The sequence below is a fragment of the Glutamicibacter nicotianae genome (genome assembly GCF_016907615.1).
Lineage (GTDB): Bacteria > Actinomycetota > Actinomycetes > Actinomycetales > Micrococcaceae > Glutamicibacter > Glutamicibacter nicotianae.
Genome location: NZ_JAFBCH010000001.1, coordinates 452,448 through 677,100 on the forward strand (window position 1 = coordinate 452,448; position 224,653 = coordinate 677,100).

At 62.0% G+C, this 224,653-nt stretch carries 215 protein-coding genes, 5 tRNA genes, 1 other RNA gene, 4 pseudogenes and 4 riboswitches (2 of these 229 only partly in view); of the genes and pseudogenes, 101 read left to right on the forward strand and 124 right to left on the reverse strand.

The window, feature by feature from the left end:
• On the forward strand, positions 1–133 hold the end of the coding sequence (locus tag JOE62_RS02270) for a thiamine-binding protein (protein WP_128470802.1). 188 nt of this gene lie to the left of the window's left edge; 133 of the gene's 321 nt are visible here — the last part of the coding sequence; its start codon lies off the left edge, out of view; the stop codon is at positions 131–133.
• Positions 130–819 carry an O-methyltransferase gene (locus JOE62_RS02275; RefSeq protein WP_204719992.1) on the forward strand — a complete coding sequence of 230 codons (690 nt, stop codon included), beginning with the start codon at positions 130–132 and terminating at the stop codon, positions 817–819. Before JOE62_RS02270 ends, JOE62_RS02275 begins: the two co-directional genes overlap by 4 nt.
• Positions 820–828: 9 nt before the next feature.
• On the opposite strand, the gene JOE62_RS02280 is transcribed toward JOE62_RS02275, so the two are convergent.
• The gene (locus JOE62_RS02280; protein WP_204719994.1) at positions 829–1,209 is read right to left on the reverse strand and encodes a hypothetical protein; all 381 of its coding nucleotides are present in this window, start codon (positions 1,207–1,209) and stop codon (positions 829–831) included.
• A 152-nt stretch (positions 1,210–1,361) separates the two neighbouring features.
• Between JOE62_RS02280 and JOE62_RS02285 the strand changes: the two genes are divergently transcribed.
• Both JOE62_RS02285 and JOE62_RS02290 read left to right on the forward strand, forming a co-directional pair.
• Complete coding sequence (locus JOE62_RS02285) at positions 1,362–1,868, forward strand: GNAT family N-acetyltransferase (protein WP_223308856.1); 507 nt, start codon at positions 1,362–1,364, stop codon at positions 1,866–1,868.
• Positions 1,861–2,688 carry a spermidine synthase gene (locus JOE62_RS02290; protein WP_338085731.1) on the forward strand — a complete coding sequence of 276 codons (828 nt, stop codon included), beginning with the start codon at positions 1,861–1,863 and terminating at the stop codon, positions 2,686–2,688. Before JOE62_RS02285 ends, JOE62_RS02290 begins: the two co-directional genes overlap by 8 nt.
• Here the strand turns inward: JOE62_RS02290 and JOE62_RS02295 are convergent.
• Positions 2,685–3,194 (reverse strand): DUF2087 domain-containing protein, encoded by a 510-nt coding sequence (locus JOE62_RS02295; RefSeq protein ID WP_204719996.1) that lies wholly within the window; start codon positions 3,192–3,194, stop codon positions 2,685–2,687. The two genes, JOE62_RS02290 and JOE62_RS02295, sit on opposite strands and share 4 nt — an antisense overlap.
• Before the next feature lie 92 nt (positions 3,195–3,286).
• Positions 3,287–4,738, reverse strand: a complete 1,452-nt coding sequence (locus JOE62_RS02300; RefSeq protein WP_204719999.1) for an NCS2 family permease — start codon at positions 4,736–4,738, stop codon at positions 3,287–3,289.
• A 169-nt stretch (positions 4,739–4,907) separates the two neighbouring features.
• Between JOE62_RS02300 and JOE62_RS02305 the strand changes: the two genes are divergently transcribed.
• Positions 4,908–5,885, forward strand: coding sequence for a universal stress protein (locus JOE62_RS02305; protein WP_204720001.1), 978 nt, complete (start codon positions 4,908–4,910; stop codon positions 5,883–5,885).
• Positions 5,886–5,962: 77 nt separating this feature from the next.
• Here the strand turns inward: JOE62_RS02305 and JOE62_RS02310 are convergent, their stop codons facing one another.
• Both JOE62_RS02310 and JOE62_RS02315 read right to left on the reverse strand, forming a co-directional pair.
• A complete protein-coding gene (locus tag JOE62_RS02310) occupies positions 5,963–7,690 on the reverse strand; it encodes an NlpC/P60 family protein (protein WP_204720003.1) in 1,728 nt (575 codons plus the stop codon).
• Positions 7,691–8,368: 678 nt separating this feature from the next.
• Positions 8,369–8,740: a metallopeptidase family protein gene (locus JOE62_RS02315; RefSeq protein ID WP_204720005.1), complete on the reverse strand. Its 372-nt coding sequence runs from the start codon at positions 8,738–8,740 to the stop codon at positions 8,369–8,371.
• A gap of 138 nt (positions 8,741–8,878) precedes the next feature.
• On the opposite strand from JOE62_RS02315, the gene JOE62_RS02320 reads away from it, so the two are divergent.
• From JOE62_RS02320 to JOE62_RS02335, 4 genes are all read left to right on the forward strand, one after another.
• Positions 8,879–8,951, forward strand: a tRNA-Glu gene (locus tag JOE62_RS02320).
• Between the two features lie 55 nt (positions 8,952–9,006).
• Positions 9,007–9,080: transfer RNA gene (locus JOE62_RS02325), tRNA-Asp, on the forward strand.
• 49 nt (positions 9,081–9,129) lie between these two features.
• Positions 9,130–9,202, forward strand: a tRNA-Phe gene (locus tag JOE62_RS02330).
• Between the two features lie 61 nt (positions 9,203–9,263).
• Positions 9,264–9,337, forward strand: a tRNA-Asp gene (locus JOE62_RS02335).
• A gap of 56 nt (positions 9,338–9,393) precedes the next feature.
• Here the strand turns inward: JOE62_RS02335 and JOE62_RS02340 are convergent.
• Both JOE62_RS02340 and JOE62_RS02345 read right to left on the reverse strand, forming a co-directional pair.
• Complete coding sequence (locus JOE62_RS02340) at positions 9,394–10,236, reverse strand: DUF8083 family protein (RefSeq protein ID WP_204720007.1); 843 nt, start codon at positions 10,234–10,236, stop codon at positions 9,394–9,396.
• A 14-nt stretch (positions 10,237–10,250) separates the two neighbouring features.
• Positions 10,251–11,051: an exodeoxyribonuclease III gene (locus tag JOE62_RS02345; RefSeq protein ID WP_204720009.1), complete on the reverse strand. Its 801-nt coding sequence runs from the start codon at positions 11,049–11,051 to the stop codon at positions 10,251–10,253.
• A 105-nt stretch (positions 11,052–11,156) separates the two neighbouring features.
• Between JOE62_RS02345 and JOE62_RS02350 the strand changes: the two genes are divergently transcribed.
• Together JOE62_RS02350 and mmsB are read left to right on the forward strand one after the other, a co-directional pair.
• Positions 11,157–12,209 (forward strand): 3-hydroxyisobutyryl-CoA hydrolase, encoded by a 1,053-nt coding sequence (locus JOE62_RS02350; protein WP_204720011.1) that lies wholly within the window; start codon positions 11,157–11,159, stop codon positions 12,207–12,209.
• On the forward strand, positions 12,206–13,102 hold the full coding sequence (mmsB, locus tag JOE62_RS02355; RefSeq protein ID WP_204720013.1) for a 3-hydroxyisobutyrate dehydrogenase: 897 nt from the start codon (positions 12,206–12,208) through the stop codon (positions 13,100–13,102). Before JOE62_RS02350 ends, mmsB begins: the two co-directional genes overlap by 4 nt.
• Here mmsB and JOE62_RS02360 read toward each other — a convergent pair.
• The gene (locus tag JOE62_RS02360; protein ID WP_066143502.1) at positions 13,097–13,600 is read right to left on the reverse strand and encodes a MarR family winged helix-turn-helix transcriptional regulator; all 504 of its coding nucleotides are present in this window, start codon (positions 13,598–13,600) and stop codon (positions 13,097–13,099) included. The two genes, mmsB and JOE62_RS02360, sit on opposite strands and share 6 nt — an antisense overlap.
• Positions 13,601–13,672: 72 nt before the next feature.
• Here JOE62_RS02360 and JOE62_RS02365 point away from each other — a divergent pair, with 72 nt between their 5' ends.
• The 4 genes from JOE62_RS02365 (at position 13,673) to JOE62_RS02380 (ending at position 15,868) form a co-directional block, all read left to right on the forward strand.
• Positions 13,673–14,815 carry an acyl-CoA dehydrogenase family protein gene (locus tag JOE62_RS02365; protein ID WP_204720015.1) on the forward strand — a complete coding sequence of 381 codons (1,143 nt, stop codon included), beginning with the start codon at positions 13,673–13,675 and terminating at the stop codon, positions 14,813–14,815.
• Positions 14,816–14,931: 116 nt separating this feature from the next.
• A complete protein-coding gene (locus tag JOE62_RS02370) occupies positions 14,932–15,135 on the forward strand; it encodes a hypothetical protein (RefSeq protein ID WP_204720017.1) in 204 nt (67 codons plus the stop codon).
• Positions 15,132–15,572, forward strand: a complete 441-nt coding sequence (locus JOE62_RS02375) for a hypothetical protein (protein ID WP_204720019.1) — start codon at positions 15,132–15,134, stop codon at positions 15,570–15,572. The genes JOE62_RS02370 and JOE62_RS02375 overlap by 4 nt, the downstream gene beginning before the upstream one ends.
• Positions 15,569–15,868, forward strand: coding sequence for a transcriptional regulator (locus JOE62_RS02380; protein ID WP_204720021.1), 300 nt, complete (start codon positions 15,569–15,571; stop codon positions 15,866–15,868). Before JOE62_RS02375 ends, JOE62_RS02380 begins: the two co-directional genes overlap by 4 nt.
• A gap of 3 nt (positions 15,869–15,871) precedes the next feature.
• Here the strand turns inward: JOE62_RS02380 and nadE are convergent, their stop codons facing one another.
• Positions 15,872–16,696: an NAD(+) synthase gene (nadE, locus tag JOE62_RS02385; protein WP_204720023.1), complete on the reverse strand. Its 825-nt coding sequence runs from the start codon at positions 16,694–16,696 to the stop codon at positions 15,872–15,874.
• A 92-nt stretch (positions 16,697–16,788) separates the two neighbouring features.
• Entirely contained in the window at positions 16,789–17,226 is a 438-nt protein-coding gene (locus tag JOE62_RS02390; RefSeq protein WP_038992004.1) for a MarR family winged helix-turn-helix transcriptional regulator, read from the reverse strand.
• Positions 17,227–17,265: 39 nt separating this feature from the next.
• Between JOE62_RS02390 and pyrE the strand changes: the two genes are divergently transcribed.
• Positions 17,266–17,823, forward strand: coding sequence for an orotate phosphoribosyltransferase (gene pyrE, locus JOE62_RS02395; RefSeq protein WP_174787674.1), 558 nt, complete (start codon positions 17,266–17,268; stop codon positions 17,821–17,823).
• 340 nt (positions 17,824–18,163) lie between these two features.
• On the opposite strand, the gene JOE62_RS02400 is transcribed toward pyrE, so the two are convergent.
• From JOE62_RS02400 to JOE62_RS02425, 5 genes and pseudogenes are all read right to left on the reverse strand, one after another.
• Positions 18,164–18,889, reverse strand: coding sequence for an ABC transporter permease (locus tag JOE62_RS02400; protein WP_204720025.1), 726 nt, complete (start codon positions 18,887–18,889; stop codon positions 18,164–18,166).
• Positions 18,886–19,671, reverse strand: coding sequence for an ABC transporter ATP-binding protein (locus JOE62_RS02405; protein WP_204720027.1), 786 nt, complete (start codon positions 19,669–19,671; stop codon positions 18,886–18,888). Before JOE62_RS02405 ends, JOE62_RS02400 begins: the two co-directional genes overlap by 4 nt.
• Positions 19,664–20,053: pseudogene (locus tag JOE62_RS16165) on the reverse strand (TetR/AcrR family transcriptional regulator). The gene JOE62_RS02405 and the pseudogene JOE62_RS16165 overlap by 8 nt, the downstream one beginning before the upstream one ends.
• A 73-nt stretch (positions 20,054–20,126) precedes the next feature.
• Positions 20,127–20,402 (reverse strand): annotated as a pseudogene (locus JOE62_RS16715) (helix-turn-helix domain-containing protein); the annotation flags it as partial.
• 13 nt (positions 20,403–20,415) lie between these two features.
• Positions 20,416–21,258 carry an HAD-IIA family hydrolase gene (locus tag JOE62_RS02425; protein ID WP_204720033.1) on the reverse strand — a complete coding sequence of 281 codons (843 nt, stop codon included), beginning with the start codon at positions 21,256–21,258 and terminating at the stop codon, positions 20,416–20,418.
• Between the two features lie 140 nt (positions 21,259–21,398).
• Between JOE62_RS02425 and JOE62_RS02430 the strand changes: the two genes are divergently transcribed.
• The 6 genes from JOE62_RS02430 to JOE62_RS02455 all read left to right on the forward strand — a co-directional run bounded on the left by JOE62_RS02430 (position 21,399) and on the right by JOE62_RS02455 (position 26,932).
• A complete protein-coding gene (locus JOE62_RS02430) occupies positions 21,399–22,055 on the forward strand; it encodes a TrmH family RNA methyltransferase (RefSeq protein ID WP_128470782.1) in 657 nt (218 codons plus the stop codon).
• Between the two features lie 222 nt (positions 22,056–22,277).
• Positions 22,278–23,564 (forward strand): M23 family metallopeptidase, encoded by a 1,287-nt coding sequence (locus tag JOE62_RS02435; RefSeq protein WP_204720035.1) that lies wholly within the window; start codon positions 22,278–22,280, stop codon positions 23,562–23,564.
• Between the two features lie 196 nt (positions 23,565–23,760).
• Positions 23,761–24,783: a class II fructose-bisphosphate aldolase gene (gene fbaA / locus JOE62_RS02440; protein WP_204720037.1), complete on the forward strand. Its 1,023-nt coding sequence runs from the start codon at positions 23,761–23,763 to the stop codon at positions 24,781–24,783.
• Between the two features lie 2 nt (positions 24,784–24,785).
• Positions 24,786–25,202 carry a DUF3151 family protein gene (locus JOE62_RS02445; protein ID WP_204720039.1) on the forward strand — a complete coding sequence of 139 codons (417 nt, stop codon included), beginning with the start codon at positions 24,786–24,788 and terminating at the stop codon, positions 25,200–25,202.
• 243 nt (positions 25,203–25,445) lie between these two features.
• Complete coding sequence (locus tag JOE62_RS02450; RefSeq protein ID WP_204720041.1) at positions 25,446–26,114, forward strand: DUF4956 domain-containing protein; 669 nt, start codon at positions 25,446–25,448, stop codon at positions 26,112–26,114.
• On the forward strand, positions 26,114–26,932 hold the full coding sequence (locus JOE62_RS02455; protein WP_204720043.1) for a polyphosphate polymerase domain-containing protein: 819 nt from the start codon (positions 26,114–26,116) through the stop codon (positions 26,930–26,932). The genes JOE62_RS02450 and JOE62_RS02455 overlap by 1 nt, the downstream gene beginning before the upstream one ends.
• Positions 26,933–26,950: 18 nt before the next feature.
• Here JOE62_RS02455 and JOE62_RS02460 read toward each other — a convergent pair whose 3' ends face one another.
• From JOE62_RS02460 to JOE62_RS02475, 4 genes are all read right to left on the reverse strand, one after another.
• Positions 26,951–27,619: a response regulator transcription factor gene (locus JOE62_RS02460; RefSeq protein WP_204720045.1), complete on the reverse strand. Its 669-nt coding sequence runs from the start codon at positions 27,617–27,619 to the stop codon at positions 26,951–26,953.
• Entirely contained in the window at positions 27,616–29,100 is a 1,485-nt protein-coding gene (locus JOE62_RS02465) for a sensor histidine kinase (RefSeq protein ID WP_239543142.1), read from the reverse strand. Before JOE62_RS02465 ends, JOE62_RS02460 begins: the two co-directional genes overlap by 4 nt.
• Positions 29,057–29,482, reverse strand: a complete 426-nt coding sequence (locus tag JOE62_RS02470) for a hypothetical protein (RefSeq protein WP_204720047.1) — start codon at positions 29,480–29,482, stop codon at positions 29,057–29,059. The genes JOE62_RS02465 and JOE62_RS02470 overlap by 44 nt, the downstream gene beginning before the upstream one ends.
• Before the next feature lie 71 nt (positions 29,483–29,553).
• Positions 29,554–30,039, reverse strand: coding sequence for an Lrp/AsnC family transcriptional regulator (locus JOE62_RS02475; protein ID WP_338085732.1), 486 nt, complete (start codon positions 30,037–30,039; stop codon positions 29,554–29,556).
• Between the two features lie 128 nt (positions 30,040–30,167).
• Between JOE62_RS02475 and kynU the strand changes: the two genes are divergently transcribed.
• The 3 genes from kynU to JOE62_RS02490 all read left to right on the forward strand — a co-directional run bounded on the left by kynU (position 30,168) and on the right by JOE62_RS02490 (position 33,683).
• Positions 30,168–31,448, forward strand: a complete 1,281-nt coding sequence (gene kynU / locus JOE62_RS02480) for a kynureninase (RefSeq protein WP_204720049.1) — start codon at positions 30,168–30,170, stop codon at positions 31,446–31,448.
• Positions 31,449–31,571: 123 nt separating this feature from the next.
• The gene (locus JOE62_RS02485; RefSeq protein ID WP_204720050.1) at positions 31,572–32,954 is read left to right on the forward strand and encodes an amino acid permease; all 1,383 of its coding nucleotides are present in this window, start codon (positions 31,572–31,574) and stop codon (positions 32,952–32,954) included.
• Between the two features lie 105 nt (positions 32,955–33,059).
• Complete coding sequence (locus JOE62_RS02490) at positions 33,060–33,683, forward strand: thymidine kinase (RefSeq protein ID WP_204720052.1); 624 nt, start codon at positions 33,060–33,062, stop codon at positions 33,681–33,683.
• Between the two features lie 9 nt (positions 33,684–33,692).
• Here JOE62_RS02490 and JOE62_RS02495 read toward each other — a convergent pair whose 3' ends face one another.
• The 3 genes from JOE62_RS02495 to xylA are packed head-to-tail and all read right to left on the reverse strand — an operon-like array spanning position 33,693 to position 36,943.
• Positions 33,693–34,226 carry a TetR/AcrR family transcriptional regulator gene (locus JOE62_RS02495; RefSeq protein WP_204720054.1) on the reverse strand — a complete coding sequence of 178 codons (534 nt, stop codon included), beginning with the start codon at positions 34,224–34,226 and terminating at the stop codon, positions 33,693–33,695.
• A 33-nt stretch (positions 34,227–34,259) separates the two neighbouring features.
• Positions 34,260–35,714: a xylulokinase gene (gene xylB, locus JOE62_RS02500; protein ID WP_204720056.1), complete on the reverse strand. Its 1,455-nt coding sequence runs from the start codon at positions 35,712–35,714 to the stop codon at positions 34,260–34,262.
• 41 nt (positions 35,715–35,755) lie between these two features.
• The gene (xylA, locus tag JOE62_RS02505; protein ID WP_204720058.1) at positions 35,756–36,943 is read right to left on the reverse strand and encodes a xylose isomerase; all 1,188 of its coding nucleotides are present in this window, start codon (positions 36,941–36,943) and stop codon (positions 35,756–35,758) included.
• Between the two features lie 129 nt (positions 36,944–37,072).
• On the opposite strand from xylA, the gene JOE62_RS02510 reads away from it, so the two are divergent.
• Complete coding sequence (locus JOE62_RS02510) at positions 37,073–38,308, forward strand: ROK family transcriptional regulator (RefSeq protein WP_204720060.1); 1,236 nt, start codon at positions 37,073–37,075, stop codon at positions 38,306–38,308.
• Here JOE62_RS02510 and JOE62_RS02515 read toward each other — a convergent pair.
• Positions 38,305–39,102 carry a MerR family transcriptional regulator gene (locus JOE62_RS02515; protein ID WP_204720062.1) on the reverse strand — a complete coding sequence of 266 codons (798 nt, stop codon included), beginning with the start codon at positions 39,100–39,102 and terminating at the stop codon, positions 38,305–38,307. The genes JOE62_RS02510 and JOE62_RS02515 overlap by 4 nt on opposite strands.
• 264 nt (positions 39,103–39,366) lie before the next feature.
• Between JOE62_RS02515 and JOE62_RS02520 the strand changes: the two genes are divergently transcribed.
• Positions 39,367–40,656 carry an adenylosuccinate synthase gene (locus tag JOE62_RS02520; RefSeq protein ID WP_038991981.1) on the forward strand — a complete coding sequence of 430 codons (1,290 nt, stop codon included), beginning with the start codon at positions 39,367–39,369 and terminating at the stop codon, positions 40,654–40,656.
• A 112-nt stretch (positions 40,657–40,768) separates the two neighbouring features.
• On the opposite strand, the gene JOE62_RS02525 is transcribed toward JOE62_RS02520, so the two are convergent.
• Positions 40,769–42,283 (reverse strand): sodium:solute symporter family protein, encoded by a 1,515-nt coding sequence (locus JOE62_RS02525; protein WP_204720064.1) that lies wholly within the window; start codon positions 42,281–42,283, stop codon positions 40,769–40,771.
• 367 nt (positions 42,284–42,650) lie between these two features.
• Here JOE62_RS02525 and JOE62_RS02530 point away from each other — a divergent pair, with 367 nt between their 5' ends.
• The 3 genes from JOE62_RS02530 to JOE62_RS02540 all read left to right on the forward strand — a co-directional run bounded on the left by JOE62_RS02530 (position 42,651) and on the right by JOE62_RS02540 (position 45,529).
• Positions 42,651–44,306: a thiamine pyrophosphate-dependent enzyme gene (locus JOE62_RS02530; RefSeq protein ID WP_073707319.1), complete on the forward strand. Its 1,656-nt coding sequence runs from the start codon at positions 42,651–42,653 to the stop codon at positions 44,304–44,306.
• A gap of 274 nt (positions 44,307–44,580) precedes the next feature.
• Positions 44,581–44,955 (forward strand): hypothetical protein, encoded by a 375-nt coding sequence (locus tag JOE62_RS02535; RefSeq protein ID WP_204720066.1) that lies wholly within the window; start codon positions 44,581–44,583, stop codon positions 44,953–44,955.
• Between the two features lie 142 nt (positions 44,956–45,097).
• Positions 45,098–45,529: an SRPBCC family protein gene (locus JOE62_RS02540; RefSeq protein ID WP_204720068.1), complete on the forward strand. Its 432-nt coding sequence runs from the start codon at positions 45,098–45,100 to the stop codon at positions 45,527–45,529.
• A 21-nt stretch (positions 45,530–45,550) separates the two neighbouring features.
• Here JOE62_RS02540 and JOE62_RS02545 read toward each other — a convergent pair whose 3' ends face one another.
• From JOE62_RS02545 to JOE62_RS02580, 8 genes are all read right to left on the reverse strand, one after another.
• The gene (locus JOE62_RS02545) at positions 45,551–46,306 is read right to left on the reverse strand and encodes a polysaccharide deacetylase family protein (protein ID WP_204720070.1); all 756 of its coding nucleotides are present in this window, start codon (positions 46,304–46,306) and stop codon (positions 45,551–45,553) included.
• 103 nt (positions 46,307–46,409) lie between these two features.
• Positions 46,410–47,714 (reverse strand): MFS transporter, encoded by a 1,305-nt coding sequence (locus tag JOE62_RS02550; protein WP_204720072.1) that lies wholly within the window; start codon positions 47,712–47,714, stop codon positions 46,410–46,412.
• A 128-nt stretch (positions 47,715–47,842) separates the two neighbouring features.
• Entirely contained in the window at positions 47,843–48,121 is a 279-nt protein-coding gene (locus JOE62_RS02555; protein WP_204720074.1) for an HPr family phosphocarrier protein, read from the reverse strand.
• A 52-nt stretch (positions 48,122–48,173) separates the two neighbouring features.
• Complete coding sequence (gene ptsP / locus JOE62_RS02560; RefSeq protein ID WP_204720076.1) at positions 48,174–49,856, reverse strand: phosphoenolpyruvate--protein phosphotransferase; 1,683 nt, start codon at positions 49,854–49,856, stop codon at positions 48,174–48,176.
• Positions 49,853–51,895 carry a PTS fructose transporter subunit IIABC gene (locus JOE62_RS02565; RefSeq protein ID WP_204720078.1) on the reverse strand — a complete coding sequence of 681 codons (2,043 nt, stop codon included), beginning with the start codon at positions 51,893–51,895 and terminating at the stop codon, positions 49,853–49,855. The genes ptsP and JOE62_RS02565 overlap by 4 nt, the downstream gene beginning before the upstream one ends.
• Positions 51,892–52,872, reverse strand: coding sequence for a 1-phosphofructokinase family hexose kinase (locus JOE62_RS02570; RefSeq protein WP_204720080.1), 981 nt, complete (start codon positions 52,870–52,872; stop codon positions 51,892–51,894). The genes JOE62_RS02565 and JOE62_RS02570 overlap by 4 nt, the downstream gene beginning before the upstream one ends.
• The gene (locus JOE62_RS02575) at positions 52,869–53,645 is read right to left on the reverse strand and encodes a DeoR/GlpR family DNA-binding transcription regulator (RefSeq protein ID WP_204720082.1); all 777 of its coding nucleotides are present in this window, start codon (positions 53,643–53,645) and stop codon (positions 52,869–52,871) included. Before JOE62_RS02575 ends, JOE62_RS02570 begins: the two co-directional genes overlap by 4 nt.
• 238 nt (positions 53,646–53,883) lie before the next feature.
• Entirely contained in the window at positions 53,884–54,372 is a 489-nt protein-coding gene (locus JOE62_RS02580; protein ID WP_159613641.1) for a GNAT family N-acetyltransferase, read from the reverse strand.
• A gap of 321 nt (positions 54,373–54,693) precedes the next feature.
• Between JOE62_RS02580 and JOE62_RS02585 the strand changes: the two genes are divergently transcribed.
• Positions 54,694–54,999, forward strand: a complete 306-nt coding sequence (locus tag JOE62_RS02585; RefSeq protein WP_204720084.1) for a type II toxin-antitoxin system RelB family anti-toxin — start codon at positions 54,694–54,696, stop codon at positions 54,997–54,999.
• A gap of 83 nt (positions 55,000–55,082) precedes the next feature.
• Here JOE62_RS02585 and JOE62_RS02590 read toward each other — a convergent pair whose 3' ends face one another.
• Both JOE62_RS02590 and JOE62_RS02595 read right to left on the reverse strand, forming a co-directional pair.
• Positions 55,083–55,577, reverse strand: coding sequence for a CoA-binding protein (locus JOE62_RS02590; RefSeq protein WP_066143617.1), 495 nt, complete (start codon positions 55,575–55,577; stop codon positions 55,083–55,085).
• Entirely contained in the window at positions 55,577–56,950 is a 1,374-nt protein-coding gene (locus JOE62_RS02595; protein ID WP_204720086.1) for an O-acetylhomoserine aminocarboxypropyltransferase/cysteine synthase family protein, read from the reverse strand. The genes JOE62_RS02590 and JOE62_RS02595 overlap by 1 nt, the downstream gene beginning before the upstream one ends.
• A gap of 98 nt (positions 56,951–57,048) precedes the next feature.
• A riboswitch (SAM riboswitch) is annotated at positions 57,049–57,160 on the reverse strand.
• A gap of 110 nt (positions 57,161–57,270) precedes the next feature.
• On the opposite strand from JOE62_RS02595, the gene JOE62_RS02600 reads away from it, so the two are divergent.
• The 3 genes from JOE62_RS02600 to JOE62_RS02610 all read left to right on the forward strand — a co-directional run bounded on the left by JOE62_RS02600 (position 57,271) and on the right by JOE62_RS02610 (position 59,070).
• The gene (locus tag JOE62_RS02600; RefSeq protein WP_204720089.1) at positions 57,271–57,831 is read left to right on the forward strand and encodes a histidine phosphatase family protein; all 561 of its coding nucleotides are present in this window, start codon (positions 57,271–57,273) and stop codon (positions 57,829–57,831) included.
• Positions 57,832–57,946: 115 nt separating this feature from the next.
• On the forward strand, positions 57,947–58,444 hold the full coding sequence (locus tag JOE62_RS02605) for an RNA polymerase sigma factor (protein WP_204720091.1): 498 nt from the start codon (positions 57,947–57,949) through the stop codon (positions 58,442–58,444).
• Entirely contained in the window at positions 58,426–59,070 is a 645-nt protein-coding gene (locus JOE62_RS02610) for a methylated-DNA--[protein]-cysteine S-methyltransferase (protein ID WP_239543146.1), read from the forward strand. The genes JOE62_RS02605 and JOE62_RS02610 overlap by 19 nt, the downstream gene beginning before the upstream one ends.
• Before the next feature lie 87 nt (positions 59,071–59,157).
• Here JOE62_RS02610 and katG read toward each other — a convergent pair whose 3' ends face one another.
• Positions 59,158–61,338 (reverse strand): catalase/peroxidase HPI, encoded by a 2,181-nt coding sequence (katG, locus tag JOE62_RS02615; RefSeq protein WP_204720093.1) that lies wholly within the window; start codon positions 61,336–61,338, stop codon positions 59,158–59,160.
• Positions 61,339–61,418: 80 nt separating this feature from the next.
• A complete protein-coding gene (locus JOE62_RS02620; protein WP_204720095.1) occupies positions 61,419–61,871 on the reverse strand; it encodes a Fur family transcriptional regulator in 453 nt (150 codons plus the stop codon).
• 662 nt (positions 61,872–62,533) lie between these two features.
• On the opposite strand from JOE62_RS02620, the gene JOE62_RS02625 reads away from it, so the two are divergent.
• Positions 62,534–64,411, forward strand: coding sequence for a BCCT family transporter (locus JOE62_RS02625; protein WP_239543148.1), 1,878 nt, complete (start codon positions 62,534–62,536; stop codon positions 64,409–64,411).
• A 78-nt stretch (positions 64,412–64,489) separates the two neighbouring features.
• On the opposite strand, the gene acs is transcribed toward JOE62_RS02625, so the two are convergent.
• From acs to JOE62_RS02645, 4 genes are all read right to left on the reverse strand, one after another.
• Positions 64,490–66,451, reverse strand: coding sequence for an acetate--CoA ligase (gene acs, locus JOE62_RS02630; RefSeq protein WP_204720097.1), 1,962 nt, complete (start codon positions 66,449–66,451; stop codon positions 64,490–64,492).
• Positions 66,452–66,512: 61 nt separating this feature from the next.
• Positions 66,513–67,340, reverse strand: a complete 828-nt coding sequence (locus tag JOE62_RS02635; protein ID WP_204720099.1) for an ABC transporter permease — start codon at positions 67,338–67,340, stop codon at positions 66,513–66,515.
• 6 nt (positions 67,341–67,346) lie between these two features.
• Entirely contained in the window at positions 67,347–68,369 is a 1,023-nt protein-coding gene (locus tag JOE62_RS02640) for an aliphatic sulfonate ABC transporter substrate-binding protein (RefSeq protein ID WP_204720101.1), read from the reverse strand.
• 84 nt (positions 68,370–68,453) lie between these two features.
• Positions 68,454–69,269, reverse strand: coding sequence for an ABC transporter ATP-binding protein (locus JOE62_RS02645; protein ID WP_204720102.1), 816 nt, complete (start codon positions 69,267–69,269; stop codon positions 68,454–68,456).
• 5 nt (positions 69,270–69,274) lie between these two features.
• Positions 69,275–69,377: riboswitch (SAM riboswitch) on the reverse strand.
• A gap of 267 nt (positions 69,378–69,644) precedes the next feature.
• A riboswitch (SAM riboswitch) is annotated at positions 69,645–69,736 on the forward strand.
• A 15-nt stretch (positions 69,737–69,751) separates the two neighbouring features.
• Between JOE62_RS02645 and JOE62_RS02650 the strand changes: the two genes are divergently transcribed.
• Entirely contained in the window at positions 69,752–71,083 is a 1,332-nt protein-coding gene (locus JOE62_RS02650) for an acyl-CoA dehydrogenase family protein (RefSeq protein WP_204720104.1), read from the forward strand.
• 58 nt (positions 71,084–71,141) lie between these two features.
• Positions 71,142–72,545: an LLM class flavin-dependent oxidoreductase gene (locus JOE62_RS02655; RefSeq protein ID WP_204720106.1), complete on the forward strand. Its 1,404-nt coding sequence runs from the start codon at positions 71,142–71,144 to the stop codon at positions 72,543–72,545.
• Between the two features lie 81 nt (positions 72,546–72,626).
• Here the strand turns inward: JOE62_RS02655 and ggt are convergent, their stop codons facing one another.
• The gene (gene ggt, locus JOE62_RS02660; RefSeq protein ID WP_204720108.1) at positions 72,627–74,450 is read right to left on the reverse strand and encodes a gamma-glutamyltransferase; all 1,824 of its coding nucleotides are present in this window, start codon (positions 74,448–74,450) and stop codon (positions 72,627–72,629) included.
• Between the two features lie 216 nt (positions 74,451–74,666).
• The gene (locus JOE62_RS02665; protein ID WP_204720109.1) at positions 74,667–75,530 is read right to left on the reverse strand and encodes an SDR family oxidoreductase; all 864 of its coding nucleotides are present in this window, start codon (positions 75,528–75,530) and stop codon (positions 74,667–74,669) included.
• A gap of 287 nt (positions 75,531–75,817) precedes the next feature.
• Positions 75,818–75,909: riboswitch (SAM riboswitch) on the forward strand.
• Positions 75,910–76,033: 124 nt separating this feature from the next.
• On the opposite strand from JOE62_RS02665, the gene JOE62_RS02670 reads away from it, so the two are divergent.
• From JOE62_RS02670 to JOE62_RS02710, 9 genes are all read left to right on the forward strand, one after another.
• On the forward strand, positions 76,034–77,665 hold the full coding sequence (locus JOE62_RS02670) for an ABC transporter substrate-binding protein (RefSeq protein WP_239543150.1): 1,632 nt from the start codon (positions 76,034–76,036) through the stop codon (positions 77,663–77,665).
• An 11-nt stretch (positions 77,666–77,676) separates the two neighbouring features.
• Entirely contained in the window at positions 77,677–78,633 is a 957-nt protein-coding gene (locus JOE62_RS02675) for an ABC transporter permease (protein ID WP_013347654.1), read from the forward strand.
• Positions 78,634–78,647: 14 nt separating this feature from the next.
• Positions 78,648–79,535, forward strand: coding sequence for an ABC transporter permease (locus JOE62_RS02680; RefSeq protein WP_204720113.1), 888 nt, complete (start codon positions 78,648–78,650; stop codon positions 79,533–79,535).
• A 28-nt stretch (positions 79,536–79,563) separates the two neighbouring features.
• Positions 79,564–81,186 carry an ABC transporter ATP-binding protein gene (locus JOE62_RS02685; RefSeq protein WP_204720115.1) on the forward strand — a complete coding sequence of 541 codons (1,623 nt, stop codon included), beginning with the start codon at positions 79,564–79,566 and terminating at the stop codon, positions 81,184–81,186.
• A 38-nt stretch (positions 81,187–81,224) separates the two neighbouring features.
• Positions 81,225–82,466, forward strand: a complete 1,242-nt coding sequence (locus tag JOE62_RS02690) for an acyl-CoA dehydrogenase family protein (RefSeq protein ID WP_204720117.1) — start codon at positions 81,225–81,227, stop codon at positions 82,464–82,466.
• 2 nt (positions 82,467–82,468) lie between these two features.
• A complete protein-coding gene (locus tag JOE62_RS02695) occupies positions 82,469–83,887 on the forward strand; it encodes an NtaA/DmoA family FMN-dependent monooxygenase (RefSeq protein WP_204720119.1) in 1,419 nt (472 codons plus the stop codon).
• Positions 83,888–83,990: 103 nt separating this feature from the next.
• Positions 83,991–84,407: a CoA-binding protein gene (locus tag JOE62_RS02700; protein ID WP_204720121.1), complete on the forward strand. Its 417-nt coding sequence runs from the start codon at positions 83,991–83,993 to the stop codon at positions 84,405–84,407.
• 10 nt (positions 84,408–84,417) lie between these two features.
• Complete coding sequence (locus tag JOE62_RS02705) at positions 84,418–84,837, forward strand: MmcQ/YjbR family DNA-binding protein (RefSeq protein ID WP_204720123.1); 420 nt, start codon at positions 84,418–84,420, stop codon at positions 84,835–84,837.
• A gap of 4 nt (positions 84,838–84,841) precedes the next feature.
• Positions 84,842–85,165 carry a putative quinol monooxygenase gene (locus JOE62_RS02710; RefSeq protein ID WP_038991945.1) on the forward strand — a complete coding sequence of 108 codons (324 nt, stop codon included), beginning with the start codon at positions 84,842–84,844 and terminating at the stop codon, positions 85,163–85,165.
• A 65-nt stretch (positions 85,166–85,230) separates the two neighbouring features.
• Here JOE62_RS02710 and JOE62_RS02715 read toward each other — a convergent pair whose 3' ends face one another.
• From JOE62_RS02715 to JOE62_RS02735, 5 genes are all read right to left on the reverse strand, one after another.
• Positions 85,231–87,261 (reverse strand): 5'-nucleotidase C-terminal domain-containing protein, encoded by a 2,031-nt coding sequence (locus tag JOE62_RS02715; protein WP_204720125.1) that lies wholly within the window; start codon positions 87,259–87,261, stop codon positions 85,231–85,233.
• A 175-nt stretch (positions 87,262–87,436) separates the two neighbouring features.
• Positions 87,437–87,649: a hypothetical protein gene (locus JOE62_RS02720; protein WP_038991944.1), complete on the reverse strand. Its 213-nt coding sequence runs from the start codon at positions 87,647–87,649 to the stop codon at positions 87,437–87,439.
• A 170-nt stretch (positions 87,650–87,819) separates the two neighbouring features.
• The gene (locus JOE62_RS02725) at positions 87,820–88,392 is read right to left on the reverse strand and encodes an HNH endonuclease family protein (protein ID WP_338085733.1); all 573 of its coding nucleotides are present in this window, start codon (positions 88,390–88,392) and stop codon (positions 87,820–87,822) included.
• Between the two features lie 279 nt (positions 88,393–88,671).
• Positions 88,672–89,847, reverse strand: coding sequence for a Fe2+-enterobactin ABC transporter substrate-binding protein (fepB, locus tag JOE62_RS02730; RefSeq protein WP_204720129.1), 1,176 nt, complete (start codon positions 89,845–89,847; stop codon positions 88,672–88,674).
• Positions 89,848–89,917: 70 nt separating this feature from the next.
• Complete coding sequence (locus JOE62_RS02735; RefSeq protein WP_204720130.1) at positions 89,918–91,111, reverse strand: siderophore-interacting protein; 1,194 nt, start codon at positions 91,109–91,111, stop codon at positions 89,918–89,920.
• A 206-nt stretch (positions 91,112–91,317) separates the two neighbouring features.
• Here JOE62_RS02735 and JOE62_RS02740 point away from each other — a divergent pair, with 206 nt between their 5' ends.
• Positions 91,318–91,665, forward strand: a complete 348-nt coding sequence (locus JOE62_RS02740) for a zinc ribbon domain-containing protein YjdM (RefSeq protein WP_204720133.1) — start codon at positions 91,318–91,320, stop codon at positions 91,663–91,665.
• A gap of 218 nt (positions 91,666–91,883) precedes the next feature.
• Here the strand turns inward: JOE62_RS02740 and JOE62_RS02745 are convergent, their stop codons facing one another.
• Positions 91,884–92,480, reverse strand: a complete 597-nt coding sequence (locus JOE62_RS02745) for an ABATE domain-containing protein (protein WP_204720135.1) — start codon at positions 92,478–92,480, stop codon at positions 91,884–91,886.
• 88 nt (positions 92,481–92,568) lie between these two features.
• Here JOE62_RS02745 and JOE62_RS02750 point away from each other — a divergent pair, with 88 nt between their 5' ends.
• From JOE62_RS02750 to JOE62_RS02760, 3 genes are all read left to right on the forward strand, one after another.
• The gene (locus JOE62_RS02750; RefSeq protein ID WP_239543152.1) at positions 92,569–93,639 is read left to right on the forward strand and encodes an LLM class flavin-dependent oxidoreductase; all 1,071 of its coding nucleotides are present in this window, start codon (positions 92,569–92,571) and stop codon (positions 93,637–93,639) included.
• Positions 93,640–93,698: 59 nt separating this feature from the next.
• Positions 93,699–94,328: a cysteine hydrolase family protein gene (locus tag JOE62_RS02755; protein WP_204720137.1), complete on the forward strand. Its 630-nt coding sequence runs from the start codon at positions 93,699–93,701 to the stop codon at positions 94,326–94,328.
• 158 nt (positions 94,329–94,486) lie between these two features.
• Positions 94,487–95,869, forward strand: a complete 1,383-nt coding sequence (locus JOE62_RS02760; RefSeq protein WP_204720138.1) for an FAD-dependent oxidoreductase — start codon at positions 94,487–94,489, stop codon at positions 95,867–95,869.
• On the opposite strand, the gene JOE62_RS02765 is transcribed toward JOE62_RS02760, so the two are convergent.
• Positions 95,861–96,532, reverse strand: coding sequence for an NADPH-dependent F420 reductase (locus tag JOE62_RS02765; protein WP_204720140.1), 672 nt, complete (start codon positions 96,530–96,532; stop codon positions 95,861–95,863). The two genes, JOE62_RS02760 and JOE62_RS02765, sit on opposite strands and share 9 nt — an antisense overlap.
• Before the next feature lie 16 nt (positions 96,533–96,548).
• Complete coding sequence (locus JOE62_RS02770) at positions 96,549–97,592, reverse strand: LLM class flavin-dependent oxidoreductase (RefSeq protein WP_204720142.1); 1,044 nt, start codon at positions 97,590–97,592, stop codon at positions 96,549–96,551.
• Between the two features lie 209 nt (positions 97,593–97,801).
• Between JOE62_RS02770 and JOE62_RS02775 the strand changes: the two genes are divergently transcribed.
• Entirely contained in the window at positions 97,802–98,422 is a 621-nt protein-coding gene (locus tag JOE62_RS02775) for a GerMN domain-containing protein (protein WP_239543155.1), read from the forward strand.
• Between the two features lie 65 nt (positions 98,423–98,487).
• Here the strand turns inward: JOE62_RS02775 and purL are convergent, their stop codons facing one another.
• From purL to purS, 3 genes are read right to left on the reverse strand one after another with little or no spacing between them, the layout of a single operon-like run.
• Positions 98,488–100,803 carry a phosphoribosylformylglycinamidine synthase subunit PurL gene (gene purL / locus JOE62_RS02780; RefSeq protein ID WP_204720144.1) on the reverse strand — a complete coding sequence of 772 codons (2,316 nt, stop codon included), beginning with the start codon at positions 100,801–100,803 and terminating at the stop codon, positions 98,488–98,490.
• Complete coding sequence (purQ, locus tag JOE62_RS02785; RefSeq protein WP_204720146.1) at positions 100,800–101,552, reverse strand: phosphoribosylformylglycinamidine synthase subunit PurQ; 753 nt, start codon at positions 101,550–101,552, stop codon at positions 100,800–100,802. Before purQ ends, purL begins: the two co-directional genes overlap by 4 nt.
• Entirely contained in the window at positions 101,552–101,803 is a 252-nt protein-coding gene (purS, locus tag JOE62_RS02790; protein WP_038991933.1) for a phosphoribosylformylglycinamidine synthase subunit PurS, read from the reverse strand. Before purS ends, purQ begins: the two co-directional genes overlap by 1 nt.
• A 220-nt stretch (positions 101,804–102,023) precedes the next feature.
• Here purS and JOE62_RS02795 point away from each other — a divergent pair, with 220 nt between their 5' ends.
• Entirely contained in the window at positions 102,024–102,434 is a 411-nt protein-coding gene (locus JOE62_RS02795; protein WP_204720148.1) for a YchJ family metal-binding protein, read from the forward strand.
• An 18-nt stretch (positions 102,435–102,452) separates the two neighbouring features.
• On the opposite strand, the gene JOE62_RS02800 is transcribed toward JOE62_RS02795, so the two are convergent.
• On the reverse strand, positions 102,453–103,445 hold the full coding sequence (locus JOE62_RS02800) for an ankyrin repeat domain-containing protein (protein ID WP_204720150.1): 993 nt from the start codon (positions 103,443–103,445) through the stop codon (positions 102,453–102,455).
• A 179-nt stretch (positions 103,446–103,624) separates the two neighbouring features.
• Here JOE62_RS02800 and rlmC point away from each other — a divergent pair, with 179 nt between their 5' ends.
• Positions 103,625–104,755, forward strand: a complete 1,131-nt coding sequence (gene rlmC / locus JOE62_RS02805; RefSeq protein ID WP_204720152.1) for a 23S rRNA (uracil(747)-C(5))-methyltransferase RlmC — start codon at positions 103,625–103,627, stop codon at positions 104,753–104,755.
• Here the strand turns inward: rlmC and JOE62_RS02810 are convergent.
• Genes JOE62_RS02810 through JOE62_RS02820 form a run of 3 tightly spaced genes read right to left on the reverse strand, consistent with a single transcriptional unit; the run spans position 104,752 to position 107,740 of the window.
• Entirely contained in the window at positions 104,752–106,329 is a 1,578-nt protein-coding gene (locus JOE62_RS02810) for a cation:proton antiporter (RefSeq protein WP_204720154.1), read from the reverse strand. The genes rlmC and JOE62_RS02810 overlap by 4 nt on opposite strands.
• 47 nt (positions 106,330–106,376) lie before the next feature.
• On the reverse strand, positions 106,377–106,808 hold the full coding sequence (locus tag JOE62_RS02815; RefSeq protein ID WP_204720156.1) for a hypothetical protein: 432 nt from the start codon (positions 106,806–106,808) through the stop codon (positions 106,377–106,379).
• Between the two features lie 32 nt (positions 106,809–106,840).
• Positions 106,841–107,740 carry a 3-methyladenine DNA glycosylase gene (locus JOE62_RS02820; protein WP_204720158.1) on the reverse strand — a complete coding sequence of 300 codons (900 nt, stop codon included), beginning with the start codon at positions 107,738–107,740 and terminating at the stop codon, positions 106,841–106,843.
• Between the two features lie 78 nt (positions 107,741–107,818).
• Here JOE62_RS02820 and JOE62_RS02825 point away from each other — a divergent pair, with 78 nt between their 5' ends.
• From JOE62_RS02825 to JOE62_RS02835, 3 genes are all read left to right on the forward strand, one after another.
• Positions 107,819–108,376 (forward strand): DinB family protein, encoded by a 558-nt coding sequence (locus JOE62_RS02825; RefSeq protein WP_204720160.1) that lies wholly within the window; start codon positions 107,819–107,821, stop codon positions 108,374–108,376.
• Between the two features lie 151 nt (positions 108,377–108,527).
• Positions 108,528–109,877, forward strand: coding sequence for a TIGR01777 family oxidoreductase (locus JOE62_RS02830; RefSeq protein WP_204720162.1), 1,350 nt, complete (start codon positions 108,528–108,530; stop codon positions 109,875–109,877).
• Positions 109,878–110,100: 223 nt separating this feature from the next.
• On the forward strand, positions 110,101–111,231 hold the full coding sequence (locus tag JOE62_RS02835) for a ferrochelatase (protein ID WP_204720164.1): 1,131 nt from the start codon (positions 110,101–110,103) through the stop codon (positions 111,229–111,231).
• A gap of 233 nt (positions 111,232–111,464) precedes the next feature.
• Here the strand turns inward: JOE62_RS02835 and JOE62_RS02840 are convergent, their stop codons facing one another.
• The 3 genes from JOE62_RS02840 to JOE62_RS02850 all read right to left on the reverse strand — a co-directional run bounded on the left by JOE62_RS02840 (position 111,465) and on the right by JOE62_RS02850 (position 114,081).
• The gene (locus tag JOE62_RS02840) at positions 111,465–111,845 is read right to left on the reverse strand and encodes a twin-arginine translocase TatA/TatE family subunit (RefSeq protein ID WP_204720166.1); all 381 of its coding nucleotides are present in this window, start codon (positions 111,843–111,845) and stop codon (positions 111,465–111,467) included.
• Positions 111,846–111,923: 78 nt separating this feature from the next.
• On the reverse strand, positions 111,924–112,505 hold the full coding sequence (locus JOE62_RS02845) for a LytR C-terminal domain-containing protein (protein ID WP_204720168.1): 582 nt from the start codon (positions 112,503–112,505) through the stop codon (positions 111,924–111,926).
• A gap of 151 nt (positions 112,506–112,656) precedes the next feature.
• Complete coding sequence (locus JOE62_RS02850; protein WP_204720170.1) at positions 112,657–114,081, reverse strand: CitMHS family transporter; 1,425 nt, start codon at positions 114,079–114,081, stop codon at positions 112,657–112,659.
• A gap of 186 nt (positions 114,082–114,267) precedes the next feature.
• On the opposite strand from JOE62_RS02850, the gene JOE62_RS02855 reads away from it, so the two are divergent.
• Both JOE62_RS02855 and JOE62_RS02860 read left to right on the forward strand, forming a co-directional pair.
• Positions 114,268–115,962, forward strand: a complete 1,695-nt coding sequence (locus tag JOE62_RS02855; protein WP_204720172.1) for a sensor histidine kinase — start codon at positions 114,268–114,270, stop codon at positions 115,960–115,962.
• Positions 115,959–116,630 carry a response regulator gene (locus JOE62_RS02860; RefSeq protein WP_204720174.1) on the forward strand — a complete coding sequence of 224 codons (672 nt, stop codon included), beginning with the start codon at positions 115,959–115,961 and terminating at the stop codon, positions 116,628–116,630. The genes JOE62_RS02855 and JOE62_RS02860 overlap by 4 nt, the downstream gene beginning before the upstream one ends.
• 10 nt (positions 116,631–116,640) lie before the next feature.
• Here JOE62_RS02860 and JOE62_RS02865 read toward each other — a convergent pair whose 3' ends face one another.
• Entirely contained in the window at positions 116,641–117,396 is a 756-nt protein-coding gene (locus JOE62_RS02865) for an aminoglycoside 3'-phosphotransferase (protein ID WP_204720176.1), read from the reverse strand.
• 178 nt (positions 117,397–117,574) lie between these two features.
• Here JOE62_RS02865 and JOE62_RS02870 point away from each other — a divergent pair, with 178 nt between their 5' ends.
• Positions 117,575–119,182, forward strand: coding sequence for an alkaline phosphatase D family protein (locus tag JOE62_RS02870; RefSeq protein ID WP_204720178.1), 1,608 nt, complete (start codon positions 117,575–117,577; stop codon positions 119,180–119,182).
• A 70-nt stretch (positions 119,183–119,252) separates the two neighbouring features.
• Here JOE62_RS02870 and JOE62_RS02875 read toward each other — a convergent pair whose 3' ends face one another.
• From JOE62_RS02875 to JOE62_RS02920, 10 genes and pseudogenes are all read right to left on the reverse strand, one after another.
• Positions 119,253–120,539: an aspartate kinase gene (locus JOE62_RS02875; RefSeq protein ID WP_204720180.1), complete on the reverse strand. Its 1,287-nt coding sequence runs from the start codon at positions 120,537–120,539 to the stop codon at positions 119,253–119,255.
• 181 nt (positions 120,540–120,720) lie between these two features.
• Positions 120,721–121,272 (reverse strand): hypothetical protein, encoded by a 552-nt coding sequence (locus JOE62_RS02880; protein ID WP_204720182.1) that lies wholly within the window; start codon positions 121,270–121,272, stop codon positions 120,721–120,723.
• A gap of 20 nt (positions 121,273–121,292) precedes the next feature.
• Positions 121,293–121,502 (reverse strand): hypothetical protein, encoded by a 210-nt coding sequence (locus JOE62_RS02885; protein ID WP_204720184.1) that lies wholly within the window; start codon positions 121,500–121,502, stop codon positions 121,293–121,295.
• Between the two features lie 144 nt (positions 121,503–121,646).
• Complete coding sequence (locus tag JOE62_RS16170; RefSeq protein ID WP_204720186.1) at positions 121,647–122,123, reverse strand: MarR family transcriptional regulator; 477 nt, start codon at positions 122,121–122,123, stop codon at positions 121,647–121,649.
• 8 nt (positions 122,124–122,131) lie between these two features.
• Positions 122,132–123,754, reverse strand: a complete 1,623-nt coding sequence (locus JOE62_RS02895; protein WP_204720188.1) for an MFS transporter — start codon at positions 123,752–123,754, stop codon at positions 122,132–122,134.
• A gap of 408 nt (positions 123,755–124,162) precedes the next feature.
• Positions 124,163–124,744, reverse strand: a pseudogene (gene recR / locus JOE62_RS02900) (recombination mediator RecR); the annotation flags it as partial.
• A gap of 90 nt (positions 124,745–124,834) precedes the next feature.
• Entirely contained in the window at positions 124,835–128,335 is a 3,501-nt protein-coding gene (locus JOE62_RS02905) for a DNA polymerase III subunit gamma and tau (protein ID WP_204720192.1), read from the reverse strand.
• A 12-nt stretch (positions 128,336–128,347) separates the two neighbouring features.
• Entirely contained in the window at positions 128,348–129,265 is a 918-nt protein-coding gene (gene gluQRS, locus JOE62_RS02910) for a tRNA glutamyl-Q(34) synthetase GluQRS (protein WP_204720194.1), read from the reverse strand.
• A 28-nt stretch (positions 129,266–129,293) separates the two neighbouring features.
• Positions 129,294–129,390, reverse strand: an RNA gene (gene ffs, locus JOE62_RS02915) — signal recognition particle sRNA small type.
• Between the two features lie 92 nt (positions 129,391–129,482).
• Complete coding sequence (locus JOE62_RS02920; RefSeq protein ID WP_204720196.1) at positions 129,483–131,024, reverse strand: HNH endonuclease signature motif containing protein; 1,542 nt, start codon at positions 131,022–131,024, stop codon at positions 129,483–129,485.
• A gap of 188 nt (positions 131,025–131,212) precedes the next feature.
• Here JOE62_RS02920 and JOE62_RS02925 point away from each other — a divergent pair.
• A tRNA-Ser gene (locus tag JOE62_RS02925) sits at positions 131,213–131,300 on the forward strand.
• Positions 131,301–131,429: 129 nt separating this feature from the next.
• The gene (locus JOE62_RS02930; RefSeq protein WP_204720197.1) at positions 131,430–131,795 is read left to right on the forward strand and encodes a VOC family protein; all 366 of its coding nucleotides are present in this window, start codon (positions 131,430–131,432) and stop codon (positions 131,793–131,795) included.
• 104 nt (positions 131,796–131,899) lie between these two features.
• Here JOE62_RS02930 and JOE62_RS02935 read toward each other — a convergent pair whose 3' ends face one another.
• A complete protein-coding gene (locus tag JOE62_RS02935; RefSeq protein WP_204720199.1) occupies positions 131,900–132,940 on the reverse strand; it encodes an isopenicillin N synthase family dioxygenase in 1,041 nt (346 codons plus the stop codon).
• A gap of 271 nt (positions 132,941–133,211) precedes the next feature.
• Between JOE62_RS02935 and JOE62_RS02940 the strand changes: the two genes are divergently transcribed.
• The gene (locus JOE62_RS02940) at positions 133,212–133,514 is read left to right on the forward strand and encodes a type II toxin-antitoxin system VapB family antitoxin (protein WP_204720201.1); all 303 of its coding nucleotides are present in this window, start codon (positions 133,212–133,214) and stop codon (positions 133,512–133,514) included.
• A gap of 81 nt (positions 133,515–133,595) precedes the next feature.
• Positions 133,596–134,216: a LytR C-terminal domain-containing protein gene (locus tag JOE62_RS02945; RefSeq protein WP_204720203.1), complete on the forward strand. Its 621-nt coding sequence runs from the start codon at positions 133,596–133,598 to the stop codon at positions 134,214–134,216.
• A gap of 4 nt (positions 134,217–134,220) precedes the next feature.
• Here JOE62_RS02945 and JOE62_RS02950 read toward each other — a convergent pair whose 3' ends face one another.
• A complete protein-coding gene (locus JOE62_RS02950; RefSeq protein WP_204720205.1) occupies positions 134,221–134,910 on the reverse strand; it encodes a DsbA family oxidoreductase in 690 nt (229 codons plus the stop codon).
• A 177-nt stretch (positions 134,911–135,087) separates the two neighbouring features.
• Here JOE62_RS02950 and JOE62_RS02955 point away from each other — a divergent pair, with 177 nt between their 5' ends.
• Positions 135,088–135,756 carry a YoaK family protein gene (locus tag JOE62_RS02955; RefSeq protein WP_204720207.1) on the forward strand — a complete coding sequence of 223 codons (669 nt, stop codon included), beginning with the start codon at positions 135,088–135,090 and terminating at the stop codon, positions 135,754–135,756.
• A gap of 62 nt (positions 135,757–135,818) precedes the next feature.
• Here the strand turns inward: JOE62_RS02955 and JOE62_RS02960 are convergent, their stop codons facing one another.
• Positions 135,819–137,225 carry an amino acid permease gene (locus JOE62_RS02960; protein WP_204720209.1) on the reverse strand — a complete coding sequence of 469 codons (1,407 nt, stop codon included), beginning with the start codon at positions 137,223–137,225 and terminating at the stop codon, positions 135,819–135,821.
• Between the two features lie 186 nt (positions 137,226–137,411).
• On the opposite strand from JOE62_RS02960, the gene JOE62_RS02965 reads away from it, so the two are divergent.
• Positions 137,412–137,978: a histidine phosphatase family protein gene (locus JOE62_RS02965; RefSeq protein WP_204720211.1), complete on the forward strand. Its 567-nt coding sequence runs from the start codon at positions 137,412–137,414 to the stop codon at positions 137,976–137,978.
• Between the two features lie 6 nt (positions 137,979–137,984).
• Here the strand turns inward: JOE62_RS02965 and JOE62_RS02970 are convergent, their stop codons facing one another.
• The 5 genes from JOE62_RS02970 to JOE62_RS02990 form a co-directional block, all read right to left on the reverse strand.
• Positions 137,985–139,049, reverse strand: coding sequence for an alpha/beta hydrolase (locus tag JOE62_RS02970; RefSeq protein WP_204720213.1), 1,065 nt, complete (start codon positions 139,047–139,049; stop codon positions 137,985–137,987).
• A 133-nt stretch (positions 139,050–139,182) separates the two neighbouring features.
• Entirely contained in the window at positions 139,183–140,820 is a 1,638-nt protein-coding gene (gene aceB, locus JOE62_RS02975; RefSeq protein ID WP_121866031.1) for a malate synthase A, read from the reverse strand.
• Positions 140,821–140,900: 80 nt separating this feature from the next.
• Complete coding sequence (gene aceA, locus JOE62_RS02980; protein ID WP_038993781.1) at positions 140,901–142,214, reverse strand: isocitrate lyase; 1,314 nt, start codon at positions 142,212–142,214, stop codon at positions 140,901–140,903.
• Positions 142,215–142,744: 530 nt separating this feature from the next.
• Positions 142,745–143,347: a HutD family protein gene (locus JOE62_RS02985; RefSeq protein WP_204720215.1), complete on the reverse strand. Its 603-nt coding sequence runs from the start codon at positions 143,345–143,347 to the stop codon at positions 142,745–142,747.
• A gap of 9 nt (positions 143,348–143,356) precedes the next feature.
• On the reverse strand, positions 143,357–143,977 hold the full coding sequence (locus JOE62_RS02990) for an AAA family ATPase (protein WP_204720217.1): 621 nt from the start codon (positions 143,975–143,977) through the stop codon (positions 143,357–143,359).
• Between the two features lie 236 nt (positions 143,978–144,213).
• Here JOE62_RS02990 and JOE62_RS02995 point away from each other — a divergent pair, with 236 nt between their 5' ends.
• Positions 144,214–145,677: a helix-turn-helix transcriptional regulator gene (locus JOE62_RS02995; protein ID WP_174787673.1), complete on the forward strand. Its 1,464-nt coding sequence runs from the start codon at positions 144,214–144,216 to the stop codon at positions 145,675–145,677.
• Positions 145,678–145,687: 10 nt separating this feature from the next.
• Here JOE62_RS02995 and JOE62_RS03000 read toward each other — a convergent pair whose 3' ends face one another.
• The 7 genes from JOE62_RS03000 to JOE62_RS03030 all read right to left on the reverse strand — a co-directional run bounded on the left by JOE62_RS03000 (position 145,688) and on the right by JOE62_RS03030 (position 152,271).
• Entirely contained in the window at positions 145,688–146,350 is a 663-nt protein-coding gene (locus tag JOE62_RS03000) for an alpha/beta hydrolase family protein (protein ID WP_121866035.1), read from the reverse strand.
• A gap of 56 nt (positions 146,351–146,406) precedes the next feature.
• A complete protein-coding gene (locus JOE62_RS03005) occupies positions 146,407–147,321 on the reverse strand; it encodes a hypothetical protein (RefSeq protein WP_204720219.1) in 915 nt (304 codons plus the stop codon).
• Positions 147,322–147,384: 63 nt separating this feature from the next.
• Complete coding sequence (locus JOE62_RS03010) at positions 147,385–147,801, reverse strand: GNAT family N-acetyltransferase (protein ID WP_204720221.1); 417 nt, start codon at positions 147,799–147,801, stop codon at positions 147,385–147,387.
• A 9-nt stretch (positions 147,802–147,810) separates the two neighbouring features.
• Complete coding sequence (locus tag JOE62_RS03015) at positions 147,811–148,398, reverse strand: hypothetical protein (protein WP_204720222.1); 588 nt, start codon at positions 148,396–148,398, stop codon at positions 147,811–147,813.
• A gap of 4 nt (positions 148,399–148,402) precedes the next feature.
• Positions 148,403–148,759, reverse strand: coding sequence for a VOC family protein (locus JOE62_RS03020; RefSeq protein WP_038992519.1), 357 nt, complete (start codon positions 148,757–148,759; stop codon positions 148,403–148,405).
• 149 nt (positions 148,760–148,908) lie between these two features.
• Positions 148,909–151,467, reverse strand: a complete 2,559-nt coding sequence (locus JOE62_RS03025; protein ID WP_204720224.1) for an ATP-dependent Clp protease ATP-binding subunit — start codon at positions 151,465–151,467, stop codon at positions 148,909–148,911.
• A gap of 129 nt (positions 151,468–151,596) precedes the next feature.
• A complete protein-coding gene (locus tag JOE62_RS03030; RefSeq protein WP_204720226.1) occupies positions 151,597–152,271 on the reverse strand; it encodes a response regulator in 675 nt (224 codons plus the stop codon).
• A gap of 312 nt (positions 152,272–152,583) precedes the next feature.
• Here JOE62_RS03030 and JOE62_RS03035 point away from each other — a divergent pair, with 312 nt between their 5' ends.
• Both JOE62_RS03035 and JOE62_RS03040 read left to right on the forward strand, forming a co-directional pair.
• Entirely contained in the window at positions 152,584–153,768 is a 1,185-nt protein-coding gene (locus JOE62_RS03035) for a sensor histidine kinase (protein ID WP_204720228.1), read from the forward strand.
• Positions 153,769–154,118: 350 nt separating this feature from the next.
• Entirely contained in the window at positions 154,119–154,739 is a 621-nt protein-coding gene (locus JOE62_RS03040; protein ID WP_204720229.1) for a malonic semialdehyde reductase, read from the forward strand.
• Between the two features lie 66 nt (positions 154,740–154,805).
• Here the strand turns inward: JOE62_RS03040 and JOE62_RS03045 are convergent, their stop codons facing one another.
• Complete coding sequence (locus tag JOE62_RS03045; RefSeq protein WP_204720231.1) at positions 154,806–156,011, reverse strand: hypothetical protein; 1,206 nt, start codon at positions 156,009–156,011, stop codon at positions 154,806–154,808.
• A gap of 323 nt (positions 156,012–156,334) precedes the next feature.
• Between JOE62_RS03045 and JOE62_RS03050 the strand changes: the two genes are divergently transcribed.
• On the forward strand, positions 156,335–157,612 hold the full coding sequence (locus JOE62_RS03050; RefSeq protein ID WP_239543160.1) for an NAD(P)/FAD-dependent oxidoreductase: 1,278 nt from the start codon (positions 156,335–156,337) through the stop codon (positions 157,610–157,612).
• A 104-nt stretch (positions 157,613–157,716) separates the two neighbouring features.
• On the opposite strand, the gene JOE62_RS03055 is transcribed toward JOE62_RS03050, so the two are convergent.
• Positions 157,717–158,571 (reverse strand): NAD-dependent epimerase/dehydratase family protein, encoded by an 855-nt coding sequence (locus JOE62_RS03055; protein ID WP_204720235.1) that lies wholly within the window; start codon positions 158,569–158,571, stop codon positions 157,717–157,719.
• A 126-nt stretch (positions 158,572–158,697) separates the two neighbouring features.
• Between JOE62_RS03055 and JOE62_RS03060 the strand changes: the two genes are divergently transcribed.
• The 5 genes from JOE62_RS03060 to JOE62_RS03080 all read left to right on the forward strand — a co-directional run bounded on the left by JOE62_RS03060 (position 158,698) and on the right by JOE62_RS03080 (position 162,993).
• Positions 158,698–159,267, forward strand: coding sequence for an MFS transporter (locus JOE62_RS03060; RefSeq protein ID WP_204720237.1), 570 nt, complete (start codon positions 158,698–158,700; stop codon positions 159,265–159,267).
• Positions 159,180–159,884, forward strand: a complete 705-nt coding sequence (locus JOE62_RS03065; RefSeq protein ID WP_204720239.1) for an MFS transporter — start codon at positions 159,180–159,182, stop codon at positions 159,882–159,884. Before JOE62_RS03060 ends, JOE62_RS03065 begins: the two co-directional genes overlap by 88 nt.
• 78 nt (positions 159,885–159,962) lie before the next feature.
• Positions 159,963–160,379 carry a translesion error-prone DNA polymerase V autoproteolytic subunit gene (locus JOE62_RS03070; RefSeq protein WP_204720241.1) on the forward strand — a complete coding sequence of 139 codons (417 nt, stop codon included), beginning with the start codon at positions 159,963–159,965 and terminating at the stop codon, positions 160,377–160,379.
• A complete protein-coding gene (locus JOE62_RS03075) occupies positions 160,369–161,661 on the forward strand; it encodes a Y-family DNA polymerase (protein ID WP_204720243.1) in 1,293 nt (430 codons plus the stop codon). The genes JOE62_RS03070 and JOE62_RS03075 overlap by 11 nt, the downstream gene beginning before the upstream one ends.
• 81 nt (positions 161,662–161,742) lie before the next feature.
• On the forward strand, positions 161,743–162,993 hold the full coding sequence (locus tag JOE62_RS03080) for a glycoside hydrolase family 3 N-terminal domain-containing protein (RefSeq protein WP_204720245.1): 1,251 nt from the start codon (positions 161,743–161,745) through the stop codon (positions 162,991–162,993).
• Positions 162,994–163,084: 91 nt separating this feature from the next.
• Here JOE62_RS03080 and JOE62_RS03085 read toward each other — a convergent pair whose 3' ends face one another.
• The 5 genes from JOE62_RS03085 to JOE62_RS03105 form a co-directional block, all read right to left on the reverse strand.
• Positions 163,085–166,156, reverse strand: coding sequence for a S8 family serine peptidase (locus tag JOE62_RS03085; protein WP_338085734.1), 3,072 nt, complete (start codon positions 166,154–166,156; stop codon positions 163,085–163,087).
• A gap of 564 nt (positions 166,157–166,720) precedes the next feature.
• Positions 166,721–167,209 carry an FBP domain-containing protein gene (locus JOE62_RS03090; protein ID WP_204720249.1) on the reverse strand — a complete coding sequence of 163 codons (489 nt, stop codon included), beginning with the start codon at positions 167,207–167,209 and terminating at the stop codon, positions 166,721–166,723.
• A 363-nt stretch (positions 167,210–167,572) separates the two neighbouring features.
• Positions 167,573–168,394, reverse strand: coding sequence for a hydroxymethylpyrimidine/phosphomethylpyrimidine kinase (locus JOE62_RS03095; RefSeq protein WP_204720251.1), 822 nt, complete (start codon positions 168,392–168,394; stop codon positions 167,573–167,575).
• 36 nt (positions 168,395–168,430) lie between these two features.
• Positions 168,431–169,045, reverse strand: coding sequence for a hypothetical protein (locus JOE62_RS03100; protein ID WP_149596212.1), 615 nt, complete (start codon positions 169,043–169,045; stop codon positions 168,431–168,433).
• Positions 169,046–169,169: 124 nt separating this feature from the next.
• Complete coding sequence (locus JOE62_RS03105) at positions 169,170–169,877, reverse strand: TetR/AcrR family transcriptional regulator (RefSeq protein ID WP_204720252.1); 708 nt, start codon at positions 169,875–169,877, stop codon at positions 169,170–169,172.
• 356 nt (positions 169,878–170,233) lie between these two features.
• Between JOE62_RS03105 and JOE62_RS03110 the strand changes: the two genes are divergently transcribed.
• The 4 genes from JOE62_RS03110 to JOE62_RS03125 all read left to right on the forward strand — a co-directional run bounded on the left by JOE62_RS03110 (position 170,234) and on the right by JOE62_RS03125 (position 173,763).
• Positions 170,234–170,944: a queuosine precursor transporter gene (locus JOE62_RS03110; protein ID WP_149596214.1), complete on the forward strand. Its 711-nt coding sequence runs from the start codon at positions 170,234–170,236 to the stop codon at positions 170,942–170,944.
• 66 nt (positions 170,945–171,010) lie between these two features.
• Positions 171,011–171,706, forward strand: coding sequence for an ABC transporter ATP-binding protein (locus JOE62_RS03115; protein ID WP_204720254.1), 696 nt, complete (start codon positions 171,011–171,013; stop codon positions 171,704–171,706).
• On the forward strand, positions 171,696–173,294 hold the full coding sequence (locus JOE62_RS03120) for a DUF6297 family protein (RefSeq protein WP_204720256.1): 1,599 nt from the start codon (positions 171,696–171,698) through the stop codon (positions 173,292–173,294). The genes JOE62_RS03115 and JOE62_RS03120 overlap by 11 nt, the downstream gene beginning before the upstream one ends.
• A gap of 22 nt (positions 173,295–173,316) precedes the next feature.
• Positions 173,317–173,763 (forward strand): GNAT family N-acetyltransferase, encoded by a 447-nt coding sequence (locus JOE62_RS03125; protein ID WP_239543162.1) that lies wholly within the window; start codon positions 173,317–173,319, stop codon positions 173,761–173,763.
• A 79-nt stretch (positions 173,764–173,842) separates the two neighbouring features.
• Here the strand turns inward: JOE62_RS03125 and tgt are convergent, their stop codons facing one another.
• Positions 173,843–175,141 (reverse strand): tRNA guanosine(34) transglycosylase Tgt, encoded by a 1,299-nt coding sequence (gene tgt / locus JOE62_RS03130; protein ID WP_038992496.1) that lies wholly within the window; start codon positions 175,139–175,141, stop codon positions 173,843–173,845.
• A 133-nt stretch (positions 175,142–175,274) separates the two neighbouring features.
• On the opposite strand from tgt, the gene JOE62_RS03135 reads away from it, so the two are divergent.
• Positions 175,275–176,372: an FUSC family protein gene (locus JOE62_RS03135; protein WP_204720260.1), complete on the forward strand. Its 1,098-nt coding sequence runs from the start codon at positions 175,275–175,277 to the stop codon at positions 176,370–176,372.
• On the opposite strand, the gene JOE62_RS03140 is transcribed toward JOE62_RS03135, so the two are convergent.
• The gene (locus tag JOE62_RS03140) at positions 176,369–176,908 is read right to left on the reverse strand and encodes an NUDIX hydrolase family protein (protein WP_038992495.1); all 540 of its coding nucleotides are present in this window, start codon (positions 176,906–176,908) and stop codon (positions 176,369–176,371) included. The two genes, JOE62_RS03135 and JOE62_RS03140, sit on opposite strands and share 4 nt — an antisense overlap.
• A 209-nt stretch (positions 176,909–177,117) precedes the next feature.
• On the opposite strand from JOE62_RS03140, the gene JOE62_RS03145 reads away from it, so the two are divergent.
• On the forward strand, positions 177,118–178,566 hold the full coding sequence (locus JOE62_RS03145; RefSeq protein WP_204720262.1) for a DHA2 family efflux MFS transporter permease subunit: 1,449 nt from the start codon (positions 177,118–177,120) through the stop codon (positions 178,564–178,566).
• A gap of 138 nt (positions 178,567–178,704) precedes the next feature.
• A complete protein-coding gene (locus tag JOE62_RS03150; protein ID WP_204720264.1) occupies positions 178,705–179,481 on the forward strand; it encodes a 3-hydroxyacyl-CoA dehydrogenase in 777 nt (258 codons plus the stop codon).
• 25 nt (positions 179,482–179,506) lie between these two features.
• Here JOE62_RS03150 and JOE62_RS03155 read toward each other — a convergent pair whose 3' ends face one another.
• The 4 genes from JOE62_RS03155 to JOE62_RS16175 all read right to left on the reverse strand — a co-directional run bounded on the left by JOE62_RS03155 (position 179,507) and on the right by JOE62_RS16175 (position 182,683).
• The gene (locus JOE62_RS03155) at positions 179,507–180,430 is read right to left on the reverse strand and encodes a hypothetical protein (RefSeq protein WP_204720265.1); all 924 of its coding nucleotides are present in this window, start codon (positions 180,428–180,430) and stop codon (positions 179,507–179,509) included.
• Between the two features lie 48 nt (positions 180,431–180,478).
• Positions 180,479–181,495, reverse strand: a complete 1,017-nt coding sequence (locus JOE62_RS03160) for a pseudouridine synthase (RefSeq protein ID WP_204723200.1) — start codon at positions 181,493–181,495, stop codon at positions 180,479–180,481.
• A 52-nt stretch (positions 181,496–181,547) separates the two neighbouring features.
• A complete protein-coding gene (locus JOE62_RS03165) occupies positions 181,548–182,378 on the reverse strand; it encodes a DNA-formamidopyrimidine glycosylase family protein (protein ID WP_204720267.1) in 831 nt (276 codons plus the stop codon).
• Positions 182,379–182,455: 77 nt separating this feature from the next.
• Positions 182,456–182,683, reverse strand: a complete 228-nt coding sequence (locus JOE62_RS16175) for a hypothetical protein (RefSeq protein ID WP_239543166.1) — start codon at positions 182,681–182,683, stop codon at positions 182,456–182,458.
• On the opposite strand from JOE62_RS16175, the gene JOE62_RS16720 reads away from it, so the two are divergent.
• On the forward strand, positions 182,582–182,872 hold the full coding sequence (locus JOE62_RS16720) for a MaoC/PaaZ C-terminal domain-containing protein (protein ID WP_420842188.1): 291 nt from the start codon (positions 182,582–182,584) through the stop codon (positions 182,870–182,872). The genes JOE62_RS16175 and JOE62_RS16720 overlap by 102 nt on opposite strands.
• Before the next feature lie 101 nt (positions 182,873–182,973).
• On the opposite strand, the gene JOE62_RS03175 is transcribed toward JOE62_RS16720, so the two are convergent.
• Positions 182,974–187,641, reverse strand: coding sequence for an ATP-dependent helicase (locus JOE62_RS03175; RefSeq protein WP_204720271.1), 4,668 nt, complete (start codon positions 187,639–187,641; stop codon positions 182,974–182,976).
• 711 nt (positions 187,642–188,352) lie between these two features.
• On the opposite strand from JOE62_RS03175, the gene JOE62_RS03180 reads away from it, so the two are divergent.
• Complete coding sequence (locus tag JOE62_RS03180; protein WP_204720273.1) at positions 188,353–189,789, forward strand: IS1380 family transposase; 1,437 nt, start codon at positions 188,353–188,355, stop codon at positions 189,787–189,789.
• 624 nt (positions 189,790–190,413) lie between these two features.
• Positions 190,414–190,845 (forward strand): hypothetical protein, encoded by a 432-nt coding sequence (locus tag JOE62_RS03190; RefSeq protein ID WP_204720276.1) that lies wholly within the window; start codon positions 190,414–190,416, stop codon positions 190,843–190,845.
• 813 nt (positions 190,846–191,658) lie between these two features.
• On the opposite strand, the gene JOE62_RS03195 is transcribed toward JOE62_RS03190, so the two are convergent.
• The 3 genes from JOE62_RS03195 to JOE62_RS03205 form a co-directional block, all read right to left on the reverse strand.
• Positions 191,659–191,958 carry a transcriptional regulator gene (locus JOE62_RS03195; protein ID WP_204720278.1) on the reverse strand — a complete coding sequence of 100 codons (300 nt, stop codon included), beginning with the start codon at positions 191,956–191,958 and terminating at the stop codon, positions 191,659–191,661.
• Positions 191,942–192,394, reverse strand: a complete 453-nt coding sequence (locus tag JOE62_RS03200; protein ID WP_204720280.1) for a hypothetical protein — start codon at positions 192,392–192,394, stop codon at positions 191,942–191,944. Before JOE62_RS03200 ends, JOE62_RS03195 begins: the two co-directional genes overlap by 17 nt.
• Positions 192,395–192,478: 84 nt before the next feature.
• Positions 192,479–192,937 (reverse strand): 23S rRNA (pseudouridine(1915)-N(3))-methyltransferase RlmH, encoded by a 459-nt coding sequence (locus JOE62_RS03205; protein ID WP_204720282.1) that lies wholly within the window; start codon positions 192,935–192,937, stop codon positions 192,479–192,481.
• Positions 192,938–193,000: 63 nt separating this feature from the next.
• On the opposite strand from JOE62_RS03205, the gene JOE62_RS03210 reads away from it, so the two are divergent.
• Complete coding sequence (locus tag JOE62_RS03210) at positions 193,001–193,714, forward strand: phosphatase PAP2 family protein (protein ID WP_204720284.1); 714 nt, start codon at positions 193,001–193,003, stop codon at positions 193,712–193,714.
• Here the strand turns inward: JOE62_RS03210 and JOE62_RS03215 are convergent.
• Both JOE62_RS03215 and JOE62_RS03220 read right to left on the reverse strand, forming a co-directional pair.
• Positions 193,683–194,654: a D-2-hydroxyacid dehydrogenase family protein gene (locus JOE62_RS03215; protein ID WP_204720286.1), complete on the reverse strand. Its 972-nt coding sequence runs from the start codon at positions 194,652–194,654 to the stop codon at positions 193,683–193,685. The two genes, JOE62_RS03210 and JOE62_RS03215, sit on opposite strands and share 32 nt — an antisense overlap.
• A gap of 98 nt (positions 194,655–194,752) precedes the next feature.
• Positions 194,753–196,600, reverse strand: coding sequence for a calcineurin-like phosphoesterase C-terminal domain-containing protein (locus JOE62_RS03220; RefSeq protein ID WP_204720288.1), 1,848 nt, complete (start codon positions 196,598–196,600; stop codon positions 194,753–194,755).
• A 173-nt stretch (positions 196,601–196,773) separates the two neighbouring features.
• On the opposite strand from JOE62_RS03220, the gene JOE62_RS03225 reads away from it, so the two are divergent.
• Together JOE62_RS03225 and JOE62_RS03230 are read left to right on the forward strand one after the other, a co-directional pair.
• Positions 196,774–197,907, forward strand: coding sequence for a hypothetical protein (locus tag JOE62_RS03225; RefSeq protein ID WP_204720290.1), 1,134 nt, complete (start codon positions 196,774–196,776; stop codon positions 197,905–197,907).
• A gap of 49 nt (positions 197,908–197,956) precedes the next feature.
• Positions 197,957–198,388 carry an acyl-CoA thioesterase gene (locus JOE62_RS03230; protein ID WP_204720292.1) on the forward strand — a complete coding sequence of 144 codons (432 nt, stop codon included), beginning with the start codon at positions 197,957–197,959 and terminating at the stop codon, positions 198,386–198,388.
• Here JOE62_RS03230 and JOE62_RS03235 read toward each other — a convergent pair.
• The gene (locus tag JOE62_RS03235; protein ID WP_239543170.1) at positions 198,385–199,035 is read right to left on the reverse strand and encodes an MmyB family transcriptional regulator; all 651 of its coding nucleotides are present in this window, start codon (positions 199,033–199,035) and stop codon (positions 198,385–198,387) included. The two genes, JOE62_RS03230 and JOE62_RS03235, sit on opposite strands and share 4 nt — an antisense overlap.
• A gap of 44 nt (positions 199,036–199,079) precedes the next feature.
• Between JOE62_RS03235 and JOE62_RS03240 the strand changes: the two genes are divergently transcribed.
• Positions 199,080–199,487 (forward strand): benzoate/H(+) symporter BenE family transporter, encoded by a 408-nt coding sequence (locus tag JOE62_RS03240; RefSeq protein WP_420842189.1) that lies wholly within the window; start codon positions 199,080–199,082, stop codon positions 199,485–199,487.
• A 101-nt stretch (positions 199,488–199,588) separates the two neighbouring features.
• Positions 199,589–200,380, forward strand: a complete 792-nt coding sequence (locus tag JOE62_RS03245; RefSeq protein ID WP_204720295.1) for an aspartate dehydrogenase domain-containing protein — start codon at positions 199,589–199,591, stop codon at positions 200,378–200,380.
• Between the two features lie 3 nt (positions 200,381–200,383).
• Here JOE62_RS03245 and pcaC read toward each other — a convergent pair whose 3' ends face one another.
• The 7 genes from pcaC to JOE62_RS03280 form a co-directional block, all read right to left on the reverse strand.
• The gene (pcaC, locus tag JOE62_RS03250) at positions 200,384–200,791 is read right to left on the reverse strand and encodes a 4-carboxymuconolactone decarboxylase (RefSeq protein WP_204720297.1); all 408 of its coding nucleotides are present in this window, start codon (positions 200,789–200,791) and stop codon (positions 200,384–200,386) included.
• A 20-nt stretch (positions 200,792–200,811) separates the two neighbouring features.
• Positions 200,812–201,609: an alpha/beta fold hydrolase gene (locus JOE62_RS03255; RefSeq protein WP_204720299.1), complete on the reverse strand. Its 798-nt coding sequence runs from the start codon at positions 201,607–201,609 to the stop codon at positions 200,812–200,814.
• Positions 201,591–202,997, reverse strand: coding sequence for a lyase family protein (locus tag JOE62_RS03260; RefSeq protein WP_204720301.1), 1,407 nt, complete (start codon positions 202,995–202,997; stop codon positions 201,591–201,593). Before JOE62_RS03260 ends, JOE62_RS03255 begins: the two co-directional genes overlap by 19 nt.
• 145 nt (positions 202,998–203,142) lie before the next feature.
• Entirely contained in the window at positions 203,143–203,721 is a 579-nt protein-coding gene (pcaG, locus tag JOE62_RS03265; RefSeq protein ID WP_204720302.1) for a protocatechuate 3,4-dioxygenase subunit alpha, read from the reverse strand.
• Positions 203,722–204,570, reverse strand: coding sequence for a protocatechuate 3,4-dioxygenase subunit beta (gene pcaH / locus JOE62_RS03270; protein ID WP_204720304.1), 849 nt, complete (start codon positions 204,568–204,570; stop codon positions 203,722–203,724).
• Positions 204,571–204,610: 40 nt separating this feature from the next.
• Positions 204,611–205,807, reverse strand: coding sequence for a 4-hydroxybenzoate 3-monooxygenase (locus JOE62_RS03275; protein ID WP_204720306.1), 1,197 nt, complete (start codon positions 205,805–205,807; stop codon positions 204,611–204,613).
• A gap of 218 nt (positions 205,808–206,025) precedes the next feature.
• Positions 206,026–206,772 carry an IclR family transcriptional regulator gene (locus tag JOE62_RS03280; RefSeq protein ID WP_204720308.1) on the reverse strand — a complete coding sequence of 249 codons (747 nt, stop codon included), beginning with the start codon at positions 206,770–206,772 and terminating at the stop codon, positions 206,026–206,028.
• 454 nt (positions 206,773–207,226) lie between these two features.
• Between JOE62_RS03280 and JOE62_RS16455 the strand changes: the two are divergent.
• The 3 genes and pseudogenes from JOE62_RS16455 to JOE62_RS03290 form a co-directional block, all read left to right on the forward strand.
• Positions 207,227–208,134 (forward strand): annotated as a pseudogene (locus JOE62_RS16455) (BCCT family transporter); the annotation flags it as partial.
• An 88-nt stretch (positions 208,135–208,222) separates the two neighbouring features.
• Positions 208,223–208,927, forward strand: coding sequence for a BCCT family transporter (locus tag JOE62_RS16460; RefSeq protein WP_275587942.1), 705 nt, complete (start codon positions 208,223–208,225; stop codon positions 208,925–208,927).
• 353 nt (positions 208,928–209,280) lie between these two features.
• A complete protein-coding gene (locus tag JOE62_RS03290) occupies positions 209,281–209,949 on the forward strand; it encodes a DUF6318 family protein (protein ID WP_204720310.1) in 669 nt (222 codons plus the stop codon).
• Positions 209,950–210,050: 101 nt separating this feature from the next.
• Here JOE62_RS03290 and JOE62_RS03295 read toward each other — a convergent pair whose 3' ends face one another.
• Positions 210,051–211,238, reverse strand: coding sequence for an MFS transporter (locus JOE62_RS03295; protein WP_204720312.1), 1,188 nt, complete (start codon positions 211,236–211,238; stop codon positions 210,051–210,053).
• Between the two features lie 218 nt (positions 211,239–211,456).
• On the opposite strand from JOE62_RS03295, the gene JOE62_RS03300 reads away from it, so the two are divergent.
• The 4 genes from JOE62_RS03300 to JOE62_RS03315 all read left to right on the forward strand — a co-directional run bounded on the left by JOE62_RS03300 (position 211,457) and on the right by JOE62_RS03315 (position 214,878).
• Entirely contained in the window at positions 211,457–212,668 is a 1,212-nt protein-coding gene (locus JOE62_RS03300) for a thiolase family protein (protein ID WP_204720314.1), read from the forward strand.
• A gap of 19 nt (positions 212,669–212,687) precedes the next feature.
• Positions 212,688–213,359, forward strand: a complete 672-nt coding sequence (locus JOE62_RS03305) for a 3-oxoacid CoA-transferase subunit A (RefSeq protein ID WP_204720316.1) — start codon at positions 212,688–212,690, stop codon at positions 213,357–213,359.
• Positions 213,359–214,015, forward strand: coding sequence for a 3-oxoacid CoA-transferase subunit B (locus tag JOE62_RS03310; RefSeq protein WP_204720318.1), 657 nt, complete (start codon positions 213,359–213,361; stop codon positions 214,013–214,015). Before JOE62_RS03305 ends, JOE62_RS03310 begins: the two co-directional genes overlap by 1 nt.
• 80 nt (positions 214,016–214,095) lie before the next feature.
• The gene (locus tag JOE62_RS03315) at positions 214,096–214,878 is read left to right on the forward strand and encodes an IclR family transcriptional regulator domain-containing protein (protein WP_204720320.1); all 783 of its coding nucleotides are present in this window, start codon (positions 214,096–214,098) and stop codon (positions 214,876–214,878) included.
• A 94-nt stretch (positions 214,879–214,972) separates the two neighbouring features.
• Here JOE62_RS03315 and JOE62_RS03320 read toward each other — a convergent pair whose 3' ends face one another.
• The 3 genes from JOE62_RS03320 to JOE62_RS03330 form a co-directional block, all read right to left on the reverse strand.
• Complete coding sequence (locus JOE62_RS03320) at positions 214,973–215,488, reverse strand: cysteine hydrolase family protein (protein WP_338085735.1); 516 nt, start codon at positions 215,486–215,488, stop codon at positions 214,973–214,975.
• A 79-nt stretch (positions 215,489–215,567) separates the two neighbouring features.
• A complete protein-coding gene (locus JOE62_RS03325) occupies positions 215,568–215,966 on the reverse strand; it encodes a VOC family protein (protein ID WP_204720324.1) in 399 nt (132 codons plus the stop codon).
• Positions 215,967–216,061: 95 nt separating this feature from the next.
• Positions 216,062–216,943 carry a lipase family alpha/beta hydrolase gene (locus JOE62_RS03330; protein ID WP_204720326.1) on the reverse strand — a complete coding sequence of 294 codons (882 nt, stop codon included), beginning with the start codon at positions 216,941–216,943 and terminating at the stop codon, positions 216,062–216,064.
• Between the two features lie 464 nt (positions 216,944–217,407).
• On the opposite strand from JOE62_RS03330, the gene JOE62_RS03335 reads away from it, so the two are divergent.
• Positions 217,408–218,058, forward strand: a complete 651-nt coding sequence (locus tag JOE62_RS03335) for an alpha/beta hydrolase (RefSeq protein ID WP_204720328.1) — start codon at positions 217,408–217,410, stop codon at positions 218,056–218,058.
• 49 nt (positions 218,059–218,107) lie between these two features.
• Positions 218,108–218,401: a DUF6966 domain-containing protein gene (locus tag JOE62_RS03340; RefSeq protein WP_204720330.1), complete on the forward strand. Its 294-nt coding sequence runs from the start codon at positions 218,108–218,110 to the stop codon at positions 218,399–218,401.
• Between the two features lie 41 nt (positions 218,402–218,442).
• Here the strand turns inward: JOE62_RS03340 and JOE62_RS03345 are convergent, their stop codons facing one another.
• The gene (locus JOE62_RS03345) at positions 218,443–219,549 is read right to left on the reverse strand and encodes a hypothetical protein (RefSeq protein ID WP_204720332.1); all 1,107 of its coding nucleotides are present in this window, start codon (positions 219,547–219,549) and stop codon (positions 218,443–218,445) included.
• A gap of 72 nt (positions 219,550–219,621) precedes the next feature.
• On the opposite strand from JOE62_RS03345, the gene JOE62_RS03350 reads away from it, so the two are divergent.
• Positions 219,622–220,053, forward strand: coding sequence for a MarR family winged helix-turn-helix transcriptional regulator (locus JOE62_RS03350; protein WP_204720334.1), 432 nt, complete (start codon positions 219,622–219,624; stop codon positions 220,051–220,053).
• Positions 220,054–220,077: 24 nt separating this feature from the next.
• On the opposite strand, the gene JOE62_RS03355 is transcribed toward JOE62_RS03350, so the two are convergent.
• From JOE62_RS03355 to JOE62_RS03375, 5 genes are read right to left on the reverse strand one after another with little or no spacing between them, the layout of a single operon-like run.
• Positions 220,078–220,287 carry a DUF1653 domain-containing protein gene (locus tag JOE62_RS03355; protein ID WP_038992430.1) on the reverse strand — a complete coding sequence of 70 codons (210 nt, stop codon included), beginning with the start codon at positions 220,285–220,287 and terminating at the stop codon, positions 220,078–220,080.
• Between the two features lie 39 nt (positions 220,288–220,326).
• On the reverse strand, positions 220,327–220,818 hold the full coding sequence (locus JOE62_RS03360; RefSeq protein ID WP_204720336.1) for a molybdopterin-binding protein: 492 nt from the start codon (positions 220,816–220,818) through the stop codon (positions 220,327–220,329).
• The gene (gene moaC, locus JOE62_RS03365) at positions 220,808–221,284 is read right to left on the reverse strand and encodes a cyclic pyranopterin monophosphate synthase MoaC (protein WP_141356761.1); all 477 of its coding nucleotides are present in this window, start codon (positions 221,282–221,284) and stop codon (positions 220,808–220,810) included. Before moaC ends, JOE62_RS03360 begins: the two co-directional genes overlap by 11 nt.
• Positions 221,277–222,509, reverse strand: a complete 1,233-nt coding sequence (locus tag JOE62_RS03370; protein WP_204720338.1) for a molybdopterin molybdotransferase MoeA — start codon at positions 222,507–222,509, stop codon at positions 221,277–221,279. Before JOE62_RS03370 ends, moaC begins: the two co-directional genes overlap by 8 nt.
• A gap of 3 nt (positions 222,510–222,512) precedes the next feature.
• Positions 222,513–222,764, reverse strand: coding sequence for a MoaD/ThiS family protein (locus JOE62_RS03375; protein WP_204720340.1), 252 nt, complete (start codon positions 222,762–222,764; stop codon positions 222,513–222,515).
• 39 nt (positions 222,765–222,803) lie between these two features.
• Between JOE62_RS03375 and JOE62_RS03380 the strand changes: the two genes are divergently transcribed.
• Positions 222,804–223,976: a ThiF family adenylyltransferase gene (locus JOE62_RS03380; protein ID WP_338085736.1), complete on the forward strand. Its 1,173-nt coding sequence runs from the start codon at positions 222,804–222,806 to the stop codon at positions 223,974–223,976.
• 2 nt (positions 223,977–223,978) lie between these two features.
• On the forward strand, positions 223,979–224,386 hold the full coding sequence (locus tag JOE62_RS03385) for a molybdenum cofactor biosynthesis protein MoaE (protein ID WP_204720344.1): 408 nt from the start codon (positions 223,979–223,981) through the stop codon (positions 224,384–224,386).
• Between the two features lie 263 nt (positions 224,387–224,649).
• On the opposite strand, the gene JOE62_RS03390 is transcribed toward JOE62_RS03385, so the two are convergent.
• Positions 224,650–224,653, reverse strand: partial view of a helix-turn-helix transcriptional regulator gene (locus JOE62_RS03390; RefSeq protein WP_204720346.1) — the end only. 953 nt of this gene lie beyond the right edge of the window; only the last 4 of its 957 coding nucleotides appear in the window; its start codon lies off the right edge, out of view; the stop codon is at positions 224,650–224,652.

The following is a 224,653-nucleotide window of genomic DNA, read 5'->3' on the forward strand; positions in this document are numbered from 1 at the left end:
TGGCCGATTCGGTTCGCGCGTATCGCTGGTGCTGAAAGCCGATATCCGCCCCGGCTACGAGGGCGAGCTCGACGGCAAGATCCAGCGGCTCGAGAAGGCTATAAAGGATAGTGAGGAGAACATGTCGTCATGATCCACCATTCAGCCGAACATGATGCCGGTGCAGTCGACGAATACCTGGAGCGGGAGCTGGGGCTGCGCGTTGCAGCGTTGGAAGCAGGCCGCGAGCATTCCCATAGCGCCGGGTTGCCGCGAATTGAAGTGAGCCCGGCCCAGGGAAAGTTTCTCCAGCTGCTCGTCGAGATCACAGGCGCACGCAGGGTCCTGGAAATCGGAACCCTCGGCGGCTATTCGACCAGCTGGCTTGCCTTGGGCGTGGGAGAAGCCGGTACCGTCATCAGTTGCGAATTCGAGCCGCTGCATGCCTCGGTTGCACGCGAGAATTTGCAGCGGGCAGGGCTGTCCGAACGTGTTGAAATCAAGTTGGGTGCGGCCCAGGGTTCGCTGGATTCGCTGATTTCCAAGCGAGTTGCTCCATTTGATCTGATCTTCATTGATGCAGATAAGCGCAATAACGTGGCCTATCTCGAACGGGCAATGAAACTGTCGCATCCGGGGACCGTGCTGGTGCTCGACAACGTGGTGCGCAGCGGTGCAGTCTTGGATGACCCTGCTGGGCACGGGACCCAGGAGGCCGATGTGCGGGGGATCCAGGACTCCTTGCGGTGGTTGCGCGATGATCCGCGCGTATCAGCCACCGCCCTGCAGACAGTGGGCGTCAAAGGATGGGACGGATTCGCGCTCGCACGCGTCCTCTAGTGGTCACAGCTATCGCGTAGGAGAGTGCTCGGGGAGCTCGGCATCGAGTTCCCCGGCTTCGTCTTGCTTGAACGGCGGCGATTTCAGGATCAAGAAGTACACGCCCAATCCGCAAAGCACGCCCATCGGCGGTCCTACCCACAGGGCCTGCTCGGTATTGCGCACCAAGCCCGCAACAACTGGGCCAACCAGCATGGGAACGATGTAGTAGTAGTGGTCCGGCTCGGCAGGGCCCCAGAAGCGTTCGAATCTGGCAAGAATGCTGAAGCCGGCGGCCAAGAGGACGCAACCGAGCAAAATCACCCAGAAGGTCGAGGAAAGGCTGATGGTCAGGGTCAGTGAACCGACAAAGCCACCGGTCAAGGCAGCGTACTTTGTATTCCGGTCCAAGCCCGACCCCCTTTTGAGCCAAGAAATTTGCAACTACATTAAAAGTTTTTCAAACATCTGGATAGTCCGCAATCCTACTTAAGTAGGAGGGTGCCTTGGTGAGTTGGAAGAAATTAGCGAAGCCACTGCCGTAGGCTAGAGAAGTGCCGCAAATGAACGACTATCGAATCCGACTGGCTACTGAACAAGACGTCCGCCCCGCACTGCAGATGAAATTGCAAGCCTGGAGGGAAGCGTACGCCGAACTTCGAGATGAATCATTTTTCACCCACCATGAAGGCCAGCTCGATGGCCAGGTAGCCTGGTGGGAACGCGGGCTGGCATCCGGCGCGCAATTCTTCATCGCCGAAGACCGCGATGGACGCATCATCGGGCTAGCCGGCGGCACACCGGCCATCGACGAGGACAAGGACGCCGGGGTAGACATCGAATTGGGCATGCTCTATGTCCTGGCTGAGTATTACGGCACCGGGCTGGGCCAGCACCTCTTCGACGTGGTCCTGGGCGAGCGCGATGCGCTGGTCTGGGTCTTGCAGGGCAACGAGCGGGCCCTGGCCTTCTTCGCGAAGCAGGGATTCACCCCCGATGGAACCAGCGAAGCCCTGGCTGGCAGCTGGAAAGGCTTGATCGAGCAACGGATGGTGCGCGCACGTGGCTAGGGATACCAAGGAATCAATGCTCGGAGAATTTCCGATCGACACCGGTACGGCGGTGATCGAGGCCGATCCCTACGGTGCCAGCCGCTACATCCTGAAGGTCAACGGCGTGCCGTCCTCGCACGTGGATTTGGATGATCCGACCTATCTCGATTTCGAGTACATGCGCTGGATGGAACCGATCTTCACCATCGGTTTTCCTGCCGGACAATTTGATGGCCGCGCCCGCAAGCTGCGCGTGCTCCACCTCGGCGGAGGCGGCTGCTCCATGGCCCGCTGGGTTGCCGCCAGCTATGAAAACGCCCGCCAAGTCGTCGTGGAGCTGGATGCCAAGCTGGCGGAGCTGGTGCGCGTGAACTTCGAGGTGCCGCGTGCCCCGCTGGTGCGCCTGCGTGTGGGGGATGCGGCGCAGGTGCTGCCCACCTTGAGCGATGCGAGCCGCGATGTGATCATCCGCGATGTCTTTGCCGGCAGCACCACCCCGCGCGAGCTGACCACTGCCTCCTACGCCCGTGAAGCGCAGCGGGTGCTGGACGCCGGTGGCGTCTACATCATGAATTGCGGCGATACCGCGGACCTGGCCGGCGCCAAGGCGGAAGCCGCGACGCTGCTGGAGGTCTTCGAGCATGTGGCCATGGTCGCGGACCCGCCGATGCTCAAGGGCCGCCGCTACGGGAACATCGTGTTCCTGGCCAGCGACGAGCCGCTCAAGCTCGGCCCGGCCTTCGAGCGCAGCCTGCGGACCGCGCCGTTGCCCGCGCAGCTGGTTGCCGGCGAAGCCGTGCGCCGCTTCGCCACCGGCGCCGCGCCGATTGCCGGCTAGCTGACGGCGCCCATCCGATAGCCGGTGCCGTCGTCGGCGCGCTGCAGCAGGCCGTGGTCGACCATGTAGCGGCGCAGCAGCGCGACATCCGGGTGGAACACCCGCAGCCGTTCATTGAGCTGCTCTTCGCGCAGCTCTTCCGTATCGCCGATGACCGCGTTGCGCAGGTAGAGAACCACCTCGTGGCGGTCCACCGGCTTCGCCGGGAGGGATTGCAGCCGGTGCCCGTCGAAGAAGCGGCGGATCCCGCTGCGGTCGGTCTTCGCGGCCGAGGCTAACGACAATGTCTTCTCCAGCAGTTCATCATCCAGCGCCCAGTCGGAGCCGTCGTGGCGCAGCAGCCCGATGCTGGCCCAGCGCTCCAAGTCCTTGCGCTCGGACTTGCTGGCCGACTCGGGCAACCCCTGTCCGCTGAGCACCGTGCCGAGAAGCCGGCGCATCGAGGGGTTCTTCAAGCCTGCTGCCACCTGGATCCACTGCCCGGCGGTATTCTGCTGTTCGCTCATGAAGCCCATCCTAGCCATTTTCCGCCGGTGCGAGGGCAAAAAGGCGCCCCGCCATCGCAGTCGCGATGGCGGGGCGCCGAAGGGTTGCGGGGCTACTTGACCCCGGCCCACATTTCAATCAGCCCGATGCCGAAGAACAGCACGAAGGCCGCGGAAACAACCCACATCAATGGGTGGATTTCCTTGGCTCGTCCCTGGGTGGCCCGGATGAACACGTAGGAGATGAAGCCGGCGCCGATGCCATTGGCGATCGAGTAGGTGAACGGCATCAGGGTGAAGGTCAGGAAGGCCGGCAGCGCGATGCCCCAGTCGTTCCAGTCGATCTTGGATACCTGTGTGATCATCATGAAGCCGACGACCACCAGGGCCGGAGCCACGGCTTCGAAAGGCACCAGGTAGATCAGCGGGCTCAGGAACATCGCCACGATCATCAGCAGGCCGGTGACCACCGAGGCCAGACCGGTGCGGGCGCCCTCGCCGATGCCGGCGCCGGACTCCACGAAGATCTGCGCCGAGGAGCTGGAGGTGCCGCCGCCGACGATTGCGCCGGCCGCGTCGACCAGCAGGACCTTGTCCACATCGGGGATCTGCCCGTTCTCGTCCATGGAACCGGCTTCGGAAGCCAGACCCACCATGGTGCCCATGGCGTCGAAGAAGATCGAGAGCAGGATGACGAAGGCCAGCAGCGAGGCGGCGGTGACGCCGATCTTGCTGAAGGCGCCGAACACGCTGACCTGGCCGATCAGCGACAAATCCGGCAGGGTCCATTCAGGCAGCGACGGAACCACCAGCGACCAGGTGTTGGTTTCCATCGCGCCGATGTGGAAGACGGCTTCGAGGATGTTGGCGAGGATCGCGGAAACGACGATGCCGATCAGGATTGCGCCCTTGACCTTGCGCACCACCAGGGCCATGGTCAGCAGCAGGCCGACGACGAAGACCAGGATCGGCCAGCCCATCAGCTCGCCGTCGAAGCCCAGGCCCACCGGCACGGTGGTGTTCGCGGCATCCGGAAGGCGCTGGACGAATCCGGCATTGACCAGGCCGATCAGGGCGATGAACATGCCGATGCCCACCACGATCGCGGTCTTCAGCCCGGCGGGAACCGCGTTGAACACCGCGGTTCGGAATCCGGTAAGCACCAGGCCGAACATGACCACACCGGCAATGAGCACCAAGCCCATGACGTCGGCCCAGGCCAGTTCCGGGTTCGTGGCCACGGTGATGGCCACGAAGGCATTGACGCCCAAGCCGGTGGCCATGGCGAATGGGTGACGGGCCCAGATGCCCATCAGGATGGTCAGGATGCCGGCGACAAATGCGGTCACTGCGGCAACGCGCTGGATGCCCAACTCGCCGCCCGAGGAATCGGCACCGGAAAGAACCAGCGGGTTGAGGACGACGATGTAGCTCATCGCGAAGAAGGTGGCGATGCCGCCGCGAACTTCGGTGGAGAACGTTGAACGCCGTTCCGAAATCTTGAAATATCGGTCGATGCGTGCGCTTACAGCAGTCCCGGACGGGGATTTTGTTGAGGAGGGCATGGAAAAATTCTATGACGTTTCAGCCGCTGATTCATATCGATCCAGCTATTCAGTAGGCTGTACGCGAAAACTTTAGACCCAACTCACACCTGGAACTGTGGAAGCAAGTACATTGGTGGTAAGGGAAGTCACAACCCGTTGTATCTGAGGTATTTGAGGAGCGAGTCTGATGAGTGACGAAGCACCAGTAGCAGCAGAGAAGATCGAAGGAATTGTCGTTGGCGTAGACGGTTCCCAGCAGAGCAAATGCGCTTTGCGCTGGGCCGAACGCGAAGCGGTACGCCGCGGCAGCGTATTGAATATCGTGTCCGCCTATACCATCCCGGTGTTTGCCGCATCCTCCATGGACGCCGGCTACTCTACCCTGGACGACGATCTGATCCGCGGGGGTGCCGAGGACATTGTGCGCCAGGCCCGTGCAGAGCTCGAAGGCAGCACCGCGACCATCCGCACCTATATCGAGTCCGGGGACCCGTCGGGCGTGCTGCTGGATCTGAGCCAGGACGCGGAATTGGTAGTAGTCGGAACCCGCGGCCGCGGTGGCTTCGTGGGCCGCCTGCTCGGTTCGGTCTCCTCGGCGCTGCCAGCGCACTCCAAGTGCCCAACTGTCGTGGTTCCGCTGGCCATGGCCAAGGAGCAGGAGGAAGCCGGCGCCGCTGTCGCGGCGAACCGCAAATGCATCGTGGTCGGCGTCGACGGCTCGGACCGCGCCCGTTCTGCGGTGCTGGCGGCAGCGGAGGCGGCCATCGCCAGCGACCTGACGCTGCGGCTGATCTGCGCGGTGCCGCCGGTGGGAGCGGCGCTGGCCTGGATGCCGGCGACAGTGGACCAGGAAGCTGTGCTCGAAGACGTGCGCTACCAGATGAGCGTGGGCACCAAATGGCTCAAGTCGCATTATCCGACGGTAAAGATCGAAACCGATGTGGTCTCCGGGCCGCCGGTTGAGGTGCTGATCCGCGAGTCCGAGCATGCGGTGCTGACCGTGACCGGCTCTCGTGGCCGTGGCGGCTTTACCGGGATGCTGCTCGGCTCGACCTCGCAGGGCGTCTTGCACCACTCCAAGGGCCCGGTCATGGTTGTGCCGGACTCGGAAGATCCACGGCTGGAGAACCGCAAGGACTTCGACACCAGGGCGCAGGAGCAGTAGCCGCGCCGCAACAGCCAGCATGCACGAAGGCCGCGCACCCACCGGGTGCGCGGCCTTCGTGCTCGAGGGCAACCAGCTTAGTAGCGGGCTGCCTTCGGGTAGAGGTTGTTGACGTGGCTCAGCGGAGCCACCGAGATGCCGGCGCTCGGGTTGCGAGCGTGGACTACCTGGCCGTTGCCGATGTAGATGGCTACGTGGTAGAACGAGGATCCGCCGTTGGATGATGAGAACACCAGATCGCCTGGGCGCAGATTGCTCAGCGAGACGTACTGCGGGGCGCTGGCGAACTGCTGCGACGAGGTGCGTGGCAAGCTGATGCCGGACTTGCCGAAGGCGCGCTGCGAGAAGCTCGAGCAGTCGAAGGCATCCGGTCCGTTGGCGCCGTAGACGTAGTACTTGCTTGGATCATCTGCCGTCTTCAAGGCCCAGGAAATCGCTGCCGAGTAGTTGCTGGACTGCGGAGCAATCTCAGGCTTCGGCTCTGGCTTTGGTTCTGGCTTGGGGGTCGGCTTCGGGGTGACCTTGGGCTTCGGCTCCGGCTTCGGGGTGACCTTGGGCTTCGGCTCCGGCTTCGGGGTGACCTTGGGCTTTGGTTCCGGCTTCGGTTCGGCCTTTTTGGTTGGCTCTGGCTTCGGTTCGGCCTTTTTGGTTGGCTCTGGCTTCGGTTCGGCCTTTTTGGTTGGCTCTGGCTTCGGTTCGGCCTTTTTGGTTGGCTCTGGCTTCGGTTCGGCCTTTTTGGTTGGCTCTGGCTTCGGTTCGGCCTTTTTGGTTGGTTCCGGCTTCGGTTCGGCCTTCTTGGTTGGCTCTGGCTTTGGAGCTGCAGGTGGCTCGGTGGCTTCCGGTTCTTCTTCAACCTGCTCAGGCTCAGGCTCGACCGTTTCCTCTTCAGGTTCGGTCTGCTGCAGCTCACGCGGCTTTTCGATCGTGAGCGGCTGAATGGTGAAGATGTCCTTTTCGGAAACGTTAACGTTTTCCCCTTCGGCGATCACTTCCGCAAGAGCTTCTTCCTGCTTCTGCGCCTCGCGCTCTTCAACCGCCTGGCGGACCTCGGCTTCTTCCTTCTGCTTCAAGGTAGCAAGGTGGCCGATCAATTCATCGCGCAGCTGCTGCTCTGGTTCGATAGCCGCTTCGTAGGTTGCCAAGGTGCTGTTCGCGGTCGCTGCAGCGGCGTCATAGTTCGCTGCGGCTTCCTGCGCGGCATTCTGTGCCGCGTCGGCGTACTCCTGCCAAGCCGAAACGAGGCCCTCGGCCTCGGTGGCGGTGTTGACGGACTGAACCTTCTGTTCGCTCAATGCGTCGATGGTAGCGGCCTTGTAGAACAGGTCGCCTTCCTGGTTGTCATCAAGGAGCAGGCTCAGGGTTGAGGTGCCAGCGCCGTTGCGGTAGATATCTGAGGCGATAGCGCCCAGATCGTTGCGGCTCTGCTCCAAGTAAGTCTTTGCGTACTCAAGCTGTTCAACGGCCTTCTCAGCTGCAGTGGTGCGCAGATCGCGCTCTTCGCCGGCAGTAAGCAGGGATTCCTGGGCCTGAGCGGCTTCGGTTTCAACGCGCTGCAACTCGGCACGGCTGGAAGCAAGAGAAGCTTCGATTCGCGCGATCATCGCGTTAGTCGAAGCTTTGTCCTTCTTTGCTTCCTGGATTTCCGCGTCCGACGGCAGCGCAGAAGTGCTTGGTGCGGCAGCGATCGCCACAGACTGAGGGAGTGAAGCTGAAGTGGATGCGGAAGCGGGCAAAGCGCCTGCAAGGCAGGACACCGCTAGGGCCAGGGTGCTTGCAGCAACACCGAGCGTGTGGCGAGTAGCCATATCGTTCCTCACTAAAGTACATGGATGACGCGGAGTGCGTGAGTCGTGACTTTCAGCAATATGAAGGTCACGATTCGGATAAGACTCCAAATAGCACATTAGGCCAATTAAGACACGCTTGGCAACACTGTTCACATCAGTCACATGAATCCCATCCGTGTAATTCTCGGGCCTATTCGGCGGTGATCTGCACAGATAATGGTTTTTCGGGCCTGTGTGACTTATCGAGAGCAATTGGGAAATAACTAATAGATGCGTCTCGCTTCGTTACCAAGGGCTTACTTGCCATGAAGTTTGGGTAACGTGCGGGATCAATAGGTGCGGCTCAAAGCGTTGCCTTTAAAAGAGATCTTCTCTCGAAGTGCATGAAGATCCTTTACTGCCCTCCGGACTTGGCTGTGGCGGCAAGGGAAAGTGGCCATGCCAAGTTCTTCCGGCGGCAATTTCTCGTCTCGCCGAGTTAGGCCGGCGCGAGTGCGGCAGGTGCCGGCCTATTAAACACCACTTTGGTTATGGGCATCGCAATTGAGCCGCGTCGCCTTCCGGGTGGAGGATGTGCCCCAGCGGCTAGTTTCGATCGCTGGCCTGTGGCCCGGGTCTCTCTCAGCTGGAAACATGCCGCCGGAATCTAATTGTTTTGTGAGGCAGATCTCAAAAGAAGATTTCGCGATTTCGACGCTACGACCACCCTAATTCGTGTAATTTTGCATCGTCGATTCCGAAGTGGTGGGCCACTTCGTGCATCACCGTAATCCCGATTTCCCGCACTACTTCTTCACGTGTTTCGCAGGCTCGAAGCGTCGGATTCTTGAAGATCGTAATGCGATCCGGGAGTGCTCCGACGCCCCAATCCAGGTCCCGTTCCGTGAGTGCGACACCCTCGTATAACCCCAGAATCTCAGGGTTTTCCGGCTCTCCAGGGAGAGGCTCGTACTCGTCTTCAATGAAGAAGATGACGTTGTCCATCATTGCGAAGGCGGCCTCTGGAATCGCGTCGATAGCCTGTTCGACCAGGGCCTGGAATTCGTCGTCATCCATCTCGAAAAGCATGGTTCCAGACTATGCCTGTGCACCCGATTTGGCATGGGCAAAACCCGTCCAGGAGCCGATTTTGCAAAAGCAAAAAACACTGCGTATAGTTATTGGAGTCCGCTACGGAGAAGCAAGAAACCGAAGCGAACAACTTAGGCCCCCATCGTCTAGCGGCCTAGGACACTGCCCTTTCACGGCAGCGGCACGGGTTCGAATCCCGTTGGGGGTACAAGCAACCACTTAGTGGTTGCCAGATGGAGAAATCCATTGGCTTGCGAAAGCAAGGCCCTGTAGCGCAGTTGGTTAGCGCGCCGCCCTGTCACGGCGGAGGTCGCGGGTTCAAGTCCCGTCAGGGTCGCTCAATTTACTATTCCAATAGTAAATTTGGTGTCCACTTGGTGGTACCAGGCTCTGTAGCTCAGTTGGTAGAGCGTTCGACTGAAAATCGAAAGGTCACCGGATCGACGCCGGTCGGAGCCACGCAGGCCCTCGGTTCATCCCGGGGGTTTTACTGTGTGACTTGAATTTATTCAAAGCACCAGGCCCTGTAGCGCAGTTGGTTAGCGCGCCGCCCTGTCACGGCGGAGGTCGCGGGTTCAAGTCCCGTCAGGGTCGCATACTAAACAGAAGCTCCGGATTCCGGAGCTTTTGCTGTATCCGGGGACAGGGAGCTAGTTTGCGCGACCCAGATGCCGCGGGCCGATCCAGCGACTGCTCAGCCGGCGGTATGCCGCAGCGGCGCTCGTCAGGTCCTCGTCTTCCAATGCCTGAATACCGTGCATCAGATCATTCACGGATTCATCTGGCCACACAATTTCTGCCAGCAGTCCATAATCCAGTTCAATCACCGAGCGGCTGTCGAAAGTTTCCAGCCAGCCGCCCAGGCTGCCCAGCTCCTCGAAAAGCTGCGACTGCGGCGCATGGGTCGCCAGCGTCTGCACTGCCCAAGACAGGCGATTAATGGCCTGTTCGAAGGAGGCATACATGCGAACGGTCTTCAGCTGCTCATCGTTATGCACCAGTTCGTGCTCGTCGTCCTCGCGGAAGAGGGCGAACCAGCCCAGCGGGATGCCCCACGACGAGGTCCTCGTGTGCAGATGGGTCAGGTCTTTGGCCAGGCGGTCGGCATCAACGCGTTGGGCATTGGCCTGCCGCGCTGCCGGCGGCACCAGCAGGTCGAACACCTCGGTCCGCATGGCTTCTTCGGCTTGTTCGGCGGCGAGCAGGCTGCGTGCCTGTAGTTGTCCAGGGCAGTACCGGGTGTGCTCGGTGCCTTGGTAGTCCAAGGACTTCACGGTGCGGAAGAATTCCGGCTCGTCGTGCGGGAACGGGTCGGAGACGTTGCGCAGGGTGCGGCTCCAGAGCCGCTCGTTCTCGAAGGCGTCCCATTGCTCCCCGGTGCGCCGGGGAGTGCGCAAGATGATGGACTGGGCCCAATCCTCAAAGGCGTCCAGCGGCTCATAGACGCGAAGGTGCGCTGTGGCGGCGGTCAGCTCTGCGGCGGGCCCAGTCATCTTTGGTGTCATGACTAGTCGGCCAGCTCCACGATAACCGGGGCGTGGTCGCTGGCGCCCTTGCCCTTGCGTTCCTCGCGATCAATGCTCGCACCGATTACCCGTGCGGTGAGCGCCGGCGAAGTGAGCGAGAAATCGATGCGCATGCCTTCGCCCTTCGGGAAACGCAACTGCGTGTAGTCCCAGTAGGTGTATTGGCCTTCGGTATGCGGACGCACCACATCGGTGAAGCCGAGCTCCTCGAAGGCGGTGAAGGCGGCGCGCTCTGGCGCTGATACGTGGGTCATCTTGTTCTCGATGAAGAAGTCGATGTCCCAGACGTCTTCGTCCTTTGGCGCGATGTTCCAATCGCCCATCAAGGCAATCTGCGCCTCGGGATTCAGCTCCAGCCAGCCGGCGGATTCCTGCTTGAGCGCGTCCAGCCAGTTCAGCTTGTAGCCCATGTGCTCATCATCCAGCGCGCGTCCGTTCGGGACGTAAAGGCTCCAGATGCGTACCCCGCCGCAGGTTGCCGCGATGGCGCGAGGCTCTTGGATCGGGTTCTTTCCGGCCTTGCCGAACTCCGGCTGCCCAGGGAAGGTGCGTTCAACATCTTCGAGGCCAACGCGGGAGGCGATGGCAACGCCATTCCACTGGTTGACTCCGAAGTGCGCCACCTCGTAGTCGTTGTTCTCGAACAGTTCCCAGGGGAAATTGTCGTCTTTGCACTTAGTTTCCTGGATAGCCAGGACATCTACATCGGTGCGTCGCAGCCAATCCTCAACACGGTCGGCGCGGGCTCGCAGGGAGTTCACATTCCAGGTTGCAATCTTCACTAGTTCAACCTATCAAGTTTGCTGTCCTGTGCCACTTCAATTTAGTTGGAAGTCCGAGTATATTCGACACTAGTAGGTGACCTCAATCACTCAAAGGAGAGGCTGTTGCCTGAGATTCTGACCGAACGCCGGGGACACCTGGGGCTCATAACGCTGAACCGGCCCAAGGCACTGAATGCGCTCACCACGGACATGTGCCGGGAATTCCTCGATGCCCTGCTCCAGTGGCGCAATGACCCGGAGATCGCCCAAGTAGCGGTCGTCGGCGCCGGGGAGCGCGGCCTGTGCGCCGGAGGGGATATCGTGGCGATCTACCGGGACATCCTGGACCGCAGTGGCGCTTCGGCCGACTTCTGGCGCATCGAATACCAGCTCAATGTCCTGATCGACGAGTACCCCAAGCCGTACATTGCGCTCATGAACGGAATTGTCCTTGGCGGCGGCATCGGCATTTCGGCGCACGGCAGCCATCGCATTGTTACCGAAGCCAGCCGGTGCGGCATGCCGGAAGTCGGCATCGGATTCTTCCCTGACGTGGGTGGAACGCATTTGCTGGCGCGTGCGCCGCATGCCGCCGGGCGCTTGGCGGCATTGACCGGAATGAAATTCGGCGCCGCCGACACCATCTCCTTGGGCCTGGCCGACTCCTATGTGCCGCAGGAGAAGATCCCCGACTTGCTCGCCGCGCTGGAAACCCGGCCCGCCGCGGCAGTGCTGGCCGACTATGCGCAGAGCCCGGAGCCGGGATTCCTGCACGAAGAATGGGTGCAGTCCTTTGGCGAAGAAAGCATCCCAGCGGTAGTGCATGCACTGGAGCACAACAACTCCCCGCAAGCCCAGGAAGCGCTGAAGGCCCTGGTAGCTGCCTGCCCAAGCTCGGTACGACTAGTCGAAGAACTCATTCGCCTGGCTGGAACCGATTTGAGAACGGATCTGCAGCGGGAATACCGGGCCGCCGTGCATCGGCTCGACGACCCGGATTTCGCCGAGGGCATTCGCGCCGCAGTGGTCGACAAGGACCGCAATCCGCAATGGACCGAAACGGTCCCCGGACAAACTGCGGCCCAACGCACGCAAAGGCACCTGGCACCCTTGCCGGGAGCAGAACTGACTTTCGCACTGCTCGCTGAAGATCTAGAGGAAAAGAGCCACTCATGAGCGTCAAGCCAGTCATCGGATTCCTCGGCATGGGCCATATGGGACTGCCCATGGCCATCAATCTGCACAAGGCCGGCTACCGGATCAAGGGCTTCGACGTGATTCCTGCAGCGGTGCAGGCCGCCGGGGAAGCAGGCATAGCCACTGTGGCGACCGGCGCAGAAGCAGCCACTGATGTCGATATCGTCATCACCATGTTCCCCTCGGGAAAGCACGTGCTCGATGCCTACCGTGAATACCTGCTGGAGAGCGCCAAGCCCAATACGCTCTTCCTGGAGTGCTCCACCATCGATGTAGCGCAGGCCCGTGAAGCGGCGCAGCTAGCGGTTGACGCGGGGCATCGCAGTGCCGATGCCCCGGTTTCCGGAGGCGTCGTCGGGGCGGAAGCGGGGACCCTGACCTTCATGCTCGGTGCGCAGCCCGAGGATCTCGAGGAGATCACCGGCGTGCTTGAGCATATGGGCAAGCGCATCGTGCATTGCGGCGGATACGGCGCCGGCCAGGCCGCGAAGGTCTGCAACAACATGCTGCTGGGCATCTCGATGATTGGCGCTGCCGAGGCGTTCGTGCTGGGAGAACGGCTGGGCCTGGAGCACCAGGCGCTGTTCGATGTCATTTCCTCGGCCTCGGGACAGTGCTGGTCGGTGACGACCAATTGCCCTGTGCCTGGGCCGGTGCCAGCTTCTCCAGCTAATCGCGATTATCAGCCGGGGTTCGCCGCCGCATTGATGGCCAAGGACCTGGGCCTGGCGGCCAGTGCGCTGGAGCATACGACGACCGATGCCCAGCTCGGCTCCCTTGCCGCGGCGCTGTACCGCAAATTCAGCGATGAAGGCAATGCGGGCACCGACTTCTCCGGGATCATCAATGCGATCCGCGACGGCTCGCTATAGGAAGTCCCCGGAGGCCTTGCGGAAGCGGGCCAGGATCTCGAAGATTTCGGTTGCGTCGGTGCCCGAAAGATTGCTTCGGGCGAAGAGCTTTTCGTTCAGGTCGTCACGGGCCGCGGGCAGCACCTGCTGGCCTGCGGCCGTGAGCTCCAATAGCCGGGTGCGGCCATCGGTTGGGTGCGGGATGCGCCGCACCAAGCCGGTGGCTTCCAGCCGGTCTACCGAATTGGTCAGGCTGGTTGCGTGAACCTGCAGGAGCTGGCTGGCCTGGCTCATGGGCAGGGAACCGCGCTTCGAGAAGCCGAGCAGGGCTAGTACTTCGAATCTCGCAAACGTCAGCCCATGCGGCTTGAGGATGGCGTCGGCCCGCTGCAAGTAGATCGATGCTGTGCGCATCACCGCGGTAATCGCGGCCATGGAGTCGGCCTCGGCTGACCACCCGTGGGAAATCCACTGTTCCCTGGCTTGCGCGATTGGATCGCGCGGCAGCGGAGAAGTCATTTGCATACCCCCAAAAGAAGACTTAGTCCAACAATATACTTGGACTTCCTAGGGTTTGGAAGGAATCCCCGAATGGACCTCTTGAATATGGCCGGACAACTGGAGGAAGCTGAACGGCAGCGGCTGCGTGAAATCAGCCAGGCGGCGCAGAGCGAGGTGCGCCGCCAGTCGATTGGCTACTGGAACCGCGAAGAATTTCCCGCCGAGCTGATCGGCAAGCTGGCTGAATTGGGACTGGGTGGTTTGCAGCTGGAGGACAGCTCTCATCTGCTGCGCGGGCTCATTCACGCTGAACTCGCCCGGGCCGATATTTCAACCTCATCAGTGGTCGGCATCCATAACGAACTGGTGCTCGGGATGATCCACGAACTGGGGTCGGAGCAGCAGCGGGCGCTGTGGCAGGACAAGCTCGCCGGGTTCGAAGCCTTCGGCGCATTTGCGCTGACCGAACCGGAGCATGGGTCGGATATCGCCGGAGGCATAGGCACCACCGCGCACCGCGTCGGGGACGAGTACCTCATTAACGGCGCCAAGCGCTGGATCGGCATGGGTACGCTGAGCGATTTCGCGCTGGTCTGGGCCAAGGACGAGGAGACTGCGCAGATCGGGGCGTACCTCGTTGAATCGGACCGTCCTGGATGCAGCGCCACCAAGATTGAAAACAAGATCGGGCTGCGCGGCATGCAGAATGCGGATATCCGGCTGGAGAATGTGCGGATTCCAGTAGCGAACAAGTTGCCCGGGGCCACCAGCTTCGCCGCCGCAAACCAGCTGCTGATGCAATCGCGCGCTTGGGTGGGATGGCAGGCTGCCGGCGCGATGATGGCCACGCTCGACATCTGCAAGGCCTACGCCACGCAGCGCCAGCAGTTCGGCAAGCCGTTGGCCGCCTTCCAGCTGATTCAGCAGCCGCTGGCCGAAATCGCAGGCAATCTGGGCGCCTGCCTCTCCATGATGTGCGAGATTGCCCGCAAGCAAGAGCGTGGAAAACTGCGCATGGAGGATGCTGCCATGGCGAAGTCGACTGCCACCCGCCTGGCAAGGGAGTCGGCCGCGTTAGGCCGGGCGATGCTTGGCGGCAATGGCGTGGTGAGCGATTTCGAAATGGCCAAGGTCTTCTGCGATGTCGAAATTCTCCATACCTATGAAGGCACCTATGAGATCAACTCGCTGATCGTCGGGCGCGCGCTGACCGGAGTGAGCGCCTTCGTGTAGCCGGCTCCAGCGTCCTTCAAGATTTTCCTTTCCAATCCATAACAAGTACTTTCCTAAATGGAAAGTACTTGTTATGGTTTAGGAACAAGGAAGATCGAAGTCAAAGGAGCAGGACAATGAAGATTCCATTCAGCACTTGGTACACCGTCATCATCGTTTCGACAGGCCTGGCCTTCGCGGCAATGGCCTTGACCTCCTATGCCACGGGCAACAACTCGCTGCTCTTCATCGGCATGGGCTTCTTCATGGCCCTTTGCATGACCATGACTTCCATCCATGCCCAACGTCAGCAGAAGGCCCGCAAGGCGGCCATCAAATGAGCTCCGACAAGGAAATGACTCCCCAAGAGCAACTCGCCGCCCTGGGGATGGCGCAACAGGGAATGCAGCGGGCTGCCGGATACGGTGCCAAATTGCTGGGCACCTATTGCATCATCCTGGGGGTCCTCATGGGCGGGCTGGCGGCGCTGCTGCAGCTCTATCGCCCCGACGAGAATTTCACCGGCTTCATCGTCATCATGGTTTTGTTTGCCATAGCCGTCATAGCTATTTCCTTGGCCTACGGGAAGCTCTACCGCTCGCTGCCGCGCGGGCATTCAAAAATGTACCTCCGGGGATTTACTATCAGCATGGTGCTTTACGCGGTGGCAGTTGCGTTGCTCGGAGCCGGATCCATGGGCTGGGGCGTCATCGCGTTGATCTGGATCATCGTTGCCGCACCGTTGTCGCTGACCGGAATTGCGATGGTGCGCAAGTGAGTTCCCATGCCCGTGAACGGCTCAATGACGATTTCTCCAACCCGGTGCGGCTTTCGCTAATGGGTTCCCTGCACGCAGTAGACGAAGCTGACTTCAAATCCTTGAAGGAAGCCATCGGCATTTCGGATTCGGTGCTGTCGAGGCATTTGAGCGCACTGGAGGCCGGAGGGTACGTGCAGATCAAGAAGGGGTACGTGGGCAAAAGGCCCCGCACCTGGGCGAAGCTGACTTCGTCCGGGCAGGAGGCCTTTGCGCAACATGTCCAGGCGCTGAAGGAAATTACCGGATTGGGATAACTGCTAGGCGCGCCACCACTTGTCCCAGTAGGTGGCAGGCACGGTGCGCTTATGCCGTGATCCCAGGAAGCGCCGCTCGATGGCTTCGGCAGCGGACGGATCGATCTCTCGGCCCTCGAGGTAATCGTCAATCTGCGGATAGGTCAGGCCGAGCTCGTCTTCATCTGCGCGCAGGGGCTGGCTCTCCAGCAGATCCGCGGTCGGCTCCTTGGCCCACAGCAGCTCAGGGGCCTGCAGCTCGCGCAGCAGCGCCTGGTTCTGGCGCTTGTTCAGCCCGGCCAAGGGCAGCAGATCCGCTGCACCGTCGCCGAACTTGGTGAAGAAGCCGGTGACCGACTCGGCCGCGTGGTCAGTGCCCAGGACCAGCATCCCGCGGTCGCCGGCCATGGCATACTGCGTCAGCATTCGGGAGCGGGCCTTGAGGTTGCCGCGGTTGAAATCGCTCAGCGCCGGGTGCCCTGCATCAGCCAGGGCCTCGTCGAAGGCGGCGACCGGCTTCTGGATGTTCACCTCGAACTGCTCGTCGGCAGCCACGAAATCCATGGCGGCTTGAGCATCGGCAGCATCCTTCTGCACGCCATGCGGCAGGCGCACCGACACGAAGCGGGCCTCCCCGCCGGCAACTCGCACCTCTTCAACTGCCAGCTGGGCCAGACGGCCAGCCAGCGTCGAATCGATGCCGCCGGAAATACCCAGCACGAATCCCTTCGCACCGGTGGCGGACAGATAGTCCTTGAGGAAGTCGATGCGCCGGCGGATCTCGCCGGCCGGGTCGATTTCCGGGCGCACGCCCAGCTCTTCAATGATCTTTGCTTGCAGTTCACGCATGCTTCTAATCCTAGGCATGAGCCATCCCCGTGCGGTACCGCTGCACCGGCTGGGAACGAAAGTTAATCTGTTCTCAACAAATCCCGGCGGGGCTATGCTGATTCCCGGTCGGGATCCCAGCCCAGGTTCCGGGCGATCTTCTCCAGGGTTTCAACCACAGCGTCATATTCGGAACCATCCAGGTCCTGGCCGAACTGGGTGCGGATCTTCTCCACCAGCTCGCTGAGCTTGAGCAGCGAAGTGTGCCCACGCTCGGTGATGGAATATTCGCCGTTCACTGCCGTAACCCAACCTGATTCGATCAGCTCGGCAAGGTGTTCCCGCAATGATTGCGGTTCATCCGGGGAGGCGAAGAATGGGGAAAGCCCGGCGTCCAGCTGCGCCTCGGTGGCAGGCTGCTGCTCCAGCAGGTTGAGCACCTGCCATTGCCTGCGCGTCACACCGTGTTCTTCCAGAGTCGCTGCAAACTGCTCGTCAATCAGCGAATCCACCAATTTCAACCAGTAACCCAAGGGGCGTTTTGCGTTCATGAAAACAGCCTAGCCATGATGCCGACTAGAATCGAGGGTATGAGCGAAACCAGCGCGCGTGAGCGACTAAAAGAACTGATCCAAGAACTAGCCATTGTGCGCGGCAAGGTCACCTTGTCCTCGGGCAAGGAAGCCGATTACTACATCGATCTGCGCCGTGTCACCCTGCATCAGGAAGCATCCGGACTCGTTGGCGAAGTCATGCTTGACCTGCTGGACGAGGCCAAGTTGGAATTCACCAATGTCGGCGGCCTGACCATGGGCGCCGACCCGGTAGGCACCGCCATCATGCACACCGCACGTGCCAAGCAGCGCGCCATCGATGCATTCGTGGTCCGCAAGGCGCAGAAGTCCTACGGCATGGGCCGCCAGGTCGAGGGGCCAAGCGTCGAGGGCCGCGATGTCATCGTGCTTGAGGATACTTCCACCACTGGCGGCTCCGCGCTGACCGCTGTAGAAGGTGTGCGCAAGGCAGGCGGCAACGTCATTGCCGTGGCAGTGATCGTTGACCGCGACACCGGAGCCAAGGAACGCATCGAAGAAGAAGCCGGCGTCCCCTACCTGTTCGCCTACGGCAAGGACGAGCTGGGCCTGTAGCCAGCGAGTTTCCCCTGATTTCCGGCGGCGGGCCGGGCTTGCCCCAACAATGGCAGCCCGGCCCGTGGTGATTTAACACCCTTAGTGTTTGGCCAGCTATGGTCTTCGCCTGGAACATCGCGCGAAATCCGCCATGAATCCCCATATCCACAGCGGGCTCTTGGCCCTGTTGCGACGACTGAGCGCCGGGCAATGCGAAGTTGTCGTGAGCTGGTGAATTCAATTGGCAGGCGATCGCCTCGGCACTGGAAAACTCAAAATAGGCATCTCATCAGAAATGCGGTCGGAACTAGTGGGACTCTATTGCGCTCGGATTTGCGCTCGCCGGTGCCAATAAGTCCTATGCGGTCCTGCGGCGCAGCGTCAGGGAACCGACCAGCAGCGCTGCGGCGATCCAGGTGACGATGACCAGCATGCTGCCTGCCGTCGCGGAATGCACTGTTCCCGCCGCGACATCTGAGAGGGCGTCGATGGCGTGGGACAGCGGAAGCCAGTCTCCAATGGCTTCCAACACCCCGGGCAGCTGGTCGCGGGGCAGGATGATGCCGGCCAGCAGGAACTGCGGTATGACCAGTGCAGGCATGAACTGGACAACTTGGAATTCGGTGCGCGCGAAGGCGCTGGCCATCAACCCGAGGCTGATGCCCAGCAGCGCGTCGAGGGCTGCCACGGCAAACAGCAGCCAGAAGCTGCCCTCGATTTCCAAGCCGCAAACCCAAATGGCGAAAACGACCGCGATCATCGTCTGGAGGATCGCAACCAGGGTGAAGGCCAGCGCATAGCCGAAGATGAACTCGCCCTTGGCCAGCGGCATGCTCAGCAGGCGCTCGAGGGTTCCGCTGCGCCGCTCGCGCAGGGTCGAGATGCTGGTGACCAGGAACATCACCACGAACGGGAACAATGCGATCATTGCCGGGCCGATGCGGCTGAAGGCCGGGGTGTCGGTGAAGATCCAGGCGATCAGGCCGATCAGCAGGCTGGGCACGATGAGCATCAAGGCGATGGTCCGCGGATCGTGGCGCACCTGGGCCAAGACCCGACCGGTGGTGGCGAGTGTGCGTTTCATGGCTGCGTCCCTTCTGCCGAGGCCCGATGCTTCGGAGCAGATGCATTGCGGCTTGGCAGCTGCGCGGCGCCGCCTGCCGCGATCAGCGCAACGAAAGCATCTTCGGGATTCTGCGCACCGGTCGATTCCATCAACGCTTCCGGGGTCATCTGGCCGAGCAGTTTCCCCTCGCGCAACAGCAGTACTTCATCGCACCGCATGGCTTCGTCCATGACATGGCTGGAGACGACAAGGCAAAGGCCGGTGGCCGCCAGTCGCGAGAACATCGCCCACAAATCCGCCCGCAGGACAGGGTCCAAGCCCACCGTGGGTTCATCCAGGATGACAATGTCGGGCGAGCCGAGCAATGCGATGGCCAAGGACACGCGATTGCGCTGCCCGCCGGATAGATCCATGGCTAGCCGGTCGGACTGATCCGTGAGGTCCGTGGTTTCCATGACCCGCTCCACTTCGGCTGCCCGCTGCCCGAGGATCTTGGCGAAATAGGCGATGTTCTGCTTGACGCTCAAATCGTCATAGACGCTGGCGGCCTGGGTCATGTAGCCGACCCGATGGCGCAGGGATTTGTGCCCGGCGGGCTGTCCTAGAACGGTGACAGTTCCGCCGCTGATGATCTGGTTGCCCACGATGCTGCGTAGCAGGGTGCTCTTGCCGCTGCCGCTGGGTCCGAGCAAGCCGATGATCCGTCCCGGCGCCAGTTGGAAGCCCACCTGGTCCAGGACCAATGCCCTTCCGCGTCGGACCTCGAGCCGTTCCACATCGACACAAGCCTTTTTATTCATCGCATAATGAATTAGAGACCTCCGCCAACAGCATGTCAATGGTCCAGTGCAGGCAATTCCCGGTGAGGTAGCGCTGGATGGCGGGAGCTACCAGCTCGATCACCTGCTCGTCATCCATGGAGGCCAAAGGCTCAAAGTCAATGATGTAGCGGGTGACAATGAGCCCAATGATCTGGCTGGCGACCAGGGTCACCCGGGGTTCGGCGCTTTCTTCGGGCAAACGCGAACCCTAGCGCGAGAAGATCTCCTTCTGCAGGAAGGGGCGGAGGATCTTCGTCGCGCTGCTGCTGGAAATCAGCCCCCGGATTATGGCCGTTGCCGCAGTGCGGAAGGCGGGCTTGCGCCAGGTGGTGAGCAAGGCGCGAACCAGCGCCTCGCCCATCTGCTCCAGCGGCGCCCTGGGCGATGATTTCCCCTGGATTGACGCGGATATGCATGGTCTGGACGAACAGATCGTCCTTGTCCTTGAAGTAGTGGTGCACCAGCGCAGGATCCACCCCGGCCCGGCGCGCTACCGAACGGAGGCTGGCTGCCTCGTATCCGGCATGGGAAAATTCCTTGGAGGCGGCCCTGAGGATCGCCGCTTTGGTTGTCCCCGTGGTGCTGCCCTTGGGCCGCCCGCGCTTCCGCGCATCCGGGACCTCGTTCGGTGCTTGCTCGCTCACGGTTTCAGCATACGTCCGGAACCGTGCGCCAACGCAGAGAGGCCGGGCAAAAGCCCGGCCTCTCATGGATCAGCGAGTGCTACTTCTTGGAAGCGGACGCTTCCGATGCTGCGGAGTCCTTGGCGAGTTCGGCATGCAGGTTCGCCACGGAAGGGAACTGAAGGTCCGGGCGGAACGGGAAGGTATCCATGTCTTCCCGGGTGGTGATGCCGGTGTACACCAATGCCGTCAGGAGTCCGGCTTCCATGCCCGCAACGATATCGGTGTCCATGCGGTCGCCGATCATCGCGGTGGTCTCCGAGTGCGCATCGATCCGGTTCAAGGCGGAGCGGAACATCATCGGGTTCGGCTTGCCCACCACGTACGGGTCGCGGTTGGTTGCACGCGAGATCAGGGCCGCGATGGCGCCGGTGGCCGGCATGATGCCCTCGGTGGAGGGGCCGGTGGCGTCCGGATTCGTGGCGATGAACTTCGCCCCGCCTTCGATCAGCCGGATGGCCTTGGTGATGGCTTCAAAAGAGTAAGTGCGGGTTTCGCCCAGAACCACGTAGTCAGGGTTCTGATCGGTCATGATGAAACCTGCGTCGTGCAGTGCGGTGGTCAGGCCGGCTTCGCCGATGACGAAGGTGCGGCCACCTGGACGCTGGCGAGCCAGGAACTCGGCGGTGGCCATCGCGGAGGTCCAGATGTTCTCCTCCGGGACGTCCAGGCCCGAGGCCAGCAAGCGGGCGCGCAAATCGCGCGGGGTGAAGATGGAGTTGTTGGTCAGCACCAGGAAGCGCAGGTTGTTTTTGCGCCAGTAGCCCAGCAGCTCGGCGGCGCCCTTGATGGCCTGGTTCTCGTGCACCAATACGCCGTCCATGTCGGTGAGCCAGCATTTGATGTCGTGGACGGTACGTGTACCGCGGATTGAAGTTGTCACGAGGCGTGGATCCTCCCTAAGAAAGTATGTGGTGGGAGCTATCGGCACTGAAAGTATCCCGTATCTATTAAGAGATTACACAGGCTCACGCAAATGCGCCGTGAACAAGGGCACGAACATAACGAACTAGGCTTAATGCTGTGAACGAAGAAACGCATGAACCAGTGAATGATCCCGGTGCGCAGCATGTCATCGGTGTGGGCCCCTGGGAAGGGGAGCTGCCTACCGACGGAAGATACGATCCTCAGCTGCTTGCCGAGGGCGACCGGCGCAACGTCGCGGACAAATACCGCTACTGGAAGATGGACGCCATCATTGCTGATCTTGACGAACGCCGCCACGATTTCCATATCGCGATTGAAAACTGGCAGCACGATATGAACATCGGCACTGTGGTGCGCAGCGCTAATGCCTTCTTGGCCAAGGAAGTCCATATCATCGGCCGCCGCCGCTGGAATCGGCGAGGCGCCATGGTCACGGATCGTTACCAGCATGTACGCCACCATGCAACGGTGGAGGAGTTCGTTGCCTGGGCCGAAGGTGAAGGGCTGACCATTCTGGGCATCGATATCTTCCCGGATTCCGTTCCATTGGAAACCTACGATCTTCCGAAGAACTGCGTGCTGGTCTTCGGGCAAGAAGGTCCCGGACTCAGCCCGGAAGTCCATGCCGCAGCCAAGGACACCTTGTCCATCGAGCAGTTCGGGTCGACTCGTTCAATCAATGCGGCTTCCGCCGCCGGGATTGCCATGCACGCATGGGTGCGCAGGCACGTGTTCGGGCAAAAAGTAGGGTAACTGGAAATTTAATACTGGCGAGTTTAGTCGAGCATCTGGATTAGTTACCATTTTCGGCCTACGCTAGATTTTGGTTATGAAAACGTGATCTGGGAGAGGGCGGTCGTGAAACGACGTCATCAAGTGAACCACGACTTGTTGTTGCCGGGTTTGCCGCGACGCAGGAAACCATTGGTTATATGGTCGACTTCTATAGTCGCTGCGCTCGGGCTGACAGGAGCCTTGGCGATCCCAATCATGGCGCAGGTCGGAGATGCCAGGCAGGGAAATATCCCCGTAGGCATAGATGCTGTCGCTGATCCGTCGATGTTCAACGGGCCCGTCTATGTCAGCGCCGACGCTCCACTGAACGCCTTCGGCGGTTCCGGCAAGGAACTGGCAATTGACGGACGTCCAGTGGGCATGATCGATGGCGCTGATGCTGAATCCGAAGCATCCGGCGATGACAACGAATCCTCCGCATTGCTCGCCGGCATGGTCGGTGAACTGGGCAAGCTGCCCGGTGACCTGCAGCTGATGCACCCGGTCAAGACGCGCAAGATTTCCAGCCCCTACGGCTGGCGTGCCAACCCAACCGGTCCGGGCAACCAGATCCACATCGGCCAGGACTACCCGATTGCCTGCGGCTCGCCCGTTTACGCTTCCGAGGCTGGAACGGTCACCGTATCCTCATGGGCAGGCCACTCAGGCATGCGTGTGACCATTGATCACGGCAGCAATGTCCAGACTGGCTACAGCCACAATTCAAAGTTGATTGCCAAGGTGGGGCAGCGGGTCGAACAGGGGGAGCTGATTGCCTTGGCTGGCACTACCGGCAACTCGACCGGTTGCCATGTGCACTTCGAGGTCATCATCGATGGCCGTTGGCACGATCCGCGCAACTACCTGCCAACCATTCCTGGACAGCGTCAGGCAATGATTAATTCGCAGCGCCTGACGGTCAACGCCGGCACCGCTCCGAAGGGCAACGGCTCCCAGACGCCAGATCGCGCTCCAAGCGGCCCGGATCCAGATGTGATCGTTCCCGAGGACGATACTCCAGTCATTCCTCGGCCGAAACCGACCCCATCGGAAACGAAGCGCCCGTCGCCAAGCGAGAGCGAATCCCCAAGCGGTTCGCAGTCGCCAGTTGGCTCGCAGAGCCCTGACGGTTCGGAAAGCCCGGATAGCTCCAAGAGCCCGGACGAGTCGACAAGTCCCAGCGAGTCGCAGAGCCCAGAGGGTTCGACGAGCCCGGACGGGAGCTCGCCAACGGCGCCTGCCCCGACTTCTCCTGCACCCACTGAGGAAACGCCGGTCGACGAAACCCCAACGAAGTCCGAGGACGAAGCAGTTACGGATTCCCCAACGAATCCAGCTCCTGAGACTGAAGCGGATTCCTCGAAGTCGACGTCAACCGGAAGCGAAACTCCGAATGCGTCCACGAGCTCGGCGCCAGCTCCAAGCACAACTGGCACCACGCAGGTGGCTCCATCGGGAAGCAGTTCCCAGAGCGCAACAAACGAATAAAGAACGCAATAAGCCAACGGCCAACCGTCATGAGACTAGTTCTCGTCTGGGTTGGCCGTTCGCTTTGCCGTAAACCTCGGAAATCCCCGTGTCATGATCTGAGATTTAGGACTCAGCCAGTGCCATAGCCGATAGGATGGATGGCGAACCGCCGTCAATGGAGACGCGTAACCTCGCTAATCACCAGGAGTGAAGCATGCCTATCGCAACCCCCGATAAGTACAATGCAATGATCGATGCTGCCAAGGCAGGCGGCTACGCCTTCCCAGCAGTGAACGTGACCAGCTCGCAGACTTTGAACGCCGCAATCCGCGGTTTCGCAGAGGCTGAATCCGACGGCATCATCCAGGTCTCCACCGGCGGCGCCGCATACTGGTCGGGTGCGTCCATCAAGGACATGGTTGCCGGCTCGCTGGGCTTCGCGGCCTTCGCCCGCCAGATTGCCAAGAACTACGGCGTGAACATCGCGCTGCACACCGACCACTGCCCAGCCGACAAGCTGGAGGGTTTCGTGCTGCCGCTGCTGGCCGCTTCGGAAGCCGAAGTTGCCGCAGGCCGCGATCCATTCTTCAACTCCCACATGTGGGATGGTTCGGCTGAAACCCTCGAAGAGAACCTGCGCATTGCCGCAGAACTGCTGCCGCGCACCCATGCCGCCAAGCAGATCCTCGAGGTCGAGATCGGCACCGTGGGCGGCGAGGAAGACGGCGTGGAAAACGCCATTAACGACAAGCTCTACACCACAGTCGAAGACGCTCTGGCCACCATTGAGGCCCTGGGCTCCGGCGAGAAGGGCCGCTACATCACCGCGCTGACCTTCGGCAACGTGCACGGCGTGTACAAGCCGGGCAACGTGAAGCTGCGCCCTGAGATCCTGAAGGACATCCAGGCACAGGTCGGCGCCAAGATCGGCAAGGACAACCCATTCGACCTGGTGTTCCACGGCGGCTCGGGCTCCTCGGAGCAGGAAATCGCCGATGCGGTCTCCTACGGCGTAATCAAGATGAATATCGATACCGATACCCAGTACGCCTTCACCCGCCCAGTGGCCGGCCACATGTTCTCCAACTACGACGGCGTGCTGAAGGTCGACGGCGAAGTTGGCAACAAGAAGATCTATGACCCACGCGTCTGGGGCGCCAAGGCTGAGGAATCCATGGCCGCACGCATCGTCGAAGCTGCCCAGCAGCTCGGCTCGGCCGGAAAGTCGCTGAAGTAATCGTGGTCGGAGAGAACCTGCTGGGAATCCCGGAAACCCTGCTTCCGGAAGAAACCGCAGTGCTGGCACGCCACGAAGCCGGGGACGAAGCCGCGGACTTGGCGGCAAAATTCCCTTCCTCGTCACTGGCTTGGGCACTGCTTGCCAACGAAGCGCATAACGAAGGCCGCATCGTGGAGTCCTATGCGTTCGCACGCGTGGGCTACCACCGCGGCCTGGACTCGCTGCGCAAGGCCGGCTGGCGCGGACAGGGCCCGGTGCCTTGGCGCCACGAGCCGAACCGCGGCTTCCTGCGCTCGCTGTACGCGCTGGGCCGGGCGGCTGCCGCCATCGGCGAGACCGAGGAAGTCGAGCGCATCGGCAAGTTCCTGAACGACTCGGATGCTACCGCCAAGGCTGAAATCGAAGCCGGCAAGTAGCCAATTCCGCAACACCGCTCGGCGGCTCTTCCCGCAAGGAGAAGAGCCGCCGAGCGGTATTTAACGCAGGCTTCCAACCCTGTGAAGGTCTCGTCCTCTCGTTCAACAAACAGCAAACCGTCAGGTCGTGACTCATTAAGAAACATGAGGGCGTTCTCATGTTGTTCTACTTTTGGACTCATCTAGTTCACCTAGAGTTCATTTCGAAGAGATCATCACCTCACGTCTTCGAAAGGGAGAGCAATGTTGTCATTCTGGATGGGACTGGGCTCCAACATCATCGGCATTACGGTTCTCGTGTACTTCGTATACTTCCGCCGCCACTTCCGCCGCGACCTCGTGCTGGCCTACATCGCCTTGAGCATGGGCATCTTCGCAGTCACCTTGCTGCTCTCGGGCAGCGGTGCGGGCATGGGACTGGGCCTCGGCCTCTTCGGCATCCTCTCGATCATCCGTCTTCGGTCGGACACCCTGACCCAGGAAGAAGTGGCCTACTACTTCATCTCGCTGGCCATCGGCTTGGTCAACGGCCTGCACCCGGAACCTGCATGGCTGGCTCCGGCAGCGACCGCGGCCCTGGTTCTGGTGATGTTCCTTGCCGACCACCCGAGCTTCGCCCCGCGCACCGAACGCCAGACCGTGACCCTGGAACGCGCCTACCCGAAGAAGGCCGACATGCAGGCCGCGCTTGAAGAACTGCTGGATGCCAAGGTGCTGCGAACCGTGGTTGTCGAGCTGGACATGGTGCGCGACCTGACCATCGTCGATGTCCGCTTCCGCACCAACGCCGCCGGCAGCAAGCCTGCGTCCAAGGCCAGCGCCTCCGAGAGCTTCTCCGGCACCTATGAACTGGCCAACAGCCAGACCGCCCCGGCCACGCAGAACGGAGCGAAGCAGGGGTCGTGGTCCTGATGACTGCCCTTGCCGACAAGCGTGTGGACCTCGCCTCCTCCCAAGCCAGGGTCGCTCTGGAGGCAGCCGTCATCGGCCGGGAGCCAATCAGCCTCGAAGATGTGATCTCCGAAGCCGCGCTGCAGACCCGCGTGGACAAGAAGTTCCTGCTGACCCCGGAGGAATTCACCGCGCTATCCGAGCGCTTGGGCGACCAGTTCAAGATCATGCAGATCGACGGCCTGCGCACCTTCCGCTACGAATCGGTGTATTTCGACACCGAGGACTACGACCAGTACCGCGCCCACCGCCAGGGCCGGCGCCGGCGCTACAAGGTGCGCTCGCGAACCTATGCGGACACCGGGCTGTCGATGTTCGAGATCAAGACCAAGGGGCTGCGTGGCGCCACGGTGAAGCACCGCGTAGAGCAGGACCTGGGCACCGCTGGCGAACTGACCGAGGAAAACCTGGAATTCCTCGAATCGGTGCTGCGCAGCGAGTACGGGCAGGAAGCACCCCAATTGCAGCCGGTCCTGGACAGCGCCTACCGCCGCGCTACGTTCGTGAACCCGATCGATGGTGAACGGCTGACCTGCGACGTCGAGCTGGAATACGCCCATGGCGAGGCGAAAGTCGACGGGCCGGACCTGATTGTCGTGGAAACCAAGTCAGCCGACGGCCGCGGCGTTTCGGACCAGGCCCTGGCAGAGCTGGGCATCCGTGAGGTGTCGATGTCCAAGTACTGCATCGGCATTGCGCTGCTGAACCCGCGGCTGCCGGCCAACCGCTGGAGCCGGCTGCTGCAGCAGAGCTTCGTCCCGGATCCGACGCTGCGCTAGGGCCATCAGCGGATTCGGCTACCGCTCCGAGGCGAGACGGTAGCCGAATCCACGGACCGTCTCAAAGCGTTCAGTGCCGAGCTTGTTGCGCAGGTAGCGGACATACACGTCCACCACGTTGGATCCGGGATCGAAGTCGTACCCCCAGACCCGGGACAGCAGCTGCTCTCGGCTGAGCACCTGGCCGGGGTTGCGCAAGAACGCTTCGGCCAGCGCGAACTCGCGCGCGGACAGGTCGACCTCGCGTTCATCGACCATCACGCGGCGGCGCAGCAAATCCATATGCAGGTTCTCGTGGGCCAGCGAGGACACCTCGGGGGCATTGTCCTCCGAGCGCAGGCGCAAGCGCACGCGGGCCAGCAGCTCGTCGAAGTGGAACGGCTTGGCCATGTAGTCATCGGCGCCGTTCTGCAGGCCGGCGACCGTGTCTTCTACGCTGCCGCGCGCGGTCAGGATGATTACCGGCGTATCGATCTGCGCGGCGCGCAGGCGGCGCAGCACCGAGAATCCGTCCTCATCGGGCAGGCCCAGATCGAGGATGATCAGCTCATGGTCGCCTTCAATGGCCTGGCTGAAACCGTCATGCCCGGTTTCCGCGATGGATGAGGTCAGTCCCGCGGCACGCAGCCCCTTGGCAACGAACGAACTGATGCGCGGCTCATCTTCAATAATCAGTATCTGGCTCATGCTTCCTTGCTTCCAGTCGACAACGGCATGTCTATGTAGAACGTGGATCCCTTGCCATGCTCCGAATTCACCCACACTCGTCCGCCGTGGGTTTCAGCGATGGCCTGCACGATGTTCAGCCCCAGGCCGGAACCGGAGGAACGCACAGAGTTCTGGCCACGTCCAAAGCGCTCGAAGATGCGTTCAAGATCTTCGGCCTGGATACCCACGCCCGCATCGGAAACCCACCAGCGCAAGGTGGTGTTGCCCTGGCCATCGCGGACAATCTCGTTGCCCAAGCCGATGCGGCTGCCCTCGGCCGAGAACTTCACCGCATTGGCGCACAGCTGCAGCATGGCCTGGGTGGTCCGGACCGGGTCGAGCGACACGGTGGCTTCGGTGCGGTAGTCGACGCGCCACTGGCGCGGTCCCAGGCCGCGGGCCTTGTCGAGGATGTCGTCCAGCAGCTTGCCGACTTCCGTCGGCTCAACCTGGAGGAAGTCCATGCGGTTGGATTTCGCCAGGGTCACCAGGTCGTTGATCAGCAAGGACATGCGCCCGAGCTCGTCGATGGCGATATCGCGGCTCTGCGCGACATCTTCTGGATCGCTGGGGTCCAACAGTTCGAGATGCCCGTTGATGATCGTCACCGGCGTGCGCAGTTCGTGCCCGACATCATCGAGCAGCTGGCGCTGCGAGCTCATCGCGCCTTCCAAGCGGTCCAGCATCTCGTTGACAGTGACGGTCAGTTCGGCGAACTCGTCATTTCCGGAAACCTCGATGCGCTGGGAGACATCGGTCTCGGAAATCTGCTGCGCTGTGGTTTGCAGGCGGCGAATCGGGTCGAGCATCCGTCCCACCACCAGCCAGGCGGCCAGCGCGGCGACGAGCATGACCGAGCCGCCGACGGCGGCGTAGATCATTAAGTTGCGGTCGTTGGCGATGGCCTCGGCCGAGTAGTCGTAGGCCAGCACGAAGGCGCCGTGTTCATGGTCGGCAGGAAGGCTGACCGGAACGACCACTGCGCGATAGGTAGTGATGTCCGTGTCTACAGTTCCCAGGCGGATATGGTTGGCATCCTGGACGGTCCTGGCCCATTCGAGGAACTCCGGATCATCTTCCAGCCGGGTGTTGACGATATCCGGTGCGGTCCAGCGCACCTCGTTGCCAACCAGTGCGAGCATGCCCTGCTTCGGGGACGGCAGGGTGCGCTGCATGGCGATGTACAGCAGGTCCTCTGCGTGCTTGAAGCGCTCCATGGTCCGCGGGTCGACACCGGTTTCGGTGAGGACCTTGAATTCCTTGACGGTGCGAGTCAACGACTCGTCGAGGCGTTGATTCAGTTCGTGGCGCTGCACGGCAAAGCTTGCGGTGCCCGCCACCAGCAGAGCCAGGCCCACGAGCAGCATCATGCCTGTCAGCACCCGGGCCCGGATGGACCACCGGCGTTCGGGTGGTCTAGTCATCGTCACCGTCGTCGTCGGCTTCTTCGTAGTCGTCATCGTCGTCATCGTCGTCGTCGTACTGGTTGCCGGATGGAGGCAATGGGACGACGGTCTTCTTCGGCGGGGGTGGCGGAGCAGGTTTCGGTTCCGGCTTGCGAGTAGCGCTCGGCTTGGGTTTCTCCGAAGGCTCCGGCTTTTTCGAGCTGCTCGGGCTGGACGACGGCTTCGGGGATTCGGCCGCTGAGGCGGAAGGCGAGGAGGATGGGCCGTTGGGGGTGCTGCTGGTCGGAGCAGGGGTGGCTTCTTCGAAGATGAACCCTTCACCGAGGTCTTGGTCCGCCGGGCCTTCCAAGGCTTGGCTGATTCCGAACGCGCCCAGGCATACGACTGCCACGACAGCGATCGTCGCAAAGACACGGCGCAAAGCTTCCTTTCCCATGTTTTTCATTGTGGCTGAAATAAATGAGATCCAGATGAGAGATGCCGTTAGATGACGAAGGCTTCCCGGTGCTAGGCCAAATGCTCGAAGATGATGACCGTCTGGGTGGAAGCGAACGCGCGGTTGGACCCCAAGTGCGTGGCCACGAATGTCCGCAAATCTTCGATGCTCCGGGTCGACACCCGCACTAGCAAATCCGGCGACCCGCCGAGTACGAAGACTTCCTTGACCTCGGCGAGCTCCTTGAGCTGATGCGCCGACGACAGCAGGCGGTCCCGGGCAGTGGAGGAGACCACGATGGAGATCATGGCGTTGACGGCAACGCCGAGCAGCCGCTCATTGATCGCAGCGTGGTAGCCGGTGATCACTCCGGCCTTGGCGAGGGCCTTGACCCGGCCTAGGCAGGTGGAGGGTGCCAGTCCGACCTTTGCGGCCAGGACATTGTTGGCGATCCGCGCATCCTGGCTCAGCTCAGCAAGGATGGACAAGTCCGTTTCGTCGACACGAACAGGATTCGGCAGGGCGTCGCCTTGAACCGTCCATAATGAACCTGGCACGGCTGATCAACTCGATTCTTCTAAAAACTTCAGTTCTACTCGCACAGTATCGAATCTGATTCTACGATGGATTCATCATGGAGAACTGGAAGTTTTCCATCCTTGATCGTGGCCGAACAGGAGATCCAATGACCAGCCCACTGACCCGCCAGTCGCTTGCACAGTTGGACGCGGCAGACCCGCTGGTGGCGTTCGGCGACCGCTTCAACCTCCCGGAAGGCGTCATCTACCTCGACGGCAATTCCCTGGGTGCGCTGCCCAAGGGAGCAGCCGAACGGGCCGCCCAGGTAGTCACCGAAGAATGGGGCCAGGGCCTGATCCGTTCCTGGAACACCGCCGGCTGGTTCGAGATGCCGCTGAAGCTCGGCGACAAGCTGGGGCGCCTGCTGGGCGCGAACCCCGGCGAAACCGCGATCACCGACACCACCACGCTGAACCTGTTCAAGGCCCTGGCCTCGGCACTGCGCACGCAGAAGGCCGATGCCCCGCAGCGCCGGGTGATTCTCACCGAACGCGATAACTTCCCAACCGACATCTATATCGCGCAGGGTCTGGCCGATCTGGTCAACTCGCTCTCGCAGGAAACCGGCGTCGCCTATGAAGTGAAGCTCATCGACTCCGAGGCGCAGCTGCGTGCCGCACTGGACGAAACCGTGGCTGTGGTGGCCCTGTCGCACGTGAACTACCGCACAGGATCCATGTGGGACATGGACCAAGTCACCGCGGCCATCCACGCCTCGGGTGCCCTGGTGGTCTGGGACTTGGCCCATGCCGCGGGGGCCGTGCCGATCGACCTGAATGCGGCAGATGCCGACTACGCCGTGGGCTGCACCTACAAATACCTCAATGGCGGCCCGGGCTCCCCGGCGTTCATCTGGGTCAATGCCCGCCACCATGAACGCTTCTGGCAGCCTCTCTCCGGCTGGTGGTCGCACAAGTCGCCCTTCGAGATGGCCGATAGCTACACCCCAGCCAACGACATCCGCCGCTTCATGTGCGGCACCCAGCCGGTCACCTCGCTGGCAATGATCGAAGTCGGCCTGGATATAGCCCTGGAAGCTGACATGGGCAAGGTGCGCGCCAACTCCTTGGAGCTGGTGGATCTGTTCATCGAGCTGGTGGAAACACGTTGCGCCGGTTACGGTTTGGAACTGGTGACTCCGCGCGAGCATGCGGCCCGCGGCAGCCATGTCAGCTTCCGCCATGAGCATGGATATGAAATCATCGCCGCACTCATCGACCAGGGTGTCATCGGAGACTACCGCGAACCGGAAGTGCTGCGCTTCGGCATCACCCCGCTGTACCTGGCGCGCACCGATATCTGGGATGCGGTAGAGAAACTGCGTGAAATTCTGCACACCAATGCGTGGCAGCGCGAAGAGTACGCCGTGCGTAATGCCGTGACATGACGCAAATTCCGCCGCTTTGGGACCATCGTGCCCCGAAGCCAGCGAATCCGCGCGAGAGTAACCTTGAGAACAGCACGGCATTTTCGATGCCGTGCTGTTCGCATAGGTCTAAAGGGAGCATCGTTGGGCAAGCAGCCGGTACGCGCCACTGAAGTCGGTTCGGGTTTGAAGAAGTCGCTGACTCCTGGGCAGATGTCTATGATCGCGCTGGGCAGTGCCATCGGTACCGGCCTTTTTGCCGGCAGCAAGCTCGCCATCGCCATGGCTGGCCCTTCGGTGATCATCAGCTACCTCATTGGCGGCGTCGTCGCCTTGCTGGTCATGGGCGCCTTGGCTGAAATGACCGTCAAGCAGCCGGTGGCAGGTTCCTTCGGCGTCTATGCCGAACGCTATCTGGGACGGTTTGCCGGATACCTGACCAAGTACCTGTACTGGTCGGCGCTGATTTTCGCCGTGGGCACCGAAGTCAGCGCGGTGGGCGAGTACATGCAATACTGGTTCCCTGAAATCCCCGGGCTGGTGTGGGTCCTGGTCTTCTCGGCCGCGCTTTTGGGGGTGAACTTCTGCAGCGTGAAGATCTTCGGAACCACCGAATACTGGTTCTCCGCGATCAAGGTCTTCGCGGTGATCGCGTTCATCATCATCGCCCTCTGGCTGGTCTTCCACGACTCCCGCGACCAGTTCGGGTTCCACAACTATTCGGCCGAGGGCGGCTTCTTCGCCAACGGCCCGTTCGGCATGTGGAGCGCTGTCATCGTAGCGATCTTCTCCTACATGGGCGTCGAGGCGATCTCCATTGCCGCCGCCGAGGCGAAGAACCCGAAGCTCGCGGTGCGCAAGGCCTTCAAGGTCTCCTTCCTGCGATTGCTGCTCTTCTATGTGTTCACCATGGCCCTGATCCTCGCGGTGGCCCCAACCAGCGAACTGCTGGCCGGGGGTTCGCCATTTGTCACTGTGATGTCGCAGATCGGCATCCCGTTCGCCGACTCGGTGCTGAACTTCGTGCTCATCATCGCAGCGCTCTCGGCGATGAACGCCCAGCTGTACGCGGCAACGCGGATGCTGCACTCGCTGGCCGATTCCGGCCACGCGCCGCGCCTGGCGCACCGGACCAACCGCGCGGGCGCACCGGTGCATGCGGTGTGGATGTCAGCAGGCGGCATCGCAGTGGCGGCCGGGGTGTATGCGATGGTGCCGGAAGGGGGCTTCGGCATCATGATGTCGCTGGCCACCTTCGGCGCATTGGCCACGTGGTTGATGATCCTGCTGACCCATGTGTCCTTCCGCCGCAGGGTGCGCCTGGAGAAGGCCGCCCTGGAATTCAAGCTGCCGGGCTACCCGGCCGCCTCGATGCTCGGCGCGGTGCTGCTGGCCAGCCTGCTGGTGACCTCGTTTTTCGTGCCGGAATTCAAGTACACGCTGATCTTCGGAGTGCCGTTCGTGATCGTGATGTCGGTGCTCTACAAGCTGGTCTTCGCCGGCAAGAAGCAGCCGGCGGCGAAGTAGCGGAGCTGGCTGCCGCGTGCTGTTCCAGGGGTGAACGGCTGCACGGGCACTAAGATCTTAAAGGGCGTGCCAGTTGGCAGGTGCCGAAACTATCGAGGAGCAATGGTGGCCAAGCTGTATTTCCGCTACGGAGCGATGAACTCGGGCAAATCCACGAGTTTGCTGCAGGCTGCCTTCAACTACGAGGAACGCGGCCAGCGCATCCTGCTGGCCAAGCCCGGGATCGACACCAAGGGCGAGAGCTCCATCGTTTCCCGGCTCGGAATCGAACGCGAGGTCGACTTCAGCGTGGGCCCCGAGGAAAACCTGCGCGAGAAGTTCGCGGCCCATTCCCTGGGTGATGACCCTGATGCCTTGCTGCCGCATGTGGATGCGCCGCCGGTGGCCTGCCTGCTGGTGGATGAAGCGCAGTTCCTCTCCCGAGCCCAGGTCGATGACCTGCTGCGCATTGCCGTGCTCGATGATGTCCCGGTGCTTGCCTACGGCATCCGCACTGATTTCCGTACCCGTGCCTTCCCTGGCTCGGCGCGCTTGATGGAACTGGCGCACTCCCTTGAAGAGCTGAAGACCATTTGCCGTTGCGGGCGCAAGGCCATGTTCAATACCCGCCGCTCGGGGCAGACGATTGTCTTTGATGGGGACCAGGTCGCGATCGACGGCGAAGAGGTCTGGTACGAGTCGCTGTGCGCCGCCTGCTATCTGGAAGCATCCGGCGGCAACCTGGGCTAGCTCGGCGAGCTAGCCGATGAGGCCGGCTACTGCCCGCTGCAGCCCCCAGTCGAAGCCGTCAGCCAGGGGTGCGTCGACATCGAGCTGGACGAGGTTCTGCCGGTAGGCCACCGAGCCGAGCACGTGGTTCAGGATCAGCTGCTGCCCATAGCGGGCGTTCTCGGCAGCCAGGCCCGCCGCTTCCAGCAGGGCGCGAAGCTGCAGCACCGGTTGCAGTTCGGTGGCCTGCATGGCGGTGGCGACCTCGATGACCTCGGGACTGTCCTGGATCGGCAGCAATGCGAGGTAGAGCTTGCGCCCCAGCTGGAGGATTGCCTCGGCAGGGGAAGCAAAGTCGGCGGCAGCCACCGACAACGCAGGGGTGTTCAGCAGCTGGGCGGCAACCTGCGCCAGCAGCTCCTGCTTATTCTTCACATGCCAGTACAGGGCGCCGACCTGGACATCGAGTTCCTTGGCCAACCGGCGCATGGACAAGTCAGCCAGCCCGAACTGCTGCAGGATGCCAACCGCGGTGTCCACGACCGTTAACTGAGTCAATGCCATGGTGACAAGTCTAGTCGCACCGCCGGTGCGCGCTCAGGTGCCAAGCGCCGTGCGGGCAAGGAAATCGTTGCGGAACTGGCTGGAGGCCAGTGCGCGGTAGCGTTCGAGAATTTGCGGGGCAGGTTCCATCGCCGGGAGCTCGGCAGTGTCCTGGGCCCAGTCGGGGAATTCCCCGGCCAGCACGCCGGCCGCCTGGCGCGCCGCGCCATCGGCCACGTATTCGCCCAGGGCAGGCAGCAGGATGGTCAGGCCGAGGATCTGGGCGGCGATCTGCTGGACCGCGCGGGATTGCGCGCCGCCGCCGGCAAGGATGATGCGCTGGGCCTGCACTCCCTGCGCTTCAAGTGCGCGCAGCCCGTCGGCCAGGGAGCAGACCACGGCTTCCACCGCGCTGCGGGCCAGGTTTGCGGGAGTGTAGTTGGCCCGGGTGATGCCATGCAGCGAGCCGGTGGCCTCTGGCAGGTTCGGGGTGCGCTCGCCGTCGAAGTAGGGCAGCAGCACCAGGCCATCGCAGCCCGGGGCGGCGGACAGCGCCAGGTCATTGAATTCCTCGAGGCAGACCTGCAGCAGGCCGGCGGTGGCATCGAAGATGCGGGTGGCGTTCAAGGTGCATACCAATGGCAGGTAGTTGCCGGTTGCGTCGGCGAAGCCTGCCACCAGGCCGGAGGCATCGGCCGCGGGTGAATCGGCGACCGCGAAAACGGTGCCGGAAGTGCCCAAAGAAATGACCACGTCGCCCACCTGGGCGCCGACGCCCAGGCCGGCCGCGGCGTTGTCGCCGGCGCCCGGTCCGATGAGCGCCCCGGAGGCGGTGCGGCCGATGGATTCCAGCGGGCCCGCCACCTGCGGCAGCAGCGGGACATGGCCCAGGTGCTGCTCGAGCGCTTCGAGGTCATAGGAATTGTCGGCGGCGCGGTAGTAGCCGGTGCCCGAGGCATCCGAGCGGTCGGTGCGCAGTGCGGCCAGGCCGGCCGCCCCGGAGCCCGGGCCGTAGCCGGCCAGGCGCCAGGACAGCCAGTCGTGCGGCAGGCAGATGGCCGCGACCTTGGCCGCGTTCGCAGGTTCATGATCCTTCAGCCAGCGCAGCTTGGCCAGCGTGATCGAGGGGACCGGGACGGTGCCGGTGCGCTGTGCCCAGTACTGGGCGCCCGCGGCGGCATCGCCCTGGCCTGCCTCGGTGATGATCTGGCTGGCCGCCTGCGCGCTGCGCGTGTCGTTCCACAGCAGCGCCGGGCGGATCACCGCGCCGTCGGCGTCGAGCACCACCATGCCATGCTGCTGCCCGCCCACCGAGACGGCGTCCACGTCATCCAGGCCTCCTGCCTGGGCGATCGCTTCCTGCAATGCGCTGAACCAGGCTTCCGGATCCACTTCGGTGCCCTCGGGGTGCGCGGCCCGGCCGGAGCGGACCAGCCTGCCGGTGGCGGCGTCGCGGATCACCACCTTGCAGGACTGGGTGGAGGAATCGATGCCGGCTACGAGCGTCATGGTTCTTCGGCTGCTTTCTGCTGTGGGCGGGTGTGAGCGGTCTAGCGGGCGCCCAGCAGGTGCTCGATGGCCAGCTGGTTCAGGCGGATGAACGCGAAGTTGCGCTGCGCTGCGGCGTTGGCGTCGAATCCGTCGAAACTTGCCGCATCGGCCATCAACTGCTGCGCACTCTCGCCGGCGCCCAGGGTGCTTTCGCCCAGCTCGAACACGCCCGAGAACTTCATGGCCTCCTGCACCTCGGGATCCGCGCGGAAGGCGGCGGCGCGTTCCTTGAGCATCAGGTACATAGACATGTTGGCCTTGGCCGAGTCCCACACACCGTCGTAGCCGTCGGTGCGCGATGGCTTGTAGTCGAAGTGGCGCGGGCCATCGTACGTAGGCCCGCCGTTCGGGAAGCCGTTTTCCAGCAGGTCCACGGTGAAGAAGGCGCTGGCCAGGTCGCCGTGGCCGAAGACCAGGTCCTGGTCGTACTTGATGCCGCGCTGGCCGTTGAGGTCGATATGGAACAGCTTGCCGGCCCATAGCGCCTGGGCGATGCCGTGGGTGAAGTTCAGGCCGACCATCTGCTCATGTCCGGTTTCCGGGTTCAGCCCGACAATGTCGCCATGTTCCAGTTGCCCGATGAAGGCCAGGCCGTGGCCCACGGTGGGCAGGAAGATGTCGCCGCGCGGCTCATTCGGCTTTGGCTCCAGCGCGATGCGCAGGTTGTAGCCTTTTTCCTTGATGTAGCCGGCAGCGGTGTCCACGCCTTCGCGCATGCGGTCCAGCGCCGCTGCCAGATCCTTGGAGCCGTCGTACTCGGAGCCTTCGCGGCCGCCCCACATGACGAAGGTCTCGGCGCCCATTTCGGCCGCCAGATCGATGTTGTGCAGCACCTTGGCCAGCGCGAAGCGGCGGATCGAGCGGTCGTTGGAGGTGAAGCCGCCGTCCTTGAACACCGGGTTGCTGAACAGGTTGGTGGTCACCATCGGGACCTTCAACCCGGTTTCCTCCAGCGCCGTGCGGAAGCCTGCCAGGATCTGTTCACGTTCCGCCTCGGTGGCGTCGAAGGGAACCAGGTCGTTGTCGTGGAAGGTGATGCCGTAGGCGCCGAGTTCGGCCAGCTTGTGCACAGCTTCCACCGGGTCCAGGTTCTCGCGGGTGGCGACGCCGAAGGGGTCGGCGCCGGCCCATCCCACGGTCCACAATCCAAAAGTGAAGCGGTCGGCGGCGGTTGGCTGAAGGGTCATGGGATGCATCCTTGGATCGGGGTGGGTGGCTTCCACCATTTAGTTTATGTCCTGAACTATATGGGTGGCCATGCGCTAGAGTCAATAGCGAACAACATCAGTCCGGTCGCCAATTTCCTAGGAGCAGGCATGCGCACGACAACAGCCAAAACCCAGCCTGCGCCGTCCACGGCGCCGGGCAGCGTGGGGGATGTCCGCAAGGCGAACCTGGCCAGGGTGCTTGCGGTGATTGCAGGTGCAGCCAGCGGCCAGCGCCTGTCCCGCGCCGATATCGCGGCCCGCAGCAAGCTCACCAAGGCCTCGGTATCCAGCCTGGTTGCGGATCTGCTGGAAACCGGCCTGGTCATCGAAATCGGGGTGCACCGCGACGGTGAACGCGGCAGGCCCTCGGTGGGGCTGGTGCTGAACCCGGCACGCTGCGTGATCGGCATGGAAATCAATGTCGACTACATCTCCGCCGGGTTGGTCGACCTGTCCGGGAAAATGCTGGATCACCGGATCGTCGCCCGCGCCAACGGCACAGCCACCACCGAGCGGGTCATGGCTGACCTCGGCGAGCTGAGTGCCGAGATGCAGCAGGCAGCCACGGCCCAGGGACTTGAAATCCTGGGCGGGGCGCTCGCCGTGCCGGGCCTGGTGGACGAGGAAAAATTCATGGTGCTCCAGGCCCCGAACCTGGGCTGGGCGGATCAGGTGCTGGATGCCGCGAAGCTGCTGGCCGAGCCGAAGACCCGCGTCCGTCTGTTCAATGAGGCCAATGCCTCCGCGCTGGCGCAGCTGCAGCTGATGGAACCGGGCCAGCGGGACTTCCTGTTCGTTTCCGGCGAAGTGGGCATCGGCGGCGGCGTGGTCATCGACGCGCAACTCTTCACCGGCCCGCAGGGCCACGCGGGCGAACTGGGCCACGTGGTGATCCAGCCGGGAGGCAATCCCTGCAGCTGCGGCGGACAGGGCTGCCTGGAAACCGTGGCCGGCCAGGAAGCAATCCTGGCGGCCGCCGAATCGGCCGATTCCACGCACGGCCTCTCGCGCCAGCAGCGCATCGGCAATTTCTACCGGGCCCTGGAGGCGGGAGAAGAAAAAGCGCTGCGCGCGGTGGCCGAAGCCGGAACCGCGGTGGGCATCGCCCTGGCCTCCACGCTGCGCCTGTTCGATATCTCCACCGTGGTGTTCGGCGGGCATTTCGCCGCCCTTGAACGGTGGCTGCTGCCGGCGGTCCATGAGGCATTGCAGGCCCACGCGCCGGGCATCGCCAGCGAAGCCAAGCTGGCGTGCTCGCCGCTGGGGCAGGCCGGCGCGTTGGCCGGCGCGGCGCGAAGCGTGGTCGGGGACCTGCTCGAAGCCCCACATCAGCTGGTGGCCTAGGGGGCGCTGACCGGCTGCTGCAGCTCGGTCACCCAATCGGCCTGGTCTTCCGACGCGGCCCGCAGATACACTTCGCGGCACGGCCCGGAGGGCACCAGCCCGCGGACCAGCACCTCGTCATGCACCGCCTGCCAGCTTTCGTGGATGCTGTCCATGGCCCCCAGATGCATTCCGCAGATGGCCTCGGGAACCGCGGGCAGCTCGATGATTTCGGCGCCGTCGACGGTGTCAGTCGTGCTGGCATACCCGGCAATGACCTCCATTCCGGACTCGCTGCCGGTGTACTGCGCAATTGGCGTCGCCAGGCTCTGCCCAGACAGCGCCTGGGCGACGCGGTCGAACACTCCACCGATCAGCCCGGCGATCTGGGGCTGCTCGGCCACAGTGAAGCGGCCGGCGGCCAAGCGCACCGCAGGCAGCGGCTTATGGATGATTTCAATGCGTGACATGAATTTCTCCTTCGAGATCAAGCGCAGGCGCCGTTGCACATCCTGAAGCCGCTGCGTGGCGAGCCGGTGTTCGGCCTCGACCTGCGCAGCACGGTGCCGCAGGTGCCCAGCAATCTCTTCCGCGGTGGCTCCCCGATCAAGGATCGAGGAAACCTCCTCCAGACCGAAGCCCAGTTCGCGCAGCGCAACGATCTGGTGCAAGCGCTGCAGCTGGGAGGGGTCGTAGGAACGGTAGCCGCTGAACGGGTCCACGTGGGCGGGTTTGAGCACCCCGGCGGCATCCCAGTGCCGCAGCATGCGGTGGGTCACCTGGCCGATTTGCGCAAACGCGCCGATGGATAACATGCTTCAGTTCTCCGCCCTTACACAGTGTCAGGGTCAAGTTTGCTTGAAAAAGCCGCGGATATCCATGAATCGCACCGGCTCGGTGACGCACAGCTCGAGATTCGCTAATCGTTTCGGTAAACTTTGGTCGTAAGAGCCCCTAACTCTTGCAACGGACCTCCGGGTTTCAGTGAGCAGGACAGGGGCATATTTTTTGCCCGGCACCGTGCCGGGACGGCGCTAAGCACGCCGCAACCGCTGCTTATAAGCAAGGGGGAGGATCCCATGCCAGCAATCGTGATCGTCGGAGCCCAATGGGGCGATGAAGGCAAAGGAAAGGCTACCGACCTGCTCGGTGGCAAGGTCGACTACGTAGTTAAGCCGAACGGCGGCAACAACGCCGGGCACACCGTGGTCGTGGGCGGCGAGAAGTACGAGCTTAAGCTCCTTCCAGCCGGCATCCTTTCGCCGAACGCCACTCCGATTATCGGCAATGGCTGCGTGGTGAACCTTGAAGCGCTCTTCGAAGAGATCGATGGCCTGGAGTCCCGCGGAGCCGATACCTCCAAGCTGCGCGTTTCGGCCAACGCCCACCTGGTGGCCCCGTACCACCAGACCATGGACAAGGTCACCGAACGATTCCTGGGCAAGCGGGCCATCGGCACCACCGGCCGCGGCATCGGCCCGGCCTACATGGACAAGGTCGGACGCCTGGGCATCCGCGTGCAGGACGTCTTCGACGAATCGATCCTGCGCCAGAAGGTCGAAGGCGCGCTGCGCCAGAAGAACGAGCTGCTGGTCAAGATCTACAACCGCCGCAGCGTCGAGGTCGAGGAAATCGTCTCGTACTTCCTGTCCTACGCCGAGCGCCTGCGCCCGCTGGTCATCGATTCCACCTACGAGCTGAACAAGGCGCTGGACGAGGACAAGGTCGTGCTGATGGAAGGCGGCCAGGCCACCTTCCTGGACGTGGACCACGGCACCTACCCGTTCGTGACCTCCTCGAACCCGACCGCCGGCGGCGCTTCGGTGGGTTCGGGCATCGGCCCGACCCGCATCACCCGTTCGATCGGCATCATCAAGGCCTACACCACCCGCGTGGGTGCCGGTCCGTTCCCCACCGAGCTGTTCGACGACATGGGCATCTACCTGCAGAAGACCGGCGGCGAGTACGGCGTGAACACCGGCCGCCCGCGCCGCTGCGGCTGGTACGACGCGGTGCTGGCCCGCCACGCTTCGCGCGTGAACGGCTTCACCGACTACTTCGTGACCAAGCTCGATGTGCTCACCAACATCGAGCAGATCCCGGTCTGCGTGGCCTACGACGTGGATGGCGTGCGCCACGACGAGATGCCGATGACCCAGACCGAGTTCCACCATGCGAAGCCGATCTTCGAGTACTTCCCTGGCTGGACCGAGGACATCTCCGGGGCCAAGACCCTGGAAGACCTGCCGGAAAACGCCCGCAACTACATCCTGGCCCTGGAGAAGATCAGCGGCACCCGGATCTCCGCAATCGGCGTGGGTCCTGACCGCGACCAGACCATCGTGCGCCACGATCTGATCAACGACTAGTTCCGACAGTTACGAGGAAACCCCCAGTAGGAGCATCCTGCTGGGGGTTTCCTCATACCTGTCATAAGCGGAGTACCGGTGCCCAGAGGAGAGCCTTCCGCCAGCGGAGCGGCTACGGTTCGACGTTGACGCCTTCTTCCTTGGATTTGCCCGAGACCCGCAAGTTCCACTGGGTGAGCACCTTGGAATCGGTGGCCTTGGTGACAGCGGAGACCACGGCAAAGGTCGCCGCGGAGGCGATCAGGCCGTAGTAGATCGGTTCGTTGGCGTAGACGCCATCGAACTTGTTCTCAGCTTGGATCTCCAAGATGATCATGGTGCCCAGCGTGACCACGGTGCCCACGGCCATGGACGCAGTTGCGCCCGCGCCGTTGCCGCGCTTCCACAGCAGGCCGCCGATGATGGCCACCAGCAGGCCGCCGACCAGGATGTCGTAGGCGATGGTCAGCGCGGCGACCACGTCGTCGACGAGGATCGCCAGGGTCACCGTGACGATGCCGAGCACCAGCACCCAAATGCGGTTCGCACGCACGTCGTGCTCCGGGTTCACATCGGTGTTCACCTGGATATTCTTTCCGAACCAGCTGGCGACGAATGGGGTCACGTCGGTGCGGGCCACGGTAGCCGCTGCAATCAGCGCGCCCGATGCGGTGGACATCATCGCGGCCACGGCGGCGGCCATGACCAATCCGCCTACAGCTACCGGCAGCAGCTGGGTGGCGACCTCGGCGTAGACCACGTCCTTGTTCTCTGCCGCCCCGGCGATATCCGGCAGGGCGACCTTGGCCGCCATACCGATGAGCGCGCCGGCGATGCCGTAGATGATGCAGTAGATCCCGGCGGTGGTGCCGCCCCAGCGGGCGACCTTCGGGGTCTTCGCGGTGAACACGCGCTGCCAGATGTCCTGGCCGATCAGCAGGCCCAGGGTGTAGACCACGAAGTAGGTGATGATGGACTGCACGCCGATGCCCGTGATGTCGAAGAATTCTGCCCCGATGCGTTCGCGGATGCCGTCCAGGCCGCCGGCGGCATGCATGGAGAACGGCAGCATCAGCGCGAAGATGCCGATGGTCTTGATGATGAACTGCACCTGGTCGGCCAGGGTAATGGACCACATGCCGCCGATGGTCGAGTAGACGACCACAATGGCGCCGCCGATGGCGATGGCCAGCCATTTCTCCCAGCCGAAGAGCACCACGAAGATGGTGGCGTAGGCGCTGGTGGAGGTGGCGCAGAGCATCAGCGTGTAGGCCAGCATGACGATACCTGAGGTGTTGGTAGCTGTCTGGCTTCCGTAGCGCAGGGAGAGCATTTGCGAAACGGTAAAGACCTTGAGCCTCTGCAGTGTCGGGGCGAACGCGAGCGACAGCAGGATCACGCCGGCGCCGATGGCGACCACGAGCCACATGCCTGAAATGCCCCATTTGTAGCCCAGGCCAACGCCGCCCACGGTGGAGGCGCCCCCAAGCACCACTGCGGCCATGGTTCCGGTATAAAGGAAGGGACCGAGGCGGCGGCCGGCCACCAGGTAGTCGCTGCTGTTCTTGGTGCGGGACTTGCCCCACCAGCCAAAGGCCAACATTGCGGCCAGGTAGGCGGCGACAATTGCGCCGTTGATGAATTCCATGGAGAACCTCGATGTCCGGGCGCATGCAGCACTTACCGTAAGTAAACTTTTGTTGCACCATAGGCTACTCGCGCTTAAGTCGCCGATCAATGAAATTGGCAATTATTGCCTGCCACACGGCTCACGCCGGCTGTAATGTGATGAATCAAACTGTTCCATCCAGTGAAACTTTCTAGACATTTTGCGTCGAAATATGCTTCACGTACGGCATCCTGTCACATATGCGTAGCATTCGATCGGCAATGTGTGCAGTCGCAGCTTGTCTAGTACTGTTTCAGGTTGACGCAGCGTTGCATCGTTGGCCAGCAGGGCCGTTTCCCCGCCGTTGCGTCAGATGATTTCTCGAAACCAGAAAGACGCCTAGAAGATGAGTGAAAAAGGTCAGGGCCTGACGAAGAAGTCGGCCGGACACGTCATTGTCGACACGCTTGCCGCGCACGGCGTGGAACGAGCCTACGTAGTACCGGGTGAAAGCTACCTGGATGTCCTGGACGGGCTGCATAACTCGCCAATCGAAACCGTGGTCTGCCGCCACGAAGGCGGAGCCACCTACATGGCCGAAGCCGAAGGCAAGATGCACCAGCGTCCCGGCGTTGCCATGGTGACCCGCGGACCCGGAGCCGCCAATGCCCACGTCGGCCTGCATACCGCATGGCAGGACTCGACCCCGCTGGTGCTGTTCGTCGGATTGATCCCGTTCGAGCACCGTGAAAAGGAAGCCTTCCAGGAATTCGATCCGAAGGCATGGTTCGGCACCGGCGCCAAGCGCGTCATGATCCTGGACCACGCCGATCGCGCCAGCGAAGTCGTCGCCGAGGCAATGTTCGCCGCGATGTCCGGACGCCCGGGCCCGGTGGTCGTCGGCCTGCCGGAAGACATCATCCGCAACGAAATTTCTGCCGAAATCCACCCGGAAATCCCGGTGGCCACCGGCGGCATGACCGTAACCGACTGGAAGGCGCTGAACTCCGCCCTGCAGGAAGCAGACAAGCCGCTGTTCATCTTCGGCGGCAACGACTGGTCCCACGAGGGCGCCGCGGACTTCACCCGCTGGCTCGAGGAGCACGACCTGCCGGCCGCTGCCGAATGGCGTTGCGAGGGCACTGTGCCTTTCAGCTCGCCATCCTATGTCGGACCGATCGGCTACGGCCGCCCCAAGCCGACCTATGATCTGCTGGAGGAAACTGACCTGCTGATCTTCGTCGGCACGGTTCCAGGCGATGTCATCACCGACGGCTTCAACGTCCGCCAGAACTGGGACAAGAAGAACTTCCTCGTCACTATCGACCCGTCGCTGCGCGGGCGTTCCGGCCCGGTATCGCACCAGATTGTCGCCAAGCCTGATGTCTTTGTCCGCGACCTGCTGCTGATGGATCTGCCGGTCAAGGAATCCTGGAAGGAATGGACCTCGCGGATGCGTGGCGAGCAGGAGAAGTTCGCCGAGCTTCCACCGGCACAGCCATCCGAAGGCCAGGCAAAGATGGCCACCATGATGGCCAATCTTGTCGAATCCCTTCCGGAAGATGCGATGGTGACCTTCGGTGCCGGCGAGCACACCAACTGGGCCCACCGCTACTTCCCGACCAACGGTTACGCTTCCATGCTCTCGGCACGCAACGGTTCCATGGGCTACTCGATCCCTTCGGCGGTCGCCGCATCGCTGAATTACCCGGGCCGCCGCGTGGTGAGCATCGCCGGTGACGGCGAGTTCTTGATGAACGGCCAGGAGCTGGCAACTGCCGCCCAGTACGGCGCCACCCCGCTGGTGATCATCATGGACAACCAGCAGTACGGAACCATCCGCACCCACCAGGAACGCCAGTACCCGGAACGTGTCTCCGGAACCCAGCTGCTGAATCCCGACTTCGCGTTGATGGCGCAGTCCTTCGGCGGCTTCGGCGTCCGCGTCGAGGATGATGCAGATGTTCCGGCGGCACTGGCAAGTGCGCTGCGGGCTATTGACGAGAATAAGCAGTTCGCGTTGATCCACTTGGTGGTGGAGCAGGGCGTCAAGGCCTACTAGGCGCTTGCTCTCTTCAGCAAACGGTCCGGTCTGCGATGCGCAATTCCAGCGGGTATCGTTTTGGACGATGCCCGCTGGACGCTTTTAACCAGGAAGCCGAGGCAGGCCCGAACCTGGTACTGTCCAGCGGCCCGTTTCAGGCCACCGCCGTAGCGCGTAGAAGATCACAACCGCGCGGGATGCTCTGTCTTGGCACGCGCCCGCTGAGGAAATAAGATGAATTGCTACCGAATCCCGTGAGCACTAGAACCCCGACCACGAGGTGGATAATCTGATGGCACAGATGAGCGAAGAGCTCATTGAGCAGTGGGCCGACGCGACTGCTGAAATCTACAATGAGTCTCTGACTGGCATTAACCTGACCCGTCTGCCCGAGGCAGTGGCTCAGTACGTCGAACTCTTCGCGCAGAGCGAGAACCTGACGTTCAACGGGGATGCCACCCCCACCGATTACTTCGACAATCACCCATTCCTCGCAGTGACCGCAGTGCTCAACAGCGCTGAGGCGATGGAGGCGCTGGATTCCGACGCGCAGGACGCATTGGACGCCATGGCCGACTTCACCGAGGCCTGGTACAACTTCGACCTCGAGAACGAGCCCGAACTGGGCATCTCCGAGGCAGATGACGACGGCGACGAAGACTGGTAAGTCTTCCCCCGGCTAAGGCCGGCACCCAGCAGCACCATGCTCGCTGGGTGCCGGCCTTTGCCGTTGGATAGCGGGAAATGGATCGCATGACAACAGCCATGGAACTATTCCATTTGGCCGCCGAGGGTGGCACTATTCGCATATGAGCCAGTTCAGCGTCTTCGAGAGCACCGTGGTCATCCACCTGCCGGTGCACCGTGTCTGGGAGCTGCTTACCGATTGGGCAGCAACACCCCTGTGGATCCATGGCATCGGTTCCATGCATTCTGACGACCCGGAACTCAAGGTCGGCACCAACCTCGTGTACCGCGTTGCCGGTCATGAACGCGTGTATCGCGTCCATGACCTTATCGAGAACCGCCTGCTGATCCTGCATACCTCGGAAAATCCCGATGGGCTCTCCTACCGCTACGACCTGAAGGATGACGCGGGGCACACCGAGGTAGTGCTGCAGGTGGCGATCATCAATCCGGACCTGACAGTGGAGCAGTGCGAGGAGCTGGCGGCGAATATCCGTGAAAGCGAAGGCGACCAGCTGGACCAGCTGCGGCTCTACGCAGAGCAGGCTCCCTGAGCGGCAGCCGTTGGCGGGTAGCTATTTGGCAGAGCCGGGAGCCGGCGCCGAGGCGTAGGACTTCGAGTTCTCCAGCTGGCCATTGAAGAGCTGGTCCACGGTGACCGGGGTGTAGCCAGCGGCCTTCAATTTCTTCACCAGATCCGGCACGGCCTTGACCGAGCTCTCATGGATGTCATGCATCAGGATGATCGATCCCGGCTGGACTTCGTCCATGGCGATGTGCACGGTCTTCTTCGGATCATGGTGCTTCCAATCCAGGGTGTCCACATCCCATAGCACCAACGGGTAGGGGACCAGTCGATCATAAACGGCGCCGTGGCTCCCATAGGGAGGACGGAAGACTGTCGGCTTCTTCCCGGCAGCCTTTTCCACCGCATCGCTGGTCCACCCCCACTCATGCTCGATCTGCTCGCGGGTCAGCGACGTGAGATTCGCATGGTCCCAGGTGTGGCTGCCCAGCTGGTGGCCTTCGGCAGCCATGCGCTTGACTGTCTCGGGGAACTTGGCGATGTTCTTCCCGACGAGGAAGAAGGTCGCTGGCGCATCCGCCGCCTCCAGCTCGTCGAGTAGCCGTCCGGTGTATTGGCCGGGCCCGTCATCGAAGGTCAGCGCCACGCAGCGGGCCACGGTGCAGTCCACCTGCTCGCTGGTGGCAGAGGCGGTCGGTTGCGCATCGGGCGCAGGTGCAGATACCGGGGAACATGAAACCAGGCAGGCCAGTGACAGCGGCAGCAGCAGGGACCGGCGCGCCACGCCGGGCAAACGGAAAATCATCCTTCCACCATCTCGCCATCCCGCAGCGGTGCCCGGGACCTATACGCCCAAAGCCGCTGGGAATTTGATCCGTGCTCGCCTAACGCCAGCTGGCCGGAGCCTCTCAGCCGCGCTCGGCGTCCAGCGCGGCCGGGACAGGGTCCGAGAGTGGATGCGCGATCTCGTCGTGGGCAAATTTCCCTGCCCACCAGGCGATGATTCCGAACAATGGCGAGGCGAGGCCGGCGATGATAAAAATCGCCTGCAGGCTGAGCACCTGGGTCAAGGGCCCGGCGGCCGCCATGGACAGTGGCATCAGCGCCAGCGAGACGAAGAAATCCAGGCTGGAGATCCGTCCGAGCAGATGGCCCGGCACCCGGCGTTGGAGCAGGGTGCCCCAGATGACCATGCCCACAGCATCGGTGATGCCGAAGGCCAGCAGGATCGCGAACAGCATCCAGGCTTCATCGACATAGCCCACCAAAGCCAGGGGCAGGGTGCCCAGGCACCAGCAGGCGGTCATCAGGCTCAGGTAGCGCCGCGGGAATTTCGCGGAGGCGACCAGCAGCGAGCCGATTGCCGAACCGAGGCCGAAGAAGGCCAGGGCGAAGCTGAATAGCTGTGCATCCCCGTGCAGGTTGCCGCTGACGATGAACGGGAGCAGCACCTCGAAGGGGCCGATGAAGGTGAACACGGAAATGACCGAGAACAGCAGCGTCCACAGCAGCCAGCGGGTGCGCACCGTGTAGCCGATGCTCTCGCGCAGCTGGCGCAGCATCCCGGGCTGCCCCTGGCCTTCAACTGGCCCCGGTGCGTTGTATGCCTGGTGGTTGGGGATCCGGCGCAGCATCAGCAGCGCCGCCAGGTGGACCACCGCGATGCCGACGATGGCATGCGCCGGCGACAGCGCGGCCACCATGAAGCCTGCGGCCATCGGTCCCAGGGCGGTGTGCACCACCGGACGGGCGGTTCCCTCCAGCCCGTTGGCGGCCAGCAGCTGCTCGGCGGGCAGCATCTTGGGCAGCAGCGCGGAGTAGGCAGGGTAGAAGAAGGCCGAACCTGCCCCGGTGCAGAAGCCGGCGAGGATCAGGTGCCACAGCTGCAGGACCCCGGTCATGGAGAGCAGCGCGGTGACGCCCATGACCGCCAGTGACAGCGCCTCGACCAGCATCACGATCCGCCGGCAGGAATGGCGGTCCGCCATGATCCCGCCGAGCAGCACGAAGCAGAGCAGACCGGCGGCGCTGGCGGTGGCCACCGCTGACAGCTCCACCGGTCCGCCGCCCAAGCGGCGCACCTGGTAGACCATTGCCACGGCCCACATGCCGGCGGCAAAGGTGGAGAAGACGAGTGCGCTGGCCAGCAGGGCGTAGTCGCGGTAGGCGAACGGCTTGATGAGGCGCAGCGCAGAGGTTTTGAGCGCGCTCATGAAAGCTCCTGCGGTAGTGCGTAGGAACTATCATCCATCCAGTGATTGAGTTCTGTCAATCAGTGGGGAGGATTTAAAGAAGCCGGGGACCATGCGGCGGCGCATGATCCCCGGGAAACCACTGGAAACTACTCAGCGTCGTGGTCGGTTTCCAGGATGGCCGCCAGGCGCTCCAAGACGGCCTCGGCGCCTTCGCCCTCGGCACGCAGCACGACGGTGGAACCGTATTCCGCGCCCAGGCCCATCAGCGAGAGGATGCTGGACGCGTCCAGCGCCTCGTCGGCGGGTTCGCCCTCGTGGGCGATGGTGACCTCAACGGGCGCTTCGGCCGCGGCCTCGGCGAAGATGGCTGCCGGGCGGGCATGCAGTCCGACCCGGCTGCCGATGATTGCTGTACGTTCTGCCATGATGGCTCCTTCGGGTTTTCGTGAATGGTTGATTGCGGTAAATTCCGGGGGCCTAGAGGCCAAAGCGGTCCAGCTCGCCCAATTGCGCGCGCACGGCACTGCGTGCCGCCTCTGCGGACTCGGCGTCCAGGGCCAGCTGGGCCAGACGCTGGGCGGTGGCCAGATCCACGGTGCGCAGCACCGCGGCGACCGGTGCCAGGGCCCGCTTGTTCATGGACAGGGTGCTCACGCCCAGCCCCACCAGCACCACGGCCAGGGCCGGGTCGGCGGCGGCCTCGCCGCACACGCCAACCGGCTTGCCACCAGCTGCCTTGGCACCGGCGGCGGTGGCGGCCACCATGTGCAGCACGGCCGGCTGCCAGGGGTCGTTGAGCTCGGCCAGGGCACCGAGCTGGCGGTCCGCCGCCATGGTGTACTGGGTCAGGTCATTGGTGCCGATGGAGACGAAGTCGCAGCGCTGCAGGATCTGGCCAGCCAGGACGGCGGCTGAAGGCACTTCGATCATGGTTCCGGCGGTAGCCAGGCCAGCAGCCTTGGCCATCTCGGCGAAATCCTGTGCCTCGGCCGGGGTGGAGATCATCGGGGCCATGACCCAGACATCCGCCTCGTGCTCCCTGGTTGCCTGGGCGATGGCCTTGAGTTGGCGCTCCAGCACACCCGGGCTGGTCAGGTCGGTGCGGTAGCCGCGAACACCCAGTGCCGGGTTCGGCTCGCTGGAGTCGGTCAAGAATGGCAACGGCTTATCCGCGCCGGCATCCAGGGTGCGAACAACAACCTTCTTGCCCGGGAACGCGGCAAAAACAGCGCCGTACGCAGCAACCTGCTCGTCATGGGTCGGCTCTTTATCCTTGCCCAGGAAGCAGAACTCGGTGCGCAGCAGGCCAACGCCCTCGGCGCCGGCTTCAGCTGCCAGCTGGGCGTCCTCGCCGCTGCCCACATTGGAGAGCAGCGGAACGCGGTAGCCATCGGCCAGCTCGCCGGTGCCGGAGAAGTCCGGCAGGACCTCGCGGTTGGCGTAGGTGGAGGCCAGGTGCTCTTCGGCTTCGGTGGGGTCGGTGATGACCTGTCCGTCGATGCCGTCGACAAAGACGTAGTCCCCGTCGGCCAGCTCGGTGGTTTCCGGAGCGGCAACAATGGCTGGCAGCCCCAGCGAGCGGGCGATGATCGCGGTGTGCGACTGCGGTCCGCCATCGGAGGTGACCAGGGCCCGCACCTTGGCCGGGTCTAGGGTTGCGGTGTCCGCTGGCGCCAGATCCACGGCGGCCAGGATGAATGGCTCATCCGAATCCGGGATGCCCGGGGCAGGGACCCCGCGCAGTTCGGCCACGATGCGGGCGCGCACGTCCAGCACGTCGCCGGCGCGTTCCGCCATGTAGCCGCCCAGCGCGGTGAGCTGGGTGGCGACCGCGTCAGCGGCCTCCCAGATCGCCGATTCGGCGCAGGTGCCGCCGGCTACCAGCTTGGTGGCGGACTTGATCAGCGAACGGTCGCTGGCCATCAATGCGGTGGCCTTCAGCACGGCCTGCGCATCTCCGGTGGCCAGCGCTGCGCGCTCCTTGAGCCCGGCGGCCACGGCCTTGGAAGCCTCGGTCAGACGCTGGGTTTCTTCCTCCGGGCTCACGCCCGCCGGCAGCGGCGCGCCATCTGCTGGTGGCAGGATTGGTTCAGGCATGCGGCGGACGTGTCCAATGACGCGTCCAGCGCTCACGCCTACTCCGGTGAACTTCTTGCTCATGCTGCGACCTTTGCCGGTTCAGCGGCTCCCACAGGAGCCTTGCGTACGTACTTCTTCAAAACGATGACCAACACTGCTGAGATAACCGTACCAATCAAGGTGGCCAGCAGGAACAGCGGCCAGGTGTTGTTCATGGCGAAGAAGACGAAGATGCCGCCGTGCGGGGCCTGGCTGATCACGTGGAAGCTCATGATCAGCGAACCGGTGACGCCGGCACCGACCATGGAAGCCGGGATCACGCGCAGCGGGTCGGCTGCGGCGAATGGAATGGCGCCTTCGGAGATGAATGCGGCACCCAGCAGCCAGGCGGCCTTGCCGTTTTCGCGTTCGGCTTCGGTGAACAGCTTGGAAGCGACGGTGGTGGCTAGGGCCAGAGCCAGTGGCGGAACCATGCCGGCGGCCATGACGGCAGCCATGATCATCATCGGGGCTGGGTTATCTGCCAGCGAGGCGGTGCCCAGGCCGGCCACTGCGAAGGAGTAGGCCACCTTGTTGATCGGACCGCCGAGGTCGGCAGCCATCATCAGGCCAAGGATCAGGCCGAGCACTGCTGCGGCGGCACCGGACATGCCCGAGAGCCAGCTGTTCAGCGCTTCGGTGAGCTTGGCAATCGGGCCGCCAAGGAAGAGGAACATCAGACCCGAGGCGATGATCGAGCCCAGCAGCGGGGTGATGACTACCGGCATCAACCCGCGCATCCAGCGCGGGACATTCCAGGAGCCGATCCAGCGGCAGGCCAGGCCGGCGATCAGACCGCCGACGATGCCGCCGATGAAGCCGGCGCCCATGAAGCCTGCCACCGCACCGGCGGTGAAGCCTGGGGCGATGCCCGGGCGGTCTGCGTAGGCGTAGGCGATGTAGCCTGCCAATGCCGGGATCAGGAAGCTCATGGAGAGGTTACCGATCTTGAACGCCACCGCGCCGATGTAGGCCATGAAGCCGGCATTCGGCAGGTTGAACAGGCTGTTCTCGGTCAGGTACTTGTCAGCCACATCGGTGATGTCGTAGCCGCCGAAGAGGAAGCCCAGTGCGATGAGCAGACCACCACCGGCCACAAACGGAATCATGTAGGAGACGCCGGTGAGCAGCGCGCGCTTCAGCCCTGCGCCGAAGGATTCGTTGTCCTTGTTCTCTTCGGTGCTTGCCGCGGCGCCTGCAGGAACGCGGCGTGCCTGCGGATCCTCGGAGGCAGCGATGGCGTCGTTTATCAGCTTTTCCGGCTCATCGATGCCGCGCTTAACCGGAACCTGGATGACCGGCTTGCCGGCGAAGCGGCCGCGGTCGCGCACGTCCACGTCCACCGCGAAGATCACGGCGTCGGCAGCCTCAATGACTGCTGGATCCAGCGGGGTGGAGCCCGAGGAGCCCTGGGTTTCCACCGCGAACTCCACGCCCATTTCCTCGGCCGTCTGGGCCAGTGAGTCGGCGGCCATGTAGGTGTGGGCGATGCCGGTAGGGCATGCGGTCACCGCAACGATCGACTTCTTCTTAGGTCCCGCGGTGGCTGCTGGAGCTTCGGTGGCTGCCGGAGCGGTGGCCGCGGCCGGGGCAGCTGCTGCGGGTGCGGCTGCCGGGGTGTCGGCCGGCTTGTCGTCAACTACCTCGCGTACCAGTTCCACGATCTCCGCTTCGCTCTGCGCTTCGCGCAGCGAGCCGGTGAAGGACTTCTTGACCAGCGCGCGAGCGAGCTTGGAGAGCAGCTTCAGGTGCGCCTGGTCGGCGCCATCCGGGGCGGCGATGAAGAAGACCAGGTCGGCTTCGCCGTCCTTGGCGCCGAAGTCGACCTTCGGGTTCAGGCGGGCCATGGCCAGCGTCGGTTCGGTGACCGCTGCCGAACGGCAGTGCGGGATGGCGATGCCGCCGGGCACCCCGGTCGCGGTCTTGGCTTCGCGGGCCTTGCCGTCGGCAGCCAAGGCACCGGCATCGGTGGCACGGCCCTGTTCAGCAACCAGCGAGGCCAGCTTTTCGATGACTTCACTCGTGCTGTTGCCCAGATCGGCATCGAGCAGCACGAGCTCTGCGGTGATTAGTTCACTCATGACTCGGTTCCTTGCTTTGGAGTAAGTTCGTGGACGGTGACGGCGTCAACGGTGAGATCGGATTGGGTCGGGATGGTGGAGCCTGGCAGCTGCGTGGCGGCAGCCCCGTAGGCGACGGCGTTTTTCAGCCGTTCAGGGGCGCTGGCCCCTGCAACATCTGCCAGCAGGTAGCCGGCCAGCGACGAGTCGCCGGCCCCCACCGTGCTGCGCGGGGTGATCGGGGTGTGCGATCCGTGCCAGACGCCATCCTCGGTGACCAGCAGGGCGCCATTGGCGCCCAAGGTGGCCAAGACTGCGCCGATGCCCTTGGCCAAAAGCTTTTGCGAGCATTCGGTGGCCAGCTCTACCGAGCCTTCCAGCGCTTCCTCGTCGCAGCCGCCGACCAGTTCAGCTAGTTCTTCGGCGTTGGGCTTGATCAGATCCGGGATGTGCTGCGCGCTGTGGGCGAAGAGCTCGATCAGCGGAGCGCCAGAGGTGTCCACCGCGATCTTCGGGCACTTCTCGCCCAGCTCGGCACGAAGCCGAGCGGTTAGCTGCGCGTAGAAGTCGGCGGGGACCCCCGGCGGCAGCGACCCGGCCAGCACCAGCCAGTTGGCTTCGGCGGCCGCGCCGGCGACCAGTGCGCTGAGCTCGGCCAGCTGGCCGGCATCAAGGCTCGGGCCTGGCTCGTTGATCTTGGTGGTGGTGCCATCAGGATCGGTCAGCGTGATGTTGGTGCGCAGCGGCTCGGTGATCGACAGGGTGCGGTGGGCCAGCTTGTCGCTGGACAGAGCGGTGATCAGCGGATCGGTGCTGTCCCCGGGCAGTACGGCCAGGGTCGGGACGCCGGCCGCGGCGATGGCGCGGGAGACATTCACGCCCTTGCCGGCGGCCTGCACGTGGCTGGCGGTGGCGCGCTGTACAGCGCCGTGGGAGAGCGGTTCGCCCAGTTCAATGGTCTTATCCAGAGCCGGGTTGACGGTCAGGGTCACAATCATGCGATCACCACTTCTACATCTGCGGCTTCCAAGGCGGCGGCGAGTTCTTCGCCGGGCTGCTGATCGGTGACCAGCGTGTCAACGGAATCCAGGCGGGCGAAGCAGACCAGGGTTTCCTGGTCGAACTTGGAGCTGTCGGCCAGCAGGACCACGCGTCGTGCGCTGGTGACCAGTGCGCGCTTCACGGCCGCTTCCAGCGGATCGGGGGTGCTCAAACCGAAGCCTGCGTGCAGGCCGTTGGTGCCAATGAAGGCGATGTCCGCGCGGTGCCGCGAGTATTCCTCGACGGTCTGCGCTCCAGAGGTCGCGCCGGTCAGCCCGCGCACGCGTCCGCCGATGAGCTCCAGGATGCCTGACTGGCTCTGCACCAGAACCGAAGCGATAGGCAGGGCGTGGGTGATGACGACCAAACCGGCGTTGGCGTTGGTGTGCAGCATGCGTTCTGCGAGGAATTCGGTGGTGGTGCCAGCATCGATGATGACCGAGGCATCCGAGACCGGCAGCAGGCTCAGGGCGCGCTGGGCGATGCGGGATTTCGCGTCGGCGTGGATTGCGGTGCGCACCAGGTGGCTTTCTTCGCGGGTGCTGGCCTCGGTGGTGGTGACCGCTCCGCCATGGACTCGGCGCAAGAAATTCTCTGATTCGAGTTGGGCGAGGTCGCGGCGGACCGTTTCCCGGGTGATTTCAAAGCGTTCGGCGAGTTGCGCGACGGAAACTTTTCCGTCCGATTCGAGCTGCTCGACGATCAGCCGGTGTCGTTCTTCGGCGAACATTTCCTGCCTCCGGGATTCCTCATGACCTGCACCACATGAATCTGTGTTTTCATGACTTTATGCCCGAATGCGTGGGAACGTCAAGTGAAATGTGAGGGAAACTTAACGAACCGGACATTTGAAAGTGGTTATAGTTGGCATTTTGCCAAGTGGTCAACTTATCGCAGAGTTGAGGAGACAAAAATTTTCGTCTTGATGGAAGGTTTGATGCTTAGCTTGTTGTCGGATTCTCACCGCGCTAGATTGAGTGTGCGGCGCGTGCTTTGCGGCGCATCCACACGGTAACGCTGCCATCGCCTGGTTCTTCCTCGAAATCAAAAGCAAACCCAGCTTTTTCGTAGAAGCCCCGAGCGTGTTCATTACCTTTGACGAATTCGAGGCGAACGTCGGCGTGCTCGCCGACAAATTCCAGTGCAGTATTCATGAGCAAGAGACCAATACGTTTGCCCTGCGCTTCGGGAAGCACGTAGATCTTCCAGATCACGGCATCTCCCTCGAACTCACCAATGGTCACCGTGCCCAATACCTGCTCACCATCGCAGGCAACAAAGGTAGCGTCTTCTTCGATCGTTTGCCGAACGGCAGATTCTGTCCACCACGAGTTCAGATTTGCCAGAACATAGTTTGGCGATGTGAACGGTAGGTAGGTGGCAGGCCAAGTTAATAGTCCAATGGCCTGAACTGCCGGAATATCTGACGAATCTGCGCGACGCACGGTAACGGTCACTTGGGGGACTCCTTGCTAGTTGGGTAGGCCTAGCCCGAGAGCATTTGGATATTTCAACCGTAATCCATGGAGTGCGCTGCATACCTTATGAGTTCTAGAACGTATGAATAGTAAAATTTGTCATGTGGCACATCGATGTTGAAAATCTTGAGCCCTGGTTCATGGCACTTTAATAGGCGTCGCATTGTTCGCGTATTTTCTGTACCCAGGTTTCTGGCCGCTGATGTTCCTGCGTTGGGGCTTCCACTTACAGACGCCATAAAGAATTCGCGGATCCAGTCAATGAAGCTCGTTGGCAACGACTACTGAATGGTGAGGGTGATGGCAAGGAACCTTGATGAACTACTAGAACAAAGACCGGTGAATGAAGAGCTCGCATCAATATTTGAAGATCAATTGCGCTCCGAAATCCGCGCCTATCGTCTCTGGGAGTTGCGTGAAAAATCGGAACTCACGCAGTCCGCGATGGCTAAGGTCCTGAACGTCCGCCAGAAACGAGTCTCCAGCATCGAGCACGGCGCGGTTGAGCGGGCACAAGTTGATACTTTGCGCAGGTACGTTGAAGCGCTCGGTGGGACGTTGCTCGTGGAAGCGAAATTCGGCGATGAAACTTATCGGATCGCCTAGAGCTGGACTGTAAAAAAGAACCAATGCCGGTGCCGGGCAACCATATAGGTTGCCCGGCACCGGCACTAGATCATCAGCACTGGTTAGGCGAGCACCTGGCGCTTGGAAGAAATCACACCGGTATTAAAGCCGGCCAGGCGCAATCCACCGTGGAAGCGCGCGTGCTCGATCTTCACGCAGCGGTCCATGACCACGTTCATGCCCGCGGCCTCGGCGCGATGGGCCACTTCCTCGTGCCAGGAACCCAGCTGCAGCCACAGGGTCTTCGCGCCCACGGCCAGGGCCTCGTCCAGCACGCCGGGCAGGTCATCATGCTTGCGGAAGACCTCCACCAGATCCGGGGTCTCCGGAAGATCGGCGAGCGACTTGTACACCGGCTGGCCCAGGATCTCGTCGAGTACCGGGTTGATGAAGTACACCTTGTACCGTGAAGAGGAGAGCAGGTAGGTGGCCACGAAGTAGCTGGCACGTGACGGCTTGTTCGAAGCGCCGACAATGGCGATGGTCTTCGTCTCGCGCAGGATCTCCAGGCGCTGCGCGGCTCCCGGGCCTTCCCAGGTGGTTTCAACGGCAGTCATTAGTTTGCTCCCTTCGAAGCGGTTGGCAAGGCGCAGGTGGAACCGTCATAAGCCGGTGCTTCGAACTGCGCGGCGGAACCGGCGGCAGCTTCCTGCGAAGCGGCCAGCGCTTGGTCCAGATCCCAGAGGATGTCTTCGACGTCTTCCAGGCCCACCGACAAGCGAATCAGGTCTTCTGGCACGCCAGCGGAGACCAGCTGCTCGGCGCTCAGCTGCTGGTGCGTGGTGGAGGCAGGGTGCAGCACCAGGGTGCGGGCATCGCCGATGTTGGCCAGGTGGCTGGCCAGCTGCAGCGCCTCGATGAACTTGGCGCCGGCTTCGCGTCCGCCCTTCACTCCGAAGCTGAAGACCGAGCCGACGCCCAGGGGCAGCAGCTCCTTGGCCTGCTCGTGCTGCGGATGGGAATCCAGGCCTGCGTAGTTCACGTAGGTCACGCGCTCATCGGATTCCAGCCAGGCGGCGACCTGCTTGGCGTTGGACAGGTGGTTGTCCATGCGCTGCGGAAGGGTCTCCAGACCCTGCAGCAGCTGGAATGCCGACTGGGCCGGAAGCGACGGTCCGAAGTCGCGCAGCTGCTCGCTGCGCAGCTTGGTCAGGAAGCCGTATTCGCCGAAGTTGTCCCACCAGGAGACGTTGCCGTAGCTGGCTACCGGTTCGGTCATGGTGGGGAACTTGCCGTTGCCCCAGTTGAACTTGCCCGACTCGATGACCACGCCGCCCAGGGTGGTGCCGTGCCCGCCGATGAACTTGGTGGCCGAGTGGATCACGATGTCCGCGCCGTGCTCGATGGGGCGAAGGATGTATGGGGGAGTGAGCGTCGAGTCCACGACCAGCGGGATGTTGTGGCGGTGCGCGACTTCGGCCAGGCCCTTCAGGTCGGCGATGTCGCCGCACGGGTTGGCCACCACCTCGGTGTAGACGGCCTTGGTGTTCTCCTGGATTGCGGCTTCGAAGTCGGCCGGATCGTTGGAGTCGATGAAGGTGGTGTCCACGCCGAAGCGGCGCAGCGAGACATCCAGCTGGGTGATGGTGCCGCCGTAGAGCTTCGAGGAGGAGACAATGTGGTCGCCGGCCTGGGCCAGCGCCGCGAAGGTGACGAATTCCGCGGCCATGCCCGATCCGGTGGCTACCGCGCCGATGCCGCCTTCCAGCGAAGCCATGCGCTCTTCGAAGGCCGCCACGGTCGGGTTGCCGATGCGCGAGTAGATGTTGCCGTACTTCTGCAGGGCAAAGAGGTTGGCCGCATCGTCAGCGTCTTTGAACACGAACGACGTGGTCTGGTAGATGGGCACTGCGCGTGAGCCATGCTCGGCATCGGGGGTGCCTCCGGCATGCAGGGCGCGGGTGCGGAATCCAAACTTGTGATCTGCCATGGTGGCTTGCGACTCCTTGTCGACGGGGGTTTCACGTGCACCGCAGGGCGGGCCGCGATCGAGGCAGGAATCCCGGAATCAATGTCGCTTCCTGCCGTTCTCCAACGGGTAAGCGGCTGCATCGTTTCTGGCGGTAGCACCGTAACCACCGGATGTGGCAGGTTGCTGCGGCGTCATCGAACCAGATCTCTCAGCCGCTCGGGATGGTGTAATAATCTTCGCAACATGACCGTTCGTGACCCAACTATGAGTCGTAACGTTGCGTATCGGGCCTGTGATCGGAGATTCTTCGACATCTATGGCACCGGTAGGCTGGAGCCATGGATACTTCGCTGGTACTGGTTCGACACGGGCAGACCGATTGGAACCTTGCAGGCCGACTGCAGGGGCAAACCGACATCCCGCTGAACGAAACCGGACGCGAGCAAGCTCGCGAGGTCGGGCGCAAGCTCATCGGCCAAGACTTTTCGCTGATTCTGGCATCCCCCTTGGTGCGTGCCCAGGAAACTGCCGTCCTGATCGCCCAGCAGATCGGGGCAGCGACGGGCAACGCAGTTCCGGAACTCATCGAACGCGGTTTCGGCCCGCTGGAAGGCCGGATCATGGCGGAAGTCAGCGACGAGGAATCGGCTGCCGCCGCAGAGCAGGTTGAGCCGCGTGCGCACATCTTGAACCGCGCGGTGCCGGCGCTGATGGGCCTAGCCAGCAAGCATGCCGGGCGCAAGATCATGATTGTCAGCCATGGCGCCACCATGCGCACCATTCGCGACGCCTTGGCAGGAACCAGGCAAGCCCAAGGCGTGGAGAATGGAGAGATTATCGAGGTGGATTTGGCCCGGCTCGAGCAGCTCGCCGGTGAATCTGACCTGGTGGCATTCTAGGAATCCGTGCGGCAGCGGGGTTAATGAAAAAATTCTTCATTCGCACCTCACAGAACAGGTGGCCGTTGCGTTTACACGGTGAGGGGCCAGCAGGTCGCGAAATCCCAGGAGAGGCATGCAAGCACCATTCGAGCGGATAGTCCAAGACTATGGACTGAACGTCCTGCGTGTTTGCCGCGCTCTGCTGGATGAGCACCGCGCGCAAGATGCCTGGTCCGAAACCTTCCTCGCCGCGCTCAAGGCGTACCCGCAGCTGCCAGATGATGCCAATGTCCTGGCGTGGCTGGTGCGCATTGCCCGGAACAAGGCCATTGACGAGTTGCGCAAGCATAAGCCGGAGATCCTCATCGACCAGGACGTGGACAGTCCCGCGTCCGGGAAGAACCGGCCGGATCTGCAGTTGGACAATCTGCAGCTCTGGCACGAGGTGAATCAGCTTCCCGGCAAGCAAAGGCAGGTCGTGGCCTATCGGTACCTCGGCGGGATGAGCTACGCGCAAATTGCCGAAATCCTTTCGGGCAGCGAAGCCGCTGCCCGCAGGGCCGGTGCCGACGGGATCAAAAACCTGCGGGTCCGGCTCGACGACCAGGAACTATGGCGGGAGCAGCCATGAACGAAAAAAATTATCAGCAGCAGGCGACGGCCGCTGAAATGCAAACCCTCGACGCGCTGCAAGGCCAGCTCGCTGAAAAAGCCCGGGCGCTTGAACTTGTCGATGTCGCCTATCGGGTGGTCGACAGCCCAGTGGGTTCATTGCTGCTGGCCAGCAGCGATGCCGGGCTGGTGCGGGTGGCATTCGAGTCCGAGGGCCATGACCGCATACTTGAGCTGCTCTCAGAAAAGCTCAGCCCGCGCATCCTGCGCGACAAGTCGAGCCTGGATGGGACCGCCCGGCAGCTCGATGAGTACTTCGCGGGCACACGGCACAGTTTCGAGCTCCCGGTGGACCTGCAGCTCTCGACGCGGTTCCGCCGCCAGGTGCAGCTTCAACTGGAACATATCGATTACGGCCAGACCCGCAGCTACGCCCAACTCGCGCAGCAAATCGGCAAGCCGAAGGCAGTGCGGGCCGTCGGCTCAGCCTGCGCCACCAACCCGATTCCCATCGTGCTGCCCTGCCACCGGGTGCTGCGCACCGATGGCTCATTGGGCGGCTATCTGGGAGGACTGCAAGCCAAGACGGAGCTGCTGAAACTTGAAAACCCGGACTTCGCAGGCAGCGCGGCGACGCTTTTTTAACTGCCCATAGCCGGATTAAGCAAGTGCTGGGCTGTTGCTCCCCATCAGGGGAGCAACAGCCCAGCACTATCTGCCAGAAGTTAGCGGCTACTTGGTCAGCAGTTCGAAGCGATCCGCGTCCATGAGCTTGGCCCATGCAGTAGCGAAGTCCTTGACGAACTTCTCCTTGGCGTCGTCCGAGGCGTAAACTTCGGCGAGAGCACGCAGTTCCGAGTTGGAGCCGAAGACCAGGTCCACGCGGCTGCCGGTCCAACGGCCGTCGGTGGTGGTGTAGGTCTGTTCGTCAGCCGACGGGGTCCACTCCAAGCCGAGTTCCAGCAGGTTCGCGAAGTAGTCGTTGGTCAGAGCGCCCGGGGTGTCGGTGAAGACGCCCTTGTTCGAGCCATCCCAGTTGTTGCCGATGACACGCAGGCCGCCGAGCAGCACGGTCATCTCAGGAGCCGACAGGCCCAGCAGGTTCGCGCGGTCGATCAGCAGGTACTCGCTAGGCAAGTTCAGGAAACCGGAGTCGTAGTTGCGGAAGCCGTCAGCGACTGGCTCCAGCCAAGCGAACTGCTCCACGTCGGTCTGCTCCTGGGTTGCGTCAACGCGACCCGGGGTGAATGGAACCTCGACTTGCTGTCCGGCTGCCAGGGCAGCCTGCTCAACACCGACGTTGCCGGCCAAGACCACAACATCGGCGAAGGATGCCTTGATCTCGGAGGTGGCGTTGAACTGGTCAACGATTTCCTCGAGCTTGGCGATTACTGGCTTCAGCTGCTCCGGCTGGTTCACTGACCAGGAAACCTGCGGCTCCAGGCGGATGCGGCCGCCGTTTGCGCCGCCGCGCTTATCCGAAGAACGGAAGGTCGCTGCGGCCTTCCACGCGGTGGAAACCAGCTGCTGCACCGAAAGGCCAGCGTCGTTGATCAGGGACTTCAGCTCGGCGATTTCCTTGGCACCCAGGGTGATTTCTGGAGCAGCCGGCAACGGATCCTGCCAGAGCAGGTCCTCGGCTGGAACCTCTGGGCCGAAGTAGCGGGACTTCGGGCCCATGTCGCGGTGGGTCAGCTTGAACCAGGCGCGGGCGAAGGCGTCGGCGAACTTGTCCGGGTTCTCCTTGAAGTTCTTGGAGATCGGACCGTAAATCGGATCAAAGCGCAGTGCCAGGTCGCTGGTCAGCATGCGCGGTTCGCGCTTCTCCAAGGTGTCGAACGCAGGCTGAACCAGGCCGGCTCCGCCGCCGTTGACCGGGCGCCACTGCTTAGCACCTGCTGGCGACTCGAACAGTTCCCACTCGTAAGCGAACAGGATGTGGAAGAACTCGTTGTCCCAACGGGTTGGGTGGTAGGTCCAGGTCACTTCCAGACCGGAGGACACGGTGTCTGCACCCTTGCCGGTGCCGTGGCCGTTCTTCCAACCCAGGCCCTGCATTTCCAGCGGAGCTGCTTCTGGATCCGGACCGATCTTGTCATCGGCGTGGGCGCCGTGAGTCTTGCCGAAGGTGTGGCCGCCAGCGATCAGCGCTACGGTCTCTTCGTCATTCATACCCATGCGGCGGAAGGTTTCGCGGATGTCGATGGCCGAAGCCAGCGGATCCGGGTTGCCGTCTGGACCTTCAGGGTTCACGTAGATCAGGCCCATTTGGACTGCAGCCAGAGGGGCTTCCAGGTCGCGCTTGCCGGTGTAGCGCTCGTTGTCCAGCCACACCTTTTCAGGGCCCCAGTAAACGTCGTCGTCAGCTTCCCAGACGTCCTTGCGGCCGCCGGCGAAGCCGAAGGTCTCGAAGCCCATGTCCTCCAGAGCCACGTTGCCGGCCAGCAGGATCAGGTCGGCCCAGGAGATGGCCTGGCCATACTTCTTCTTTACCGGCCACAGCAGGCGGCGAGCCTTATCCAGCGATACGTTGTCTGGCCACGAGTTCAATGGGGCGAAGCGCTGCTGGCCTGCGCCACCGCCGCCACGCCCATCGTGGGAGCGATAGGTGCCGGCGGAGTGCCAAGCCATGCGGATGAAGAACGGACCATAGTGTCCGAAGTCTGCTGGCCACCAGTCGTGGGACTGGGTCATGATCTCGGCCAAGTCGGCCTTCAGGGCCTCCATGTCCAGTGCGTTGAACGCCTCGATGTAATCGAAGTCCTCATCCAACGGGTTCGATACCTGCTGGTTCTTAGCAAGGATCTTCAGGTTCAGCTTGTTCGGCCACCATTCGGTATTGGCGTTGCCCTGGGTTGGGTGAACTCGACCCGCGCCAACTACTGGGCACTGACCTGCGGTCGTCTCAGACATGTGCTCTTCCTTCCGGATTTTTTAGGGGATTGTGCGGTTCATGTCCGCCACGCGGGAACGAGTCCTGCGTGATGGCAAATCTAGGGGGTTACTACGACATCTTTCTGCGCATTCGCAGCCTGGCAATCAGGGCAGGTGCCCCAGTAGATCACTTCGGCCTCGTCGATGCTGAAGCCGTGATCGTTGGACGCATGCAGGCACGGGGCGCCGCCGACAGCGCAGTCGACGTCCGCCAGCTTGCCGCACTGGCGGCACACCACATGGTGGTGATTGTCGCCAACGCGGGCTTCGTAGCGGGCGATATGGCCCTGCGGCTGTATCAGCCGGATGACTCCCAGCTTCGTGAAAAGCTTCAGCGAATCGTAGACAGCTTGGTGCGACACATTGGGGTGCCCTTCGCGAACGGCCGAAATGATGGTTTCGGTATCCGCGTGCGGGTGCGCAGCGACAGCGGACAGTACCGCAACGCGGGGTTGTGTAACCCGCATCGATGCCGCCTTCAGCACCTGCTCGATCCCTGCCTTTGATGTCATGTAACCAGCATGCCCGCTTATTTTGAATGAGTCAAGATAAGTTCGAATGTATTACAGGTTACAAGTTGGTGAGTGGCAACAATGCGCCGAAAGAGCTTCTGTGCAGGAAGTATGCCTTATGAGGCATGCCTTGGCGGAGGGGAATCGAAGCTGAGGTAATTGTTGAATTCCGGATATTCGAGACGAATAAACAAAGTGGAGAATAGGTCATTCCGACTTCGGAGGTAATTCGAGGCGGGTAAGGATTTCGCGGCAGCGGAAACCGGAAATTCGAGTGAGGCGAGGAAGCTCACACGGATCGCGGCATCAGCGAAAACATCTTGATCCAGTGCGTATCCAACGTAGAAAATGGCGTGAAATCAAGGATCTGATTTGACCCTCGGTGAGATGTCGACAATGCTGGAAAAGGCTCATTTTGGATTTATCGTGTCAATTCCGTGCTAAATCGGGTCACTTCGCAGGAACATTTAGCGGGATATTTGCGCAGAATAGCTGTTTCTTTCAGGCAGTTCTGACGCGAGGTTTAGAGACAACGGACCGACACCCGAAAAGCAATTCGCAATCAATCACACTGCATGGCGATCGTTGACTCTAGAAACGATGGCTGGGCAGATTCCGTCTGGAACTTCTCCACGGGATCTCACCAGTGAAGGAAGAACGCAATGAAGCAGACGGATCAATCAATCGTAGACCTCGTCGAGGAACTGCATTCAGTTCGCCACAGGCGACCTAAGAAGTACTCCCTTTCCGGTACGGATTATTGGGTATTCGGAATCGCCGGCGTTATCGCGCTGGCATTCATCATTTGGGGTTTCTCCACCCCGTCGGGGCTGGGCAAGGCCTCCAGCGCAGCCTTGGACTGGGTTATCACCAACACTGGTTGGCTTTTTGTTATCGCCGCCGCATTATTCGCGGTCTTCGCTATTGTCGTAGCAGCGAAGAATTTCGGGCGCATCCCGCTGGGCAAGGACGGTGAATCGCCACAGTTCTCCACGGTTTCGTGGATCTCGATGATGTTTGCCACCGGCATGGGCATCGGACTGGTCTTCTACGGCGTGGGTGAGCCGCTGTACTTCTACATGTCGCCTCCTCCGGGAACGGTGGAAGGCTCCACCAGCGAGGCTCTGAGCACAGCCATGGGCACTACGCTCTTCCATTGGACGCTCTTCCCCTGGGCCATGTACGCCATTGTCGGATTGGGCATGGCTTACGGCAGTTTCCGGCTGGGACGTCCGCAGCTGTTCTCCGCCATGTTCAGCTCGATCTTCGGCGACCGCGCCATACACGGCTGGGGCGGCCGCACCATCAACATCTTGGCTATTATTGCCACGCTCTTCGGCTCGGCCTGTTCGCTGGGTCTTGGCGCATTGCAGATTGGCGGCGGCATCCAGGCCACAGGAATGATGGAGAAGGTCGGTTCCGGCGTTCTCGTGGTCATCATCGCTATTCTTACTGCCTTGTTCGTCGCTTCCGCTGTTTCCGGCATTGAGCGCGGCATCCAGTGGCTGTCCAACACCAATATGGTGCTGGCAGTGATCATCGCGCTGATCGTTTTCATTGGCGGTCCAACCCTGTTCATCCTGAACGTCATCCCCAACGCTGTTGGCGCCTTCATTGGCGACTTGCCGGAGATGGCTTCACGCACGGCGGCTGGCGATGTGGCGATGTCTGATTGGCTCTCCTCGTGGACTGTCTTCTACTGGGCATGGTGGATCTCCTGGAGCCCATTCGTAGGCCTGTTCATTGCGCGCATTTCCCGCGGCCGCACGATTCGCCAGTTCGTTACCGGTGTGCTGCTGGTTCCATCAACTGTCACCCTGATCTGGTTCTCGATCTTCGGCGGTGGAGCAATCGGTATTCAGGAACGTGCCGAACGCGCCGGGGAAACCGGGGAAAAGCTGGCCAGCATTGTCGATGGCGCACCGGACATCAACTTCGATCTGATCCTCTTCGACATGCTTGGCCGATTGCCGCTCTCCGGCTGGGTGGCCACCGTGCTGATGGTCGTCACCGTGTTGCTGATTGCGATCTTCTTCGTGACGGGCGCAGATTCGGCCTCGATCGTGATGGGTGCGCTCAGCGAACGCGGCGCCGAAGAGCCAACCAAGAAGTCAGTGATCTTCTGGGGCGTGGCTACCGGTGCGGTGGCCGCGGTGATGCTGCTGGCTGGCGGTGATCATCCGGCGGAGGCTTTGACCGGCCTGAAGAACATCACGATTGTCTCTGCGCTGCCATTCGTCATCGTGATGCTGCTGCTTTGCGTGGCATTGTGGAAGGACTTGAGCAATGATCCGCTGGTGCTGCGCGACAAGGTGGCCCGCAAGGTTCTCGAGCATTCCGTGGGGCAAGCAGTTGACCGCCATGAGGGCAGCCAGTTCAGCTTGATGACCACCGAAATTCCTTTGGTCACCGCCGAAGGCAAGGCTGCCGAAGCGAAGATCTTTGCCACTGAAGCCGCTGAGTCCACCGCCGACCCGGTGGAGGACGGCAAGAAAACTGAGGGCGACGGCGAGAGTCCGAAGCCAACTGCCGGGGAGTAATTACCGGCAAAGCAAGTGAAGCTTCTTCCCGAATCCGGGAAGAAGCTTCACTTTATTTAAGTGCTAGAGCCTGGTCGATTAGCCACGTGCACGGCAGATCGCGTTGATCTCCGGGATGCACGGCTCATTCTGCAGACTTGTCGTATCACCGAGCGTGGTGCCCTCGAACAGCTGGGTGAGCAGGCGGCGCATGATCTTGCCAGAACGCGTCTTGGGCACATCTGGAACCAGGACGATTTCACGCGGCTTGGCAATCGGGCCGATCTGGACCGCGACAGTCTCGCGAAGCTCGGCGATGAACTCGGCCTGCCGGGCAGCGAGATCCGGATCGGGCGACTCTGCGATCAGGGTCTTGTCCAGCGGCACCACGAAGGCGGTTGCCGCGTGTCCGGTCTTGGGATCCGGGGTGGGGCAGACGCCGGCTTCCACCACACCGGGGTTGGTGACTAGCGCCGATTCGATCTCGATGGTGGACAGCCGGTGGCCGGAAATGTTGATCACGTCATCGGTGCGGCCCAGGATGTAGATGTCGCCGTCCTCATCGAAGCGGGCACCGTCGCCGGCCAGGAACCAGCCTTGCTCGACGTATTGTTCCCAGTAGCTGGTGTAGTAGCGTGCCGGATTGCCCCAAACGGTACGCGCCATCGACGGGCCGGTGCGGGTAATGACAATATTTCCCTGCTCGTTGGCCGGCATGCTGCGGCCATTGGCGTCAACGATGTCCACCGAAATGCCCGGCAGCGCACGTGCGGCGCAACCCGGCTTGAAGTGCTCATCGGTAGGCAATGGGGAAAGCACTGTCGCGCCGGACTCCGACTGCCACCAGGTATCGACCATGGGCAGGCCCGCCGCGGTGTCGCGGCCAATCTGCTGGCGGAACCATTTCCACGCCTCGGGGTTGACCGCTTCGCCCACGGTGCCGCCGATCTTCACCGACGACAGGTCGTATTCTGCCGGGATGCCGTCGGGGAACCAGCCCATCAGCGAGCGGACCAAGGTGGGAGCGGTGTAGTAGCTGGTGACCTTGTAGCGTTCGATGACCTCGAAGTGCCGGCCCGGATGCGGGGCGTTGGGCACGCCCTCGTAGATGACCTGGGTGACGCCGTTGGCCAGTGGACCGTAGATCTCGTAGGTGTGGGCGGTGACCCAGGCCAGGTCAGCGGTGCACCAGTGCACATCGTGCTCGCGCTGGGACTCGTCTGGATTGGCGAACAGCATGTTGTAGCTGGTGGCCGCCTGCGTCAGGTAGCCGCCGGTGGTGTGCACCAGGCCCTTGGGTTGGCCGGTGGTCCCCGAGGTGTACATGATGAACAGCGGCGTCTCGGAGTCGAAGAACTCCGGCATGTGCTCGGTGGACTGGGTATCAACCACCTCATGCCACCAGACGTCGCGACCCGCGGTCCACGGTATCTCATCTCCGGTTCGGCGGATCACCAGCACCTTTTCGATTTCGTTCTCGCCGGCAACTGCCGCATCGGCGTTGTCCTTGACCGGGACCGAGGTGCCGCGGCGGAACTGGCCGTCGGTGGTGACCAGCACCTTCGCCTTGGTGTCTTCCACGCGGAACTTCAGCGCTTCGGCAGAGAACCCGCCGAAGACCAGCGAGTGGATGGCGCCGATGCGGGCGCATGCCAAGGTGATGACGATGGTTTCAATGAGCACCGGCAGGTAGATGACCACGCGGTCGCCCTTCACCACGCCCAGGGATTCCAAGGCATTGGCAGCTTGGGAAACCCGCTCCTGCAGATTCTTGTAGGTGACTGCAACGCGGTCGCCGGGTTCGCCTTCGAAGTACAGCGCAACCTTCTCGCCGCGTCCTGCGGCGACGTGGCGGTCGGCGCAGTTCACTGCCGCGTTCAGCTTGCCGCCGAGATACCAGGAAATTTCCGGGCCGCGCTGCGCCTGGGGGTCAGCCGGAATGATGCGGCTGGTGGTGTGCCACGGGGTGTCCCAATCCAAAAGGTGCGCCGCTTCGTCCCAGAATTCCTGGCGTGCCGCCTCTGATTCAAGTGCTGAGGTTGTTGCCAATTCGGTGGTCATTGCAAACTTTCTTTGGTGGGGGACGGGATAGCGTTGCCAGCCGGTGCTAGTTAGTCCGGGGCTAGGTCCAGCGTTTGATCGCCCAGCGTTCGGCTATCGATAGCAGGGCATCGGTGATTTTTCCGAAGACGGCCAGCAACACGATGGTCATGATCAGGCGGTCCAGGCGGCCATTGTTCTGTGAATCGGTGAGCAGGAAGCCCAATCCCATCGACGCTCCGAGCAGTTCAGCCGCGACCAGGAAGAGCCACGCCTGGGCCAGTGCCAAGCGCAGTCCGGAGAAGATGGAAGGGACTACCGCGGGCAGCTGGACTGTGCGCAGTAGCTTCAGTCCCTTCAGGCCGAAGGAACGAGCGGCCTCGATCAGGTGGGCATCGACATGGCGCAAGGCCAAGGCGACGGTGGTGAAGACCGGGAAGAACGCGCCGATGATCACGAGCGTGACCTTGGAATCTTCGCCCATTTTCATCCAAAGCACCAGCAACGGAACCCAAGCCAGCGAAGGGACGGCGCGCAGGGCACTGATGCTCAGGCCCAGAAACGCATCTGCCAATTTGGACAGGCCGACGAGGGCGCCCAGCGCCAAACCGAGCAGGGAACCGAAGGCGAAGCCCAGCAGTACACGCTGGGTGGAAATGCCGATGTGCTTACCAAGATCGCCATCTTCGAGGAGCTCAAAGGCGGCGGCAACGACCGAGCTTGGAGTCGGCAGCGTCCACGGGGCAACGATGCCGCTCACCGTGACGAATTGCCAGACAGCCACGGTGGCCAGAGGCAGGATCAGCGCAAGCAACCATTTAGGTGCGCGCAGGATCGTTGCGGCGATGCCTGCCTTGTGCTTGGCAGGTGTCGGATTTTCGCGGGTATCAGCCGCGTTTTCGGTGCTCATCGCTGTTTACTCTCCGGAGATCTTCGTTGCATCTGCCTTGAGGGCAAACTGGTCGTCAACGAGGGTTGCTAGTGCTTCATCTACGGATTCCTGCTTGGAAACATCGCCGCTGGCGACCAGGGTGGGGCCAATGTTGCTCAGCACTCCGGTGAATTTGGCGTCGGGAACCGCTGGAACGTCCAGATTGGAGCGTTCCTCGATCACGGTCTTGGCAACTTCTGGTTCGAGCCCTGCAACGTCGGCAAGGATCTCAGCGGTTTCCCCAGGGTTTTCGGCCGCCCAATCGCGAGCCTTCTCATAGGCGTCGACCACGAGCTGGGCCAGTTCGGGGCTCTGCTCGATGAAGTCTTCGCGAGCGTTCAGCGCACCGTAGGTGTTGAAGTCCAGATTCCGGTAAACCAGCTGCGCGCCGTCTTCTTCGGCGGCTGCCATGATTGGATCCAGTCCGCTCCAGGCATCGACCGAACCGTTGACCAGTGCGGTGCGGCCATCGGCATGCTGCAGGTTCTGCAGCTTGATGTCATCTTCGCTCAGTCCCGCGGTGTCCAGAGCCTGGAGCAGGAAGAAGTATGGATCGGTGCCCTTGGTGGCCGCCACGGTCTTCCCTGCCAGGTCTTCAACGGATTCGATCTTTGAATCCTTGTCCACTACCAGGGCTGCCCATTCCGGCTGGGAGTACAGGGCGACGGTCTTGATTGGTGCACCGTTGGAACGGTTCAGCAACGCTGCTGAACCGGCGGTGGAACCGACGTCAATCGCACCGGCGCGAAGCGCCTCATTGGCCTTGTTGGAACCTGCGGACTGGATCCACTCGACGTCAACGCCCTGTTCCTTGGCGGCCGCATCCAGCCACCCCTTTTCCTTGAGCACCAGGCTCAGCGGGTTGTACGTGGCAAAGTCGATGGACAAGGTCTGATCACCGGAGTCGGCAGTAGCGTTTTCGCCAGCGCAGCCGGTCAGGGCAACTGCGCCCATGAGCAAAGCGGCGGCGGACAGAGCGGTGCGGCGGGAGAAGCGGTTCAAGAGCATGGAGAATCCTAGAATTATGCGTGCAAGCGGATGGACGATAGGGCAAAGAGTAAGGATCGCCGAGGATCCAATGCGTTCCCTGGATTAATGGTTGGTTGGATCGACGCCGAGCAGGCGCAGCAGGTGCAGGCGATCGGCAACGAACTTCTCGTCCGTGTGCCGGCGTGGTTGCCCGGCGGAGATCGCTAGGTCTTCGATGACACCAGCCGCGCCGTTCCCGGTGCTGCGTCCCAAGACGATAACGCGGTCAGCCAAGGTCAAGGCCTCGTCCACGTCATGGGTCACCATGAGTACCGTGGTGGGGAATGATGCGTGAATTGAGAGCAGCAAATCCTGCATCTTCAGGCGGGTCAGGGCATCGAGTGCGCCGAAGGGCTCATCGAGAAGCAATACGCCCGGGCGGCGGGCCAGCGCGCGAGCCAGCGAAACACGCTGGGCCATGCCGCCGGAAATCTCCCGCGGGCGCAGGCTGGCTGCATGGCTCAGCCCGGTCAGCTCGATCAGCTCATCAATCAGCGCGTCGCCAGAGGCCTTCTCGGTTCCTGGGGCCAGACCCAGCGCAATGTTCTCGCGCACCGATCGCCACGGAAGCAGGCGTGGTTCCTGGAAAGCAACGGCACATAGCTCGTTGATGCCGTTGACCTCGTGGGTGCCTGTGCGGATGTCTCCGGTGGAGGGGTGGTCCAACCCGGAGACCGAGCGCAGCAGCGTGGATTTTCCGCAGCCGCTGGCGCCTAGGATCGCGACGACTTGGCCGGCTGGAATGTGCAAGTTGATGTCGGCCAGCACGGTGCGGCTTTCCTTCTTTGTGGTGAAGGTCCGCGACACGTTGCTGAATTGGACGTCCAGTGCGGTTGAGGTGGTTGAAGTTGCCTCGGGCGCTGCAATGGTAAGAGCCATATCAATCTCCATCGGTCCTGGCGGTAGCACCGGCCTGCGGAGGTGGAGCTCCGAAGGTGGTTGCTGCGGCGTCAAAGAGCCAGATCTCTCGGCCGCTCGGGATGGTTACCCCTCTATTACAGCGAGTCGAACGATTTAGACGCAAATCTTGCGTAACATGAAAAAATGTTCGATATGTGCGTCACATTGCCCAGAAATTTCGTTATTTATTTTACCTAGGGCCGGTTTGATCGACAGCAGACCAATCCTTGCAACTCATCTTCGATGGGACGGGGATTAGGCTGTGGGATTTGAGCATAGGCCCTTCCAAATCTGAGGCGAAATATGACTTCGCGGCTTGGAAGCGCCGGATTATTACCGTTACAAATGAATCACGACCCATCCAGAGCGGCTGAGAGATCTGGCTCCACGACGCCGCAGCAACCACCCGAAGAGCGGGACGGTGCTACTGCCAGGACCGATGGAAAGAATTGAGAACCCTGATGCCTATTGGCGAATCACCGAATGCCCCAGGGCTGGACTTCAACCAGCTCAGCGATCCTTCGCAAGCCAGCGCTCTGGAACTGGACGAGTTCGAGGAGCAGCTGCCCACGCGGCAGCTGCTGAAGATCACTCCCGGTCCCGGCGCGGATGAGCAGTACAACCGGCTGGCCGAAATCTTCCGCCCGGTCTTCGCTCAGATCGCCGCGACCGCCAAGGACCGCGACCTGAACCGTGTGCTTCCCTTCGAGCAGGTAGGCCTGCTGAACCGCGAGCGCTTCGGCGCGCTGCGCCTTCCCGTGGCCGACGGCGGCTACGGTGCGCGGCTGGTGGATGTCTTCCGCCTGCTCATCGAGCTCTCCGAGGCCGACTCCCATGTCGGCCAGCTGTGGCGCGCGCATATCGCTTTTGTCGAGAATGTGCTGGCACTGGAAGACGAGGCGCTGCGCAAGAAGTGGGTGGCCCGCATCGCCGCCGGGCAGATTGTCGGCAACGCCTACACCGAGCGCGGCGGCAACGCCCTGGGCACCTTGAATACGAAGGCCAGCTTCGTGGACGGGCGCTGGGTAGTCGACGGCGAGAAGTACTACTGCACCGGCACCATCTTTGCCGACTGGACCACTGTTGCGGTGGCCCACCCTGAGCTTGCCGGACGCCAGATCGCGGTGGTGTCCACCCAGCGCAGCGGCGTCAAGATCCTCGATGACTGGGACGGATTCGGCCAGGGCCTGACCGGAACCGGTACCACCGAATTCCATCAGGTCCCGGTGGACTGCTTCATGCCGCAGCAGCGCAATGACTCCGAAGCGGCGATCTTCCAGCTGGTGCTCATGTCCGTGCAGGCAGGCATCGCCCGCGCCGCGCTGAACGACCTGCGCAGCGCGGTGCAGGCACGCACCCGCATCTTCACCACCGGAACCGGGGTGCCGGTATACCAGGAACCCCAGGTCCTGCAGCTGGTGGGGGAGGTGTCCGCGGAATCCTCCGCCGCCGACTCGGTGGTGATCGGCGCGGTGCTCGAAGTCGAGGCGGCCCTGGGTGATCCGGGACTGAACGACGAGGAACGCTACGCGGTCTGCGAGCTGGCAGCCAACCGTGCGCAAACCGTGGTGCAGCCGCTGGCCATCGGCGTAACGAGCAAGCTCTTCGACGGGCTGGGGGCCTCGTCCACCAGGAGCGGCTGCAACCTTGACCGGCACTGGCGCAATGCGCGCACCATCGCCACGCACAACCCGGCGATCTACAAGGCGCGCATCGTCGGGGACTACGAGATCAACGGCGTCCAGCCGCAGCGGCTGTCCGTCACCGGCGAAGATTCGACCCAGCGGGCCTGAGAGCCCGCGTCGCAAACCGGGAACTTTCCATGAATATCGACCTTATGGGGGCAAAGGCATGAGCGAGAACAAGCGCGAGATCCTATTCAACGCATTCGACATGAACTGCGTGGTGCACCAGTCGCCAGGCCTGTGGCGCCACCCGGAGGACAAGGCCTCGACCTACAACACCCTGGGCTACTGGACGCATCTGGCCAAGGTGCTGGAGAAGGGCAAGTTCGACGGCCTGTTCCTCGCCGATGTGCTGGGCACCTACGACGTGTACAAGGGCAACAACATCACCCCGCTGACCTCCGGCGCCCAGGCGCCGGTCAACGACCCGATGATGCTGGTCTCGGCCATGGCCGCCGTGACCGAGAACCTCGGCTTCGGCGTCACCGCGGGTACCGCCTATGAGCACCCGTACGCCTTCGCCCGCCGCCTGGCCACCCTGGACCACCTGACCAACGGCCGCGTCGGCTGGAACGTGGTCACCGGGTACCTGCCATCGGCTGCCCGCAATATGGGCCAGGAAGACCAGATGGAGCACGACGAGCGCTACAACCACGCCGATGAGTACCTCGAAGTGGTCTACAAGCTGCTCGAAGGCTCGTGGGAAGACAACGCGGTGCAGAACAACAAGGAAACCGGCATCTACACCGATCCGGCCAAGGTGCACCCGATTGAGCACGAAGGCAAGTACTTCAAGGTCCCGGGCATCGCGATCACCGAGCCGTCGAAGCAGCGCACCCCGGTGATCTACCAGGCCGGCGCCTCCAAGCGCGGCACGGAATTCGCCGCGTCGAACGCCGAAGCCATCTTCGTCACCTGCCCAACCCGCGAACTGCTCAAGGAAGCTGTCACCAAGATCCGCGACGCTGCCGAAGCGGCTGGCCGCGGCCGCTACGACATCAAGGTCTTCGCCATGCAGACCATCATCACCGCCGAAACCTCGGAACTGGCCCAGGCGAAGTTCGAGGACTACCGCTCCTACGTGGATACCGAGGGCTCGCTGGCGCTGCTGTCGGGCTGGACCGGCATCGACATGTCCGTGTACGGACCGGACGATGTAATTGGCGATGACGTGAAGTCCAACGCCATCCAGTCCTCGGTGGAAACCTTCAAGAAGGCCAGCGGCGATACCGGAAAGCCATGGACCATCCGCCAGCTGGCCGAATGGATCGGCGTAGGCGGCTTCGGCCCGGTTTCCGTCGGTTCGGGTGCCGAGGTTGCCGAGAAGCTCATCGACTGGGTGGAATACACCGACGTGGACGGCTTCAACCTCGCCTACGCTGTCACTCCTGGCACCTTCGAGGACATCGTCGAGTACGTGGTGCCTGAGCTGCAGGCCCGCGGGGTCTACAAGACCGAGTACACCCAGGGCACGCTGCGCAACAAGCTGTTCGGCGCCGGCGACCGGGTGAAGGACACCCACCGTGCAGCCCAGTTCAAGATCGCCAACCGGATGGCCGCGCAGGCCTGAGTATCCGGCTAGATAGCGCAATCGGCGGCCTGCGGCAACTTCGCAAGAATGTTGCCGCAGGCCGCCGTTTTCACTGCGTGCCTACTCGGTCGGCTCCAGCACCATGGCCGAACCGCCGCCGCGCCTGGTGGGCTCGGCCGCTGCCGTGAGCGTGCCATCGGCCGCGATCTCCACCGCTTCAACGGCGCCGATTTCAGCCTGCGGGGTGAAGGAATCGCCGGCCGGCGTGAGCTTGTGGCCGAAGGCCTCAAGCGCAGGACCATAGGCTTCGATGAACTCGGGTTCGGCGGTGACCGCGGCAGTGTTGCGCTGCGAAGCCCGCGGCGCGGCGATGGCCTCGCTGATGCTCATGCCCAAGTCGATGCGGTTCACCAGGGTCTGCAGCACCGTGGTGATGATGGTTGAACCGCCCGGGGAACCAATGGCCAGCACCGGTTCGCCGTCCTGCAGGACAATGGTGGGCGCCATCGATGAGCGCGGGCGCTTGCCCGGCTCAATGCGGTTCGGATCCTGCGGATCATAGACCGTGGAGAAATCGGTCAGCTCGTTGTTCAGCAGGAATCCGCGGCCCGGAACCACCATGCCCGAGCCGCCGGTTTGCTCGATGGTCAACGTGTAGGAAACGACGTTGCCCCAGCGATCCACCACCGACAGGTGCGTGGTGGAGATATTTTCCGTATCCTGCTCTTCAACCGGTTCGCTGCTGGCAGCCGGGCATTGGCCATCGTAGTTCTCGATATCGCCCGGAGCGACGGGCTTGGCTGCGGCCTGGTCCGGGTCGATGGCGCACGCCCGCTCCGCACCGAACAACTTGTCTGTCAGGGTGCGGGTCGGAACATCGGCGAAAACCGGGTCGCCGACGAACTTGCTACGATCAGCGTAGGCAAGAGCAGTTGCCTCGAAATAATGGTGCAACGCCTCGGCTTCGTCCATGGCCGCCACGTCGAATTGGCTCAGGATGTTCAGCGATTCGCCGATGGTGGTTCCGCCGCTGGAAGACGGAGCCATGCCGAAGACTTCGTAGCCCCGGTATTCCACCTGAGTCGGTTCCTGCTCCACCACTTCGTAGCCGGCCAGATCGGCGGTGGACAACTGCCCCGCGGGAACCGGGAGGCCGGTATCTGCGCTCTTTGGCGGTGCCTGCACCGTGTGGGCGATCTCGGCGGCCAAGTCTCCCGCATAGAACCCATCGAGGCCTTGCTTGGCCAGCATCCGATAGGTGTCCGCCAGATCCGGATTCTTGAAGATGGTCCCGACCTGGGGAGCATCCCCGCCGGGCAAGAACAATTCGCTCGTGGCAGGGAACGCGGCGAACCGTTCCTTGTTATCCAAGGTCTGCTCGCGGAAGGTCTCATCAATGGCAAAGCCGCGGGAAGCGATTTTGGTTGCCGGGCGCAAGACCTGCTTCAGGTTCTGCGAACCCCAATTGTCCAGGGCGCGTTGCCATGTGGCCAAGGTTCCGGGCACGCCTACTGCCACGCCGCTGGTAACCAGTTCCGGGGTGAAGTTGTACGGCTCGCCGGTTTCGGGATCAATGAATGCGTCATTGGCCATGCCTGCTGGGGCGGTTTCGCGACCGTCGATCGTGCTGACCTTGCCCGATTGCGTATCGTAGTAGAGGAAATATCCGCCACCGCCAATGCCTGCGCTGTAGGGTTCGGTGACGCCGAGTGCCGCCGCGGTGGCCACGGCCGCATCCACGGCGTTGCCTCCCTTGCGCAGGACTTCGATGCCGGCGGCGGTGGCCTCCGGGTCCACCGAAGACACCGCGCCTCCGGTTCCAATGGCCGTCGGGACTTTTTCGGTGTGGCGTGGATCCGCACTCGCCGAGACAGCCGAGAAAGCTCCCAGGCCCAAGGCGATGGTTGCAGCGCAGGCAACTGGCCTCAAACGTGCTCGTGGCATACTTTGATCTCCTCTTCAGGTGGCGATGAAGTATGCGCAAATTTACGGGAGCGGGACCTCCCGGCGAGCTTGTGACACGCGGCACTATCTATCTGGGTGTTAAATTTCCCCTTGTCGAGCGAATATTCGCGGTTATGAAGCTTAAATGCTGAAGGGCAGGCACCGCGGCAACGACTGCCGCGAGTGCCTGCCCGTTGGACCCTTGATGAGAGGGTGCTACTTGTCCAGGTTGTCCTTGATGACCTTGCCCAGGGACGCTGGAGCGCGGCCGATCAGCTTGGCCAGGTCGCCGGTTCCAACCTCCAGTGCTCCTTCGCGAATGCGCACGTCGGTATCGACGAGGATGTGCGCGAAGGGTCCGGGGACTCCGGCGTCAGCGTAGATCGTTTCCAGCTGTTCGGGATCCATTTCCTGGTAGGCGACGTCCTGGCCAGCGGCGGCGCCGACAGCGCCAGCAAGCTGGGCGAGGGTGAATGGCTTGTCGCTGCCCAACTCGTAGATCTTGCCGTTCTGCTCTTCATCGGACAGCAGCACCGCCGCGGCTGCCTCCGCGAAATCGGCACGGGCGGCAGCGCTGATTTTGCCCTCGCCCGCGGCACCGAGGATTACGCCGCTATTGAGGTAGCCCATGAGCTGGTCGGTGTAGTTTTCGATGTACCAGCCGTTGCGCAGCAGCACGTAGCCGATGCCTGATCCAGCCAGCAACCGCTCGGTGGCGATGTGCTCCTCGGCGAGCTCCATGCCGCCGGTCATCGCGTTGGCAATTGACGTGTAGGCGATCAGCGAGACGTCCACCTGCTTGGCGGCGTTGATGATGTTCTCATGCTGGGCGACGCGCTGGCCTACCTCGCTGGAGGAGATCAGCAGCAGCTTGTCGACGCCTTCAAGCGCGGAAACCAGATCTGGCTGGACGTTGTAATCGGCAACGCGGGTTTCCAAGCCCTTGCCTGCCAGCGGGGCCAGTTTTTCCTCCGAACGGCCGATGGCAATCAGCTGCGCGGGATCGGCCCCGCGCTCCAGCAGTGCATCGATGACGAGTTTTCCCAGCTGTCCGGTGGCTCCGGTAATTGCGATCTTCATGAGGTCCTCTCGTAAGTTCTTGCATCTGCTACAACCGGCTAGCGGGTGGGGTAATTCCCCAAACCTTCAATCGGAAATCCAGCATAAGCAAGGATTTCTGCGGATCTGCCCAAACCTGCCGTCATGGAAAGTCATATGACGCATGAAAGGGTTCTCGTGACGCCCAGTATGACGAACATCGGGCATTTCAGGATGCTTTGTGTGACTTCATGACCGCTCCTTACGTAACGCTTGTCTGCTCAATTCACGGGTTGCAGACTTGAATTGTTCGGCCGGTACAGCCGGACACCCCATCCAGAGCGACCGAGAGACCTGGCTCGTTGAAGTCGCAGCAACCACCCGTGAACGGGAGCGGTGCTAAGGCCAGGACCGATGGAGATTGCTAATTTTCACGGCGGTCTGCGGGGAGAAACTCGCCAAGAGTATTCCCACAAATCATGGCAGAACGTGCAGCGAATCTAGGCGTAATCCTCGGGTCACCAACCGAGAGGACATTTGAAATCATGCGTACAGCACATTTTGGACTGAAGACCACTGCGATTCTTGCCGTTCTGGGCTTGTCGCTCACCGCTTGCGGAGGCAACGCCACCAAGACGGGCGCAGCGCAAGCAGCAGCCGATCCAGGGACTCCGGTTGAAGGTGGCACCTTCACCTTCGCTGAAGTTACCCCTATCAACAATTGGCAGACTCAGGCAGCACGCTTCTATGAGAAAGCGAATGTTCTGAACTCAGTGCTTGATCGCCTGACCTACTACGATGTGGAAGCCGGCAAACTGGTTGGCTGGATCGCCAGCGAATTCGAAGCTAATGAAGACCAGACGGAGTTCACCTTCACCATTCGCGACGGTGTCACTTTCTCAGACGGCTCCACGCTGGATGCTGAGGCTGTGAAGCTGAACCTGGACGCCCTTGGAAAGGGAATCAAGTCTGCCCAGATTGCGCCAAACGTTGACTTTGCTGCCTATAAGTCGGCAGAGGTCGTAGGGGACAACAAGGTCAAGGTCACGCTCAAGCGGCCAGATGCCAATTTCCTTAGGTCGACTTCCTCCGTAACTGCTGGTTTGGTGTCCCCGAAGACCCTTGAACTGGACAATGCCGCGCAGTCTTCGATCTCCAAGATTGTTGGTTCCGGCCCATTCGTCTTCGAATCGGAAAAGCCTGATGAAGAAGTCGTTTTCAGCAGCCGGGATGACTACGCCTGGGCGCCAGAAACTGCGCCGAACCAGGGCGATGCCTATCTGGATACCCTGGTTATCAAGTACCTTCCAGAGGTCGCTAGCCGTGCCGGCGCCGCCCAGTCCGGGCAGGTGGATCTCGTCCGAGGATTGCAGCCGGTAGATGAACAGGTGCTGGCCTCCAGTGGCGGCAAGGTTTATGCCGCCGAAGGGGTGGACCTGACCACCAACCACGCGGCCGTGCGAATTGGCTCGGGAAAGCTGGAAGACGTCAAAGTCCGCCAGGCACTGCAGGTTGCAATCGACCGCCAGGCCATCAAAGACACCGTTCTCTCGGATAGCTATGTCATCTCGGGATCGATCCTCAACCACAAGGCACCAGGGTTTGTAGACCTGTCAGCTGAATTGGCCTATAACCCGGAAAAGGCCAAGCAGTTATTGGACGAGGCCGGATGGAAGCCGGGCGCAGATGGCATTCGGGAGAAGAACGGGAAGAAACTGGAAGTCACGGTTTCCACCTCCAATAACTCCGTAGTCATCAAGCCAGCGTTCGAACTGATTGAACAGCAATGGCGCGAGATTGGCGTCCAGCTGATCAACCGCGCGGCAGACAATACTTTCCTGACCAACGCACTTGTCGACGACAAGGTGGAGTTCTTCGGAACTCGCCAGTTTGCGTACGGCGGACTGGGCCCGGTCTATGCACCTGCGAACAACAACCAGACCCTTCGCGCTGATCCTGAACTGAACAAGCTTTTCATCAAAGAGCAGTCGGCGGCCACCGATGAGGAACACCTGAAGCTGGTCGAAGAGGAACAGCGTGCCCTGGTGCTGGACAAGGCCCTGACGCTGGTTCTTTGGGACGAAGTCCAGGTCTATGGCGCCAATAGCTCGGCGAACGTCGAGTTCACTTCCGGTACCGCGCCCATCTTCCAAGGTGCTTGGAAGAGCGAAGGCTAGGAACCAAATCCATGGGCACTTACATCGTAAAACGACTGGGACAGGCGCTTCTGGTCATCTGGCTTGCCTACACAGCGGTTTTCATTGCCGTGCAATCCTTGCCGAATGACCCGGTCACGATCTTCCTGAGCACTGACTCGGCGGCGGATCCGGCCACCATTGCCCAGATGAAGGCATACTACGGATACGACCAGCCGCTCTTCGTGCAGTACTTCTCGCAGTTGCTCGGGCTGCTTCGCGGGGATCTTGGATATTCGTTATCCAATGGTTCGGAAGTGGCAACGCGCATCGGGGAAGTCGCTGGATCCACCTTGATTCTGGCTGGTAGTGCATTCGTTCTTTCGGTGGTATTCGCCCTGATTATCGCGTCGGCTGCGAGCTTGGCCAGAGGCGGGAAGTTGCGCAAGGCGTTGCTGAACCTGCCACCTTTGATGGTTTCGATACCTGTTTTCTGGTTGGGGCTGCTGCTCTTGCAGCTGTTGGCCGTGCAGCTCGGCGTGATGTCGCTGTTCCCGGATGGATCGTTCATGTCGTTGGCGGTGCCAATCTTCGTGCTGGCCGTGCATCTGAGCGCTCCGATTGCCCAGGTCCTGATCAAGAGCGTGCAGGAAGTGAATAGACAACCGTTTATTGAAGTTTTGCGCGCCAAAGGCGCAAGCGAAGCATGGATCTTCTACCGGCACACCTTGAAGAACGCGGCCCCGGCCGCGCTATCCATTGCCGGTATCACCATTGGTGCCTTGCTCGCTGGTTCCGTCATCACCGAGACCGTGTTTTCCCGCGCGGGATTAGGCCAGCTTATCTTGCAGTCAGTGACGGCGCAGGACATTCCACTGGTCCAGGGATTGGTGCTGCTGACCGCAGTCGTTTTCACCGCAGTCAACTTGCTCGTTGATCTCATCCACCCGCAGCTCGATCCACGCATCGTCACGTCAACAAGTGGCGCAACCCGCTCGCTTGTTGCGTAAGGAAAGTAGGACTAATGAGTCTCATAACCGAACACGTTGGATCGGTGGCCAGCGATGACCAGCCGATGGCTTCAACCAAGCCTGCAACCAAAATAGGAAATCCAGCAGCACGCTGGTTTGCCGCCTGGTGGGTTCTCATTCCGCTGGCCGTATTTGTGGCGTGGGCTTTTCTTCCATCGCTCTTTACGGGCCACGACCCGATTACTGGTGTGCCGGCTGACAAGCTGCTAGCGCCATCCGCGGAACACCTGTTCGGAACCGACCATCTGGGGCGTGACATCTACAGCCGAGTTGTCTACGGAACGCGCCAGACGCTGCTGACCGCGGGCCTGGCGTGCTTGGTTGGAAGCGTTGTCGGCTCGATCCTCGGTCTGCTGGCGGGCACTGCTGGGCGGTTCGCAGATACCGTGGCAATGCGATTTGTCGATATTGTCCTGGCAGTTCCGGCATTCCTCATTGCGCTGATTCTGGTCACCGCGACTGAACCTGGACCGCTGTCCTTGGGCCTGGGTGTAGGCATCGCCTCGATCGCGGCATTCGCACGCCTCGTGCGAACAGAGGTGCTGAGGGTCCGCTCTCGCGATTTCGTGCAGGCAGCGTTAATGAGTGGCGGGAAGTACTTCACGGTGCTGCGTCGGCACATCATCCCGCATATCGTCGGTCCGGTGCTGTCCTTGCTAGCTGTGGATCTGGGTGCTGCAATTCTTGCGATCTCCGGTTTAGGTTTCCTCGGCTTCGGGTCGCCACCGCCAACCCCTGAATGGGGACTGCTGATTTCCGAAGGCCGCCAGTACCTTTCGGTGGCTTGGTGGTTGACGACATTGCCGGGATTGGTCATCGTGTCGGCGGTCATGCTGTCAGCCGTACTGGGACGTGCCATCAACAAGGCATTCCGCTTCTAGCTCTACTCTTCGATGAACGGACAAGACCATGAACGCAACCAGCAACGCTTCTTCTGCGGTGATCCGCATAGAGGACTTAACCGTCCAGTATGCCCAAGGTACCGTAGCTGCTGACAGTATCAACTTGGAAATTCCAGCGGGACAAATCGTTGCCATTGTCGGTGAATCCGGCTCGGGCAAATCAACGCTGACCAAGACCCTGATTGGCCTATTGCCACAGGGGACGGAGGTCCAGGGAAGTGTGCGTTTCGGCGGGACTGAAGTCACCAATCTTTCTTTGTCCGACTGGCGTGCCATTCGTGGTGCCGGAATCGGCTTAGTCCCGCAGGATCCGGGCGCCTCGCTGGATCCCGTGAAGACCATTGGCTCCCAGATCATCGAAGTATTCCGTTTGCATCCGTCACGCTCAGTGCCAAAGGCCCAATGGCGCTCTAAGGCAATCGAACTGATGCAGAGCGTTGGCATCGACCGGGCGGAAAGCAGGCTGGATCAATTTCCGCACGAGCTTTCTGGCGGGCTGAAGCAACGTGTATTGATTGCCATTGCCTTCGCGTTGAATCCTCAACTGCTCATTGCGGATGAACCCACCAGCGCCTTGGACGTCACCGTCCAGCGCACGGTTTTGGAAGTTTTCGTATCGCTGGCTCGGAAGAAGGGAACCACTGTACTCTTCGTAACTCACGATCTGGCTGTTGCGACTGACATCGCAGACCGGGTACTGGTCATGAATTCGGGGCGGGTCCTCGAAGATCGCAGCGTTCCGGCGCTGGTTGCACAGAGCACTGAACCGTACACCAAGGCATTGCTCGACCAGGCCTACGCGCATCAGGACCGGCAGCAACCTTCAACCTCAGACGACATCGCGATCACAGTGGAGGGACTCGGCAAGGTCTTCGGCAAAGGCCGCAATGAGCACCAGGTTCTTTCGGACGTCAGTTTCGAAGTGCAGCGAGGCACCACGTTCTCGCTGGTAGGCGAATCCGGTTCCGGAAAATCCACAACAGCAAAAATCATCATGGGAATGCATCCAGCCACCGAAGGATCGGTGCTGGTCAACGGCAGAGACGTTGCCAACATCAGCGGCAAGCAGCGCTATGATCTGTGGAGGGACGCGCAACTGGTCTATCAGAACCCCGACTCTGCCCTAGACCCGCGACAGTCGATCGGCTCGATCATCGCTGAACCAATGGTCAACTACCGTCTGGGTGATTCCGCTTGGCGTGCCCAGCGAGTAGCGCAGTTGATGGATCAGGTGAACCTGCCAGAACAGCTGGTCGGAAGACGCCCAGGAGAGCTTTCCGGGGGACAACGCCAACGCGTCGCCATTGCCCGGGCTCTGGCAAGCGGTGCCAAAATTCTCGTCCTAGATGAAGCATTGAGCGCACTTGATGTACTCACCCAGGAACAAATACTTGAGTTGCTCGACCAGTTGCAGCGCGAAGAACAACTGACCTACCTGTTCATTTCCCATGATCTGCATGTGGTGGAACGGATCAGCCACCGCGTTGGTGTGATGTGCCGTGGGCAAATTGTCGAGTCGGGAACCGTTGATGAAATCTATTCCAATCCCCAGCATGAGTACACCAGGACCCTGCTTGCGGCGAATCCCGGCAAGGTACTTCGCGAATTGGCCGATACGCGTACCGCCTAGCCATTTCACACCAATTCCAAAATCTACTAGGAGCATCCATGAGCACTGAAGCCTTGGCAACATTCCGTCCTTCCGCCCAGCAGCACACCGAAGCCGCTTACCAAGAACTTTTGGCACACTTCAGCCAGGTATTTGCCCGTATCGCGCAGGGAGCTACCGAACGCGAACAGCAGCGCATTCTGCCTTTCGAGCAGGTGCAGTGGCTCAAGGACGCAGGATTCACCACCTTGCGCGTGCCAGCCAGCCACGGTGGTTCGCCGGTTAGCCATGAGCACCTGTTCCGCCTGCTTATCGAACTGGCGGCAGCCGACTCCAACGTAGCCCACTTGCTGCGCAGCCACTTCTCGTTCGTGGAAACGATTGCCCTGCAGCCGCAGGAGTTCCAGGACCGCTGGTTCCCGCGGGTGCTTGCGGGGGAGATCTTCGGCAATGCCGCCACCGAGCGCGGCGGCAACGCCCTGGGCAGCACCAACACCAAGCTCGTCAAGACGGGCGCCGGGTGGGTGCTGCGCGGCGAGAAGTACTACACCACCGGATCGATCTTCGCGGACTGGGTTGTCGTCATGGCCACCACCGACGGCGTTGAGGGGCGGCAGTACGCGGTAGTCGAACGCCACGCCAAAGGCGTCGAAATCCTGGACGACTGGGACGGCTTCGGCCAGCCGCTGACCGGCACCGGCACCGCGATCTTCACCGACGTCGCGGTGGACGAGCAGAACATCATCCAGCGCAAGGTGGCTTCCACCCTGGAGCCGGCGTTCTTCCAGCTCTGCCTGCTCTCGGTACTGGTTGGCATCGGCAAAGCAGCCCGCAACGAAGCCGCCCGCATCGTGGCGACCCGCACCCGTACCTTCAACACCGGCTCCGGCGCACTGTTCAAGGACGATCCGCAGATCCAGGAGCTCGTAGGACGCCTTGCCTCGAACGTATTCGCCGCAGAATCAATTGTGGTGTCAGCGGCCTGCGACCTCGACGCAGCACTGGACCCGAGCCTCGGCCTGAATGCCGAGGAGGCCTTCCTGCGCGCCGAGCTCGCCGTGCAACAGGCGCACGTGGCCGCACCGAAGCTGGTCTTGGATGCCACCAGCGAACTCTTCGACGTCACCGGCGCCTCGGCGGTATCCACTTCGAAGTCGCTGGACCGTTTCTGGCGCAACGCACGCACCGTCGCCACCCACAATCCGGTGGCCTTCAAGGCGCGCTCGGTCGGCGACTACTTCATCAACGGAACCATCCCGACGGGTCTGCACTCGATCGGTGAAGCCAAGGGAGCCAAGTAGCCATGAGTACCTTCGAATCACGTCCGCGCTTCCTGCTGTCGGCCTTCCTCATGAACACCTCAAGCCACATCCTCGGCGGCATGTGGCGCCACCCTGAGGCGCAGCAGCACAAGTTCAACGAGCTGGATCTGTGGGTGGACCTGGCCAAGAAGCTGGAAGACGCCAAGTTCGACAACTTGTTCTTCGCCGACGTGGTTGGCCTCTACGGCGACCACGAAGGCGGCTGGGCCTCCCACGTGCGCAAGGGCATGCAGGTGCCCAGCCACGACCCGCTGGTGCTGCTCTCCGCGCTGGCCGCCACCACCAAGGACATCGGACTGGCGATGACCAGCTCGGTCATCCAGGCGCACCCGTTCCAGTTCGCCCGCCAGCTGTCCACGCTGGACCATCTCTCGCGAGGCCGCGTGGCGTGGAACATCGTCACCAGCGTGCTCGAGAACTCGCACCGCAACTTCGGCGGGGCGAGCCTGGTCGCGCACGATGACCGCTACGCCTGGGCCGAGGAATATGTGGAATCGGCCTACAAGCTGTGGGAAGGGTCCTGGGAGGACGACGCGCTGCGGGCCGACAAGGAGTCGGGCATCTACGCCGACCCTGCACGGGTCAACAAGATCAATCATCGTGGCGAGCTGTACTCCATCGATGGTCCGCATCTGGCTCTGCCCAGCGCGCAACGCACCCCATTCCTATTCCAGGCAGGCTCCTCGCCACGAGGCTCCCAGTTCGCCGCGACGCATGCGGAGGCGACGTTCCTCTTTGCCCCGCACCCGCAGTATGTGGCGAAGAAGAATGCGCAGTTGACCAGCAACCTGCAGGCCGCCGGCCGCACCCGCGAAGACATCAAGGTCTTCGCCGGACTGTCCTTCGTGGTCGGTTCCACGGAAGCTGAAGCCAAGGCCCTTGAAGCTGAATACGACCAGTACCTGGATCCGCACGCCATCATCGCCCACATCGGTGGAGGCATCGGAGTGGATCTGGGTGGACTGGATCTGGATACCCCGCTGGGGCAAGTGAAGACCGAAGGCGCCCAAGGCGTGCTGGAAGCGGCGCTGGCCTCGACCCCGGGACGCAACCCAACCCTTCGCGACCTGGCGCACTACCGCGCCAAGGCGCAGCAGATCGTCGGCACTCCGGAACAGATCGTTGATGAGCTGGAACAATGGCAGGACGCGGGGATTGATGGGTTGAACATCATGAACCACGTACTGCCCGGATCCTATGACAACTTCATCGAAGGCGTCCTTCCGGAGCTGCGTCGCCGCGGCCTGGCGCAAACCGGGTACACGCCGGGGAGCCTGCGGCAGAAGGTGTTCGGCCGCGGGGACAAGCTTCCGGAAAATCATCCGGCGGCCCAATACCGCGGAGCGTTCACGCAGAACAGCGCAGCATCCACCCAGAAAGCAGCGCAGCTGCAGCACTGAATTCCGCAAGCTTGAAAGGCCAGTGGCATGGATGGGTCCGGGCCACTGGTCTTTCTTTGATGCCCGGAAGCTGAATCGCCGGCAACGCGGTAGGGTGTCGTGCATGGACACCCATCACGTAAATGATCCAGAGACGATCCGCAGGCTGTTGAGCGCACCGGGGCGCTGGGCCGTTGTCGGCCTGACCAATAATCCCGCTCGCGTGGCTCCTTCCATCGCACGGTTCCTGCGCGACGAGCTGTCGATGAAGATTTTTCCTGTGTCATTGAGCGGAGAAACCGTGATGGGCGAACCGGGATTCACGAAGCTTGCTGATATCCCTGAACCCATCGATGTGGTGGATTGCTTCGTGAACTCCTCCAAGGTGGGGGATATCGTTGACCAGGCGATCGCCGTGGGCGCCAAATCGGTGTGGCTGCAGCTCGGCGTGATCGACGAAGCCGCTGCCCAGCGGGCCAAGGACGCGGGATTGGACGTGGTGATGGATACCTGCCCTAAGATTGAGTACCCATTCCGATAGCGAGGAATTGATGGCAATATCAGCTGCTCAAGATGAACTGGAAAATGCGTGGGCGCAGCTGTGCCTGAGCATGCCGTGCGCTTATGCCGATTATCCTTTTGGCCCTGAGAGCACCGTATTCAAGGTGGCGGGCAGGGATCCTGGCAAAGGCAAGATGTTCGGGCTGATCATGCAGCTGAATGGAGAATTGGTGCTGAACCTGAAATGCGAGCCTGCCCTTGCTGACCAGCAACGCAGCGAGCATCCGCAGATCACCCCGGGCTATCACATGAACAAGAAGCACTGGAATTCCGTGCGTGCTGGACTCGACCCGAACCTGATGCGTGAACTCATCGAGGATTCCTATGATCTGGTGGTCGACGGCATGCCCCGGAGGGACAAAGAATACATCCGCCTGCAAGGCACAATTAACAAGGGGAGCATAGACTAGAGGCATGTACTTCATCGTTGTTAAATACCAGGTAAAGCCAGAATCAACCCCGACCTTCATGGATCAGGTCGCTGAATTCACCGCGGCTACCCGCGCCGAGGAAGGCAACATCTTCTTCGACTGGTCCGTGAGTGTCGAAGACCCCAACGAATTCGTTCTGGTCGAGGCCTTCCGTGATGACGAGGCCGCTGCGGCACATGTGAACTCGGCGCACTTCGCTGCAGGTCTTGAATCCATGCGGCCACACTTGGTCTCCACCCCGAAGATCGTCTCCCGCAAGGTGGACGGCGAGGGCTGGGATTCCATGGGCGAATTGGTCATCGATTAATTTACCGGGATAAAGGCAAAGGGAAGAACCGCAGCGGTTCTTCCCTTTGCCTTTGCCTATGGACCTTAGCGGCCGGCCTTGTTGCCGAAGCGGCGTACCAGAATCAAGGCGATGCCGGCCAGGACAACGACACCGGCGATGATGCCGATCCAGCTGGCGTTGAAGCCGGTGTCGGCCAGATCATCGGTGTTCTGATCCGGGGAGTCCTTCTTTGGCTCGTCAGAAGCATCTGGGGATTCGCTTGCACCCCCAGTTGGCTCTGGCGAACTGGTTGGCTCTCCGGTGGGCTCGTCGGTCGCATCTTCAGATGGTTCCGGCGAAGCGGTTGGCTCGGTTGGATCCTCGGTCGGGTCATCCGAAGGGACCGGCGACTGAGTTGGCTCTTCCTCTTCGAGCAGGACCGCGCGGCCCAGGGGAGCCGGCTCGACGACGTCGTGCGCCTTGAAGTAGTTCACGGTGGCGTCCAAATCGATCTGGCCGGAGTCGGCGTGATCGGTGCCGTCTGCGAAGGCGATGAAGTTATCGCCACCGGTGGCCAGGAAGGCGTTGGCCGCGACCCGGAAGGTTGCTTCCTCGTCCAGCGGCTCGCCGTTGAAGGTGATGTCCTTGATGTGCTCGCCCTGGGCGGCTTCCTCAACGTAGGTGTAGGACAGTCCCTCGGAAATGCCCAGATGCAGCTTGGAGCGCTCCGAGCCAGCCGGCTGCCACTGCTGCTCCAGCGCCTCGCGGATCTGCGCTCCGGTGAGGTTGAAGGTGATCAGGGTGTTGGCGAATGGCTGGACTTCGGCCGCGTCCTTGTAGGACACGGTGCCGTCTTCGCCGTAGAGCAGGTCGGCACGCAGGCCGCCCGGGTTCATGAACGCGATCTCGGCTGGTTCGCCGGCAAAGTCGTCGTTCGAGGTGGCCCACAGGTGGATGTCGGCTACGGTGTTGCCCAGGGCGGATTCAACTCCACGGTCTGAGCCTGGTTCTTCGCCGCCGCGCAGGATGTCTTCGGAAATGGCGCCGATCTTCACGCTGCCGACCACTTCGGCTTCGGCTTCAGCGTTGCTGACGATCTCTGCAACCTGGGCGTTGGCCTCGAAGTTGCCCGCCCATTCGCCGTCGGCGCCCTCGGTGGCCAAGGCGATTCGTTCGGTGTCGGCTTCGGTGACTTCGCCGGTTTCGGGATCCACCTGCAGGGAAACCTTGCCCAAGGTGGTGCCGTACTGATGGGACTGGATCACTGGGCGGTCCGCGATGTCGCAATCGTAGGACTGGTGGGTGTGGCCCGAGAAGATCGCGTCAATCTCATCGCTGGCTTCGCGGATGAGCTTGCCGTAGGTGCTGTTTTCGGTGGCAATATCTGCGCACTGGTCGCCAGCGGAACCGTTGTGGGTCAGCAGCACCACGACATCAGCTTCGCCGTTTGCTGCATCTCCATCGGAGAGCTGGGCTGCTACCCGGTTCGCTGCTTCCAGTTCACTGCCGAAATCCAGGTCGGCAATGCCAGCTGGGGAAACCAGCGAGGGCATGTCCTCGGTAACGGTGCCGATGAAGCCTACGGAAACGCCGGAGACTTCACGGATCGCATATTCCTGTAGGGCAGGAGTCTTGGTGCCCTTTTCATAGACATTGGCGCCCAATGCGAAGTCTGCACCGTTTTCACCGGTGGAATCGGCGTAGCTGTCGATGACGCGTCCAGCCAGATCAGCAAAGCCCTTGTCGAACTCGTGGTTGCCTACTGCCGAGACATCCAGGCCGCCGGCTCCGAGCGCCGCGATGGTTGGTTCATCATCCTGGGACGCGGAAGCGAAGGTCGAGGCGCCAATGTTATCGCCGGCAGAGACGAACAGGGTGTTCTCGTTTTCTGCGCGCAGTTCATCAACGGCGCCGGCGAGCACCGCGGCACCGGCGGAGCTTCTGTCTGCGGAAATCCGCCCGTGGAAGTCGTTGATGCCGACTAGGTCCATGGTGACTGCTTTGGCACCCGCGGCTGTAGACGACGAGGGGCCCTGCGTGGATGTAGCCTGGGCTGCTGCGGCACCGCCGGCCGCCAGCGAAATCGTCGCCAGCGAGGCGAGACCGAGTTTGCTTATCTGCCTGAATGCAGACATGGGTACTCCTAAATGTGACGAGTGTGACAAGGTATATGTCTATCGCATCTGAATGAACATGTCGATGCTTTAGCGTTAAATTTAGGTGCAGAAGTACAAGTTCTGGCGGTTATTCAACAGAAGCAACCTCCCAGCTATAGGCCGAGAGGTTGCTTCTGAAAATGGAAGTTTGCAGCTATTGCCGACGCTTTCGCGGAGGGTCTCCCGCGGTAACGGTGGAGGAGCCGACAATCGCTTTCAGCAGCAGCATCGCTGCTCCAATGAACATGAGGGTGGAGACGACCCAGCAGGCAGTGGCCGTATCGCGCTGCGCGGTGTTCAGGGCAAAAGAGAAGATGAATCCGCTGGAAACCAGCAGGAGGACTCCGGGAATTCGTGTCTTCATCATGTGCCTTTGCAGTGGAGGATTAGGCCAAACGATCGCAGAACATAATCGCTATCGTGTTGAATAACATCCATCTTGCCACAAATCCATCGACTTTACGATAGGCCTTAAGGCGGATATTACCTTGGGATATCCTGTGTCCGGCTATTGATGCAGGCAAAGCTGCTTGGCTGCTAGATGCAGGAATTCAGCAGTTTCCCGATCGCGGCGTGCTCTGCCTTGGTCATCCAAACTCCGTATTTGGCTTTTACCTGGGTCTGCCGCGAGACATAGTCGCAGCGGAAATTCTTGTTCGGCGGCAGCCACGATGCGGCGTCCTTGTCGCCCTTAGCGGCATTAGTCGGCCCATCGGAAGCCAGCAGGTTCAACGGGTCGTTGGCAAATTCCAGTCGGGTGTCGGCATCCCAGCCCTGCGCTCCCTTTTGCCAGGAATCGGACAACGCGACAACATGGTCGATCTGCACCGCGGTGCTGGTGCCTTGGCCACGCTTGAATTCAATGGTCTTGCCCGTATAGGGATCATCGAACCGTCCCCTCAGGACAACGCAGGGTCGAGCGGCCGACTTATAGGTCACGTCCACCAAATCTCGCGACAGGATGTCGTTGCGCGCGTCGCATCCATTGCGGTCCGGATCTTTCCACCCCTTGCCGAACTTTGCTCTGTCGTAGCCGGTTTTCGGCGCGCGGCCCTTCACAGCAATTTCGTCGAGCAGTTCGAGGGATTCCGCATAGATCTCACGTTGCACTGCGGTGCTTGGGGCAGGTGCGCCTTGCGCATCAGGCAGGGGAGGGAACTCTGCGCTATCCAGTGAAGAGCACGAACTGAGTACAAGAGTGGATACGAGGGTGAAAAACGCTAAGGTGCGACGCAGCAAACGCATGCGGTGGTACTACTCCTAAAAGTGGCCGGTGCTTGAGCATGAAAATGCCTCTGACTTGAACTATAGGCAGTGGGGCTGACGATTTAGCCGTGCCTGCTTCGTGTGGTGGCGTGACTTTGAATGCACAGGCATAAGAGACTGCTGCTATTCAAGCTCGGAAGAACTCAGCCCTGGGAAATCGTGCTCGAAATAGTCCAGGATCTCTTGGGCTGCGTAGTAATCCAGCAGGTGCGGGGCGCTGAGCGGGAAGACGGAGCCGCTTTGCACCGAAGGCAGCTGGGCTAATGATTCATCCGCGGTAAACTCCATGGCGGTTTTCTTGTTCGCCGCCAGCAGGAAGGTGGCATCGCCAGTGAGCGCCGCTGGCAGGTCTTGGTAGCTGACGAAACTGAAATCCTCCCTTGGCTGCGTGGACGTGTCGAACTGCTTTGGCGTTGAAACCACGGTGAAGCCGAGTCCACTCAGCAGCTGTGCGTACGGCCCGGCGGCCTTGGCAATCGGAGAGGTGCCACGGGCAGCATAGGAAATGAGCGAGGCGGTGGTTCCGGAAGGGATTGACAGCTTCGCTCTCAGTGTTGAGATCCGTTCGGCAACGGCTGCGGTGTTCTGCTGTGCCTTGTCTTCGGTGCCGGTGGCTTCTGCCAGCAGTTTTGAAAGTTCGTTCCAATCCTTATCCGCATAGTCTAAGACAATGGTTGGTGCAATCTTTCGCAGCGCACCAATCTTGCCTAATTCGGAGTCTGCGCCTGTCGCCGCCACAACGATGAGGTCAGGCTTCTGCTCAGTGATTTCTTCCAGATCGAACTTTCCAACTTCATAGAGCGGATCGACTTTGCGGGCGGAGGCGACATCAGCCCAGTGCTTGAAGAAGCCGTCGCGATCAGCGTCTGGTCCTTCCGGTGCCGTCGCGCTGGCAATGACCGGCGCATCCAGGGCCAGCAGAGAGCCCGTAAGCCCTACCGAGGTCGAGACGATGCGTTCAGGTTTTGCCGGAATCCTTACGGTGTTCTGCATTGAATCCGTGAACGTGCGAGGCCAGTGCCCGACGTCAAATGCCGCTGTGCCCGTATCCCGCGCTGGCTCGGCAGGCGTCGTCGCGCACGAGCCAAGGGAGAAGGCTAATGCGCTGATGGACAAGGCAACTGCGATTCGTGACAAGCTGGGGCGCACTAAAGTTCTCCTGGGCCGATGGCCAGAAACTGGCCAGGCGGCATATGACGGCAATGTATTACTCGAAATCTCTTTCCGAACCCATTTTATGTTCCCCAGCCGCAGGCACGCCCTTGGCGCAAGAACAAATGGATCACGTTGACTGCGCAAATTGCTGCTTCTTGCGCATGGGGGCCGCGGAAGAGCCGTTGCCGATGCCGACGCTCATGCTGCCTGGTCTTTAGCGGCGCAACCTCTCTTCACGGAGGGTCCAATATGAGGAAATATGGGTGGAACGCTTGTCGAGGTGCCAGTGCCGGGCGACTTGGCTGATCTCCTTGACCGCGGAACGCTCTGCATGAGCGATTAACCCAATCCGAAGATGAGGCAGCGGCAAGGAGCGTAGCTCATCGGCCAGCAATATGCTGCGTCCCGCCGAAGTCCCATCGCGCGGCAACCAGCGCAAATCAACTCCAGGCGGATGTTTCACGTCAAACATTGCGTCCCGATCCGCAACTTCGAGCAGCGCCATGCCGTGCGCGTCGGCGGGCAATGCTTCCAGAGCCTTGCAGATCGCCGGGATGCCCGCTTCATCTGCTGCCAGCAAATAATAGTCGGCGTTCAGTGACAGCGAGGACTTGCTGCGCGGTGGCGAAATGACCAGAGGAGCCCCGGGCTGCACCGTTCCGGCCCAATGTCCAACGGTGCCCGGCTCGCCATGAACTACGAAGTCGATGGCAATTTCCGGGACAAGCGCGTCGATCCATCGGATCGTGTACGACTTGGAACGTGGAACTTTTTCGCGGGGCAGGCGTTGGCGCAAGGCACCCATGTCATACGGAGGCTCGAGTCCAAGGGCAGGATCAGCGACAAAGACTTTGACATATTCGTCGATTGCTCCGTTGGAACGGTAGCCATCCAGATCCGGGGCTCCGGCGATGATGCGCACCATCTGGTTATTCAGCCGCTCTACCCGGGTGATCGTCAGAACGTGCTGATCAACCTTTTTCCTTGGCGGTTCTTGATATCCCAGGGCAGGGGTGTGCCTTGCGATGGGCTCTTCATAGGTTTCCACGTAGCTGCGCGTTTCCGTAGGGACTGCGGGTGGCGGCGCAAGTGGGGCGGGCGAGGCCTGCGCCGGTGCGTGGTGGTAGTGCTTGAAAGAGGTGCGCAGTGTCTTGTCCAGGACCTTGCGTGCAGCGGCAAGCGCCGCTGCGGCACCGGCACGTTCGGCAGCTGCCAGCAGTTCGTCGGTTTGCTGCTCGTTGAGCATCGAGTTGTCGCCGATATTCCGGTACAACTGCTCCTTGGCCACCGCGTATCCGGCCTTCGCTCCGGCCTTTTCTGCCTGAGCGAGGACTTCCAAGGTGAGCCCTTCCCTGGGTGTCACCGTGTATTGCGGACCGTAGCTCTTGTACTTGTGATGCTTAGACATGGTGTGCCCCTAACCCGGCCGGTGTGAGCACCCGCCCGTATGCCTGAGTATGGGGGATATCGGGCATGGAAAACAAGTCATTATAATTTGCAAACGCCAAGCGCTCTGGGCCTGGTGCCTTGGTCATTTCTACCGCGGAATTCCGCGGATTATTCGATATTCGATTCATTCGACAATGAGCAGATCCGGTTACTAAAATTAGCCCCATGTCTGATAGCTTGCCACCGTGCCCTGAATGCTCCAGCGAATACACCTACGCCATGGATGCCCTGTTGGTCTGCCCAGAGTGCGCGCATGAATGGAATGCTGAGACCGAACACAGCGAAACCGCCGAAGCGGTGATCAAGGATGCGGTCGGCAATGTGCTGCAGGACGGTGATACCGTCAGTATCACCAAGACCATGAAGGTCAAGGGCGCGCAAAGTGCGTTGAAGGCCGGAACCAAGGTCTGCGGCATCCGATTGGTCCAGGGTTCAGGCGATCATGACATCGTCGCCAAGATCGATGGCTTTGGGCAGATGGAGTTGAAGTCTTCCATCGTCAAGAAGGTCTAGGCGTTCCGCCCGAAATTCCATAGGCTCCCAGCATCCTCGGATGTGAAGCGCGCCTCAAGAGTTTGGCTGCATGCCCGCAGCAACTTTTGTGGAGCGTTTCGCAATTCAGATGGTGGGGGCTTTTCGTTTTCAATGCCAGTCGGCGGGTGCCACGGTCGGCATATTGGTGGGTGGTGCCGCTAAGTGGAATCTTCGTTGTGGAATCTTCGTTCCGTCGCCTAGCCGGCGGGAGAATCCTGCCGGCTCTTCTTCTTGGCGTACGAGCGGGCTGCCCGCACGCGATCGCCGCAGCGTGTGCAGCACCAATGCCGACGGCCATGGGTCTTGAGCAGGTAACGGGTGCAAGGCTCTGCCTCGCATTGGGCCAGTAGACCCGCTTCTTCGCTGCTCAGCAGTGCCGCCGCGTCCTCGGCAAGCCGTGACATGGCGTGTTCAGTCAATTGCGTGGCGGGGTGTTCCAACGTGCGGAAGAATCCCTTGCCCTGCTCTTGGCGCAGCAATGGAGTGCTCGGCGCTGCTAAGAGCGCGGCGTTGATGCCCTGCAGTACTTCCGTGGCCACAGGCGTACCCGAGGCACTGGCATGGAAAGCTTTCCTGATCTGGCTGCGAAGGGTGACTAGCCGATTCTGGCAATAGCTTTGCAGCGCCGCATCCTGGGGCACGAGGCCCCGCGCGATGAGCCATTGCGTGGTGCCCTCCGGGCTGGCCAGCGCGTCGAAGCTCTTGCCTCCGGGCAGCTGGATTTCGCTATTAGCCAGATCGATGCTGCAGTGCTGCGCTGTTCCGGGACTTGGGGGAAGCGGCATCTGGGACATATTCCTCATGGTATCAGTATTGCTTTGCCGTGATCACCTGCTAGTGTAGGTATCACGGTAAAAACTAGAAATAACATGAGAAAAGAGGTTGGCCTTGCAACCAGCGCCACGATTCGGCTCCGCTCCCTTCGCACTGTCGGTTCATACCGGTGGTGGCCCCGGCGTGGGGCAAACCGCCCAGCAGGGCCTGAATGACACCATCGGCATCGCCAAGGCCGCGGACCAGCACGGATACCACCGATTCTGGATGTCCGAGCACCACGCCATGCCCGCACTGTCCGTGGCTTCACCGCTGCTGATGATGGCCCGGCTCACCGCTGACACCCAGCGGATCAGGTTGGGTGCCGGCGGAGTAATGCTGCCCAACCATGCACCGTTAGTGGTCGCGGAGCAGATCGGCATGCTCGAAGCGCTGGCCCCGGGACGCATCGACCTGGGGGTCGGGCGCGGGCCAGGCACCGACGGGGCCACCGCGGCCGCACTGCGCCGCGGCACAGGAGCCAACGAAACCTTTGACGAGCAGCTGGCCGAGCTCGTGGGATTCCTGAATGACGATTTCCCCGCAGGGCACCCCTACAGCGAAGTCCATGCCGTGCCCGGCCCTTGGCAAAACGAGCAGAACCGCCTGCCGGCACCGGAAACGCAGACCCCGTTGTGGATCCTGGGTTCCTCTCCGTATTCGGCGCAACTGGCCGCGCGGCTGGGCCGTCCCTACGCATTCGCCTTGCAGTTCGGCGACGCCGATATCGACACCGCGTTGCGCATCTACCGCGAGAACTTCGTGCCCTCGGCAGTGCTCGACCGTCCCTACGTGCTGGTCAGCCAGAGTGCCATTGCGGCTGAAGACCCCGAATTCGCCCGTGCCGAGGCCTCCACCGCGGCCATGGCGATGCTGCGGATGTTCAAGCGCGAGCCATATGCGCTGCTGTCCGCCCAGGAAGTCGCGGAATATCCCGCCACGCTCAACGAGCGGGCGATCCTCGACATGTACACCAACCGCACCCTGGCCGGCACGCCGTCCCAGGTGGCGCAGCGCCTCGAAGCGCTGCAGCAGAGGACCGGAGCCGATGAGCTGATGATGGTCACCGGAAGCCATACCCCAGGCGCAGCGGTGCAAACCGTGCAGCTCATGGCACGGCACTACCAGCCGGCCGAATAATCCTGGACCACCTGGCACCCGATGGTGCCAAATCGACAAATCAGAAAGAGGAATACACCATGTCCGCACCACGCAGAGCACTGATCGTCATCGACGCGCAGCAGGAATACTTTGATGGCCTGCTGCAGATCCAATACCCGGATCGCGAGCAGTCGGTTGCCGCCATCGCCAACACCATGGACGAAGCATCGAAGGCGGGAATCCCGGTCGTCGTCGTGCAGCACCAGGCGCCCGCAGGATTCCCCGTCTTCGCACCCGAATCCTCCACCTTTGCCCTGCACCCGCAGGTACGTGCACGGGTGGAAGCAGCCGACCACAAGTTCACCAAGGACTACGCCAGCATCTTCGCCGGAACTGGGCTGGAAGAGTGGCTGCGCGAGCGCGAGATCGACACGCTGACCTTGGTGGGGTACATGACCAATAATTGCGTCATCGGCTCTGCAGCTGCCGCCGAGCCGCTGGGCTTCTCGGTGGAAGTGCTTTCGGACGCCACCGGCGCCATCGGCATCGCCAATGCCGCCGGTTCCATCCCCGCCCAGCAGGTGCATGAAACCCTGATGGCCGTGCTGAACTCCAACTGGGCTTCCGTGGCGACGAGCGCCGCATGGGCCAGCGCTGCAGCTGAGGGCAGTGCGCTGCCCGGAGGTAATCTCATCGAATCCGCCGCTCGTGGCAGTTCCCTTCGGTAGCGCGCCCCGCGCGCATAAGTCGGCGGATCGCAGGCTTCGGCAGCTGCGGTCCGCCGCTTTGTTCTTGTACTAGAGAAGGCCCGCTAAGGGTTGACGGAAGCGGCTTGCAGGAACAAGACTCGTGCTGGAATGAAGGAGCCAGCAGCGAGGGGTTGATCATGGATTCAGCAAGCTCGGACGGAGAGCTCGATGCGATAATCATCGGGTGGGGCAAGGGCGGCAAGACCTTGGCAGGTACCCTGGCCCGGGCCGGCCAGCGGGTGGCAATCATCGAGCAGTCATCCCAGATGTATGGCGGCACCTGCATCAATATCGGTTGCGTCCCCACCAAGGCGCTGATCCATGATGCCGAAAACCGGGATGGCAGCGGATATGACCAGAAGATTTTCGATGCGGCAGTCGATCGCCGGGACAAACTCACCGCCAAGATGCGCGCCAAGAACTTCGCCATGCTCGACGACCTGGACTCGGTGCTGGTGGTCAACGGCACGGCGGCATTCACCGCGCCGAAGCGCATCAAGGTCAATGCCGGTTCAGAAGAGCTGGAACTGAGCGCAGAAACGATCATCGTCAACACCGGTGCCCTTCCGGCGGTCCCGGAAATCGACGGCGCGCAGATTGGCGGGCGGGTGCATGATTCCACCACCATCCAGCACGCCCCGTTGCCCAAGACCCTGGCCGTGGTGGGCGGCGGATATGTCGGCATCGAGTTCGCGTCGATGTTCGCCCAGTTCGGATCAAAGGTCACGGTGCTGGATCGCGGAAGCCGTGCACTGTCCAAGGAAGATGCGGATGTGGCTGCCGAGGTCCAGGGGTGCTTGGAAGATGCGGGAGCCGAGATCATCAGCTCGGCCTCGGTGCACTCGATCGGCCAGGACGAGCACAATGCCACCGTCAGCTATGAACGCGAGGGCGAGGTGCATCGGTTGCAGGTGGATGCGGTGCTGATCGCCCTGGGGCGTGTGCCGAATACTGCCGGCCTGGGCCTGGAAGCGGCCGGGGTCCAAACGGGTTCCCGCGGGGAAATCGTGGTGGACGAGTTCCTGGCCACCAGTGCCCCGGGCATCTATGCCGTGGGCGATGCCAACGGCGGCCCGCAGTTCACTTACATTTCCCTCGATGACTACCGGGTGCTGGCCAGCCGGCTGCTGGGCGATGGATCACACAGCACCAAGGACCGGGTAGCCGTTCCGTACACCATCTTCACCACCCCGCCGCTGGCACGCGTCGGCTTGAGCGAAAAGCAGGCGGCGCAGCAAGGGCTGGACACCAGGATCGCAGTGAAGAAAGTTGCGGAGATTGCGGCAATGCCGCGCCCCAAGATCGTTGGTGATCCGCGGGGAATCATCAAGTTCGTCATCGATGCGCGCAGCGATGAGATCCTCGGCGCGGCGTTGATGCATGTGGACTCCCAGGAGGTCATCAACCTGGTGGCACTGGCCATGCGACAGCGCATGGGCGCTGCCGAACTGCGCGACCAGATCTTCACCCACCCCTCGTCCACCGAAGCCCTGAACGAGGTGCTCGGGCAGCTAGGCTGAGGCCTGGATTTGTGCGGAGCTGATCAGCTCGGCGAGCTCGGCCAGCGGCTTGTTCGCACCGAAGGCAGGCTGGCCAGGCTGCAGGCGCAAGCCTTCGTCCAGGGAACCGATGGGCAGCGGGTCGAAGCCGAACTCGTCAACAATCCGTGCCACCTGCTCAACGTCTTCGGACAGATCCCCGGCCACCGCTATGGCCTTGCGGCGCTCGGCGCCGGACGGACGGGCCTCGTCCTCCAGGTCGTGGTAGCCCATGTGGTTGAAGGCCTTGACGATCCGCGAGGCTGGCAGGAAGTCCTGGACCAGGGTGCTGGTGGAGACCTCCGGATCGTTCAGGTCCTCGCGGATGCCGTCGGTTTCCCACCAGTAGTTCATCGCATCGATCACCAGCTTGCCCTGAAGCTCGGCAAGCGGAAGGTTCCGGTATTTGCCCAGCGGCAGGGCAAGGATGGCGATATCGGCGTCCCGTGCGGCGGTTTCCGGGTCCACGGCCACCGCTCCGGGAGTGAGGATCTCGATGGTCAGGGCAATGGGGCCGGGGTCGCCGGAGCCGGCGATGAGCACCTTGTAGCCGGCTTGCACCGCGCGGCGGGCAAGGACCGTGCCGATCTTCCCGGCACCGAGGATGCCGATGGTCTGCTGAGCCATTTTCTCTCCTTCAGGCATGTTCGCGAATCCGTTCCTAGCTCTGGGCGAGCATGTCGCGCACCAGCGGGATGACCTTCTCGCCGTAGAGCTCCACGGCACGCAGGCGGGCGCCGGCTTGCACCGCGCCGCCGGAGTAGATCAAATCGAAACGGCCGATATCCAGAGACTTGATGGTCTTGGCGATCTTGCGCGCAACGGTTTCCGGCGAGCCGACATACAGTGAGCCTTCGCTGATCTCATGCTCGAATTCTCCGCGGCTCATCGGGCTCCAGCCGCGGCTGGAGCCGATGCGGTCGCGCTGCTCCTTGTAGGCGTCGAACATGTGCTCGCGGGCCAGCTCGTCGGTTTCTGCCACGAAGCCGGGGGAGTGCAGGCCCACTGGCAGGGTTTCGTGGCCGAACTGGTCGTTGGCCCGGCGGTACAGGTCGATGTAGGGGGCGAAGCGCTCGGGCGAGCCGCCGATCACCGCGAGCATCATGCGGAATCCGTAGTGCGCGGTGCGGATGACCGACTGCGGGGAGCCGCCTACGCCCACCCAGGTGTTCAAGCGGCCTGACTCGGTCTTCGGGAAGACATCCATGTCCACCAGCGCCGCACGCTTGGTGCCCTGCCAAGTGACGGGCTTCTCGTCGAGCAGCTTGTGGAACAGGTCGATCTTCTCGTCGAAGAGCAGATCGTAGTCGGCCATGTCGTAGCCGAACAACGGGAATGATTCGGTGAAAGAGCCTCGGCCCAGCATGACCTCGGCACGGCCGTTGGATAGCGCATCCACGGTAGCGAAGCGCTGGAAGACGCGGACCGGATCATCTGAGGACAGCACGGTCACGCCGGATCCGAGGCGGATCCGCTCGGTCGCCGTGGCAATGCCGGCCAGTACCGTTTCGGGGCTGGAGATGGCGTATTCCGGGCGGTGGTGCTCGCCTACGGCGATCACGTCCACGCCTGCCTGGTCGGCAACGATGGCCTCCTGGACGGTGGCGCGGATACCCTGCGCGTGAGTTGCCAGCTTGCCCGTTTTGTCGCTGGGCACGTCGCCGAAGGTGTCAAGGCCGAATTCGATAGTCTCGCTGGCGGTCATTGCCTATTCCCCATTTCAAATACTTGGTTGATGCATCAATTATCACTCAATGTCATTGACGTGTCTACCACTTTAGTTCGGCCTTCTCCAGCTGATTCATTGGGGGCTGCAAAGGAGCCAAACTGCAACGGATTCGTGCTGGATTGGGTTCACCGCGCATGGCTACGGTAGGAAAACCATTCGTTCGAGTCTGGCGAGGAGGAATCACCATGCGTATTCAACGACCCTCTCCAGCGCCACTGGCGCTCGTTCTTGCGGTGCTCATGCTCGCTGCCGGCTGCAGCCAAGGCCCCGGTGGCGAGACGGCCGAAAGCCCGGCGCCGCCAACCAGCGCTGGCGCCGAAACCTCGGCGTCGCCAACTAGCCCTGCCGCATCGACACCGGCGCAGAGCACGGAGCCGGCGGCAAGCGTCGCGGAGCCAACTACAGCGGCCCTGACGCTGTTCTATGTTGCCGTGGGCGATGAAGGGAAGTCGGGGCCGCAGATCGGCTGCGGCGACTCGCTGGTCGCGACCGAAACGGGGCCAGAGGAATTCACCAGCCAAATTGAGGCCTCGATTGACGCGCTTCTCGATGATGAGGAGGAAATGCTCGGAGAATCCGGGCTGCGCAACGCGTTGGCCGGCTCCGATCTCGACTACGTTTCATCGGCAGTGGATGGCGATGTGGTGACCGTCGAATTGAGCGGAACCGTGAGCTCCGGCGGCACTTGCGATGATCCGCGCATTATCGGACAGCTCCAGTACACCGCGATGACCGCGGCCGGTACCGGCGAGGCCCGGATCCTTGTTGGCGGAAAAGAGCTCGAAGAAGTGCTCAGTGCCAAATAGTCAGCCTAGGCAAAACGGCGGCCCTCCTCAATGAGGAGGGCCGCCGTTGACAGGTTGGCTGGAGCCTAGCCGAAGTACTTCTTCATGGTGCCTTCGGATGCTTCGCGCAGCTCGTCCACCGATACGGTGAACTCGCCCTGGATTTCCAGGGCGCCGGACTGCGCATCGACAATGCCCAGGCGGGCCACGGTGACGCCGCGGGCGCTGGTCATGTCGTTGAAGCGGACCTCTTCGCTGCGTGGAACCGCAACCAGGGCGCGGGCCTGGGACTCGGAGAACAGTGCGGTGAAGGAATCAAGCCCGTCACGCTGCTTGATCTCGTCCAGGGCCACGCGGGCGCCGACGCCGTAGCGCAGGACCATCTCGGACAGCGCGGCAACCAGGCCGCCCTCGGACAGGTCGTGCGCCGCGTCGATCATGCCGTCGCGGCTGGCGTTGATCAGGATCTCGCCCAGTTCCTTTTCGGCTGCCAAATCGACCTTCGGCGGCAGGCCGCCGAGGTGGCCGCGCAGGTTCGCGTACTCCGAGCCGTCCAGCTCATCGGCTGTGGTGCCGATCAGGTAGATGGCCTGGCCGTCGGCCTCTTCTCGCCAGCCCGATGGGGTGCGGCGGGCGACGTCATCCAGCTTGCCCAGGGTCGCAACCACCGGGGTCGGGTGGATGGCCTTGTTGCCGGTCTGGTTGTACAGCGAGACGTTGCCGCCGGTGACCGGGACGCCCAGCTCCATGCAGGCGTCCGACAGGCCGCGGATGCCCTCGGCCAGCTGCCACATGACATCCGGGTCCTCGGGGGAGCCGTAGTTCAGGCAGTCGGAGACGGCCGCAGGCACGGCGCCGGAGGTAGCGACGTTGCGGTAGGACTCGGCCAGCGCCAGCTGCGCGCCGGCGTACGGATCCAGGTAGGTGTAGCGGCCGTTGGCATCGGTGGCGATGGCCACGCCGAGTCCGGTGGACTCGTCGATGCGGACCACTCCGGCATCATCCGGGGCGGCCAGCGCGGTGTTGCCGCCGACGTAGCGGTCGTACTGGCTGGTGATCCAGGACTTGTCGCACAGGTTCGGGCTGGCGATCAGCTCCAGGGTGGCGGCCTTCAGCTCCTCGCCGGTGGCCGGCAGGTTGGCGCCGGCTGCCGAGGACTTGAAGGTGTCGGCCTGCAGCGCGTCCTGCCACTGGGGGCGGGCGTACGGGCGGTCGTAGACCGGGCCGTCGTGGGCGACGGTCTTCGGGTCCACGTCGACGATGACTTCGCCGTCCCAGGTGATGATCAGCCGGTCGGTGTCGGTCACCTCGCCCAGCCAGGAGTACTCCACGTTCCACTTGGCCATGACTGCCTCGAATGCCTCGACGTTCTCTGGGGTCACTACGGCCATCATGCGTTCCTGGGACTCCGACATCAGGATTTCGCCCGGGGTCAGGGTGGAGTCGCGCAGCAGCACGTTGGTCAGCTCGACCTGCATGCCGCCTTCGCCGTTGGAAGCCAGTTCGGAAGTGGCGCAGGAGATGCCCGCGGCACCCAGGTCCTGGATGCCCTCGACCAGCGAAGCCTTGAACAGCTCCAGGCAGCACTCGATGAGCACCTTCTCGGCGAACGGGTCGCCGACCTGCACGGCCGGCCGCTTGGATGGCTTGGTGTCGTCGAAGGACTCGGAGGCCAGCACGGAGGCGCCGCCGATGCCGTCGCCGCCGGTGCGCGCACCGAAGAGCACCACCTTGTTGCCCACGCCCGAGGCGTTGGCCAGGCGCAGGTCCTCGTGGCGCAGCGCGCCGACTGCCAGCGCGTTGACCAGCGGGTTGCCCTGGTAGATCGGGTCGAATACGGTTTCGCCGCCGATGTTCGGCAGGCCCAGCGAGTTGCCGTAGCCGCCGATGCCGGAGACCACGCCGTGCACCACGCGCTGCGAGTCCTCGTGGTCGATCGCGCCGAAGCGCAGCGGATCCATCACTGCGATCGGGCGGGCACCCATGGAGATGATGTCGCGCACGATGCCGCCGATGCCGGTGGCAGCCCCCTGGTAGGGCTCCACGTAGGACGGGGAGTTGTGCGATTCGATCTTGAAGGTCACGGCCCAGCCGTCGCCCAGGTCGGTGACACCGGCGTTCTCGCCCATGCCGACCATCAGGTCCTTCTTCATCTCCTCGGTGACCTTCTGCCCGAACTGGCGCAGGTGGTTCTTGGTGGACTTGTAGGAGCAGTGCTCGGACCACATGACCGAGTACATGGCCAATTCAGCGGCGGTCGGACGGCGGCCGAGGATCTTGACGATCTCGGCGAACTCGTTGTCCTTCAGGCCCAGCTCTGCCCAGGGCAGTTCCACGTCCGGGGTGCCCGCTGCGTTATCGACGGTGTCGATATTGAATTCCTTAGTGGCTTCCTGGCTCACTTTTTGCCTCCAACAAGGTGGGTCAGAACACTGGTGAAGAATGCCAGCCCGTCGGTGCCGCGGTGATCCGGGCCGAAGCCGGCTTCGATGGCATGCTCCGGGTGCGGCATCAGGCCGACAACGTTGCCCGCCTTGTTGCTCACGCCGGCGATCGAGCGGCGCGAGCCGTTCGGGTTCCAGCCCACGTAGGAGAACGCGATGCGGTTCTCGGCTTCGAGCTCGTTCAGCACCTTCTCGTCAGCGACGTACTGGCCGTCCTGGTTCTTCAGCACGATGGTGATCTCCTGGCCCGCTTCGAACCCGTTGGTCCACGCGGTCTGGTTGTTCTCCACGCGCAGCAGCTGGTCGCGGCAGATGAACTTCAGGTGATCGTTCTTGATCATCGAACCGGGCAGCAGGTGCGACTCGGTGAGGATCTGGAAACCGTTGCAGATGCCCAGCACGGGCAGCTTGGCATCGGAGTTCGCGGCATCGGCGATCTTCGCCATCATCGGTGCGAAGCGGGAGATCGCGCCGGCACGCAGGTAGTCGCCGTAGGAGAAGCCGCCGGGGATCACCACGGCGTCGACGTCCTGCAGGTCGGTGTCGGCGTGCCACAGGGACACGGCTTCGGCACCGGCGGCGCGCACTGCGCGCGCGGCGTCGCGGTCATCGAGGGTGCCCGGGAAGGTCACCACGCCGATGCGCGCTCCGGAAATTTCGGTGCTTGGCGTTGAATAGTCGCCAATCAGGGGAAGTTCGGCGCTCATTAGTCTTCGACTACCTCGACGTTGACGACATCTTCGATCACCGGGTTGGACAGCAGGGTTTCTGCTGCCTCGCGAGCCTGTGCGAGGATTTCTTCGGTCACCTCGCCGTCCACTGACAGTTCAAAGCGCTTGCCCTGGCGGACAGCTTCGAAGGAGGTGAAGCCTAGGCGGGGAAGCGCTCCCGCAATGGCCTTGCCCTGTGGGTCAAGGATTTCTGGCTTGAGCATGACATCTACAACGATGCGGGGCATCCGGCATATCTCCTGTTGGCGAGGTTAAGTTAAATGCCACACGGAGATGCCGTCTCACACCAGGGGGATTTGGCGCTCCGCGAGCTTGCCCTCATAGTCTACCCGTGAATGTGATAGGGAAAACGTGCCTGTGTGCGATAGCACCGATATCTAGCGGTTTAAGTCATGTGATCTTTGGCTCACGGGATTCCGGGCAGCGCTTGGCGCGTATGCTGAAACTGTGAAAAATGCTAGTCAAGCGGTCTGCGCCTGCCGTGTTCTGGACGCCTCAAAACTGTCCTACGAAAACTGCTGCAAACCGTTGCATGACGGACGGGAAGATGGTTCGGTGCTGCCTGAGACCGCAGAGCAGCTGATGCGCTCGCGCTACAGCGCCTTCGTGCTCGGCTTGGAACGGTATTTGCTGGCGACCTGGCATGAGAGCACCAGGCCCAAGGAGCTGGAATTGGATGCGCAGCTGCGCTGGAGGGGTTTGGAGATCATTTCAACCCGCGCCGGCGGTGCAACAGCCTCCCGCGGGGTGGTGGAATTCGCCGCGCACTACCTCGATGGACGGCATGAAGCGCAGCAGCATGAGGTGAGCACCTTCGTGAAGCAGGACGGGGCCTGGTACTACCTCGACGCGCTCTAGGATCGGGGGTTCTGCCGCTCAGCGATTCGCCGCGGCCTGCAGCATCGTCAGCATCTGGGTTTGCTGGCGTTCACGCGCCAGCTTGAACGCGTCGGAACCGGAATGGTCCTCCAGGTGAGGGTTGGCCCCGTGGGTAATCAGCAAGCGCGCGATAGTGATGGCGTTGGTGGTGCCTTGGCCCAGGACAATGGTTTCGTGCAGGGCAGTCCAGCCCAGGTCATTGACCTGGTCGACAGGGATCCCGGTGCGCAGCAGGTGGCGTACTGCCTGGACCTGGCCATTCTCGCTTGCGACTGCCAGCGCGGTGCCGCCCATGCGATTGACCGAGGCGAGGTCCGCTCCGCCGTCAATGAGCATCTTGAGCGTTTCAACCTGGCCATTAGCGCTGGCACGCAGGAACGGAGTCTCGTAAAAGTCGTCCTTCTTATTGGGATCCGAACCGGCCTTGAACAGTTCCTTGGCAATGGCATGGTTCTTGTTGATGACAGCACGCATCAACGCGGTGCGACCGGACTGGTCTTGCGCATCAACGTCGGCACCCTTCTTCAATGCCGCCTTGACGTCCTTCAGCTTGCCCGCGTTCACCGCAGCGAAGAGCTGGGTAGTGGACTTGGGCATGCCGGCCGATGCGCTGGGAAGGGCCTTGATGGACGCGCCGGTGTTGGCACCTGAAGCCAGCGGCGAGAGCGTTGTCTCGGAGCTTTCCGGGGTGGCAGCCGGGCTGCTGTTCCGCTGGGCCGTATTGCCCGGCGTCGTGGTCGGTGCGGTGGTGCCGCTTTGCGTGGAAGACGGAGCCGGGAGGCTGGAGCCGGATGCGGCCTTGCCCGGGGTAGGCGTGGAAGCCTGGGCTGAAGCGCTGGAAGCAGGGGCGGAAGCCGGGTTGGAAGCAACTTCTTGGGTCTGGGGCGAGGAAGCGGAACAGCTGGAGCATGCGCCCATGATCGCGGCCAGCGGTAGCGCCAGCAATGCCAATCCACGGCGGTTCGTGGTGGGACCGGTATGAAGTGCCATCTGTCCTTTCGCGGTTCAACAACCCATCCCGGAATGGTTTTCGCACCATCCAGGGACTCTGCTCAGTAACTTTTGATCACTTGCGAGCTTAGCGGCCAAAGCTGAAAATTTGCGGTCAATCGGCGTCGAGATTGCTCTGTGCCCGGCCCCTGCCGATCTTCGCTAAAATCATTAGCACCATGGAATGCCTTTACTTTTCTGCCTCCCGTTGCCGCTCGTGCACCTTGATGACGGTGCCCTACGCCCGGCAACTGCAATCAAAAGTCGAGGATTGCCAGCAGCTGCTCTCCGGCTTCCAGTCCCTGGAATTCCTTCCGCCCCAGGCCAGCAACGAGCAGGGTTTCCGCAACAAGGCCAAGATGGTCATTTCCGGGACCACCGCGCGGCCGACCATCGGGATCCTGGATGCCGACGGCCACGGCGTCGATCTGCGCAACTGCGGTGTCATCGCCGCGCCGTTGCGTGCGGTGTTCCCGGTCATCGAGCAGTTCATCCATGATCTGAAGCTCATTCCCTACGATGTTCCCAAGCGCAAGGGCGAACTGAAGCATGTGATTCTCACCCTGTCGGATACCGGGGCGGTGATGGTCCGCTGGGTGCTGCGCACCAAGAAGCATTTTGTCGCGCTGAGAGATTCGCTGCCGCAGTTCCTCGAGCAGCTTCCGCGCCACAGCGTGGTGTCGGTGAACTTCCTGCCCGAGCACAAGGCGGTGCTGGAAGGCGAAGAGGAAATCATCCTGACCCGCCGCAGCACCTTGGAATTCGGGTTGAATGGTGTCCCGATGCACCTGCGTCCCCAGGGTTTCTTCCAGACCAATAGCGAGATCGCCGCCGCGTTGTACCGCCAGGCCCGCCAGTGGATCAACGATGCCAATCCGGAAAGCGTGTGGGACCTGTACAGCGGGGTGGGCGGTTTCGCGCTGCACTGCGCCGCGGAAGACCGCACCGTGTACGGGATCGAGACCAGCGCGGAAGCTGTCGAAGCGGCCAAGACCAGCGCGAAAGCCATGGAACTGGAAGACATCCACTTCAAGGCCCAGGACGCCACCGAATTCGCGCTGAATGCCGGTTGGGCGCCGGACGCGGTCATCGTGAATCCGCCGCGCCGCGGCATTTCCGCGCAGCTGGCGGCGTGGCTGAACGAGTCGGATGTCCAGCACGTCATCTACTCCAGCTGCAACGCGAAGTCGCTGGCCAGGGACCTGGAGCGGCTGGATAACTACACCCCGCAGCTGGCCCGCGTGATGGACATGTTCCCGCAGACCAGCCACTACGAGGTCATCGTGAAGCTGGAGCGCAAGGCCGCCTAGCGATCCAGGGTTGCGGTGCGCCGGTCAAGGCGCCCGACAATCTCATCAACAAGGTGCGGGTCGATATTCGGTTCGCGGCGGGCCTTGAGCAGCTCGTCGCGGGCGGCTTCCAGCGCGATGGCCTGGATTGAATCCGCCTTGGCGATCACCGCACGGATCTGCGTGTACTTCTCGTCCGAGATCGCATCATGCGGATCCGGGTCCTTGGCCAGAATGGTGTGCAGCGAGTTCATGCGCCGGCGCACCGCCTGCTGGTAGTTCTCCGGCAGCTCTTCCAGCTCGACGTTCTTGCGCAGCGCCGACAAGGCGACGGCTTCGGCACGGCGGGCCAGGGCGCGGCGGGCGCGCTTGGTGTCCTGCTCGTTATTGCGCAGCTTCAGCACGCGCATCAGCGCCGGCAGGGTCAGGCCCGGCAGTACCAGCGTGCACAGCAAGACAGAGCAGGCGGCCACCACCACGAAGTTGCGGCCCTCGATGGCAGTGCCATCGGCCGTGACCTTGGGCAGCGCCAGTGCCAGGGCCAGTGTTGCCAGGCCGCGCATGCCGCACCAGGTGAGCACCAGCGCGTCCTTGCGTGCAGGAATCGCGGGCTTGGCGCGGTTGGGCAGGTAGTAGGTTCCCAGCATCCACAGCGCACGCACGGCGATGACCACGAAGCAGATCGCGGCAATGCCTGGGATGAAACCGATCAGGTTGCTGCCTTCCTCCTGGATCACCTGGTTCATCTCGATGCCCATCAAGCCGAAGGCCAAGCCGGTGGCCAGCAGCTCGAGCACTTCCCAGAAGGACTGCCGGGTCAGGCGTTCGGCCGAGTCCTGGGGACGGTCGCGGCGTACCATTTCAAGGGCCGTGACCACGACCGCGATGACGCCGGAAATATGCAGCTCCTCGGCAATCATGTAGACCGCATAGGGTGCCACCAAGGTCGCTGCGCAACGTGCCGCCAGGTTGGGAACGAAGCGGTTCAGAGCGCCGATGGCCCAGCCCATGGCCAGGCCCAGGACTACGGCGCCTGCGGCGCCAAGCAGGAATTGCGGAATGATCTCGAGCCCGACCTCCGAGCCATTCAGGGTTGCCTGCACTGCCAGCTGGAAGATCACGATGGCCATGGCGTCGTTGAACAGGCCCTCGGTTTCCAACAGGGAGGTCAGGCGCCGCGGCATCTTCACCTTGGTGGCAATGGCATCCACTGCCACCGGGTCGGGCGGGGCGACAACGGCACCCAGGGCCAGCGCCAGCGGAATGGAAACGATCGGGGAGAAGGCCAGCGCGGTGGCGGCCACCGTGCCTGCTGTCACCACGACCAGCACCACAGCCAGCCTGATCAGGGCCTTCCATCGGAAGCGGAACACCGACCAGCTGCTGCGCTGGGCCGTAGCGAAAAGCAAAGGGGGCAAGAAGATCGGAAGGATCAGTTCCGGCTCGATGTGCATTTCGGGCATGAACGGCAAGAAGCCCGCCAACGTCGCGAAAATCAGCATCAAGATCGGGTAGGGCAATTTAATGCGTTCCCCGACGCCGACAATCAGAATCGTGGCGAATAGCAGTGCGATGATCAGCAGGAAAAACTCCATAGTCTAACTATTCTAGTTTTTCCACGTCCCTAATCGGGATTATTGACTTATCGTTTCACTGGACCGAGGAGAAATGCCGCGGTGTCCCAGCGCTCGATGGCGCAGCCGTTATGCCGCGAGAAACTCGCATCGACCGGATCGCCTTGCAGCGTTCCATTGACTTCGGCCCGCTGCGGCCCGCCATAGATTTCGGTGCAGATCTCGTCCGGACCGGGCTTTCCGGTGATGACGCCGGGTTCAAGCTCGAGCTGCAAGCAGGCCTTGGACGCGTCGGGAAGGGTGCTGGAATCAGCGGATTGCTCGCCAGAGCATTCCAAGGTGTACTGCTGCGAGATTTCGGTGCCGTCATCGCGGATGGTGATTTCCAGTCGGGTGCGCGTTTCATGGCCGCTGCTGACGGCGCAAGAAGCCAGCAAGAGACCCACGGCGCTGGCCGCGATGCCGGCCAGCAGCAGGTGGTTTCCGCGTGCTGCGCCCATGCATCCATGATGCCCCGGCCCTAACCAGAGTTCTAGTCTTCCGGGGAGATTGGCAGGTTGTTGGCGACGTCCAGCAATTGCTTGCGCAGCGCATCGGCGCGCTGCGCAAATTCCTTTTGCAACCGCACATACTCGGCCTTGCCCTCGGGAGTTTCAATCCGGATGGGTTCGTGGCCCCAATCGCCCAAATCATAAGGGGAGGCCTGCATGTCCATGGTGCGGATGTCCCAAGCGAGCGCGAAGCAGTCCATGACCAGTTCGCTGGGTACCGCCGGGGAGAGCTTGTAGGCCCATTTGTACAGGTCCATGTTGGCGTGCAAGCAGCCGGGCTGTTCCAGATCGCGCTGGGTTTCCCTGGTTGGCTGCAGCTCGTTGAGCTCGATGGCCTGGGGTGCGTAGAAGCGGAAGGCATCGAAGTGGGTGCAACGGATCTTGTGGGTTTCCACCACTTCATCGGTTCCCTGCGCGCCCAGGCGCAGCGGAAGGTATTCATGGCGGATGCCGTTTTCCTCCGACTTGTAGGCCATCGCCCACTCGTGGAGGCCGAAGCAGGAGAAATTGCCTGGACGCTGAGAGGTGCCGGCCAGGATGATTCGGGCGAACTCGATGGCGCGTGCGCGCGCCTTGCCGAACGCCGGCGCATCAAATTGGTAGCCCGTGCCGTGGCTGCCCTGGACAACGCGGTAGAACTTCCAGTCGCGGCGTTCTTGGGCGGCCTCTCCGGTGAGAACCACGTCCATTCCGGGATGCCATCGGTAGAGCTGGCCAGGCTTTTGCGTGTAGTAGGTGAACAGGAAATCCTCGATAGGGTGCTTCTTGCCTTTCATGCGCCGATCCACGAAAGGTTCGCCAAAGGCCCGCGCCCGTGCTTCATGCTCGGCGGCATCAGGCATCCACTGCGAGGGTTCCAAAATGGTGGCGGTCAGAGGCATACTTCTAATTATTCAATTCATGGGCCGATGAAACCAGTTTGGTACGCCAACTCACACTTCCTGGAAAAGGGGGACGCGATGCAAGACTTTCCTGTCTGGGAACCGCCCATGGGCGGTACCGAGCAGCAGCATCTGTTCGGGATGCTCGACAGGCTGCGCACCACTTTCCGGTACAAGGCGGACGGGCTGGACATCGGCCAGCTGGCCACGAAGCTGCCCAGCAGCCAGCTGAGCCTGGGCGGATTGCTGCAGCACCTTGCCCTGGTCGAAGACGAGAAATTCACCTACTTCATCGCCGGGCAACGCCCCGAGGTGCTCCTTGAGCTCACAGCCGACGGGCGTGAGCAGTTCGTTGTGGATCTGGACGAAGATCCGGAGGTCCTTTTCCAACGCTACGACCATGCGGTGGCCAAGAGCCGGAAAATCCAGCAGTCGATCATCGAGGAAGGGACGCTGGATGCGGACTCGGGATTGGAATTCGAAGGCAAGCATGCGTCGATACGCAGAATCATCTGCGATCTGATCGAAGAGTACGGCCGGCATGCAGGGCATGCAGATCTCCTGCGGGAAGCCGTTGACGGGAGAGTGGGCGAAGATGCTCCGTGGGATTATCTGCCCGCGTGGTACCGGGAGTAGCGCCTGGAAGGCGGAACTTCCCTTCCTCCGCTGGAGTTTCCAGAGGCCTGGAACCTTGGCGGGCCTTTGAGCCGGTGCCGGTTCAGCGCGACTTATGGAAGAAACCTGAAAGCCCGTGGGGAAAACATGTCCCTGCCCCTACGATTGTGCCATGAACATTGTGCACTCCAGCCAGCTGCCGACATCCGCTCCCGTCGTTTTCGACTGGTTCTCGCAACCCGGTGCCATCCAGCGGCTCCTGCCACCGTGGCTTCCGCTGAAGGTCATCGAGGAAGCGGGCTCGCTGAAGGACGGAACAGCCGTCTTGGGTCTTCCCGGCGGATTGCTGTGGAATGCCAAGCACCAGCCCGATGGCTTCTCGGAGAACCGCAGTTTCGTCGACCAGCTCGAACCGGTTGGGCTGCGCGGCCTTCCTGCACGTGCCGTGCGGTGGCGGCACGAGCATTACTTCGAGCCCGCTGGGCCGCAGTCCACCACTGTGCGCGACTGCATCGAGTCGAATATGCCCGGGCGGCAGATCGAATCGATGCTCGCCTACCGGCACCGCCAGTTGGCGGACGACTTTGCCGCCCACCATCGCGCAGCGCAGTCCGGGCTGAAACCGCAGGTGATCGCCATAACCGGCTCAGGCGGACTGGTCGGCCAGGCCCTCTGCGCCTTCTTGTCCACCGGAGGGCACCGGGTCATCAAGCTCGTGCGGCACGCGCCGAACACGGCTAGCGAACGGCGCTGGGACCCAGCGGACCCCGACGAAGGCCTGCTCGAAGGGTGCGATGCGGTCATCCATCTGGCTGGGGCGAGCATCTTCGGACGATTCAGCCAGGCCCATCGCCAGGCGATCGCCTCCAGCCGGATCGAGCCCACCCGCTCCCTCGCCCTGCTGGCGGCACGTTCAGATGTCCGCACCTTCATCAGCGCCTCGGCCATCGGGTTCTATGGCGCTTCAGCCGGAGCGGACCCGCTGGACGAGTTCGATTCCCCGCCGGCCGGCACCCCGGACTTCCTCTCCGGCGTCGTGCAGCGCTGGGAGCAAGCCGCCGAAGAAGGCGGCGGTTCAATGCGCCGGGTGCAGATCCGCACCGGTGTCGTGCTCAGCCCCAAGGGCGGGATGCTCGCTGTTCTGCGCCCGATATTCTCCGCAGGCCTGGGCGGACCCTTGGGCGGTGGACAGCAGATGCTGTCGTGGATCGGCCTTGATGACCTGCTGGACATCTACCATCGCGCGCTCTGGGATTCGCAATTGGCTGGCCCCGTCAATGCGGTAGCGCCGCAGCCGGTCAGCAACGCCGAATTCACCCGGGTTCTGGCGCGCGCGGTGCACCGGCCCGCAGTAATACCAGTCCCCGGTGCTGCCCCGAAATTGGTGCTTGGCGCCGAAGGGTCGCAACTGCTGGCCATGGCCGATCAGCGGATCGTCCCGCGCAAGCTGCTTGATTCCGGGCATCAATTCCGCAACGAGCGGATAGAGCTCGAACTGGCCCATAGCCTCGGCGCGAGATAGGTGCTGGAACCGCCTGCCACGCTTCGAATGCTCCAGCGCTAGGTAGCTGCAGGCAACCGGGCTCGCCCAGCCGAGTGCAGGCGAATTGGAGATAAGCCAGCCAAAAGATTATCATTAGCTTAGCTAGATAATAGCCAATCTAGATAAGTTGTTACATCTGCCGGCTCCGGGAGGAGCTTGCCCATGCCGGCAGTTGTTCCAGGAGAAAGTGTGGAGGATCCTGATGGGAAACATGTCGGTAGCCCCGTTCGATGCAATCCTGTTGATGTCGTTTGGCGGACCGGAGAAGCCAGCTGATGTCCTTCCCTTCCTGCAGAACGTCACTCGGGGACGAGGGATTCCAGATGAACGTCTCGAAGAGGTGGGCGAGCATTACTACATGTTCGGTGGAAAATCACCGATCAACGAGCAGAACCAGGCTTTGCTGCGGGCGCTCCAAGATGAATTCGCGAGCCGCGGCATTGATGCGCCGCTGCTCTGGGGCAACCGGAACTGGGAACCGTATCTCGCTGAAGTGGTCGGTAACCATGCGCGCATGCACGGCTCGCGCAGGTTCCTGGCTATTGATACTTCGGCATACTCCTCGTATTCCTCTTGCCGGCAATACCGGGAGGATTTTGCAGGTGCCGTGGCCGCACTGGAAGCAGAAGGCATTGAGGTGATGATTGACAAAGTCCGCCAGTACTATAACCACCCGGGATTCGCCCAGGCCCAGCTCGAATGCCTCCGGCGAGGGCTGGCAGATCTCAAGCGGCTTGTCGGCAGCCTGGATCGCAGTCGCCACAAGATCCTCTTCGTAACCCATTCAATTCCGACGGCGATGCAGAAATCATCGGAGAAGTTCACCGCTGGCTACCAGGGGCAGCATGAAGAGCTCATGGCGTGGCTTAGCGGGGAATTGCATGGAGATGAACAATTGGATGCCGAGCTGGTGTTCTGCTCCCGATCCGGATCTGCGCACACCCCTTGGCTGGAACCGGACATCAATGACCGCATGCGCGAGCTTTCGGAATCTGGAACTGAAGCGGTACTGGTGGTTCCGCTAGGTTTCGTCTCCGACCACATGGAGGTGAAATTCGATTTGGATACCGAAGCGGCGCAGACAGCGCGTGAGTTGGGGATGGCGTTTCTCCGTGCCGATAGCGTCGGCATTTTGCCCGCCTTTGTCAGCGGCTTGGTCGATTTGGTCCTGGAACGCGCAGCTCAAGTGCGTGGAGAGCACCCGGAGCAAAGAACCATCTCCGGCAGCAAGGCGCTGGGCCCGGGCAGCGGTGCCTGCTCCCGGAATTGCTGCGAAGGCACCAGGGGAAAAAATACTGTTCCGAATTGGAACGTCGATAAGCCCGCAAGCTAGGCAGGCAGTTGCTTGCCAGCGATCACGGTTGGCTGGCAAGCCGCCGGAACTGCAACGGTCCCCGTTGGGTCCGGAAATCCTGTGCCCGGGATGATGATCCCGAGTGCCGCGGGCTACGAAACAGGGCCGGCCTTCCGAATCATCGATGATTGGTTTCTGCTGGATCGAACCTGGCTTTGCCGACCCTGCGTGGCCCGCGGCCGCCCGGGCACCTGAGAGCGAAGCGAAGCCAACTAGGTGCTTTCGTCGTCAAAGGGAGCCGGGCCGGAAGGCGCTGGCGGTGGCGGTGAGCGAGGCGGCGCCGGCTTCCTCGCAGTAGCGGAATCCGACAGCGCCTGGCCTGTCAGTTCATCGAGGTTCTCGCGTAGCGCGTCGTTGATGATCCTGCGAGGATCATATTGCCGAGGGTCGAGCCTTTTCAGATCCAGATTCTCGAATTCATCACCGAGATCCTCGCGGAGCTGTTCTTCGGCATCAGCGGCGAGACGGCGCAACTGCCGAATCAGCGTGGCAGTTTTCCGCGCATAGTCTGGCAGTTTCTCGGGCCCGAGCAGAACGGCCGCCAAGATAGCCAGGACGATGAATTCATTGCCGTTGATGCCTGCAATGCTCACGGGGAACCACCTCGCAATGTAGAGCTTGGACAGACGAAAGCAGCCGGGATTCCCCACGTTGCCCGCCTTGGCGCCGGGCTAGCCGCAGAGATCCTGGTCGGCGTTGCGGCTGTCCAGCTGGATCGGCTTCTTCTCGGGCCGCTTCAGATCCTGGTAGTCCTGGCCCAGGATTAATTCGATGCTTTCGACCTCGGCGACCGAGGCCTTGATATCGAGATTCATTGCTTTTGCGAAAGCAGCGGCCGTTCTCCTGGCGTCATCGGTGTCCGGAATCAGCAGCTTGGACTGCGCCTGCAAAGTCGCGGCGGTAGCTATCGAGATGACCGTGTAGCCCTGCTTCGTGGCGTCGTTCGCGAACTGTCCGGCAAGACCGCTCACGTGCGCGCCGTTGACGATGCTCAGAGGCAGCTTCCGGTTGGCGGATTGCTCAGCAGCAGATGTTCCGGTCGCGGAATCGGAATCGGGATTAACTGGGATGCCTTGCTTGATGCGTTCGAAGATGAGGGTTGCGTCAGGGGCCGGGACCACCCGGTTGGCGTTTGATGGCGCGGGCTGGTTCGGCATGGTCATGAAGACGATCTTGTCAGTGGGGACCTCTTTGATCCTTGCTGCCAGTGACGCAAGGTCCTGCAGCGAACTGAGCTGCGGGTCGACGGTCATCGAAGAGGTGGTGGCGGTTTCCGGCGAGCCGCCATGGGTGTCCGGCTCAAAGTGATGGGCCCAGCTTAAACACCGGGCTCCGCGCTGCCCGAGTCGATAAATCCGGGTGGCGCGGAGCCAGGCTGACGACGGACCATCGGTCCTTGGGGCATTAGCCCATGTGGATGACACCGAGGAGCATGCCTGAAGCAAGCATGACCAAGGAGACCACCAACGCGCGCCACAGCACCTTCTTGTGGTGATCGCCCAAGTCCACACGAGAGAGCGACACCAGCAGCAGGATGGCTGGAACGAGCGGAGACTGCATGTGCACTGGCTGACCGGTGATGGAGGCACGAGCCATATCCACCGCTGGAACACCGAAGTGCGCGCCGGCTTCAGCGAGAACTGGCAAGACACCGAAGTAGAAGGCGTCGTTGCTCATCAGGAAGGTGGCAGGAATCGAGATCAGGCCGGTCAGCACCGCCATGTAGGGGCCCATGGAGGAAGGAATGACATCCACCAGCCACTGGCTCATGGCATCAACCATGCCGGTGCCGGAGAGCACGCCGGTGAGCACTGCCGCAGCGAGCACCATGGAGACCACTGCAATGATTTCGCTGGAGTGCGAGGCAATCATCTTCACCTGGTCGGAGACCTTCGGGAAGTTGGCAATCAGCGCGATCGCGGTACCCACCATGAACAGGTATGGCAGCGGCATGACATCGACGACCAGCAGCACCATGATGGCGACGGTCAACGCAAGGTTGAAGTAGAACACCTTGGGGCGCAGGGTCTCGCGATCCGGATCCAGCACGGTGCCGTCCATGGTGGAGAATTCGGTGCCATCGCCCTTGCGGGCCACGGATTCCAGAACTGCCAGGTTGCCACCGGCAGGGGAGGTGCCGCCCGGGGTCTTGCCTCCGGTCGGGGTGGCAACGTTGCCGCCACCGAGCTCGGTTCCCCAGATTTCCGGGTGCTCGCGCTGCAGGCGGCGGCGTTCGGAAACACCCATCTGCCAGGCGAACAGGGCAATGACGATCAGGGCAATGCCCAGCGAAGGCAGCATCGGCACGAAGATTTCCGAAGCGTCCACACCCAGCGCCGCGGCGGCGCGGGCCGTTGGGCCGCCCCACGGAACGATGTTCAGGGTGCCGTTGGTCAGGCCGGCCACACAGGTCAGGACCACTGGGCTCATGCCCAGGCGCTGGTAGATCGGCAGCATGGCGGCGGTGACCACGATGAAGGTGGTCGATCCATCGCCATCCAGCGAGATGACCGCGGTGAGCAGCGCGGTGCCCATGACGACCTTGGCCGGGTCGTTGCCAACCAGTTTCTGGATGCCGGAGACCAGGCGGTCGAACAATCCGACATCGATCATGATGCCGAAATACATGATCGCGAACATCAGCAGGGCAGCGGTGCCGGACATGTCCTTGACTGCGTCCATGACCATATCGCCCAGGCCGAATCCGGCACCGGTGAACAGGCCGAAGATGGTCGGTACCAGAATCAATGCCAGCAAGGGCGTCATGCGCTTTGTCATGATCAGCACCATGAAGGTGGCGACCATGAGGAATCCGAGTGCAACAAGCATTGACCCGACCTCCATTTCAGTGTGAGTGAATCCTTTGGCCCCGCAAGCCGGGCGAGGCACTAATCCAAGGTACGTGGCGGTGCTCACTTTGCGCGTCTTGTGCTTATTGTTGAACGGTTATGTTCTTTGCCGTCTTTTTGCTCATTAAAATCATGAGCGTGCGAGGATGGGTTTATGCTGGGTGGCATGTTCCGTTCTGGCGCCGGCACCCGGCATTTCGCCTCCCGCATCATGCGACTGCAATTCCTTGTCGTAGGCGTCTTGATTGTCCTGGTTACCGCAGGAACGCTTTTCGCCAGCTATGACCGGGTGTATTCGAAAGCGGAGGACACTTCGCTGACCATCGCCCGCACCGTTGCGGTGCTGCCGGAAGTCGTCGAGCGGGTTTCACGCTACGCCCAGCAGGACAAGCTGGATCCGCAGGCACTCGCCGACGGCGATCTGCAACGTCTTGCTGATGCCGTCATCGAGCAGGAGCAAGCCTATTTCGTAGTGATCACCGAAGACCGCGGACTGCGCCTGAGCCATCCGAACCCCGAGGAACTGGGCAAGATGGTCTCCACCGACCCGGTCGCTTTGAAGGGCATCGAAGATGTTTCCCGGGAACACGGAACCCTGGGGGAATCGGTTCGCGCCAAGGTCCCGGTCTACAGCAGCGCTGGTGCCGTTGTCGGCGAGGTTTCCGTGGGCGTGACCACTTACTCCTTGACCGGGGCACTGCTCGGATCCTTCGCCTGGATTGTCTTGTTCGCGGCGCTCTCCGCGGCCCTGGCGGTATTTGCCGGGCGGGTGACCGTTCGACGCTTGAAACGCCAGACGCTGGGGCTGGAACCGGCCGAAATTGCCCAGCTGGTCAGGGATCAGCAGGCAGTGCTCTACGGTGTCACCGAAGGCGTCATGGGCATTGGCGCAGACAAGCGGATTACCGTGCGCAACAAGGCCGCCAGGGAGTTGCTGGGGCTGCCGCACCGCACCGAATTGGAAGATGTGGTGGGCCGCCACTTCGAATCCGCTGGCTTGGACCACCGGCTGGTCAAGGCGATCAAGGAATGCGACCCGGCACCTGTCCGTTTCGGAGCGAATGGCAACTCGCTCATTGCCCGCGTGACCAAGGTCGACCGTGACGGAGTGGATCTCGGGCTGGTCGTGCTGCTGCATGATGTCACCACGCTCGAAGCGCTGGGAACCAAGCTCGACGCAGTCCAGGACATGGCAGATGCCCTGCGCGCGCAGCGCCATGAATTCGCCAACCGCATGCATGCGGTTCTCGGCCTGATAAACCTGGGCAAGATTGAACAGGCCGAAGACTACCTGCGCGAGGTGATGGAAGCCGGGCCGAAGATCGCCCAGGTCCCCGGGCTGGAGGCTATCCAGGATGCCTACCTCGCGGCGTTCATCTCGGCGAAGGCCGTGCGCGCCCACGAGCTGGGCATCGAACTGCGGGTGTCTGGGCAATCCATGATCTTCGGCCATATTGCCTCGGCCCACGACGCCCAGGATGCCACTGCAGTCCTGGGCAATCTGCTGGACAACGCCTTCACTGCGGCTCTTCGCACGGACGCAGAACCCTGGGTGGAGATAGACCTGCTGTCGGAGGGGAGCACCTTGCACATTGCCGTGGCCGATTCAGGACCCGGCATCACCACTGACGAGGATATCTTCGCACGGGACGTCAGCACCGGATCCCACCTGGGCAATGAGCATGGTCAAGGCGTAGGGCTGCCGCTGATCAAGCGGCTGGCCCAAGCCCGCAGCGGGGATGTCTGGATCGCCGACCGCGGAACAGATGGATCCGGTGCAGTTTTTGCAGCACGATTGCCGGCGGTTCTGGTTGAGCCGGCCAGTTCAGTCAACCACTACAGTGAAGGAGCGCAACTTTGAGCGAGAACAGCAGCGGACATTATCGGGTGCTGATCGTTGATGACGATTTCCGGGTCGGCGAGCTGCATGCGGAAATGGTCAATGCCATCCCCGGGTTCCAGGCTTTGGAACCTGTGCAGGATCCGCGCGTGGTCCCCAAACTGGTGCAGAGCCTGAAACCCGATTTGGTCCTGCTGGACCTCTACCTGCCGCATGTGAGCGGAATCGAGCTGCTGAGAGAACTCGATGTCGATGCGATCATGATCTCCGCGGCGATTGAGCCGAAGAACATCGACAAGGCGCTGCGCTCAGGCGCGCTGGCCTTCATCATCAAGCCTTTCGATGCCAAGACCCTGGCTTCCAAGCTCAAAGGCTGGGCGCGCTACCGCCGCCAATTGGCCGGGACCGCGGAGTTCAACCAGCAGGGCGTGGACCGGTTGTACCGGTCGCTCCAAGGCGGCGAGGAATCCAGTGCGTCAGTGGCCGCCGCCCCGACCGAGCATGCAGTGCTTTCCTGCGTGAAGGAAGCGGCCGAACCGATGAGCGTTGCCGAGGTTGCAGAAGCGGTGGGGGTTGCCCGTGCGACAGCGCAACGCTATTTGGCGGCGCTGGTGGCCAACGAATCCCTGGAGCTCCAGCTTGGATACGGAACCCGTGGCCGACCTGAACACCGATACGTGGCACGTTAGCGAAGGCACCCTAGGTGGCGTCCCAGACCCGGCGATAGAAAGAGATCTTCCGCTCATCCAGTTCGATGCCGTAGCCCGCGTAGACGTACTGTTCGAAACCAGGCCCGTAGTTCCACTCGGTGCTCCACGCGGCAATGGCCAGATCTGCCCAGCGGTCTGCGAGTCCCAGCATGCCCAAATCCACATGCGCGCTGAATTCATGGTCGTCGGTGATGATCGTGTTTGGCAGGCACGCGTCGCCATGGCACACCACAAGATCCAGTTCCGGGGCGTTGTCGAGAAACTCGGCCTGCTGATCGGCTGGCAGATGCTGAATACGGGATTCCAGATCCCAGTCGAAAGGGCATGCTCCAATGGGCAAGGCATCGTGCATTTGCCGCAGTCCATGGCCGACAGCGTGGGCTGAACGCGCAGGGTCGCTTTTGCCCAGGCTGCTGGCTGCGCTGTGCCCGTGCAATGCGGCGGTGATGAGCAGCTGGCCGTCAGCCTGTTCTTCGCAGGAGAGCACTTCTGGGACTCGAATGAATTTACCTGCCCATTTCATGCGCTGGGCTTCAGCCCTCAGATCGCCTTCCGCTTCCGGAGGGCATCCCGGTGACCACTTGGCGAAGCGTATCTGTTCGCCCGAGCCGATGCGGTAGGTGACTCCGCCAAGCGCATTTTGCCAGATACCCTCGATTTCTGCAGGACCAGCTGCTGCGCGCACCGCTGGGGGAACAGGATGATCCGCCGAGGGCGGGCCAGAAATCACTCGCGTTGAACTCATTGTCCAAGTCTGCCAGCAATCGGCGTTCCGGTGGCAGGCTGGAGGAACGCCAAGCGGCTTGCAAATTCGCGCAGGTGCGCTAGCTCGTGCACGGCCATTGGACTGCCAGGAATTAATTTCTTCTTGTGTTCATCTTGTCTCAAGGAAACGGCTGATCGAGTCGTGAACACTGAGGCGCATGACTGATATTTCGCGTCGCAAATTGCTCACCGGTGCTCTCGGTGCAAGCGCCCTGACCTTGGTCGGGCCGACGGGAGCAGCGCTGGCTTCCGGCAACCCCCGCCTCGTGCGTTCCCGCCTTGGCCTGACCAGCGGGTTTACCATGGGTGATGTCTCCACCAGCAATGCCGTGCTCTGGGCCCGCAGCTCGGGCGAAGGCCGCTTGCGTGCTCAACTGCGCGCGGTAGACGAGACCGGGGAAATCATCCGTGGCCGTGGATCATTCGCCAGAACTCTGCGCGGCGCCTACGCCCGCGAGGCCACCGACTTCACCGCAAAGATCAATGCCCAGCATCTGCCTGCCGGAACCCGCTTCGCAGTCACCATCGGTTTTGAGGACGACAACGGAACCCTTGGCGAGACGCAGGATGGCTGGTTCAGCACCGCACCTGCACTGACCGGTCGCCGTAATCATGACGCCTCCCGAGCCCAAAGCTTCGTCTGGTCCGGCGACACCGCTGGCCAGGGCTGGGGCATCAATGAAGAGATCGGCGGCATGCGCGCCTACGCGGCCATGCATGCGACCAAGCCGGATTTCTTTGTGCACAGCGGCGACACCATCTACGCCGATGGCCCGATCGCCGCAGAGGTCGTGGAACCTGATGGCCAGATCTGGCGCAACCTGGTCACCGAGGAAGTCTCCAAGGTGGCCGAAACCTTGGACGAGTACCGCGGACGGCACCGCTACAACCTGATGGACCGCAACGTGCGGGCCATGTATTCCGAAGTTCCGGTGATTGCCCAGTGGGATGACCACGAGACCCACAACAACTGGTGGCCCGGCGAAATCATCGAAGATGAGCGCTACACCGTGCGCGATGTCAACACCTTGGCAGCTCGCGGACGCCAGGCCTGGCAGGAATACCAGCCCATCGCCGACCCGCGCGCCATGCGCTCAGGCACCGGTTTCGAGGCGGCTCGAATTTACCGCAAGATCTCCCGCGGCCCTGCGCTTGACCTGTTCGCGTTGGACATGCGCAGCTACAAGTCGGAGAACACCGCTGGAATGGAAGTGAAGTCCACATCCATTCTCGGCGAAGAACAGCTGAATTGGCTGGTGGATTCCCTGGCCAAGTCCAAGGCCACCTGGAAGGTCATTCTCAATGACCTTCCGCTGGGCATCATCGTTCCAGATGGCAAAGCCCAGGAATCAATTTCCAACGCTGACCACGGGGCACCGCTGGGCCGCGAGTTGGAATTGGCCCGGTTGCTCAAGGCGATCAAGGACCGCGGCATCAAGAACGTCGTTTTCCTGACTGCCGATGTCCACTACTGCGCAGCCCACCACTACTCGCCCGAACGCGCGGCATTCCGCGAGTTCAATGAGTTCTGGGAATTCGTGGCCGGGCCAGTGAATGCCGGTTCCTTCGGGCCGAACCAGATGGACGGCACTTTCGGGCCGCGTGTGGACTTCTCGCTCGCAGGCACCACGAACCAGTCGCCGCGCGATGGCAAGGGCCAGTTCTTCGGCCACGTCGATCTTGACGAGCAGGACCTGTTCACCGTCACGCTGCGCAATGGGCTGGGCGACATCGTCTACACCAAGACGCTGGAACCGGCCAAATAGAAACCAAAATGAAGAACGCCTGCGAAACAGGAATTGTTTCGCAGGCGTTCTTCGCTTGGCTAATCAGCGCTTAGCGTCCGGTGCCGCCGTAGACGGTGGCTTCCACATCGGTATCGAGGTCGAATGCGGTGTGGATTGCGCGTACTGCGTCATTGAGCTTGTCGGCATCGGTGACCACCGAGATGCGGATTTCGGAGGTCGAGATCATGTCCACGTTCACGCCTGCGCGGTGCAGCGCTTCGAAGAAAGTGAAGGACACGCCTGGGTTCGAGCGCATGCCTGCACCGATCAGCGAGAGCTTGCCTACCTCGTCATTGTGCTCGATATCCTCGAAGCCGATTTCCGGCTTTGCGGTGTTCAGCGCTTCGAGCACATGCTTGGTTTCGGTCATCGGCAGGGTGAAGGAGATATCGGTGGCACCAGAGCCGCGGGTCGAGATGTTCTGCACAATCATGTCGATATTGGCTTGCGCAGCGGCGATCACACCGAAAATCTGTGCGGCCTTGCCCGGAATGTCAGGTACGCCAATGATGGTGACCTTGGCTTCGGAGTGGTCGTGGGCGACACCTGAGATGATTGGCTGTTCCAAGGGTTCTCCCTCTTGAATTTTGATTTTGTCTTCGGGATCCGGGAGCACCCAGGTGCCCTCGTTGGTGCTGAATGAGGAGCGCACGTGCAGCGGCACGCCGAAGCGGCGGGCGTATTCAACGCAGCGCAGGTGCAAGATCTTCGAGCCGCTGGCGGCCATTTCCAGCATTTCCTCGCTGGTGATCTTCTCGATCTTCTTTGCCGAGGAGACCACGCGTGGGTCGGCGGTGTAGACGCCGTCCACATCGGTGTAGATCTCGCAGACATCGGCGCCCAGAGCCGCGGCCAGTGCCACGGCAGTGGTGTCCGAGCCGCCACGGCCCATGGTGGTGATGTTCTTGGATTCCTTGCTCATGCCCTGGAATCCAGCGACGATGGCAACGAAGCCGCGGTCGATGGCCCGGCGCACCCGCTGCGGGGAGACCTCCATGATGCGGGCCTTGCCGTGGGTTGAATCGGTGATCAGGCCTGCCTGCGAGCCGGTGAATGATGCGGCCTGCTCGCCGAACTGGTTGATGGCCATTGCCAGCAGCGACATCGAGATGCGTTCACCGGCGGAGAGCAGCATGTCCATTTCGCGGGCAGGTGCATCATCGGTGAGCTGGCCTGCCAGATCCAGCAGGTCATCGGTGGTGTCGCCCATTGCGGAAACAACGACGACGACGTCATGGCCCTTGGACTTGGTATCAATAATTCGGCGCGCTACACGCTTGATGCCGTCGGCATCTGAAACGGAAGAACCGCCAAATTTTTGAACAATTAGGCCCATGGGCACTCACTCCACCTGTTGAAAGCTGTGCCTCGCCGCCGGTGGTTGCTGATAGAACTTTGGCGTGAGGCATCTACCAGATAAATATTGTGACAGCTACGAGGTGCCATGTCCTAGTTGGGGCGGTAACCATTGGTCATATTGCCTAGAAACCCCAGTGCGAGTTGTCGAAAAGCGCTGGCTATCCCTTGAATTCAGCCAAAATTTGTCGCCAAAAGCTCTTCCATTCAGACACCTGCTCAGGTGTTTCAGCCTTAGTGATGTTTATGGCTACCGAGGATTTTTCTCCCTTGAGCCCAATGTCTACCTGTGCCTTGGTGCCATCGCTGAAGTCCGCCCGCCAGTAGCGCCAGCGCTCGGAACCGCTGGTGCGTGCAGGTTCGGATAGTTCGTTCCCGTTGAATTCCTTGCGGTCTTTCACGCAGGCGACCCAGCGCTCCAGTGCCGTATCCAAATCGGCATCGATGGTGCTGCTGACCGAGCCCTGGAAGGTGCCGTCCTGGGCTTGGCCAGGTACACGCCTTCCGATGTGCTGCTCATAGGCCACCGCGACGGATTGGGCCCACCATTCTGGATTTTCGACTGCTGCGGGAATGCCGGTGATGGCCAGTTCGGCCATCTCCTTATGCGTCATCTCGTCGGCTCCGCCGGCACGCAGTTTGACGCACCACTGATCCCACTCGATGCCGGTGGCATTGGCGATGGCTGACGTGTTGCTGCTTTTGATTGCCATGAGCTCAGTCTACGACCCGCTTAGAGCTGCCGGTACTCGGAGGCAATGCGCCGGGCCCAGAGAAGCCTCTGGCTTTCATCACGGTCCTTCATCAGTGGAAGCAGCATCTGCACCTGTTCGCTCTGCTTCAAGTCGCGCAGGCCGGCGGCGTCCATCATGCCTGCCCATTCGCCCATGCTTGAACCGGTGTGGTCTTCGATTTTCTCTGCTCTGCTCAAGGATTCGCTCATGTGCATGAACGTAGCAACCCGAAACGACAGGATGGCTGCTGCACACTTCAGCGCGGAGGAATGCCCCTGCAAGCAAGGGCATTTAAGCTTCTCTGGCCGGTCTTCTCGGTATTTCCGAGAAGACCGGCCAGAGGGCGAAGCGAACTACAGGGACTGGATTTCCAAGTTCAAGCGACTGAGTAGATCGATGAGTTTCGACAGATCCTCGTCGTCCCAACCGGTCATCCGCGCGCGCAGTTCCGTGCGCCATCCTTGGAAGGTTTCATGCCACCGTTCTTCCGCAAGATCGGTAGGCAGGAGGTGGGACACCCGACGGTCTTCCGGATCGACTTCACGCTTGACCAATTCCAGTTGTTCCAGCTTCGTGATCATGCGCGACAGCGAGGCTTTGTCAACCAGCAGCCTTTCGCAGATTTCGGACTGGGTGATGCGCTGGCTGCGCAGAATCATGCCCAGAACCGGAAGGTGGCCCGGGGTGAGGCGGCTTTCGAGCCGGGTGGCCAGTTCCCGCTTGGCCCGCGCCGTCAGCGCGATCAGCGAGAACAGCTCTTGTTCGGCACTTGCGGACAGATCGGGGCGTTCTGCCACCGGGGCGTCGCCAGCTTTGCTAGGAACCTGCACTGGATCTCCTAGTTGCCAGCTGGCTTTTCTGCCTTGCCTGCACCGTTGTCCTCAGTGTCCAGATCCTGCATGCGCTCGCTTGCGGTCTGGGTCTTCAGTGACTGGTTGGGGATCAGGCAGACAGCCACGACGACAATCAGCGACAGCGGAGCGGCAATGGCGAACAGCGAAGGCACTGCATCGCCGTAGATGGACTCGAAGATCACGCGGACCGGTTCAGGCATCGCTGCCACCGAAGGCAGGTTTCCGGATCCCAGCGCCGCGGTCAGTTCCTTGGCCTGGTCGCCCAGGGAGGCCAGGGCTGCGGCCAAATCGGACTGGCGGTCGGCGATCATGCTTGGCACGGTAGTCGCCAGTACGGCGCCCAGTCCCGCGGTACCTGCAGTGCCGCCGAGGGTGCGGAAGAAGTTCACGGCCGAGGAAGCTACGCCCAGTTCCTTGACGTGGACCGAGTTCTGCACCACCAGCACCATGTTCTGCATGACCAGGCCCATGCCGGCGCCGAGGATGAACATGTAGGCAGCGACCAGCACATAGTTGGTGTCGTAGTGGATGGTTCCCAGCAGGAACAAGCCGATGACAACCAGCACAGAACCGGTGACGACCAGCGCCTTCCACTTGCCGGTGCGCGAGATCACCGCACCGCCGATGGTGGAGATGACCAGCAAGCCGCCCATCAGCGGGAAGGTCATCAGGCCGGCCATGGTCGCGCTCGCGCCGCGGGCCATGATCATGTACTGGCTGAGGAACACCGAGGTGCCGAACATCGAAACACCAATGGCCAGCGAGGCGATGACAGCGAAGGTGAAGGTGCGGTTCTTGAACAGGCCCAGGCTCAGCAACGGCTCCGAGGCCTTGGTCTCAACCAGGATGAACAATGCCAGCAGGACTACCGCACCGGCGATCATCATGTAGCTGGTCGCCGAGGCCCACTCGAACTGGGAGCCGCCCAGCGACATCCAGATCAGCAGCAGCGAGACGCCGGCGGAAAGAAGGACGATGCCCCAGTAGTCGATCTTGACCTTGCGCTTGGCAATGGCGGGCAGATGCAAGGTGCGCTGGATCAGGATGACCGCAGCGATGGCGAAAGGCAAAGCGATGAAGAAGTTCCAGCGCCAGTTGATGGCGTCGGTAACGAAGCCGCCGATCAACGGGCCGCCCACGGTGGCAACGGCCATCACAGCGCCGAACAGGCCCATGTACTTGCCGCGTTCGCGAGGGGAGAGGAAGTCGGCCATGACAATCTGTGCCAGGGCGCCAACGCCACCGCCGGCCAGTCCCTGGACCACGCGCATGGCGATCAGGAAGCTGGTGTCCTGCGAGAAGCCCGCCGCGGCCGAAGCCAGGACGAAGATGGATAGCGAGATCTGCAGCAGCAGCTTGCGGTTGCCGAGGTCGGCGAGCTTGCCCCAGATTGGGGTGGCGATGGTGGTCGCCAGCAGCGTGGCGGTGACGACCCAGGTGTAGGAGGTCTGGCTGCCGTTGAGATCCGAAACGATCAGCGGCAGCGAGCTGGAAACAACGGTGTTGGCCAAGATGGAGACGAACATGCCCATCAAAATGCCCGTGAGGGCAGTGAGGATTTCGCGGTGAGTCATCTTGGGCTTGGCGACCGGTGCGGTTGCGGTCATGAAAGCTCCAAAAAATAGGGTCAGGCGGGGAAAGCCTGAATGGTTGATTGATGTCAACTATACGACGATAGTTGACTTTTATCAACTAAGCGTGTTTCGCCGCACATCGCGCTGCAGGAATAGAAAAATGCCCTGCACTCATGCCGGTAAACCGGTCGAATGCAGGGCGTTCAAAAACTGCGTGAATTAGTGGCTGCGGCGGCTGTCCATCTCGGGAACAACTGGATGCGACGGCGCGTCGCCGGTGTCGCCCGTGTCGCTGGCAACGCGCAGCAGGCGCGGCTCGGAAAGCTGCGCCTTCGGCTTTTCTGCGGCATCCCCAGCTTCTGCCTGCGGTGCTTCCTGCTCGGATTCCTGCTTCTCTGCCTTGAGCCGGGCCGGGCCGGGTGCGGTGCGACCGGCAGCCCAGCGTCCTTCGAAGGCGCGGGCCAAGGTCACTTCATCGGCGTATTCCAGATCGCCGCCCACCGGCAGGCCGGAAGCCAGACGGGTAATGCGGATGCCCAGGGGAGCCAGCGCGCGCACCAGGTACACGGCGGTGGCTTCGCCTTCGAGATTCGGGTCGGTGGCCAGGATCAGCTCGGTGATCGAGTCATCGGCCAAGCGGGTTACCAGCTCACGGATGTGCAGCTGTTCCGGGCCAATCCCTGCCAGCGGATTGATAGAACCGCCGAGCACGTGGTACTTGCCGGAGAACGCCCGGGTACGTTCAATGGCCAGGACGTCCTTGGACTCCTCCACGATGCAGATCATGGTGCCATCGCGGCGCTCATCGCGGCAAATGGCGCAGGTGTCCTGCTCCGAGATGTTGAAGCAGATCTCGCAGAATTTCACCTTTTCCTTGACCAGCTGGATCGAGGCGGCGAGCCGGGTCATGTCCTCGGCATCGGCATCGAGAATGTGGAAAGCAATGCGCTGAGCCGACTTCGGGCCGATGCCAGGCAAGCGACCGAGCTCGTCGATCAATTCCTGTACAGCACCTTCGTACACGTGCGCCTACTTTCTAGCTTGCTTCACTACCTTGAAATTGTTCCGTGGTACACCTTAGTGTCTCACTCCGACAGCTCGCCGTGGTGCCGGCTACAAGCTGCGTTTGATTTCCACTACATTCCCGTTCACGTCGCGCTGCTCGATGACCATCCCGCCAAGCAGGCGCTCCACGGCTGGAACGCCGATCAGTGCAGAATCCTCGACCTCGATGTCATCGTCGCTGGGGACGAACTCCTCCGGATCCTGCACCGGGGCAGGATCGGGAGCCGATGCCGGGCCGCCCCAGCCGCGTGCCGACTGGGCAGGCGCTGGCGCGCTTGGTGCGTTCTTCGCCTGGTTCATCAGCTGCTGGTACCGGCTCATGCGGCCCGTGCTTGCCGGTGCCGATGCAGCGGGGGCTGGTTCAGGATCCGCCTGCGGAGCACCCCAGCGCGGTGCCGTCTCCGGAGCGGGTGCCGGGGCTGCTGGCGAAGGCGCCGGTGCAACCGGCTCCGGGCGGGGCTGCTCCTGCTCGCGTGGGCGAATCTGAGGCTGTGCAGGGGCGGGCGCAGGCTCCGGAACCGATCGCTCTGGAGCTTGCGGAGCCGGCTGCTCTGGTGCAGCAACCGCCAGATTCTCGAAGGAATCGGTGGTGCTGTCCGGGTGCAACGGAGTCGAAGACACCGGGCGCGCAATATTCGGAACTCCGCCTTCGGCCTGGCGCGCTGCCATGCCGGCAGTCATCCGGGGCTTGGGGGCTACCGGAGGCCCGTCGAAACTGCGTGGCGCACTGGTTGCCGGGGCGGGCGCCACCGGCTCTGGCTGGGGAGCCGGGGCCGGGGACTGCTGCTGCGGCTGAACCTGCGGTGCCGCCGGGGCGGGGCCATCCGGCGAATAGTACGGGTCATCCGGGAGCGGCGGCTCGTCGAAATACGGCTCTTCCGCGGGTGGCGGAACGTCATCGTAGGAGCTGGCGTACCCGTCATGGGCGCGTGGTGCAGGTGCGGCTGGTGCCGAGCTCTGCACCGCCGAGGCAGGACGCTGCTGCGGTGCCGGAGCGGCAGCTTGGGCCCGTGCTGCGGCGCGCGCAGCAGCCCCAGCAGAACTTACAGCCTTGGTGAACTTAGTTGGTGCTGGGGTTGGCGCCGGGATTGGCCGGCGCTCACCTTTTGGGGAACCACCACCATTGGGGTTGGATCCGCCTTCGGTCAGGACCACTTCGATTGGCGAACCTGCGACCTGGGAGAGGACTCCGGTCAATGTATTCATCATGTCGGGCCGGTTGCGCAGATTCACGATGGGGCCAGTGTTGCTGAACGCCAAGGTAAGGGTACGGCCATCGAAGCCTGCCACGGAGCCATAGGTGGCGACCATGGAATGCAGGACACGCGAACTGCCCTGCAACTGCTGCAGGATCGTAGGCCAGGCCTGCTGGAACATCGCCACCGGCGAGCCGGCGCCCTGTGATGCTGGCTGCTGGCCCTGCGGGGTTCCGCCGGGCGCGCCGTGCTGAGGCTGCTGGGGAGACTGCGGACGTTGTTGCTGTTGTGCTTGCTCGCGCTGAGCTTGTTCTTGTGCGGCGCGCTGTTGTGCTTCGCGTTCTGCTTGCTCGCGTTGTGCTTGTTCTTGTGCGGCGCGCTGTTGTGCTTCGCGTTCATCCTGCTCGCGCTGGGCTTGTTCCTGCGTCGGATGGGCAGTGTTGCGCTGGGCATCCGTGCCAGACTGGCTGGCCTCCGGCGCTTGTTGCGAGTGCTGCGGCTGGGCAGGCTGCGGTGCTTGGGCTGCGCGGTTGGCGGCAGCTCGACGTGCGAATTCGGCCATGGCAGGATTCTGCTTCACGTCATCGATGGAAACACCGGTGCCGAAGGACAAATCTTCACCGCTGGACGGATCAGGAACCAAGCTGAATGGTGCCACACCTTCAGGACGGGCTGCCGGAATGCTCGGACCAGGTTGCACCTCGGTGGTCACCGAGCGGTTTTCGCCCTTTGGCCCCCAAGTTGCGCCCCAGTCAGCGGCTTCACCGGTGTTCAGGGAAGCTGCCGCACCAGGATCCAGCGGGGCATTTGGGTCATCATCAGCCGGCTGTGGCTGTGGCTGCGACGGCATGGTCTCCTGCGGCTGCGCTTCCTGTGGGGCAGGAACCGGCCTTGAAGCCTGCTGCGGCTGCTCGGTGCGCTGAGCCTGAACGGGTTCTGTGTGCTGCGCAGGCTGCTGCATCGGCGTTGGAGCAGGGGAATCCTGCTCCTGCGGCTGAGCATGAGCCGACTGGACTTGTGGTGCCTGCTCTTCAGCCGGTTCCGGGGGCCCTCCGCGACGGGACTTGGCAGCGGCCAAGGCCTCGCGTACTGCGGCAGCGCCCTGACGCGCGGCGCCAGGATTCGGGGCATCATTCGTTGAGGGTGCGGCACCCGCGGCATCGTCTTCATTAAGCGCAGGCAGTGCTCCACCGGTCATCGCATGGCGCTCCAGGCGATCCAGTCGCGCGGCGAACGAGCTGTCGGAGTTCTGCGAGCCTGGCAGCATCAAGCGCGCCGCCAGCAATTCCAAGTGCAGCCGAGGCGAGGTAGCGCCGGTCATCTCGCTCAGAGCCTTGTTGGTGACATCGGCCCATCGTGACAGTTCGCCTGCGCCGACCAGACCCGCCTGCAAGTGCAGGGCTTCGAGCTGGTCTTCTGGCACGCCGCGCAAGATCTTCTCAAGGCCTTCGGGCATCGCCTTGGCAATGATCAGATCGCGGAAGCGCTCTAGCACATCTTCAACGAAGCGCCGAGGGTCCAGACCGGTCTGGATGATGCGGTCGATCGCACCGAACAGCCCGGCGCCATCGGATTCGTGCAACGACAAGGTGACCTCGTCGAGCAGCGTCGAGTGGGTATAGCCCAGCAGCGCAACCGCGGTCTCGTAGTCAAGGTTGCCATCGCGGGCGCCAGCGATCAGCTGATCCAGCACCGAGAGGGTATCGCGAACCGAACCGCCGCCAGCACGGATCACCAGTGGCAGTACGCCTTCGGCTACCGCGACGCTTTCGCGTTCGCAGAGCACCTGCAGGTACGCCAGCAGCGCCTCGGGTGGAACCAGGCGGAATGGGTAGTGGTGGGTACGCGAGCGGATGGTGCCAATGACCTTTTCCGGCTCGGTCGTCGCGAAGATGAACTTGATATGCGCCGGTGGTTCTTCAACGATCTTCAGCAGGGCGTTGAAGCCTGCCGCGGTGACCATATGGGCCTCATCGATGATGAAGATCTTGTAGCGGTCGCGGGTAGGCGCGAACGTTGCGCGCTCGCGCAGGTCGCGGGCATCATCGACGCCACCATGGCTGGCCGCATCGATCTCGATGACGTCCAGCGAACCTGGTCCGCCATTGGCCAGGTCCACGCAGCTTGGGCAGGTGCCGCAAGGAACCGGAGTCGGACCCTGCTCGCAGTTCAGGCAACGGGCAAGGATGCGGGCAGAGGTCGTCTTGCCACAGCCGCGCGGGCCGGAGAACAAGTACGCATGGTTGACGCGGTTCTTCTCCAGAGCCGTCATCAAGGGCGCAGTAACGTGCTCCTGCCCGATGACGTCGCCAAACGTATCGGGACGATATCTGCGATAAAGCGCTGTACTCACACCGGTTCCCTATCAGTTGCCTGATGCTCTGAGCATCAGCTGTTGGACAATATTCTCTGGTTCGACGATCCACGGCTCGCGTGGCAGATTCGCCGGATCGAAAGCTTCCAAGGCTGCCTGCAAACTTGTGCTGGGCAAGCCCAATGACTCTAGCAAAACCGCCACAACGTTGGCTGGATGCACACCTTGTTCGGTGATCTCTTCGAGTGTTACCGCGCCATCGCGCTTGGCCAGGCGCTGTCCCTTGGCATTCAGTGCAAGCGGGACGTGTGCATAGGATGGGATTGCGTGGCCCAGAAGCGTTGCCAGGTAGGCCTGACGTGGCGCAGAAGAGAGTAAATCATCTCCGCGTACGACCTGGTCGATGCCTGAGAAATCATCATCGACGACAACCGCAAGATTGTAGGCTGGTGCGCCGTCGTTGCGCACCAGGACAAAATCATCAACCGCGCCGGTGTAGTCGCCGAATAGTTCATCGTGAACAGAAAATTCGTTCACTTCTGAACGCAGGCGCAAGGCGGCCGGACGATTCTGTGCTTTGGCCGAGCGCTCGCTGGCGCTCAGATTGCGGCAGGTTCCCGGGTAGGCACCGGGCGCAGCATGCGGAGCGCTTCCGGCTTCGGCAATATCCTTGCGCGAGCAGTAGCATTCGTAGACCAGACCGCGCGCTTTGAGCCGTTCAACGGCTTCAAGATATATCGGAAGGCGGTCGGACTGGCGGAGCATGTCACCGTCGAAGTCGATGCCCAAGGACGCTAGCTCGGCAATCTGGGTGGCTTCGGCGCCGGAACGAACACGGTCCAGGTCCTCAATGCGCAATAGGAATTCGCGTTGCGTGGAGCGGGCGAAAAGCCAGGCGAGAATTGCCGTGCGCAAATTGCCAAGATGGAGCGGCCCCGAAGGGCTAGGGGCGAAACGGCCAGCGCCCACGTGGACTCCATTCGGCTTGCGTAAGAAAGTAAAAGACCCCTCATGCACCTGCCAGAGCCCATCTACCCTTGCTACCTTCCGGTCCTGGGGGAGTTCAACAGGATGACACCACACGAGGGGTCACCCAAAATACTACCTGAGGTTGGCGCTTGGATAAAATCGGAAGGCGTGCGCTTGATCTCAACTGGCCAATCCTGAGCAGGATTGCTGTTAGTTCTCAGGCGGTGCTTTCTTCAGGCGGTTCTAGCCAGCCAAGCACGCGGCGAACACGGTCATTGAGTTCGATGGTTGGCAGCATGGGCGTTTGCTCTTTCTCGAAATCGAAGTTCTGCACGCTGGTGACGCTGCCGGGAAGCTCGATGCAGATCATGCCGTTGGGGGAGCGCCAGTTCACCGAACCGTCCGGAAGGTATGTCGCCTGCCACCCCAGCACATGCTTGAACATCTGATGCCGCTTGCACAATAGATGAGTGTTGCTCCGGGTGGTATGCCCGCCCTTGGCCCATGCCTCGATATGGTCTATCTCAGCTGATTCGGCTGGCCGATTGCATCCTGGGAATCTGCAAACCACATCCCGGCTCCGCAGCAGATCACGCAGTGCCTTCGACGGACGGTACTTTTCGCGGCCGACGTCTATGGCCGCCCCGGACCAGGGATCGGTGAGCACCTTGATGAAAGACGGTGCATCCTTGGCAATCAGCAGTGCCGTCCCCACGGGGATGGGTCCGTAGCCTTCGAGATCCGCCAATGCGCGTTTAGGATCAGCGAGCATTTCCAAGGCAGGAATCGTGACAGCGACACGGGCTTTCAGCGGGGTCCCTTCGGTTGCCGGCCAGCCATCGAGCAAGGCATCGCAAATAATATCCAGCCGTCGTTGCTGTTCGGTCCGGTGATCATCTGGATCAGCGTTGCGTACTGCATGCCAATTGACGGTATTGATGATGGCCAGTGCTTTTTCTGCTGGCAGGTGGAGTTGGATGACGCTCATGCCATTGGCCTCGTGCCAATAGATGACCTTGCGGTCCTCTGCACTTTTCTTGTGGCGTTCTTCGATCGGCTTGGGGTGCAGGCGTTCATGCATTTTCCGAGCGCGTTGGGCAACTGCGGAGTCGGTGGCCTGCCGAGCTATCGGCAGCAAGGTTTGCTGCATTAGCTGCACATCCTCGGGTGCAAGATCTTGGGAGTGCTTGACGATCTCTTGCGCGGATCTAGTCGTGATCTCGCCGACGCTCAGCGCGTCCAGGATATCTGGGCAAAGATGGCGCAGTCCTTCGGCAAAGAATAATTTGTCCTGGACTTTCCTTTCTGAGGATCGCAGGGCCACCGCTGCCTCGGCGACAAAAGATGAACGGATCAGTGATTCATCGGAACGATTGACACCGTAGAAACATGCGGATTGATCTTCAACTGGCTCTTCAATGTCCTCAGGATCATCCAGCAGAGATTCTTGGGACCCCTGGCTGACTGTCTCGGCAACCAAATATTCGTAGCTATCGGCCAATATTGCTGCCTCGGCAGCATCGAGCATGCTGTGCAACCGTGCAATGGCCTTCAGTCGTTCCAGCCCTTGGGCGGAACTTGAGACAGGTGGCTGCTCGTAAAGTCGTGTGGCGGTGGCGGCAATCTGGGTAAAGAGATTGTCCTTATCCAGATTCGCTGCCCAAAGCCCGTCAATTCCGGGGATGTGCCTTGTCCCCGGAGGGCTAATGGGCAGCCGCCGAGGATCATCTTTCCTGTGAAATGCCTCTCTTTTACTCATGCTTACAGTATTGATCTGTTCAAACTGCGGTTTTCAAAGAAAGAACCGAGGTGGTGAAAAGGTGAAAAACCGCCGAATTTCTGGGGTTTGGCACCCTGGAGATGCGCCGGGAATCGTCGGGGCAGTGCTCGATTCGTGATTGAGCGAGAATTTAGATATGCTGGATCCTGCTCCTCGGAGCAAACTGAGGAGGATTCGCCTAGCGGCCTATGGCGCACGCCTGGAACGCGTGTTGGGTTAACGCCCTCAGGGGTTCAAATCCCCTATCCTCCGCCAATTTTAATGTCTCGGGACATCGTACGAACGATGTCCCGAGACATTATTTTTTTAGCTTGCCGGCATTGCCAGAATCTGAGGGGTAGTATCCGTGGCAACTGTTCAGCTATCTCTCGACAAGGTATGACTATGGCAAGTGTATTGAGCGAAATCGCTGTCGACTGCGCCACCCCGATGCTGGTGGCCAAGTTCTGGTGCGAAGCACTGGACTTCGAGGTGCTGGAAGAAGAAGCCGGATTGGTCAGCATTGGATCCGAAGCTCAAGGCGAGCACGGGCTGAAGCTGACGTTCGCTCAAGTGCCTGAAGCCAAGAGCATCAAGAATCGCCTCCATCTGGATTTGCGTCCTCAAGGCTCCAGTCAGCTAGAAGAGGTCGACCGTCTCCTTGCGTTGGGGGCCAGCTATGCCGACGTGGGCCAGCAAGAGGACGAGAGCTGGATCGTGATGGCTGATCCTGAGGGAAATGAATTCTGCGTGCTTTCAAGCCTCGAATGAGTAAGCCGCTTTAAAAACCTGTGGCGCCGGGCCGGCAATTTCTCACCGGCTCGACGCCAACAGGATTCGAAGTTGGGCTCCTGATCCCCGCAGGAGCTCGATGCCTAGGTGCTCTTGCGCCCCTTGGCCAGCTCCGGGTAGTGGATGGCCGCGGTCTGCGGGTGGGCTCGCAGCCAGCCCTTGAGCACGTTTGCGCCATAGGAAGCCAGCATTGGATTCTCTGGATCATCGGAAACGCCACGGGCGTCGGCAGCCAGCTCGGCGGGCAGCTCGACTTTGTCGATCACTGCATCCAGGCGAGGAGAGTAGAAGAATGGCACCGAATAGCGGTCTACACCGGCCGGAGGAGCAATGACGCGGTGGATGGTGGCCATCAGGTAGCCATTGGTGGCCACTTCAAGCATTTCCCCGAGGTTCACTACCAGAGCACCTGGGGTAGGCGGCACCTCGATCCATTCTTCCTGGCCGTAGGGCTGCACCTGCAGGCCTCCAACCTGGTCCTGCAGCAGCAGAGTGACGAAGCCGTAGTCCGCGTGCAGTCCAACGCCCTGGTTGCCCGACTCCGGGACAACGTCGCCCGAAACGTAGTGCACCAGCTTGCCCATCCATGACGGGGTATCGGCGAATGGCTCGTCGAAGTGGTCTTCGGGCAGACCCAGGCCTACGGCGATGGCTGAAAGCAGCTCGTGGCCGGTCTTGTTCATCAGTTCAGCCCATGCCATGGCGCGCTCTTCGAGCTGGGGGAAGTCTGCAGGGAACTGGTTAGGGCCCTGCAGGTTCAAATACGGCTTGTCCTCGGGAACGACGCTCAGCGTCTCGCGTTCCGGTCCGTAGTCAATCTGCTCGCGGGCGTCGGCGCGGCCGCGGGTGATTTCCGTGCCCATGCGGGTGTAGCCGCGGAACTGGGCGCTGTTGCGGTTATCGAGGTTGATCTTCTGCTCGACCGGCTTGCGGAAGAATTCTGCGATGGTATCGAGCAGTTCCTGGTCCTGTCCGGCGTACGCGCCGTAGCCAACGATCTGGAAGAATCCGACGCGGTGTGCCGCATCGAGAAGCGCGGTTACGAATTCCTCGTTGAAGGAGCCGTCAGCAGTGCGCGCGGTAGAAATATCGAGCAGTGGGATCTCGGTGACTACGTTTTTCATAAACCTAGAGTGCACCTTATGACGCGATTGTTACTAGCTAAAGTTACGCCCGGTTCCCCCACGTTTCCCGCAGCGTAACAATCCTTGCATTTTCCCATTGCGTGCCCGACTATACGCATTCGCTTGTATTATATTCCCGGCATTCGCGAGCCGAGCCCGGGTACTCCCGGCCAGCCCGCACCGTCTTCGGAACCGGTGTCTCCGGCAACCTCGAACCACTCGCTGATCTGTAAATATGTGGCTCGCAAGAGTTTGTCCGTATGCTTGAATAGTGATCTTTCGAGCGGTCGGTGAGGGCCGGCCATACCCAGACCACGGCTATTCGTCGACGCGTGCTTGGAGCGGGCTTCCCCCTCAGCAGGTGAAGTTGGCCGACCTGGTCACCACCAAAGCGACCCTGGATCTTGAAACATTGCTCTCCGAGGATTCCACCTTCTACGGCGACCTGTTCCCGCACGTGGTGCGCTATCGGGGCGTGTTGTATCTGGAAGACGGGATGCACCGTGCGCTGCGTTCGGCGCTTCATCATCGCTCCGTAATACACGCGCGCGTATTGGATCTGGACGCCAGTTAGATAAGCTAGCGCCACGAGGATGACGATGAGGTCTCCTTCAGGCCAGCGACTGCCGAAGGCTGACCAGAGCAAGGTGGAATGATGCGTGATCGCGATGATCCGGGGCAATGGCACGGTGCGCATATTGTCGACGAGCAGGAATTGAGTTTCAGCTCGGATGGACAGGCAAAGAAGCGTGCCCGCAGGCGCCAGAATATTGTTTTCTCCGTGATGGCCCTGCTGGTGATCGCGGTACTGGTCTGCGCCATGCTGGTTTTCAATGGAACGCTGAAACTGGGCGACGAGCCCGCCGCGGTCGAAAGTCCGGAGCCAAGCGCGGGAAAAATCGAAAACCCCAGCTGCCCGGCCATCGATTTCAAGTACCAGAAGCCTGCAGAAGTAGAAATACGCGTGCTGAATACGACCAGCATTCCGGGGCTTGCCGGCGACACCGCAAAGGCGCTGGAAAAGCGCGGCTTCAAGATTTCCTCGCTGACTTCCGGGTGGAAGTCGCTCTCTGATACCGCCGGGGCGGTCATTGCCGGACCTGATGGCTATGCCCAGGCATACACTGTGCAGCGCCAGATCCCCGGCATCGTATTCATCTACGACGAGACGAAGTGGGGAAGCCGGGTGGATCTGGCACTGGGGGAGAAGTTCGAAGGCCTGGAAAAAGAACGCAAGCTCGATACTTCGGCTGGCAAGCTCGTCTGCGCTGAATAGCCCGCTACCGGGTCTGCACGTTTCCGGAGTGGACCTGGGTCAGCGCATTCGCGAAGACCTCGGCTGGCTGCGCGCCGGAAATGCCGTACTTCCCATCGATGATGAAGAAGGGGACGCCACTGATTCCCAACTCGCGGGCCTGGGCGATATCTGCGTTGACTTCCTCGGCATAGGCGCCGGAAGCCAGATCTGCGCGAAGCTCGGCGGTATCCAAGCCTAGCGATCCAGCCAGTTGGATAAGGGTTTCCTCATCCCCGGTGTCCAGGCCTTTTTCGAAGTGCGCGGACAGTAGCGATTCCTTCATTTCACCTCCAGCGCCATGCTGCTTGGCGTATTCCAGGACGCGTAGCGCGGTGAAGGAATTAGCGACCTTCAGATTGGCGAAGTCGTAGTCCAGGCCTTCGCCAGCTGCCTGATCGGTGACATGATCAAGCATTTGGGACACCTGTTCCTGCCCCAAGCCCTTCATCTCGGAGAGGTATTCGGCCTCGCTGCCGTCATAGTTCTCTGGCAGGCTTGGATCCAGCTGGTACGAATGCCAGTAGACATCCACGTTCTGGGAGTATTCGAACGCTTCGACGCCCCGCTCGAAGCGGCGCTTGCCGATGAAGCACCATGGGCAGGCAATGTCGGAGAAGATATCCACGCGGATGCGCTTGTCTTCCAGGGATGGGGCAGCAGTATTTTCGCTCATGCTTGAGGTAACAACTTTTGCTCCCCGGGCATTCCGCATCCGGGGTCGCCGCCCCGGGGGAGAGATAATTAGAGCGCTCCTATGGAACCGGGATAACTGCGGTGGCGAGAGAAAGCGAGACAGTTGGCAAAGAATCTTCGTTGGCGGGGAATCCTTTTCGCCGGGACGATTACAGCGATGGCAGGGTTCGTCGATGGTGTCGGATTCGTGCACTTCGGCGGCTACTTCCTGTCCTTCATGTCAGGCAACTCCACACGTTCCTCCGTGGCTCTGATGACAGGGGATTTTTCCGGATGGGCTCTTGCAATGTCTCTGGTCGGCTGCTTCGTTGGAGGCGTCATCCTTGCAACCTTGATGACCTTCAGGCTGGAGAGGCTGCGCCGTCCGGTGGCCATGTATTTCAGTGCGGTACTGCTGCTCGCTGCGGCCGTTTCGAGTCATAGCCTTCCACAGCTGACGGCGTTGCTGCTGGCTGCCGCCATGGGTGTGGTCAATGTTTCCTACACCCGTTCGGGCGAGGTTGCCTTGGGCCTGACATATATGACCGGACCATTGGTCAAGCTCGGCCAGGCGTTGGGCGGAGCAATCATCGGGTTGGCCACCGGATCGGATCGTGGCGGCTACCGTCTGCTCTGGATACGTTACGCATTGCTGTGGCTGATGATCACCGTGGGTTCTCTGGGTGGCGTCCTGGCCTATCTCCGGCTGGGCCTAGGCAGCTTGTGGATCGTTGCCGGCGGCATGCTTGCTTGGGCCAGCCTGGCGCTAATCCAGGAGCTACGCATTTCCAAAGGCCGGGATGCTTCTCCAGAACCCCGGAACGGTTCCTTGACTGAGATCGAATAAGAAGACAAAAAAGTGCTTGGCTTCGCTATATGCGAAGCCAAGCATGTTTTATTACTCGGTGGTTAGCCCAGCAGTGAGTCGCTGTCCTGCTTGACCGGCGCGGCTGGGCGAACCAGCAGCTTGAAAAGCACGGCCAGGAGCACGAGCCAGGCGATACCGGTGTACAGGGCTACGCGTGTAGCCGGGCTCAGAGCCAGGAGCACAACGACGAAGACCATGAAGACCAATGCGATCCATGCGGCTATGGTGCCGCCTGGCACAGCATATTCGCGGGCTACATCCGGTCCGCGGCCCGCAGAGGCTTCCTTGCGCCGCATCGACAGGTACGAGGTCAGGATCATGATCCACACCCAGACGGTGGCGAAGGTTGCGATGGAAGCGATGATGGTGAAGAGCGCTTCGGGCAGCAGGGCGTTCAGCACCACGCCGACCAGCAGCACGATGGCCATGATGACGACCGTCATCCACGGCACGCCGTTGCGGGAAATTCGGCCGAAGGACTTCGGGGCGTGGCCGATTTCGGACATGGCGAAGAGCATGCGTCCAGCGCCAAAGGTATCGGCGTTGATCGCCGAGACGGCCGCGGTGATCACGACGGCATTGAGCACGTGGGCCGCTGCGGGGATGCCCAGTCCGTCGAAAATCTGCACGAACGGAGATGCCGAGCCGTCGATCTGGCGCCAGTCGAAAAGCATCATGACCACTGCCAGCGAAGCTACGTAGAAGAGCAGGATGCGCCACGGTACGGTGTTGATGGCAGCCGGAACCGACTTGGCCGGATCGTCAGCCTCGCCCGCGGTGATGCCGATGGTTTCAATGCCGCCGAAGGCGAACATCACCACGGAGAAGGACAGCAGCAGGCCCACGAAGCCATTGGGGAACAGGGTGCCGGCGCTCATCAGGGTGGCGAAGCCGGTAGCGGTTTCGGTCTCAGGAGAATTGAAGCCGAAGATGATCAGCGCCGCGCCGCCAATGATCATCGCGATAATCGCGGTCACCTTGACGATGGCCAGCCAGAATTCGGTTTCGCCGAAGACCTTCACCTTCATCAGGTTGATCGCGGCGATCAGCAAGACGATGGCCAGGACCCAGATCCACTGCGCGACCTGCGGGAACCAGAATCCCATGTAGATGCCGAACGCGGTAACATCAGCAATTGCGACAATGGCCATCTCGAAGGCGAAGGTCCACCCGGTGACAAAGCCTGCGAAGCGGCCAAGGTAGCGCGAAGCGTAGTGAGCGAAGGATCCGGACACCGGATGCTTGACAGCCATCTCGCCCATGGCGCGCATCACGATGAAAACGGCAGCGCCGCCAATCATGTACGCGAAGAGAACGGCAGGGCCAGCAGCCTGGATGGCAGAAGAGGAGCCGTAGAAAAGACCCGTTCCGATAGCTGAGCCGAGGGCCATGAAGCGGATATGGCGGGCAGTCAGCCCGCGGGCGAGAGACGCCTTTATTTCGTTCACGATAGTAATGCTCGGATCCTGTAAGGGGTGCGTTCGATGGGGCGGGCCCGTGCAAATGGCAGGGCGCAGCCGTGAAAATCTTATGTGTTCCCAGGATTTTTGACGCACTTAAGTGTTTCAGATCTATCGTGAGCTTTGCCACCAGCCAGTACACAGGCCACTGGACAGGGTGGAAGAATGGAGCTCATGAAACTTGGATTCGTCCGCCACGGACAGACGCAATGGAATCTCGAAGGCCGCTTGCAGGGTTCCAGCGACATCCCTTTGAACGACACCGGGCGCGCCCAGGCCCGCGAGGCCGTCTCCGTGCTGGAGCCCGGCCAGTGGGATGCCATTGTCTCCTCGCCGCTGTCCCGTGCGCGCGAGACCGCGCAGATCATCGCCGACGGGCTTGGTCTTGAATTGGGCCCGGGCTATGACTTGCTGATCGAGCGCGACTACGCGCAGGGCGAGGGCATGGTGGAAACCGAGGCGCTGGCTCTTTGGCCGGATAAGCGCGGCGGCGGAATCGAGCCGCTGGATTCGGTGGTCGAACGAGGATTGCGCGCCATCGAGCAGATTGCCGCCGACTACCCTGGCAAGAACGTCGCGGTGATCTGCCACGGTACCATTATCCGCTACACGCTCTCGCACTTCGCCGGCTACAAGCTGGATACCATCCGCAATGGCTCGGTAGCAATCATTGGCAATGAGTCCGGGTCCTGGCGGCTGGAACTGGTCAACGACCAGGTACCCAACCGGGTAGCGGGCTAGGCCATGCTAGCTGCCGGAAGGAAGGATCCGGCGGATTGCGGAGGCCAGCTGCGAATCCCGTTGGCGGTTCTTGACCACCGCCAGCCATGAACCCAGCGCCATGTAGGCCTTGGAGCGGATCTTCGGCGACGAGAGGAACACGTCGTGCAGCGCGCCGGGCAGACGCACCAGATGCAGTTCCCGGCCCAGGTCAATGCTGCGCTGGGCGACGACCTGCACATTCAGCGCCACATCGGCACGGGTAGCGGTGTCATGCCAGCGGGGCAGCAGGTAGTCTTCCGCCGAGAGCATCACCAGCGTGGGGATTTGCAGGTCCAAGCCCTTCTTCACCTTGGCTTGCGCTGCGAAGACCGCAGAAATGAAACCTGCGGTGAGCTTGAAGCCGTTGGCTGGACGCCAGCCCAGGTCGTAGTCCCATTCCCCGGAGAACTGGCTGGAGACCGTGCGGGTGTAGAATCCGGGGTCCACGGTGGGCAACAGGCGGTGCGGGTTCCGGTTGCTGGCAGCCTGGACGATCCGGGCCAACGCGGTGCGCCCGATCTCGCTGGCCTGGAATTCCAGCCACGGGCTGTTCAACGCCAGCGCATCGACCTTCTGCGGGTTGGCTGCCGCATACAGCGATGCGCTGAGCCCGCCGGTGGAATGAGCGAGCAACACGAAGCGGGTTCCCGGATGCGCGCTGGAAATGATCCGATGGGCCGCGTCGAACTCCTCGAAGTACTCTTCCAGATCGGTGGTGAAGCCGGGGCTGCTGTGCTCGGCGATGCCCGTGGCCCGGTCCACGGGCAGGTTCCGCCCATAGTGGCGCAGGTCCAGGGCGTAGAAATCCGCGCCGGCTTCGGAAAGGAACTTGGCCAGCTCGGACTGGAAGAAGTAGTCGGACCAGCCATGCACATAGAGCACCGCGATTCCGCGCAACGGAGGCGGCCAGCGCAGCGATCTGCGCGGACGGTGCCTGACCAGAGTCGCGGTGGAACCATCGGACATCGGCAGCGGCCGTTGCGAGAAATCCTCGCCAAGCAGGTCTGGCTGCCACAGGTCCTCGGCCGGGTTCTTGAACTGGAAGGCCATGGGTAAAGCGTATCCACTTTTGCGCACGAAAAACGGCATTCACCAGTTGGAGTGGCTACCAACTGATGAATGCCGTTTCCCGCGGCCGGTGTTCAGGGACGACTGTTTCTTGCCGGCCAGGTCTGGCGGTTGCCTAGCCTGCCATTTCCAAGGTGCGCGCTGGTGCGTCCAGGTAGCGCAGGTAGGCGTTCTTGGTCAGGAAGGTCGGGAAGTCGTCGCGCAGTGCGCAAGCCTCGAAGATCTCCACGGCTTCCTCGAAACGGTCGCCTTCGAAGCGCTCCAGGGAATCCATGGTTTCCTCCGTCAGTTCCTGCACCCAGCGGCGGGTGATGATCTCGCCCTCGTCGGTGATTGCCGACTGGTGGATCCACTGCCACAGCTGCGAACGGGAGATCTCCGCGGTGGCGGCATCTTCCATCAGGTTGCGCAGGGCCACCGCGCCATTGCCGCGCAGCCAGGACTCGATGTAGCGGATGCCGATCTCGATATTGTCGCGGATGCCGCGTTCGGTGATCTTGCCGGTCACGCTTTCCACGTTCAGCAGGGCAGCACCCGACACCTCCACATCTTCGCGGGTGCGCTGCAACTGGTTGGGGTTCTCGCCCAGCACCTCGTCGTACACCTCGCGGGCCACCGGCACCAGGTCCGGATGGGCCACCCAGGAGCCGTCGAAGCCGTCAGCGGCTTCGCGGGCCTTGTCCTCGCGGACCTTGCCGAAGGCCATCTCGTTGATCGAGGCGTCCTTGCGGTTCGGAACGAAAGCGCTCATCCCGCCAATGGCCGAAGCGCCGCGGCGGTGGCATGCACGCACCAGCTGCTCGGTGTAGGCCCGCATGAACGGTGCGGTCATGGTGACGGTGTCGCGATCCGGGAAGACGAAGCGCGGTCCGCGGGAACGGAAGTTCTTGATGATCGAGAAGATGTAGTCCCAGCGTCCTGCATTCAGCCCCGAGGAGTGCTCGCGCAGCTCGTAGAGGATTTCCTCCATCTCGAAGGCTGCGGTGATGGTCTCGATCAGCACGGTGGCACGGATGGTGCCGCGATCGATATCCATCAGGTCCTGGGCCAGGTTGAACACGTCGTTCCACAACCGCGCCTCCAGGTGGTTCTCCAGCTTCGGCAGGTAGTAGTACGGACCGCGTCCGGCGGCCAGCAGGCGCTTGGCGTTGTGGAAGAAGTGCAGTCCGAAGTCCACCAGCGCACCGGACATCGGGGTGCCGGCAACCAGCAGGTGCTTCTCCGGCAGGTGCCAGCCGCGAGGGCGGACCACGATGGTCGGGAGCTGCTTCAAGTCGTAGGTGTTCAGCTTGTACTCGCGGCCATCAGGTGCGGTGAAGTCCAGTTCCTGATCCAGCACGCGGATCAGGTTGACCTGGTTCTTGATGACGTTTTGCCAGGTCGGCGAGGATGCGTCCTCCATGTCGGCCAGCCAGACCTTGGCGCCGGAGTTCAGCGCGTTGATGGCCATCTTGCGTTCGATCGGGCCGGTGATTTCCACCCGGCGGTCTTCCAGCCCCGGTGCAATCGGGGCCACCTGCCATGATTCATCATCGCGGATTGCGCGGGTCTCGTCCAGGAATTTCGGATCGCGGCCGTTGGCAATGCGGGCCCGGTTGACCTGGCGGCGCTGCATCAGTTCGGCACGGCGCGGTTCGAATGCGGTGTGCAGGGCCGAAAGGAAGTCCAGGGCTTCGCTGGTCAGGATCTGCTCCTGGTAGCGAACGGGGGTAGCGGTAATGGTGATGTTGTTCAGGGTGATGGGGGAGTTCATGGCAGCGTCCTTAAAAACTTGTAAATGGTGTTGGTGCTAGCCGGCGCCTTTGCCGGCTAGCACCATCGACCCATCAGGGTCTAATGGAATTGGCCTTCTTCGGTGGATCCCACTAGGGCCAGGGTGGAGGCGTTGGGATTCAGCGCCGTGGAGATTGCATCGAAGTAGCCGGTGCCGACTTCGCGCTGGTGCTTGGTGGCGGTGTAGCCGGCGGCCTCGGAGGCGAATTCGCGTTCCTGCAGCTCGACATAGGCGCTCATGCCGTCCTTCGCGTAGCCCTGGGCCAGGTCGAACATCGAGTGGTTCAATGCGTGGAAGCCGGCCAGGGTGATGAACTGGAAGCTGAAGCCCATGGCACCGAGTTCGCGCTGGAACTTGGCGATGGTTGCGTCGTCCAGGTGCTTCTTCCAGTTGAACGATGGCGAGCAGTTGTAGGAAAGCATCTGGTCCGGGAAGTCCTTCTTGACCGCTTCGGCGAACTTGCGGGCCAGCTCCAGGTCAGGGGTGCCGGTTTCCATCCAGATCAGATCCGAATACGGTGCGTAGGCCTTGGCGCGGGCGATGCATGGCTCGATGCCGTTGCGGACCTTGTAGAAGCCTTCGGGGGTGCGCTCGCCGGTGATGAATTCCTGGTCGCGCTCGTCGACATCCGAGGTGATCAGTGTTGCCGCTTCGGCGTCGGTGCGGGCGATGACCACCGAAGGGGTGCCAGCCACATCGGCAGCCAGGCGGGCTGCGTTCAGGGTGCGGATGTGCTGCTGGGTCGGGATCAGCACCTTGCCGCCGAGGTGGCCGCACTTCTTTTCGGATGCCAGCTGGTCTTCCCAGTGGACGCCCGAGGCGCCGGCGGTGATCATGGATTTCATCAGCTCGTAGGCGTTCAGCGGGCCGCCGAAGCCGGCTTCCGCGTCGGCGACGATCGGGACCATCCAGTCCTCGACGGTCTGGATGCCTTCGGAGAATTCGATCTGGTCGGCACGCTGCAAGGCGTTGTTGATGCGGCGGACAACCTGCGGCACCGAGTTCGCCGGGTACAGCGACTGGTCCGGGTAGGTCTGGCCCGAGAGGTTGGCATCTGCTGCCACCTGCCAGCCCGAAAGATAGATGGCTCGCAGGCCGGCTTTGACCTGCTGCACTGCCTGGTTGCCGGTCAGTGCGCCCAATGCGTTGGTGTAGCCGCCGGTAGGGGTTTCCTCGGTGAGCTGCTTCCACAGCTTCTCGGATCCGCGCTTGGCCAGGGTGTGCTCTTCCTGGACCCGGCCCTGGAGCTTTACAACGTCTGCGGCGCTGTAATCGCGGGTGACGCCGGCCCAGCGGGGGTTGTTTTCCCAGTCGGTTTCGATGGCTGCGATGCGGTTGTCGATCGAGGTTTCGTTGGTGTTCTCGGTAGTCATTGCCTTGGCTCCTTCGCACAAGCTGCGGGTTCATGTTGATCGGAAGGTGATCTTGTGAACTTCTTCGTGACAACTACTTTTCCGCAGGGGCAAGGGGTTCACCAGAGGTTTTTTGAATTAAGATTTGCGGTTCTTCGCGAAAATGAAAATTTTTGTGTTCTTGCGGTGCTTGTGAGCCAAAACATGGAAAATTAGTGAAAGTGACCGATTCGGCTGCGAAGAAGAATGAAATTTAACTCAAACCTCGGGCAGCTGAAGGGTGAAGGGCCTCTCAAAACGGACCTTCGCAGAAGCCCGCGAATCGCCGCTGAGCTGGCATTTCCGGTAATCCGCAGGTGCTGGCTCGCCCATTAGGTCGCCGTGAAACGAGCCAGGAAACGTGAAATGTCCGAGTTTCGGACGGGTCGCGGTCGCTGCCAGGTGAACGACCGGGATTGCTGTTATGCACGGGCATCGCTGGCCGGAACTGCGAATGGCGGGGCGCGAAGATCTACGGATCTTGCGAAAACGGAGGCGAGCGCCGGAATAGGCTAAGGCTGGTCGAAAGAGGCTACGGCCATGAAACCGCGGCCAGAGATGCGTGGTTCAGCGGCATCGGAGCCTACGACGGTGTCGCGCAGATTCAGCTGCTGTTCGTTGTCGCCGAGCAAGAGCTTGGCAGAACCTTGAACCAAGATGCCCAGCTGCCCGTCAAAGAGGTACTGCTCGCGTTTCTTGGACAGTTCCACAATGCGAACGGTGGCCCGCACCTGCGCCGGTTCGGCAGCCACGTGGACGATGAGCAATTCCTCGGTGGGCTGGCTCGCCTCGACGGGATTGCCGGTGTCGAACTTCAGGGGACGCAGCGGTTCCAGTCCGTGCTGGTGCCCATCAACTTCCAGTTGCGCGAAGTCGCCGGCGATCAAGGTGAATACTTGAGCCGAAAGCGCCGGTGTGAAGCTTGCGGCTTTCTCTATGGAACGAATCGACAGCTGCCAGGTGGCTTCGTGCAGGCTGCTGGGATGCAAAGTTCCGTCTTGCGCCAAGGTGCCGCTGGCAATGAGCCGGACCTGGCCCAGCTCCCACTGCTTCTTGGTGCTCTGCGCCAATTCGAGGATGGAACCTGGTGCTAGAGATGCCTGTGCTTCGCTCATAGGATGAGTCTACTTGCCGGCGATCATGCGAAGCTGTTCAACCAATTGAGGTGTGGGTATCGAGGCATCAAGGATGATCCAGCCATGATGTTGCGCCAGGCGGAGGTATTCAGCTCGGCTCGCTTCAAGGTACTCCAAGCTTTCTTCATCTGTGCCGCGGGTATTGATTCGCTTGAAGGCAAGGTGGGGATCCACATCGAGCAGGACAATTCTCGCCTCCTCGGTACTTTTCCGGGCAAGCCAGGGCAGGAGCAATCCGTCAGGATGTCCACGCAGGCGCCGCAGCACCAGCTGGCAATAAAGGTGGCGATCCATCACACTGAGCCCGGGGGAATGCGCGGCAATGAACGTGTTGCGTGCAACGTTGAAGCAGCGGATGGACGTTTCGAGGAAATCCTGGGTGAACGTCGGGAAGGTGATTCCCGCCGCGCGGGAGAATTTGGTCAGCCAGCTTCGGGCGGCGACGTTTGCGAGCTTGCGTGCTTGAATGCGTTCGTTGCGCAACTGATGCACCAGGGCATCGATGCTGGTGCTCTTGCCTGCGCCATCGGTTCCGACGATGACCAATGTTTGGGGTGGGTCGTGGGCAGGGCTCGTGACGGGTAGCGGGCTGGTGGAAATTGCGTGCATGCTGCTCCTCGGAAAGCGTCTTTGAAGTTTCAACGTGTGTGCGGCAACGATGATTCCGCAGAACGGCTGTGTGTTTGATGAGAGAAGCTCGTCCCGGCATGAAAGAAGAACTGGAAAGTTTTGATGCAGAACTCAGGATGGGTCAAAGAATTACCGTCAAAAGCAGGAAGATCTGGTAAATTTCCCCGTCTTTGGCCTAATCTTGATATGTGACTGCAACCACATGGAATCGCTCAGTGAACTCAGCGGGCAACGACGCTGGCAGCGAAGATACGGAACTCGACTCCATCGCCCTAGGCCGGAGAATCCGTTTTCTGCGCAAAAGCAAGCAACTGACCTTGGATGATGTTTCGGCCCTGGTCGATACCGCGCCGAGCCAACTGTCGTTGATTGAAAACGGAAAGCGCGAACCGAAGCTCTCTTTGCTCAAATCCTTGGCAGGCGCTTTGGGAGTCGGCGTCGATGATCTTCTGGGGACCGAACCGCCATCGCGACGCGCTGCCTTGGAGATCGAATTGGAACGTGCCCAGCGCGGCCCCTTGTACGCTTCCTTGGGATTGCCGACTGTGCGCGTTGGCGCACGCCTGCCGATGGATGTTCTCGAGTCGTTGGTGGGTTTGCAGAATGAATTGGAACGCCGTTTGAATGAGCAGGCCGCTACCCCTGAGGAAGCGCGGCGGGCCAATACTGCGTTGCGCCATGAGATGCGCCAGCGCAATAACTACTACAAGGACATTGAGCAGGAAGCCGCCAAGGTCCTCGCGGCAGTTGGGCACGATGCAGGCCCGCTCTCGCATCATCGAGCAGCGGATATTGCCGAGCATCTGGGATTCAGCCTGCGTTTCGTGGGCAATCTTCCGCATTCCACGCGTTCGGTGACTGATCAGAAGAACAAGCGCATCTACCTGACCCAGACCAACCGCTCGGAACATGATCCCCGCTCGGTGCTGTTGCAGGCGCTAGGGCATCATGTATTGGGGCATAAGCCGCCAACCGATTATTTCGATTTCCTCTCACAGCGCGTGGCGACCAATTATTTTGCAGCGGCATTGATGATGCCGGAGAAGTCCACGGTGGAGTACCTGCGGCGCGCCAAAGACAATCGTGAATTGGCCGTCGAGGATCTGCGCGATGCCTTCGCCGTGTCCTATGAGTCCGCGGCCCACCGCTTCACCAACCTTGCCACCGAGCATCTGGGAATGACCTGTCACTTCCAGAAAGTCCACGAATCAGGCATTCTGCACAAGGCCTATGAAAATGATCGGGTGAATTTCCCGGCCGACCACACCGGTGCCATTGAAGGGCAGACCATCTGCCGCTATTGGACAAGCCGAGTGGTGTTCGAGCAGATGGACAAGTTCCGCTCCTTCGAGCAGTACACCGATACCGTCAATGGAACCTTCTGGTGCACCGCACGCACCGAGCGCCACTCTTCGGGGCTGTATTCATTATCCATTGGCGTGCCTTTTGAACACGTGAAGTGGTTCCGGGGACGCGATACCAAGGAACGCTGCCAGTCCACCTGCCCAGACGAGAATTGCTGCCGCCGACCACCTGCCGACCTGTCCAGCCAATGGTTCGGCAATGCGTGGCCTGCAACGCGTGCCAATACGCACCTGCTGGCGGCCATGCCGACCGGTGCCTTTCCCGGCGTGGATGAAACCGAGGTCTATCGATTCCTGGAAAAGCAGGTGGACTAGGTCTGCTGGGCTAAGCGGCGTGCTTGGCGATGAAGTCGAGAGCAGCCTCGGCCAGCCATGCGCCGTCCTGGGCGACAGTGCGGCCGGAACGGGCGACCTTGAAGGAATGGTTGCCACCTTCGAACCATGAAAGTTCGCTGTGCGAGTTCAGCTTGCTGACCACGTTCTCCATCTTTTCGGGGTTGGCAAACGGATCACGGGTGCCTTCGAGGAAGAGCATCGGCACTTCAAGCGGGTAAAGGTGCTCATCGCGCAGCTTCTCTTCCTTCTTCGGCGCATGCAACGGGTAACCCAGGAAGATCAAGCCTGCCGATGGCATGCCCTCGGCAACTGCAAGCGAGGCGATGCGTCCGCCGAAGGACTTTCCTGCAGTGAAGATGGGCAGGCCCTCAGCAAGGTCTTCTTCCACCCAACGGCGGACTTGGTGCCAAACTGCAACCGCAACGGGAGCCTTGTCGGGAAACTTCTTTCCGGCATCCATGTAGGGGAAGTTGAAACGCAGGACGCTGGCACCGAGATTCGCAACGGCTAGCGCAAAGCCAGCCATGAAGTCGTGATCCTTGCCGGCACCGGAACCGTGAGCGAGCACCACAACAGCTTTCGCATTCTGTGCACGGTCCCAGAGGGCACTGAGCTCGATCTCGTCAAAGGGGATGGAAAATTCCTGCGTCATGGTTTCCAGCCTATCGGCTCGATAGGTGGCGGATGATTGTCCGGAAACCAGACGTACTAATTAATGGCCGTCGAGATCGTCTCTGTATGAGTATCAGCACCGTTTCTGGCGATGACGGTCAGTTTCTCGACCTTCTCGCCTTGAGCGGCCTTTTGGTTGATTCTGATACTCATATTTGAACCTACGAACACTGAAGCGGGAATGTCGTATTCACCATCGATCCATGGACCGTCTTCAAGGGTGACGACGAGTTCACCGAAAGCAGGAGACTCTACCTTCTCAACGTAGCCATGCGGATCGGTTGGCAAGCAATTGCGATACACCTCGAGCTCGGTGATTTCGCTGTGGCAGAAGGATTCGTACGTATCATTCATGGAGTCGAGCCACTGCACATACTTTTCCTCGGCCCATGCTTTTCGATCCTTGGGATCAGCCCCGGTTCGTGCACGCGTGTAAGTTCCGGAATGCTTGCCATTCTCTGTCGCGAAAGTGACGGACTCGAGCTCTGGCGAAGCCTCGCCGACGCTCTCGAACATGATGAGTCCCATTGTGCGCAACTCATCCTCATCGGTTTCGTAGCTTTGCGGCATTTGAGTGCCAAATTCCATGCTGTTGTCCAAGAAGATATTGATGACGCCGGGGGATGGAGACTCCCAAGAAGCCATTAGATTGTAGGGATACAAAAACCCTTTTGTGGACTTGATACCGGAGTTTTCTTTCCACATCTCAATCTTGGAATCTGCCCAGGCTTGTCCTGAATTAACGTTGGCCTCGGCTTCAGCGACGGTAGCAGGACTGGTTTCAGCAGATTCAGCAGTTTCACTAAATGCTGCCGTGGGTTTCGCAGCTGGACTGGATTCAGCGACCGCAGATACCGTCGAATCAGCGGGCGCTGCTTGCTCAGGAGCGGCGCTGCACCCTGCTGCAAGCAAAGCCAACGATGATAGGGCAATCACCGACCTGGCGCGCATGAATAACTCCACACAAGTGATGAACGGCCAGTCTATATAGGCCAGGCCACGAGGAGCGATCTGTTAAGAGAATTTGGCGAAGAGCCGGATGACGCCGGGACGGAAGTCCGACCCCTCGGTGAGTCCCATGGATTCGTAGAAAGCCCGTTGCCCGGGTTTGTCATCGGTGATCAGGACCAGCTGGCGAACATGCTCATACTTCGCTTGAACGGCGGAGAACAAAGCGCGGCCTACGCCGGAGCGATGCGCAGACGGGCGCACCAGGATGTCCTGGACATAGCAGATGGTGGCGTTATCGGAGACCACACGCACAAGACCGACGAGCTGGTGTTCGTCATCGTAGGCATAGATCGCGCAGGCTGAATTCTTCAGGCCTTCGAAAAGCACCTCTGGCTGGTCTGTGTAAGCGCTCCAGCCGACCGAGTTGTAGAGCGAGAGCACTTCTTCCCCGGAAGGCACCTTGGTGGTACAGAGTTCCATCGAGTCCTTTTACTGCTGAGGGGAAACCGGAACGATTTCGGCCTTGCTAAGCAACGGATGCTTGACCAGTTCTGCTTCCAAGGTATGGATAATGGCCTGGGCGGAGTTGCCGTTATAGACGAATACCGGGCCATCGTGACGGTAGTAGACATCCTCGTGCCAACCGATGCTGCCGTCGCCCAAGGCATGCTGCAGGGCCCTGACGGTTGGCTCCAGATGCGCATCCGATTCGTCTGCGAGCCTGGTTCTCAGCAAAACGTACTCGCTGTCGCCTACGTCGGTGCGCTGGTCATTGATGGCTAACCAGGATCCCCGCCCGAGCCCGCTCTCGGTGAGCGAAGAGAGTAGCTTGGCAAACACCTTCTTCGGATCGGAAGTGGTCACTTCGAGTTCAATGTCGCTGGAGATCGGTTCTTCGGCAGCGTCCAGCGTGGACTTGGCGTTGGTGATGGACCCGGAAGAATTGCATGCAGGCAGCAGCGTATCGATCAGGCCCGCCTCATGGTCTTTGCGCAGCCGTTCGGTCATTGGCTGGGCAAAATGGCTGTGCACCCGGTGCGTTGAGGCTTCTGATGTTTTTCTGGCGAACAGCGACATGGCGTCAATCCTCGTGCGGGTCTGAAACGCAAAAGACGATGCCGTAGGGATCACGCAGTATGGTCCAGCCGAAAGAGGGATCGTCGGTGTGGTCCTCAACGCGGGTTGCGCCGGCGGCAACGAAACGGGCGACTTCCTGTTCACGGCTCGAGCCGGCTTCCAAATCCAGATGGACGCGATTCTTGCCTGCGGTTACCTCATCGACTTTCTGGAACCCCAGTCGCGCGCTGAAGCCAGGGACGCTGATCATCGTGAATCCCGGGTACTGGCCCAGATATTGCCCGCCCAAGACCGCCCTCCACCAGGCAGACGCTGACCGTTCATCAAGGGCATCGAGGGTAATCATTCCAATGTTCGCCATGCTGACAAAGGTACCGCCAGTCTCTCCGCTTAGCTAGAGGCCGCCTGCAATCCGCGGGTCGACGAGGCCAAATGCGGAAAAGCAAAAGGCGCTGGTTTGGCTGGGATTCCAGTCCCAGCCAAACCAGCGCCTCAACTGGCGACGCCGACTCAGCTATCGAAGTAGCTTGGCGCATGCTCGCTGTGGGCAGGTGGCGTCGGCAGGTCGACTTTCTTCTGCACCTTCAGCTTGTCCGCGACATAGTCCACCGACACAGTATCGCCAGCGGCAAGCGCATCGCTGATCAGCAGGTCCGCAATGGCATCTTGTACCTTGCGCTGCACCAGCCGGCGCAGCGGGCGGGCGCCAAACTCGGGATCGTAGCCTTCGCCAGCCAGCCACTGCACGGCAGCGTCGCTCACCTCCAGCTTCAGCTCCTGGTCTGCCAGCCGCGCCTCGGTCTCAGCGATGACCAGCTTGACGATCTGGCCGATTTCCGATGGCGAGAGCTTGGAGAACAGCAGCACCTCGTCCAGGCGGTTCAGGAACTCCGGACGCATGAACTCGCGGACCTTGCCCATGACCTTGGCGCGGATCTCGCCGTTTTCGCCGGCCGCATTCGCGGAAGTGAAGCCGAAGTTCCCTGCCTTGTTGGCCAGGTACTCTCCGCCGAGGTTGCTGGTCATGAGGATCAGCGTGTTGGAGAAATCGACGGTGCGGCCGGCCGAATCGGTCAACCGGCCGTCATCGAGCACCTGCAGCAGCACATTGAACACGTCCGGGTGGGCCTTCTCGATTTCATCGAGCAGGACGACCGAGTACGGGTTGCGGCGGATCTTCTCGGTGAGCTGGCCGGGCTCGTCGTGGCCAACGTAGCCTGGAGGCGCACCGATCAGGCGTGCCACGGTGTGCTTCTCCCCGTATTCGCTCATGTCGATGCGCACCAGCGAATCAGCCGAGCCGAACAGGTTTGCGGCCAGGGCCTTGGCCAGTTCGGTCTTGCCAACGCCGGTTGGGCCCAGGAACAGGAACGAGCCGATCGGCCGGCCGGCCGGGGACATTCCGGTGCGGTTTCGGCGTACGGCGCGTGCCACAGCGGCAACGGCATCGTGCTGGCCGATGACCGAGGCATGCAGCGAATCTTCCAGCGATGCCAGCCGCGCCTTGTCGTCGCCCGAGATGCGCGAGGTGGGAATGCCGGTGGAGCGGGAGATCACTTGCGAAATCTGCATTTCGTCCACCACGCGGGTCACTTCGGCATCGCCGGATTCCTCGGCGGCCTTGATGCGCGCGGTCATTTCCGCGATGTGGTCGCGCCATGCGCCAGCTTCCTCGAAACGCTCCTCGCCGATGGCGCGCGACTTCTCGCGTTCGGCATCCACCAATTCGGCGCGCAAGGACTGAACGTCCTCGGCATCTCCCGCGGCGATGGAGCGGCGGGCGCCGGCGATGTCGATCAGGTCGATGGCCTTGTCCGGAAGCTGCCGGTCGCTCAGGTAGCGGGCAGAGAGCGTCACTGCGGCCTTGAGCGCTTCGGGGGTGTACTGCACCTGGTGGTGCTCCTCGTAGGATTCGCGCAGCCCTTCCAAGATGGCCAACGCGGTTTCCTCCGAGGGCTCGGCGACAGTGACCTTGCCGAAGCGCCGTGCCAGCGCGCTGTCCTTCTCCACCTTGCGGAACTCATCCAGCGTGGTGGCGCCGATCATGTGCAACTCGCCGCGCGCCAGGCGCGGCTTGAGGATATTCGCGGCATCCATGTTTCCGGACTCGCCGGAACCAGCACCGACCAGCAGGTGCATCTCATCGATGAACAGCAGCACCTGGCCTTCGGCAGCGGCTACTTCGTCGAGCAGGCCGGTCAGTCGCTGTTCGAAATCGCCGCGGTAGCGGGTGCCGGCGAGCATGCCCGGAAGGTCCACCGAGATCAGGGCCGCATTGCGCAGCTGCGCTGGAACCTCGTCGTCGATGATGGCTCGGGCCAGGCCTTCGGCAATGGCGGTCTTGCCCACGCCGGCCTCGCCGATCAGCACTGGGTTGTTCTTAGTGCGGCGGGCCAGGATCTCGATTACCTGGTCCAGTTCCTCTTTGCGGCCGATCACCGGATCGATCTGGCCGTCTGCTGCCAGCAAGGTCAGATCGGTTCCGTAGCGTTCGAGCATGGACACGTCGGACTCGGCATCGTTCTGGTTCTGGGCATCATTGCTGCCCCGCTGGGCCTGCTCCATGGCAGCTTGCTGCAGCGACTGTCCGGTGACGCCATGCTGGGCCAAGAGCTGGCTGACCGGCGATTCCGGATTGAAGACGAAGGCCAGGAAAAGGTGATCCGGGTCGATGTAGGTCGAGCCGTAGTTGCGGGCAACCTGATAGGCGTCAAAGAGGCTGCGCTGGGCTGCCGACGAGAGGCGGGACGGCTTCTCGTCCCGCTCCTGTGCCTTGGGCATGCGTGCGATGGCGTCGGCACTCAAAGCCTCGATGTCGATTCCCATGGCGGTCAGGTGCTCGCCAACTGGTTCGGTGCGCAGCAGAGCCATCAGCAGATGCAGCGAATCGATCTCGTCATGGCCGTGCTCTTGGGAAATCGCTGCCGCGGTGGCTACCGCTTCGTGGGTACGGGCAGAAAGCAGACGCGTGATGTCGATGGGGCGCGCAGCTTGGGCTCGCGACGACAGGAACCGAGAGAGGAATTCCTCAAACGAGCCATCTGACGGTGCGCCGAAGAATGCTGGCAAGTGAGCCTCCTAATAGAAACTTGAGCGGTCTATGCTCATGTTCAACGCATACGGCGCGCAAATATTCCCGGACCAAGCGGGCGAGGTGCCAAAGTGGTTGACCTCACTCAAATAGCAGGCAGCCAGCGGCTAGTCCTTCGGGATTTCGATGAGACCCATGCGGGCGGCGGCAACCAATGCCTGGACCCTGTCGCGAACATCCAGCTTAACGAAAATCTTGGCCATGTGGGTTTTAACTGTTGTCTCGGAAATAGCCAGAGTTCTTGAAATCTCGGTGTTGTTTAGCCCTCGGGCCAAGAGCTTTAAAATTTCGAATTCCCGATTGGTGATTCCCAGGTCGTAAGCAAGGTCTTGAATGTCCTGGGAATTGTCGCGGTAAGCCTCGCGAACGGCAGAAACGAGATCGGAAGAAACCGACGGGGAAATGGCTGCCGTTCCTTGATGAACGGCATGAACCGCGCGGATAATTTCATCCGGTTCAGAATCCTTGACCAAGTACCCACTGGCCCCAGCGGTCAGAACAGGAACCAGATACTCATCCGAAGAAAAGGCTGTAATAGCAAGCACTGATGGGCTGTCTTCAACGGATTTGATGGCTTTAGTAGCACTAACTCCATCCATAATTGGCATCTGCAAATCCATGAGCACAACGTCTATTTGATGGTCCTTGCAATACTCAACGGCGGCCCGCCCATTTTCAACAGAATTAACCGTTACAATTCCGCTATCTGTTGCTAGGATTGTGCCCAACGCATGACGAATAAGGGGTTCATCATCGACGATAAGAACCTTGATCTTTTCCATTTGATTCCTTTGATCGATGGCGAAGTCCCTGCAACGTCCTGCTCACCTGAAAGTATATAAGCAGACGTGATGGGAGTTTGTTATGAAAGGTCTTAAAATGCTGGCAATCGCCGCATTGGCACTGTCGCCTGTAGCAGTGGTTGCTGCTCCGGCCTCCGCTGCTCCGGCATCGGCCATTAACGGCGGTTCGGTTGCCACGCCTGCTGGTTGGGGCACGGATTTTGCTGATTGGTTCTGCCGGAACTATGGAGTGGCCTGCCCCTAAGGCATCGCCATTTGACTTGACTGACATCGCCGTGAATCATTCGGCATATGAATGAACGACTCAAAGGCACCCTGGCCAGGCTTTTCGCTGGCCGGGGTGTCATTGTCTGGGTAGGGATCGTAGTGCTGCTGGCCGTGTCCAGCAGCGAGGTCATCACCCTACTGCAAGATGGCCTGGCAGATTCGACGGACCGTTCCGTTCGAGGCACCCTGGTGGGCCTTGGGCTCTGCGTCATCCTCTTCCTAGGACTGCGCTGGACCGCTGCCTCTCTGGGCCTGTTCGTTGCCGTGGCATTCTTCTTCCTGGCTGATGGCGTGATGTTCTTCTGGGCCATCGTGTCCTTCATGGCGTTTTCAGCATTGGCGGCCACTGCTTCGGCGCGCAGCATCCGCGCCGCCTACTTGACCCTCTGCCTGGCGTGGGCCGTGCAATTCGCCTTCCAAGCGCATAACGACGCTGTGCTTCTGATCGCGATTGTGCCCTTGGCAGCCATGGCCTATGTCGTGACGCGAAGCATCTACCTTTTGCGCGAGAAGAACGCTGTTGCGCAACAGCAAATGCAAACCGTCGAAGAACAGACTCGTCTTGCTGTCGACCGGGAGCGAAAGAATATCGCACGCGACCTGCACGACATTGTCGCGCATGACATTACGGTAGTGGCCATGCAGTCGAAAGCTGCGAAATTCGCCAACGATGGGCAGAAGGCTCTCGAAGCGCTCGATATCATCGCCAAGCTGAGTACTGAAACCTTGCATGACCTGCGCCTAATGCTCAATGTCCTGAGGGCTGACGGAACCATGGCTGATTCATTGTCACGCAGCAATGACAAGCCGGCTGCTACAACTGTTTATGCGCTTCAGGGTGTAGAACTTTTTGTCCAAAGGCTAAAGGATGCAAAATTCAAGGTGAGCTCCACCACGGATGAGAAAATTTCCGAATTGCCTCGTTCTGCCCAGGCTGCGATTTATCGGGTCATGCAAGAAGGTACAACGAATGTGATAAAGCACGGGGCTTTAGGCGCGAAGTGCACTTTCAACCTCACGGTCGTCGGAGCTGAAGCTGTTCTGGAAATTACTAATCAGATGGAGAATTCAGGCAAAAAGTCGACTGGGCTGCCGGAGGGCGGGACAGGGCTGATTGGCATGGGTGACAGGATGCGGGCATTCGGTGGAAAGTTTGCAACCAGTTCCGACAATGGCGTTTGGGCGCTGCGCGCAAGTATCCCATTCTGATTCCTGCCCTCCTACTAAAGTATGATTTCGGAATTTTGCAGGACGCGATAAGTTAGACATGTATCGGTGAAGACCGATCACCGAGAAGGTACTCGGTGGTGTTTTGCGAGTGGCATCACTGAGGATCCAAGGGTGATTAAAAGGTACGTTGCATTGCGTAAACGGACTGATCTTTCATCGGCGCTGTGCCCCCATCGCACGCCGCTGTCTGTCAGTAATGCAACGTACCTTTTATAACTTAACTCCAGCCCACAGTTCTGTGCGCTGACTCACATCTTAGCTTGGAATTGGCTTGAACGACGTGGCGTTGTGCCTAGGGAGAGAACTTCCCGTCTTGAAAGCGAGTGCGCATGAGCGTTCAGGCAGAAACCAACCTTTATGAATCGATGGCTATCGGCCAGGCAGCCGCAGATCAGCTGTTCTTCGAAGCCCGCAGCGCCAATTCGTTCAGTGATGAACCGGTGACCGACGACGTGCTGGACGCAATCTATGAGGCCATGAAAATGGGCCCGACCATGATGAACAACCAACCGTTGCGCATCACCTGGATCAAGAGTCCTGAAGCGCGTCAGGCAGTAGCGAGCACCATGCCCGGAAGCAATGCCGCGAAGGCGCTTTCGGCACCTGCCTTGGCTGTCCTATCTTTCGATACCGAGTGGCACGAGGAATTCGCGAATTTCTTCCCCCATGCTCCGGAACGCAAGGAGATGTTCCAGGACGCTGGAGTCCGCACCGCAGTGGGTAGCAATAATGCGTGGCTGCAGGCTGGCTACTTCATCATGGCCGTCCGCGCAGTTGGTCTGGCAGCTGGCCCGATGGGAGGCTTTGACAGCAACGCGGTAGATGCCGCGATTAACGCAGACAACAACCACAAGTCCTTCCTGATCGTCAATGTTGGCAAGCCGGGCGAGAACCCATGGTTTGATCGCCTGCCACGGCACGATGCCGAGTTGGCGACGCGCAGCATCTGATCGATGCTTCAACGATGAAGGTGCGGGAACGTGATCGTTCCCGCACCTTCATCGTTTTTTGGAGCCCTAAGCCTGAGGATCCGGTGCTTCTTCAGTGCCCTTCAATACGTGATCCGAAACCTTGGCCAGCGCGCGTTCCAGCGAAGAACGCAAGACAACGGGAACCGTGATCTCGTCGTTGATCTCGACAAGGCCTTCGCGTTCGAAAACCCGCAGCAGCGACTCGACCTGAGGGACCACCTCTTCGAGGCTGGCAATCAGGTGATGCTGCTCGGCGGGCAGGTCTTCTTCGGTTGGAACCTGCAACGCAAACTCGGCACGCGGCGGGGTTGATGATGCGGCATTGCTCAATACGCCGGCTACCATCTCGGCGATCTGCGCCTTGCCCGGCTCCTCCAAGGTGTTGATCAGGATATGCGAATAGAGAACCTCGGCAATCAGCTCCTTGACCAGGCGTGCGCCTTGCCCGCTGGATGCCAGCAGTGCATCGCTGAGCGACTCCGTGGGGGTCGCGTTCGGTGCCTCGTAGCGCAGCATGGCCGTGCCAATCAAGGCATCCCAATATGCCGACAGGCGTGGAACGTCGGCCAGCGATGAAACAATCGTGCCGTCTTCCGGCTCCCACTGGGAATCCTCTGGAATGCCGGCTGACTCATCTACCTTGACGAATAAGCCAAGTGCGCCGGCTGCATCCTGCAGCGTCTCGCCGGTGAGCACTCCAGCAGGGGTCGTTGGCTTGCCTTCGCCAACCCAGTCGATCAATTCGCGAGCCGCAAAAACAAAAGGCATCGCTTCGAGGCTGCCGTTGGCCTCGTCATCTTCGAGGTACGGGGCTACGATCGGAGAATCCCCGGCCATGCGGGAAAGGAATTCGAAGGTCTGCTTGAACTCATCCACGCTTCCGCCGAAATTAGCGGTCGTGCCCAGGAAGGTCAAGTAATGCTTGAGGATCGCAGCGCTGGCTTCCGAAACTTCCTTGCCCAGCGAGGTCAGGTGGCCGAGCTGCTCGCCCAGAATCGTCGGATCCAGGGTTTTGACGTCAACGCTTTTGCGCAGCTGGGCATGAACGGTCAGCAGGGTGGTCAGGCCTTCCAATGCTGCACGGGTCTCGCTGGCGGATTGGCCCTCTTCATGGAAGTGGCGGAAGAGCGAGGACTTGAATGGCTGAAGGGCTTGGCGCACTTCCGACTCGAAAGGCACGTTGCTGGCGCCGGTACGGCGGGCTGGGTGGCCCTGGGCAGGCTTCTTCTTTGCTGGTTTACGTGAGGCCATAAGTGTGGTGCGGTTCCTTAGAAATGGCTGATCGTCAGGGTTGGTCATTCGCTTGCCTCCAGTCTACGCAGGACGTGATTCGACAGAAGTTCCAGATGGCCATTGGTGACGCGGTCAATGGGGAAAGTTGTCATTCGCGGCCAAGACTTTGTTGGAAGTTCGGTATAAGCCGGAATTTTCCGCAAAAAGAGCGAACTTGGCGCCACTGTGGTGGCGCTCACCGTGGAATCGTCAGCACGCGTTGATTTTCCCTGGGGATCGCGCGACAGTGAACAAACGCGGGCTCGTGTGGAGAGCCCGTCGAAATGCTAGGAGAGTGGATCATGGCTGGAGGAAACGTGCCAGATCATGTCGTTGTTGTAGGCGCCGGCTTTGTTGGACTGTCGACCGCATGGTATCTGCAGGAAGCGGGCATTAAAGTCACCGTTGTGGACCGTGGCGGAGTCGCATCCGGATCCTCTTGGGGCAATGCCGGCTGGTTGACCCCGGCCCTGACCCTGCCTATTGCCGAGCCGTCGATTTTCAAGAACGGCCTGAAGATGATGCTTGATCCTGCATCGCCGCTCTACATCCCGCTGAAAGCCGATGCCAAACTGCTGCGCTTCCTCATCGGCTTCGCATGGCACTCGACCCCGAAGAAGTGGGAAGAAGCCATGCGGGTCTTCTCGGAAATCGGTGCAACCGGTCTGGATGCCTTTGACGAAATCGCGCAGTCGACCACAGCAGGACCTGGCGTGCAGGAGCTGACTAAGCCCGCTGATCCATTCTTGACCGGTTTCACCTCGCTCAGCGACCGTGATGCGCTGCTCCATGAATTTGAAATGATCGAGAAGACCGGCGGCAACGTCGACTACGCATTGCTCACCGGCGATGAGCTGCGCGGCATTGAACCGACCTTGTCCAGTAAGGTCGCTGCCGGTGTGGCCATCAAGAACCAGCGCTACATCAACCCGCCGAAGTTCATGGATTCGCTGGCCGAGTCCGTGATTGCCCGCGGAGGCGACATCATTGGCGCGTTCAATGTCACCGACGTGCGCGACAACGGCGGCTCGGTCACCGTCATCGGCTCCGAAGGTCGTGCAATCACTGCCGATCACGTGGTGCTGGCAACCGGCGCGTGGATGACCGACATGGCCAGCAAGTTCGGCGTGAACGTCGTGGTCCAGGCGGGCCGCGGCTACTCGTTCACCGTTGAGCCAGAGGACATGCCAACGCATCCGATCTACTTCCCAACCCAGCGCGTTGCCTGCACCCCGCTGGGCGATCGCTTCCGCATCGCCGGAACCATGGAGTTCCGCGACGCCAACCACAAGCTGGAGCCGAAGCGCATCGAAGCCATCGTTGCCACCGCGACCCCGGTCTACAAGGGCATCAACTGGGAGAACCGCAAGGAGGAATGGGTGGGTGGACGCCCATGCACCGCCGACGGCCTGCCTTTGATCGGCCAGACCGCATCGTCGCGGGTTTCGGTCGGTGGCGGCCACGGCATGTGGGGCGTTGCCCTTGGTCCGCTGACTGGCAAGATCCTGGCCGCCCAGATTGCCGGCCAGCAGGTTCCTGGCATTGCCCGGCACTTCAACCCGTTGCGCAAGGGTTTCTAGGCGTTTCTGTCCACACCCGGAATGAAATGAAGAGAACCGGCTTGCGGCCCATCGTTCGGATGCGCCGCAAGCCGGTTTACATTTATTGCTGTCCTTTTCGCGCTCTAGGGGTGCCGGGTGGATGCCCCGGCAAGGATCGCGCGGTAGCCCTCGGCATATCCCGGATACTGCAGTTCAAACCCGCTGGCGAGCAACCTGGCATTATCGAGCCTGCGGTCGGCGGCCCTTCGAGCTGGGGCCTGCCCCGCCATGTCCGGCTCCGGAAGATCAAGTTCCTTGGCCAGGAACTGGTAGATCTCGCCCAACTGGGTGGGGGTGCTGTCGCTGGCAAGGTAGAGGCCGGCAGCATGCTCGGCCAGCCCGGCGACGTGGACAATCGCCGCTGCCAGATCATCGCGGTGGATGCGGTTGGTCCAGTGGGACTGCGTTGGCAGTTGAGCGGTGCCCGCGCGGACTTGGTCAATCAAGCGCGTGCGGCCCGGACCGTAGATCCCGGAGGCCCGCAGGATGGTGACCGGCAGGCCGCTTCCGGCGAGCGTCTCCTCGGTTTGCGCAAGAACCTTCGCGGTGGGGGTGGATGGTGCCAGTGGTGCTGATTCGTCGACGAGTTCTCCGTTGCCGCCGCCCATGACCGCGGTGGAAGAGATATAGATCAGCCGGCGAAGAGCGGGGCATTGGGTTTCCAGCCGGGAAACCAGTTCCTGGGCGACCTGCAGATAGCTGCGCGTGTAGCCCTCGGCATCGCGGGTTGCTGGTACAGGGGTGAGCACGGCGATCTCGGTGCCGGGATCAATGCTTGGCCACTGGGACGCATCGAGCAGATCCACGCTGTGCCCGTCGAATCCGGCGGGCAGCTTGCTGCTGTTGCGCCGCCAAGCGGTGACGCGATGACCCTGCTGCTGGAAGCGCAGGCCTGCCTCGGTGGCGACATCTCCGCAACTGACCAGTAAAATTTTCACGAGACTCCTTGGATGTGCGATGTCCTTGGAGGTGGTTCCTCCTACCTAAAGGATAGAACCTTCAGGTCCATGCGGCATGTGCGAGGGGTGCAGGTGCGGTCGTCGGTGCGTTGCGTCCTGTTCTGCGTGATTACGCTGCTGTCCATGCTCGGTGAGGGGATGGCGCTCTTTGCCTTGACCCTTGAATCCGCGGACCAGCTGGGGTCCTGGGGCGTAACAGCATTATTCCTGATTGGCCTGGTTCCGCCGATCCTTGCCGCTTCGGCCATCGGGCGGTGGGTTGACGGCGCTGCCCTGTTCCGGGTGTGGATCCTGAATCTTGTCGTGCATATCGCGATTCTTGCGGTGATGGCTATTTTCTCCAGTATCCTCCTGAGTCTTGCCCTGATGTCCGTGGCCAGCGTTTGCGCGGTGATTAACGGTGCGGTGGTCTTCAAGATCATTCCGCGCATCCGCGGAGGCTTCACCCTTGCCCGTGCCAGCAGTTTCCTTGTCGTGGCTACCTCCCTGGCCGGGATTATTGCGCCGGCGCTCGCGTCGATCGCACACGCGAAGGCGGGGGCGGTGCGGTGCTGTGGTGCGCGGCTGCAGGATTTTTGGGATTGGCCATGGCAGCCGTTGTCCTGTCGCGCTCGCTGGCAGCTGACGGGCAGGACGAACGGCCAAGACCTGACCATGTTCCCGAAGGCGCGATAGCGGATCGCGGAGTCGTACTGACGGGCAATCCGCGACTGCGGATCCTGCTGCTGCCAGTGGCGGCGATCGTCCTGTTTACGGCAGCGGAAGGGGTTGCGGGGGTGTTCTACCTGCGCGAGATCACCGATAGCGACACGGGATATGCGGTGTTGCTCGGTGCATGGTCCGTCGGCGCGGTGCTCGGTTCACTGTTGGGAGGCAATCGGCGCTTCGGTGCCAGAAGTTCCCTGCCGATTTTGCTCGGTGGCGGGCTGGTGGGTGCAGCGATCCTCATCGAAGGGCTCTGGGCCAGCGCGGTCGGCTTGGCGATGGTGTTCCTGGCCGGCGGTCTGGGCAACGGGCTGCACAACACCGGTGTGCGCACTGCCATCTACGAGCATGTGCCGGAAAGCCGCCATGGCGCTGCCTGGGCCCAGCTGCGGATGCTCATCAACATCATGGTTGCCCTGGGCTACCTGACCGGCACCCCGGGACTGCTCGTGGGCCCCGCCCGCACGATCATCGTGATCTCTGGTGCCGTGACGTTGCTGGTGATCGTCCTGTCCGCGGTGCTCCTGGGTGGCTCGGCGCAGGCCGGCGTTCATGGGCAGCGCGCGGTGGCCGAGTCCGAGGGGTAAGCGCTCGCCGGAAGCGTGAAGCTGATTAACGCGCTACAATTCTAGTATTCGAATATTTGTACTAGAAAGTGGTGGGGTGTGGCTGAAGAGCATGAGCTGATGCCTCCGGGAGCATCCCAAGGGCCGGTGCAAGCGGTTTCGGCGATGGGGTTCCCTTCGCCAGCGCGCGATTACTTCGACGGCGGACTGGACCTGAACCGGTTGCTGGTCCGCGACCGGGTCTCCACCTTCATCATGCGCGTTTCGGGCCACGCGATGCAGTCAGCCGGGATCTTCGACGGCGATGAGGTGATTGTGGACCGTTCGCTTGCTGTGCGCCACGGTTCGGTAGTCATCGTCAACCTGAACGGGCAGATGCTGGTGCGCCGCTGGCAGATCGACGGCCAGCAGGTCGGGTTGCTCAGCGATGAATCGCCCTTGCCGGTCATCTTGGCCGAAGGCGATGAAGTCAGCGTCTTCGGCGTCATCACCAGGTGCTTGCATCATGTCCGCTGATCACGTCTCCCTGGTGGACGTCAACAATTTCTACGTCTCCTGCGAGCGGGCTTTCGACTACTCGCTGCGCAATCGCCCGGTGGTGGTGCTGTCGAACAATGACGGCTGCGTGGTGGCGCGTTCTCAGGAAGCCAAGGACCTGGGCATTCCGACCGGAGAGCCGTTCTTCAAGGTCCAGCGCTACATGGACTCGCACAACCTTGCGGTGCGGTCGAGCAACTATGAGCTGTACGGGGACATGTCTGCCCGGGTCATGGAATTGCTCGGGCGCTTCGGGACTTGGCATGAAGTGTATTCCATCGATGAATCGTTCGTCGGGCTGGAAGGCAACCTGGAGCAGGTGCGCAGCACCGCCGCCCAGATCCGTGCCGCCATCGACAAGACGATTGGCGTTCCGGTCTGCGTCGGTGTTTCATCCACCAAAACCCTGGCGAAGCTGGCCAACCACATCGCCAAGCACAATCCGGGGCTCGGAGGCGTCTGCGTCCAGCAGCTCATGGATCCCGAGGTCCTGGGCAGCATCATGAACCGGGTCCCGGTGACCGATGTCTGGGGTGTAGGGCGCAAAACCGGTGCCAAGCTTGCGGCCATGGGCATTGAAACCATCGCTGACCTCCAAACGGCCGACCCATTGGCGATCCGCAAGAAATTTTCAGTCGTCCTGCAGCGCACGGTATTCGAGCTCAATGGGCAACGCTGCATCGGTCCGGTGGAAGAACGCGCGGACCGCGGCCAAGTGATGTTCACACGCTCCTTCTCCACGCCGGTGCGCACCTATGAGGCGATGGAGGAAGTCATGTCCATCTATGCGCAGAAGGCCGCTAGCCGATTGGCAAGCGAAGGCCGCTACGCTTCACTGCTCACGGTCACCGCAGGCACCAGCCGCTTCGCGCGCGGAGAGGCGTCATTCCCCAGCGCCCAGGTGCGCCTGCCGCGGCCTACCCGGGATCCGATCCTGCTCAGCAAGCTGGCCATTGCCGCGATGCGGGATCTGATGCAACCGGGGATGGACTACGTTCGCGGGGGAGTGATCCTCTCCGGGCTCAGCGATACCCCGGGCGAGCAGCAGCTGGATCTCTTTGGCCAGAACGTTGACCCAGCTGCGCAGGAACAGGAAAATGTCTCCTCGGTTGTCCAGGACATTTCGCTTCGATTCGGCGCCAAGTCCATCGGCCTGGGGCATGCCGGATTGGCCAGGAGCCCCGAATGGTCGATGAAACGTGAGCATATCTCGCAGCGCTACACTACCGACTGGGACGAGCTGCTGGTGGTGCGCGCCTGAGGCCGGCCAACGGCAAAAATCGCGGCTCTACGGGAACTTCGCAGTTTCCGGTGGGAAGATGAATTCATGATAAACCGTGCCATGCAGATCATGTCAGCCGGAATCCTGATGACAGCGATGCTCGCCAGCTGCAGTGCGCCGAATGCCGGAGAACCAGCTCCAAGCACGCCCGCCCCCAGCGCCAGCAGCCCGAGCCGCACGAGTGCGCCCGCGCAGCCGGACTCTTCAAGCCCGTCGAGCACTGCTGGCGTGGAGGAGAGTTCAACCCCTAGCCAGAGCAAGGAACCTTCGCTGCGCCAGCAAGCCGAAGAATTGGTTGACGAGCTGAGCGCCAGCGAGCAGGCAGCGAGCCTGGTGATGGCAGGCGTTGCGGCAACAGGCGCATCCGCTGCGGAAATTTCAGCGATGAAGAAGCAGGGGATTTCAAATGTCTTCCTGCGCGGGCGTTCCCAGCTCACGGTCCAGCAGACTGCTGCTCAGGTCCGAAAAATTACCCAGAGCCTGGAATCCAGCATTCCCGGGCAGCTGCCGGTCTGGGTGGCCACCGATCAGGAGGGAGGCTTTGTCCGGGTGCTCCAGGGAGCAGGCTTTGCCGAACTGCCCACGGCGTTGAAGCAGGGCCAGTGGTCCACCTCAAAGCTGGAACGCGAAGTGGGAACCGCCGGAAAGCAGCTGGCTGAAGCCGGTATCAACGTCAATCTGGCTCCGGTGGCTGACGTAGTTCCATCCAGCATCGGCACCAGCAACGCACCCATCGGCTACTTCGGCCGCGAGTACGCCCATGACGCCGCGGGTGTTTCCAAAGCCGTCGCAACGGTCAATGAAGTGCTGCACGCCCAAGGGGTGCAACCGGTGGTCAAGCACTTCCCAGGATTGGGCAGGGTTGCCGAGAATACCGATACCAATACCGGGGTGACAGATACGAAGATCGGTGCGGACTCCAGCGATCTGCAGCCATTCGAGCAGGCTATCGAGCAGGGCAAGTCCTGGGTCATGGTCTCCAATGCCCGCTATGCGCGGCTCGATACGAAGAATGATGCGCCGTTCTCCTCGAAGATCATCACCGGTTTGCTGCGTGGGCAAATGGGCTACGACGGTATCGTGATTTCCGATGATCTCTGCGAAGCCAAGCAGGTCGGCCACGTGCCGGTGGGTGAGCGCGCAGTGAAATTCATTGCCGCTGGCGGAACTGTTCCATTATGCGTGAATTCGGCTCCGGCCATCACCATGGCCAAAACGCTGGCTGCCGAAGCGAAATCCGACGGCAAATTCGCGGGCAAGCTCAGGGAAGCCGCAGTGCTGATCTTGGAAGAGAAGCTGCGCAGCCAATAGGCCATGGGACGGAATCTTAAAAGTGATAGGCCCGGAGCTCTTCCTTACTCGCTAGGAAGTGCCCCGGGCCTGGTTTTGGGAGACGTAAGGCCTACTTCTTGCCCTTCGTCTTTCCGTCAGTCACGTCCAGAACCTGGGCGCGGTCGCCGCTGCCGTTGTGCAGGTGCAGCAGCAGCGCCTTCGATGCCTTGGAGCTGTCAGCAACAGTTACCGGGATGTTGGTGCCGGATAGATCGGTGAACAGGGTGCCCTCCGCACCGAAATCAACCTGTGGCGTCGCCACGTTGAAATCGATCCAGTCGGTCTGGTCAACCGGGATCATTGCACCGTTCTCATCGGTGTTGTACCAGGAGTAGCCCAGAACACGGTAGGAGATCTCTGCCGAATCCTCATCGAGTCCCAGTGCCGCCAAGGAGATCGGGAAGATCGCCGCGTTGGTGTCGAAGGTGTTGGTATCGACATCGCCCAGCACTCCGTTCACCGGCTGCAGGTCAACCTGCTCGCCGGTGGCGAGATTGAAGGTCGCCGCCAGGTCCAGGTCCACTTCATCAAATGCCGCATTGAAGGTCACGAAGTCGGCTTTGCCGTCGCCATTGGTATCGATCTCGACATCCAGCTCGGTGCCGCCGGCCAGGTGGGCCCAGTTTTCCCAGGTGGAGATGCCGATATTCAACAGTCCGTCAGCGATGCCGGTGCGGCCCGCGGTGCTCGAAGCGCCAACGTGCTGCAGGTCCATCGAGCGGGCAGCTGGGATGCTGTCCAGCGAGTCATCGCCGCGTTCGCTCGAAGCGCCGAGCTCGAAAGCGCCGAGCAGCGAGGTGACCGAGGTAGCGCCCTCGCCTGCGGTGATGTCCTTGCCCTTCAGGCTCAGGCTGGTGGTATCCGCGCCCTTCTTCAGCTTCTTGAGCTTGCCTTCCATGTCAGCAGCCAGCTTTGGTGCTGCCTGGACTGGAATGCGCAGGGTTGGGGCATCGTTGGCAGTCAGCTCGACACGGCCGGTTGCATCGGCGACCCAGGCACGGGCTAATCCGGACTGGCTGGTAGCCATGGTCGGATCGATGGTCTTGGCCCACTGCTTCGGGTCGACCTTCAGGGTGACATTCAGCTTGGCGCTGCCACCGGCCGGCACGGTGACGCTGCTGCGATCCAGGGTGAAGGTTGCACCCGGGATCTCGGTAGCTGCCACGTAGTTGGCATCGTAGGTCTGCGCCTTGCCGCTGGTGTTCTCGATGGTGATTTCCCGCTTCGCGGTGAACGGCTTCTTGCCGTCCAGTTCCATGACGCCGAAGACCACGCTGGTCAGGTCCGCTGCTTCGGAATCGTAGGCGAAGGCAGGAGTCTGCAGTGCCGCATCGGCCATGACGCGACCGGAACCAACACGGTTAGGACCGTAGGCTTCGCCGTCGGCGTCCTTGATGTCGGTGGCCGCGGTGTTCATGATGATGCTCTTGGCTTCGTACGGGGTGTAGTCGGTGCCTTCCAGCACCAGTGCGGCGATGCCAGCGACCAGCGGGGTCGCCATCGAGGTACCGGTCATCACGGCAGTGCCGGTACCGGTGCCGACGCCAACCGAGCCGATCTGGGTGCCTGGGGCAGCCACATCCGGCTTGACCACGCCGTTGGAACCGTGGACGCCACGCGAGGAGGAAGAATTCAACGTGTCGCCAACGCCGGACTCGCTGGAGGAACCGCCAACGAATTCAGGGGACAGGGTCACCTTCAGCGTGCCCGCTTCAGCTGCTGGACGCAGCCGATTCGACTCGTCCAAGGTGAACTGCGCACCCGGGATGGTCGCGTTGCCGGCGATGCCCGCATCGAATAGGTTGCTTTCTGCATCCAAGAGGACGCCGGTGGCACCGGCGGCTTCAGCGTTGTTGAAGCGGACGCCGGAACCGCAAGGGAACTCGCCGCCTTCGCTCCACTGCAGCCAAACCCACTTGCCTTCCAGCGAACCCTCTTCGAACGCCTCGCAACCGAATGCGTTATCGGCCGGAGCCATCACCGCTTCTCCGGACAGGGCAGCCGGATCAGCGTTGGTGTAGTTGAAGTTTGCCGAGTACTGGCCCGAGGCCGAGCCGGCAACATCTTCTGGAGCGTCAATCTGGATCTTGTCCAGGGTGACGTGCGAGCCGACGGAGTTGGCGACGGTCAGCGAGGAACGGGAGTTGCCCGGGGAGCCGCCCACGTCGGTGACATCGCCGGCGTTGCCGGAAGCGACAACCGAGAGGATGCCGGCTGCGCTCAGGGCGTCGACAATGTCGTTTTCAGGGTCATTGGCCGGGGAATGATCCGACCCGAGGGACATGTTGACCACGTCGGCACGGTCGGAGAAGTCGCCGTCGCCATTCGGGTCGAGGACGTAGTCCAGCGCCTGGCCGACGACGGCGGAGGAGCCGCCGCAACCGAAGACGCGGATGCCGATGAGCTGTGCGTCAGGAGCCGAGCCAGGGCCGACCTTCATCTCTGCCAGTGCGTCGGCGTCCAGCGAGGAGTAGTCCCCGGTGAAGGTCGAGCCATCGGCGTTGACGCCGTAGCCTGCGGTGGTGCCGGCAACGTGGGAGCCGTGCCCGGCGGCCTGGCAGTCAAGCGGGTTCGGGTCCGGATGGGGAATTGGCTGGTAGGTGGGGTCGTCGGAGTTGGCGTTGTAGTCATCGCCGACCAGGTCCCAGCCGCCAATGAACTTGTCGGGGTCGATCAGGCCGGAGTCTGCGCTGGGCAGCTCTTCAGAGGCCTGGGCTTCCTTGTAGGCCTCCAGGGTGCCCGGGCCGCCGAAGCTGGCGTGGGTGTAGTCCACGCCGGTGTCCAGCACGGCCACCTTGACGCCTTCGCCGGTCTTGTCCAGGGCCTTCCAGGATTCCAGGGCTCCGGTGTCAACTACCGAGCTGCGGTTTGAAGGCTTCTTGGGAACGATGGAGCTGATCTTGGCAACGTCGCTGCGCTCGGCCAGCTTGCGCAGGTCTGCGGCATCGCCGGTCAGGGCGACACCCTGCAGTGCGTTATGCGTGGTGTAGATGACCTTCGAGTTGGACTCGGCGGCCAGCTTCTTGCCCTTGGCCTTGACCTCCTTGTCCATCTTCTTGACCTTGGCGGCATCCTTCTTCTTGCCGGACTTCTTCACCGTCTCGAAGGCGCCATCGCCTTGGAGCTGAACGTAAACCGACACCTCGCCAGTAGCTTTGGCAAGCGGTCCGGAGACTTTCAAATTGGAGAGCGCTGATGAATTGGTGATTGGCAGGGAAGCGGCGTTTTCGCCGTCGCCTGGTTGGGGGATTCCTGCTGCGCTTGCCGGTCCTGAGAGGGTAACGGCCAATGCAAGTGCAGTGGCTGATCCCAAAATCAGGCGCGGCACTCTCTGCGTGCGGCGAGTGACCATGATTCTCCTAGCTGGGCTGGATAGCGGTACTGCTCCCGTCATGGGCGGGCGACATTAAAGCAGTGTGAGCCTTGATGATCGTCCGGGGTAAACGTCCGCTAGTGCGTATACCCCTAGCTGGAATCTTAGGTGACCCAGCTCATATATCAAGGGGTTATTGAATAGTGACCTTTGGCCGGATATCGGGCTGGCTTGGGAATTTCATAATGAAATCCGCGAACCACTGCGACAAACCCGCCCAGCGAGGCCTGATGAGCGCGCTAATCTTTGAGAAAATTTTAGACGCTTTGTTACTCATCAGTTCACTACTTGCTGGGCGGGATGCGCCGGAATCGGCTTGGCTCCTCCTGCCTTCTAGAGGCGGTTCAGGAAGCTATGCACGCGTTCGTCGAGCAGCTGGATTCGCTCGGCAACGACGACCATCGGATCCGGGTAGATCGGATTCTTCGGAGGTGGAATCCGCACGTTGCGGGAGCACTCGAAGTTCAGGCAGATCAAGGTCCCCAAGGTGTTGCCGTCGCGCCCGGCCTGGCCAGCGCGCTTGGTCGTCCACATGCCTACCGCGCAGGGGATATTCACATCGCGGCACATCTCGCACATGGTGGCGTTATTCGGCTTGCGGCCGCCGTCGGTGGGACGCAGCAGGATGCCGCGGGTCCGGCCCGTTCCATCGGTGTGGAGCAGGTAGCCGCGCTGCATCATTTTCGGGTCGCGCCATCCCAGGTAATCGAGCGAATCCCAATCGAGGGAGTCGAAGTTTTCGGGCAGGGTCAATTTCTTCGCTTCTTGGCGGCTGGCGTTGGTGAAGGAAGAGCGGATGGTTTTTTCGGTCAATGGCTGCATGGGAAATCCTCAAATGGTCCGCGGGCACTTTACCGGCGCGCGGAGTCTCTAATCGTTGAAGGCTTTGAGGTCTGCGAGGCATCGAGAATTCGGGGGCGCTAGAACATCGCCCAAGGCAGGTGCCCTAAGCGGAAAATACGTTGACAACCCCGTTCGATGCGCAGACGAACGGGCAGAGCGTCAAAGTGGCTTGCATAGCCGACCGCCCCTTCCTGTGGTTCTCCACGCATTGATTCCGAGCACTTCCGAAATAACGATAGCAAGTGCGGTTGGCTTAGGCCAATGACTGCGATCACGCTTAAAGCAATTTGCTGGCCACCGCCGTGAACGGCGGTGGCCAGCAACAAGTCCAGCAGCTGGGGCCTAGCGGCGGCCGCCCTGCCACAGTGCGTCAAACGGGGTCTTGCCGGACACGCGGTTGCGGATGCCTTCGGTGACAAACGCCTTGGCGGTGCGGGCAGCTTCCAGAGGGGTCGCGCCCTTGGCCAGCTCTGCGGTGACGGCGGCGGCCAGCGAGCAGCCCGCGCCGGAGACGGCGACTTCGCCAATCTTCTTCTCGCGCAATACCTCAAGGGTGCTGCCGTCGTAGAACACGTCCACGGCGTCTTCGCCGGCGATGCGGACCCCGCCCTTGGCCAGGACCGCTGCACCGGAGACCTCGTGGATCTTCTTGGCGGCTTCGACCAGGTCATCTTCGGTGGTGATCTTGATGCCCGAGAGCTGCTCGGCCTCGAAGTGGTTCGGGGTGACAAACGTGGCCAGCGGCAGCAGCGTGGACTTGAGCGCTTCGTCGGTGTCCAGGGCGTGGCCTGGTTCCTGGCCCTTGCAGATCAGCACCGGATCCAGCAGCACGTTCTCCCAGTCCTGGGACTTCAGCGCAGTGGCGACGGTGTTGATGGTTGACGGCGAGCCCATCATGCCCAGCTTGACCGTGCCGAGCTTGCCCTCGTAGCAGGTCTGGATGGCTTCGAGCTGATCGGCGATGACCTGCTGGTCAACTGGAACGAAGCGGTGGTTCCAGGAATCCTTCGGGTCGAAGGAGACGATGCAGGTCAAGGCCACGATGCCGTAGGTTCCCAGTTCCTGGAAGGTCTTCAGGTCGGCCTGGGCGCCAGCGCCGCCAGTGGCTTCGGAACCGGCGATGGTCAGGGTCATTGCTGGAGAAGCGGTGTTTGTATTAGTCATAGTCTCAATTGCAGGTAGTGCGGGTAGGGAATGGGTTTAGTCGTGCTGCCAGAAGCTGAGCGTTGTTGCCTTGGACCAGCCTTCTGGAAGCTGCTGGGCATGTTCTGCGGTGGCCACCAGCAGCAGCCAAGGCAGTCCATGGCCGAACGCCGCGCCAGCGAAGTTTGCCAGCACTGCACGGCGGGCCGTATCGGGATCTGCAGGAGAGAAAAGGTCCGGGTCGGTGAGCAAGCCGTAGTTCTCGCCGTAGCGCATGCGTCCTCGGGCTACCGGGCGGTCGAAGTCGGTCACCTCGACGACGTCGTAGTTATCCATGGGAGCTTCGAAAAGCCCGGATGTGTCGGCGAGCTTGACTACCTGCTCGACATCGTCAGGCTTGCCGGCCAGCAGGTGCATGGTCGTGCTTTGCTGCCAGCCTGCCTTGGCGAGTTCTGCAGCGGTGCTGTCGTTGGGCGGGCCCAAGAGGATCAAGCGCTGCGCATCCTTTGGCACTGTCCAGGAAGCATCAGGCCAGTAGCGGAGGATTTCCACGTCCTCGCCGTCCTGGTTGACCGAGCGAATCTCATGCTGGTTCGGGAAAGAAGCAATGCGATCACGTAACGTGGCGTAGTCGTGGGTCCAGCTTGGCAGTGCTCGTGCCATTGCGCTCATAGTGCTGCGCTCTCCTTTGGTTCGCTAGGGATCACCTATCGGCATCTTTGACTTTACGCCTTAACCCGCGGTGATACGGAACTCTGTGTCTGGGTGTTTGCCAGCTAGCGCGATGCGCAGCATTTCAGGAGGCCTTGGGCCTTCTTAGCTGGGCAGGTGTCGACTCGGCTGCCTCGGCGAGTTCTGCTGGTCCGGGATCCATCAGTGCGAGGACATCTTCAAAGAGCGAGCGCACCACGGGCAAACGGCAGAGCACGGCAAACTTGGCGGCAACCGGTGCCATATTCTTCATCAGCAGCCTGGAGCGGCGCTGCTGCGGCGACTGATCGAAGGCCCACGCGGAGAAGATCTGGCGGGAGACGAGCAGCAGGAACTTCGGCAGATCCCGTCGGATGCCCATTGGCGGCAATGGGCGGGATCCGGCAACGACTTTCTCCCAGAGCTCCAACTCGATGCGCCAGATCTCGTCGTTGCCCATGTCGCGCGAGAGCATCAAGCGCAGGAATGCCGGCCCGAAATCGTGATACCGGGCCAACGCTTCGACGCCCGAATCGAGCACGGCGCGGATATTAGCTTCGAGCGTGTTGCCTTCATTGAGCATTCCCGAACATTGCTCATATTGCTCCCTGCGCAGGTTGAGCAGCAGTTGGGCAACGATGTCCTCTTTGGACTTGAAGTAGTAGTAGGCATGTGACAGGGAGACCCCTGCCTTCGCGGCAATGGCACGCATGCTCGAGGCCTTATACCCATCCTTGGCAAAGCACTCCAAAGCAGTAGCCAAGAGCTTGGCTTGGGTCTGCTGACCTTTTTCGGTGCGGGGTTGCGTTGTCATGGGGCCTTTGAACGGAAAGCGGGTGGATTCGATTCTAGCAATTATTTGAACGCGTTCAAAAAAGGAAAAATTTAACGCTCAAGTACGGGAGAGCGGTCACTGCTCCATTTGTTTCCTCGAATTCATAGTCCGAAGAATGGCTAGTGAGATATGAATTTCAGAAAATCCTGATTCTCGAAACATGGTTGGCCGGCAACAGGTGAGAACTTGGCCCCAGCTATGCGTGGGATACTTGTTGCGTAAGTGCTAATACAGCGGGACAGCGCGTAGGCATGCAACCCCACCCTTTTGATTCATGGGTCGGGCCGTGCCATGAGGACGATGTTCTGGCGAACCACTTTGACAAGGAAAATTTCATGGGCGATTCCACCGCCGGCAACAATTTGATCCGAACCAAGAACGCGGTATTCGCTTCTTCAGGTTCCCCCTACTTCTCCACGGTGCTCACGTTGATGGGCGCTGTCGTGATTCTCTCGAACATCGGCGCCTCCAAAGGCGTCAGCTTCGGACCGCTCATCACCGATGGCGGCTTCTTCCTCTTCCCGCTGGCCTACATCCTGGGCGACGTCATTTCGGAAGTGTATGGATTGAAGGCAGCCCGCCGTTCGATCCTCGTGACGTTCATCTTGGCATTCTTCGCGGTGTTCTGCTTCTGGATCATGATCCAGCTGCCGGCAGCCGAGTTCTACGACGGGCAGGAAGCTCTTGAACGCACGCTGGGCCCGATCTGGCAGATCGTCGTCGCCTCGGCCTGCGGCTTCCTGGTGGGCCAGTTCGCCAATTCATGGGTGCTGGTCAAACTCAAGGAACGTTCCGGCGAGCGTGGACTGATTCTCCGGCTTATCGGTTCCAGCGGTGTTGGAGAATTCCTGGATACCCTGATCTTCTGCGCCATTGCCGCGCCGGTGATCGGCATCGCCGATGTACCGAGCTTCATCAATTATGTGGTGGTGGGCTTCATCTACAAGACTGCAGTGGAAATCCTGTTCGTTCCGGTGACCTCAATGGTCATCAAATGGTTCAAGAAGCGCGAGCCCGGCTACAGCCAAGCGGCTGTCGAAAGCTGATCATCCTGTGGGCATCATCCGTGAGGGCGATGCCCACAGCTGTATCCGGACATTAGAGTCGAGGATATGCAGACAGGTCAAGACGACACATTCCAGCTGGAAACCAGAGGCCTGGCTATCGGCTATCCCGGCCGGGTAATCTGCGGGCCAATCAACCTGAGGCTGTCTCCGGGCGCTGGCGTGGGAATTATCGGAGCCAATGGCAGCGGGAAATCGACACTGATCCGCACAATCCTGGGGCATCTCATTCCACTTGAAGGCAGCATCTCGTTCCAAGGCCTTCCCGTGGATGAAAGCTCGGCGCATTTTCGCCGTACCGTCGCCGTCCAGATCACCGATGGCGCATTCTTCGACGAACTTACGGTGCGCGAGCATCTGGAAATGGTCGCTCGCGGGCACGGACTTCAGGACTGGGGCCAGGCTGTCCAAGCGGAACTCGACTTCTTTGAAATCACTGCCGTTGCCGGTCATCTGCCCGGCGAGCTGTCTTCCGGCCAGCGTCGCAAGCTGCTGCTGGCCGCGGTCCTGATCCGCCCGGCAGAATTGCTGATTCTCGACGAACCGGAACAGCGCCTGGATCTGCGCATCAGGCACAAGCTCTACCATCGGCTCGCCGGGTTGCGCGGCGGCGGAACAGCGTTGCTGGCGGTGACCCACGATCCGCTCATGCTGCGAAGCTGCATGGACCGGGTACTGCTGCTGGACGCCGACGAGGGCGAGTTGCTTGATCCGCACCGAGGGGCGCAGTGGCTTGAACGCTAGTCCAGCCACCAGCCAAAGCGTTGCCTTCGATCCGAGCGAACTGCTTCATCGAGCCAGGAAGCGCAGGAACTTCGCCGAAAAATTCGACAGCTTTTCCGATGCCTATGTCTGGGTGCTGGCCGCGTTGATTGCGTTGGCCTACCTCTTCAGTGCGCTCTTCGGCATGCTGTTCGTGCTCCTGGGCGAAGGCGTAGCCCACCAAGAGCTGCCCAGCGCCGTTTGGCGCATGCAGGATCTGTCCTTCGTGCTTTTGATGCTGTCAGCTTTGGCAATCTTCAGGCTCATGATTTATCTGGGACCGTGCGGGCTTAGCGCGGCCAAGGCCGACTGGTGGCTGCCGCTGCCGGTCACGCTCCGGGCAATCCGCCGACCGGCGTGGCGAAATGCAATGCTCACTGGGCTCTTCGCAAGCAGCTTCGCAGGCGCGCTGTGGCTGATCGTGATGCTGGGGCTGGCCGGATCGCTCCCGCTTCCAGTCGCTGTCCTGGGGCTCGCCTGCTTTGCGGCGGCCGGGGCAGGGCTTGCCAACGCGGCCACGGCGATCCAAGCAATGAACCGCCAAGCTACTGCACGACGGATCTGCGATGGGGTGGGCCTCGGACTGCTCACCGCGGTGGCGGTGCTGTGGTTGCTCTTGCTGTTCCAGATTCCTTGGGCGCAGGAGCTGGTTGGCGCAGTGGCTGCCGCCACATTGGATCCGGCGGCGTGGCTGTTCGCCTTGCTTGTCGTCCTGGCATTGGGCGCGGTGAGTACGTATTGGGCGTATCGCCATGTCGAACGGATTCCGGGCCCGGCCTTGCGCTTGGCAGGAGAGCACCAGCAACTGGCCATGGGGACGTTGATGCAGGGCGACTCGCGGGGCATCGCAGCTCCGGCGCAGTCCGCCATCAGCCGCAGGATGACCCTGGGCAGCAAGCTCACCGCCGCATTGCCCGTGGCCTGGCGCATCCTCTGCCTGCGCTTGCTGCGGTCAGGCCGCTGGCATCCGGTGGCCGGATTCCTGCTCCTGGCTTTTTCGCTGGCCGCCACGGTCCAGCGGATTGCCAATCCGCTGAGTGCAGCGGCTTTCTACCTGGTGCTCTGCCTGATTCTGACCTTCAGCATTTCCGCGACAATTGCCCCGCTGGTCTCGGAGAAACAGCTGACCCAGCCACTTGGGATATCGGAAGCAGTTCTGGTGCGGGCAGCAACGCTGTACGCGATGCTCTTCTCGGCCATCAGCCTGCTGCTGTTGACCGGAGGGCTGGGACTGGTTGGCATGATCCAGCCGGAGCGTATTTGGCTCTGGATCGCTGCAATCGTGGTTGCCGCGTTGGGATGCGCTGCTGCCAGCATTGCGCATGCAAGGAGAGCCGAACGCGATTGGTCCGCAGTACTCGGGGGAGCGACCAATGACGCGGCCATGGCCACACAGCTCTTCATGGAAACCGCTACGTTTATTCGGGCGGCCGCCACGTTCGCGCCAATCTTCTGCCTGGTGCTCAGCCCGGCTACTCCCATTCCCCCATTGCTGTGGGTTGCCGCGATGCTCTTCGGCGCAAATTCGCTGATTCACGTTGCCGGCAGGAAACTGGGAGATGCGGCGTAGATGGTCTTGTACGATGAACGACATGATTTCCATCTATAAGCCCGATGAGCTATCCATGGATTTGCTCTACTCAATCTTGAAATTGCGGGCCGACGTCTTCATCGCCGAGCAGCGCTCGTGCTATCCGGACATTGACGGCCGCGATCTGGATGCCGGCACGGTGCACCTGATTGTTGCCGAGGACGGAAAAGTGCTGAGCACGGTTCGAATCATGGATATCGACAGCTGCGCTCCGCGCATTGGGCGCGTTGCGACGGCAGCGGAGGCCCGCGGCCGCGGCCTTGCCGGGGAACTCATGCAACGTGCCGTGGACCTGTGCGCCCCGGATGCGCAGATCCAGCTTAGCGCCCAGACCCAGCTGGAGGGCTGGTATGGCAAGTTCGGGTTCCAGCGTTCCGGGGAAGACTATGATGACGACGGGATCATGCATTTGCCGATGATCCGCGCAGGGCAGGGCATTCCAGCCTAGAAAAGACCGAGGCATCGGTTCTCCACGCGCTGGCTGGCGCGTTCAGAACCGATGCCTTGGCTGTTCTAGGAATCCTCGTCTACTGGGTAACTGGCTGGCCCTGCGGATCGGGCTTGCCAGCGTAGTAGCTGGAGAGCACCTTGTCCTTCAGTTCGAAGAAGGTTCCGTCTTCGATGGCCTGGCGCGCGGACTCGACCAGCGAAACAGTGAACTGCTCATTGTGGATGGAAATCAACGTGTGGCTGAGCAGTTCCTTGGACTTGTACAGGTGGTGGATGTAGGCTCGGGTGAAGTTTCTGCAGGCATAGCACTCGCAGCCTTCCACCAGCGGGGTGAAGTCGCGCTTGTAGCGTGCACCTGAAAGGTTGAAGCGGCCCCAGGGGGTGTAGAACGCCGAGTTGCGGGCCACGCGGGTGGGCGAGACGCAGTCAAAGGTGTCAGCGCCGTTCTCAATGGCGGTGAAGATGTCATCCGGCTCGGAAATGCCCAGCAGGTGGCGTGGCTTGTTCTCGGGCAGTTCTTCGGCGCACCAGCCGACGATGGTTCCCAGGTTCTCCTTTTCCAAGGCGCCGCCGATGCCGAAGCCGTCGAAGGCCATGGCTCCCAGATCCTGGCAGGCCTTGCGGCGCAGGTCTTCGTACTGGGCGCCCTGGATGACTCCGAACAGCGCCTGGTAATCCTTGCCCGCCCGGGAATCTGTCAGGGCGAAGTGCTCGGCAATGCAGCGCTCGGCCCAGCGCCGGGTGCGCTCCAGGGACTCGACCTGGTAGCCGCGGGAATTCTGCAGGGTGGTCAGCTCGTCGAAGGCGAACATGATGTCCGCGCCGATCTGGTGCTGCACGCCCATGGAGATCTCAGGGGAGAAGCGGTGCTTGGTGCCGTCGAGGTGGGACTTGAACCAGACGCCGTCCTCATCCACATTGGCCAGGCGTTCCTTGCCCGGAGCCACAGCATCATCCGGACCCGACTGGTCGACGGACTTCATGTCGATGACCTTCTTGAAGCCCGAACCCAGGCTCATGACCTGGAATCCGCCCGAATCGGTGAAGGTTGGACCTTCCCAGCCCATGAACTTGCCCAGGCCGCCGGCCTCATCGAGGATGTCCGCCCCCGGCTGCAGGTACAGGTGGTAGGCATTGGACAGCACTGCCTGCGCGCCAAGCTCCTCGACCTGAACGGGGGTGACCGCCTTGACGGTGGCTTTGGTGCCTACAGCAATGAACGCTGGCGTCTTGATTTCGCCGTGCGGGGTACGGATCACGCCGGTACGCCCGAGCATCGGGGAACCGTCTTCAGCGGTCAGCCGGGTTCCGACTTCAAAGCCGAATTCGTTCTGGCGGGCATGCGGGGCACTGGGGTCAAAGTTTTTTTCGGGCACGTAACAAGTTTGCCGTATTAATCGCGCGGTGAGGAAAACGACAGGGTCAATGTGCGCCAAAACCTAACGTGTCACAAGGCAAAGCGCGAATAATGGGGCATACGTGTTGTGTCCAACGCGACGGAAGGAAGATGTGGCCCTGCAGAATCTGAAGGAGTCCGCCAAGGCGCTGGTGACGCTGGGGCCTGCCCGCAAAGACCACTGGATCGGCTTGCGCACTGGAGTAGGTGTTTTTGCGCCACTGCTTGCCCTTTTCGCGATTGACCGGCTGGACCTGGTGGTCTTTGCCGTTTTCGGTGCCTTCACCGGCGTGTATGGGCGCGTGGATGGCTACTGGAACCGCTTGCGGATGCAGGTCCGTTCCGGTGCCTTGTTCTTCGCGGTGATTGCCTTGGCGCTGGCCGCTTCCCACTGGTGGATCGACCATTCGGACCCCGGGATCAAGCAGTGGCAAGTCGTTGGCGCGACGACCCTCGTTGCCGGTGCCTGTTCGGTGCTGGTCGGTTTCATGCGGTTGCGGCCTGGCGGTTCGCTGTTCCACATCTTCGCCTTTGCGGCGATTGCCTCGATTCCTGGGCCCGTGCCCTTTGGCGAGGCCCTGCTCGTGGTGGGCTTGACGATCTTGCTGTCGATAGCCATCGGCGCTGCCGGGGCGCTCGGGCAGTGGACCAGCCTGTGGAAGCGCACCCCGTTGCCGCCGCTGTCGGATAACGTCCGCAAAGCTATCTGGTGGGAAGGGCTGTTCTATATCCTGACGGCCGGCGTCGCCGGTGCCCTGGCCAATACCTTGGGCAACAGCCTGGAAGCCGGGCACAACTACTGGGCGATGGTGGCCGCGGTGGTTCCCCTGGTTGGGCACACCACTAGCCTGCGCATCCGGCGCGGCATGCACCGTATGCTCGGCACCTTGGTGGGCGTGATCCTGATGGCGATCTTGATCTTCCTGAATCCGCAGGTGTGGATCCTGCTTGCCTTCATCGGCTTCTGCCAGTTCATGGCCGAGCTGCTGGTCATGCGCAACTACTTCTTGGCGCAGGTCTTCATTACCCCGATGGCACTGGTAGGTGTCTCGCTGGCCACAGGCCTGAGCGGCTCGGTGATGTACGACCGCGTGGTCGAAACACTGATCGGCTGCATCGTGGGCATGCTCGGCGTGCTCTTGGGAAGCTGGGTCGGATCGATCGTAAAGCGTCGTCAGGGAATCGTCCCCAAGGGCGGAAAACAGAACTAGATATTCACTCCGACGTGGGCTAATGCCTGACGGAGAATATTTTCACGGCCGCCCGCGAACTCGCCCTGAATATCCGAGCTGAGCGCTTCGGTTGGCGAAAGCCAGGTCAGTTCCAAGGCGTCGGAGCGCGGGCTGGTCTCGCCGCGGACCGGCACGATGTAGCACATGGACACTGCGTGCTGGCGATCATCGGTCAGGCCGGTTTCGCTCGGTGCCGGGAAGTACTCGGCAACGGTGAATGGCACCGGTGAGGCCGGAAGCTGCGGCAGCACCATGGTGCCCAGATCCTTTTCGATGTGGCGGATCAACGCTGCGCGAATGGTCTCGCGGTACATCACCCGGCCCGAAACGAAGGTGCGCAGCATGCGGCCATCGTCATCGCCGGTCAGCAGCAGGCCGACCTCATTGACGTAGCCCAGCGGATCCAGGCGCACGGGAATGGCCTCGACGTAGAGCATCGGCAGGCGCTGGCGTGCCTCGTAGAGGTCTTCCTCGGAGAGCCATCCAGGGTATGGGTCAGGTGTGCGCACGTTCATGGTTCTATCTTGGTACACAAACCCCCGACATTCCATGAAGCTGGATCTGTGTTGCTGAACTCACTGATGCGGATTTCCCGCAACCCTAGTGCGCCGCATTCCCAAGCGATAAAATCGGTAGAGCTATTTGAATTTCTAGTCCGGCGAACAGTTGCAGGCATCAAATGGCATTTCCTTTTTCCGAATCCTCGTGGAAGCAGATTCCTGCCGTGACGAACGCTCCAGAACGACTGAGCAAACAGAATTTCACCACGATTGCGGTGCTGATTGTTTCCAGCTTCGTGGTCATCCTGAACGAAACCATCATGAATGTGGCCCTGCCTGTGCTGATGGTTGAATTCAATGTCACCGCCGACGCAATTCAGTGGCTGTCAACCATCTTCATGCTGACCATGGCCGTGGTCATTCCAATGACCGGCTTCTTGCTGCAGCGGATGAGCATACGCAATGTCTTCGTCTTGGCTATGGGCCTGTTCACCCTCGGCACCCTGCTGGCTGCCGCTGCCCCGGGCCTGGGCATCCTGCTGCTGGCCCGCGTCATCCAGGCCAGCGGTACCGCCATCATGATGCCGCTGCTGATGACCACCATTTTGCATCTGGTCCCGGCCGAGCGCCGCGGCGTGCTGATGGGCAACGTCTCCATCGTGATCTCCGTAGCTCCGGCCATCGGCCCGACGCTCTCCGGCCTGATCCTGCAGTTCCTCTCGTGGCGGTTCATGTTCATCGTGATCATCCCGATCGCTGTAGCGGCACTGCTGATTGGTACTCCGCGACTTTCCAAGGACGTCGACGGCGCCTCGACTCCGCTGTCCGTTCCTTCCTTGATCTTGGCGATCCCGGGATTCGGCGGACTGGTCTACGGACTGAGCGGCCTATCGGCAGGAATCACCCCGCTGAACCTGGGCATCCTGGTCGGCGCGGTCCTGTGCCTGGTCGCCTTCGTCTTCCTGCAGCTGAACCTGCAGAAGGAGGACAAGGCGCTGCTGGATTTGCGTCCGCTGAATTACAAGGATTTCACCCTTTCGCTGGTGCTGATGATGTTCTCGATGATTTCGCTGTTCGGCGTGATTATCCTGCTGCCGATGTTCTTCACCAGCGTGCTGGGCATTGAGACCCTGACCACCGGCCTGATCATGCTTCCGGGCGGCCTGCTGATGGGCATCCTGGCACCGATGGTCGGCAAGCTCTACGACAAGGTCGGCGCCCGTCCGCTGATCGTTCCCGGCGCCGTGGTGCTGCTGGTATCCCTGCTTGGGTACGCCATGATCCTGAACGCGAATACCCCGATTTGGCTGCTGGTTGTCATGCACCTGGTGATGAGCTTGGGCCTGGCCTTCATCTTCACCCCGGCGTTCACCACTGCGCTGAACCCGTTGCCGCACAGCCTGCACTCGCATGGTTCGGCCCTGCTGTCCACCTTGCAGCAGTTGGCTGGCGCCATGGGCACCGCGCTGCTCGTTGGCGTTGTCGCCGCGGCCACCGCCTCGAAGATCGCGGACGGTGTCGACCCGTTAACCGCTTCGGTTGAAGGCTTCCAGCCTGGCTTCCTGGTTGGTGCCGCCTGCAGCGTGGGCATCGTGGTCATCGGCTTCCTGCTCGGCGGGAAGAACAAGTCCGTTGCCGCTGCAGCCGAACCTGCAAAGGTTCCGAGCCACTAGGCATCAGAAGCGTGCGAGAGCCGCTGGATCCCATCAAGGGATCCAGCGGTTTTTCCATGCCTGCTGGCAAGCTTCTTCGCCTGGACGCAACTGGCCAGTAATGTAGATCACAGGTTCATTGTCTACGAAGGAGCAAGCATGCAGTTGCAGGATTCAGTCGTTCTCGTCACCGGCGGCCTATCGGGATTGGGGCGTGCCACGGCGCACACGCTGGCCGCCCAGGCCAAGCACGTGGTGGTGCTCGACCTGCCGCGCGAGGACGGCGATGAAATTGCGGCTGAGATCGGGTCGAATGTCCGGTTCGTGCCTGCCGATGTCACCGACGCGCAGCAGGTGGCCGCCGGCATCGAACGTGCCAAGGAACTGGGCACCCTGCGCGTGCTGGTCAATTGCGCCGGTGTTGCCACCCCGGGAAAGGTGCTGGGCCGTGACGGGGTGCTGCCGCTGGAACGCTTCGCCAAGGTGCTGGACATCAATGTAAACGGCACCTTCAACGTGATCCGCCTAGCCGCAGAAGCGATGGCGCATAGCGAAGCGCTGCACGACGAGCAGGGAACCACCGAACGCGGCGTCATCATCAACACCGCGTCGGTGGCCGCGTTTGACGGGCAGATCGGACAGCCCGCCTACGCGGCATCCAAGGGAGCCGTAGCCGCGATGACCCTTCCCCTGGCTCGCGAGCTGGCAAGCCACCAGATCCGCGTCATGACCATCGCCCCCGGCATTTTCCATACGCCGATGATGGCAGGATTGCCGCAGGCAGCCCAGGACTCGCTCGGTGCCCAGGTGCCGCATCCATCGCGCCTGGGACGTCCGGAAGAATACGCGGCCTTGGTGGAGCATATCGTGGCCAATCCGATGCTCAACGGCGAAACCATTCGCCTTGATGGCGCCATCCGCATGGCACCGCGTTAAGCATTTGTGGCGGGCGTGGCGGAACCTAGAATTCTACGGTTTTGCCGCGCTGCGCACGGTGCTCGGCATGGCTGATTTGGAACCGGCGGTTCTCGGCCATCAGGAACACCAGCAGGGCCATGAAGATCCAGATCGCGCAGACCCACAGCGGCGCCGAATCATTGAGCCAGCCCTGGATGGCGGCAGCAATCATGCAGATTCCGTAGCCGCTGGCCAGCGCATGGCGGCCGCGCTCTGAATGGGCGAAAGCGCCGGCGGCCACCGAGATTCCGGCCGTTATGAGTGCGGCCTGGATTCCGTGCTCGCCGTCATGCCAGCCGGCCGCGGCAAACCACAGCTGCAGGGCGTAAACCATGCTCGCACCTGCAAAGAAGCAGATCGGGGCATCGGTGGCCCAACGCTCTAAGCGGTTGCGCGCAGTATTCTTGTTCAGCTGCAGTACGCCGTACAGGGAGAGCAGCGAAGCGATGGTCGCCAGGATGGCAGCGCCGACGGGCATGAAGCCGGACGCCAGGGTGATGGCGCACGCCATCAACGCTGTTGCCGGGATCGAATAGATGGAAATGATCCGCTGGCGCCGGGCCGACAGCTGGTCGCTGCGCAGCGAGAACGCTGCGCTGAGGACCAGCGCGATGGCAATTGCCGGCCACAGCACCGAGTGCACCAGGCTGGTATCCAGCAAGCTGGCTTGGGCTCGTCCATGCAAACCGGAAGACAACGCCAACGTGGTCAGCAGCAGCAGCAGGCCCGAAGCGCCCAGCAGATATCCGCGTATCTTGTCGAAGGGCTCCACCACAGGGTTGGGGCGATGATCCGGTGGTGCATAGGGCAACTCGAAGGAGGTCCGTTCGCTGGCCGATGCCATGGCGGAACGGGCCGAGGCCACGAGGGAATCAAGTTGCGGGGTCGACTCGTGTTCGGCCATCTTGCCTTCATCCTTATGGGTCACGGGATATTAGGCACCAGCTTAGGCCAGTTCCTCCCACATGAGAAGGGGTTATTGAGCTGAAGGGGCTTCCGTTAGCCGTTGTTCACTGCTGAAGCTGCGTTCGGCGCCGGTCAACGGATCGGTGAAGGAAATAGTGTGCGCCAGCAGCTGCAGCGGGCGCCGGTAGTCATCAGGAGCCAGATCCCACAGCCGTGGATAGAACGCATCATTGATGATGCCCAGGCCCAAGGAAGCCAAGTGGATCCGCAGCTGATGGGTCTTGCCCGAATGCGGTTCCAGATCCATCAAGGCAACCTCGGTCCCGGAATGGAAACCATGGCTGGTTCCAATGGTCTCGACGTTGATCAGTGTCTGCGCGTTCGGCTCGCCTTCTTCCACAATTGAACGCAGCTGGCCCTTGACCTTGGACATCCGGTTCTCGAAGACAAGCGGCATGCGCTGCAGCAGATCACGCAGTTCTGTTTCGGTTTTGACCTGCGAATGCCCGCCGTTGGGTTGCAGCACCCGTCCGGTTTCCAGGCCTTCACCGGGTTGCAGGGCGACGACCGCCTTGTAGCGTTTGGCAATCTCCCGGCGCTCGAAAAGCATCTGGTAGGCACCCCGGGTCTGCGGATTCACCGCGAAAAGAATGACGCCGGCGGTGGCGCGGTCCAGCCGGTGCATCGGCACCAGGTCGTCGATGCCGGTCTGGTTGCGCAAGCGCACCAGCGCGGATTCCTGGATGAAGCGTCCACCGGGTGTGGTGGGGAGGAAGTGCGGCTTGTCCACGACCAGCAGGTGCTCGTCCTGGTGCAGGATTCTGGCCTCGAAGGGGATCGGGGTTTCTTCCGGCAAGGAGCGGTAGTACCAAATGAATTCATGCTCGCCCAGGGGAGTCTGGCGGGTGAGCGGAGTGCCGCCCAGGCCAACGATCTGCTGCTCATCGAAGCGGCGCAGAATGCCCTCGGGATCGACATGGCCAAAGCGTTCGAGCAGATAATCGGCGACAGTTGCCCATGAACCGGTCCGCGGGAGTCGAAGCCGAGTTGCATTGACGCCGTTACGAACGGGAAGCGGGGATTCCATAGCCATATCGGCTATTCTCCCATCTTTGCCGGGAGCACGCTGATCCGCGGCCTCAGCTGCGCGGTGCCGGCTGGCAGGACGGGCAAACGTAGCAGTCGCGTTCCAGCCCTGCGTCGTCGGCGGCGATCTTCAATACCTGGATTGTGGTGCCGCAGCGCGGGCAGGGCTTGCCGGCCCGCCCATACACCCAATAGGGTTCGCGGGTGCGCGCCAGGCCGGTGGTGACCCGGCGCGGACGGTCCTTGTTGACCTCCAGCAGGCGCCGGGACATCTCGATGGCCCTTTCCAGGCCCACTACCTGCCCCACCGGCGTCAGCGGATGCAGCCGGGTGAGGAACAGGACCTCGCTGCGGTAGATGTTGCCGACTCCGGCCATCAGCCGCTGATCCAGCAGCGCCTCGCCGATCCCGCGCTGCGGCTGGGCGCGGAAGTTCGCCGCCGCCTGCTGCGCATCCCAATCCGCGCCGAGCAGGTCCGGACCCAGATGGCCTACCAGTTCCTGCTCATCGGCCGTGGGCACGAGCTTGACCTGGGCGATGTCGAAGCCGACCGCGGTGATCTCGGCGAAGTGCAGCACCACCCGGGCGGTGTGCGCGGCGCGCTTGAAGCGGTCGCCAGCGCCGTAGAGATCCCAGCGTCCCTCCATCAGCAGGTGCGAATGCAGGGTCAGTGGAGGATGGTTGAAGGCAGGGTCTGGGTCCGCGGGCGGATGCAGGCGCACCAGCAGGTGCTTGCCGCGCGGGACCACTTCGGACACCATGTACCCGGCCAGGTCCACGGTGGACAGCGACGGAACCCGGAAGTCCGAGCGAACGATGGTTTTTCCGGCCAGCGCGCGGTGCAGCCGCGCGGTGGCCCGGTAGACGGAATCTCCTTCTGGCATGCGTCCTCCCTAGAATCAATCCAGGAACCCATCGTACGGTGCAGCCGTAACGAGGCGCAGTTCGTCGCGGCCGTGGCCTACGCTGGGCGGATGACAGTGCAGCAAAAGAGCAGATCAATCCAACCGAACCGACCGTCTATGCCGAGAATCTGGCAGTCGGGGACGTAGTCGATTTGAGCTCGTACAAGATGACCGCGGAGGATCTGCACGAATTCGCCGTGCAGTGGGATCCGCAGCGGTTCCACATCGACGAGGAGTTTGCGCAGCAGGGTCACTTCGGCGGCATTATCGCCAGCGGCATCCACTCGTTGGCGATCCTTCCAGCGCCTGGCAGTGCTGGGAGCCTGCCGGCACTGGTGGGTAGTGGCCGGAAGGGCGATGGAGAAGATCCAGTTCCATGCTCCGGTGCGTCCCGGCATGGAACTGCACGGGCAACTGGAAATCACCGATATCCAGTTCAAGCGCGAGGACCGGGCCCTGGTCACTCTGCATAGCTCGCTCGGCTGCGATGGGCAGGTTCTCTTCGAGGTCACCAATGCTGTCTGGATCTGGGGCAGGGCGCGCAAGTAGCGCCGGTGCTTGCCTGCGCTGCGGCTTAGCGCCGGAAGCGGATCCCCTGCGGGGTGGAATAGAATCCGGCCGCCAGCAGCGCGTGGGCGAGGGGGTGCTCAAGGACCGGCTCGCCGTTGACCGTGGCAATGGCCAGCTTGTCCACTGTCGCGGTGCGCAGCACGGCCACCAGATTTCCTGCCAGCAACCGCCATGACTCTTCGCTTGGCTCGCCGAAAGCGAGCACGGTGCGCCCGCCGCGTTCCAGGTAGAGCGCCAATTCTCCGTCCAGCAGACCCACGATCGCCCCGGCCTTGCGCCCCGGGCGGTGCCCGGTCTGCGTGGCCGGCCATGGCAGGGCCGCGCCGTAGGGGTTGGCCGGGTCCGTGGAGGCGAGCACCACAGCCTGCGGCTGGCGCTGCGGGTCATCGGGCTGGGTGAAGGTGCGCAGCCGGTCGATGGTGTTGGCGGTGGAGAACTGCGCGGCGCCGAGCTTCTCGATGAAGTAGCCGCGGCGGGCATGGCCCGCCTCTTCCAGCTTGGACAGCACCCGGTAGAGCTGGCCGAAGCCGCCGGGCACGGATTCGGCGGCCACCGAACCGCGGGTGAGCACCCCGTAGCGTTCAAGCATGATTTCCGCGGTTGCATGCGCTGCGATGGTCGGGTCCAGCGCAGGGGCGGGCAGCAGCGACCAGCGGGCCGAGCCGCGGGTGTTGCGTGCCAGCTGTCCGGCCGCCTGTTCCCGAGCCAGTCGGGTAAGCCCGGAGAGCCTATTCAGCCGGGCGGCACGGGCACGCGGCGCCGGCTTGGCGATCTTGTGCGCGGTGGTGCCGCCAGCCAGGTAGCCGCGCACCGGAGCGAGGGTGTCGGGGGAGATGAACCCCGCCCAGAACAGCTGCCAGCAGGCCTCGGTGATCTCCTGCTCGGTGGGCGGCAGCCCTTCTTCCGGGTGCAGCCGGGCGGCGAGTTCCTGCACGAAGTAGGCCCCGGTGGCATCGAAGGAATCAAGCACCCGGCGGGCCAGCGAATCCAGCTGGGACATGTCAGGGGCTGGCAGGCTCAGCGAGGCGAACTCGGCGGTGTGCAACGAAAGCCAGCCGTCCTTGCCGCCGGCGGTCCCGGCCCCGCAGATCAGCACGTCCCCGCTGCTGGTCAGCTCATCAAGCCACGATGCCTGGTAGCCGTGCAGCCTGGCGGGCAGGATGAATGATTCCAGCGCCGAGGCAGGAACTTCAACCCCCGCCAGCTGGGTCAGCACCTCGTAGAGCCCATCGCTGCCTTCCAGCCGGGAGCCCACCTGCTGCCAGGCGGGCAGGAACCGTCCGAACGTTGGCTGGTCCACCGGCTCCACCTCGGCGCGCAGCGCGGCCAGCGAACGGGTGCGGATGGTGCGCAGCACCGAAACATCGCAGTATTCATCCCCGCTGATTCCAGGCGGGATCAGCTCCACCGGACGGAACGCGCCCAGCGACAGGCGGCCGGCGGCCACCAGCTGGTCGAGCACCGGGCGCAGCACCGCGACGCCCAGGCCCAGTGCGGCGGACAGCTCGGAGAGCGTGAACGGGGCGTGGGTGCGGGCGAAGCGGGACACCAGGTCCTCAATTGGCTGGGCCGCCGGTTCGAGGAAGGCGGTGGGGATGCCGGTGGGCAGCGGGGTGCCCAGGGCATCGCGCAGCTTGCCCGCGTCCTCGATGGCCGCATAGGCCAGCTGCCCGGTGACCCGCAGGGTGAAGGCGCGGCGGGTGGCCACGAGGGATTCGGCATGGGCCCGGGCGGTCTCGGCATCAAGGGCTTCCTGCTCATCCTCCGTTGAGCGCAGGCGCTGAGCCAGTTGCTCTGCACTCAGCGGGCCGAGCAGGCGCAGCAGGTCCGCGGCGCCCTCCATCCCGGATAGCCGGCGGTTCGGTGCCAGGTGCTGCAGCTGCTGTTCAAGGGTGGCGATGACCTGCGGGTCGAGGATTTCGCGCACATCGTTGCGGCCCAGCAGTTCGCCGAGCAGGACCGGGTCCAGGCTCAGCGCGGCGGCGCGCCGTTCGGCCAGCGGGGCATCGGTTTCATAGAGGAACTGGGCCACGTAGCCGAAGAGCAGCGACTGGGCGAAGGGCGAGGGAAGCTCGGTGGTGACCTCCACCAGCCGGATGGCGCGGGAGGAGACCTGGCCCAGGATCTCGGTCAGGGCCGGCAGGTCGTACACGTCGTTAAGGCACTCGCGCACGGTCTCCAGGATAATCGGGAAATCCGGGTAGTTGCGCGCCACATCCAGCAGCTGGCTGGCCCGCTGGCGCTGCTGCCACAGCGGGGTGCGCTTGGTCGGGTTGATGCGCGGCAGCAGTAGGGCGCGGGCCGCGCATTCGCGGAATCGCGCGGCGAACAGCGCCGAGTTGGCCACCTGCGAGGTGACCACGTCCACGATCTCATCGGCTTCGAAGGCGAAGAGGTCGGCACCCGGCGGCTCATCGTCCATGGCCGGGATACGCAGAACGATCCCGTCATCGGAGGCCATCGCAGAGGCATCCAGGCCCCAGCGTTCGCGCACGCGCGCCCCGATGGCCAACGCCCATGGGGCGTGCACCGCCAGGCCGAAGGGCGAATGCAGGATCACCCGCCAGTCGCCCAGCTCATCGTGGAAGCGTTCCACTACGAAGTTCTGGTGGTTGGGCACCTGCCCGGTGGCCTGGCGCTGCTCGCCCAGGTAGTTGAGCAGGTTTTCGGCCGCGAAGGGATCCAGCCCGTGCTCGCGCAGCGCGGCGGCGGATTCGCTGTGCTCGCCGGCCAGCAGCCCGGTAGTGAATTCGCCCAGCGCCGCTCCGAGTTCCACCGGGCGGCCCAGACCGTCGCCGTGCCAGAAGGGCAGCTTGCCGGGCTGGCCGAAGGCCGGGGTGACCAGCACCCTGTCGTGGGTGATGTCCTCGATGCGCCAGCTGGTGGCGCCCAGCGCGAACACGTCGCCCACGCGGGACTCGTAGACCATTTCCTCGTCCAGTTCGCCCACCCGCTTGGGGGCCTTGTCATCCTCGGATCCCGCAAGGAAGACGCCGAACAGCCCGCGGTCCGGGATGGTGCCACCGGAAATCACCGCGAGGCGCTGGGCGCCGGGGCGGGCGCTGAGCACTCCGGCATCGCGGTCCCAGATCAGCCGCGGCTTGAGGGTGGCGAACTCGTCCGACGGGTATTTGCCCGCCATCATGTCCAAGGTCGCCAGGTACACGCTGCGCGGCAGCTGCTGGTAGGGCGCGGCCCTGCGCACGGTGTCGTACCAGGCTTCGACCTCAAGGTCCTCCATGGCCACCGCGGCCAGGGTCTGCTGGGCCAGGACATCGAGCGGGTTGGCCGGGATGACCATTTTCTCGATCTTGCCTTCGCGCATGCGGGTGACCACCAGCGCGGTGGAGAGCAGGTCCGCGCGGTGCTTGGGGAAGAAGATTCCTTGGGAGACCGAGCCGACCTGGTGCCCGGCACGGCCCACGCGCTGCAGCCCGGAAGAGACCGAATTGGGGGATTCGACCTGGATCACCAGATCCACCAGGCCCATGTCGATGCCCAGTTCCAGCGAGCTGGTGGCCACCACGGCGCGCAGCTTGCCCAGCTTCAGGTCTTCTTCGATCTGAGCGCGGGCATCCTTGGAGACCGAGCCGTGGTGGGCCCGGGCCAGCAGGGGCGCCTCTGGGTTCGAGGCGGCGGTGGACCCGGCCTGCGCCATCAGCACTGCCGGGGTGGACGTGGAAGTATCCTCGGCGCTGAACCCCTCGCGTTCGGCATAGATCTCGTTCAGCCGCCCGGTCAGGCGTTCGGCCAAACGCCGGGAGTTGGCGAAGATGATCGTGGAGCGGTTCTCCAGCACCAGATCCACCAACTGGTTTTCCACGTGCGGCCAGATGCTGGCCGAGGCAGCCGGGGATGAACCGGGTCCCAGATCGTGGGCGCCGGCCGCCGACGGCAAGTCGGTCATGTCCTCGACCGGGACCCGCACCGCAAGTTCCCACTTCTTGGTGGATTTCGGGCGCACGATATTCACCGGTGCCGAGCCTGCCAGGAACCGGGCGACTTCTTCGGGCGGTTCCACCGTGGCCGAGAGCCCGATGCGCTGGGCCGGGGTAGCAAGCATCGCGTCGAGCCGCTCCAGAGACAGGGCCAGGTGGGTGCCGCGCTTGGTGTTGGCGATGGCGTGGACCTCGTCGATGATGACCGTATGCACCTGGGCTAAGGTTTTGCGGGCCTGGCTGGTGAGCATCAGGTACAGCGACTCGGGCGTGGTGATCAGGATGTCGGGTGGGTCCTTGAGCAGCTTGCGCCGGTCATTGGCCGGGGTGTCTCCGGAGCGCACGCCCACGGTGACCGATGGCTGGGAGAGCCCCATTTCGTGTGCGGTGGAGCGGATACCGGCCAGCGGGGAGCGCAGGTTGCGCTCCACGTCCACGCCCAGAGCTTTCAGCGGGGATATATAGAGGACCTTGGTTCCGGTGCCTGCCGGGTGGTCCGCATCGGATTCCATTCCGGGCAGCGCTGGCGCGTCGAGTTCCGCATGATGCAGCCGGTCCAGGGCCCAGAGGAACGCGGCCAGGGTCTTGCCAGAACCGGTGGGAGCGATGACCAGGGTGTGCTTCCCGTCGGAGATGGATTCCCAGGCGCCGCTCTGCGCCACCGTGGGCGCTGAGAAAACGTCGGTGAACCACTTGCGGGTGGCCGCACCAAACCGGGAAAGCACATCACTCATGGAATCGATACTACGTTCTGGACTCGACAGTTTGGGGACTTCAATAGTTCAACGGAATACGGTGCAAGTACGCCGTGTGGCTGAATGTGCACAGTGTTATTTTGTAGTCTTACTGGCCCCGCACCTGAATGATATCGTGCGGAAAGTTAACGGCGACATTTCGCGGAATGAAGCTGAATTTTGCTTCCTTCGCCTGAATCCCACGGTCGATCGTCCACGTCACCATGAAAGAACCTTCCACTCATCGACTGATATCGAAGCATGCGTCTAGAATCGTTTCTGCGTCATAATCATCCATTTAGGCGAAAGTTTTCCAAAGGTTTGACTAGTGTAATTTTATTCGCCCATCTAGTTAAACTGAATGAATTGGAGATCCTCTGTGTCGATACGACGCTTCTTCCGCATGCTGCTCGGGGTAGTCGTGAGCATGAGCCTAGCAATAGCTATTGCACCTGTTGCCTCAGCTCATGCGTCTGCTATTCAAGGGGGTGTAGAAGCGCCTTCAGGGAATACGGATCTAAACGCACGAGCTTCAGAGAGTTATTCTAGTGCAGCTTTCGATGCTCGTGCGGTCGCAAATATTTCATCTAACCCGGGTATTTCATGAAGACAGCAGTCATTAACTGACTTAAAAGAAGAAAAGGTGACCTGAACTGGAAAAATAGGAGTTGTCGAAGCTCTAAATCACCAGATCGAAGGATCACCTTTTCAATGCACCATTCTACCCACGTTTTCCCTGCCCTCCCGACCCAACTCACCGGCCAAACCCTCGTCTCCCATGCTGGCCTGTCAGTGCTCAGCAACTTCCTGAACGCACTGGACTTCCAACGGGTCTGCGAAGACCGTTTCTCCCAGTTCGCACCAGCCACCGCAGCCCACCGGCCAGGAAGAATCCTCGGAGCACTGGCGCTCTCGTTGGCCGCCGGCGGCGAACAAGCCACTGACATTGACCAGCTGCGCGCCGCACCAGGACTCTTCGGCCCAGTGGCGTCTGATGCCACGGTCAGCCGGTTCATGAGCCGGATCAAGGAGCAACCAGACGCTTTCGCCTATGGCTTCGCCACCATGACCCGGACCCTGCGCTCCAAAGTTTGGGCCGCGTCCGGGCCACGGAATCCTGCCCGGCTGGCTACGCCAGCTGATCCTCTGATCATCGACATCGATGCCTCCTTAGTGCACGTCCACTCCGAAAAAGAATTCAGCGCAGGAACGTATAAAGGCGGGTACGGGTTCTCGCCCATGATTGCCATGGCCGACTACGGAAAGACGAATGGGACTGGTGAAGTCCTCGCCGTGCACCTGCGCCCGGGCAATCGGGGAGCGAATTCCGCGGCCTCGCATATCGAGGTGCTCAACCAAGCGTTGGCGCAGCTGCCTGATGATTTCTATGACGAGCGCGGAAACCTGCGTGGTGAGAAGATCCTGGTCCGTACCGATAGTGCCGGTTCGTCCCGGGAGTTTTTGCACTACCTGGATTCGTTGGGGATCCAGTTCTCCACCTCGTACTCGTTACCCGTCATCAAGGAACGGTTCATCCGGTGGATCGATGAGAAGAAATACTGGGAACCAGCGCTGAACGCTGGCGGGGATCAGCGTGATGATGCGTGGGTGATCGACGCGAGCAAGGTGATCGAGTTGAAGGACTACCCTGCGGGGACAAGGATCTATTTGCGGGCTGAGCCGTTGCATCCTGGGGCGAAGGCGACCTTGTTCGATACGGACGGGAACAGGGTGACCGCATTCTTGACCAACAGCCCGCGATTCAATGTGGCGTTCCTCGATACCCGGCACCGGGCGCGTGGCCGGTGCGAGAACCGGATCAAGACGCTGAAGAGCACGGGGTTGGGCAAGCTGCCGTATTGGTCTTTCGCCTCGAACCAGGCGTGGGCGGTCCTGGCGATGCTCGCACTGAATCTGGTGGCCTGGCTGCAACTGGCCGTGCTGCCTGGTGGCCATGAGGATTCGGTCTGGGATGTGAAGCGGTGGCGGTACCGGCTGTTTTCAATGGCAGGGAAAGTCGTCTCTGGCGGCCGGCAACGCCGGCTTCTGATCCCTGAGAAGGCGCCTGAAGCGCGGCTGTTATGCCAGTTGCACGAGGGCATCGGTGCGTTGTTCCAGCGGTGGCGGCACGGCGAGCTGGCCGCCTGAACTGGTGGTTGCCCTGTTGCTTCTTTGATTTCGAAAGGTCATTACAACCCAGGTCGGTGGAGCCTGGCACCCAGCGCTGGTGGTTCGGCGCTCTTTGGCGTGGGCAGAAGCGCAGACGGCCTCCGAAAATCACTGGGTAGTGGATTTCGATGGCCGTCGGAGCTCGGATGAAAAATCTGGGCTAAAAGCACGCTAATTTCCGAATCAGGTAAGTCTGAACTGAGGAAACCAAGCGGAACGAAGGAATCGAATCTGGGGCAACCAGCCCTTGCCCCCCGTCATTGCGTGGGTGCTTCGCCTGGTAATCCAGAGAGGCATTCCATACGCAATCAAACTTGCGGGGCGTACAGCATTACAAAAGGCTTTCCGACAAGATCTACTTGCGCAAAACAATAATAGGTGGCATCACATTTTCCTCACGAGGCACAAATGGAGCAAGGTGGGAGCCCAAGGCAATCGTTCGAAAACGGCTGACCTGCTTTCGAAAGCCGCGGCTAGGGGGAAGCTCCACAAAAATAACAAGAAAGTACAAGAGTATCGCTGGGTGTACAAAGGAAAGACAATCGTGGCTACAGTTTCGAAGAAAACCGGCCAGATCTCTGACGGATGGGTGAAGTGAGAATAATGGACGCAAAGTTTCTGGAAGCGATAGAAGCCGGACGAATCGATGAGACAGTCGCTACTGCGGTTTCGTGGCAACCCGATGCACTGCTGGAGACTCTCGATTACAGGAGAATAAGTAACGACGCGCAGCCCTATTGGGAATTTGCGAAAGCTTGGATCGCGGCTGCAGGAAGCCTCGATAAGCCCATCATTGCCAGATGGGTTGTCGACATTGCATTGGGTGAATTCGCGTACTTGGAAATCCAGGCCGAAGCAGCTGACCTGCTGGTGAAATCGGTTCGGGAGGCCAAGGATTACCTTGCGAGCTTGATCGAAGACGTTTCGGTGCTTTCTGATAATCCCGATGCCGGTTTGTCCAAACGACAAGTTCAAGAGCTGAAGGATACTGCGTTGTTGCTTACTCAACTGTCCATTCCGGGTGCCAACCATTAGAGCAGCCGCGTCGAGAATTTCCAGGAGCAGCTTCGTGCCCTTGCTGGGTATCGAGGCTGTTCTTTCATTAGTTGAACAGCTGTGAGTATTGAGATGGCTGGTCTGGGACTAGCTGGCAGGATAAGAACCAGCCGCACCATCCCTGGATGTGACTCATTAAACGGCTGACCCGAAAGGCGTCTTTCCTTCGACTTGTCAATCGGGCAAGGCGTCTTAGCATTGCTGTATGACGATCCCTCGCTCTTTGGCAAGCTGGATACCATCGATGAACAGCGCCAGAAAGTGCCGATATGATCCTGAGCGATGAGAATCTACCGCGGGTGCACTACTAAATTTTGCGGTGCTTAGCACGGACCAGATGAGCGGTTTAGCGCTCGCCTAAATCTCCGTGCGTGATTTCGCGAGGGATTGCCCGACTTATAGACCGCATCAATAGGCGTGCAAAATCCGCAGGAGGATCCGAAGGCTCCTAGCAATTGTCTTTGTAGCGAGTCCCCAGTTCCACGGACTGATCCCGGTCTTGATAGTCGACATGATATCCGCGGATCCAGCTAAGGCTGGAATGCCCAAACCGTTCAAAACTACAAACTTTGCAAACTCCGTTGCGCCGTAAGGCTGTATTGTCTTCCCAAGAGTGATCAGTTTGAGAGCGATGGCCCAATGAAACCCTGCTCAAACATTGACAAGGTTTCACCATACCAATGGTTATTGGAATAAGCATTGGTATGGAGAATCTTTGCCAACGATTGTCGAAGCCATAGCTATGGCCCGGGTGCGACGGTGTCGTTTCACATGCGCAGCGCGCGAGAATTCTTATCCTGCGGTAATTTCACGAAGGGCTGCGACGTGGCCAACGTATGCTCTGCGGCCTGCCTTCGTCAGCGAAACGCGCACATGGCTGCGGCCCAGCTTGGTGAATCGCTCGATGCCGACATATTCGGCATCGGCGAGCTGCTTGAGGTGCTTGCTCAGAACCGAGTCGGCGACATCGAGGAGACCGCGAAGGTGCGCGAATTCAGCCCACTGAACCGGAGCCAGGCTGGCACAGATGCGCAGCCGCAATGGAGCGTGGATTAATTCGTCGAACCGGGCGTCGCTAGACGACTTGGTCATTGCCGTCCTCCAGGCGCGCCATGTTGTAGGCAGCTTGCATCTTGGCCACCAAGAACATGCAGGATATAAAGGTGACAAGAATCTTCGCCACAACTTCCTCTGCCTGTGCCGCTTCCCAAAGCCTCAGGCAATTGACCAGCAGGATGCCGAGGAAGAAATATCCTGCATAGGCGCCCGCCAGCAGGCTCGGGGTATCGGCCAATGTCCGTGGCTTTGCGCGACGGCGCCGGGCCAGCACGTACCAAAGGATCAACGGTATATACAGCAGTGCTGTCCAAAAAGCCTGGGGTGGGTAAGCCTGGAACAACGTAAGGACTACGGCCGAGACTGCGACCAAGGTGGTGGTGAAGCCGCGAGGACTCCCGGAATTCTGGACCATCTGCTGTGAGTCCTGCTCGGCAGATTGCAGCAGCTTGGCCGCGTGCTGTCCGTCCATGAAATCGCCTGATGAAGCCATGAATTACTCACTTTCCGTCACGGAAAGTCTCGCATGTCCATGTCAGAAAATCAAGGGATTGGCTTAAATGTGGTGGTACTTGCCGCCGGCCAGGATGTCCTGCGCCCGGTAGAGCTGCTCGGTGAGGATCAAGCGCACCAGCTGGTGCGGAAAGACCAGCTTGGACAGCGACCAGATGAAGTTGGCGCGGGCATGCACCGTGGGATCCACGCCGTAGGCGCCGCCGATGATGATCACCACATTGCGCGAGGAATCGATCGGTGTGCGCAGGGTGTTGGCCAGCGCGGGGGAGTCCACGTTCTTCCCTCGTTCATCGAGCAGCACCACGAAGTCGCGGTCATCGATCTTGGCCAGGATGCGTCCGGATTCCTCGCTGCGGGCCGCGTCGTTCTCGCGCGAGGAGTGGCTCAGCAGCAGCCAGGACAGGTCGAAGGGCTTCTTCAGCCGCTTCTCATAGCGGGAAATTCCCTCGTCCACCCAGGACTCGTGTTTCTTGCCAACTGCCAGCACCTTGATCGTCATGCTTCCATTGTTCCGCATCCGTCGGGTTCAGTGCTTCGCGCCCATCCCGATACGATGGAAACCATGAGATCCTCTTGGTACTTCCGGCACGGCCAGCGTCCTGGCGGCGCACAGGTGCTGTGGATCATTTTCGGGCTGGTCGTCGCCATGTTCTACTTCACCCGCAGGGTGCTGGTGTCCCTGCATGCGGGCGGATGGGCCAAGGACCTGGACGCCCCGGCGTACCAATGGGCGCTGGAGCACCAGTCGCCGTTCCTGTTCGCGGTCTCCGACTTCCTATACTTCTGGGGATCCACCCCGGGAATGACCATGATCATGCTGGTGATCACCGGGCTGCTGTGCTGGAAAACGCGCAGCGCGTGGCCGCTGGCGGCTGTCGCGTTCACGGCATTGGTCTCGGTGCTGCTGACCGTCATCCTCAAGGCCAACCTCCAGGTGCCGCGTCCCCAAGGCATCCCCGGGGGACCTGCGCCGCCTGAATCCTATTCATTCCCCAGTGGGCACACGCTGAACTCGGCGGCGCTGATCGGCATCGCCAGCTACCTGGCAATCATCTACGGGCTGCGCCGCTACGCGTACCTTATCGCCATCATCGCGGCGCTATTCGTGCTGGCGATGGGCGCCTCGCGCATCTACATCGGGCACCATTGGGTTTCGGATGTGCTGGTGGGACTGCTGATCGGGGCCGCCTGGGCCGCCGTGGTGGCAATCCTGCACTACTTCTTCGTGCCGCGGCCCGCAGCTACTAGGCCAGCACGCGGATCGGCGCGCCGCTAGCCCATGCGCGGAGATCTTCGACCGCATCGCGGTAGAACATCTCGAACTGCTCGATGGTCACGTAGCCGATATGCGGGGTGGCAATCACGCCTCTGGTGTTCGCCAGCCGGTCCTGGGCCGGCAGCGGTTCCACATCGAAGACATCCACCGCGGCCAGATGCAGCTGGTTTCTTTCCAACGCGTCGATGAGCGCGCCGGTCTGCACGATCCGGCTGCGCGAGGTGTTGACCAGGATGGAATCAGGCCGCATCCAAGCCAGCTGCTTCGGGCCGATGACCCCGGTGCTGCGCTCGGAGAGCTTCAGGTGCACGGACACGATGTCGCTGGTGGAAAACAGTTCGGCCTCCGAGACCAGCTCCACGCCCACTTCGGCGGCGCGCTCCTTGGTGAGGTTCTGGCTGTAGGCAATGACCCGCATGCCGAAGGCCAAGCCCACCTTCGCCACCCTCGACCCCAGATTTCCCAGGCCGTAGACGCCCAGGGTCTTGCCGGACAGGCCCATCCCCAACGTGGTCTGCCAGCCCGAGTCGGCCGCCAGCGGGCGGTCCGCGGAAAACAGTTCCACATCCAGTCGGCGCGCGGCGGAAAGAATCAGCGCCCAGGTGTGCTCAGCGGCATCGGTGGCCACATAGCCGGTGTGGCTGACCACGATACCCCGGTCCTGTGCAGCCTGCAGGTCAATGGATCCGTTGCGGCGACCGGTGGTGACCAGCAGCTTCAGGTTGGGCAAGGCATTCAGCCGGGCGGCCGGAAAAGGCGTGCGCTCGCGCATGGCGACAATGGCGTCGAAGGGCAGCAATGCCTCGATGACAGTGTGGTCCTCATGGCCCAGGTGCTCGGTGAAGACGGTGATCTCGGCGTCCAGCTCGGCGGCGAGGCCATCGAAACCGGCCAGCGAGCGGGCCACGCTGTGGTAATCATCAAGGATTGCAATGCGCATGGCTTCATCCTAGGCATCTGCGGTCACTGCTGTCCTGTCGCTGGCGTAACAAAAAGCAGGCGCCTGCATCATGCAGGCACCAGCTCAAAGCAGCGATGCTACTGGACGACGGTGAATTCCAGCTGCTCGGTGTAGGAACGACCATGCACGTCGGTGGCGGTCGCCGTCGCGGTGTGCGCACCAACCGAGAGGTCATCAGGCAGTTCCAGGCGCCACAGGTGGCTGGTCTTCTCGGCGAAGCCGCCGCCGTGGACGAACTGCTCTGCGATGGCGGACGGGTCCGAGTACTCTGCTCCGGTCAGCGGGCGCTCGCCGGCCATCTGCTGGGTCCGCTCGGCGGCCACCGGGGCCTGGCCATCGATGGAGACCTCGACGGTGGAACCGGTGCTGCCCATCCAGAAGTTCGTGGTCAGCCAGGTGTCCTGGGCCAATCCCTGCCGGCTCACTGCCAGCGGGTCGGCCAGGGGCTGGACGGTGCCGCGTTCCTTGTCCAGATTCTCTTCGTACCACTGCCGGTACTCAGGGGTATTCAGGCCCAACGACATCTGCTTGCTGGGATCCTGGCCGGTGGCGGTGAAGCGCTCCACGATGTCGGTGTTCTTGATGTCCAAGGTGAGCACGCCCGGCGGGGTGCCGTCGCGCTGGATGGAGGTCGGGTAGCCGTTCTCGGAGACCCGGCCGTCATACCATTGCCCGGAAATTGCCGGGACCGTCAGGTGGGTGAAGGGCAAGCCTGCTTCGCCGACCTCATCGCGCCAGCCGTCCATCAGGTCCCCGGCGCGCAGGTTCTCCGACATGTGGGTGTGCCCGCCCAGGGAAACGACCTCGCGTCCCTCAAGCAGCTCGTAGATCTCTTTGACCTGCTTGGTGGAATGCTCGTCACTGTAGAAGAACTCGAGCATCGGGCTGTGCCCGGCCAGCACGATGGCCTTGTTCTTGGGAACCTTGGCGAGATCCTCGCGCAGCCACTGCAGCTGGCGCTGGCCCAAATCATAGGTGTAGTCGCTCTTCTTAGCTGGAACCGCAGTGGGGTAATCGATGGTGCTCAGTGCGATGACGTGCGTTTTGCCGGTGTCGTAGGAGTAGTATTCCGGGCCGAACTGGGCGCGGAAGGAATCGAACTCATGCTGCCCATCCAGCGAATCGTAGTCGATGTCGTGGTTGCCCGGCAGGAAGCGGGCCGGGCCGTTGAGCATGGAAGAAAGCTCGCGGGTCTGGTGGAAGAAGGTAAGGTCATCGCCCACGAGGTCACCGATGAACAAGGCGCCGCACCCGATGTAGTCGGTGCGGGCCGCCAGATCGGCGAAGGCGCCGTCCCTGGCATATTCGACTTCCTGCTGGGTGTAGGTCTGCACGTCCGCGCCGATGACGCAGCTCTGCTCCGGCGATTGGGTGGCGCTGCTGCGCACCAGCGGGAAGTTGACCGCCTCGGGCAGCGGGCCGGTCGGCGCGATGCCGTCGTACTTCAGTTCCGGGGAGCCTTCGGGCAGGTGGTTGTAGAAGAACTGGGCGACGTTGTCCTCGTCAACCGGTACCTGGAAGCCGCGCGGCTGGGTGACGAATGCGGTCATGTTGTTGTAGGCCGGCAGTTCGTAGCGGCCCTGTCCGTCGGTGGACACAACGTCGCGGCCGTTGGACACCGTGACGTTCGGCAGGCCGGGTTCACCGGCATCCTGCTTGGAGTTCTTGTTGCGGTCTTCGAAGACCACGCCGTCCAGCGTCTGTTGGTCGGCGGCGTTGCCGCTATTTTTAGCAGGGATGACCTCGACGGACCCGCGGTAGGCCGAGGAGCTCCAATCCGCGGTGGTCTTGGCGGCAGGCACCGCGTCGACTTCTGGGCTGGGGCTGATCAAGGCGGTGGAAGCGGCAATGGCAACCAGGCTTCCGGCGGTCAGATGCAGTGGGGTGAGATGATTGGTTTTGCCGGGTCGAGCGAAGAATTTCACGTACGTTCCTCCGGGTGGGGACAATCTGCCGGCCCGTTGGCCAGCCGTATCCCACGGTGCCAAGGGCAGATGAATTGGAACCCATGCCCAGGTAATGTCGATTCATCGATCCCGTGAATAGTTATCGACTGTCTTGGCAGGATTTAGGTATCTCCAGCTAATGAAATGAAGTGGTGGCGATGGAACTGGTGCAGGCGCTGATGGCAGGCGCGAGGGGACGCAGGCTGCTGTGGGAATTCGCAATTGCCAGCGAAGAGCAGCTGCAACCGGAATTCGCGGAGCATCCACTGCGGGCGGCGATGTTCTATGCCGCGCTTCGGGTCGCGGTCGATCGTGGCGAGAGCGTTGGCCTGTTTGGCATGGACGAGACAGGCGTGCCCGATATTAGTGTCGAGGAGATTGCACGGCTCCTTGATGTCGCCAGCCTGGTGACGCCCACTGCGGCGCTCCTGCAGCACGCGCTAGTTCGTTCGGTGGACTGCGCGCGCTATTGGCAGGAACCGGATGGGGAAGACACCCTGCTGGCGTTGCCGGCTTTCGCCGCGCCTCTTGAGCGCGTCGCGCGGCACTTGGCTGACAGCGGGCTCGCGGACTCGTGGATGAATCCAGTGGATCTGCGCAACCAGTTCAAGGTGGAGTTCGACCAGCATGATCCCGTGGTTAAGTCGCAAGCTCCCGATGACGATGCCCTTGGCATTTTGCAGGACTGGAGGGGCGCGGTTCTGGCGACGGAAGCTCGCGATGCCGCGGAACTGCATAACAGCCAGCTGGGCAGCTTCGGCGGCGAATGGTGGTCCAAGCCCAGCAGCCGCCTGCCCGCCAGTACCGGTATCTTCCATGGCGGCGAGCCTGTGGGCCTGAGCTGCGTGGAAGACGGTTTCGGGTGGGAGCAGGCCAGCGTCAGGCACGCTAGTGTGCCTCCCGCAGCGAACGTGCTGGAGATCGCCACGGCGGAGGACTGGATCCGGCTCTGCCGCGAACACGGCCTCGAGGTGTCCGCGCAGAAGCGCCACGACTGGTATCTGGCTACCGGGCGCGACGGCGCATGGAAGATCCCCGATTGGCTGGCTGTGGCGCGCGACTATGATGGCGTGCATTTGGGCATCGGTGCCTATCTGGCGCTCGCCGGACAATGCCTGGAGATCGATGAAAAGTACGCCAGCGTGATTGCCGGGTGGGATCCGGACCAGACGTTCTGGTTCACCGGTGAGCTTCGCTGCTACGGGCCAGCGCAGGAATGGATTTGCCTGAACGCCAGCAACGAGGAAGCACGGTGGGTGCCTGCTGGCAATGTTCCAAGTTCATGAGCTGTCACGGGCACAGCGGCCAGCGCCGGTTTCTGGTGCAATGGGTTTCATGAGTGAAGCGAAAAACGATGGACTGGCCGCCGCAACCGAGATCATCTTGCAATTGCGCTGGTCGGACCAGGATGCCCTGGGCCATGTGAACAATGCGCGCATCGTGACCTTGATGGAAGAAGCGCGCATCCGCTGGACGCGCGAAGACGGAACCACAGGCCGTTTCGAATTCGGCACAGTGGTCGCATCCATCCAGATCGACTACCTGCGCCCCTTGTACTACCAGCCCGAGATGCTCATCCGCATGGGCATCAGCCGGCTGGGCAACAAGTCATTCACCGTGCGCGGCATCGGCTACCAGGATGGGCAGCCGGTATTCGACTCGACCACGGTCATGGTTCCGCTGGCAGCCGATGGCGTTTCGTCTCGCCCATTGAACGAGCTGGAGCGCAGCTGGCTCAGCAAGTCGCTGATCCCGGAACGTTCCTAGCCTTTCGGCGCCGCATCCCGGCTATTGAGGCGCGCCGCCAGATCGCGCAGCTTCGCTTCGGATTCCGAGCCCGGCTCCGTGGTGTAGATGAACAGGGTCTGGTCAGTTGCCCCGGTCATGTCCAGCGCCTCGTAGTTGACCTCCAGATAACCCACGTCGGGGTGGGTGAACCTCTTGATCCCATCCCGCCGCTCCACCATCCGGTGGTCTGCACACCAGGTGCGGAATTCTTCGCTGTTCATGGACAGCTCTCCGACCAGCTGCGCGAGCAGCGGATCGTGCGGATGGCGCCCGGCATCCAGGCGCAAGGTGCCGACCATTGACGCGGCGACCTGTTCCCAGTCGGGATAGCGCTGCCTGGCTTCGGGATCGAGGAAGGCCGGGCGGATCAGGCTGCGGTGGCGCACCGGCTTGGGGAGGAAATCGGTGAGCAGGCTGGCGGCCAGCGGATTCATGCCCAGCACCTCGGTGCGCCGGCCGCGGATGAAGGCCGGATGGGCGGTGAAGGAATCCAGCAGCTTATGCAGGGATGGGCGCACCCGCTGGACGCTGCTCGACGGGCTGTTGCGCCCGGAGCCGGAGACCGAGCGGGCCAGATTGAATAAGTGCCCGGTCGCCGCCTCATCCAGTTGCAGGGCCCTGGCCAACGCTCCGAGCAAATGCCTTCGCGCTGGCCTCCGGCGGTTTCTCAATCCTCAACGCCTGCTTCGGCGCGGTATCCGCCTGCGTCACCGGGCCCACCAACGCGCTGCTCACCTCATCGGGCCAGAAGCACCGCCACTACACGTCGGCGGTGGTCTATGGATTCCTGTCCTTGGTCTTCGCCCTGCTGGCTCCGACGCTGACCCGCTTCATGCTGGCCACTCCCGAGGCGTTCGTGCTGGCCTTGGGAGGCATCGCCATGCTCAAGGCCTTGCAGCAGGCGTTCGTGACGGCCTTCGCCACGAAGTTCTCCCTTGGTGCGCTGGTGACATTTGTCGTGACAATTTCCGGCCTGGACCTGTTCAACATCCATGCGGCGTTCTGGGGCATCCTCTTCGGCTATGCTGCCTCCCGGCTCTTGGAGCGCGGCGACCATGCAACCGCAGCTGGGCAATAGCGCGGAGCTCCTGTTGTCCCGGGACCACACCGGTTCGTGATGGTTGCGCCAGCTGGCTAAGCTGGCGGTAGCTGGCATCAAAGAATTGGGACAGGACGGTCATGGCCGCGGGCAGCATGTTTCGGGTGGGAGTACTGGGCTACGGGGCCATCGGCTCCGTGGTGGCGGATCAATGGGCTGCCGGGAGCGTTCAAGGCGCCCAGCTCGAAGGGGTGATCCTGCGCCGGCAGCATCCGGGTCTGGAACATGAGCAGCTGGGTATCCAGCAGGCGCTGGAGCGCTGCGACCTGGTGGTCGAATGCGCGGGCCAGCACGCTGTGCGCGAGCATGCGGTGCGCATTTTGCAGGCAGGGGTCGACCTGCTGGCCAGTTCCATGGGAGCGCTGGCCGACTGGGATCTTGCCGCATCAGTGCAAGCCGCCGGGCCAGGCCGGCTGATCAGCACCGCCGGGGCCATTGGCGGATTGGACCTGCTTGGTGCGGCGGCACGAATGGGCGGCATCGAGCAGGTGCTGGTGACGACGCGCAAGCTGCCGGCCACCTTGGTGCAGCCGTGGATGGATGCGCGGCAGCGCAGCGAACTGGAGCAGGCCAGCGGCCCGGTAGAGGTATTCAACGGTCCGGCCGCGGTGGCGGCCAAAGACTTCGAGAAGTCGCTGAATGTGGCTGCGGCGGTGGCTCTGGCCGTGGGGGATTGGGACGCGGTGCAGGTCAGGCTGCTCGCCGATCCGGCGGCAGAGCTGACCGAGCACCTCATCGAAGTGCACGGCCCAGCTGGCGAGTACAGCTTCTTGGTCAAGAACTATCCGTCGGCGCGCAACCCGCGCACCAGCGGCATCGTCCCGTGGGCCTTGCTGCATTCGATCCAGCAGGCCGCGGATGCGCGGCGCTAGCGGCTAGCTGCCTTCGGCTGCCGCGTACTCGTCCAGCACTTTCTTGCCGATCTTGAACGCCACATTTGCTGCCGGAACAGAGCAGTAGATGGCGCACTGCAAGAAGACTTCCTTGATCTCTTCCGGGGTCATGCCGTTGCGCAGGGCAGCATGCACGTGCATTTCCAGCTCTTCCCAGTAGCCGCCGGCAATCATTGCGGTCAGGGTGATGGCGCTGCGGGTGGTGCGTGGCAGGCCTTCGCGGGTCCAGATGGTGCCCCAGGCGTAGCGGGTGATCATTTCCTGGAATTCGTCGGTGAACTCGTTCGAGTTCTTGGTGGAACGATCCACGTGCTCATTGCCTAGGACCTGGCGGCGCACCGCCATGCCGGCATCATAGGTGTCGCCGGGAAGGCGCGATGATTCAGCCATTGTCTGCTAATCCTCTCTGCTTAGTTGGACAGGAAGAACCCGGCCAGCAAGGCCGCAGTTTCTTCCGGTGCTTCGGCCGGGGCCAGATGGGCTGCCGAATCAATGACCGCCGTGGTTCCGTGCGGTGCATGCTCGGCAATGAATTCCGCGTCGGACGGAGGGCAGACCTGGTCCTGCGCGCCGTTGATCGCGATGATCGGGTCGCTGGTGGAGGCCAGCTGCTCGCGCACGTCGAATCCTGCCAGGGCGCCGCAGACGTGGGCGTAGGCGAATCGGTCGGCGTCCTGCAGGCTGTGCAGCAGCTCGGTGCTGATCACCGGCTGCTTCTCGATGAACCCCGGTGCGAACCAGCGTTCGGCGGAACCGGCGACCATGGTCGGGGTACCCGCCTTGGCGACCAGCTCGGCACGGTCGGTCCACGCTTCCGGGGTGCCGATTTTCGCGGCCGAGCAGATGGAGGATAGCCCGTGGAAGAAGCCCGGGTGGTCTACCGCCAGTTGCAGTGCGGTTGCCCCGCCCACCGAGACGCCCGCGTAGTACAGCTTGGAGCCCTCGGCGATGACGCTGTCGGCACGCATCGCCTGGACAACTTCGGTGACAGCGATGGCCAGCTCGGCCAGCGTGAATTCCTCGGTGGATGGCTTGCTTTCGCCGTGCCCCGGAAGGTCCCAGGCAATGACCTGGAAGTGCTCTTTGAGGTAGGGCAGGGCCGGTGCCCATAGCGGCAGGGCGGCGGTGCCCAGCGAAGGGCCGGCAATGAGGGTGGGAAGTTCCTTGCTGGTATGCAGCAAGGAAGGGGTTAGTTGCGGGACTGCCATAGTTCCTTCCGTGCCGAGTAATCGGCGAGTACTGTTTCGGTGAATCGATCAGCGGCACCGAGGTAGCCGGCTGGATCTAGTAATTCGTCGAGGTCCTTGTCGCTTAGATCATGGGTGGGGATTTCCAGGCGCAGCAGCTCGCGCAGGGAAACATCCTCGTCCAGGCTGCGGCGCACCAGCGACTGGATGGCCGGTTTTCCGCCAACCACCAGCGGTGCCAGGACGGCCGCGAGGCGCTCGGAGAGCACCGCGTCGCCGCCCAGGGCAAGGTTGCGTTCGATGGCCTCAAGGTTCACGCTCAGGCCATTGGCCAAGAACGCGGCGTGGAAGGCGGCACCGGAAGCCAGCCGGGCCAGTTCGCGCAGTGCGCTCCATTCGGCATGCCAGCCGCCATCAGGGCGTTCATCCACTGCGGTGCCGGCGGCGGTGAACAGGGTGGAGAGCAGGCCGGGGGCGCTGAACGCCGCATTGCGCAGCAGCACCGAGCGCACCGGGTTCTGCTTTTGCGGCATGGCCGAGGAACCGCCCTTGCCAGCCTCGCGCGGTTCGGACAGCTCGCCGATTTCCGGGCGGGAAGCGGTGAGCACATCTGCGCCGAAGGTCCCCAGCGCGGCAATGGCCGAACCCAGCGCGGAGCCTAGCTGGAGAATCGGCATGCGGTTGGTGTGCCAAGGCGTTCCCGGATCGGCCAGGCCCAGCAGATCCGCCAGTTGCGAGGCCAGCGACTTGCTCGTGGCTGTTGTTTCCGTATGGCTGGAGAGCAGCTGCTCCAAGGATGCGAGCGTTCCCACCGCTCCGCCCCACTGCAGGCGCAGCTGCCCGGTGGCGGCGTCCAGCTGCTGTTCGGCATCCAGCACGGCCGACAGCCAGCTGGCGGCCTTCCACCCCAGGGTTGTAGACAGAGCATGCTGGGTCAGCGAGCGGGCAATGCACACGGTGGACCGGTGCTCGCGCGCCAGAGCCGCCAACCCGCCAGCGGTGCTGCGCAGATCGGCCAGCGTGAGCGTGATCGTCTTGGAGACCACCAGCATCAGCGCTGTGTCGATGATGTCCTGGCTGGTCGCCCCGCGGTGCAAGGCGGTGCTGGCAGTTTTCGCCGCGCCATCATGGGTGAGCAGCTCTCGCATCATGCCCAGCAGCGGGATGAGCGCATTGGCGCCATCCGGCGTCTTGGACGCCAGCAGCGCCAGGTCGTAGCGGTCCACGCTGGCCACCTCGCGCACCGCCTGCGCATCCTCGATGCTGCACAGGCCGGCATCCGCCTGGACCTGCACCCAGGCGGCTTCGGCATCCAGCATCCCCTGGACAAAAGCCGCGTCGCTGGCCAGCGCTGAGGCCGCGGTGCCAGCCCAGGCAGGGGCCAGTACGCCGTAGTCTGCGCCTTCCATTCAGTCCCTCGATTCTTAGCTGTTAAGCGTGCACGCCGTTCTTCTAGAACTCTAGTGCCCGGCAACGGGCGAAACCCCGCCGGGTGCTTCAACGCCCGTAACAGTATGGGCGCAGGGGCGGCCTGGCGGGGTGGCGCGATATGTCCTAGCTTTCACGTGGGTAGGAGAGGAACACCGTTTCGTTCTCGCCCTGCAACCGGATATCGAAGCGCAGCGAGCCGTCCTGTTCGCGGGTGGCGATCAGCGTGGAGCGTTCTGCTTCGCCCAGCGATGCCAGCAGCGGGTCATTGGCCAGCGCTTGTGTGTCCTCCGGCAGGTAGATGCGGGTGAACAGCCGGTTGAGCAGGCCGCGGGCGAAGACCGTGAGCATGATGAACGGCGCCTTGCCTGCTTCGGTGGGGCCAGGGTTCACCGTGGTGAAGGTGTAGTGCCCGACATTGTCCACGGCCACGCGGCCCCAGCCGGTGAAGGTGTAGCCGTCGCGGACCAGCGAGCCGTCGCGCGAGACGACATTGCCGTGCTCATCGGCCTGCCAGATTTCCAGCAGCGCGTCCGGGATGACCTCGCCGTTGCCGTCGGTGATGACCCCGTACAGGCGCACCGAGTTCGGGTTAGCCTGGCTGACCAGCTCGTTGTCCCTCGCGTAGGGCAATGCATAGCCGTAGAACGGGCCGATGGTCTGTCCCGGGGTCGGGACGAGTTTCAGTTCAGGTGCCTGTGCCATTTAGTGCTCCCCCTCTTCGTCTTCCATCCAGGTGCGGTTGCTGCCGGTGAGCACGATGTCCCAGTTGTAGCCGGTGGCCCATTCGTGGCTGGTCAGCGAATGGTCGTAGGTGGCGACCAGGCGGTCGCGGGCCTTCGCATCGGTGATCGACTGGTAGATCGGATCCAGCGCGAACAGCGGATCGCCGGGGAAGTACATCTGGGTGATCATGCGCTGGGTGAAATCGGTGCCGAACAGCGAGAAGTGGATGTGCGCCGGGCGCCAGGCGTTGTGGTGGTTCTTCCACGGGTACGGCGCCGGCTTGATGGTGGTGAACGAGTATTCGCCGTTCGGGCCGGTGATCGCCCGGCCTACGCCGGTGAAGTTCGGGTCGATCGGGGCCGGGTGCTGGTCGCGCTTGTGGATGTAGCGGCCGGCGGCGTTGGCCTGCCAGATTTCCACCAGCTGCCCGGCCACCGGGCGGCCGTCGCCATCGAGCACGCGGCCGGCAACCACAATGCGCTCGCCGATCGGCTCGCCGTTGTGCTGGATGGTCAGATCCGATTCCAGCGCGTGCACGTCGCGCTGGCCGAAGGCCGGGGAGTGCAGCTCAATGGTTTCCGGGTCTGCGTGGTGCAGGTTCTTGGTCGGGTGGCGCAGCAGCGAGGAGCGGTAGGGCGCGAAGTCGATGCGCGGCTGGGTTTCGGCCTTCTTGCCGGCCAGGACTTCCTGGCGGTAGGCCTCGTGGACGTCGGCGATTTCGCCGCTGATCTCATCCTGGCTGGCGGTGGTTGCCGCCGGGTCCAGCAGATGCGAGTTGGCGAAGGATTCGGCTTCGGTGCCGTCCTGGTGCGTGGTGCCGGTGCTCAATGCGAGCTCCTTTCAAAGGTGCTGTGGTAAGTCAGGGAGTTCAGGCGCGAGGCCAGCCGGTGTAGGACTCGGCCAGGTACTGCTGGCCGAACCGCGAGGAAGTGACGGTTTCCAGCTCGCCCAGGGCGCGCTTGGCCATGAACGGGTCGCCGCCTACCGGGGTGTGCAGCATGGAGGTCATCCAGTAGGAGAAGTTCTGCGCCTTCCACACCCGCTTCAGCGCGAGGTCGGAGTAGCCTTCCAGCAGCTGGTCGCTGCCGGTGGAGAAGTAGGAATCCACGGCCTCGAAGAGCACCTTCACATCGGCGAAGGCCAGGTTCAGGCCCTTGGCGCCGGTGGGCGGGACGGTGTGCCCGGCGTCGCCGATCAGGAACAGGCGCCCGTGGGAGAGCGGTTCGCGAACGAAGGAGCGGAAGCCCAGCACGGTCTTGTCGAAGATCGGCCCGGTCTTCAGCTGGAAGTTATCCGGCCCGTCCACGCGCCTTTGCAGTTCGGCCCAGATGCGGTCATCGCTCCAGGCGTTCACGTCTTCGTTCGGGTCACACTGGAAGTACATGCGCTGCACGGTTTCGCTGCGCTGGGAGATCAGCGCGAAGCCATGCGGGGAGTTGGCGTAGATCAGCTCGGATGCGGACTTCGGCGCTTCGGTGAGGATGCCGAACCAGGCATAGGGGTAGGTGACCTTGAAGTCCTGCTTCACGGTCTCTGGAATCTGGCGGCGGGCGAAAGAGCGCGAGCCGTCGGCGCCGACGATCACATCCGCGTGCACCTCGAACTCGGTGCCCTCGGCGTCGGTGAAGCGGAACTTCGGGGTGGTGGTCTGCATGTCCAGGATCTCGGTGACCTCGCAGGAGTAGCGCACGTCGCCCTGGTCACGCTGGCGGGCTGCGGACAGGTCCACGAACACCTCGTTCTGCGCGTAGAGGGTGACGGTCGCGTCCACCAGGTCGCGGAAGTCCAGCGGGTGGGATTCGCCGTTGAAGCGCAGGTCGATGCCTGCGTGCTCGTCGCCGTGGGTGAGCACGCGGCCGTCGACGCCGGACTCGGTGAGCATGTGCACCGCCTGGGCTTCGAGGATTCCGGCGCGGTGGGTGTTGCGGATGGTTTCGTGGTCGCGCATTTCCACGACGATGTTATCGATGCCGGTCTTGGCCAGCAGATGCGAAAGCATGAGCCCGGCCGGACCGCCGCCGATGATGCCGACCTTGGTCTTGAGGATGCGTGGATTCTGGACCATGGGACCTTGCCTTGCTGTCGTCTGGGCCGTGAGCCTTGCGGCCGGCTGCGTTGCCGGGCCGGGTCATCTGGCCGAGGGAAGTATTGGGGAACTTCCACAAGCATGCGATGCGGGTGACCTGGACGACAGCGACGTTCTCAATGAATGAGAATAATGGGCCGCATATCCATGCAGCCGCGGTCTCGCACGGTGGACAGCTGTCCGTCCTGGCCTCGCCGCTAGCTGTCCCTGATATGCAGTGCGCGGGCAATGCCACGGGCCGCGGTGCGCAAGGCCAAAGCCGCTGGTTGCAAGGCTCCCGAGTCCCGGGGGACCACCACCGAAATGACAGCAACCTGGTATCCGGCTTCGTCGAGGATCGGGGCAGCCACACCAGTGGTTTCCGAGTCGATGAATCCGTCCAATGAGGCGAACCCGATGCGCCGGATTTCTACTATTTCCGCGTGGAAATCAGGATGTGCCGCGATCATCAGCTCGCGGTGGCGTTCAAGGAAACCGCGAATGATCTCGGGCCGGGAAAAAGCCAGGAGGGCCATGCCCATCGACGTACGGTGCACAGGCATGCGCCCTGCGACATTCGCCTGGTTCACCACGGAGCCGGGCCGGGAGAGCCGTTCGATGATCAGCACTTCGTCCTGATTCAGAACAGATAGCTGGGTATTCTGCCCCAGCAGCTGGTTGATGTCCTCCATGAAGGGCAGCGCTGCGGTACGGAGATCGTACGTGGCAGCACTTCGATTGGTCAGTTCCCACAGGCGCAACCCGAGGCGCACCTGGCCGGTATTGTCACGGGCCAGCAAGTCGTGGGAGACCAATTCATCCAGCAAGCGGTACATGGTGGCTTTGGGAATATCGGCCCGGCGGGACAGTGCGCTGACAGTCAGCTGCGGGTTATGCGCGTCGAAGGCATCAAGGATCCGCACCAGGCGGTCCAGCATCGAATCCCCGCTGGGCGAATTGGCCATGGCACTACTTTAGACCAGCAGGCCAACGGCCTGAGGCCAGGCGAAAGAGAGTGATTCAACTCGCGGGATGCTGGACCCGCGAACCGCAACGTGCCTAGGCTGAGCACAGGTACACCGATGACCGCGGCCTTGCGGAGGGGGCCACGCGCCCGCCGGGCGAGTGGCGCAGTATAGGCGGGCGAGGGGATCCGGAGCCGTGATTGGACCGGGACTTCAGGGAGATCATGGTGGCAGAGCGCAGCGGCACGTCGCCGGATCCAAGGGAGAAGCCGAATCCTACCGTTGGACGCAGCAAGTTCGGCGTCAGCAAGAAGCCGAGGAATTCAGGGCGCCGATCACCAGTACTGAACTGAGCAAGGGCCCCGGGGAACTCATCGATCACCCCGGCCCCAAGGTCAACTGGCGGGTGTGCGTGATTGCCGCCGCGGTCATTCTGGGATTCTCCCTGTGGGCGATGCTCGCCCCGGATGCCGCGGCCTCGGCGATGCGCTCGGCGGTATCGTGGATCTCCACGAACCTGGGCTGGTTCTACGTGCTGACGGTGACCGTGGTGGTGTTGTTCGTGCTCTGGGTGGCCTTCTCCAAGGAAGGCAGCGTCCGGCTGGGCCCGGACCATTCGCGGTCGCAATACAACCTGGTCACCTGGGTGGCGATGCTCTTCGCCGCCGGCGTGGGCATCGACATGCTCTTCTATTCGGTCACCGGGCCGATCACCCAGTACATCGCCCCGCCGGCCGCTGATCCCGAGTCCGCTGCGGCCGCCCAGGATGCGGTGGTCTGGACGATGTTCCACTACGGCATCGCCGGCTGGTCCATGTACTCGCTGCTGGGCAAACGCGTGCGCGGCGGCACCGGCGACGTCATCGACATCTTCGCCCTGGTCGGCACCGTCTTCGGCGTCGCGACCTCCATGGGCATCGGCGTCGTGCTGCTGAATGTGGGCTTCTCGATGATCTTCGGGCTGCCCGAGGGGCTGGCCCTGCAGACCGCACTGATCGGGGTGGACAAGGGCATCCGCATCATCTCCGAGCTGAACCTGTGGTCCGCGGCGGCCATGATGCTCTACATCCTGGTCACCGGCAAGACTTCCTTCCTGCTCAGCGCGCTGGTGGGGAGCATCGGCCGGTTCATCTTCACCCTGCCCGAACGCACCTTGCAGACCTTCGCCTACGAGGCCGGCGGACCTGACTGGATGGCCAGCTGGACGCTGTTCTCCTGGGCCTTCTGGCTGGCTTGGGGCCGTTCGTCGGCATGTTCCTGGCGGGCATCTCGCGCGAGCGCACCCTGCGCGAATTCGTCATCACGGCGATCACGGCCGCGGCGCTCTGCGACTACTTCATCGTTTCGATCTTCGGCCACAGCGCGCTGAAGGTGGTCATGGACGGCAATACAGGCGTCGCCGAGCGGGACATGACGGAAGCCGGAGCACGGATGGTATGCGCTGCTGGAAATGTTCCCTGGCGTCCCGTTCCTCATCGCCCTGGCCACCCTCTCCGGCCTGCTGTTCTACGTGACCAGCGCGAACTCCGGCGCGATGGTGATGTCCAACTTCTCGTCGACCGTCCCCGACCCTTCGCAGGACGGGCCGAAGTGGCTGCGCATCTTCTGCGCTTTGGCCACCGCGATGCTGACCATTGCCATGCTGGTGGCCGGCGGGGTGACCACTATGGAGCACGCCACGCTGATCTTCGCGCTGCCGGTGACCATCATCGCCTACCTGGTGATGGCCTCCTTCCCCAAGGTGCTGCGCATGGAGCGCGCCGAACGCGAGGGCCGGATGAACCGGCGCAAGGCCACCGCCGCGCATGGCGGCGCGGCCCCGGACAAGACCTGGCGCCAGCGGCTGGCCCAGCTGCGCTCCTACCCGTCGAACAAGCAGGTGGCCCGCTACGTGGAGAAGGCCATCCACCCGGCGCTGGTGGAAGTGGCGAAGGAATTCGAGGGACTCGGCTACCATGCCGAACTGTCCACCACGCCCAACGACCAGACGAAGACCCCCGAGCATGCGCTGGTCATCCGCATCCCGGACCACCGGGATTTCCATTACCAGGGTGGCCGCGGTGGAAGCTCCTGCGCCGATGTTCGGCGCGCGTTCGATGTCCCGCGAAATCGACGTGTATTCCAGGCTCGAGGTCTTCACCCAGCTCGGCTCTGAAGGCTAGGACCTGATGGGCCTGGAACGCGACTAGGTCATCAACGATGTGCTGGACCGCTGCGAAGCGCATCTGTCCTTCCTGCGGTATTCGGACGAGCACGACTATGCCTCGGTGCTCGCCCCGCTTCGCCCCGCCACGGGCATGGTGCCGCGCGTCCCCGAGCTGGGATCGGAGCCCGACCCGGGCCCCGGCAATCCGCCCGATCAGCAGCCTCCTACACCGCCCACTCCAGGCCGCGGCCAGTAGGCCGAAGAAGCGGAGAATGAATTAACCTCCCGTCCATCCTATTTTCCAGCCGATTGATGTATTGTCGATCGCGGATGGGGGCGTATCTATTGAGGGGCGGGTGGACATGGTTCGAATTCGTAAAGTGGAACTGGTTGCGCTGTCGGCTGCCATGGCGCTGGCCGCCAGCGGTTGCGTCGGAGTGTCCGAGGAGGGCGCCGGCAATCAGCCGGACGCCACGGCGGCATCTGGCTCGGATTCCGCGCAGCAGGCTGCCGAGGCGCCGCAACCGCCTGCAGGCCTGGAGGAGGAAACCGAGGAAGGCCTTGAAGCTGCCGTCGACTACTGGGTAGCCCTGCTGAACCATGCGGTGGCCACCGGGGACACTGCGTCGCTCAAGGAATTCTCCGCTGCGGGCTGCTCGCTGTGCCAGGAGCGCATCGCCGCAATCGACCGGGTGTACGCCCAGGGCGGGAGCATCGCCGACGGGCAGTTCAGCATCGTCGAGATCTCCAGCAGCATGGACCAGTTCCGGGGAGAAGATGGCGGTGGCAAGGTGGCCTTTGCCAACTTCGGGATGGAACGCGCCGCCGGCGAGGTGCTCGACTCCGAGGGGAAGGCGAGCAGCCAGATTGAGTCGGTGTCCTGCCAGGGCATCGACAGCACCTGGGACGAAGTCGCCTACGACAAGGAAGGGAACTTCATCGGATCGATCTGCCGGCTGGCTGTGCAAGAACCGGAGTTCGACGAAATCACCGGGTGGCGGCCGCTGGATGTCGCATTCAACGCCCAATAGCAGTGGACAGGTGAAAGGCGCCTCGGTCGCCGCATGAAGAACGCCGGGCCCCTTTTGGAAGGGGCTCGGCGTTGCTTGCAGGGAACAGCTGTTGCTCGCGGCTACGCGCTCTTCGGCTTCGGGATCTGAGCGATGACCAGGACTGCGATCAGCGCCGCTCCGCCATAGAGGAAGAACGCGCCCGGGTAGGCGGTACCCGCGGCAACCATCAGGCCAGTGACGTAGGGGCCGATGATGGCGCCGAAGCGGCCGATGCCCGAGGCCAGGCCGATGCCGGTGGCCACCATGTCGCGCGGGTACACGTGCCCGGCATACACATACATCAGGCACTGGGCGCTGAACACGAAGATGCCGGTGACGAACAGGACCGCGGTGAGCAGCACCTGGCTGCCGAATGGTACTGCCAGCAGCAGCAGGAACACCGCGGACGCGGCGAACCAGAGCAGCGAGATGAGCTTGATGCCCTTGGCATCCGCCGCGTAGGCGCTGATGATCAGGCCGGCAATCGCGCCGAGGTTCAGCACGAAGAGCATAGTCAGCGAATCGGCCACCGGGTAGCCGGCAGCGCCCATGATCTTCGGCAGCCAGGCATTCAGGCCGTAGACCAAGACCAGGCCCATGAAGGCGGCAATCCACAGTCCGATGGAGCTGCGCAGGTACTTTGGCTTGAGCACATCCATTGCCGAGGTCCGCTCATCCGCGGCAGCCAGTTCGCTATCCGGCAGCTTGAACCACAGCAACGCCAGCAGCGCCAGGCCCAGGCCGCCGCCCAGGTAGTAGAGCAGCGACCAGTGCACCCCGGCGGCCTTTCCGGCCAGCGAGGCCAGCACCGCGCCCAGATGGTAGCCGACCATCGGCAAGTTGTTAGCCAGCGCGCGGCGTCCCACCGGCGCGTTCTCCTGCATCAGCGCCAGCGCTACCGGCATGCAGCCGCCCAGCCCGAGGCCCGCGATGAAGCGCACCAAGCCCATCAGGAACGCCGAGGGCATGAGCGGGAAGACCAGCGTGAAGATCGAGAAGATGAGCACTGCGACAAGCAGTGGACGGCGCCGTCCGAAGCGGTCGGCCAAACGGCCCATGAATGCGGCGCCCACGCCCACGCCGATCAGCGAGAAGGTGTTGACCCAGTTCATGGCCCCGACGCTGAAGCCGCCGACATCCGGGTCGGTGAGCATCGGGATTGTGGCACCCAGCGCGACGATGTCGTAGCCCTCGAAGACCACGATGAAGAAGCAGAGGACAGCAATCCAGCCACCGAGCCGTTGTGGGGAGGTGGTAGTGGTAGGCACGGACAATCTCAATCCTTTCGAAGGTGCGAGGCCATGGCAGTGATGCAGCTCATGACCAAGTGAGACTAGCACCTCATTCGCATCGTGACCAAAAGTTCGCACAGCGAACAGCTGAAGGCAATTGAACCCTTGTGCCCGATGGGCAGAAACTGGTAAAGTTCAATATACGAACATAAGTTCACGATGTGAACATCTTATAGTGATGGAGCAGTGAAACGATGCAGCAGGCCTACCTGTACGACGCAATCCGCACGCCATTCGGCAAAATCGGCGGCTCCCTGTCCAGCCACCGCCCCGACGACCTGGCCGCCCACGTGGTGCGTGAACTGGTAGCCCGTGCTCCGCAGCTGGATAGTGCGCAAATCGACGAGTCGATCTTCGGCAACGCCAATGGCGCCGGCGAGGAAAACCGCAATGTGGCCCGCATGGCCACCTTGCTCGCCGGGTTGCCCACCTCGCTGCCGGGCGCCACGATGAACCGCCTGTGCGGTTCCTCGCTGGATGCCTCCATCGCCGCCTCCCGGCAGATCGCCACCGGCGACGCGGACCTGGTTCTGGTTGGCGGCGTTGAATCCATGTCCCGCGCCCCCTGGGTGCTGCCCAAGACCGAGCGCCCGTTCCCGATGAGCAACCTGGAACTGGCCAACACCACCCTGGGCTGGCGCCTGGTCAACCCGGCCATGCCGGGTCAGTGGACGGTGTCGCTGGGCGAGGCCACCGAGCAGCTGCGCGAGAAGCACAACATCTCCCGCGAGGACCAGGACGCGTTCTCGGCCCGCTCGCACCAGCAAGCAGCCGCCGCCTGGGAGGCCGGCAAGTACGAGAACCTGGTGGTTCCGGTGCCGCCGGCAACCAAGCGCGGGGTGGAAGTCACCCGCGACGAGACCGTCCGTGCCGATTCCACCACCGAAACCCTCTCCAAGTTGCGGACCGTCTTCCGCACCGGCGAGAACGCCACGGTCACCGCCGGCAACGCCTCGCCGATGAGCGACGGCGCCTCGGCCGCCTTCCTCGGCTCCGAGCGCGGCGGGGCGCTGCTGGGTGCAGACCCGATTGCCCGCATTGTCTCCAACGGCGCTGCCGCCCTGGACCCGCAGTTCTTCGGCTTCGCGCCGGTCGAGGCGGCCAACAAGGCGCTGGCCAAGGCCGGCCTGAAGTGGTCGGACATCGCCGCGGTGGAACTGAACGAGGCCTTCGCCGCCCAGTCGCTGGCCTGCATCCGCGCCTGGGATATCGACCCGGCGATCGTCAACGCCTGGGGCGGGGCCATCTCCATCGGCCACCCGCTGGGCGCGTCGGGCCTGCGCATCCTGGGCACCGTCGCCCGCCGGCTGCAGGAATCCGGTGAGCGATACGGCATGGCCGCGATCTGCATCGGCGTGGGCCAGGGGCTGGCAGTCGTCGTCGAGAACGTGAACGCTACCAAGTAGCTTGTAGAAAGGCAGCATCATGGCACCACGTATTGCCACCTCGGCTGCGGACGCCGTCGCCGAGATCACCGACGGATCCACCGTGCTGATCGGTGGCTTCGGCAACGCCGGCCAGCCGATGGAACTGATCGACGCGCTCATGGAGTGCGGCGCCACCGACCTGACGGTGGTCAACAACAATGCCGGGCAGGCCGATGCCGGCCTGGCCCTGCTGATCAAGGAGCGCCGGGTGAGGAAGATCATTTGCTCCTTCCCGCGCCAGTCCGACTCCTGGCACTTCGATGAGGCCTACCGGGCCGGGGAAATCGAGCTGGAACTGGTGCCGCAGGGCAACCTGGCCGAGCGCATCCGCGCCGCCGGGGCCGGCATTGGCGGGTTCTTCACCCCCACCGGCTACGGCACGCTGCTGGCCGAGGGCAAGGAAACCCGCATCATCGATGGCAAGGGCTATGTGCTGGAAACCCCGATCCATGCGGACTTCGCGCTGATCAAGGCGCTGAAGGCCGACACGCTGGGCAATCTGGTCTACCGCAAGACCGCACGCAACTTCGGCCCGATCATGGCTACCGCCGCCAAGCAGGCCATCGTCCAGGTGGACGAGGTCGTGCCGGCCGGTGCCATCGATCCGGAAAACGTCATCACCCCGGGCATCTTCGTGGATACCGTGGTGGAACTGGGAGGGGAAAAGTAATGAGCGCATTCAGCATCACCGAGGCGAAGCTCACCCGCGATGAAATGGCGCAGCTGGTGGCCGCCGACATCCCGGCTGGCGCCTTCGTGAACCTGGGCATCGGCCAGCCGACCAACGTCTCGAACTACCTCACCAAGGAGCAGGGCGTCACCCTGCACACCGAGAACGGCATGCTGGGCATGGGCCCGGTCGCCACCGGCGAGGACATCGACGAGGACCTGATCAATGCAGGCAAGATCCCTGTCACCGAGCTGCCCGGCGCCTCCTTCTTCCACCACGCTGATTCCTTCGCGATGATGCGCGGCGGGCACCTGGACGTGTGCGTGCTAGGTGCCTTCCAGGTCTCCAAGGACGGCGACCTGGCGAACTGGCACACCGGTGCCGAAGGCGCCATCCCCGCAGTGGGCGGTGCCATGGACCTGGCCATCGGCGCCAAGGCGACCTGGGTAATGATGAGCCTGTTCACCAAGGCCGGTGAATCCAAGCTCGTCGAGGCGCTGAGCTACCCGGTCACCGGGCTGGGCTGCGTCTCGCGGATCTACACCGAAGTTGCGGTCTTCGAGCTGTGTGATTCGAAGGTCTTCGTGCGCTCCACCCATGGCATCAGCTTCGATCAGCTGGCAGACAAGGTCCCGGTGGAACTGACCAAGGCATAGCAGACACAGTAGATTAGTGGGGTGCGCATCGGTGAACCTGGGCGCACCCCGCAATCATTTGAGCACGCGCAAGGAGCACGGTGAGCGAGCAGTCAGCACCAACCGCATCGGTCCAGTCACTGGCCCGGGGCTTGGCGGTCATCAGCAGCTTCGACGCAGAACACGCGTCGATGACCCTCTCCGAGGTCGCCGCCCGGACAAACCTGTCCCGGGCCACCGCACGGCGGTTCCTGCTGACCCTGGTGGAGCTGGGCTATGTGCGAACCGACGGCAAGCACTTCGAACTGACTTCCAAGGTCCTGCAGCTGGGCTATGCCTACCTGTCCAGCGCCACCTTGCCGCAGCTGATCGAGCCGGTGCTCGAGGAACTCTCGGCCGCCGTGCACGAATCGGCTTCCGCTTCCATCCTTGACGGTTCGGATATCGTCTACATCGCCCGCGTGCATACCCGTTCGATCATGCGGGTAGGCATTTCGGTGGGCACCCGCTTCCCTGCGGCCAATACCTCCATGGGCAGGGTGCTGCTGGCTCACCAGCCGGCGGAAATCCAGCAGGAGGTGCTGTCCGCCGGGGTGCAGTCGATGACCGGATTGGGCATTGGAGATGCGGCTGCGCTGCGCGAGGAACTGGAGAAGATCCGCGCCCAGGGCTATGCGGTGGTGGACCAGGAACTGGAAATCGGGCTGCGCTCCGTGGCGGTGCCGGTATTCAGCGCCGATGGCACCGTGGTGGCCGCGATGAACGTGTCGATGAGCGTGCATCCGAATACCGCTGATACTGCGCAGGATGCCGCCCAGGCGGTGCTGCCGCGGCTTCTCGAAGCCGCGCAGCAGGTGCGCGAGGCGCTGGCCGCCAGCCGCTAGCGGCCGCTGCGGATCAGCCAGCGGCCGGATCCCATTGGATGTCGGCGCAGCCGGTGATCGTGGCGAGCAGCCCGAGCGATTCGATGCTCGCCGCCTAGGCGGCCTCGGCGACCGCCGAGCAGGCATCTTCCACGATCACCACCCGGAAGCCGTGGTCCACAGCCGCCCGTGCGGTGCTTTCCACCGAGATATTCGTCGCCACCCCGGCAAGCAGCAGGGTGCCGATGCCACCGGATTCGAGCAGCCCAGCTAGTTCGGTGCCGAAGCCGCCGACCTGCTGGTTGGTGATCACCGCGTCGCCGGGGCCAGACAGCAGCGGCTGGATGATGGCCGCCGGTTCGGTGCCGTCCCACCAGGGCGCCTGCCTGCTGCAGCAGCAAAGAATTGGCCACCAGGTCGCTGTAGTCCGGGGCGAAGGCGATACGGGTGTAGATGATGGTGGCGCCGGCCGTGCGGGCCTGGTCCAGCAGCCCGGACAGTTTGCCCACCACGTTCCGGGCGGTGATCTGCTCGTAAAACAAGTTCGCAAAGGCGCCATCGGGTCCGACGATGTCCCTTTGATTGTGGATGGACACCACTGCAGCCCTGGACGGGTCGAAACGCATGGCATGCCCCTTTTCCGCGGGCCGCCGACCACTTCAGCGGCGCTCGGTTTCAGCTGGCCACGGGCACGGCACGCACGCCAGCTTTTATTTTCGCGGCCCGCGCACGTCCCGGCGCAGCGGATGATCTGCCGGCACCTGCACCAGCACGATCCTGGTTCCGTCGGGATCCTCGATCCATGCCTCGACCAGGCCCCAGTCCTCCTGGCATGCCTCGCGGAGCACCTTCGCGCCGCGGGCGGACAGTTGTTCCAGTTCCGCGCGCACATCCCGCACCTGCATCCACAGCACCAAGGTGGAGGGCGTGCTAGGCGCCCTGCGCCCGGAGACTTCCAGCTGGCCATTGCCCAGGAAGAACACCATGCCTGGTTGCTCGGCCGGACCGAATTCCCGGGCCACGGCCAGCTGCAGCACTTCGCGGTAGAACCGCTGGGTTGCGGCCAGATCCACCGGCCGCAGCAGCACCCTGCTGGAAAGTACGTCCATGGCCACCAATCTAGTAGCTGGCCGGCGCACTGCCTAGGTGTGCTCCGGGTGCGTCCCGGCACCGGGAGCCGATGCCGGGACGCGTACTGGCCTGCTTACAGGTAGCAGGATGGGCGGTAGCCGGGGTCTGCCGGGCCATCGGTGGCCAGGGCGTTGAGCACCCAGCGATGAACCACCGGATCAACGTTCACTCCGAGGTGTCCCGAGATATTCAGCGGGCACTTGTCCTGGAGCAGGACGTTGGTCACCTGCGCGCTCGCTCCCTTCAGGAACTGCGATTTGTAGGGCATGACGATCTCGTCGTACTTGGTGGCAATTACCGTGTAGTCCGGGCCCGCAACGGTGTCGCCGATGGCATTCAGCTCGGTCATGAAGTCGCTGCCGTACACCTGGTCGGCGCAGGAATCGCAGATCCAGGTGTCAATGCTGTTGGCAATTGCCACACCAGTGGCGGTCGGGACCAGGATGCCCTGGGTGCCGTGGCTGGATGGGGCGATCGACACCAGGTCGTTGACGTACTTCGCACCGCCCATGTGGCCCATGTACCAGCGCGGCATCATTCCGCCTTGGCTGTGCCCGACGATGTCCACCTTCTTGGCACCGGTGGCCTGGCGGACGCGGTCAATGAAATCGCCCAGTTCGGCCGCCGAGTCGGGAACATGCGCGGCCCCGGAAAGCCCGTTTTCAAAGCCGTAGTTCAGTGCGAAAACGCAATAGCCGTTGCGCTTGAGCTTGGGAGATAGGGAGATCCAGTTGAGGTCCATCGTTTCAAAGGTGCCGTGAACCAGGACTACGGGGTAGGGGTGTTCTGCATCGGGCGTGCAGTCCCAATCGTTGGCTCCCACTGGGCTGATGCCAAGAGTGGAAACCGTGCCGGCTTGCGCGGTGCTTGCCGGGCTTGGCGCGACGGCCGGAGCGGCGAGTGCTGCGGCGGCCAGGCACAGTGCGCCCAGACCGGAGAGTATGCGTCGTTGCATGGTTGTCCTTCGGGTAAGAGTTGGAAGAAACTTGCTACCGGCCAGTAGTAAAACGAAATGATCACAGCAATTTTGATCGCTGTCCAGAGTTTTCTGCCGCCGAATTCTTGCGTGAAGTGGGATGGGATACCTCCGGATTCAATGATTACGCCAAGGGGAATCCCCGAGTTTTCGCATTCGCTGGGGGCCGATTCCGGGACGGGATTATCTTTGTTGATCAGCAGATTCGTACTGCTGCCTCGCGACTCTTGCCAAGGGATGAACTGGATCGCAGCGTAGCTCGCTTCAGAAATTCCGAATGGGCCTGGTCGGGTGTATGTGACGAGTTGGATTGAAAAAATTTACTTGTATCTTCAATCAATTCCAGTATGCTTGGACTATGAACTTTGCCGGGAAGGGTGCCGTGAAAGCTGAACTTCCGCCTCCGGCACTGCCCCCGGCAACTGATGAGGAGCTGACCTGCCATGAGCAACCTGTTGAGCGATGTGCGTTCTTCCAACTGGGATGACGCCGCGGAATCCGGCGCCGTGCTGGTCTTCCTGCATGGTTTCGGCTCCAATGAGCACGACCTGGCCTCGCTGGCCGAGCCGCTGGGCCTGGAATTGCCGTGGGCTTCGCTGCGCGCACCGCTGGAACTGGGCCACGGCGGGGCCGCCTGGTTCCAGATCACCACACCGGGAGTCCCCGACGCGGTACCGGTGGAAGCGGCCACCGAGGCGATCTGGGCCTGGATCGATTCAAATACGGACGCCTCCACCAAGATCATTCCAGTTGGTTTCTCCCAGGGCGGGCTGATGGCCAGCCAGCTGCTGCGCACCCGTCCGGAGCGCGTCCTGGCCACCACGATCCTCGGTGGGTTCGTGCTCGACGGCACCCAGCCAGCCGATGAAATCATCGCCACCCAGCGACCCGCCGTCTTCTGGGGACGCGGCACCGAAGACCAGGTCATTGCCCCGGTCGCCATCGAACGCACCGCTGGGTTCCTGCCCGAGCACTCGACCCTGAATGAACGGACCTACCCGGGGCTGGCCCACGGCATCAACATGGATGAGCTGTACGACGTGCGCAGCCATATTTCCGCGCAACTTGATCTGATGCCACTGGGCAAGTCCTGAAGCGCGACTGGCGGGCAGCGGTGCCCGCCGGCCGGGATAACCTTGTGCCATGGACAATGTCGAGCAGTCACTGAGCAGAATCCGCGCGGCAATCGAGAAGCTGCATCTCGCGGCGGCCCAGGACCATGACGCGCAACGCGCCCATGCGGCGCGCTGGCTTGATGGCCTCTTCGAGAGTATTGAAAGCCGAGAGCAGCTGCGAGAGGCTGCCCGGAAGGCCTTGGAACTCTACCGCGGCGGCATGGGGTCCTTCCAGGATGTGGGAACCGCGGTCATGGATGACGCGGTGAGCGGACTGCGCCGAGCCTTGGACTCCGCGCGCTCCTGGCTCTTGCGCAGCTAGGAGCGGCATCCGGCGGGGAGCAATCCCCGCGGCGCGTGCCGCTACGCGGCGACGGTTTCCTCGACGTCCCGGATCTTGGCATTTTCATCGGCTACGCGGGTCCTGCGCACGCTCCAGGCGTGGGTCAGGATCACCAGCAGGATGCCGGGGACCAGCCAGAGGATTAGCCGCAGGATATCCATGCCGATGGACTGCTCGGGGAAGTAGACCAGGGTCTGCACCGCGTGCAGCCACCCGGCGCCATTCCAGAAGGTATTCAGCGCACCGTAGAATCCGGGCTGCATTTGGGGCTGGAAGATGCCGCCGGAACTGGTGAAGTTCAGTGCGACGAAGCACAGGGTCAGCGCCGGGGTGGTCCAGTGTCGCAGCAGGGGATGCAGGCCCAGGCCCAGCAGGGTGATGCCGGCGGCGTAAACCCAGGAGATCAGCCAGATGCCCGCGTAGTGATCCTCGACGATCCGGTAGACCGGGCCTGCGACCAGCACTGCGATCGTGGCAACCACCGCGGCGGCAACCGCTGCCATGGCGAAGCGCACGGGCAGCTTGACCTTGCCCATGAACCCGGCAAGCGGCACGGCGCTGGCGTAGCCGCCAATGCTCATGGCGACCAGCAGGAAGAACAGGCCCTGCCCGGTGGTGTCCTGCTCGCCGGTGGGCACGACATCTTCGATGCGCAATGGCAGGCCTTGTTCGTAGGCCACGTCCAGGAAGATTTTCTGGGCGATATTCGCCGAAGTTTCCGACGCGGCGCTGGAGCTGTAAAGCGTTGCCGTGCCGCCGCTGGATTCGTAGGCGGCCACGAGCTTGCGCTGCTCGACCAGTTCCCGGGCTTGGTTCGCATCGGCGACGGTGCGCACGTTCAATGCCCCCTCGGACCCATCCTGCAGGGTCTGGGCGAAAACCTTGACCTGCGCGGAATCGCCCACCACTGCCACCTGCACGTTGTGCGGACTGGGTGCATGGAAGGCCCCCAAGTAGAACAATCCCATGATTGCGCACAGGAAGAACGGGATCAGCATGGTCAGGACCAGCTTTCCCCAGCCCAGCGGTGCCGGCTTGGATATGGGGGACTTCTTCTTGGCCGGATTCACGGCATCCTTGGAAGCGGGGGATTGGCGCGGGGCGTTGTCGGTGAGAGTCATCAGCATTAAAGAATACTCCTAATGTTGCATCATACAACATTAGGTGCCCGGCAAAGCCCTGCGTACTAGACTCGGAACATGGGCAAGGAACAGCGGGAAGCCGACATCCAATCGATCTTCCACCACATGCAAATGATTACCCGACGTGCCAATACGCGCTCCCGCCAGCTGGCCGAGCCACTGACACTCGTGGAGCATTCGCTGCTGCGCTTCATTGCCGATACTCCCGGAACCCGGGCCACCGACATTGCCGAGGCGTTCTCGCTGAACCGCTCGACAGTCTCCCGGCAGGTAGGCACTCTGCTGGACTTGGGATATATCGCCTATGACGATGCGGAATCCGGGCGCGGCCGCGTATTGGAATTGACTGAGGTGGGCCGGGAGCGGCTTCAGGCTTCCGCCGCAGTGCACCGCGCTGCGGTAACCGATCGTCTAGATGGCTGGAGCGAAGAGCAGATCTCGGCCTTTGCCGAGGGGTTGGAACGCTATAACGTTGCCGACTCGCAGTAGGCGCAGGGAAATCTGCAACTTGCCCTAGGCAATCCTGGCGAACCGCGGTCCGCTGTAGCCGTCACGTTCAACGTGTTCCGCGAACATTTGAAGCGGCCGGGCCCAGAAGCTGTAGTCATCGTAGAGCTTGCGGTAGAAGACCAGCGGCTCTTCGGTCTCGCTGTGCTTTCCCACGGCCAGCACCTCATAGCGCTGTCCCTTGAAATGCTGGTAGATGCCGGGTTCGATGCTCAACGTGGCGGCCTTTCTGGTCAATTGAGATGCAGGAAAACTTTAGCGCGGGCCGTGCCCGGCACCGCCGCCGCGCTGGGCCAGCAGGTGCTCCAGGATCGGATCCAGGACGTCCAGCCCGTCCTTCACCCCGCCGGTGGATCCGGGCAACGTGATCACGAAGCTGCTGCCGGCGAATCCTGCCACCCCGCGGGTAATGATGGACATCGGGGTTGAGGCCTCTCCGCGCCGGCGGATGGCCTCGATGATACCGGGCAACTGGACATCGAGCAGCGGGGCAACCATTTCGGGGGATTGGTCATCGGGCGAGACCCCGGTCCCGCCGGTGACGATCACTACCTGGTTGCCATTGGCCAGCAGCTCATCCACGGCGAAACGCACCGGCGGCCCGTCGGCTACCACCGTCGGTTGCCCGGTGTCGAAACCGCGCTCGGACAGCCACCGGGTGATCAGCGGGCCTGTCTTGTCTTCTGCTTTGCCGGCCGCGGCGCTGGTCGAGGCGACCACCACGGCCGCTGTGCGGCTACTCTCCACGAACCCAGTCCCCGCTCTTGCCACCGGACTTGGACAGCACCTTCACCGAGCGGACCTCGGCGTGCTTGTCCACGGCCTTGACCATGTCGTAGAGGGTCAGCGCGGCGACACTGGCGGCGGTCAACGCTTCCATCTCCACTCCGGTGACACCCTTGGTGGTCACCTGGGCGGTGACGCGCACGGCCGATTCCTCGGCGGTGAAATCAATGGACACCTTGGAAATCGGCAGCGGATGGCACAGCGGGACCAGTTCCCAGGTGCGCTTGGCCGCCATGATGCCAGCGATGCGTGCGGTACCCAGCGCCTCGCCCTTGGGCAGGTCTCCGGTCATCAGCATCGGGACGACATCCGGGCGGGTGGCAAAGATGGCCTCGGCGGTAGCCACGCGCTTGGTGACCGCCTTGTCGCTGACGTCGACCATGTGGGCGCTGCCATCTTCGCGCAGGTGGGTGAGTTTCTCAGACATTCATGCTCCAAGTTTCAATGCTTTGGCCGGCCGCCAGCTGGCTGACGCCTACCGGGATGTGCACCAGCGCATCGGCGCGGGCCAGGTCGTGGACCAGATGGGACCCCGGATCCAGGATGGTGACCTGTCCATCGCGGATCACTGCCCTGCGCACCTGGTGCTTGTGCTCGGGGGAGCTGGCATCGGCTGCCAGCAGGCAATGTTCGGGCCGGGGCTCGGGCAGGCCATTGAATTCCCGCAGCAACGGGACCAAGAACAGCTCGGCAGAGAGCAGCGCGCTGACCGGGTTGCCCGGGAAGCACAGCACCGTTGCGTCTTCCAGTTGCGCATAGCCTTGCGGTCCGCCGGGCTGGATGGCCACGTGGTGGAAGTTGCCGCCGCGTTCGGCCAGGGCCTGGCGGACCACCTCGTAGGCACCGGCGCTGATGCCTCCGACGGTCACGATCAGGTCCACTTCTGCCTGCAGCCTGTCGATTGCGGTGGCGAAGCCTTGCGCATCATCAGGCAGCTGGATGGTGCGGACCTCGACCTGGTGCCGGCGCAGCAGGGCCGCGAGCATCGGCGAATTGGCATCCGGGATCTGCCCTTCGGCCAGCTGGCCATTGCTCAGCTCATCGCCGGTGGTGCACAGCGCCACCTTCAGGGCGCGGCGCACTGGGATTTCGGTCAGCCCGCTGGAAGCCAGGGCCGCGATCATGGCAGGGGCCAATCGGGTGCCGGCCGGTGCCACGAGGGCGCCTGCTGCCAGATCCACGCCGGCCGGGCGGATGAAGCGCCCTTCGGGACTCGGCGCGGTGAATGCTGCCTGGCCGCTGGGAGTGCCGTGGCCGCAACGCACGAGTTCGGGAAAGGTTCCGGCGGCGCTTTCCTCCACGGGAATGACGGTGTCGGCTCCGGCCGGGATCATTGCGCCGGTCATCACCGGGCTGGCGGTGCCCGGCTGCAGCTCCAGCTGCGGGTCCCCGGCGGCGGCGGTGAAGCCCAAGGGCAGGGAGACCGGGGCATCGGGTGCCGCGGACAACAGATCTGCGCTGCGTACGGCGTAGCCGTCCATCTGGGAATTCGTGAACGAGGGGATGGGCAGCACAGCGAAGGTGTCCTCGCTGGTGATCCGGTCGCACAGCTGCTCGCTGGTTACGGGCAGCCATTGCGTGCCCAGCGAATCGAAGACCGGTTTGAGCAGGCTAGCCAGCTCGGCGCGATGGTTTTCAAGGGTGCAGGTCATGGGCTATCCGCCTGCAAAAGGCGGCAGCACGTCCACGGTGAGCTCCCCGGTCGGACCCAGCTCGCCGGCATCGCGGCGCACCACACCGTTGACCAGGAAGCTTCCGGCACGTAGCACCTGGGCCATCTCGGTCCCGTGGGTGTCGATGAGCTGCGTGCGCAGCTGCGCCAGGGTTTCCGGCCGCTCCCAGGTTTCCTGCTCGGTGCCCGCCGCCGCCGCGGCGGCAGCGAAGTAGCGTATCGTGATCTTCGACATGACTTCATGCTATCGCGCTAGAGCGAACAGGACACGATGATGAGCGAAGGCTACTTCCCAGCCCTAGTCGCACCCGGTGCGGAACTCAGCGGCGAACAGGCGCAGCGGGCCGCACGCCAGCTCTCGTTGCCCGGATTCGATGAGGTATCCCAGCGCCGCTTGGCCGCCGCCCGCGTGCTGGTGATCGGCGCCGGAGGCCTGGGCAGCGCCTGCATCCCGTATCTGGTCGGGGCAGGGGTAGGCACCATTGGCATCGTGGATGACGACGTGGTGGAACTGTCCAACCTGCACCGCCAAATCACCCACACCACCGCGAATATCGGCAAATCCAAGACCGCGTCGTTGGCCCAGGCGGCCACCGCGCTGGATCCGAACGTAAAGATCATCGAGCACAACCTGCGCCTGGATTCCTCCAATGCGCTGGAGATCTTTGCGAATTATGACCTCGTGATCGACGGCAGCGACAACTTCCCGACCCGTTACCTGTCCAATGATGCTGCGCAGCTCACCGGCATCCCGCTGATCTGGGGATCCATCCTGCAGCACCACGGCCAGGTCTCCGTGGCCTGGCATGAGCAAGGTCCGGGCTACCGCGATCTCTTCCCGGTTCCTCCAGCCCCGGGCACCGTCCCGGATTGCGCGGCCGGGGGAGTGCTGCCCGGATTATGCGGAACCATCGGTTCGCTGCTGGCCACCGAAGCACTGAAGCTCATCGCGGGACTGGGCCAGCCACTGGTGGGCAAGGTGCTGATCTATGATGCGCTGGCTGCAAGCACCCGCACCCTAGAGTACTCCCGCGACCCGCAAGCCCCTGAGATCACCGGACTAATCGACTACGTGCTCTTCTGCGCCGGTTCGCTGCCTGAGGCTGAGGCCATTGGCGCCGAGGCGCTCGCCGAAGCACTGGTCGGTGCGGATGCGCCGGTGCTGCTGGATGTGCGCAACGAGGACGAACGCGCACAGCAGCATATCGCCGGATCCGTGCATCTGCCCTTGCCCCAGCTGGAAGCGGCGATAGAGTCCGGAGCGGAGCTGGAAGAGATCCCGGAGCACGTCACCGTGTATTGCGCGCGCGGACCGCGTTCGCAACGCGCGGTATCCTTGCTCGCCACACGAGGCATCAAGGCAAATTATCTTGACGGCGGGTTGCCGGCCCTGGCCGAAGTTGCCCCGAACTTGCTGGCAGAACCAGCAGACATTGAAGGAGCTTGAGCATGAGCTACGCACTGATTACCGAAGAACCGATCGATGAAGCTGCGGTGAAGGCTGCGGTGGAATCCGATATTTCGGGAGCCTTGGTGATGTTCCATGGCATCATCCGCAACCATGATGGCGGCCAGTCGGTGAATTCCTTGGATTACTCCCACCACCCGCAGGCACAAGAGTTCCTGGAAAAGATCATCGCCGAGGAAGAAGAACGCACTGGCCTGAAGCTCTCAGCAGTGCACCGCGTGGGTCCGTTGAAGATTGGTGATGCGGCGCTGGTAGCTGCCTCGGCTGCAGCGCACCGCAAGGAAGCCTTCGATGCCATCGAGAACCTGGTGGAACGCATCAAGGCCGAGGTGCCGATCTGGAAAAAGCAGCACTTCACTTCCGGCAGCTCCGAATGGGTGGGGCTTTAACAATTCGGTTGGTTCCGTGCGCTAGCACGTGGAGATCCGGACTTCGCGGGGGCGTGGCCATGGCCAGCTTCGAAAGCAATTAATCTTGGCAACGGCGCAATTGAATCGACCAGCAGCCGAGCCAAGTCACCAGCTTGACGCTTCACGGTTCAACAAGCCCACGTTTCGTGGTCTGTTCATTGCGCGCGGCTTTCAGGCCAGCGAGCGATCGTACGGCATTTTTCGGCGAGCACAGCAGCTAGCTGGTTTCGACAGCTGTAATTCTAC

Excerpts from the sequence above, each read along its gene's own strand:
- JOE62_RS02275 (WP_204719992.1), top strand. The coding sequence starts at position 130 with ATGATCCACCATTCAGCCGAACATGATGCCGGTGCAGTCGACGAATAC.
- JOE62_RS02285 (WP_223308856.1), top strand. The coding sequence starts at position 1,362 with ATGAACGACTATCGAATCCGACTGGCTACTGAACAAGACGTCCGCCCC.
- JOE62_RS02295 (WP_204719996.1), bottom strand. The coding sequence starts at position 3,194 with ATGAGCGAACAGCAGAATACCGCCGGGCAGTGGATCCAGGTGGCAGCA.
- JOE62_RS02300 (WP_204719999.1), bottom strand. The coding sequence starts at position 4,738 with ATGCCCTCCTCAACAAAATCCCCGTCCGGGACTGCTGTAAGCGCACGC.
- JOE62_RS02305 (WP_204720001.1), top strand. The coding sequence starts at position 4,908 with ATGAGTGACGAAGCACCAGTAGCAGCAGAGAAGATCGAAGGAATTGTC.
- JOE62_RS02310 (WP_204720003.1), bottom strand. The coding sequence starts at position 7,690 with ATGGCTACTCGCCACACGCTCGGTGTTGCTGCAAGCACCCTGGCCCTA.
- JOE62_RS02315 (WP_204720005.1), bottom strand. The coding sequence starts at position 8,740 with ATGCTTTTCGAGATGGATGACGACGAATTCCAGGCCCTGGTCGAACAG.
- JOE62_RS02340 (WP_204720007.1), bottom strand. The coding sequence starts at position 10,236 with ATGACTGGGCCCGCCGCAGAGCTGACCGCCGCCACAGCGCACCTTCGC.
- mmsB (WP_204720013.1), top strand. The coding sequence starts at position 12,206 with ATGAGCGTCAAGCCAGTCATCGGATTCCTCGGCATGGGCCATATGGGA.
- JOE62_RS02360 (WP_066143502.1), bottom strand. The coding sequence starts at position 13,600 with ATGACTTCTCCGCTGCCGCGCGATCCAATCGCGCAAGCCAGGGAACAG.
- JOE62_RS02365 (WP_204720015.1), top strand. The coding sequence starts at position 13,673 with ATGGACCTCTTGAATATGGCCGGACAACTGGAGGAAGCTGAACGGCAG.
- JOE62_RS02370 (WP_204720017.1), top strand. The coding sequence starts at position 14,932 with ATGAAGATTCCATTCAGCACTTGGTACACCGTCATCATCGTTTCGACA.
- JOE62_RS02375 (WP_204720019.1), top strand. The coding sequence starts at position 15,132 with ATGAGCTCCGACAAGGAAATGACTCCCCAAGAGCAACTCGCCGCCCTG.
- nadE (WP_204720023.1), bottom strand. The coding sequence starts at position 16,696 with ATGCGTGAACTGCAAGCAAAGATCATTGAAGAGCTGGGCGTGCGCCCG.
- JOE62_RS02390 (WP_038992004.1), bottom strand. The coding sequence starts at position 17,226 with ATGAACGCAAAACGCCCCTTGGGTTACTGGTTGAAATTGGTGGATTCG.
- pyrE (WP_174787674.1), top strand. The coding sequence starts at position 17,266 with ATGAGCGAAACCAGCGCGCGTGAGCGACTAAAAGAACTGATCCAAGAA.
- JOE62_RS02400 (WP_204720025.1), bottom strand. The coding sequence starts at position 18,889 with ATGAAACGCACACTCGCCACCACCGGTCGGGTCTTGGCCCAGGTGCGC.
- JOE62_RS02405 (WP_204720027.1), bottom strand. The coding sequence starts at position 19,671 with ATGAATAAAAAGGCTTGTGTCGATGTGGAACGGCTCGAGGTCCGACGC.
- fbaA (WP_204720037.1), top strand. The coding sequence starts at position 23,761 with ATGCCTATCGCAACCCCCGATAAGTACAATGCAATGATCGATGCTGCC.
- JOE62_RS02450 (WP_204720041.1), top strand. The coding sequence starts at position 25,446 with ATGTTGTCATTCTGGATGGGACTGGGCTCCAACATCATCGGCATTACG.
- JOE62_RS02455 (WP_204720043.1), top strand. The coding sequence starts at position 26,114 with ATGACTGCCCTTGCCGACAAGCGTGTGGACCTCGCCTCCTCCCAAGCC.
- JOE62_RS02460 (WP_204720045.1), bottom strand. The coding sequence starts at position 27,619 with ATGAGCCAGATACTGATTATTGAAGATGAGCCGCGCATCAGTTCGTTC.
- JOE62_RS02465 (WP_239543142.1), bottom strand. The coding sequence starts at position 29,100 with ATGACGACTACGAAGAAGCCGACGACGACGGTGACGATGACTAGACCA.
- JOE62_RS02470 (WP_204720047.1), bottom strand. The coding sequence starts at position 29,482 with ATGGGAAAGGAAGCTTTGCGCCGTGTCTTTGCGACGATCGCTGTCGTG.
- kynU (WP_204720049.1), top strand. The coding sequence starts at position 30,168 with ATGACCAGCCCACTGACCCGCCAGTCGCTTGCACAGTTGGACGCGGCA.
- JOE62_RS02495 (WP_204720054.1), bottom strand. The coding sequence starts at position 34,226 with ATGGCATTGACTCAGTTAACGGTCGTGGACACCGCGGTTGGCATCCTG.
- xylB (WP_204720056.1), bottom strand. The coding sequence starts at position 35,714 with ATGACGCTCGTAGCCGGCATCGATTCCTCCACCCAGTCCTGCAAGGTG.
- xylA (WP_204720058.1), bottom strand. The coding sequence starts at position 36,943 with ATGACCCTTCAGCCAACCGCCGCCGACCGCTTCACTTTTGGATTGTGG.
- JOE62_RS02510 (WP_204720060.1), top strand. The coding sequence starts at position 37,073 with ATGCGCACGACAACAGCCAAAACCCAGCCTGCGCCGTCCACGGCGCCG.
- JOE62_RS02515 (WP_204720062.1), bottom strand. The coding sequence starts at position 39,102 with ATGTTATCCATCGGCGCGTTTGCGCAAATCGGCCAGGTGACCCACCGC.
- JOE62_RS02520 (WP_038991981.1), top strand. The coding sequence starts at position 39,367 with ATGCCAGCAATCGTGATCGTCGGAGCCCAATGGGGCGATGAAGGCAAA.
- JOE62_RS02525 (WP_204720064.1), bottom strand. The coding sequence starts at position 42,283 with ATGGAATTCATCAACGGCGCAATTGTCGCCGCCTACCTGGCCGCAATG.
- JOE62_RS02530 (WP_073707319.1), top strand. The coding sequence starts at position 42,651 with ATGAGTGAAAAAGGTCAGGGCCTGACGAAGAAGTCGGCCGGACACGTC.
- JOE62_RS02535 (WP_204720066.1), top strand. The coding sequence starts at position 44,581 with ATGGCACAGATGAGCGAAGAGCTCATTGAGCAGTGGGCCGACGCGACT.
- JOE62_RS02540 (WP_204720068.1), top strand. The coding sequence starts at position 45,098 with ATGAGCCAGTTCAGCGTCTTCGAGAGCACCGTGGTCATCCACCTGCCG.
- JOE62_RS02545 (WP_204720070.1), bottom strand. The coding sequence starts at position 46,306 with ATGATTTTCCGTTTGCCCGGCGTGGCGCGCCGGTCCCTGCTGCTGCCG.
- JOE62_RS02550 (WP_204720072.1), bottom strand. The coding sequence starts at position 47,714 with ATGAGCGCGCTCAAAACCTCTGCGCTGCGCCTCATCAAGCCGTTCGCC.
- JOE62_RS02555 (WP_204720074.1), bottom strand. The coding sequence starts at position 48,121 with ATGGCAGAACGTACAGCAATCATCGGCAGCCGGGTCGGACTGCATGCC.
- ptsP (WP_204720076.1), bottom strand. The coding sequence starts at position 49,856 with ATGAGCAAGAAGTTCACCGGAGTAGGCGTGAGCGCTGGACGCGTCATT.
- JOE62_RS02565 (WP_204720078.1), bottom strand. The coding sequence starts at position 51,895 with ATGAGTGAACTAATCACCGCAGAGCTCGTGCTGCTCGATGCCGATCTG.
- JOE62_RS02570 (WP_204720080.1), bottom strand. The coding sequence starts at position 52,872 with ATGATTGTGACCCTGACCGTCAACCCGGCTCTGGATAAGACCATTGAA.
- JOE62_RS02575 (WP_204720082.1), bottom strand. The coding sequence starts at position 53,645 with ATGTTCGCCGAAGAACGACACCGGCTGATCGTCGAGCAGCTCGAATCG.
- JOE62_RS02585 (WP_204720084.1), top strand. The coding sequence starts at position 54,694 with ATGGCAAGGAACCTTGATGAACTACTAGAACAAAGACCGGTGAATGAA.
- JOE62_RS02590 (WP_066143617.1), bottom strand. The coding sequence starts at position 55,577 with ATGACTGCCGTTGAAACCACCTGGGAAGGCCCGGGAGCCGCGCAGCGC.
- JOE62_RS02595 (WP_204720086.1), bottom strand. The coding sequence starts at position 56,950 with ATGGCAGATCACAAGTTTGGATTCCGCACCCGCGCCCTGCATGCCGGA.
- JOE62_RS02600 (WP_204720089.1), top strand. The coding sequence starts at position 57,271 with ATGGATACTTCGCTGGTACTGGTTCGACACGGGCAGACCGATTGGAAC.
- JOE62_RS02605 (WP_204720091.1), top strand. The coding sequence starts at position 57,947 with ATGCAAGCACCATTCGAGCGGATAGTCCAAGACTATGGACTGAACGTC.
- JOE62_RS02610 (WP_239543146.1), top strand. The coding sequence starts at position 58,426 with ATGGCGGGAGCAGCCATGAACGAAAAAAATTATCAGCAGCAGGCGACG.
- katG (WP_204720093.1), bottom strand. The coding sequence starts at position 61,338 with ATGTCTGAGACGACCGCAGGTCAGTGCCCAGTAGTTGGCGCGGGTCGA.
- JOE62_RS02620 (WP_204720095.1), bottom strand. The coding sequence starts at position 61,871 with ATGACATCAAAGGCAGGGATCGAGCAGGTGCTGAAGGCGGCATCGATG.
- JOE62_RS02625 (WP_239543148.1), top strand. The coding sequence starts at position 62,534 with ATGAAGCAGACGGATCAATCAATCGTAGACCTCGTCGAGGAACTGCAT.
- acs (WP_204720097.1), bottom strand. The coding sequence starts at position 66,451 with ATGACCACCGAATTGGCAACAACCTCAGCACTTGAATCAGAGGCGGCA.
- JOE62_RS02635 (WP_204720099.1), bottom strand. The coding sequence starts at position 67,340 with ATGAGCACCGAAAACGCGGCTGATACCCGCGAAAATCCGACACCTGCC.
- JOE62_RS02640 (WP_204720101.1), bottom strand. The coding sequence starts at position 68,369 with ATGCTCTTGAACCGCTTCTCCCGCCGCACCGCTCTGTCCGCCGCCGCT.
- JOE62_RS02645 (WP_204720102.1), bottom strand. The coding sequence starts at position 69,269 with ATGGCTCTTACCATTGCAGCGCCCGAGGCAACTTCAACCACCTCAACC.
- JOE62_RS02650 (WP_204720104.1), top strand. The coding sequence starts at position 69,752 with ATGCCTATTGGCGAATCACCGAATGCCCCAGGGCTGGACTTCAACCAG.
- JOE62_RS02655 (WP_204720106.1), top strand. The coding sequence starts at position 71,142 with ATGAGCGAGAACAAGCGCGAGATCCTATTCAACGCATTCGACATGAAC.
- ggt (WP_204720108.1), bottom strand. The coding sequence starts at position 74,450 with ATGCCACGAGCACGTTTGAGGCCAGTTGCCTGCGCTGCAACCATCGCC.
- JOE62_RS02665 (WP_204720109.1), bottom strand. The coding sequence starts at position 75,530 with ATGAAGATCGCAATTACCGGAGCCACCGGACAGCTGGGAAAACTCGTC.
- JOE62_RS02670 (WP_239543150.1), top strand. The coding sequence starts at position 76,034 with ATGCGTACAGCACATTTTGGACTGAAGACCACTGCGATTCTTGCCGTT.
- JOE62_RS02675 (WP_013347654.1), top strand. The coding sequence starts at position 77,677 with ATGGGCACTTACATCGTAAAACGACTGGGACAGGCGCTTCTGGTCATC.
- JOE62_RS02680 (WP_204720113.1), top strand. The coding sequence starts at position 78,648 with ATGAGTCTCATAACCGAACACGTTGGATCGGTGGCCAGCGATGACCAG.
- JOE62_RS02685 (WP_204720115.1), top strand. The coding sequence starts at position 79,564 with ATGAACGCAACCAGCAACGCTTCTTCTGCGGTGATCCGCATAGAGGAC.
- JOE62_RS02690 (WP_204720117.1), top strand. The coding sequence starts at position 81,225 with ATGAGCACTGAAGCCTTGGCAACATTCCGTCCTTCCGCCCAGCAGCAC.
- JOE62_RS02695 (WP_204720119.1), top strand. The coding sequence starts at position 82,469 with ATGAGTACCTTCGAATCACGTCCGCGCTTCCTGCTGTCGGCCTTCCTC.
- JOE62_RS02700 (WP_204720121.1), top strand. The coding sequence starts at position 83,991 with ATGGACACCCATCACGTAAATGATCCAGAGACGATCCGCAGGCTGTTG.
- JOE62_RS02705 (WP_204720123.1), top strand. The coding sequence starts at position 84,418 with ATGGCAATATCAGCTGCTCAAGATGAACTGGAAAATGCGTGGGCGCAG.
- JOE62_RS02710 (WP_038991945.1), top strand. The coding sequence starts at position 84,842 with ATGTACTTCATCGTTGTTAAATACCAGGTAAAGCCAGAATCAACCCCG.
- JOE62_RS02715 (WP_204720125.1), bottom strand. The coding sequence starts at position 87,261 with ATGTCTGCATTCAGGCAGATAAGCAAACTCGGTCTCGCCTCGCTGGCG.
- JOE62_RS02720 (WP_038991944.1), bottom strand. The coding sequence starts at position 87,649 with ATGATGAAGACACGAATTCCCGGAGTCCTCCTGCTGGTTTCCAGCGGA.
- JOE62_RS02735 (WP_204720130.1), bottom strand. The coding sequence starts at position 91,111 with ATGTCTAAGCATCACAAGTACAAGAGCTACGGTCCGCAATACACGGTG.
- JOE62_RS02740 (WP_204720133.1), top strand. The coding sequence starts at position 91,318 with ATGTCTGATAGCTTGCCACCGTGCCCTGAATGCTCCAGCGAATACACC.
- JOE62_RS02745 (WP_204720135.1), bottom strand. The coding sequence starts at position 92,480 with ATGTCCCAGATGCCGCTTCCCCCAAGTCCCGGAACAGCGCAGCACTGC.
- JOE62_RS02755 (WP_204720137.1), top strand. The coding sequence starts at position 93,699 with ATGTCCGCACCACGCAGAGCACTGATCGTCATCGACGCGCAGCAGGAA.
- JOE62_RS02760 (WP_204720138.1), top strand. The coding sequence starts at position 94,487 with ATGGATTCAGCAAGCTCGGACGGAGAGCTCGATGCGATAATCATCGGG.
- JOE62_RS02765 (WP_204720140.1), bottom strand. The coding sequence starts at position 96,532 with ATGCCTGAAGGAGAGAAAATGGCTCAGCAGACCATCGGCATCCTCGGT.
- JOE62_RS02770 (WP_204720142.1), bottom strand. The coding sequence starts at position 97,592 with ATGACCGCCAGCGAGACTATCGAATTCGGCCTTGACACCTTCGGCGAC.
- JOE62_RS02775 (WP_239543155.1), top strand. The coding sequence starts at position 97,802 with ATGCGTATTCAACGACCCTCTCCAGCGCCACTGGCGCTCGTTCTTGCG.
- purQ (WP_204720146.1), bottom strand. The coding sequence starts at position 101,552 with ATGAGCGCCGAACTTCCCCTGATTGGCGACTATTCAACGCCAAGCACC.
- purS (WP_038991933.1), bottom strand. The coding sequence starts at position 101,803 with ATGCCCCGCATCGTTGTAGATGTCATGCTCAAGCCAGAAATCCTTGAC.
- JOE62_RS02800 (WP_204720150.1), bottom strand. The coding sequence starts at position 103,445 with ATGGCACTTCATACCGGTCCCACCACGAACCGCCGTGGATTGGCATTG.
- rlmC (WP_204720152.1), top strand. The coding sequence starts at position 103,625 with ATGGAATGCCTTTACTTTTCTGCCTCCCGTTGCCGCTCGTGCACCTTG.
- JOE62_RS02810 (WP_204720154.1), bottom strand. The coding sequence starts at position 106,329 with ATGGAGTTTTTCCTGCTGATCATCGCACTGCTATTCGCCACGATTCTG.
- JOE62_RS02815 (WP_204720156.1), bottom strand. The coding sequence starts at position 106,808 with ATGGGCGCAGCACGCGGAAACCACCTGCTGCTGGCCGGCATCGCGGCC.
- JOE62_RS02820 (WP_204720158.1), bottom strand. The coding sequence starts at position 107,740 with ATGCCTCTGACCGCCACCATTTTGGAACCCTCGCAGTGGATGCCTGAT.
- JOE62_RS02825 (WP_204720160.1), top strand. The coding sequence starts at position 107,819 with ATGCAAGACTTTCCTGTCTGGGAACCGCCCATGGGCGGTACCGAGCAG.
- JOE62_RS02830 (WP_204720162.1), top strand. The coding sequence starts at position 108,528 with ATGAACATTGTGCACTCCAGCCAGCTGCCGACATCCGCTCCCGTCGTT.
- JOE62_RS02835 (WP_204720164.1), top strand. The coding sequence starts at position 110,101 with ATGGGAAACATGTCGGTAGCCCCGTTCGATGCAATCCTGTTGATGTCG.
- JOE62_RS02845 (WP_204720168.1), bottom strand. The coding sequence starts at position 112,505 with ATGACCGTCGACCCGCAGCTCAGTTCGCTGCAGGACCTTGCGTCACTG.
- JOE62_RS02850 (WP_204720170.1), bottom strand. The coding sequence starts at position 114,081 with ATGCTTGTTGCACTCGGATTCCTCATGGTCGCCACCTTCATGGTGCTG.
- JOE62_RS02855 (WP_204720172.1), top strand. The coding sequence starts at position 114,268 with ATGTTCCGTTCTGGCGCCGGCACCCGGCATTTCGCCTCCCGCATCATG.
- JOE62_RS02865 (WP_204720176.1), bottom strand. The coding sequence starts at position 117,396 with ATGAGTTCAACGCGAGTGATTTCTGGCCCGCCCTCGGCGGATCATCCT.
- JOE62_RS02870 (WP_204720178.1), top strand. The coding sequence starts at position 117,575 with ATGACTGATATTTCGCGTCGCAAATTGCTCACCGGTGCTCTCGGTGCA.
- JOE62_RS02875 (WP_204720180.1), bottom strand. The coding sequence starts at position 120,539 with ATGGGCCTAATTGTTCAAAAATTTGGCGGTTCTTCCGTTTCAGATGCC.
- JOE62_RS02880 (WP_204720182.1), bottom strand. The coding sequence starts at position 121,272 with ATGGCAATCAAAAGCAGCAACACGTCAGCCATCGCCAATGCCACCGGC.
- JOE62_RS02885 (WP_204720184.1), bottom strand. The coding sequence starts at position 121,502 with ATGAGCGAATCCTTGAGCAGAGCAGAGAAAATCGAAGACCACACCGGT.
- JOE62_RS02895 (WP_204720188.1), bottom strand. The coding sequence starts at position 123,754 with ATGACCGCAACCGCACCGGTCGCCAAGCCCAAGATGACTCACCGCGAA.
- JOE62_RS02920 (WP_204720196.1), bottom strand. The coding sequence starts at position 131,024 with ATGAGTAAAAGAGAGGCATTTCACAGGAAAGATGATCCTCGGCGGCTG.
- JOE62_RS02930 (WP_204720197.1), top strand. The coding sequence starts at position 131,430 with ATGGCAAGTGTATTGAGCGAAATCGCTGTCGACTGCGCCACCCCGATG.
- JOE62_RS02935 (WP_204720199.1), bottom strand. The coding sequence starts at position 132,940 with ATGAAAAACGTAGTCACCGAGATCCCACTGCTCGATATTTCTACCGCG.
- JOE62_RS02945 (WP_204720203.1), top strand. The coding sequence starts at position 133,596 with ATGCGTGATCGCGATGATCCGGGGCAATGGCACGGTGCGCATATTGTC.
- JOE62_RS02950 (WP_204720205.1), bottom strand. The coding sequence starts at position 134,910 with ATGAGCGAAAATACTGCTGCCCCATCCCTGGAAGACAAGCGCATCCGC.
- JOE62_RS02955 (WP_204720207.1), top strand. The coding sequence starts at position 135,088 with ATGGCAGGGTTCGTCGATGGTGTCGGATTCGTGCACTTCGGCGGCTAC.
- JOE62_RS02965 (WP_204720211.1), top strand. The coding sequence starts at position 137,412 with ATGAAACTTGGATTCGTCCGCCACGGACAGACGCAATGGAATCTCGAA.
- JOE62_RS02970 (WP_204720213.1), bottom strand. The coding sequence starts at position 139,049 with ATGGCCTTCCAGTTCAAGAACCCGGCCGAGGACCTGTGGCAGCCAGAC.
- aceB (WP_121866031.1), bottom strand. The coding sequence starts at position 140,820 with ATGAACTCCCCCATCACCCTGAACAACATCACCATTACCGCTACCCCC.
- aceA (WP_038993781.1), bottom strand. The coding sequence starts at position 142,214 with ATGACTACCGAGAACACCAACGAAACCTCGATCGACAACCGCATCGCA.
- JOE62_RS02985 (WP_204720215.1), bottom strand. The coding sequence starts at position 143,347 with ATGAGCGAAGCACAGGCATCTCTAGCACCAGGTTCCATCCTCGAATTG.
- JOE62_RS02990 (WP_204720217.1), bottom strand. The coding sequence starts at position 143,977 with ATGCACGCAATTTCCACCAGCCCGCTACCCGTCACGAGCCCTGCCCAC.
- JOE62_RS03000 (WP_121866035.1), bottom strand. The coding sequence starts at position 146,350 with ATGACGCAGGAATTTTCCATCCCCTTTGACGAGATCGAGCTCAGTGCC.
- JOE62_RS03005 (WP_204720219.1), bottom strand. The coding sequence starts at position 147,321 with ATGCGCGCCAGGTCGGTGATTGCCCTATCATCGTTGGCTTTGCTTGCA.
- JOE62_RS03010 (WP_204720221.1), bottom strand. The coding sequence starts at position 147,801 with ATGGAACTCTGTACCACCAAGGTGCCTTCCGGGGAAGAAGTGCTCTCG.
- JOE62_RS03015 (WP_204720222.1), bottom strand. The coding sequence starts at position 148,398 with ATGTCGCTGTTCGCCAGAAAAACATCAGAAGCCTCAACGCACCGGGTG.
- JOE62_RS03020 (WP_038992519.1), bottom strand. The coding sequence starts at position 148,759 with ATGGCGAACATTGGAATGATTACCCTCGATGCCCTTGATGAACGGTCA.
- JOE62_RS03030 (WP_204720226.1), bottom strand. The coding sequence starts at position 152,271 with ATGGAAAAGATCAAGGTTCTTATCGTCGATGATGAACCCCTTATTCGT.
- JOE62_RS03035 (WP_204720228.1), top strand. The coding sequence starts at position 152,584 with ATGAATGAACGACTCAAAGGCACCCTGGCCAGGCTTTTCGCTGGCCGG.
- JOE62_RS03040 (WP_204720229.1), top strand. The coding sequence starts at position 154,119 with ATGAGCGTTCAGGCAGAAACCAACCTTTATGAATCGATGGCTATCGGC.
- JOE62_RS03045 (WP_204720231.1), bottom strand. The coding sequence starts at position 156,011 with ATGGCCTCACGTAAACCAGCAAAGAAGAAGCCTGCCCAGGGCCACCCA.
- JOE62_RS03050 (WP_239543160.1), top strand. The coding sequence starts at position 156,335 with ATGGCTGGAGGAAACGTGCCAGATCATGTCGTTGTTGTAGGCGCCGGC.
- JOE62_RS03065 (WP_204720239.1), top strand. The coding sequence starts at position 159,180 with ATGGCAGCCGTTGTCCTGTCGCGCTCGCTGGCAGCTGACGGGCAGGAC.
- JOE62_RS03075 (WP_204720243.1), top strand. The coding sequence starts at position 160,369 with ATGTCCGCTGATCACGTCTCCCTGGTGGACGTCAACAATTTCTACGTC.
- JOE62_RS03080 (WP_204720245.1), top strand. The coding sequence starts at position 161,743 with ATGCAGATCATGTCAGCCGGAATCCTGATGACAGCGATGCTCGCCAGC.
- JOE62_RS03090 (WP_204720249.1), bottom strand. The coding sequence starts at position 167,209 with ATGCAGCCATTGACCGAAAAAACCATCCGCTCTTCCTTCACCAACGCC.
- JOE62_RS03095 (WP_204720251.1), bottom strand. The coding sequence starts at position 168,394 with ATGACTAATACAAACACCGCTTCTCCAGCAATGACCCTGACCATCGCC.
- JOE62_RS03100 (WP_149596212.1), bottom strand. The coding sequence starts at position 169,045 with ATGAGCGCAATGGCACGAGCACTGCCAAGCTGGACCCACGACTACGCC.
- JOE62_RS03105 (WP_204720252.1), bottom strand. The coding sequence starts at position 169,877 with ATGACAACGCAACCCCGCACCGAAAAAGGTCAGCAGACCCAAGCCAAG.
- JOE62_RS03110 (WP_149596214.1), top strand. The coding sequence starts at position 170,234 with ATGGGCGATTCCACCGCCGGCAACAATTTGATCCGAACCAAGAACGCG.
- JOE62_RS03115 (WP_204720254.1), top strand. The coding sequence starts at position 171,011 with ATGCAGACAGGTCAAGACGACACATTCCAGCTGGAAACCAGAGGCCTG.
- JOE62_RS03125 (WP_239543162.1), top strand. The coding sequence starts at position 173,317 with ATGATTTCCATCTATAAGCCCGATGAGCTATCCATGGATTTGCTCTAC.
- JOE62_RS03140 (WP_038992495.1), bottom strand. The coding sequence starts at position 176,908 with ATGAACGTGCGCACACCTGACCCATACCCTGGATGGCTCTCCGAGGAA.
- JOE62_RS03150 (WP_204720264.1), top strand. The coding sequence starts at position 178,705 with ATGCAGTTGCAGGATTCAGTCGTTCTCGTCACCGGCGGCCTATCGGGA.
- JOE62_RS03160 (WP_204723200.1), bottom strand. The coding sequence starts at position 181,495 with ATGGAATCCCCGCTTCCCGTTCGTAACGGCGTCAATGCAACTCGGCTT.
- JOE62_RS03165 (WP_204720267.1), bottom strand. The coding sequence starts at position 182,378 with ATGCCAGAAGGAGATTCCGTCTACCGGGCCACCGCGCGGCTGCACCGC.
- JOE62_RS03175 (WP_204720271.1), bottom strand. The coding sequence starts at position 187,641 with ATGAGTGATGTGCTTTCCCGGTTTGGTGCGGCCACCCGCAAGTGGTTC.
- JOE62_RS03180 (WP_204720273.1), top strand. The coding sequence starts at position 188,353 with ATGCACCATTCTACCCACGTTTTCCCTGCCCTCCCGACCCAACTCACC.
- JOE62_RS03190 (WP_204720276.1), top strand. The coding sequence starts at position 190,414 with ATGGACGCAAAGTTTCTGGAAGCGATAGAAGCCGGACGAATCGATGAG.
- JOE62_RS03195 (WP_204720278.1), bottom strand. The coding sequence starts at position 191,958 with ATGACCAAGTCGTCTAGCGACGCCCGGTTCGACGAATTAATCCACGCT.
- JOE62_RS03200 (WP_204720280.1), bottom strand. The coding sequence starts at position 192,394 with ATGGACGGACAGCACGCGGCCAAGCTGCTGCAATCTGCCGAGCAGGAC.
- JOE62_RS03205 (WP_204720282.1), bottom strand. The coding sequence starts at position 192,937 with ATGACGATCAAGGTGCTGGCAGTTGGCAAGAAACACGAGTCCTGGGTG.
- JOE62_RS03210 (WP_204720284.1), top strand. The coding sequence starts at position 193,001 with ATGAGATCCTCTTGGTACTTCCGGCACGGCCAGCGTCCTGGCGGCGCA.
- JOE62_RS03215 (WP_204720286.1), bottom strand. The coding sequence starts at position 194,654 with ATGCGCATTGCAATCCTTGATGATTACCACAGCGTGGCCCGCTCGCTG.
- JOE62_RS03230 (WP_204720292.1), top strand. The coding sequence starts at position 197,957 with ATGAGTGAAGCGAAAAACGATGGACTGGCCGCCGCAACCGAGATCATC.
- JOE62_RS03245 (WP_204720295.1), top strand. The coding sequence starts at position 199,589 with ATGGCCGCGGGCAGCATGTTTCGGGTGGGAGTACTGGGCTACGGGGCC.
- pcaC (WP_204720297.1), bottom strand. The coding sequence starts at position 200,791 with ATGGCTGAATCATCGCGCCTTCCCGGCGACACCTATGATGCCGGCATG.
- JOE62_RS03255 (WP_204720299.1), bottom strand. The coding sequence starts at position 201,609 with ATGGCAGTCCCGCAACTAACCCCTTCCTTGCTGCATACCAGCAAGGAA.
- JOE62_RS03260 (WP_204720301.1), bottom strand. The coding sequence starts at position 202,997 with ATGGAAGGCGCAGACTACGGCGTACTGGCCCCTGCCTGGGCTGGCACC.
- pcaG (WP_204720302.1), bottom strand. The coding sequence starts at position 203,721 with ATGGCACAGGCACCTGAACTGAAACTCGTCCCGACCCCGGGACAGACC.
- JOE62_RS03275 (WP_204720306.1), bottom strand. The coding sequence starts at position 205,807 with ATGGTCCAGAATCCACGCATCCTCAAGACCAAGGTCGGCATCATCGGC.
- JOE62_RS03280 (WP_204720308.1), bottom strand. The coding sequence starts at position 206,772 with ATGGCCAATTCGCCCAGCGGGGATTCGATGCTGGACCGCCTGGTGCGG.
- JOE62_RS16460 (WP_275587942.1), top strand. The coding sequence starts at position 208,223 with ATGTTCCCTGGCGTCCCGTTCCTCATCGCCCTGGCCACCCTCTCCGGC.
- JOE62_RS03290 (WP_204720310.1), top strand. The coding sequence starts at position 209,281 with ATGGTTCGAATTCGTAAAGTGGAACTGGTTGCGCTGTCGGCTGCCATG.
- JOE62_RS03300 (WP_204720314.1), top strand. The coding sequence starts at position 211,457 with ATGCAGCAGGCCTACCTGTACGACGCAATCCGCACGCCATTCGGCAAA.
- JOE62_RS03305 (WP_204720316.1), top strand. The coding sequence starts at position 212,688 with ATGGCACCACGTATTGCCACCTCGGCTGCGGACGCCGTCGCCGAGATC.
- JOE62_RS03310 (WP_204720318.1), top strand. The coding sequence starts at position 213,359 with ATGAGCGCATTCAGCATCACCGAGGCGAAGCTCACCCGCGATGAAATG.
- JOE62_RS03320 (WP_338085735.1), bottom strand. The coding sequence starts at position 215,488 with ATGCCATGCGTTTCGACCCGTCCAGGGCTGCAGTGGTGTCCATCCACA.
- JOE62_RS03325 (WP_204720324.1), bottom strand. The coding sequence starts at position 215,966 with ATGGACGTACTTTCCAGCAGGGTGCTGCTGCGGCCGGTGGATCTGGCC.
- JOE62_RS03330 (WP_204720326.1), bottom strand. The coding sequence starts at position 216,943 with ATGCAACGACGCATACTCTCCGGTCTGGGCGCACTGTGCCTGGCCGCC.
- JOE62_RS03335 (WP_204720328.1), top strand. The coding sequence starts at position 217,408 with ATGAGCAACCTGTTGAGCGATGTGCGTTCTTCCAACTGGGATGACGCC.
- JOE62_RS03340 (WP_204720330.1), top strand. The coding sequence starts at position 218,108 with ATGGACAATGTCGAGCAGTCACTGAGCAGAATCCGCGCGGCAATCGAG.
- JOE62_RS03345 (WP_204720332.1), bottom strand. The coding sequence starts at position 219,549 with ATGCTGATGACTCTCACCGACAACGCCCCGCGCCAATCCCCCGCTTCC.
- JOE62_RS03350 (WP_204720334.1), top strand. The coding sequence starts at position 219,622 with ATGGGCAAGGAACAGCGGGAAGCCGACATCCAATCGATCTTCCACCAC.
- moaC (WP_141356761.1), bottom strand. The coding sequence starts at position 221,284 with ATGTCTGAGAAACTCACCCACCTGCGCGAAGATGGCAGCGCCCACATG.
- JOE62_RS03370 (WP_204720338.1), bottom strand. The coding sequence starts at position 222,509 with ATGACCTGCACCCTTGAAAACCATCGCGCCGAGCTGGCTAGCCTGCTC.
- JOE62_RS03375 (WP_204720340.1), bottom strand. The coding sequence starts at position 222,764 with ATGTCGAAGATCACGATACGCTACTTCGCTGCCGCCGCGGCGGCGGCG.
- JOE62_RS03380 (WP_338085736.1), top strand. The coding sequence starts at position 222,804 with ATGAGCGAAGGCTACTTCCCAGCCCTAGTCGCACCCGGTGCGGAACTC.
- JOE62_RS03385 (WP_204720344.1), top strand. The coding sequence starts at position 223,979 with ATGAGCTACGCACTGATTACCGAAGAACCGATCGATGAAGCTGCGGTG.